Annotated in this window: 235 protein-coding genes, 11 tRNA genes, 1 pseudogene and 1 CRISPR repeat array (2 of these 248 only partly in view); of the genes and pseudogenes, 151 read left to right on the forward strand and 96 right to left on the reverse strand. The window is 55.2% G+C overall.

Annotated features, from left to right (window positions below; genetic code table 11):
• The 33 genes from CS910_RS03975 to CS910_RS04135 all read left to right on the forward strand — a co-directional run.
• Positions 1-280: the 3' portion of a 50S ribosomal protein L32e gene (locus CS910_RS03975; RefSeq protein WP_099209840.1), read on the forward strand. It extends 104 nt beyond the left edge of the window; the window shows 280 of its 384 coding nt (coding positions 105-384); the start codon falls outside the window, past its left edge; it ends in the stop codon at positions 278-280.
• Positions 280-732 (forward strand): 50S ribosomal protein L19e, encoded by a 453-nt coding sequence (locus CS910_RS03980; protein ID WP_173866223.1) that lies wholly within the window; start codon positions 280-282, stop codon positions 730-732. The genes CS910_RS03975 and CS910_RS03980 overlap by 1 nt, the downstream gene beginning before the upstream one ends.
• Before the next feature lie 10 nt (positions 733-742).
• Entirely contained in the window at positions 743-1,348 is a 606-nt protein-coding gene (locus CS910_RS03985) for a 50S ribosomal protein L18 (RefSeq protein ID WP_099209842.1), read from the forward strand.
• Positions 1,345-2,052, forward strand: a complete 708-nt coding sequence (rpsE, locus tag CS910_RS03990) for a 30S ribosomal protein S5 (protein WP_099209843.1) — start codon at positions 1,345-1,347, stop codon at positions 2,050-2,052. The genes CS910_RS03985 and rpsE overlap by 4 nt, the downstream gene beginning before the upstream one ends.
• Positions 2,053-2,063: 11 nt before the next feature.
• Positions 2,064-2,531, forward strand: coding sequence for a 50S ribosomal protein L30 (locus tag CS910_RS03995; protein ID WP_099209844.1), 468 nt, complete (start codon positions 2,064-2,066; stop codon positions 2,529-2,531).
• A gap of 11 nt (positions 2,532-2,542) precedes the next feature.
• Positions 2,543-2,989: an uL15m family ribosomal protein gene (locus tag CS910_RS04000; protein WP_099209845.1), complete on the forward strand. Its 447-nt coding sequence runs from the start codon at positions 2,543-2,545 to the stop codon at positions 2,987-2,989.
• A 29-nt stretch (positions 2,990-3,018) separates the two neighbouring features.
• Positions 3,019-4,470 carry a preprotein translocase subunit SecY gene (gene secY, locus CS910_RS04005; RefSeq protein WP_099209846.1) on the forward strand — a complete coding sequence of 484 codons (1,452 nt, stop codon included), beginning with the start codon at positions 3,019-3,021 and terminating at the stop codon, positions 4,468-4,470.
• 72 nt (positions 4,471-4,542) lie between these two features.
• Entirely contained in the window at positions 4,543-5,133 is a 591-nt protein-coding gene (locus CS910_RS04010; protein WP_099209847.1) for an adenylate kinase, read from the forward strand.
• On the forward strand, positions 5,126-5,650 hold the full coding sequence (locus tag CS910_RS04015; protein WP_099209848.1) for an EMC3/TMCO1 family protein: 525 nt from the start codon (positions 5,126-5,128) through the stop codon (positions 5,648-5,650). The genes CS910_RS04010 and CS910_RS04015 overlap by 8 nt, the downstream gene beginning before the upstream one ends.
• Positions 5,651-5,692: 42 nt before the next feature.
• Positions 5,693-5,962, forward strand: a complete 270-nt coding sequence (locus CS910_RS04020) for a 50S ribosomal protein L34e (RefSeq protein ID WP_042692855.1) — start codon at positions 5,693-5,695, stop codon at positions 5,960-5,962.
• Between the two features lie 9 nt (positions 5,963-5,971).
• Positions 5,972-6,565, forward strand: coding sequence for a (d)CMP kinase (cmk, locus tag CS910_RS04025; RefSeq protein ID WP_099209849.1), 594 nt, complete (start codon positions 5,972-5,974; stop codon positions 6,563-6,565).
• The gene (locus tag CS910_RS04030; protein ID WP_042692860.1) at positions 6,566-6,817 is read left to right on the forward strand and encodes a 50S ribosomal protein L14e; all 252 of its coding nucleotides are present in this window, start codon (positions 6,566-6,568) and stop codon (positions 6,815-6,817) included. It abuts the gene before it with no gap.
• Between the two features lie 69 nt (positions 6,818-6,886).
• Positions 6,887-7,600, forward strand: a complete 714-nt coding sequence (locus CS910_RS04035) for an SDR family NAD(P)-dependent oxidoreductase (RefSeq protein WP_099209850.1) — start codon at positions 6,887-6,889, stop codon at positions 7,598-7,600.
• Between the two features lie 46 nt (positions 7,601-7,646).
• A complete protein-coding gene (locus CS910_RS04040; protein WP_042692863.1) occupies positions 7,647-7,868 on the forward strand; it encodes a type II toxin-antitoxin system HicB family antitoxin in 222 nt (73 codons plus the stop codon).
• Positions 7,840-8,079 (forward strand): type II toxin-antitoxin system HicA family toxin, encoded by a 240-nt coding sequence (locus tag CS910_RS04045; RefSeq protein ID WP_099209851.1) that lies wholly within the window; start codon positions 7,840-7,842, stop codon positions 8,077-8,079. Before CS910_RS04040 ends, CS910_RS04045 begins: the two co-directional genes overlap by 29 nt.
• A 9-nt stretch (positions 8,080-8,088) precedes the next feature.
• Positions 8,089-9,093, forward strand: a complete 1,005-nt coding sequence (locus CS910_RS04050; RefSeq protein WP_099209852.1) for an RNA-guided pseudouridylation complex pseudouridine synthase subunit Cbf5 — start codon at positions 8,089-8,091, stop codon at positions 9,091-9,093.
• Positions 9,094-9,994: 901 nt separating this feature from the next.
• Entirely contained in the window at positions 9,995-10,582 is a 588-nt protein-coding gene (locus CS910_RS04055) for a class I SAM-dependent methyltransferase (protein WP_099209853.1), read from the forward strand.
• Positions 10,568-10,654 (forward strand) — tRNA-Ser (locus tag CS910_RS04060). Before CS910_RS04055 ends, CS910_RS04060 begins: the two co-directional genes overlap by 15 nt.
• Positions 10,655-10,696: 42 nt before the next feature.
• Positions 10,697-11,146 carry a 30S ribosomal protein S13 gene (locus tag CS910_RS04065; RefSeq protein ID WP_099212421.1) on the forward strand — a complete coding sequence of 150 codons (450 nt, stop codon included), beginning with the start codon at positions 10,697-10,699 and terminating at the stop codon, positions 11,144-11,146.
• A gap of 10 nt (positions 11,147-11,156) precedes the next feature.
• The gene (locus CS910_RS04070; RefSeq protein WP_099209854.1) at positions 11,157-11,699 is read left to right on the forward strand and encodes a 30S ribosomal protein S4; all 543 of its coding nucleotides are present in this window, start codon (positions 11,157-11,159) and stop codon (positions 11,697-11,699) included.
• Entirely contained in the window at positions 11,696-12,118 is a 423-nt protein-coding gene (locus CS910_RS04075; RefSeq protein WP_099209855.1) for a 30S ribosomal protein S11, read from the forward strand. The genes CS910_RS04070 and CS910_RS04075 overlap by 4 nt, the downstream gene beginning before the upstream one ends.
• Before the next feature lie 29 nt (positions 12,119-12,147).
• The gene (locus CS910_RS04080; RefSeq protein ID WP_099209856.1) at positions 12,148-12,930 is read left to right on the forward strand and encodes a DNA-directed RNA polymerase subunit D; all 783 of its coding nucleotides are present in this window, start codon (positions 12,148-12,150) and stop codon (positions 12,928-12,930) included.
• Position 12,931: 1 nt separating this feature from the next.
• Positions 12,932-13,019, forward strand: a tRNA-Leu gene (locus CS910_RS04085).
• A gap of 58 nt (positions 13,020-13,077) precedes the next feature.
• Entirely contained in the window at positions 13,078-13,443 is a 366-nt protein-coding gene (locus CS910_RS04090) for a 50S ribosomal protein L18e (RefSeq protein WP_099209857.1), read from the forward strand.
• Positions 13,444-13,449: 6 nt separating this feature from the next.
• Positions 13,450-13,878, forward strand: a complete 429-nt coding sequence (gene rplM, locus CS910_RS04095; RefSeq protein WP_014122445.1) for a 50S ribosomal protein L13 — start codon at positions 13,450-13,452, stop codon at positions 13,876-13,878.
• A gap of 10 nt (positions 13,879-13,888) precedes the next feature.
• Complete coding sequence (locus tag CS910_RS04100) at positions 13,889-14,296, forward strand: 30S ribosomal protein S9 (protein WP_015859569.1); 408 nt, start codon at positions 13,889-13,891, stop codon at positions 14,294-14,296.
• 32 nt (positions 14,297-14,328) lie between these two features.
• Positions 14,329-14,526, forward strand: a complete 198-nt coding sequence (locus CS910_RS04105) for a DNA-directed RNA polymerase subunit N (RefSeq protein WP_011250450.1) — start codon at positions 14,329-14,331, stop codon at positions 14,524-14,526.
• A 17-nt stretch (positions 14,527-14,543) separates the two neighbouring features.
• A tRNA-Pro gene (locus tag CS910_RS04110) sits at positions 14,544-14,621 on the forward strand.
• Positions 14,622-14,678: 57 nt separating this feature from the next.
• A complete protein-coding gene (locus tag CS910_RS04115; protein WP_042692889.1) occupies positions 14,679-14,852 on the forward strand; it encodes a DNA-directed RNA polymerase subunit K in 174 nt (57 codons plus the stop codon).
• A 6-nt stretch (positions 14,853-14,858) separates the two neighbouring features.
• Positions 14,859-15,884 carry a hypothetical protein gene (locus CS910_RS04120; RefSeq protein WP_099209858.1) on the forward strand — a complete coding sequence of 342 codons (1,026 nt, stop codon included), beginning with the start codon at positions 14,859-14,861 and terminating at the stop codon, positions 15,882-15,884.
• A gap of 15 nt (positions 15,885-15,899) precedes the next feature.
• A complete protein-coding gene (gene rpsB / locus CS910_RS04125; RefSeq protein WP_099209859.1) occupies positions 15,900-16,505 on the forward strand; it encodes a 30S ribosomal protein S2 in 606 nt (201 codons plus the stop codon).
• 39 nt (positions 16,506-16,544) lie between these two features.
• Positions 16,545-16,632 (forward strand) — tRNA-Leu (locus CS910_RS04130).
• Between the two features lie 57 nt (positions 16,633-16,689).
• The gene (locus tag CS910_RS04135) at positions 16,690-16,845 is read left to right on the forward strand and encodes a 50S ribosomal protein L40e (RefSeq protein ID WP_014122450.1); all 156 of its coding nucleotides are present in this window, start codon (positions 16,690-16,692) and stop codon (positions 16,843-16,845) included.
• On the opposite strand, the gene CS910_RS04140 is transcribed toward CS910_RS04135, so the two are convergent.
• On the reverse strand, positions 16,846-17,175 hold the full coding sequence (locus tag CS910_RS04140; RefSeq protein ID WP_042692896.1) for a PadR family transcriptional regulator: 330 nt from the start codon (positions 17,173-17,175) through the stop codon (positions 16,846-16,848). It abuts the gene before it with no gap.
• A gap of 106 nt (positions 17,176-17,281) precedes the next feature.
• Here CS910_RS04140 and CS910_RS04145 point away from each other — a divergent pair, with 106 nt between their 5' ends.
• Positions 17,282-17,581, forward strand: a complete 300-nt coding sequence (locus CS910_RS04145) for an FUN14 domain-containing protein (RefSeq protein WP_099209860.1) — start codon at positions 17,282-17,284, stop codon at positions 17,579-17,581.
• Positions 17,582-17,585: 4 nt separating this feature from the next.
• Here the strand turns inward: CS910_RS04145 and CS910_RS04150 are convergent, their stop codons facing one another.
• The gene (locus CS910_RS04150; RefSeq protein WP_099209861.1) at positions 17,586-18,347 is read right to left on the reverse strand and encodes a metallophosphoesterase family protein; all 762 of its coding nucleotides are present in this window, start codon (positions 18,345-18,347) and stop codon (positions 17,586-17,588) included.
• A 799-nt stretch (positions 18,348-19,146) separates the two neighbouring features.
• Positions 19,147-19,224, reverse strand: a tRNA-Arg gene (locus CS910_RS04155).
• Positions 19,225-19,325: 101 nt separating this feature from the next.
• On the opposite strand from CS910_RS04155, the gene CS910_RS04160 reads away from it, so the two are divergent.
• Positions 19,326-19,402: transfer RNA gene (locus tag CS910_RS04160), tRNA-Gly, on the forward strand.
• Positions 19,403-19,480: 78 nt separating this feature from the next.
• On the opposite strand, the gene CS910_RS04165 is transcribed toward CS910_RS04160, so the two are convergent.
• Positions 19,481-20,551, reverse strand: coding sequence for a hypothetical protein (locus CS910_RS04165; RefSeq protein ID WP_099209862.1), 1,071 nt, complete (start codon positions 20,549-20,551; stop codon positions 19,481-19,483).
• 1 nt (position 20,552) lies between these two features.
• The gene (udp, locus tag CS910_RS04170; protein ID WP_099209863.1) at positions 20,553-21,386 is read right to left on the reverse strand and encodes a uridine phosphorylase; all 834 of its coding nucleotides are present in this window, start codon (positions 21,384-21,386) and stop codon (positions 20,553-20,555) included.
• Positions 21,387-21,449: 63 nt separating this feature from the next.
• Between udp and CS910_RS04175 the strand changes: the two genes are divergently transcribed.
• From CS910_RS04175 to CS910_RS04185, 3 genes are all read left to right on the forward strand, one after another.
• The gene (locus CS910_RS04175; protein ID WP_099209864.1) at positions 21,450-22,496 is read left to right on the forward strand and encodes a pyridoxal-phosphate dependent enzyme; all 1,047 of its coding nucleotides are present in this window, start codon (positions 21,450-21,452) and stop codon (positions 22,494-22,496) included.
• Between the two features lie 382 nt (positions 22,497-22,878).
• Positions 22,879-24,555 carry a M1 family metallopeptidase gene (locus CS910_RS04180; protein WP_145955353.1) on the forward strand — a complete coding sequence of 559 codons (1,677 nt, stop codon included), beginning with the start codon at positions 22,879-22,881 and terminating at the stop codon, positions 24,553-24,555.
• Positions 24,556-24,640: 85 nt separating this feature from the next.
• Complete coding sequence (locus CS910_RS04185) at positions 24,641-25,516, forward strand: MEMO1 family protein (RefSeq protein WP_099209866.1); 876 nt, start codon at positions 24,641-24,643, stop codon at positions 25,514-25,516.
• Positions 25,517-25,584: 68 nt separating this feature from the next.
• On the opposite strand, the gene CS910_RS04190 is transcribed toward CS910_RS04185, so the two are convergent.
• Positions 25,585-28,053, reverse strand: a complete 2,469-nt coding sequence (locus CS910_RS04190; RefSeq protein ID WP_099209867.1) for a plasma-membrane proton-efflux P-type ATPase — start codon at positions 28,051-28,053, stop codon at positions 25,585-25,587.
• A gap of 217 nt (positions 28,054-28,270) precedes the next feature.
• On the opposite strand from CS910_RS04190, the gene CS910_RS04195 reads away from it, so the two are divergent.
• The 11 genes and pseudogenes from CS910_RS04195 to CS910_RS11800 all read left to right on the forward strand — a co-directional run bounded on the left by CS910_RS04195 (position 28,271) and on the right by CS910_RS11800 (position 35,901).
• Positions 28,271-29,275 carry a mevalonate kinase gene (locus CS910_RS04195; RefSeq protein WP_099209868.1) on the forward strand — a complete coding sequence of 335 codons (1,005 nt, stop codon included), beginning with the start codon at positions 28,271-28,273 and terminating at the stop codon, positions 29,273-29,275.
• Positions 29,272-30,057, forward strand: coding sequence for an isopentenyl phosphate kinase (locus CS910_RS04200; protein ID WP_099209869.1), 786 nt, complete (start codon positions 29,272-29,274; stop codon positions 30,055-30,057). Before CS910_RS04195 ends, CS910_RS04200 begins: the two co-directional genes overlap by 4 nt.
• A 50-nt stretch (positions 30,058-30,107) precedes the next feature.
• Positions 30,108-30,848, forward strand: coding sequence for a hypothetical protein (locus tag CS910_RS04205; protein ID WP_145955354.1), 741 nt, complete (start codon positions 30,108-30,110; stop codon positions 30,846-30,848).
• Positions 30,849-30,880: 32 nt separating this feature from the next.
• Positions 30,881-31,999, forward strand: a complete 1,119-nt coding sequence (fni, locus tag CS910_RS04210) for a type 2 isopentenyl-diphosphate Delta-isomerase (RefSeq protein WP_099209871.1) — start codon at positions 30,881-30,883, stop codon at positions 31,997-31,999.
• Between the two features lie 5 nt (positions 32,000-32,004).
• Positions 32,005-32,301 (forward strand): hypothetical protein, encoded by a 297-nt coding sequence (locus CS910_RS04215; RefSeq protein WP_099209872.1) that lies wholly within the window; start codon positions 32,005-32,007, stop codon positions 32,299-32,301.
• 86 nt (positions 32,302-32,387) lie between these two features.
• Positions 32,388-33,731: an RNase J family beta-CASP ribonuclease gene (locus tag CS910_RS04220; protein WP_099212423.1), complete on the forward strand. Its 1,344-nt coding sequence runs from the start codon at positions 32,388-32,390 to the stop codon at positions 33,729-33,731.
• A 68-nt stretch (positions 33,732-33,799) separates the two neighbouring features.
• On the forward strand, positions 33,800-34,831 hold the full coding sequence (locus CS910_RS04225; RefSeq protein WP_099209873.1) for a polyprenyl synthetase family protein: 1,032 nt from the start codon (positions 33,800-33,802) through the stop codon (positions 34,829-34,831).
• Positions 34,831-35,109, forward strand: coding sequence for a hypothetical protein (locus tag CS910_RS12045; RefSeq protein ID WP_223211923.1), 279 nt, complete (start codon positions 34,831-34,833; stop codon positions 35,107-35,109). Before CS910_RS04225 ends, CS910_RS12045 begins: the two co-directional genes overlap by 1 nt.
• Positions 35,110-35,123: 14 nt before the next feature.
• Positions 35,124-35,207 (forward strand): annotated as a pseudogene (locus CS910_RS12235) (hypothetical protein); the annotation flags it as partial.
• 24 nt (positions 35,208-35,231) lie between these two features.
• Positions 35,232-35,444 carry a hypothetical protein gene (locus tag CS910_RS12145; protein ID WP_262926566.1) on the forward strand — a complete coding sequence of 71 codons (213 nt, stop codon included), beginning with the start codon at positions 35,232-35,234 and terminating at the stop codon, positions 35,442-35,444.
• Positions 35,445-35,721: 277 nt separating this feature from the next.
• On the forward strand, positions 35,722-35,901 hold the full coding sequence (locus CS910_RS11800) for a hypothetical protein (protein WP_145955355.1): 180 nt from the start codon (positions 35,722-35,724) through the stop codon (positions 35,899-35,901).
• 77 nt (positions 35,902-35,978) lie between these two features.
• Here the strand turns inward: CS910_RS11800 and CS910_RS04235 are convergent, their stop codons facing one another.
• On the reverse strand, positions 35,979-36,584 hold the full coding sequence (locus CS910_RS04235) for a class I SAM-dependent methyltransferase (RefSeq protein WP_223211924.1): 606 nt from the start codon (positions 36,582-36,584) through the stop codon (positions 35,979-35,981).
• A gap of 497 nt (positions 36,585-37,081) precedes the next feature.
• Here CS910_RS04235 and CS910_RS04245 point away from each other — a divergent pair, with 497 nt between their 5' ends.
• Positions 37,082-37,315 (forward strand): hypothetical protein, encoded by a 234-nt coding sequence (locus CS910_RS04245; protein ID WP_145955356.1) that lies wholly within the window; start codon positions 37,082-37,084, stop codon positions 37,313-37,315.
• 15 nt (positions 37,316-37,330) lie between these two features.
• On the opposite strand, the gene leuS is transcribed toward CS910_RS04245, so the two are convergent.
• The gene (gene leuS, locus CS910_RS04250) at positions 37,331-40,228 is read right to left on the reverse strand and encodes a leucine--tRNA ligase (RefSeq protein ID WP_099209876.1); all 2,898 of its coding nucleotides are present in this window, start codon (positions 40,226-40,228) and stop codon (positions 37,331-37,333) included.
• A 202-nt stretch (positions 40,229-40,430) separates the two neighbouring features.
• On the opposite strand from leuS, the gene CS910_RS04255 reads away from it, so the two are divergent.
• The 5 genes from CS910_RS04255 to CS910_RS04270 all read left to right on the forward strand — a co-directional run bounded on the left by CS910_RS04255 (position 40,431) and on the right by CS910_RS04270 (position 45,457).
• Positions 40,431-40,655, forward strand: coding sequence for a hypothetical protein (locus CS910_RS04255; RefSeq protein WP_145955357.1), 225 nt, complete (start codon positions 40,431-40,433; stop codon positions 40,653-40,655).
• 96 nt (positions 40,656-40,751) lie between these two features.
• On the forward strand, positions 40,752-40,916 hold the full coding sequence (locus CS910_RS11975; protein WP_014011681.1) for a hypothetical protein: 165 nt from the start codon (positions 40,752-40,754) through the stop codon (positions 40,914-40,916).
• Entirely contained in the window at positions 40,906-42,087 is a 1,182-nt protein-coding gene (locus tag CS910_RS04260) for an RNA-guided endonuclease InsQ/TnpB family protein (RefSeq protein ID WP_099209878.1), read from the forward strand. Before CS910_RS11975 ends, CS910_RS04260 begins: the two co-directional genes overlap by 11 nt.
• A 41-nt stretch (positions 42,088-42,128) precedes the next feature.
• Positions 42,129-42,905, forward strand: coding sequence for a DUF835 domain-containing protein (locus CS910_RS04265; RefSeq protein ID WP_099209879.1), 777 nt, complete (start codon positions 42,129-42,131; stop codon positions 42,903-42,905).
• Between the two features lie 71 nt (positions 42,906-42,976).
• On the forward strand, positions 42,977-45,457 hold the full coding sequence (locus CS910_RS04270; protein ID WP_145955358.1) for a hypothetical protein: 2,481 nt from the start codon (positions 42,977-42,979) through the stop codon (positions 45,455-45,457).
• Here the strand turns inward: CS910_RS04270 and CS910_RS04275 are convergent.
• The gene (locus CS910_RS04275; protein ID WP_099209881.1) at positions 45,454-46,521 is read right to left on the reverse strand and encodes a M24 family metallopeptidase; all 1,068 of its coding nucleotides are present in this window, start codon (positions 46,519-46,521) and stop codon (positions 45,454-45,456) included. The genes CS910_RS04270 and CS910_RS04275 overlap by 4 nt on opposite strands.
• 32 nt (positions 46,522-46,553) lie before the next feature.
• Positions 46,554-47,183 carry a phosphatase PAP2 family protein gene (locus tag CS910_RS04280; RefSeq protein ID WP_099209882.1) on the reverse strand — a complete coding sequence of 210 codons (630 nt, stop codon included), beginning with the start codon at positions 47,181-47,183 and terminating at the stop codon, positions 46,554-46,556.
• Between the two features lie 115 nt (positions 47,184-47,298).
• Between CS910_RS04280 and CS910_RS04285 the strand changes: the two genes are divergently transcribed.
• Entirely contained in the window at positions 47,299-47,883 is a 585-nt protein-coding gene (locus CS910_RS04285; RefSeq protein ID WP_042692979.1) for a 50S ribosomal protein L15e, read from the forward strand.
• An 8-nt stretch (positions 47,884-47,891) separates the two neighbouring features.
• Here CS910_RS04285 and CS910_RS04290 read toward each other — a convergent pair whose 3' ends face one another.
• Both CS910_RS04290 and CS910_RS04295 read right to left on the reverse strand, forming a co-directional pair.
• Entirely contained in the window at positions 47,892-48,263 is a 372-nt protein-coding gene (locus CS910_RS04290) for a type II toxin-antitoxin system VapC family toxin (RefSeq protein WP_099209883.1), read from the reverse strand.
• Position 48,264: 1 nt separating this feature from the next.
• Positions 48,265-48,495 (reverse strand): AbrB/MazE/SpoVT family DNA-binding domain-containing protein, encoded by a 231-nt coding sequence (locus tag CS910_RS04295; RefSeq protein WP_099209884.1) that lies wholly within the window; start codon positions 48,493-48,495, stop codon positions 48,265-48,267.
• Positions 48,496-48,590: 95 nt separating this feature from the next.
• Between CS910_RS04295 and CS910_RS04300 the strand changes: the two genes are divergently transcribed.
• The 11 genes from CS910_RS04300 to asd all read left to right on the forward strand — a co-directional run bounded on the left by CS910_RS04300 (position 48,591) and on the right by asd (position 57,976).
• Positions 48,591-49,049, forward strand: a complete 459-nt coding sequence (locus tag CS910_RS04300; protein WP_099209885.1) for an RNA-binding protein — start codon at positions 48,591-48,593, stop codon at positions 49,047-49,049.
• On the forward strand, positions 49,046-49,690 hold the full coding sequence (locus CS910_RS04305) for a Ribonuclease P protein component 3 (protein WP_099209886.1): 645 nt from the start codon (positions 49,046-49,048) through the stop codon (positions 49,688-49,690). The genes CS910_RS04300 and CS910_RS04305 overlap by 4 nt, the downstream gene beginning before the upstream one ends.
• Positions 49,691-49,882: 192 nt before the next feature.
• Complete coding sequence (locus CS910_RS04310) at positions 49,883-50,989, forward strand: cystathionine gamma-synthase family protein (protein WP_099209887.1); 1,107 nt, start codon at positions 49,883-49,885, stop codon at positions 50,987-50,989.
• Entirely contained in the window at positions 50,979-52,034 is a 1,056-nt protein-coding gene (locus CS910_RS04315) for a methylenetetrahydrofolate reductase C-terminal domain-containing protein (protein WP_223211925.1), read from the forward strand. The genes CS910_RS04310 and CS910_RS04315 overlap by 11 nt, the downstream gene beginning before the upstream one ends.
• A complete protein-coding gene (locus CS910_RS04320; protein WP_099209889.1) occupies positions 52,031-52,960 on the forward strand; it encodes a uroporphyrinogen decarboxylase/cobalamine-independent methonine synthase family protein in 930 nt (309 codons plus the stop codon). The genes CS910_RS04315 and CS910_RS04320 overlap by 4 nt, the downstream gene beginning before the upstream one ends.
• A 1-nt stretch (position 52,961) precedes the next feature.
• Positions 52,962-53,972 carry a methionine synthase gene (locus CS910_RS04325; RefSeq protein ID WP_099209890.1) on the forward strand — a complete coding sequence of 337 codons (1,011 nt, stop codon included), beginning with the start codon at positions 52,962-52,964 and terminating at the stop codon, positions 53,970-53,972.
• Positions 53,972-55,042, forward strand: a complete 1,071-nt coding sequence (locus CS910_RS04330; RefSeq protein ID WP_099209891.1) for an aspartate kinase — start codon at positions 53,972-53,974, stop codon at positions 55,040-55,042. Before CS910_RS04325 ends, CS910_RS04330 begins: the two co-directional genes overlap by 1 nt.
• 119 nt (positions 55,043-55,161) lie before the next feature.
• The gene (locus tag CS910_RS04335; protein WP_223211926.1) at positions 55,162-55,758 is read left to right on the forward strand and encodes an amino acid kinase family protein; all 597 of its coding nucleotides are present in this window, start codon (positions 55,162-55,164) and stop codon (positions 55,756-55,758) included.
• A gap of 6 nt (positions 55,759-55,764) precedes the next feature.
• Positions 55,765-56,643, forward strand: coding sequence for a homoserine kinase (locus CS910_RS04340; protein ID WP_099209892.1), 879 nt, complete (start codon positions 55,765-55,767; stop codon positions 56,641-56,643).
• Entirely contained in the window at positions 56,640-56,975 is a 336-nt protein-coding gene (locus CS910_RS04345; RefSeq protein ID WP_394346614.1) for a pyridoxal-phosphate dependent enzyme, read from the forward strand. The genes CS910_RS04340 and CS910_RS04345 overlap by 4 nt, the downstream gene beginning before the upstream one ends.
• A complete protein-coding gene (gene asd, locus CS910_RS04350; RefSeq protein WP_099209893.1) occupies positions 56,972-57,976 on the forward strand; it encodes an aspartate-semialdehyde dehydrogenase in 1,005 nt (334 codons plus the stop codon). The genes CS910_RS04345 and asd overlap by 4 nt, the downstream gene beginning before the upstream one ends.
• Positions 57,977-57,996: 20 nt before the next feature.
• Here the strand turns inward: asd and CS910_RS04355 are convergent, their stop codons facing one another.
• From CS910_RS04355 to CS910_RS04375, 5 genes are all read right to left on the reverse strand, one after another.
• The gene (locus tag CS910_RS04355; protein ID WP_099209894.1) at positions 57,997-59,319 is read right to left on the reverse strand and encodes a TrpB-like pyridoxal phosphate-dependent enzyme; all 1,323 of its coding nucleotides are present in this window, start codon (positions 59,317-59,319) and stop codon (positions 57,997-57,999) included.
• A 251-nt stretch (positions 59,320-59,570) separates the two neighbouring features.
• Positions 59,571-60,920 (reverse strand): hypothetical protein, encoded by a 1,350-nt coding sequence (locus CS910_RS04360; RefSeq protein WP_099209895.1) that lies wholly within the window; start codon positions 60,918-60,920, stop codon positions 59,571-59,573.
• Positions 60,921-61,019: 99 nt separating this feature from the next.
• Entirely contained in the window at positions 61,020-61,802 is a 783-nt protein-coding gene (locus CS910_RS04365; protein WP_145955359.1) for a hypothetical protein, read from the reverse strand.
• On the reverse strand, positions 61,802-62,578 hold the full coding sequence (locus tag CS910_RS04370; protein ID WP_099209897.1) for a hypothetical protein: 777 nt from the start codon (positions 62,576-62,578) through the stop codon (positions 61,802-61,804). Before CS910_RS04370 ends, CS910_RS04365 begins: the two co-directional genes overlap by 1 nt.
• A 9-nt stretch (positions 62,579-62,587) precedes the next feature.
• Positions 62,588-63,031: a hypothetical protein gene (locus CS910_RS04375; protein WP_099209898.1), complete on the reverse strand. Its 444-nt coding sequence runs from the start codon at positions 63,029-63,031 to the stop codon at positions 62,588-62,590.
• A gap of 81 nt (positions 63,032-63,112) precedes the next feature.
• On the opposite strand from CS910_RS04375, the gene nikR reads away from it, so the two are divergent.
• Complete coding sequence (nikR, locus tag CS910_RS04380; protein WP_099209899.1) at positions 63,113-63,529, forward strand: nickel-responsive transcriptional regulator NikR; 417 nt, start codon at positions 63,113-63,115, stop codon at positions 63,527-63,529.
• Here the strand turns inward: nikR and rqcH are convergent.
• Together rqcH and CS910_RS04390 are read right to left on the reverse strand one after the other, a co-directional pair.
• Positions 63,526-65,478: a ribosome rescue protein RqcH gene (gene rqcH, locus CS910_RS04385; protein ID WP_099209900.1), complete on the reverse strand. Its 1,953-nt coding sequence runs from the start codon at positions 65,476-65,478 to the stop codon at positions 63,526-63,528. The genes nikR and rqcH overlap by 4 nt on opposite strands.
• Positions 65,479-65,517: 39 nt before the next feature.
• Positions 65,518-65,778 carry a hypothetical protein gene (locus CS910_RS04390; RefSeq protein ID WP_099209901.1) on the reverse strand — a complete coding sequence of 87 codons (261 nt, stop codon included), beginning with the start codon at positions 65,776-65,778 and terminating at the stop codon, positions 65,518-65,520.
• 124 nt (positions 65,779-65,902) lie between these two features.
• On the opposite strand from CS910_RS04390, the gene CS910_RS04395 reads away from it, so the two are divergent.
• Complete coding sequence (locus CS910_RS04395; protein ID WP_099209902.1) at positions 65,903-67,951, forward strand: 1,4-alpha-glucan branching protein; 2,049 nt, start codon at positions 65,903-65,905, stop codon at positions 67,949-67,951.
• On the opposite strand, the gene CS910_RS04400 is transcribed toward CS910_RS04395, so the two are convergent.
• Complete coding sequence (locus tag CS910_RS04400; RefSeq protein ID WP_099209903.1) at positions 67,948-68,682, reverse strand: alpha-glucosidase; 735 nt, start codon at positions 68,680-68,682, stop codon at positions 67,948-67,950. The two genes, CS910_RS04395 and CS910_RS04400, sit on opposite strands and share 4 nt — an antisense overlap.
• Positions 68,683-68,838: 156 nt before the next feature.
• The gene (locus tag CS910_RS04405; RefSeq protein WP_099209904.1) at positions 68,839-70,404 is read right to left on the reverse strand and encodes a sodium-dependent transporter; all 1,566 of its coding nucleotides are present in this window, start codon (positions 70,402-70,404) and stop codon (positions 68,839-68,841) included.
• 584 nt (positions 70,405-70,988) lie between these two features.
• Here CS910_RS04405 and gdhA point away from each other — a divergent pair.
• Positions 70,989-72,248: a glutamate dehydrogenase gene (gene gdhA, locus CS910_RS04410; RefSeq protein ID WP_099209905.1), complete on the forward strand. Its 1,260-nt coding sequence runs from the start codon at positions 70,989-70,991 to the stop codon at positions 72,246-72,248.
• 84 nt (positions 72,249-72,332) lie between these two features.
• On the opposite strand, the gene CS910_RS04415 is transcribed toward gdhA, so the two are convergent.
• On the reverse strand, positions 72,333-73,499 hold the full coding sequence (locus CS910_RS04415; protein ID WP_099209906.1) for a P-loop NTPase family protein: 1,167 nt from the start codon (positions 73,497-73,499) through the stop codon (positions 72,333-72,335).
• Between the two features lie 102 nt (positions 73,500-73,601).
• On the opposite strand from CS910_RS04415, the gene psmB reads away from it, so the two are divergent.
• The 5 genes from psmB to CS910_RS04440 all read left to right on the forward strand — a co-directional run bounded on the left by psmB (position 73,602) and on the right by CS910_RS04440 (position 77,447).
• Positions 73,602-74,210: an archaeal proteasome endopeptidase complex subunit beta gene (gene psmB, locus CS910_RS04420; protein ID WP_099209907.1), complete on the forward strand. Its 609-nt coding sequence runs from the start codon at positions 73,602-73,604 to the stop codon at positions 74,208-74,210.
• A gap of 10 nt (positions 74,211-74,220) precedes the next feature.
• Positions 74,221-76,167 carry a beta-CASP ribonuclease aCPSF1 gene (locus CS910_RS04425; protein WP_099209908.1) on the forward strand — a complete coding sequence of 649 codons (1,947 nt, stop codon included), beginning with the start codon at positions 74,221-74,223 and terminating at the stop codon, positions 76,165-76,167.
• Between the two features lie 74 nt (positions 76,168-76,241).
• On the forward strand, positions 76,242-76,613 hold the full coding sequence (locus CS910_RS04430) for a hypothetical protein (RefSeq protein ID WP_099209909.1): 372 nt from the start codon (positions 76,242-76,244) through the stop codon (positions 76,611-76,613).
• A 4-nt stretch (positions 76,614-76,617) separates the two neighbouring features.
• The gene (rpiA, locus tag CS910_RS04435) at positions 76,618-77,307 is read left to right on the forward strand and encodes a ribose-5-phosphate isomerase RpiA (RefSeq protein ID WP_099209910.1); all 690 of its coding nucleotides are present in this window, start codon (positions 76,618-76,620) and stop codon (positions 77,305-77,307) included.
• 52 nt (positions 77,308-77,359) lie between these two features.
• Positions 77,360-77,447, forward strand: a tRNA-Leu gene (locus tag CS910_RS04440).
• Positions 77,448-78,232: 785 nt separating this feature from the next.
• On the opposite strand, the gene CS910_RS04445 is transcribed toward CS910_RS04440, so the two are convergent.
• A tRNA-Thr gene (locus CS910_RS04445) sits at positions 78,233-78,309 on the reverse strand.
• 31 nt (positions 78,310-78,340) lie between these two features.
• Positions 78,341-78,934, reverse strand: a complete 594-nt coding sequence (locus CS910_RS04450; RefSeq protein ID WP_099212425.1) for an RNA ligase partner protein — start codon at positions 78,932-78,934, stop codon at positions 78,341-78,343.
• 58 nt (positions 78,935-78,992) lie between these two features.
• On the opposite strand from CS910_RS04450, the gene CS910_RS04455 reads away from it, so the two are divergent.
• From CS910_RS04455 to rpl12p, 10 genes are all read left to right on the forward strand, one after another.
• Positions 78,993-80,201 (forward strand): hypothetical protein, encoded by a 1,209-nt coding sequence (locus tag CS910_RS04455; RefSeq protein ID WP_099209911.1) that lies wholly within the window; start codon positions 78,993-78,995, stop codon positions 80,199-80,201.
• A gap of 69 nt (positions 80,202-80,270) precedes the next feature.
• On the forward strand, positions 80,271-80,444 hold the full coding sequence (locus CS910_RS04460) for a class III signal peptide (protein WP_099209912.1): 174 nt from the start codon (positions 80,271-80,273) through the stop codon (positions 80,442-80,444).
• A 45-nt stretch (positions 80,445-80,489) separates the two neighbouring features.
• A complete protein-coding gene (locus CS910_RS04465) occupies positions 80,490-81,308 on the forward strand; it encodes a D-aminoacyl-tRNA deacylase (RefSeq protein ID WP_099209913.1) in 819 nt (272 codons plus the stop codon).
• Between the two features lie 115 nt (positions 81,309-81,423).
• On the forward strand, positions 81,424-82,548 hold the full coding sequence (gene ftsZ, locus CS910_RS04470; protein WP_099209914.1) for a cell division protein FtsZ: 1,125 nt from the start codon (positions 81,424-81,426) through the stop codon (positions 82,546-82,548).
• 20 nt (positions 82,549-82,568) lie between these two features.
• On the forward strand, positions 82,569-82,754 hold the full coding sequence (locus CS910_RS04475; protein WP_099209915.1) for a protein translocase SEC61 complex subunit gamma: 186 nt from the start codon (positions 82,569-82,571) through the stop codon (positions 82,752-82,754).
• Between the two features lie 16 nt (positions 82,755-82,770).
• A complete protein-coding gene (locus CS910_RS04480; RefSeq protein WP_099209916.1) occupies positions 82,771-83,229 on the forward strand; it encodes a transcription elongation factor Spt5 in 459 nt (152 codons plus the stop codon).
• A 34-nt stretch (positions 83,230-83,263) separates the two neighbouring features.
• Entirely contained in the window at positions 83,264-83,755 is a 492-nt protein-coding gene (locus CS910_RS04485; RefSeq protein WP_099209917.1) for a 50S ribosomal protein L11, read from the forward strand.
• Positions 83,756-83,966: 211 nt separating this feature from the next.
• Positions 83,967-84,617: a 50S ribosomal protein L1 gene (locus CS910_RS04490; protein WP_042688706.1), complete on the forward strand. Its 651-nt coding sequence runs from the start codon at positions 83,967-83,969 to the stop codon at positions 84,615-84,617.
• A gap of 5 nt (positions 84,618-84,622) precedes the next feature.
• Complete coding sequence (locus tag CS910_RS04495; protein ID WP_099209918.1) at positions 84,623-85,645, forward strand: 50S ribosomal protein L10; 1,023 nt, start codon at positions 84,623-84,625, stop codon at positions 85,643-85,645.
• Positions 85,646-85,704: 59 nt separating this feature from the next.
• Positions 85,705-86,025, forward strand: a complete 321-nt coding sequence (rpl12p, locus tag CS910_RS04500; RefSeq protein WP_099209919.1) for a 50S ribosomal protein P1 — start codon at positions 85,705-85,707, stop codon at positions 86,023-86,025.
• Positions 86,026-86,074: 49 nt separating this feature from the next.
• Here the strand turns inward: rpl12p and CS910_RS04505 are convergent, their stop codons facing one another.
• Positions 86,075-86,503 (reverse strand): hypothetical protein, encoded by a 429-nt coding sequence (locus tag CS910_RS04505; protein WP_099209920.1) that lies wholly within the window; start codon positions 86,501-86,503, stop codon positions 86,075-86,077.
• A 92-nt stretch (positions 86,504-86,595) separates the two neighbouring features.
• Between CS910_RS04505 and CS910_RS04510 the strand changes: the two genes are divergently transcribed.
• Together CS910_RS04510 and CS910_RS04515 are read left to right on the forward strand one after the other, a co-directional pair.
• A tRNA-Arg gene (locus CS910_RS04510) sits at positions 86,596-86,673 on the forward strand.
• A 1,454-nt stretch (positions 86,674-88,127) separates the two neighbouring features.
• Positions 88,128-89,609, forward strand: coding sequence for a TROVE domain-containing protein (locus CS910_RS04515; RefSeq protein ID WP_099209921.1), 1,482 nt, complete (start codon positions 88,128-88,130; stop codon positions 89,607-89,609).
• Positions 89,610-89,628: 19 nt separating this feature from the next.
• Here CS910_RS04515 and CS910_RS04520 read toward each other — a convergent pair whose 3' ends face one another.
• The 5 genes from CS910_RS04520 to CS910_RS04540 form a co-directional block, all read right to left on the reverse strand.
• Entirely contained in the window at positions 89,629-90,972 is a 1,344-nt protein-coding gene (locus CS910_RS04520; RefSeq protein WP_223211971.1) for an FAD-dependent oxidoreductase, read from the reverse strand.
• A 98-nt stretch (positions 90,973-91,070) separates the two neighbouring features.
• Positions 91,071-91,874 (reverse strand): S-methyl-5'-thioadenosine phosphorylase, encoded by an 804-nt coding sequence (gene mtnP, locus CS910_RS04525; protein ID WP_042692923.1) that lies wholly within the window; start codon positions 91,872-91,874, stop codon positions 91,071-91,073.
• A gap of 42 nt (positions 91,875-91,916) precedes the next feature.
• Entirely contained in the window at positions 91,917-93,218 is a 1,302-nt protein-coding gene (locus CS910_RS04530) for a hypothetical protein (protein WP_099209923.1), read from the reverse strand.
• Between the two features lie 80 nt (positions 93,219-93,298).
• The gene (locus CS910_RS04535) at positions 93,299-93,508 is read right to left on the reverse strand and encodes a hypothetical protein (protein ID WP_099209924.1); all 210 of its coding nucleotides are present in this window, start codon (positions 93,506-93,508) and stop codon (positions 93,299-93,301) included.
• 79 nt (positions 93,509-93,587) lie between these two features.
• Positions 93,588-94,442 (reverse strand): damage-control phosphatase, encoded by an 855-nt coding sequence (locus CS910_RS04540; RefSeq protein WP_099209925.1) that lies wholly within the window; start codon positions 94,440-94,442, stop codon positions 93,588-93,590.
• 412 nt (positions 94,443-94,854) lie between these two features.
• On the opposite strand from CS910_RS04540, the gene CS910_RS04545 reads away from it, so the two are divergent.
• Genes CS910_RS04545 through CS910_RS04565 form a run of 5 tightly spaced genes read left to right on the forward strand, consistent with a single transcriptional unit; the run spans position 94,855 to position 98,033 of the window.
• Positions 94,855-96,201 (forward strand): signal recognition particle protein Srp54, encoded by a 1,347-nt coding sequence (locus tag CS910_RS04545; protein ID WP_099209926.1) that lies wholly within the window; start codon positions 94,855-94,857, stop codon positions 96,199-96,201.
• A complete protein-coding gene (locus tag CS910_RS04550) occupies positions 96,198-96,437 on the forward strand; it encodes an Lrp/AsnC family transcriptional regulator (RefSeq protein ID WP_099209927.1) in 240 nt (79 codons plus the stop codon). The genes CS910_RS04545 and CS910_RS04550 overlap by 4 nt, the downstream gene beginning before the upstream one ends.
• Before the next feature lie 4 nt (positions 96,438-96,441).
• Entirely contained in the window at positions 96,442-96,930 is a 489-nt protein-coding gene (locus CS910_RS04555; protein WP_099209928.1) for a YkgJ family cysteine cluster protein, read from the forward strand.
• 55 nt (positions 96,931-96,985) lie between these two features.
• On the forward strand, positions 96,986-97,702 hold the full coding sequence (locus CS910_RS04560; RefSeq protein ID WP_099209929.1) for a phosphoribosyltransferase family protein: 717 nt from the start codon (positions 96,986-96,988) through the stop codon (positions 97,700-97,702).
• Between the two features lies 1 nt (position 97,703).
• Positions 97,704-98,033 (forward strand): hypothetical protein, encoded by a 330-nt coding sequence (locus CS910_RS04565; RefSeq protein WP_099209930.1) that lies wholly within the window; start codon positions 97,704-97,706, stop codon positions 98,031-98,033.
• Here the strand turns inward: CS910_RS04565 and CS910_RS04570 are convergent.
• Positions 98,016-98,465 (reverse strand): Lrp/AsnC family transcriptional regulator, encoded by a 450-nt coding sequence (locus CS910_RS04570; protein WP_099209931.1) that lies wholly within the window; start codon positions 98,463-98,465, stop codon positions 98,016-98,018. The two genes, CS910_RS04565 and CS910_RS04570, sit on opposite strands and share 18 nt — an antisense overlap.
• A 67-nt stretch (positions 98,466-98,532) precedes the next feature.
• On the opposite strand from CS910_RS04570, the gene CS910_RS04575 reads away from it, so the two are divergent.
• Together CS910_RS04575 and cas2 are read left to right on the forward strand one after the other, a co-directional pair.
• Positions 98,533-98,610, forward strand: a tRNA-Arg gene (locus CS910_RS04575).
• 87 nt (positions 98,611-98,697) lie between these two features.
• Positions 98,698-99,799: a CRISPR direct-repeat array (repeat unit 30 nt; unit sequence CTTTCAATTCTCCTAGAGTCTTATTGCAAC).
• Between the two features lie 515 nt (positions 99,800-100,314).
• Positions 100,315-100,572, forward strand: a complete 258-nt coding sequence (gene cas2, locus CS910_RS04585) for a CRISPR-associated endonuclease Cas2 (protein ID WP_099209933.1) — start codon at positions 100,315-100,317, stop codon at positions 100,570-100,572.
• On the opposite strand, the gene CS910_RS04590 is transcribed toward cas2, so the two are convergent.
• The 10 genes from CS910_RS04590 to CS910_RS04635 all read right to left on the reverse strand — a co-directional run bounded on the left by CS910_RS04590 (position 100,565) and on the right by CS910_RS04635 (position 112,420).
• Complete coding sequence (locus tag CS910_RS04590; RefSeq protein ID WP_099209934.1) at positions 100,565-101,254, reverse strand: CRISPR-associated protein Cas4; 690 nt, start codon at positions 101,252-101,254, stop codon at positions 100,565-100,567. The genes cas2 and CS910_RS04590 overlap by 8 nt on opposite strands.
• A gap of 10 nt (positions 101,255-101,264) precedes the next feature.
• On the reverse strand, positions 101,265-102,245 hold the full coding sequence (cas1b, locus tag CS910_RS04595; RefSeq protein WP_099209935.1) for a type I-B CRISPR-associated endonuclease Cas1b: 981 nt from the start codon (positions 102,243-102,245) through the stop codon (positions 101,265-101,267).
• Between the two features lie 9 nt (positions 102,246-102,254).
• Positions 102,255-102,764, reverse strand: coding sequence for a CRISPR-associated protein Cas4 (gene cas4 / locus CS910_RS04600; protein ID WP_099209936.1), 510 nt, complete (start codon positions 102,762-102,764; stop codon positions 102,255-102,257).
• A complete protein-coding gene (locus CS910_RS04605; protein ID WP_099209937.1) occupies positions 102,757-103,863 on the reverse strand; it encodes an AAA family ATPase in 1,107 nt (368 codons plus the stop codon). Before CS910_RS04605 ends, cas4 begins: the two co-directional genes overlap by 8 nt.
• Before the next feature lie 57 nt (positions 103,864-103,920).
• Entirely contained in the window at positions 103,921-106,098 is a 2,178-nt protein-coding gene (locus CS910_RS04610; protein WP_099209938.1) for a CRISPR-associated helicase/endonuclease Cas3, read from the reverse strand.
• Positions 106,095-106,712, reverse strand: coding sequence for a type I-B CRISPR-associated protein Cas5b (cas5b, locus tag CS910_RS04615; RefSeq protein WP_099209939.1), 618 nt, complete (start codon positions 106,710-106,712; stop codon positions 106,095-106,097). The genes CS910_RS04610 and cas5b overlap by 4 nt, the downstream gene beginning before the upstream one ends.
• Before the next feature lie 4 nt (positions 106,713-106,716).
• On the reverse strand, positions 106,717-107,805 hold the full coding sequence (gene cas7i / locus CS910_RS04620; protein ID WP_099209940.1) for a type I-B CRISPR-associated protein Cas7/Cst2/DevR: 1,089 nt from the start codon (positions 107,803-107,805) through the stop codon (positions 106,717-106,719).
• Positions 107,802-109,205: a type I-B CRISPR-associated protein Cas8b1/Cst1 gene (cas8a1, locus tag CS910_RS04625; RefSeq protein ID WP_099212428.1), complete on the reverse strand. Its 1,404-nt coding sequence runs from the start codon at positions 109,203-109,205 to the stop codon at positions 107,802-107,804. Before cas8a1 ends, cas7i begins: the two co-directional genes overlap by 4 nt.
• 76 nt (positions 109,206-109,281) lie before the next feature.
• On the reverse strand, positions 109,282-110,064 hold the full coding sequence (cas6, locus tag CS910_RS04630) for a CRISPR-associated endoribonuclease Cas6 (protein ID WP_099209941.1): 783 nt from the start codon (positions 110,062-110,064) through the stop codon (positions 109,282-109,284).
• Positions 110,065-110,194: 130 nt separating this feature from the next.
• The gene (locus CS910_RS04635) at positions 110,195-112,420 is read right to left on the reverse strand and encodes a DHH family phosphoesterase (protein ID WP_099209942.1); all 2,226 of its coding nucleotides are present in this window, start codon (positions 112,418-112,420) and stop codon (positions 110,195-110,197) included.
• A gap of 162 nt (positions 112,421-112,582) precedes the next feature.
• On the opposite strand from CS910_RS04635, the gene CS910_RS04640 reads away from it, so the two are divergent.
• A complete protein-coding gene (locus tag CS910_RS04640) occupies positions 112,583-114,826 on the forward strand; it encodes a methyl-accepting chemotaxis protein (RefSeq protein ID WP_099209943.1) in 2,244 nt (747 codons plus the stop codon).
• On the opposite strand, the gene CS910_RS04645 is transcribed toward CS910_RS04640, so the two are convergent.
• Positions 114,823-115,971, reverse strand: coding sequence for an MFS transporter (locus tag CS910_RS04645; protein WP_099209944.1), 1,149 nt, complete (start codon positions 115,969-115,971; stop codon positions 114,823-114,825). The genes CS910_RS04640 and CS910_RS04645 overlap by 4 nt on opposite strands.
• 106 nt (positions 115,972-116,077) lie before the next feature.
• Positions 116,078-117,565 carry an S-layer protein gene (locus CS910_RS04650; RefSeq protein WP_099209945.1) on the reverse strand — a complete coding sequence of 496 codons (1,488 nt, stop codon included), beginning with the start codon at positions 117,563-117,565 and terminating at the stop codon, positions 116,078-116,080.
• A 55-nt stretch (positions 117,566-117,620) separates the two neighbouring features.
• Here CS910_RS04650 and CS910_RS04655 point away from each other — a divergent pair, with 55 nt between their 5' ends.
• From CS910_RS04655 to CS910_RS04665, 3 genes are read left to right on the forward strand one after another with little or no spacing between them, the layout of a single operon-like run.
• Positions 117,621-118,139 (forward strand): DUF2391 family protein, encoded by a 519-nt coding sequence (locus CS910_RS04655; RefSeq protein WP_223211973.1) that lies wholly within the window; start codon positions 117,621-117,623, stop codon positions 118,137-118,139.
• Positions 118,140-119,165, forward strand: a complete 1,026-nt coding sequence (locus CS910_RS04660; RefSeq protein ID WP_099209947.1) for a DUF3226 domain-containing protein — start codon at positions 118,140-118,142, stop codon at positions 119,163-119,165.
• 39 nt (positions 119,166-119,204) lie between these two features.
• Positions 119,205-119,906 carry an HAD family hydrolase gene (locus CS910_RS04665; RefSeq protein ID WP_099209948.1) on the forward strand — a complete coding sequence of 234 codons (702 nt, stop codon included), beginning with the start codon at positions 119,205-119,207 and terminating at the stop codon, positions 119,904-119,906.
• An 8-nt stretch (positions 119,907-119,914) separates the two neighbouring features.
• Here CS910_RS04665 and CS910_RS04670 read toward each other — a convergent pair whose 3' ends face one another.
• Entirely contained in the window at positions 119,915-123,847 is a 3,933-nt protein-coding gene (locus CS910_RS04670) for a DNA polymerase domain-containing protein (protein WP_099209949.1), read from the reverse strand.
• A gap of 82 nt (positions 123,848-123,929) precedes the next feature.
• Between CS910_RS04670 and CS910_RS04675 the strand changes: the two genes are divergently transcribed.
• Positions 123,930-125,285 (forward strand): RsmB/NOP family class I SAM-dependent RNA methyltransferase, encoded by a 1,356-nt coding sequence (locus CS910_RS04675; RefSeq protein WP_099209950.1) that lies wholly within the window; start codon positions 123,930-123,932, stop codon positions 125,283-125,285.
• Here the strand turns inward: CS910_RS04675 and CS910_RS04680 are convergent.
• A complete protein-coding gene (locus CS910_RS04680; RefSeq protein ID WP_099209951.1) occupies positions 125,282-125,899 on the reverse strand; it encodes a TIGR00296 family protein in 618 nt (205 codons plus the stop codon). The two genes, CS910_RS04675 and CS910_RS04680, sit on opposite strands and share 4 nt — an antisense overlap.
• A 91-nt stretch (positions 125,900-125,990) precedes the next feature.
• Here CS910_RS04680 and CS910_RS04685 point away from each other — a divergent pair, with 91 nt between their 5' ends.
• Genes CS910_RS04685 through CS910_RS04700 form a run of 4 tightly spaced genes read left to right on the forward strand, consistent with a single transcriptional unit; the run spans position 125,991 to position 129,361 of the window.
• The gene (locus tag CS910_RS04685) at positions 125,991-126,299 is read left to right on the forward strand and encodes an MTH1187 family thiamine-binding protein (protein WP_099209952.1); all 309 of its coding nucleotides are present in this window, start codon (positions 125,991-125,993) and stop codon (positions 126,297-126,299) included.
• Positions 126,296-127,462, forward strand: a complete 1,167-nt coding sequence (locus CS910_RS04690; protein WP_099209953.1) for a DUF373 family protein — start codon at positions 126,296-126,298, stop codon at positions 127,460-127,462. The genes CS910_RS04685 and CS910_RS04690 overlap by 4 nt, the downstream gene beginning before the upstream one ends.
• Positions 127,419-128,483 carry a hypothetical protein gene (locus CS910_RS04695; protein WP_099209954.1) on the forward strand — a complete coding sequence of 355 codons (1,065 nt, stop codon included), beginning with the start codon at positions 127,419-127,421 and terminating at the stop codon, positions 128,481-128,483. The genes CS910_RS04690 and CS910_RS04695 overlap by 44 nt, the downstream gene beginning before the upstream one ends.
• A 32-nt stretch (positions 128,484-128,515) precedes the next feature.
• Positions 128,516-129,361, forward strand: a complete 846-nt coding sequence (locus tag CS910_RS04700) for a deoxyribonuclease IV (protein WP_099209955.1) — start codon at positions 128,516-128,518, stop codon at positions 129,359-129,361.
• On the opposite strand, the gene CS910_RS04705 is transcribed toward CS910_RS04700, so the two are convergent.
• Positions 129,358-130,971, reverse strand: a complete 1,614-nt coding sequence (locus tag CS910_RS04705; protein WP_223211927.1) for a B12-binding domain-containing radical SAM protein — start codon at positions 130,969-130,971, stop codon at positions 129,358-129,360. The two genes, CS910_RS04700 and CS910_RS04705, sit on opposite strands and share 4 nt — an antisense overlap.
• Before the next feature lie 412 nt (positions 130,972-131,383).
• Between CS910_RS04705 and CS910_RS04710 the strand changes: the two genes are divergently transcribed.
• The 7 genes from CS910_RS04710 to CS910_RS04740 are packed head-to-tail and all read left to right on the forward strand — an operon-like array spanning position 131,384 to position 137,486.
• Complete coding sequence (locus CS910_RS04710; RefSeq protein WP_099209957.1) at positions 131,384-131,803, forward strand: hypothetical protein; 420 nt, start codon at positions 131,384-131,386, stop codon at positions 131,801-131,803.
• Positions 131,804-131,807: 4 nt separating this feature from the next.
• On the forward strand, positions 131,808-132,845 hold the full coding sequence (locus CS910_RS04715; protein ID WP_099209958.1) for a hypothetical protein: 1,038 nt from the start codon (positions 131,808-131,810) through the stop codon (positions 132,843-132,845).
• Positions 132,842-133,873, forward strand: coding sequence for a hypothetical protein (locus CS910_RS04720; RefSeq protein ID WP_099209959.1), 1,032 nt, complete (start codon positions 132,842-132,844; stop codon positions 133,871-133,873). The genes CS910_RS04715 and CS910_RS04720 overlap by 4 nt, the downstream gene beginning before the upstream one ends.
• A complete protein-coding gene (locus tag CS910_RS04725; protein ID WP_158523800.1) occupies positions 133,861-135,612 on the forward strand; it encodes a PEGA domain-containing protein in 1,752 nt (583 codons plus the stop codon). The genes CS910_RS04720 and CS910_RS04725 overlap by 13 nt, the downstream gene beginning before the upstream one ends.
• A gap of 4 nt (positions 135,613-135,616) precedes the next feature.
• Positions 135,617-136,399, forward strand: coding sequence for an ABC transporter permease (locus tag CS910_RS04730; protein ID WP_099209961.1), 783 nt, complete (start codon positions 135,617-135,619; stop codon positions 136,397-136,399).
• Entirely contained in the window at positions 136,396-136,833 is a 438-nt protein-coding gene (locus tag CS910_RS04735; protein WP_099209962.1) for a hypothetical protein, read from the forward strand. Before CS910_RS04730 ends, CS910_RS04735 begins: the two co-directional genes overlap by 4 nt.
• Entirely contained in the window at positions 136,830-137,486 is a 657-nt protein-coding gene (locus tag CS910_RS04740; RefSeq protein ID WP_099209963.1) for an ABC transporter ATP-binding protein, read from the forward strand. Before CS910_RS04735 ends, CS910_RS04740 begins: the two co-directional genes overlap by 4 nt.
• Here CS910_RS04740 and CS910_RS04745 read toward each other — a convergent pair.
• On the reverse strand, positions 137,483-138,523 hold the full coding sequence (locus CS910_RS04745) for a DmpA family aminopeptidase (protein WP_099209964.1): 1,041 nt from the start codon (positions 138,521-138,523) through the stop codon (positions 137,483-137,485). The two genes, CS910_RS04740 and CS910_RS04745, sit on opposite strands and share 4 nt — an antisense overlap.
• An 84-nt stretch (positions 138,524-138,607) precedes the next feature.
• Here CS910_RS04745 and CS910_RS04750 point away from each other — a divergent pair, with 84 nt between their 5' ends.
• The 3 genes from CS910_RS04750 (at position 138,608) to CS910_RS04760 (ending at position 142,639) form a co-directional block, all read left to right on the forward strand.
• On the forward strand, positions 138,608-140,233 hold the full coding sequence (locus CS910_RS04750; protein ID WP_099209965.1) for an ABC transporter permease: 1,626 nt from the start codon (positions 138,608-138,610) through the stop codon (positions 140,231-140,233).
• Positions 140,227-141,231: an ABC transporter ATP-binding protein gene (locus CS910_RS04755; RefSeq protein ID WP_099209966.1), complete on the forward strand. Its 1,005-nt coding sequence runs from the start codon at positions 140,227-140,229 to the stop codon at positions 141,229-141,231. Before CS910_RS04750 ends, CS910_RS04755 begins: the two co-directional genes overlap by 7 nt.
• 73 nt (positions 141,232-141,304) lie before the next feature.
• On the forward strand, positions 141,305-142,639 hold the full coding sequence (locus CS910_RS04760; RefSeq protein WP_099209967.1) for an NCS2 family permease: 1,335 nt from the start codon (positions 141,305-141,307) through the stop codon (positions 142,637-142,639).
• A 20-nt stretch (positions 142,640-142,659) separates the two neighbouring features.
• On the opposite strand, the gene CS910_RS04765 is transcribed toward CS910_RS04760, so the two are convergent.
• Positions 142,660-143,082: a metal-dependent transcriptional regulator gene (locus CS910_RS04765; RefSeq protein ID WP_099209968.1), complete on the reverse strand. Its 423-nt coding sequence runs from the start codon at positions 143,080-143,082 to the stop codon at positions 142,660-142,662.
• Between the two features lie 89 nt (positions 143,083-143,171).
• On the opposite strand from CS910_RS04765, the gene dph5 reads away from it, so the two are divergent.
• Together dph5 and CS910_RS04775 are read left to right on the forward strand one after the other, a co-directional pair.
• Complete coding sequence (gene dph5, locus CS910_RS04770; protein ID WP_099209969.1) at positions 143,172-143,966, forward strand: diphthine synthase; 795 nt, start codon at positions 143,172-143,174, stop codon at positions 143,964-143,966.
• A 40-nt stretch (positions 143,967-144,006) separates the two neighbouring features.
• Positions 144,007-144,084 (forward strand) — tRNA-Val (locus CS910_RS04775).
• A 525-nt stretch (positions 144,085-144,609) separates the two neighbouring features.
• On the opposite strand, the gene CS910_RS04780 is transcribed toward CS910_RS04775, so the two are convergent.
• From CS910_RS04780 to gcvPA, 3 genes are all read right to left on the reverse strand, one after another.
• The gene (locus CS910_RS04780; protein ID WP_099209970.1) at positions 144,610-144,903 is read right to left on the reverse strand and encodes a hypothetical protein; all 294 of its coding nucleotides are present in this window, start codon (positions 144,901-144,903) and stop codon (positions 144,610-144,612) included.
• Between the two features lie 89 nt (positions 144,904-144,992).
• Positions 144,993-146,501, reverse strand: coding sequence for an aminomethyl-transferring glycine dehydrogenase subunit GcvPB (gene gcvPB, locus CS910_RS04785; RefSeq protein WP_099209971.1), 1,509 nt, complete (start codon positions 146,499-146,501; stop codon positions 144,993-144,995).
• Complete coding sequence (gene gcvPA, locus CS910_RS04790) at positions 146,502-147,848, reverse strand: aminomethyl-transferring glycine dehydrogenase subunit GcvPA (protein WP_099209972.1); 1,347 nt, start codon at positions 147,846-147,848, stop codon at positions 146,502-146,504.
• 136 nt (positions 147,849-147,984) lie between these two features.
• Here gcvPA and CS910_RS04795 point away from each other — a divergent pair, with 136 nt between their 5' ends.
• Entirely contained in the window at positions 147,985-148,668 is a 684-nt protein-coding gene (locus tag CS910_RS04795; RefSeq protein ID WP_099209973.1) for an HAD family hydrolase, read from the forward strand.
• Between the two features lie 36 nt (positions 148,669-148,704).
• Complete coding sequence (locus CS910_RS04800) at positions 148,705-149,286, forward strand: hypothetical protein (RefSeq protein ID WP_145955360.1); 582 nt, start codon at positions 148,705-148,707, stop codon at positions 149,284-149,286.
• Here CS910_RS04800 and CS910_RS04805 read toward each other — a convergent pair.
• A complete protein-coding gene (locus tag CS910_RS04805) occupies positions 149,273-149,551 on the reverse strand; it encodes a hypothetical protein (protein WP_099209975.1) in 279 nt (92 codons plus the stop codon). The genes CS910_RS04800 and CS910_RS04805 overlap by 14 nt on opposite strands.
• Positions 149,552-149,642: 91 nt before the next feature.
• Here CS910_RS04805 and CS910_RS04810 point away from each other — a divergent pair, with 91 nt between their 5' ends.
• Genes CS910_RS04810 through CS910_RS04830 form a run of 5 tightly spaced genes read left to right on the forward strand, consistent with a single transcriptional unit; the run spans position 149,643 to position 152,681 of the window.
• The gene (locus tag CS910_RS04810; RefSeq protein WP_099209976.1) at positions 149,643-150,320 is read left to right on the forward strand and encodes a metallophosphoesterase; all 678 of its coding nucleotides are present in this window, start codon (positions 149,643-149,645) and stop codon (positions 150,318-150,320) included.
• A gap of 45 nt (positions 150,321-150,365) precedes the next feature.
• Positions 150,366-151,070, forward strand: a complete 705-nt coding sequence (locus tag CS910_RS04815) for a PrsW family intramembrane metalloprotease (protein WP_099209977.1) — start codon at positions 150,366-150,368, stop codon at positions 151,068-151,070.
• The gene (locus tag CS910_RS04820; protein WP_099209978.1) at positions 151,061-151,276 is read left to right on the forward strand and encodes a hypothetical protein; all 216 of its coding nucleotides are present in this window, start codon (positions 151,061-151,063) and stop codon (positions 151,274-151,276) included. The genes CS910_RS04815 and CS910_RS04820 overlap by 10 nt, the downstream gene beginning before the upstream one ends.
• A 56-nt stretch (positions 151,277-151,332) precedes the next feature.
• Positions 151,333-151,971 carry a hypothetical protein gene (locus tag CS910_RS04825; protein WP_099209979.1) on the forward strand — a complete coding sequence of 213 codons (639 nt, stop codon included), beginning with the start codon at positions 151,333-151,335 and terminating at the stop codon, positions 151,969-151,971.
• A gap of 50 nt (positions 151,972-152,021) precedes the next feature.
• Positions 152,022-152,681 (forward strand): hypothetical protein, encoded by a 660-nt coding sequence (locus CS910_RS04830; protein ID WP_145955361.1) that lies wholly within the window; start codon positions 152,022-152,024, stop codon positions 152,679-152,681.
• Here the strand turns inward: CS910_RS04830 and CS910_RS04835 are convergent.
• The 10 genes from CS910_RS04835 to CS910_RS04880 form a co-directional block, all read right to left on the reverse strand.
• The gene (locus CS910_RS04835) at positions 152,678-153,022 is read right to left on the reverse strand and encodes a DUF1667 domain-containing protein (RefSeq protein WP_042688756.1); all 345 of its coding nucleotides are present in this window, start codon (positions 153,020-153,022) and stop codon (positions 152,678-152,680) included. The genes CS910_RS04830 and CS910_RS04835 overlap by 4 nt on opposite strands.
• Positions 153,019-154,275, reverse strand: a complete 1,257-nt coding sequence (locus CS910_RS04840; RefSeq protein ID WP_099209981.1) for an NAD(P)/FAD-dependent oxidoreductase — start codon at positions 154,273-154,275, stop codon at positions 153,019-153,021. Before CS910_RS04840 ends, CS910_RS04835 begins: the two co-directional genes overlap by 4 nt.
• Positions 154,275-155,762, reverse strand: coding sequence for an NAD(P)/FAD-dependent oxidoreductase (locus CS910_RS04845; RefSeq protein ID WP_099209982.1), 1,488 nt, complete (start codon positions 155,760-155,762; stop codon positions 154,275-154,277). The genes CS910_RS04840 and CS910_RS04845 overlap by 1 nt, the downstream gene beginning before the upstream one ends.
• A 159-nt stretch (positions 155,763-155,921) precedes the next feature.
• Positions 155,922-156,386: a type II toxin-antitoxin system VapC family toxin gene (locus tag CS910_RS04850; protein ID WP_099209983.1), complete on the reverse strand. Its 465-nt coding sequence runs from the start codon at positions 156,384-156,386 to the stop codon at positions 155,922-155,924.
• Positions 156,349-156,552: an antitoxin family protein gene (locus tag CS910_RS04855; protein WP_014122534.1), complete on the reverse strand. Its 204-nt coding sequence runs from the start codon at positions 156,550-156,552 to the stop codon at positions 156,349-156,351. Before CS910_RS04855 ends, CS910_RS04850 begins: the two co-directional genes overlap by 38 nt.
• Positions 156,553-156,597: 45 nt before the next feature.
• Positions 156,598-158,079 (reverse strand): glycerol kinase GlpK, encoded by a 1,482-nt coding sequence (glpK, locus tag CS910_RS04860; RefSeq protein ID WP_099209984.1) that lies wholly within the window; start codon positions 158,077-158,079, stop codon positions 156,598-156,600.
• 34 nt (positions 158,080-158,113) lie between these two features.
• Positions 158,114-159,460 carry a hypothetical protein gene (locus CS910_RS04865; RefSeq protein ID WP_099209985.1) on the reverse strand — a complete coding sequence of 449 codons (1,347 nt, stop codon included), beginning with the start codon at positions 159,458-159,460 and terminating at the stop codon, positions 158,114-158,116.
• Positions 159,447-160,706 (reverse strand): hypothetical protein, encoded by a 1,260-nt coding sequence (locus CS910_RS04870; RefSeq protein WP_145955362.1) that lies wholly within the window; start codon positions 160,704-160,706, stop codon positions 159,447-159,449. The genes CS910_RS04865 and CS910_RS04870 overlap by 14 nt, the downstream gene beginning before the upstream one ends.
• Positions 160,707-160,738: 32 nt before the next feature.
• Positions 160,739-161,485 (reverse strand): glycerophosphodiester phosphodiesterase family protein, encoded by a 747-nt coding sequence (locus CS910_RS04875; RefSeq protein ID WP_099209987.1) that lies wholly within the window; start codon positions 161,483-161,485, stop codon positions 160,739-160,741.
• Entirely contained in the window at positions 161,469-162,224 is a 756-nt protein-coding gene (locus CS910_RS04880; RefSeq protein ID WP_099209988.1) for a glycerophosphodiester phosphodiesterase family protein, read from the reverse strand. Before CS910_RS04880 ends, CS910_RS04875 begins: the two co-directional genes overlap by 17 nt.
• Positions 162,225-162,304: 80 nt before the next feature.
• Between CS910_RS04880 and CS910_RS04885 the strand changes: the two genes are divergently transcribed.
• Genes CS910_RS04885 through CS910_RS04895 form a run of 3 tightly spaced genes read left to right on the forward strand, consistent with a single transcriptional unit; the run spans position 162,305 to position 165,295 of the window.
• On the forward strand, positions 162,305-163,621 hold the full coding sequence (locus CS910_RS04885) for an MFS transporter (protein WP_223211928.1): 1,317 nt from the start codon (positions 162,305-162,307) through the stop codon (positions 163,619-163,621).
• 26 nt (positions 163,622-163,647) lie between these two features.
• Positions 163,648-164,508: an alpha/beta hydrolase gene (locus CS910_RS04890; protein WP_099209990.1), complete on the forward strand. Its 861-nt coding sequence runs from the start codon at positions 163,648-163,650 to the stop codon at positions 164,506-164,508.
• A 34-nt stretch (positions 164,509-164,542) separates the two neighbouring features.
• The gene (locus CS910_RS04895) at positions 164,543-165,295 is read left to right on the forward strand and encodes a DUF2334 domain-containing protein (protein ID WP_099209991.1); all 753 of its coding nucleotides are present in this window, start codon (positions 164,543-164,545) and stop codon (positions 165,293-165,295) included.
• On the opposite strand, the gene CS910_RS04900 is transcribed toward CS910_RS04895, so the two are convergent.
• From CS910_RS04900 to CS910_RS04910, 3 genes are read right to left on the reverse strand one after another with little or no spacing between them, the layout of a single operon-like run.
• Complete coding sequence (locus CS910_RS04900; RefSeq protein ID WP_099209992.1) at positions 165,265-166,461, reverse strand: ABC transporter permease; 1,197 nt, start codon at positions 166,459-166,461, stop codon at positions 165,265-165,267. The two genes, CS910_RS04895 and CS910_RS04900, sit on opposite strands and share 31 nt — an antisense overlap.
• Positions 166,458-167,339 carry an ABC transporter ATP-binding protein gene (locus CS910_RS04905; RefSeq protein WP_099209993.1) on the reverse strand — a complete coding sequence of 294 codons (882 nt, stop codon included), beginning with the start codon at positions 167,337-167,339 and terminating at the stop codon, positions 166,458-166,460. Before CS910_RS04905 ends, CS910_RS04900 begins: the two co-directional genes overlap by 4 nt.
• Positions 167,340-167,372: 33 nt before the next feature.
• A complete protein-coding gene (locus CS910_RS04910; RefSeq protein WP_099209994.1) occupies positions 167,373-168,170 on the reverse strand; it encodes a class I SAM-dependent methyltransferase in 798 nt (265 codons plus the stop codon).
• Positions 168,171-168,423: 253 nt separating this feature from the next.
• Here CS910_RS04910 and CS910_RS04915 point away from each other — a divergent pair, with 253 nt between their 5' ends.
• Positions 168,424-168,630 (forward strand): hypothetical protein, encoded by a 207-nt coding sequence (locus tag CS910_RS04915; protein ID WP_158523802.1) that lies wholly within the window; start codon positions 168,424-168,426, stop codon positions 168,628-168,630.
• Positions 168,631-168,646: 16 nt separating this feature from the next.
• On the opposite strand, the gene upp is transcribed toward CS910_RS04915, so the two are convergent.
• The 8 genes from upp to CS910_RS04955 all read right to left on the reverse strand — a co-directional run bounded on the left by upp (position 168,647) and on the right by CS910_RS04955 (position 179,031).
• Entirely contained in the window at positions 168,647-169,315 is a 669-nt protein-coding gene (gene upp / locus CS910_RS04920; RefSeq protein ID WP_099209996.1) for a uracil phosphoribosyltransferase, read from the reverse strand.
• 34 nt (positions 169,316-169,349) lie between these two features.
• Positions 169,350-170,822 (reverse strand): MATE family efflux transporter, encoded by a 1,473-nt coding sequence (locus tag CS910_RS04925; protein ID WP_099209997.1) that lies wholly within the window; start codon positions 170,820-170,822, stop codon positions 169,350-169,352.
• An 18-nt stretch (positions 170,823-170,840) separates the two neighbouring features.
• Complete coding sequence (locus tag CS910_RS04930) at positions 170,841-172,199, reverse strand: MATE family efflux transporter (RefSeq protein WP_099209998.1); 1,359 nt, start codon at positions 172,197-172,199, stop codon at positions 170,841-170,843.
• A gap of 125 nt (positions 172,200-172,324) precedes the next feature.
• On the reverse strand, positions 172,325-174,772 hold the full coding sequence (gene ppsA, locus CS910_RS04935) for a phosphoenolpyruvate synthase (RefSeq protein ID WP_099209999.1): 2,448 nt from the start codon (positions 174,770-174,772) through the stop codon (positions 172,325-172,327).
• 153 nt (positions 174,773-174,925) lie between these two features.
• Positions 174,926-176,329, reverse strand: a complete 1,404-nt coding sequence (locus CS910_RS04940) for an ArnT family glycosyltransferase (protein ID WP_099210000.1) — start codon at positions 176,327-176,329, stop codon at positions 174,926-174,928.
• Positions 176,299-177,393, reverse strand: coding sequence for a hypothetical protein (locus tag CS910_RS04945; RefSeq protein WP_099210001.1), 1,095 nt, complete (start codon positions 177,391-177,393; stop codon positions 176,299-176,301). The genes CS910_RS04940 and CS910_RS04945 overlap by 31 nt, the downstream gene beginning before the upstream one ends.
• On the reverse strand, positions 177,380-178,372 hold the full coding sequence (locus tag CS910_RS04950; protein ID WP_099210002.1) for a hypothetical protein: 993 nt from the start codon (positions 178,370-178,372) through the stop codon (positions 177,380-177,382). Before CS910_RS04950 ends, CS910_RS04945 begins: the two co-directional genes overlap by 14 nt.
• Positions 178,369-179,031 (reverse strand): phospholipase D-like domain-containing protein, encoded by a 663-nt coding sequence (locus tag CS910_RS04955; protein ID WP_099210003.1) that lies wholly within the window; start codon positions 179,029-179,031, stop codon positions 178,369-178,371. The genes CS910_RS04950 and CS910_RS04955 overlap by 4 nt, the downstream gene beginning before the upstream one ends.
• A 425-nt stretch (positions 179,032-179,456) precedes the next feature.
• Here CS910_RS04955 and CS910_RS04960 point away from each other — a divergent pair, with 425 nt between their 5' ends.
• From CS910_RS04960 to cdr, 4 genes are read left to right on the forward strand one after another with little or no spacing between them, the layout of a single operon-like run.
• Positions 179,457-182,621: a C1 family peptidase gene (locus CS910_RS04960; RefSeq protein ID WP_223211929.1), complete on the forward strand. Its 3,165-nt coding sequence runs from the start codon at positions 179,457-179,459 to the stop codon at positions 182,619-182,621.
• 41 nt (positions 182,622-182,662) lie between these two features.
• The gene (locus tag CS910_RS04965) at positions 182,663-182,962 is read left to right on the forward strand and encodes a DUF424 domain-containing protein (RefSeq protein WP_099210005.1); all 300 of its coding nucleotides are present in this window, start codon (positions 182,663-182,665) and stop codon (positions 182,960-182,962) included.
• Between the two features lie 42 nt (positions 182,963-183,004).
• Entirely contained in the window at positions 183,005-184,162 is a 1,158-nt protein-coding gene (locus CS910_RS04970; RefSeq protein WP_099210006.1) for a 60S ribosomal export protein NMD3, read from the forward strand.
• A 51-nt stretch (positions 184,163-184,213) separates the two neighbouring features.
• The gene (gene cdr / locus CS910_RS04975) at positions 184,214-185,542 is read left to right on the forward strand and encodes a CoA-disulfide reductase (protein WP_099210007.1); all 1,329 of its coding nucleotides are present in this window, start codon (positions 184,214-184,216) and stop codon (positions 185,540-185,542) included.
• Here the strand turns inward: cdr and CS910_RS04980 are convergent.
• Positions 185,531-186,319: a BtpA/SgcQ family protein gene (locus tag CS910_RS04980; RefSeq protein WP_099210008.1), complete on the reverse strand. Its 789-nt coding sequence runs from the start codon at positions 186,317-186,319 to the stop codon at positions 185,531-185,533. The two genes, cdr and CS910_RS04980, sit on opposite strands and share 12 nt — an antisense overlap.
• 91 nt (positions 186,320-186,410) lie before the next feature.
• Here CS910_RS04980 and CS910_RS04985 point away from each other — a divergent pair, with 91 nt between their 5' ends.
• A complete protein-coding gene (locus CS910_RS04985) occupies positions 186,411-186,983 on the forward strand; it encodes a PH domain-containing protein (RefSeq protein WP_099210009.1) in 573 nt (190 codons plus the stop codon).
• Here the strand turns inward: CS910_RS04985 and CS910_RS04990 are convergent.
• Genes CS910_RS04990 through CS910_RS05000 form a run of 3 tightly spaced genes read right to left on the reverse strand, consistent with a single transcriptional unit; the run spans position 186,980 to position 190,305 of the window.
• The gene (locus CS910_RS04990; protein WP_099210010.1) at positions 186,980-187,618 is read right to left on the reverse strand and encodes a DUF257 family protein; all 639 of its coding nucleotides are present in this window, start codon (positions 187,616-187,618) and stop codon (positions 186,980-186,982) included. The genes CS910_RS04985 and CS910_RS04990 overlap by 4 nt on opposite strands.
• Positions 187,619-187,663: 45 nt before the next feature.
• Positions 187,664-188,947: a TldD/PmbA family protein gene (locus tag CS910_RS04995; protein ID WP_099210011.1), complete on the reverse strand. Its 1,284-nt coding sequence runs from the start codon at positions 188,945-188,947 to the stop codon at positions 187,664-187,666.
• Positions 188,944-190,305: a TldD/PmbA family protein gene (locus tag CS910_RS05000; RefSeq protein WP_099210012.1), complete on the reverse strand. Its 1,362-nt coding sequence runs from the start codon at positions 190,303-190,305 to the stop codon at positions 188,944-188,946. The genes CS910_RS04995 and CS910_RS05000 overlap by 4 nt, the downstream gene beginning before the upstream one ends.
• 81 nt (positions 190,306-190,386) lie before the next feature.
• Here CS910_RS05000 and CS910_RS05005 point away from each other — a divergent pair, with 81 nt between their 5' ends.
• Genes CS910_RS05005 through CS910_RS05015 form a run of 3 tightly spaced genes read left to right on the forward strand, consistent with a single transcriptional unit; the run spans position 190,387 to position 193,129 of the window.
• On the forward strand, positions 190,387-190,896 hold the full coding sequence (locus CS910_RS05005; RefSeq protein WP_099210013.1) for a winged helix-turn-helix transcriptional regulator: 510 nt from the start codon (positions 190,387-190,389) through the stop codon (positions 190,894-190,896).
• Positions 190,893-191,147, forward strand: coding sequence for a hypothetical protein (locus CS910_RS05010; RefSeq protein WP_099210014.1), 255 nt, complete (start codon positions 190,893-190,895; stop codon positions 191,145-191,147). The genes CS910_RS05005 and CS910_RS05010 overlap by 4 nt, the downstream gene beginning before the upstream one ends.
• A 56-nt stretch (positions 191,148-191,203) precedes the next feature.
• Positions 191,204-193,129: a S16 family serine protease gene (locus CS910_RS05015; RefSeq protein ID WP_099210015.1), complete on the forward strand. Its 1,926-nt coding sequence runs from the start codon at positions 191,204-191,206 to the stop codon at positions 193,127-193,129.
• Here the strand turns inward: CS910_RS05015 and CS910_RS05020 are convergent.
• The gene (locus CS910_RS05020) at positions 193,126-194,391 is read right to left on the reverse strand and encodes a phosphoadenosine phosphosulfate reductase domain-containing protein (protein ID WP_099210016.1); all 1,266 of its coding nucleotides are present in this window, start codon (positions 194,389-194,391) and stop codon (positions 193,126-193,128) included. The two genes, CS910_RS05015 and CS910_RS05020, sit on opposite strands and share 4 nt — an antisense overlap.
• A gap of 143 nt (positions 194,392-194,534) precedes the next feature.
• On the opposite strand from CS910_RS05020, the gene glmM reads away from it, so the two are divergent.
• On the forward strand, positions 194,535-195,884 hold the full coding sequence (gene glmM / locus CS910_RS05025; protein ID WP_099210017.1) for a phosphoglucosamine mutase: 1,350 nt from the start codon (positions 194,535-194,537) through the stop codon (positions 195,882-195,884).
• A gap of 1 nt (position 195,885) precedes the next feature.
• On the forward strand, positions 195,886-196,299 hold the full coding sequence (locus tag CS910_RS05030; RefSeq protein WP_099210018.1) for an EamA family transporter: 414 nt from the start codon (positions 195,886-195,888) through the stop codon (positions 196,297-196,299).
• Here the strand turns inward: CS910_RS05030 and CS910_RS05035 are convergent.
• From CS910_RS05035 to CS910_RS05080, 10 genes are all read right to left on the reverse strand, one after another.
• Positions 196,296-196,871: a hypothetical protein gene (locus CS910_RS05035; protein WP_099210019.1), complete on the reverse strand. Its 576-nt coding sequence runs from the start codon at positions 196,869-196,871 to the stop codon at positions 196,296-196,298. The two genes, CS910_RS05030 and CS910_RS05035, sit on opposite strands and share 4 nt — an antisense overlap.
• 5 nt (positions 196,872-196,876) lie before the next feature.
• Positions 196,877-197,335, reverse strand: coding sequence for a type II toxin-antitoxin system VapC family toxin (locus CS910_RS05040; protein ID WP_099210020.1), 459 nt, complete (start codon positions 197,333-197,335; stop codon positions 196,877-196,879).
• Positions 197,322-197,516 carry an antitoxin family protein gene (locus CS910_RS05045; protein WP_099210021.1) on the reverse strand — a complete coding sequence of 65 codons (195 nt, stop codon included), beginning with the start codon at positions 197,514-197,516 and terminating at the stop codon, positions 197,322-197,324. The genes CS910_RS05040 and CS910_RS05045 overlap by 14 nt, the downstream gene beginning before the upstream one ends.
• A 50-nt stretch (positions 197,517-197,566) precedes the next feature.
• Complete coding sequence (locus CS910_RS12150) at positions 197,567-197,743, reverse strand: PIN domain-containing protein (RefSeq protein WP_158523803.1); 177 nt, start codon at positions 197,741-197,743, stop codon at positions 197,567-197,569.
• A gap of 8 nt (positions 197,744-197,751) precedes the next feature.
• Positions 197,752-197,997 (reverse strand): PIN domain-containing protein, encoded by a 246-nt coding sequence (locus CS910_RS12155; protein ID WP_099210023.1) that lies wholly within the window; start codon positions 197,995-197,997, stop codon positions 197,752-197,754.
• 5 nt (positions 197,998-198,002) lie between these two features.
• Complete coding sequence (locus CS910_RS05060) at positions 198,003-198,221, reverse strand: hypothetical protein (RefSeq protein WP_099210024.1); 219 nt, start codon at positions 198,219-198,221, stop codon at positions 198,003-198,005.
• A 33-nt stretch (positions 198,222-198,254) separates the two neighbouring features.
• The gene (locus tag CS910_RS05065) at positions 198,255-198,830 is read right to left on the reverse strand and encodes an AAA family ATPase (protein WP_099212430.1); all 576 of its coding nucleotides are present in this window, start codon (positions 198,828-198,830) and stop codon (positions 198,255-198,257) included.
• Complete coding sequence (locus tag CS910_RS05070) at positions 198,827-199,630, reverse strand: hypothetical protein (protein WP_099210025.1); 804 nt, start codon at positions 199,628-199,630, stop codon at positions 198,827-198,829. The genes CS910_RS05065 and CS910_RS05070 overlap by 4 nt, the downstream gene beginning before the upstream one ends.
• Before the next feature lie 78 nt (positions 199,631-199,708).
• Positions 199,709-200,905 carry an aminotransferase class V-fold PLP-dependent enzyme gene (locus tag CS910_RS05075; RefSeq protein WP_099210026.1) on the reverse strand — a complete coding sequence of 399 codons (1,197 nt, stop codon included), beginning with the start codon at positions 200,903-200,905 and terminating at the stop codon, positions 199,709-199,711.
• On the reverse strand, positions 200,902-201,195 hold the full coding sequence (locus CS910_RS05080) for a hypothetical protein (protein WP_099210027.1): 294 nt from the start codon (positions 201,193-201,195) through the stop codon (positions 200,902-200,904). Before CS910_RS05080 ends, CS910_RS05075 begins: the two co-directional genes overlap by 4 nt.
• Before the next feature lie 111 nt (positions 201,196-201,306).
• Here CS910_RS05080 and CS910_RS05085 point away from each other — a divergent pair, with 111 nt between their 5' ends.
• Together CS910_RS05085 and acs are read left to right on the forward strand one after the other, a co-directional pair.
• Positions 201,307-202,047, forward strand: a complete 741-nt coding sequence (locus CS910_RS05085; RefSeq protein ID WP_317450596.1) for an ATP-binding protein — start codon at positions 201,307-201,309, stop codon at positions 202,045-202,047.
• Between the two features lie 275 nt (positions 202,048-202,322).
• Positions 202,323-204,263, forward strand: a complete 1,941-nt coding sequence (gene acs, locus CS910_RS05090; protein ID WP_099210029.1) for an acetate--CoA ligase — start codon at positions 202,323-202,325, stop codon at positions 204,261-204,263.
• Here the strand turns inward: acs and hypE are convergent.
• The 7 genes from hypE to CS910_RS05125 form a co-directional block, all read right to left on the reverse strand.
• Complete coding sequence (hypE, locus tag CS910_RS05095; protein WP_099210030.1) at positions 204,260-205,276, reverse strand: hydrogenase expression/formation protein HypE; 1,017 nt, start codon at positions 205,274-205,276, stop codon at positions 204,260-204,262. The genes acs and hypE overlap by 4 nt on opposite strands.
• A 2-nt stretch (positions 205,277-205,278) precedes the next feature.
• On the reverse strand, positions 205,279-205,671 hold the full coding sequence (locus CS910_RS05100; protein WP_099210031.1) for a HEPN domain-containing protein: 393 nt from the start codon (positions 205,669-205,671) through the stop codon (positions 205,279-205,281).
• Positions 205,668-205,994 carry a nucleotidyltransferase family protein gene (locus CS910_RS05105; RefSeq protein ID WP_099210032.1) on the reverse strand — a complete coding sequence of 109 codons (327 nt, stop codon included), beginning with the start codon at positions 205,992-205,994 and terminating at the stop codon, positions 205,668-205,670. The genes CS910_RS05100 and CS910_RS05105 overlap by 4 nt, the downstream gene beginning before the upstream one ends.
• Positions 205,995-206,036: 42 nt before the next feature.
• Positions 206,037-208,355 (reverse strand): carbamoyltransferase HypF, encoded by a 2,319-nt coding sequence (gene hypF / locus CS910_RS05110; protein ID WP_099210033.1) that lies wholly within the window; start codon positions 208,353-208,355, stop codon positions 206,037-206,039.
• A 93-nt stretch (positions 208,356-208,448) separates the two neighbouring features.
• Positions 208,449-209,558, reverse strand: coding sequence for a hydrogenase formation protein HypD (hypD, locus tag CS910_RS05115; RefSeq protein WP_099210034.1), 1,110 nt, complete (start codon positions 209,556-209,558; stop codon positions 208,449-208,451).
• A 1-nt stretch (position 209,559) separates the two neighbouring features.
• Positions 209,560-209,820 (reverse strand): HypC/HybG/HupF family hydrogenase formation chaperone, encoded by a 261-nt coding sequence (locus CS910_RS05120; RefSeq protein ID WP_099210035.1) that lies wholly within the window; start codon positions 209,818-209,820, stop codon positions 209,560-209,562.
• A 44-nt stretch (positions 209,821-209,864) separates the two neighbouring features.
• Positions 209,865-210,119: a HypC/HybG/HupF family hydrogenase formation chaperone gene (locus CS910_RS05125; protein ID WP_099210036.1), complete on the reverse strand. Its 255-nt coding sequence runs from the start codon at positions 210,117-210,119 to the stop codon at positions 209,865-209,867.
• 69 nt (positions 210,120-210,188) lie between these two features.
• Between CS910_RS05125 and CS910_RS05130 the strand changes: the two genes are divergently transcribed.
• The 13 genes from CS910_RS05130 (at position 210,189) to mobA (ending at position 223,001) form a co-directional block, all read left to right on the forward strand.
• The gene (locus tag CS910_RS05130) at positions 210,189-210,566 is read left to right on the forward strand and encodes a DUF302 domain-containing protein (protein ID WP_223211974.1); all 378 of its coding nucleotides are present in this window, start codon (positions 210,189-210,191) and stop codon (positions 210,564-210,566) included.
• Between the two features lie 99 nt (positions 210,567-210,665).
• Positions 210,666-211,259 carry a TetR/AcrR family transcriptional regulator gene (locus CS910_RS05135; RefSeq protein ID WP_099210037.1) on the forward strand — a complete coding sequence of 198 codons (594 nt, stop codon included), beginning with the start codon at positions 210,666-210,668 and terminating at the stop codon, positions 211,257-211,259.
• A gap of 117 nt (positions 211,260-211,376) precedes the next feature.
• Entirely contained in the window at positions 211,377-213,434 is a 2,058-nt protein-coding gene (fdhF, locus tag CS910_RS05140) for a formate dehydrogenase subunit alpha (RefSeq protein ID WP_099210038.1), read from the forward strand.
• A 10-nt stretch (positions 213,435-213,444) separates the two neighbouring features.
• Positions 213,445-213,942 (forward strand): 4Fe-4S dicluster domain-containing protein, encoded by a 498-nt coding sequence (locus CS910_RS05145; protein ID WP_042688855.1) that lies wholly within the window; start codon positions 213,445-213,447, stop codon positions 213,940-213,942.
• A 44-nt stretch (positions 213,943-213,986) separates the two neighbouring features.
• Complete coding sequence (locus tag CS910_RS05150; protein WP_099210039.1) at positions 213,987-215,435, forward strand: proton-conducting transporter transmembrane domain-containing protein; 1,449 nt, start codon at positions 213,987-213,989, stop codon at positions 215,433-215,435.
• A 4-nt stretch (positions 215,436-215,439) separates the two neighbouring features.
• Positions 215,440-217,461 carry a proton-conducting transporter transmembrane domain-containing protein gene (locus CS910_RS05155; protein WP_223211930.1) on the forward strand — a complete coding sequence of 674 codons (2,022 nt, stop codon included), beginning with the start codon at positions 215,440-215,442 and terminating at the stop codon, positions 217,459-217,461.
• A 4-nt stretch (positions 217,462-217,465) separates the two neighbouring features.
• The gene (locus CS910_RS05160) at positions 217,466-218,389 is read left to right on the forward strand and encodes a respiratory chain complex I subunit 1 family protein (protein ID WP_223211931.1); all 924 of its coding nucleotides are present in this window, start codon (positions 217,466-217,468) and stop codon (positions 218,387-218,389) included.
• Between the two features lie 3 nt (positions 218,390-218,392).
• Positions 218,393-220,192: a hydrogenase large subunit gene (locus tag CS910_RS05165; protein ID WP_099210041.1), complete on the forward strand. Its 1,800-nt coding sequence runs from the start codon at positions 218,393-218,395 to the stop codon at positions 220,190-220,192.
• Complete coding sequence (locus tag CS910_RS05170; protein WP_099210042.1) at positions 220,192-220,797, forward strand: 4Fe-4S dicluster domain-containing protein; 606 nt, start codon at positions 220,192-220,194, stop codon at positions 220,795-220,797. Before CS910_RS05165 ends, CS910_RS05170 begins: the two co-directional genes overlap by 1 nt.
• Positions 220,797-221,624, forward strand: coding sequence for an NADH-quinone oxidoreductase subunit B family protein (locus CS910_RS05175; RefSeq protein WP_173866226.1), 828 nt, complete (start codon positions 220,797-220,799; stop codon positions 221,622-221,624). Before CS910_RS05170 ends, CS910_RS05175 begins: the two co-directional genes overlap by 1 nt.
• A 1-nt stretch (position 221,625) precedes the next feature.
• A complete protein-coding gene (locus CS910_RS05180; protein ID WP_223211932.1) occupies positions 221,626-221,943 on the forward strand; it encodes a hypothetical protein in 318 nt (105 codons plus the stop codon).
• Positions 221,944-221,982: 39 nt separating this feature from the next.
• Positions 221,983-222,429 carry a nucleotidyltransferase gene (locus CS910_RS05185; RefSeq protein ID WP_099210045.1) on the forward strand — a complete coding sequence of 149 codons (447 nt, stop codon included), beginning with the start codon at positions 221,983-221,985 and terminating at the stop codon, positions 222,427-222,429.
• Entirely contained in the window at positions 222,426-223,001 is a 576-nt protein-coding gene (mobA, locus tag CS910_RS05190; protein WP_099210046.1) for a molybdenum cofactor guanylyltransferase MobA, read from the forward strand. Before CS910_RS05185 ends, mobA begins: the two co-directional genes overlap by 4 nt.
• A 31-nt stretch (positions 223,002-223,032) precedes the next feature.
• Here the strand turns inward: mobA and CS910_RS05195 are convergent, their stop codons facing one another.
• Positions 223,033-223,258, reverse strand: the final stretch of a protein-coding gene (locus CS910_RS05195) for an ATP-binding protein (protein ID WP_099210047.1). The gene runs 1,142 nt beyond the window's last position; 226 of the gene's 1,368 nt are visible here — the last part of the coding sequence; its start codon lies off the right edge, out of view; its stop codon occupies positions 223,033-223,035.

Below are 223,258 nucleotides of genomic sequence, written 5' to 3' on the forward strand. Positions count from 1 at the left end.
CCCCAAGTGGCGCAGGCCCAAGGGAATCGACAGCAAGATGAGGCTCAAGAAGAAGGGCAAGCCCCGCTCACCCAGCATAGGCTGGAGCTCACCGAAGGCCGTTCGCGGGCTTCACCCGAGCGGTTACGAGGAAGTCCTCGTTCACAACGTCAAGGAGCTCGAGGCAATAGACCCGACCAGGCAGGCAGCGAGGATAGCCGGAACCGTCGGCGCGAGGAAGAGGGAACTCATAATCGCGAGGGCCAGGGAGCTCGGAATTAAGGTCCTCAACGCGAGGTGATGCTCATGCTTAAGATGCAGAGAAGGATTGCCGCTGACATTTTGAAGTGCGGTGAGAACAGGGTTTGGATTGACCCCGAGAGGATTGACGACGTTGCCGCCGCGATAACCCGTGAGGACGTTAAGAGGCTCATCCACGATGGCGTCATCAAGAAGAAGCCCATCAAAGGCCAGAGCAGGGCCAGGGCGAGGGCCTTCCACGAGGCGAGGAAGAAGGGACGCCACAGGGGCCCCGGAAGCAGGAAGGGTAAGAAGACCGCCAGAATGGGCAAGAAGGAGCGCTGGATGATGACCATAAGGGCCCTCAGGAAAGAACTCAGGAAGCTCAAGGCCGAGGGCAAGATTGACGCCCACACCTACAGGAGGCTCTACATCAGGGCCAAGGGCGGCCAGTTCAAGAACAAGAGGCAGCTCTACCTGTTCATGCAGGAGCACGGCATCTTGAAGGAGTGAGGTGAGATAAATGGCGAGAGGACCAAGGTATAGGGTTCCCTTCAGGAGGAGGAGAGAGGGTAAGACCAACTACCACAAGAGGCTCAAGCTCCTCAAGAGCAAGAAGCCGAGGCTCGTCGTGAGGAAGACCCTCAACCACCACATAGCGCAGATTATAGTCTACGACCCGAAGGGTGACAGGACTATAGTTTCCGCCCACACCAGGGAGCTCATAAGGGACTTCGGCTGGAAGGGCCACACCGGAAACACCCCGAGCGCCTACCTCCTTGGACTGCTCATCGGTTACAAGGCGAAGCAGGCCGGCGTTGAGGAGGCCATACTCGACATAGGCCTTCACCCGCCGACCAGGGGAAGCTCAATATTCGCCGTCCTCAAGGGAGCCGTTGATGCAGGCTTAAACGTTCCGCACAGCGAGGAGATATTCCCCGAGGACTACAGGATAAGGGGCGAGCACGTTGCAAACTACGCCAAGGCCCTCAAGGAGGAGGACGAGGCCCTTTACAGGAAGCAGTTTGGTGGCTACCTCGTCAAGGGCCTTGAGCCCGAGAAGCTCCCCGAGCACTTTGAAGAGGTTAAGGCCAAGATAATCGAGAAGTTTGAGGGGGCGAGAGAATGAGTGACCCGAGAGAGATTGCCCAGAGGGTTCTTGAGGAGTGGGAGCCGAGGACCAAGCTCGGCATGCTCGTCAAGGAGGGCCAGATAACTGACATTCACGAGATATTCAGGAAGGGTTACCAGATAAAGGAGCCCGAGATAGTGGACGTCCTCCTTCCCGAGACCAACCTCAGGGAGAACCAGGAAGTGCTCGACATCGCTCTCACCGTCAGAATGACCGACAGCGGCAGGAGGATTCGCTTCCGCGTTCTCGCGGCCGTTGGCAACAGGGACGGCTACGTCGGCCTCGGAATCGGCCACGGAAGGGAAGTCGGTATAGCCATCAGGAAGGCCATCAGCTACGCCAAGATGAACATCATTGAAATCAAGCGCGGTTGCGGTTCATGGGAGTGCAGGTGCAGGAGGCCACACTCGATTCCGTTCGCCGTCGAGGGCAAGGAGGGAAGCGTTCGCGTCAAGCTCATGCCCGGACCTCGCGGTCTCGGACTCGTCATAGGTGACGTCGGCAAGAAGATACTGAGCTTGGCTGGCGTTCAGGACGTCTGGTCCCAGACCCTCGGTGAGACGAGGACAACGGTTAACTTCGCCAAGGCAGTTTTCAACGCCCTCTACAACACCAACCGCGTCGCCATACAGCCCGGTATGGAGGAGAAGTACGGTATCGTCGTTGGCAGGGCGATGCCCCAGAGCTTCACCCTTGAGTGAGGTGAGAGAAGATGGCAAAGCTTGCACTCATAAGGCTTAGGAGCGGGATTAGGGCGAGGGGAGAAGTGAGAGACACCCTCGCCATGCTCCGCCTTCACAGGATTAACCACCTCGTCATAGTCGACGACAACCCGAGCTACCGTGGAATGATACAGAAGGTCAAGGACTACATCACCTGGGGCGAGATAGACAAGGAGACTCTCGTCAAGCTCCTCAGGAAGAGGGGCAGGCTCGTCGGCAACAAGCCGATAACCGACGAGTACGTTCAGGAGAAGCTTGGAATGACCATCGAGGAGTTCGCCGAGAAGGTCATCAACGGCGAGATGAAGCTCAGGGACCTGCCGAACATCAAGCCCGTCTTCAGGCTTCACCCGCCTAGGGGAGGACTGAAGGGAAGCAAGAAGCGCGCCTTCAAGGAAGGTGGAGCTCTGGGCTACAGGGGCGAGAAGATTAACGAGCTCATTGAGAGAATGCTCTGAGGTGGCGAGAGATGATTAGGAGGAGGAAGAAGGTTAGGAAGTTCCGCGGAAGTCACACTCACGGATGGGGGTGCAAGAAGAAGCACCGCGGCGGCGGAAGCAAGGGCGGTCGTGGCATGGCAGGTACCGGTAAGAGGAAGGACCAGAAGTTCACCTGGACCATCAAGTACGCCCCCGACTGCCTCGGCAAGCGCGGATTCCACAGGCCCAAGGCCGTTCAGTACATCCCCAAGGTCATCAACCTGAGCGACATCGATGAGAACTTCGAGCTCTTCAAGGACATGGGCGTCATCTACGAGGAGGAAGGAAAGCTCATCTTCGACGCCACTCAGCTCGGCGTTGACAAGGTTCTCGGTACAGGAAAGCTCACCCGCGCCATCGTCGTCAAGGCCTACTACGTTACCCCCAAGGCCGAGGAGAAGATTAAGGCCGCTGGTGGCGAGGTCATCCTCGCCTGATTTCTTTCAACTTTTGGCGGGTGTCGGCTATGGGAAAGGTAAGGGACATTGTATACGCCATAGAGCGCTACTTCCCCGAGGTTGAGAGGCCGAAGAGGCACGTTCCCCTCAAGGAGAAGTTCATGTGGACCGGAATAGTTCTACTGCTCTACTTCATACTCGCTGAAATCCCGTTGTATGGAATCCCACCCAAGGTTCAGGATTACTTTGCAACGCTCCGTTTCGTGCTTGCAGGTAGGAGTGGCTCCCTGTTAACGCTGGGTATCGGTCCCATCGTTACCGCGAGTATAATCATGCAGCTTCTTGTCGGTTCCGAGATTGTTCACCTTGACCTTTCAAATCCGGAGGATAGGAGGTTCTACCAGGCCGCCCAGAAGCTGTTTTCGGTGTTCATGAGCTTCTTCGAGGCTGCCATCTACGTCTTCGCGGGAGCGTTTGGTAAGGTTAGCACCGGAATTGGCGCCTTTCAGACGGTCACAAGTCCCGAGGGGATAATTTACATAGGCCTGGGACTGGCCATCCTGATAGTCCTCCAGCTTGGCTTTGCCTCGACGATGCTCATACTACTCGATGAGCTCGTCAGTAAGTGGGGAATCGGTAGCGGTATCAGTCTCTTCATCGCCGCGGGGGTTTCGCAGACGGTCATCTACAAGGCCCTTGCTCCCATTCCGAGCAAGGAGTACATCGACCCACTCACGGGAAAACCCGCCATAGTAGGTGCTATCCCCGCCTTCATACAGCACCTAATTCACGGTGATATCAGCGGCGCCTTCTACCGTGGACCAACGTTGCCCGATATGGTTAAGCTACTTGGAACCATAGCTGTTTTCCTCATCGTCGTCTACCTTGAGAGCATGCGCGTTGAGATTCCGCTCAGCTACGGTCGTGTAACCGTCCGCGGAAGGTACCCGATAAGGTTCATGTACGTCAGCAACATTCCGATAATACTCACCATGGCCCTTTACGCCAACATCCAGCTCTGGGCCAGGCTCCTTAACAACTACGGCATAACCTGGCTTGGAACCTTCGACCAGAACGGCTACCCTGCGAGCGGTTTCGTAACTTACCTCTATCCGCCGAGGGACATCTTCCACGTCATATCGGACCCGTGGAGAGCCTTTGTCTACGCCATAATGACCATATTCTGGTCGCTGATATTCGGTTTCCTCTGGGTTGAGCTGACTGGATTGGACGCCAAGAGCATAGCAAGACAGCTCCAGCAGGCTGGACTCCAGATTCCTGGCTTCAGACGCGACCCGAGAATCCTCGAGAAGGTTCTCCAGCGCTACATCCCGTACGTTACGTTCTGGGGGTCCTTTACACTGGCACTGGTGGCAGTGCTGGCAAACTTCCTCGGAGCACTAGGTACGGGTACGGGAATTCTGCTGACGGTCGGTATACTCTACAGGTTCTACGAGGAAATAGCAAGGGAACAGGCAACGGAGATGTTTCCAGCCCTCAGAAGGTTCTTCTCCAAGTGACCCTTTCCTTTTCGCAAAACCTTTTAAGGTCGTTTTTCATTACCCAACCAGAACTCCCTGGGTGAGAGAGCTATGCCGTTTGTGGTCATGATTACAGGCATTCCAGGAGTTGGCAAAAGCACCATTACAAGACTTGCCCTTAAGAGAACCCGGGCTCGGTTCAGGCTCGTCAACTTCGGCGACCTGATGTTCGAGGAGGCCGTTAAGGCGGGCCTCGTTGAACACAGGGATGAGATGAGGAAGCTAGACCCAAAAACGCAGAGGGAGCTCCAGCTTAAAGCCGCCCAGAAGATAGTCGAGATGGCCCGTGAGGAGCCGGTACTGCTCGACACCCATGCGACCATTAGAACTCCTGTTGGCTACCTACTCGGCTTTCCCAGGGAGGTTATCGAGGTCATAAACCCCAACTTCATAGTGATAATCGAGGCAACGCCGAGCGAGATACTCGGAAGGCGCCTCCGCGACCTCAAGAGGGACAGGGATGTTGAGACAGAGGAGCAGATTGAGAGGCACCAGGACCTCAACAGGGCCGCGGCGGTGAGCTACGCCATGCACTCAAACGCGCTCATAAAAATAATCGAGAATCACGAGGACAAAGGTCTTGAAGAGGCCGTTAACGAACTCGTTCAAGTACTGGACCTGGCGGTGAGTGAGTATGATTGAGGGGATTTACCAGTTTCTTGACAACGTTTTCGGGCCCTTTATGAAGAACTACCACCCCCTGTGGGTTATAACCTTCATGGGCTTCATAATCGGAGGATTCTACACGCTAATCTATTACTTCTTCACTGACATAGAGAAGCAGAAGAAGCTCCAGAAGCTCGCCAAGGAAGTCCAGAAGGAGATGAGGGAAGCCCAGCAGAGCGGGGATGAGAAGAAGCTCAGGAAGGCCCAGCAGAAGCAGTTGGAGCTCATGAAGATGCAGGGTGAACTCATGAAGCAGCAGATGATTCCGATGTTCCTCACCATGCCGATATTTTGGATATTCTTTAGATGGCTGCAGAGATGGTACGTTGAGGTTGCGATAGTTAAGGCCCCCTTCAACTTCTTCGTCTTCGATTGGTTCCACAAGATGTATCACTCTGCCCTCTCGGGAAGCGAACTCGGCTACTTCGGCTGGTACATCCTTTCGAGCTACGTCATTGGTATGGTGCTTAGAAAGCTCCTCGACATGGGATAAATTTAAAAACGCTCCGCTGAAAGGGGTTGCGAGGTGAGAGTAATGAAGCCGATGTACCGCTCAAGGTCATGGAGGAGGAAGTACGTTAGGACTCCCGGAGGAAGGACCGTAATCCACTTCGAGAGGAGAAAGCCCAAGGTTGCCCACTGCGCCATGTGCGGAAGGCCCCTCAACGGCGTTCCGCGCGGAAGGCCGAGCGAGCTCAGGAAGCTCCCGAAGACCGCGAAGAGGCCCGAGAGGCCCTACCCGAACCTCTGCCCAAGCTGTATGAGGAAGGTCATGAAGGCCCAGGTTAGGGCCTCCCTCAGCTGAGGTGCGCCTATGCCGAAGGGCTGCCTCGTCATAACCGTCAGCGGCCTGGCAGGTTCCGGAACCACTACCCTCTGCCGGAACCTCGCCAAGCACTACGGCTTCAAGCACGTTTACGCCGGATTGATATTCCGGCAGATGGCTAAGGAAAGGGGAATGACCCTTGAGGAGTTTCAGAAGTACGTCGAACTCCACCCTGAGATAGACAGGGAAGTTGACCGGAGGCAGGTCGAGGCAGCCAAGGAATGTAACGTCGTCATTGAGGGCAGGCTTGCCGGATGGATGGTCAAGAACGCGGACCTTAAGATATGGCTCGACGCTCCAATAATGGAGCGGGCCAAGAGGGTTGCAAGAAGGGAAGGCGTCTCCGTCGAGGAGGCCTTTGTCCAGATTGCCGAGAGGGAGAAGGGGAACAGGAAAAGGTATTTAAACCTCTACGGTATCGACATCGAGGACAAGTCGATTTACGATTTAATCATAAACACTGCCAAATGGGGTCCCGATGGGGTCTTCGCGATTGTGAAGGCCGCCATCGACCACCTTTACCCCGACGGCGACGCGGGGTCGGGTTCAAGCCCGGAAAACAAAAAGAAGGAGGTGGGATGAATGCCAGCTATTGAGGTCGGAAGGATTGCCGTCGTTATTGCCGGAAGGAGGGCCGGACAGAAGGTCGTCGTTGCCGACATAATCGACAAGAACTTCGTCCTCGTCACCGGCGCTGGCCTCAACAAGGTCAAGCGCAGGAGGATGAATGTCAAGCACCTCGAGCCCCTTCCGGAGAAGGTCAACATCGAGCGCGGTGCCTCCGACGAGGAGATAAAGAAGGCCCTCGAAGAGGCAGGCATAAGCCTTGAGTGAGGGCTTTCCCTCACTCTTCTTCCAATAAGTTTCTTAACGCTTCTCTTCGTTAATTCTCCGGGGATTGGCATGATTGCACTCGTTACTGGCGCAACCGGTGGAATCGGAAGGCTTCTTGTGAAGGCGTTGCTTGATGAAGGTTACAGGGTTGTTGGCGTGGGAAGGCGAAGGGAGAAGCTCGAGGAGCTGAAGGCCCTTGGTAACTTTGACTACATCGTTGCTGACTTAACCGAGCCAAACAGTACAGAAAGAATAGCGAAAGCCCTAAGGGAACTTGGAATGGGGGAACTCGACCTCCTCGTGAACAACGCCGGCTATGCACTCCGGAAGCCCCTCCTCGAACATAGCGACGCGGAACTCGAGAGGCTCTTCAAGGTTAACGCGTTGGTTCCCGTTGAGCTCACGCGGGAGCTGTTGCCCCTCCTTAGGCCCGGCTCAACGGTTGTCTTCGTAATCAGCGGGGTCGCCTTCGTCAACGTTCCCGAGCTTCCGTCTTACTGCGCCGCCAAGGGCGCACTGCACTACCTCGCGGTGAACCTTGAACGGGAGCTGAAGGAGAGGGGAATCCGTGTCATGCGCGTCTATCCAAAGCAGGTCAAGACGGAGTTCTTCACCCGGAACAACGTGCCATACCCGAAGGGTTCAATAGAACCCGAAGACGTCGTTAGGGCAATAATGAGGGGACTGAAGAAAGGTAAGAGGGAGGTCTTCGTCCCCGGCTACCTCAAACTGGTCAAATACCTCCCCAACTGGCCGGTTTTCACGTACCGCTTCAGGTATTAGGTGAGTTTATTAAGTCTGGCCTCAAACTCTATGGGGGGTGAGTGAGGTGCAACTCCATGCCGTCATCTGGGAGGAAGAGGGCATTTACGTCATTCGGGAGGTCTTTACAGGTGTTACGACTCAGGGGGAGACAATAGAGGAGGCAATTGAGAACCTCAAAGAGGCCGTTGAGCTGTACCTTGAGGAGTTTCCGGAGCTGAGGAATGAACTGAAGAGGGTAAAGTTCGTGGGCGATTTCCATGTCGAAGTTGCCAAGGCTCTCGGGTGAAGAAGTCGTTAAAGTGCTCACCAAAAAGTTCGGCTTCGAGGTGTCCCGCCAGAGGGGTAGCCACGTTGTCCTCGTTAAATACGTTGACGGCAGGAAAATAGGAACTGTGGTCCCGCTTCACAAAGAGTTAAAAGCTGGTACGTTGATGGGAGTCCTGAGACTTGCTCAAATAAGCAAGGAGGACTTTATCAAAGCGCTGGAAGACCCATAGGTGATGCTCATGGCGAGGGACGAAGTAAGGAGAATCCTTCCGGCTGACATAAAGCGAGAGGTCCTGATTAAGGACGAGAAGGCCGAGACGAACCCGAAGTGGGGCTTTCCGCCAGAGAAGAGGCCAATGGAGATGCACATGCAGTTCGGCATAATCAACCTCGACAAACCACCTGGGCCGACGAGCCACGAAGTTGTTGCGTGGATTAAGAAGCTCTTCAACCTGAGCAAGGCTGGTCACGGCGGAACCCTCGACCCCAAGGTCAGCGGTGTTTTACCGGTTGCCCTTGAGAGGGCCACGAGGGTCGTTCAGGCGCTCCTTCCTGCCGGTAAGGAGTACGTAGCTTTAATGCACCTTCACGGTGACGTTCCCGAGGACAGAATCCTCGCGGTTATGAAGGAGTTCCAGGGCGAGATAATTCAGAGGCCACCGCTGAGGAGTGCCGTAAAGAGGCGCCTGAGGACGAGAAAGGTCTACTACATCGACGTGCTCGAGATAGACGGCAGGGACGTGCTCTTCCGCGTTGGTGTCGAGGCGGGAACGTACATACGTTCGCTGATTCACCACATAGGCCTAGCTTTGGGCGTTGGAGCGCACATGGCCGAGTTGCGCCGTACCAGAAGCGGTCCCTTCAAGGAGGACGAGACGCTGGTGACGCTTCACGACTTGGTGGACTACTACCACTTCTGGAAGGAGGACGGCATTGAGGAGTACTTCAGGAAGGCGATACAGCCGATGGAAAAAGCGGTTGAACATCTGCCCAAGGTGTGGATAAGGGATTCGGCCGTTTCTGCCGTAACGCACGGCGCGGACCTGGCCGTTCCGGGAATAGTCAAGCTCCACAAGGGCATAAAGAAGGGTGACCTCGTTGCGATAATGACCCTCAAGGATGAGCTGGTGGCACTTGGAAAAGCCACGATGACGAGCGGTGAGATGCTCCAGCGGAGCAAGGGCATAGCGGTTGACGTTGACAAGGTCTTCATGCCAAGAGACTGGTATCCGAAGCTGTGGTAGCGGCCCTTGCTGACGCAAGCGCCGGCGGAAGATTTAGTGCCTTTTTAGAATTTTGCTGATTTTTCATTGGGGGTTCTCTGTGTGTCCCAGGTAACGGGTGTTTCTCTCTTTGAAGGCGCCCGATGGGCGCCGATATTGAAGTCGAAACTATCTCAAAGGACTTTAGTTTGATTTAACCCCATCTCAGCTTGCTCTTTTGTTAGTGCACGATTGACCTTTCGCCTATGAGTAAGAAGGGCACTCTTTGGTCAAACTTTGCTTTGCAAAGTTTGTTAGCCTGCGCGAAGTTTCATCAAGGTTTGTAGCTCCCTTCTAAAGTTCATTTTTTAAGGATTTTCTTAATTAACATGGCTCTTTTTGGATGGGATTATATTGAATGCCTTTTAGTGTGGGTTTAAATTTAAATTGACGCCCTTCGGGCGTCGGGAAGAGAGTAAACCCTTTTTGAGAGGAACCATTTGGATTCTTCCCCTTTGAGCATTATGCAATTTTGTGAGCAAAATCCCTGGAATGGGTTTTTGGTAGTGAGCTACTAACTTTTGGTGAAGCTTTTTCCAAAAGCTTCCTGTACTCTCAAACCCCCTGAGTGGGGCTTCGCCCCACGTTAGGAAACTTTGTCAAGCAAAGTTCATCAAAGCCAGCATGCCTCTTAAATGGCTTGTTCTCAGGGGGTTTACTTCCAAACCTGCCAGTTTTGAATGTGTTTTCCTCCCGTTAGCGCCCTTCGGGCGCTCTTTTAAGTTAAACACCTTCTCCAGGAGATATTGTAAGTGTAAACCCCGAACCAGTGGACTGCTTGATAACGCATGCAACTTTCCTTTTGTCCTTTTTGACAGTTAAACCCTTTTGGTCAAGCTTTGCGGGAGCAAAGGTTGATAAACCCCTCAACGAAGCACCGCACATGAGCCACTACTACTCCGAGGAGCCGAACGTCCCGCTGAAGACGAAGACGATAGAGGTCTGCCTTAGGGGTTACTGCTTCAAGTTCATCACAGCGAGCGGTGTCTTCTCCTTCGGGAAGCTCGACCGGGGGACGGAGTTGCTCATAGAAAACATGGTTCTCGATAGGAACTGGCGCGTCCTTGATTTGGGCTGTGGCTACGGGGCAATTGGAATAGTCGCTTCCCGCTTCGTTGACTACGTCGTTATGACCGACGTGAACAGGCGCGCGGTCAGCATAGCGAGGAAAAACTTAAAAATCAACGGCGTTAGAAACGCCGAGGTCAGGTGGGGAAGCCTCTACGAGCCCGTTAAGGGCGAAAAATTCGACTCAATCATCACCAATCCCCCCGTGCACGCGGGAAAGGAAGTCCTGAGGGAAATAGTTATAAACGCTCCCCGGCATCTCAACGATGGTGGCCTCCTGCAACTGGTGATTAAGACGAAGCAGGGGGCAAAGTATATTAAGGCCCTCATGGAGGAGACCTTCATCGAAGTGAGAGAGCTCGCGAAGGGGAGCGGTTACCGCGTGTACGCCGGGATTGCCTAGCCTGGGAAGGCGCGGGCCTTGAGAGCCCGTGGGCGTTTGCCCGCCGGGGTTCAAATCCCCGTCCCGGCGCCAAAATCCCTTTGATTCCCAAGAGGGATGGGAGGTGTGTTGATAATGACCGAAAACTTCAGGCACATAGTCCGCGTTGCGGGCGTTGATCTGGATGGACACAAGCAGTTGAGATGGGCACTGACAGGGATTAAGGGAATAGGAATAAACTTCGCCACGATGGTGCTCAGAGTTGCAGGACTCGACCCCTACATGAAGGCCGGTTACCTCACCGACGAGCAGGTTAAGCTGATAGAGAAAATCCTCGAGGACCCCGTCGCCCACGGAATCCCGGCCTGGGCCGTCAACAGGCCGAAGGACTACGAGACCGGCAGGGACATGCACCTCATTACCGCCAAGCTCGTTATGGCCTGGCGTGAGGACGTCAACAGGCTCAGGAGAATACGCGCTTACCGTGGTATAAGGCACGAGCTCGGCCTGCCACTCCGCGGTCAGAGGACCAGGTCGAACTTCAGGCACGGAACCACCGTCGGCGTTAGCAGGAGGAAGAAGTGAGGTGGTGTAAATGGGAGACCCGAAGAGGCAGAGGAAGAAGTACGAGACTCCCTCTCACCCCTGGATTAAGGAGAGACTCGACCGCGAGAGGGTTCTGAAGAGGAAGTACGCCCTCAAGAACAAGAAGGAGCTCTGGCGCCACGAGACCCAGCTCAAGGAGTTCAGGCGTAGGGCGAGGCGCCTTCTCGCAGCGAGGGGTAAGCAGGCCGAAATCGAGAGGCAGCAGCTCCTCCAGAGGCTCCACAGGCTCGGCCTTCTCCCGGCCGATGCCGTGCTCGATGACGTTCTCTCGCTCACCGTTGAGGACGTCCTCGAGAGAAGACTCCAGACGATAGTTTACAAGAAGGGACTCGCCAGGACCATCAAGCAGGCCAGACAGCTCATAGTCCACGGCCACATCGAGGTCAACGGCCAGATAATCCGCTCACCCGGCTACCTCGTCCTCCGCGAGGAGGAGGACACCATTACCTACTCCAAGAACTCCCCCTTCGCGAAGGAGGGTCACCCCGAGAGGATGGTTATTGAACAGGCCAAGCAGGGTGGTGAGGCATGAGCGAGGAAACCCAGCAGCAGGTTAACCTTAAGAAGAAGGAGAAGTGGGGAGTTGCCCACATTTACTCCTCTTACAACAACACCATCATCCACATCACCGACCTCACCGGGGCCGAGACCGTCTCCAGGTGGAGCGGTGGTATGGTCGTCAAGGCCGACAGGGACGAGCCCTCCCCGTACGCGGCCATGATTGCCGCCAAGAGGGCCGCCGAAGAGGCCATGGAGAAGGGCTTCGTCGGTGTTCACATCAAGGTTCGCGCCCCCGGAGGAAGCAAGAGCAAGACCCCCGGACCCGGTGCTCAAGCGGCAATCAGGGCCCTCGCGAGGGCTGGCCTCAGAATCGGCAGGGTGGAAGACGTTACCCCGATACCGCACGACGGAACCAGGCCCAAGGGCGGTAGGCGCGGTAGGCGCGTCTGACCTTTACAACTTCTTTTTTGGTGATGCAAATGGAGCCGAAGTTTGAAATTCTTGAAAAGAGGGAGGACTCGATAAAGTTCATCGTCAGTGGCATAGACGTCGCCTTTGCCAACGCCCTTAGGAGGACTATTTTGGCCGACGTCCCTACCTTCGCCGTTGACGAGGTTGAGTTCTTCGAGAACGACTCCGCTTTATTCGACGAGATAATCGCCCACAGATTGGCCATGATTCCCCTCACGACACCCGTTGAGAGGTTCTCGCTCGACGCACTTGAACTCGACGACTACACCGTTACCCTCTCACTTGAGGCAGAGGGGCCGGGCATGGTTTACTCTGGCGACCTCAAGAGCAGTGACGAGGGAATCAAACCAGCGAACCCGAACATTCCGATAGTCAAGCTCGCCGAGGGACAGAAGCTCACGCTCAACGCCTACGCCAAGCTCGGACGCGGAAAGGACCACGCCAAGTGGCAGCCAGGCTTCGTCTACTACAAGTACCTGACGAAAATCCACGTGAGCAAGGACGTTCCCGACTGGGAAGAGCTCAAGGAGCTCGCCGAGAGGCGCGGTTTGCCCGTTGAGGAAAAGAATGATGAAATAATCATAACCACGACCAAGGCCTTCTATCTGCCGAGGAAGTTCGAGGCCTACGAGGGCGAGAAGATTAGGGAAGAGGTAGTGCCTGGAACGTTCGTCTTTACAGTGGAAACAAACGGAGAGCTCCCCGTTGAGGAAATCGTGAGCATAGCGCTCAAGATACTCATGAGGAAGAGCGATAGATTTATAAACGAACTCCATAAATTAGCCGACTGACGCGGGGGTAGCCGAGCCTGGCCAAAGGCGCGGGATTCAGGGTCCCGTCCCGTAGGGGTTCCGGGGTTCAAATCCCCGCCCCCGCACCATAACGCTCACCCCGTCCACCTGTCGGTTTCCCTGCGAGAGCGTTGAGGAGGTATGTTCATGGTCAAGAGAACAGGTCCCACCGACATCAACCTGAGAAGGCTCATTCGGGCACTCAGGAAGAAGTCGAACGAAGAGGGAGTTAAGATTTGGAAGGACATCGCTTGGCGCCTTGAGAGGCCGAGGAGGCAGAGGGCTGAAGTCAACGTCAGCAAGATAAACCGCTACACCAAGGAGGGCGACACCGTCATCGTTCCGGGAAGCGTTCTCGGAGCCGGAAAGCTCGAGCACAAGGTCACCGTTGCTGCTTGGAAGTTCAGCGAGACCGCTAAGAAGAAGATCCTCGAGGCCGGTGGCGAGGCCATCACCATCGAGGAGCTTATGGAGAGAAACCCGAAGGGTAGTGGAGTAATCATAATGGAGTGATGGGCCATGAGGATTATTAACGCTGAAGGACTCATACTCGGAAGGCTCGCCTCGAAGGTTGCCAAGATGCTCCTCGAGGGCGAAGAGGTCGTCATAGTCAACGCCGAGAAGGCCATCATCACCGGAAACCGTGAGGACATCTTTGCCAAGTACAAGCAGAGGACCGAGCTTAGAACCAGGACCAACCCGAGGAGGGGTCCGTTCTACCCGAAGAGGAGCGACGAGATAGTCAGGAGGACCGTTAGGGGCATGCTCCCCTGGAAGACCGACCGCGGAAGGAAGGCCTTCAGGAGGCTCAAGGTCTACGTCGGCGTTCCCAAGGAGTTCGAGGGCAAGGAGCTTGAGACCATAAGCGAGGCCCACATGTCGAGGCTTGCCACGCCGAAGTACGTCACCGTTGGTGAAGTGGCCAAGTTCCTCGGTGGAAAGTTCTGAGGTGAGAAAGATGAGGGTCATCCAGACTGCTGGAAAGAGGAAAACCGCTATAGCGAGGGCCACCATAAGGGAAGGAAAGGGAAGGGTGAGAATCAACCACAAGCCCGTCGAGATAATCGAGCCCGAGATAGCGCGCTTCACCATCATGGAACCGCTCATATTGGCTGGAGAGGAGATAGTCAGCAAGGTCGACATCGACGTCAAGGTCGAGGGCGGAGGCTTCATGGGCCAGGCCGAGGCCGCGCGCGTCGCCATAGCCAGGGCTCTCGTCGAGTGGACCAACGACATGAATCTCAAGGAAAAGTTTATGAAGTACGACAGGACTATGCTCGTTGGCGACAGCAGGAGGACCGAGCCCCACAAGCCCAACCGCTCGACCAAGGGTCCGAGGGCCAAGAGGCAGAAGTCCTACCGTTGATGCCTCCCCTTTAACAATTTGAGGTGTGGGAAATGATAGTCCCCGTCAGGTGCTTCACCTGCGGAAAGGTGCTGGCAGACAAGTACTACGAGTTCAAGAAGAGAGTTGAGGCCGGGGAAGACCCTGGTAAGGTCCTCGACGACCTTGGCGTCGAGAGGTACTGCTGCAGGAGAACGCTCCTCAGCCACGTGGAGCTCATCGACCAGGTAATGGTTTATAAAGTCTACTAAAAACCGCAATTCTGGGCGGGGCCGTGGGGTAGCTTGGTCTATCCTCCCGGCTTGGGGTGCCGGAGACCCGGGTTCAAATCCCGGCGGCCCCACCAACATTCCGTTCACTGAAAAAACCTCTCTTGAAGGTGTGGAAGGAAGGGGTGGTAAGTATGTTCAAGTACACCCGCTTTGAGAAGGCCCGCATCATCGGTGCGAGGGCTCTCCAGATAGCGATGGGTGCCCCCGTGCTGATAGACGTTCCCGAGGGAATAACTCCCCTTCAAGCTGCCTTGATGGAGTTCGAGAAGGGAATAATCCCGCTCACCGTAATAAGGCCGAGCTGATGAACGATGATGGTGATAGAGAACGTAATCGGCAGGGTTGCAGTGCTCAAGGGGGGCAAATACTCCGTTGAGGTAGACGTCATAACCAGCTCGGGCTTTGGGCGGTTTGCCTCGCCGATAGACGAGAACCCGAGCCTCTACATAGCCGAGGCTCATCGCGCTGTAAGCGAGGTTGATGAGATAATCGGGCCCGAGCTGATAGGCTTTGATGCAACCGAGCAGGAACTCATAGACAGCTACCTCTGGGAGATAGACGGAACCGAGAACTTCGGCCACATCGGAGCCAACACCGCGCTGGCGGTTTCAGTAGCCACCGCAAAGGCAGCCGCGAGCGAGAAGAACCTTCCCCTCTACAGCTACCTCGGGGGAACTTTCACCACCGAGTTGCCCGTCCCAATCCTTGAGCTCGGTCGCGGTGAGGAGTTCGATTACTACGTCATGGTTCGCGATTTGATGGAGATTACCGACGTCGTTGACGCTTTCAACAGCGTCCTTGAGAACGTTGAGGGCAATACCGTTGAGGCCTACTCAAAGGCCACCGAAAAGGCCACCGACGAGCTCGGCCTTGAGGTTGCCCTCGGGCTCGTCCAGAAGAAGGAGCTCGATATAGAGACCGTCCTCTCGACGGTTGAGGACAACAACGTTGCCTACATAAAGCCCCTCGGTGGTGAGGAGCTCTTCCTTGAGCTTATAGCCGGAACCCACGGGGTCTTCGTTGACGGTGAGTACCTCTTCCGCGAGAAGGACATACTCGACAGGCGCTACTACAACGCGCTCTCCATAAAACCCATAAACCTGGGCACGCTCACCGACTTGTACAACCTCATAAACGACGCCAAGTCGGAGAGAATCGTTCCAATCCTCTCGGAGGCTCGCTACGAGTCCTCCGATGAGGCCCTTGCCCACCTCGCGGTGGGCTTCCGTTGCCCGGCGATGGTCCTGAGGAAGGATTCCATCGCCAGGCTGAACGAGCTGATAAGAATAGCTGAGGATTTGGGTGAAAGGGGCAGGATAATAACCTTTGAAGGATGAGGAGGTGTGAAGGAAATGGAGGAGTATCTCGTTCCACTCGACCAGTATCTGGCAGCGGGTGTCCACATCGGCACCCAGCAGAAGACCCAGGACATGAAGAAGTTCATCTACCGCGTCAGGCAGGACGGCCTCTACGTCCTCGACGTCAGGAAGACCGACGAGAGGCTCAAGGTCGCTGGCAAGTTCCTTGCCAAGTTCGACCCGGAGAACATCTTGGCCGTTAGCGTCAGGCTCTACGGCCAGAAGCCCGTCAAGAAGTTCGGCGAGGTTACCGGTGCCAGGGCCATTCCGGGCCGTTTCCTCCCGGGAACCATGACCAACCCGCAGGTCAAGAACTTCTTCGAGCCGGACGTCATTATCGTCACCGACCCGAGGGCCGACCACCAGGCTATGAAGGAGGCCGTTGAGATTGGAATACCGATAGTTGCCCTCGTTGACACCGAGAACTTCCTCAGCTACGTTGACCTCGCAATCCCGACCAACAACAAGGGTAGGAAAGCCCTCGCGCTCATCTACTGGATACTCGCCAGGGAGATACTCTACAACAGGAAGGAAATCGAGAGCAGGGAGGACTTCAAGGTTCCCGTTGAGGACTTCGAGATGAGGATTGTGAGGACCTGAGGGGAAGGTTTTTAACTTTCCCCCTGTACTTCCCCTCGCGCGGGGGTGCCCGAGCCTGGCCAAAGGGGCCGGACTTAAGATCCGGTGCCGCAGGGCTTCGCGGGTTCAAATCCCGTCCCCCGCACCAAACCTTTAAAAGTTCCCCGTTGAACGAAACCCGTCAAGGTCATTTGAGGTGGTTGAGATGGCGAGATTCCCCGAGGCTGAAGCAAGAATCTTCAGGAAGCTTATCTGCATGCGCTGTGGCGCCACCAACCCGTGGGGCGCAAAGAAGTGCAGAAAGTGCGGTTACAAGGGGCTTCGCCCCAAGGCCAGAGAACCGCGCGGTGGCGGACGCTGATTAGGTTTTCTTCAACTTTTTCAGCGTTTCTTCCAGAAACTCTATTCCCTCTTTTAGCAGTTCCTCGCCCTTCGGCGTGAGCTTGTAGTACTTTCTGGCCGGCTTTCCGGTTTCGCTCTCCTGCCACTCGGCGGTGACGTAGCCGTCCTTCTCAAGCTTGTACAGGACGACGTACGAGCTGACGGTGGCTGGCTCGAAGTCGAAGGCCTCCTTTATGCGCTCCTTGAGCTCGTAGGCGTACATCGGCCTCTCCTCGAGGAGCCGAAGTATGTAGAGCCAGAGCACCTCTTTCGTAACCTTATTCCTCAACCTCTCTATCGGCGTCGTCATGGTCCCACCTGTTTTATGTCTTGTAAATATTTTGGAAGCGTGTAATTTAAGCCTTTTGGGGATAAGGTTTTATACGTTCGCTTCCTAAGGAACCTCGGTGGTGATTATGGATTTCAACGTTAGTGGCATGTTTGGCGATGTCGGTGTTGGTGCCATCGTTGGCTTTATCACAGGGTACGCCCTCAAAAAACTCATGAAGATAGCGATGGCTATAATCGGTGCCTACGTCCTCAGTCTCTTCTACCTTCAAAAGAAGGGCGTAATAACGATAAACACCGACAAGCTATTCAACCTGACCGGTAACCTAACTCAGCAGGTAGTCAGCCTTGGTCAAAAGGTCGTTGGAATCCTCCCCGGAACCAGCGCTTTCGTCGCGGGCTTCTACATCGGCTTCAAAAAAGGGTGAGGAATCAAACCTTCCCGCGGTAGAGAATCTTGATGAGCTCCTCGGGAAGGCCTTCCCTCTTGATTTTCTCTTCGACGAGCCTCTTTTCCTTCTCGTAGTCAACCTCGATGAACTTGGTGTGTAGCGTGTCAACGTCAACCAGCGCGAAGGTTGCCTTGTGGTTCTTGCTTGGCGGATAGCCTATGCTTCCGGGGCAGATTACCCTTCCGTACCTAGTCATTGCGTTGACCGGGTACTTCGGCGACGCCACGAAGAGTATCTCGTAGTCCTTGACGGGCCTCATTATGGCCTCGTAGTAGCTCGTCGGCTGGTCAGGGAGCACCTGGCCGTCGAACGGGTTGAGCGGGCTTCCATAGACGCCGAAGATGTCGTTCTTGCCTATCTTGTCCACGAGGTAAATCGGCAGGTCCCTGATGAACTCCCTACCTTCGTGGCCGAGCTTCTCCCACGTGTACTTGAGGGCCTTCTTGATGTATGGTGGATAGTCCAGCTTGTCGATGTAATCCGGTCCCTCCGCGTGCGGGTCGCTGGCCGCTATAACCTGGTCAAACTCACCGCGAATGACCTTGACGACGTTGTTCCTGATGAGGTCATCGAGCGTGTCGAGAACCTCCCTTGGGTACGGGAAGAGACCGACGACGTTTCCAAGGACGTAGTACTTCTCAATCTCATAACCTTCCTCCTTGAGGGCCTCAATCTTCTCAAGGGCCTTCGCCAGGGCTGGAAGGTTTCCGTTTATGTTCGCCAGAACCGCCACATATACCATGGTACCACCTCCATTTTTTCTTACCTAAAGAAACTAAAAGTCCCAAGGTATTTAAACGTTTCGGGATATCCGGGAGTTCGGGGGAGTTGGAAAAGGAGAGCCCAAAAAGGGAATCACGAACCTTGGTCAAACTCTGTGGGATTTTCGTCCCTTGCGTCGAGCAGAGCTCGACGTCGCGCAGGCGAGCAAGCTTTTGGTAAAAGCTTGACCAAAATGATCAAACCCTCACAGGGGGTAAAGATAGAGTGCATGCCTCTTAAAGTAACTCGTTGGTTTTTGGGTTTGCTTTGATAAGGGCTTTTGAGAGAGGTGTTTAAACTCGAAACGCGCCCGAAGGGCGCTAATTGAGAAAACACCCTCAAAAATTGCGAGTTTTAAGCCAAACTCATCTGAAAATGAACCCTTTAAAAAAGCATGCTTCACTTTGATGAAACTTTTCACAAGAAAAGTTTCCCCGCCAGCGCTGAAGCTTTTGAAAAAAAAAGCTTCACCAAGGAAACTTTGCCTTCACAAAGCTTCATCAAAGTTTGTGATTCTTTTAACGGGGTGTTTTGAGAGGGTTTGCGCTTTTAACGGCTTTTGTAGATTGTGAATTCTCCGGATTTTGAGAGCTCTCTCACACGGGTTTACTTTTCTCGCGCTCCGGGGGAGCGCCTCTTAGAGAAAACCCCCCAAAGGACTCTCTTAAAGAGAATTCTGCAGAGAAGATGGCCGTTTGAAAATGCAAACTTCTTAGAATTGCATTCTTAACGAAGAATCACAAACCTTGGTCAAACTTCGCCTGCGCGAAGTTTGTAACTGGCGCCCCGGCGGGGATTTGAACCCCGGACCTCGAGGTCCGCAGCCTCGCGCCCTATCCAGACTAGGCCACCGGGGCACTGCCCGCTAACCCTTCTCGGAAACGCTTTATAAATTTAACCTTTCCCAAAGACCGAAAAATTTATAAATGCTCTCCGGATGAGTTAGTATCGGGCCTGTGCGGTGGTAGTCTAGCCTGGCTAGGACAGCGGCCTGCCACGCCGCTGGCCCGGGTTCAAATCCCGGCCACCGCACCACAAACTTCTTCTGGGGCTTCATCTCAAAACGAGTTCTCTCGGTCTGCTTTCTTCCGATAATAAAAAGAACGTTAGGTTTTAGCTCTCACTGGAGTTTTCAACGCTTTTTCCAAGCTCAAATAACTCTCTGGAAATCCTCCTCAGCCGTTCGTCGCCTTTTTTCTTAGCCTCCTCGAGCATCTCAAAGGCGAGGAACTTCAGAATCCTGCCCCGCTTCCATTCGTCAGTTGCCCATATCAGCGCGTTTCGTAGGAACTCCGTGTCAACTCCCCTCTCCTTGGTGACCTCGTAAGCCACCATCAGCCTCGTTGCCGGGTTGTGGGTCTTTTCGAGGTACTTCAAAACGAGCTCCGGACGGTCGAGGTTTTTCCTGGCCAATAGTGACCCCAGGACATCCGAAACTTCGAGCTCCCGAAATATTTCCTCCGCCCTAGCCGTGTCTCCCGTTTCAAGGAGCTTCACGCCGATTTCCTCAAGGTAAAAGCTCCTGAAGGGCTCGGGAAGTCCCTTTGCGAGCTTCTCGGCTTCTTCAAGCTCACCGTCCTCGATGAGCTTTCTGATGTATTCGAACACGTAGTCCTCGGGCTCTGATTCCTCGCTTTCAAAAACCGGCTTCGGCGGTTCCCTCTTCGGCCCCTCCGCCGACCTGTCCACTACCCCGCTCATGACCTCCCCCTTAATTCGGTGGAGCACCGAGCCGGGCATCAGCTTGCCGTCCTTGTAGATGATTCCGTAGGGGAGGGGTTTGAGGTCCTCAAGGTCCCTCTCATCAAGTTTCAGGTCGCTCAATCGAATCTCAATACCTTTAGTCGCTATAGCCCTCGCCAGGAAATTGCTAACTGCCCGAAAGGCTTTCTTTCTCAGGAACGAGTTCCCAATCTTTCTCGCGGTTTCCAGGGCCTCTTTGAACTTCTCGTTCTTGGAAAAAATGTAGGCTAAGGAGCGAAGCGCCTCGTCCCTAACCGAGGGTTCCTCTATGGACAGTGCCACCTCAAGGCCCCTCTCAGGTTCGCCCGCAAGGGCTTCTGCGACCCATCTCAGGGCGTAGGAGCGCCAGTAGGGGTCTTCTATCTTTCTTGCCTCCGCCGCTGCCCCCTCAACGTCCCCTTCACTGAGGAGTTGCCTGACGAGTAACAGCCTCTCGTCCATCTCAACCCCTCAGCCTGGGGAACCATACCTTCTTTCCTTTCTTTTCCTTCTCCTCGTCCCACTCGGCGAGTATCTTTACAGCCTCGCTCGCTACCAACGCCGCTTCCTTCTCTCCAGCCTTTCCGAACTCGTTCGTAACGCGGTTCGCAAAGACGGCGCAGACGCAGCCGGCCCTAAGCCCGTAGATGTTAGCCAGCGTGAACAGCGTGGCCGCTTCCATCTCGAAGTTCGTGACCCTCGCCTGCCTGAGGTCATCGAGGATGTTCCTCGCGAAGCTTGGGAAGTAGCCGTTCAGACCCGGCCTGCCCTGGCCGAGGTAGAAGCTGTCCGTCGAGGCTGTGATGCCGATGTGGTATCTAACGCCAAGGGTTTCGGCGGCCTCTATGAGCGCGAGCGTCACCTCAAGGTCCGCAACGGCAGGATACTCGACGCGGACGTACTGCTTTGAGGTTCCCTCAAGCCTAACCGCTGCCCTCGCTATAATCAGGTCGCCTATCTCCATTCCCGGCTGGATTGCGCCGGTTGAGCCGACCCTTATGAACGTGTCAGCGCCTATCGCCGCGAGCTCCTCGATGGCGATAGCGGTCGAAGGCCCGCCTATTCCCGTCGAGGTGACGCTTATTGGAACGCCCTTGTATTTGCCGGTGTGCGTTCTGTACTCCCTATGGAAGGCTATCTCTTTAGCCTCGTCCCAGAGGGAGCTTATCTTCGGCACCCTCTCCGGGTCGCCCGGCAGGAGAACGTAGCGCGCAACGTCACCGGGCTTGCAGGCTATGTGGTACTGGTAGCCTTCCTCGGTCTGTGGCCTTTCGGCTGAAATGAACTTCTCACCCATGGCAACCACCTTTTTAAGTTTCGATGTCCTTTATTCCACACCATCCCTAAAAAAGGTGATGCTATGCTGCGCTGTTTCCGTTGCGGGAGAACTTATCCAGAAACCTTTCGCCTTACCTGCGACTGCGGGGGAACGCTCCTCGTCGAGCGGAACTCAGATGCATTCACACCGGAGCCGTTCCTCGACGTGAGGCGTTACCGCAACCATCTGCCCGTTAACGAGGAAGTCGCCCCGGTTCCAGCGATTACACCTGTAAGCGGGCTCGAAATCAACGGCGTTAGGACCTTCTTTAAGCTCGACTACCTCCAGCCGAGCAGTTCCTTCAAGGACAGGGGCACCTGGGTTACCGTCTCAAAGCTGCTCGACGAGGGCATCACCGAGGTCGTCCTCGATAGCTCCGGCAACGCCGCGCTGAGCTTCGCGCTCTACGGCCTTGCAAACGGAATCCGCGTTCATGCCTTCGTCTCCTACGATACGAGTCCCGGCAAGCTCTCGCTCCTCCAAGGGCTCGGTGCCGTGGTTCACTACGTTGACGGCGACAGGATGGCCGTCCACGAGCGCGCGGTCGAGTTCTCCGAGCGGAGCGAAGTTACCTACGTCTCCCACTGGCTCAACCCCTACTTCCTGGAGGGCACCAAGACGGTAGCCTTTGAAATTTACGAACAGCTCGGAGTTCCCGACTGGGTTCTTGCCCCAACCGGAAGCGGAACCCTCTTCCTCGGCCTCTGGAAGGGCTTTTCCGAGCTAAAAGCGATGGGGGAAATTGATAGACTTCCAAGGCTCGTTGCGGTTCAGGCTTCCGGCTACGAGAGCCTCTGCGAGCGCTCGGCAGTGAAAAACACCCTCGCTGAAGGTATAGCCATTCCCGAACCGCCAAGGCTCGACGAGATGAGAAAGGCTCTAAAAGAAACCGACGGGCTCTGCGTGAGCGTTGACGAGCTTGAAACGATGGGCGCGCTCAGCTGGCTTAAGAGGCATGGCTTTCTGGTCGAGCCAACGTCCGCCGTTGTTCTCTCCGCGCTGTGGAAGCTCATTGAAAGGGGCCTGGTTGAAAAAGGCGAGCTCGCAGTTCTGCCCCTGACGGGGTCGGGGCTTAAAGGGACGCTTTAGTGTTTTATCCCAGTTCTGTTGCCAGTTCTGTTGAAAGTTTCCAATGGGGTGTTGATTTGCAGTGTGTACACTCCGTACTTTGAAATAACACTTAAGTAATTTCATAACCCATTACCCTCGGCGGTATTTCACGCTGGAATATCGCAAGTGCATGGATGGAGGCCTGTACATGAGAAAGCTATACTTTGGCGTGGTGTTGCTGGCCCTTCTCTTGGTGGCCGTGGTGTCCTTCTGGGGACATCAAGCCGAGCGAACTGGGCACGAGGGAAGTACTGCCATGAACCATTCCAGCACCCGGTCTAGTACCGTACTGAACAAGTACAACTCCTCAAATGCCTCGAGGATGCAAAACACGTCGAAACAACCGCGGAACGCAACAACTGTGATTTACGCATCCAGTCTTCCGCTGGTTAATGCTTCCACAACGAACTGGAGGGAGCTTCTGAGCTCGTTTGAAAACCAGACTGCCCTCCTAGCAAACGTTACGGTCACTTTCAACTTACTGTACAACGGCACGTTCAACGCCACAAAGCGCGTTGTCCTTCGGGGAAACGGTACTACCACGCGCGTTCTTATCCTAGAGGGGAATTACATAAAAGTCCGGACCCTCACAGTGACAAAGGGAAAACTGCTCAATGCAACCCGCGTATCTCTTGGGGACAATGGAACCGGTATTGTAATAGACATTGCGATGGTGGGTGGAACTGCGGAGTTTGCCGTTAATTACACTGGAACCGTTTCCGACCCCGGAATCACATGGGTCAGTAACTACTTCCAGCATGGGGTCAATGCCGTTGATACGGAGCTCGTTCCAACGTACTTTCTCGTGGACGGCATACCAACGAATCACGTCGTTGAGTCTCTAGTAATAAACCTGCCTGATGAACTCTCGGGCAGCACGGGCGTGGCGATGGACCTCAGGAGCCGTAACACATTCAATCTGAGCAAAAACGGTTCGACTCGGCTGATTTTTACGTTCTCTGGCTCGCGGCTTCCCCTTCCTTTCGTTGCGATAGGGCAGTATCGCGTTCTTCACGATGAGTTCAGTGTTGGGGGCAGGGAAATCAAAGCCAGCTTTTACGTTCCCAAGATTTATCCCTCGAGCTACGAGGGCCTTCTTGTAAACACAACCGAGAACATCGTTAGAACGTACTCTCACTGGTACGGGGAGTACCCATACGATTCCCTCAACATCGTTTTGACTCAGAACTTCTTGTACCATGGCATAAATCTGTTTCACGGTAACATCTTCATAACGTACAGTGAGTACCTTGCACGGGCTGATTATCCGATTGACTTTCAGGTCCTGGCGCACGAACTGGCCCACACTTGGTACGGAGATTATTCGCTCGGCAGTTCCCTTATGTCAGAGAGTTTCGCCACGTATTCTCAGATAACCTACATGGGAATCTTCTTCCACGTGCACCCAGAGGTTGCCCTCATGTTCTACAACACGAAGGATTACTTGGAGTGGCTTAACTCGTGGGAGAAATACGTCGTTAAGTACTCATCGTTGCCCATCACCCTAGCCCAAACGTACGGTGAATGGATACCCGACATCAATGAGAGGGAGGCAATCATGTACTTTAAGGGGGCCTTCGTTTTGAGGTCCCTTCAGTTTACCCTAGGCAACGAGACGTTCCATGCGGGGATGAAGCGGGTATTTGAGACCTGTCACTCATCCAACTGCACCCTCTCCACTGTTCTCAGAATCTTCGATGATGTAAGCGGACGGAACCTAACGTGGTTCTACTCGGAGTGGTTTAACTCGACGAGCCTGCCGAACTACACCGTTCGGAATTTAAGGTTGTTGAAAACCGGTGATGGGTACACCCTGAACTTCACCATAGATGATGGGAGCGGTTTCAAAATGCCCCTTCAGGTCGAGGTTGTGACGGCAAACGGAAGCATTACAAAGACAGTATGGGTCAACGGAACTGCAAGAGTGTCTCTTAAACTGAAAGAAAAGCCCGAGAAGATAATCCTTGACCCCAACGAATGGATTGCGAACTTCAACAGGGTCGAGACGGTCAACGGGGTTCGGGTCGTGGTGAACTGAACCCCTTCTCTTCTACCATTTCCAACTGTTAAACTAACCCAAGGTATTTAAACTCTTATGCCAATTAACTCCGGAGGTGATGGCGATGACAAGGTATCCTGCAGTCGCGGGAAGCTTCTATCCATCTGACGAAGCGCTCATCGAGATGTTAGAGGAGTTCTTTAGGAACCTCGGCGAGGAGGGGAGCGAGAGGAGGATAACGGCAGGAGTCGCGCCGCACGCGGGCTACGTCTTTTCGGGCTACACAGCATCGAGAACTTACAAGGCAATCTTCGAGGACGGCCTGCCGGAGACCTTCGTAATCCTCGGGCCGAACCACACGGGACTCGGCTCGCCGATAGCAGTCTATCCCGAGGGAGAGTGGCTCACTCCTCTCGGGAGCATCGAGGTCGATGCCAAGATGGCTAAGGCGATAGCGAAGCTCTCTGGCATAGCGGATTTGGACGAACTCGCCCACCAGTACGAGCATTCCATCGAGGTTCAGCTTCCCTTCATTCAGTATCTGGCAGAGCTCGCCGGGAAGAAAGTGAGAATCGTCCCCATAACCCTCGGCATTCAGGACGAAGACGTTTCGAGGGCCCTCGGAAAGGCGATATTCGAGGCGAGCGAGGAACTCGGCAGGGACGTCGTGGTCATAGCGAGCACCGACTTCATGCACTACGGGGCTATGTACGGCTATGTGCCATTCAGAGCCAGAGCCGACGAGCTTCCGCACAGGATAAAGGAGTGGGACTTCAGGCTGATACGGAGAATCCTCGACTTCGACGTTGACGGTCTCTTCAGGGAGCTCCGCGAGATGAGGCACACGATGTGCGGACCAGGGGCCGTGGGAACTGCCATAGTTTACTCCCGCCTCGCCGGGGCGCTTGAGGCTGAGCTTTTACACTACACGACGAGCTACGAGGTCAGCAGGAGCACCGAGGCTGTCGTTGGCTACGCGAGCATCGTGATGAGGAGGTGAACTCTGCCCCGTGTCTATTCTCTTTTGGTGTCTCGCCCCGAAAGTGAAAAGAAAAGACTTCAAGGACCTCAGAAGGCCGCCTTGTGGCGCTCGTGCTTGACCTCCCAGCTGAAGAACTTGTAGGCAGCCCTCTTGGTTATGTCCTCGATGAAGAACCACACTATGCAGTAGAGCCAGACGAAGCCCGCGTACTTCCAGCCGATTGCGGTAACTCCCCATCCGTAGACCGTTATCAGCGTCGCTATGAGCTTTGTTCCAACGGCGCTCCAGAGGAGCCACTTGCCTGGCATTATGCTCCAGAACGGCCCTCTCGTTCTCGTGACGAATATCGTCAGGTGGCCCGCGACGGCGAGCTTCAGGAATATGATGCTCTGGAGCAGTGCTAGGCCCGTTGCCGTCTTGGGTGAGATGTTGAAGTAGTTTATCATTATCCAGAGCAGGAGGAAGGTCTCTATAACGCCCATGCTTCCGATGATTGTTGACACCGTCAGGATTTCGCGGATGTTCCACTTCTCGGGCCAGCGGTTGATTTTGACGTTGTCGTATGCGATGGTGATTATCGGCAGGTCGTTGAGCAGGGCCAGTAGGATTATCATCACTGCCGTTACCGGGTAGAAGTTGTACGCGAGTATGCTGAGCGTTATGAAGAACAGGACGCGAATCGTTTCCGTGATGCGGTAGACGACGTAGCTGTACATCCTCTGGAATATCTTCCTCGCCTCGACGATGGCGTTCTTAATGACGCTTATACCCGGCGCGAGGAGCACTATGTCGGCTGCCGCCCTTGCCGCGTCCGTCGCTCCTGAAACGGCGATTCCGACGTCGGCCTGCTTCAGGGCAGGGGCGTCGTTGACTCCGTCGCCGGTCATCGCAACCTTGTGGCCGGCCTCCTGGAGAGCCTTAACTATCTTGAACTTGTGCTCAGGGTAGACCTGCGCGAAGCCATCTGCCTCTTCGCAGAGCTGGATGAGCTCGTGTCCCTTGGCCTTCTCAAGTTCATCGGCCGTGTGTATCTTCGTTCCGATGCCGAGAATCTTGGCTATCTGCTTGGCAATCGCGATGTGGTCACCGGTAATCATCTTCACGCGGATGCCGTTCCTCTTGAGGAACTTGACGGTCTCGGCCGAGTCGTCGCGCGGCGGGTCGAAGAGCGGTATCAGTCCGACGAACTTCCAGCCGTCGCCGAAGTCGACTGCGACACCGAGCGTCCTGTAGCCCTTCCTCGCGAGCTCCTCGACTTTCTCCATAACCTCCTTCGTGAGCTTCTCGTCGGCGTTGGCCATCTGGAGTATGACCTGCGGTGCACCTTTAGCTGTCCTGAAGCGCTTTCCTCCTTCGCACTCGACCTCCGCCTCGGTGTGCTTTATAACCGGGTCGAAGGGGACAAACTTCACCTGCCTGCACTTCCTGAGCTTCTCCTTGTCAACCTCGCGTAGTATGGCGAGGTCGATGGGGTCCTTGTTCTCCTCCTTGCTGGCCAAAGCCGCGTAGAAGAGCATCTCCTCGACCGTGAAGCCGTCCCAGGCTATCGGGTTGTCGACCGTCAGCTGGTTCTTGGTGAGGGTTCCGGTCTTGTCGGCGCAGAGAGTATCCACAGCCGCGAGCTCCTCAATCGCCACGAGCTTCGTCACTATCGCCTGCCTCTTGGCAAGCTCGTAGGCTCCGATGGCCATCGTTATGCTCATGACAGCGGGCAACGCCGCTGGAATGGCCGCCACCGTCAGGACGAGGGCAAAGCGCAGGAGTTCGATGAAGGGCTTGCCCCTGTGGAGCTCGACGAGGAACATTATGGCAATCATGATGACGCTGAGCACGATGAGGTAGTTTCCGATGTTGATGACGAGCTTCTGGTACTCGCTGGTCGTCTTGGCGGTCTGGACGAGCTGAACGGTCCTTCCGAAGTAGGTGTGCAGGCCGGTTGCGATAACGACTCCCGTCATCTCACCGCGCTTGACGATTGTTCCGCTGTAAACCACGTCGCCGACCTTCTTCGTCACCGGAACGCTCTCGCCGGTTAGCGCCGACTCGTCCACCGTCAGGAAGTCTCCGTCTATGAGTTTTATGTCCGCGGGGATTATGTCGCCCATGCGGAGCCTCACTATGTCGCCGGGCACGAGCTCCCTCGCCGGAATCGTCTTCCACTGGCCGTCCCTGAGAACCCTGACCTCTAAGGCGAGCTTCTGCTTGAGGTACTCCATGATGTTCTCCGCCTTGTGCTCCTGCCAGAAGCCGACGACGCCGTTGATTATCAGCAGGCTGACTATTATGGCGAAGTCCTCCCAGTGGTGGACTATCGCTGATAGAATGGCTGCCGCTTCAATCATCCACGGAATCGGGCCCCAGAAGTAGGAGAGGAACTTTATCAGCGGATGCACCTTCTTCTCGGGAATCTCGTTGGGGCCGACCTCCTGAAGGCGACGCCTCGCTTCCTCACTGCTGAGACCCTTTGTTGGGTCTACTTCAAGAAACTTCAGAACTTCCTCGATGCTCATGTGCTTTGCCTTCTGCGCTATCTTCTGGAGCTTGCTCTCTGGCATTATATCACCTCCAGTGTATTTTTTCCATTTTGTTACTATAATCTCGTAGGCATAACCCCGTATAAATTTTACGTCAAAAAGTGTCGCACATCACCGTTATTTTATGATAAGTGTTTAGCTATTCAGAAGTTAAACCGATAATCTTTTACTTTAGCCTTTCAACTTCAAGAGTCCCAAAGTTTTTTAGGGCTTTAGTTTAGACCAATTGGGTGGTGGTATGAGAGTTCTGGCTTCGGCCCCCGCTAAAATTATCCTCTTCGGCGAGCACAGCGTTGTTTACGGTAAACCTGCCATCGCGGCCGCAATAAACCTGAGGACTTACGTATGGGCGGAGTTCAACGAGAGCGGGGCAATAAAGATAGAGGCCAAGGACATACGCGTCCCCGGGTTAACTGTTTCATTCTCAGAGGACGAGATTTACTTCGAGAGCGATTACGGTAAGGCCGCTGAGGTGTTGAGTTACGTCCGCCAGGCAATAGAACTCGTGAAGGAGGAGGCCGATGCAAATGGAAAGGGTATTACAGTCTCGATAACTTCCCAGATTCCTGTTGGAGCTGGCCTCGGCTCCTCGGCAGCGGTTGCGGTTGCCACAATCGGTGCTGTTTCAAAGCTCCTTGGCCTCGAGCTGACCAACGAGGAAATCGGAAAGCTCGGCCACAAGGTTGAACTTCTCGTTCAGGGCGCCTCGAGCGGCATTGACCCAACGGTCTCAGCAATAGGCGGGTTCATTCACTACGAGAAGGGAAACTTCGAGCACCTCCCCTTCACTGAGCTTCCTATAGTCGTTGGTTACACCGGCTCGAGTGGCTCAACAAAGGAGCTCGTCGCGATGGTGAGAAGGACCTACGAGGAGATGCCCGAGATAGTCGAGCCCGTCCTCGTTGCGATGGGCAAGATAGTGGAGAAGGCTCGGGAAGTTCTCCTTTCAGACCTCGATGAAGAGGTCCGCTTCGAGAGGCTTGGAAAGCTGATGAACATCAACCACGGCCTCCTCGATGCACTCGGCGTTTCGACCAAGAAGCTCAGCGAGCTTGTTTATGCAGCCAGAACGGCCGGAGCCTTGGGGGCCAAGATAACTGGGGCCGGTGGCGGTGGCTGTATGTACGCCCTCGCCCCGGAGAAGCAGAGCGAAGTCGCGACGGCCATAACGATAGCAGGTGGAACGCCGATGATAACCGAGATAAGCAGGGAGGGTCTCAGGATAGAGGAGGTGATTCCGTGATAATCGTCAAGGTCGGGGGTAGCGTCTTCAGCGACAAAAAGGGGAAGCCAGAAAACTTCCGTAGGGACGTCGTTGCCCGCATAGCCAGGGAAATCTCGGAGTTCTACCCCGAGAAGAATTTTATAATCGTCCACGGCGGAGGAAGCTTCGGGCACCCGTACGCCAGGAGGTACAGCATAAGGGACGGCATCCCCGACGACTGGAAAACTGCGAGGTTTAGGATGGTGGGCTTTTCGGAGACCCATCAGGCGATGCTCAGGGCCAACTCGGCGTTCATCAGGGAGTTCCTTCAGAGGGGCCTTCCGGCGTTTTCAGTTTCAACCTCCTCGGTTTTCATGACCGAGAACGGTGACGTTGCCTACGGGGACCTTGAGATAATCAAGAGGCTGGTTGAGCTCAGATTTATCCCAGTCCTCTTTGGAGACGTTTCCCTCGACTTGGCCAAGGGCATCGACATTCTCTCCGGTGACCAGATTATAACTTACCTCGCCAAGATGCTCGAGCCCGAGAAGGTTATTTTCCTCATGGACGTTGACGGCGTCTACGACGGCGACCCGGGCGAGGGCAACCTCATCCAAGCCCTCGGCCGGGATGAAATAGAAAGCCTCCTCTCAAAACTCACCTGCTCCGGTGGCGATGTAACGGGGGGAATATGCAACAAGCTGAGGGAAGCCAAGAAGATAGCGAAGCACTCAGAGGTGTGGTTCGTCAACGGGCTCGTTCCAGGCAGGCTGAGCGGGGCCATCAGGGGAGACGGTTTCGGCACGAGGATTGTGCCTTAGCCGGGACGAAATCTTTTTATTTTCCTTTAATATTGGTAACTCTGATAATCATGTTACGTAAGATATTGGCCTTTGTGGTGCTCTTCATCATCGCCCTCTGGGGACTTCAGAAGGCATCTTCCAGTGGCTACCTGAGCGCTTTTGATGCATCTCCCGGAGGCCTGAACCTAAGCGTTAGGTCGGAGAACAACACCGTCACCGTTGAATGGGAGCTCCGGGGTGGAAGCATCGTTAGAGCTCTCGCCGGAGGAAGGGACGCGGTTATTCTGGTTTACCCCGGCTGGGTGGAGAACAACGATTCGTGGCTTGTGCTGGGCGATGTCAGAAACCTGTCCGTGACATTGGGCGGCGGAAACCCGAGGAACCTCACCGTTATCTACTATCCGTTCCAGGTCTCGGCTTCCAACGGGAGCGCTCAGGCCAAATTGAGGGTCTTTGCGGTTCCCGTCGGATTCCCATCAACGGTTCAGTCCGGAAAAATCGAATTTAAACTGGTAACCTACTACGGAACCTGCAACAACGTTACCCTCAATGTGATTTACTTCCACAGCACGGGCAAAGGGGACTACCGGGACCTCGTGCTCCCCCTCTCGGTTGATTTTGGCGAGGAGTTCCCTGTACTCCCGGGTTTCAGGTCGAGGTTTAACCTCACAATCGGAGCATCCGAAATGCCGAACTTCCTCACCTCTGCCGTGAACGCCCATTACCTCGGCAACTGGATTGAGGACCCGAAGGGCTGGCTGGTCGTGAAAACCGTGAACGTCACCGTCTGCCCACCCAAAACCTCTTAACTTTTTCCGCCTTCTCTTCCCCGGTGGTCGTGATGGAGGCTTTTGATAAGGAAGAGCTCACTATCATCAGGAAGTTCGAGCACATAGAGCACTGTCTAAAGCGTAACGTTCAGGCCCACGTGAGCAACGGTTTTGAGGACGTGCACTTCGTCCACATGAGCCTGCCCGAGATTGACAAGGACGAGGTTGATTTGAGCGTCGAGTTCCTCGGGAGGCGCTTTGATTACCCGATTTTCATAGCGGGAATGACCGGTGGAACTAAGGGCTCACAGCTCGCCGGGAGGATAAACAAGACCCTCGCGAAGGCCGCGCAGGAGCTCAACATACCGATGGGCGTCGGCAGTCAGAGGGCGATGATAAGGAAGCCGGAAACCTGGGAGAGCTACTACGTGAGAGACGTCGCTCCAGACGTCTTCCTCGTCGGCAACCTCGGGGCACCGCAGTTCTCCGAAACCATTCCGGAGCGCTACGGCATAGAGGAGGCCCTGAAGGCCGTCGAGACGATTCAGGCGGACGCTTTAGCAATACACATGAACCCACTTCAGGAGAGCGTCCAGCCCGAGGGGGACACGCAGTACAGGGGCGTTCTCAAAGCTCTGGCTGAACTCAAGGCCGAGTTCCCTTATCCAATAATAGCGAAGGAGACCGGCGCGGGGGTTTCTAAGGAAGTCGCGGTCAGGCTTGAGAGCATTGGTATTGACGCCATTGACGTCGGCGGCCTCGGCGGAACGAGCTGGAGCGCCGTTGAATACTACCGCGCAAAGGACGAGCTCGGCAGGAACCTCGCGCTCCGCTTCTGGGACTGGGGGATTAAGACCGCCATAAGCGTCGCCGAGGTTCGCTATTCGACGGACCTGCCGATTATAGCCACCGGCGGAATGCGCGACGGGATAACGATGGCCAAGGCTCTTGCGATGGGCGCGACCTTTGCTGGAGTGGCACTGCCGTTGCTCAAGCCGGCTGTGAAGGGCGACGTCGAGGGCGTCATCAAAATCCTGAGGCGCTACATCGAGGAGATAAGGAACGCGATGTTCCTCGTGGGTGCTAAAAACATCGAGGAGCTCAGAAAGGTTCCGCTCGTTATCACGGGCTTCACGAGGGAGTGGCTGGAGGGGAGGATTGACCTTCCCGGCTATCTGCGCGCCCGGTGAGAGCGGTGAGGAGTCTTCTTTCCCGCACATTTTCCTTCATTGAGGGCTTTCTCATAGTGCTAACGCCCCTGACGGCGGTTGCCGGCATAATCCTCTCCTTCCTGGCCTCTCTGTTCATGACGTGGGAGCCCGGAAAAGACGGGCCGGCTTTTCTGCTCGGGGCCGTATCGGGCTCGGCCGTTGCCATCTCGCTCTGGGGAAGGGGCTGGTTCTCACTCTGGGGTTCCCTGGGGCTGATTCCTCTGGCTTTCGTCCTGGCGGTTTTTGCCGGGTCGGTGCTCTCGCTGAAGTCGCCGAGATGATGCACACCTTTTTAAACCCTCGTTCAGAGTAATGCCCAACGCAGCCCCGCGCCTCAGGAGGGGCCCGGGGCGGGAGGATGATTGACATGATAAAGGTCTACACAATCAGCGGTTACGAGGAAGTCGGCAAGAACATGACGGCCGTTGGCTACTCCGACGGCAGAAGGGAGGAAGTCGTGATAATCGACATGGGCATAATGCTCGACAGGGTGATGATTCACGAGGACACGAGCATTCAGAAGTTCTCCGACAAGGAACTCCAGAAGCTCGGCGCGATTCCCGACGATAGAATCCTGTGGAAGAGCCGGAACAAGAAGGTCGTCGCGATTACGCTCACCCACGGTCACCTTGACCACATCGGCGCTATAGCCAAGCTCGCCCCGCATTACCCTGACACGCCCGTTTACGGGACGCCCTACACGATTAAGCTCGCCAAGGGCGAGGTCAAGAGCGAGGAGTACTTCGAGGTCAAGAACCCGATGTACGAGACGAACTACGGCGAGATAGTCCAGGTGAGCGAGAACCTCGCGATTGAGTTCATTCGCATGACCCACTCGATTCCTCAGGCTTCCATGGTGGCGATACACACCCCGGAAGGCGTCGTTCTCCACACCGGCGACTTCAAGTTCGACAACAACAACCCGCTCGGCGAGAGACCCGACTACAAGCGCCTGAAGGAGCTCGGGAAGGAGGGCGTCAAGGTTCTCATCGCCGAATCCACGCGCGTCGCGGAGCCGACGAAGACGCCGAGCGAGGCCGTAGCTCAGATGCTCCTCGAGGACTTCTTCCTCTACGAGGGCATGGACGAGAAGGGATTGATAGCAACGACCTTTGCAAGCCACATCTTCCGCCTTCAGGAGCTGATATGGATAGCCAACAGGATGGGCAGGCAGGCCGTTTTGGTTGGTCGCTCCTTGGCAAAGTACACGGGCATAGCGAAACAGCTCGGCCTCATAAAGATGAAGGGAGCAAGAGCCGTCAGGAGCCCCAACGCCGTCAGGAAGGTCCTCAAGGAGGTCTCGGGGGCGAGGGAGAACTACCTCCTCATCGTTACAGGCCATCAGGGCGAGCCCGGAGCCGTTCTCACCAGGATGGCGGACGGCGAGCTCTACGACATCGGCAAGGACGACACCGTCGTCTTTTCAGCTGGAACGATACCGAACCCGCTCAACTACGCCCAGCGCTACAAGCTAGAAACGAAGCTCAGGATGAAGGGTGTCAGGATGATTAAGGACCTCCACGTTTCCGGCCACGCGAGCAGGGAGGACCACCGCTACCTGATAAGGATGCTCAACCCCGAGAACATCGTCCCGGCCCACGGCGAGTTTAGGATGCTCACCCACTACGCCGAGCTGGCCGAGGAAGAGGGCTACATGATTGGAAAGGACGTCTTTGTGTCGAGGAACGGCTACATCGTTGAGATTCCATGAAGGGCAAAGCTGATAAAGACTTGCCCTATTTTTCCTTTGATTGCTTTCATCACTCACGGGGTGGTAACATGGGGAAGTATGATGAACTCTTCAGCAGGGTTAAAACCAAGGCTAAGGTCGTCGACGAGAAAATCTTCGAGCTCATCCCTGAGAGGGAGCCCAAGAACCTCTACGATGCCGCGCGCCACTATCCGCTCGCCGGTGGCAAGAGGGTTCGCCCCTTCGTCGTTCTCCGGGCAACTGAGGCCGTTGGCGGCGACCCTGAGAAGGCGCTCTATCCAGCGGCCGCGGTTGAGTTTATTCACAACTACTCCCTCGTCCACGACGACATAATGGACATGGACGAGTTGAGGCGCGGAAGGCCGACAGTCCACAAGGTCTGGGGCGTCAACATGGCCATTCTCGCCGGCGATTTGTTGTTCTCAAAGGCCTTCGAAGCGGTAGCCCGGGCTGAGGTAAGCCCCGAGAAGAAGGCGAGAATCCTTGAGGTTCTCGTGAAGACATCAAACGAGCTCTGCGAGGGTCAAGCTTTGGACATAGAGTTCGAGATGAGGGACGAGGTAACGGTTGACGAGTACCTCAGGATGATAAGCGGGAAGACAGGGGCGCTCTTCGACGGCTCGGCAACGATAGGTGCAATCGTCGGGACTGACAACGAGGAGTACATCCAGGCCCTCTCGAAGTGGGGAAGGAACGTGGGAATAGCCTTCCAGATATGGGACGACGTTCTTGATTTGATTGCCGACGAGGAAAAGCTTGGAAAGCCCGTCGGAAGCGACATAAGGAAGGGCAAGAAGACGCTCATAGTCAGCCACTTCTTCCAGCACGCGAACGAGGAGGACAAGGCGGAGTTCATGAAGGTCTTTGGAAAATACGCGGGAGACGCCAAGGGAGATGCTCTCATTCACGACGATAAGGTGAAGGAGGAAGTTGCCAAGGCCATCGAGCTCCTCAAGAAGTACGGTAGCATCGATTACGCCGCTCAGTACGCCAAGAACCTCGTGAAGGAAGCCAACGAGGCGCTCAAGGTTCTCCCCGAGAGCGAGGCGAGGAAAGACCTTGAACTCCTCGCCGAGTTCCTGGTGGAGAGAGAGTTTTGATGGGAGAGTTCCGGCTCTCCGATTATTCCTCTGACTTCCTTACCCTCTCCCTTCTGCTCCTCATAGGTTCTGCCTTTACGGTTCCATGGGTTGAAGTTTCGGTAAGCTCGCTCTGGGATTTTGTCTACTATCTCATCCTTCCCTGGGTCGTCGTAATACCTTTTCACGAGGGCCTTCACGCGCTCGTTGCCAAGCTCTTCGGTGCGAGGGGGAGGTTCGGCGTCACAACCTTTGGAAGCTCGTCATCGCGCTCTACACTGCAGTTGAAACACCCCTAACCTCGAAACGCTTTATCGCCGTTACCCTTGCGCCGCTTTCCTTATCTCTCATCGCGCTCGCCCTCGCGTGGCTACTCCGCTCAGACTTCTGGGCTCTCGTTTACATCTTCAACACCGCGGGAATGGCGGTGGACTTCATCGTTACCCTCGCGCTCCTCGGACTTTCCCCAGACACGGAAGTAGTTGACCGCGGCGAGGCGCTCGTTTCCAGCTCGGGCACGCTGGAGCCTTATCCCCTGTGGGTTTCAAAGGCCCTTAGGGTTGTCCTCCTCGCGGTTCTGCTCGCAATCATCGCCCGCGCCCGAGTCGAGGTCGTTGTGGAGAACAGTCCGTAGATACTTTTAAATAGGTGAACATTCATACTTTGCTTGGTGGGGAATATGCGCGACGTCCAGAAAGTTGCTGGATTGTCCCTTTTGATAGTGCTCTTGTCGTTTTTGGCAGGCTTCCTTCTCGGGATTGATGCTGGAGGGCTCCTTCCGCTTGCACTCTACTTAATCAGGACTCCTGCTGGGCTCACTTTTCGTTGCATTCGTTGCCTTCCGGCTTGGCGTTGGGCCGAGAGAGCTCGCAAAAACGGCTTTAATAGCTGTTCCGGTCGCTCTCGTTGCTGTGTTGGCGCTGATAAGGCTCGTGGCTTCCTTCGTTGAAGCGCCGGCGTCGGGCCCCACCGAGAGCGATGGGTTTATGGTAGTTCTGCTCTTCCTCCTGCTCCCGGCCGTTCTGCTGGGCCTTCTCGGGAGTCTTTTTGAGCTTTCCTTGTGGAGGCGGGACGGCAACCTCTCGGCCTGATGTTTCTGGTTTTCTCTTTTCAGCGCTTTGCAATCAGCCACCCGACCGGAGGATGCTCCGCCCCGGCCTTCCACTTTTCAAAGGGCTTCCTCCCATCTTCTCAAAAGCTCGGCGCGCTTCTCCTCGTCTTCTATCCTCTCCACGTACTCCCTGGGAATGTAGGCGAGATAGTGAGGTAGCTTGGGCTCGAAGGTCCCGCTCTCGATTACCCTCCCTCCTGCCCGCTCAACGAGCTCCTTGAGCCTCTCAAGCGTCGGGTAGTGAAGGTCGTCCCTCTCGCCGAACAGCGCCTCGAAGAGTTCCTCGCGAAGATTGTAGAGTTCGAGGTGCGCCCTCTGTCGCTCGTTGTTCGCCACAGGGAGGCTCTCCGCGATGAATACCCGCTCCGAGACCCGGAGCATCTCCGAGATGACCTTAACCATCGTTTCCTCGCTCTTCAGGCTCCGTATTCCGTGGACGAGAACCGCCAGGTCAAAAGCTCTGAAAGGAAACGGCAACTCCCGCGCGTCGAGTTTGAGGGGGATTATCCTGTACTTTACGCCGGCCGACGACGTTATCTCCTCAAAGAAGCGCCAGCGGGAGCGGTCAACCGCAACGACACGGCCGGTTTCACCGACGAGATAAGCGAGGGGAACGGTGGTTAGTGCGTGCGCACCACAGCCGACGAAACTTTGCCTGCGCAAAGTTTCATCAAAGTTGGCATTCCTATTCTGAAGAGGCGCTAATGTTGTGAGGTTTCAAGTTTCAAAGGCCATAGAGCATGGTTTTACTGCGAATACAACGCCCGAAGGGCGTTAAAAAGAGCTAAAACCTAATGAAATTTCGCTTTCTTCTTTAAACCCCTTTTCTTGCCCGGTTTGTCAAGACATGTAAACTTTGTGGTGGCAGTTAGTGAGTTGAATACTTTTGGTCAAACTTTTCTCCAGAAAAGTTTGCTCGGTATAAAGCCAATCAGAAGGTAAAGGTGGCTCGTTCCGGGGCGAGATTTTTGAAAGAACTTCTCTCTTAAACGTTTCCTCGCTAACGGGCATGGACAACACCGAAAAGGGCTAAAGACGCTCTCTTTAAGGCGTTTTCGGAGAAAAGGTTTTATAAGTTGGGGGTGAACTGATAGCAGGGCTAGATTTTAGTATGTAACAAAAAAGAAGGATTATAAGGAGTTCTTCTTAGGATAGTTATGGTGATTAAGATGAATGAAGTGCTAATGAAATCGGGCATATTGATACCGATAGTGGAGGCCTTTAGAAGCATTAAAGATACTTTAACTGAAACTTTGCCTAATCCCTTTGGGATGATTCTATTTGTTCTCATAGCGATATTTTTCGTGATTATCCTATTTAATGTGGGTACGAATGTTCTCTTGATATTAAAACAAATTTTAAACCAGCAAGGGGATAAATTTCCAAGAAGATAAAGAGAAGCCAAAGCATCACTCCACGTAAACCGCCGGCTTCAACGGCATTGCCTGCTTCTTCTTTCCTCCTTTGTCCTCCTCGGGGTTGATTATCAGCTTGACGCCAAGCTCCTTCTCTATGAAGTCCTTGGCTTCCCTCAGCGCCTTTTCCTCATCTATCCTCTTGACCTCGAAGGCCCTCTCCTTGATGAGCCTCTGTATCAGCTTGCTTATCTCCTTGCCGTGCTTCCTCATCTCCGGGTCCTTCATAAGCTCGGCCATCGCCGACTTGAAGTCCCTCTTCTCGGCAACGACCTCAACGACCTTCCACTTCCACTCGGGGGCTGTGTAGACGTAAACCCTGCTCGGGTTCTCTATCTTCGCAACGCGGATTATCTCCTTGACGTCCTCAATGAAGGCCTTGACGAATTCCTCTTCCGCCTCTACCGTCTCGTCCCACCACCCGGGGACGGGCTCGGGCCAGGGAGCGAGGCTAACGAAGCCCTCTCCGCCCAGCTTCTCCCAGAGCTCCTCGCTGATGTGTGGCGTAAACGGCGCCATGAGCCTGACCCAGACGTCGGCGAGCTTTCTCAATACAAAGCGCTTGGCCTTGTCGTCTCTTCCCTCAGTTCTGCGCATGTACCAGCGCAGGTCGTTGAGGACCGTGTAGAACGCCCACTGGACGGCGGTTCTCGTCCTGAACTCCTCAAGGGCCTTAGTGGTTCCCTCGATGGCCTTGTTAAGGCGGTGGAGCATCCAGCGGTCGATGTTCTTGAGCTCGGTCTCCTCGGCCTCGTAGCCTGAGAACTCGCTTATCAGCTCGTAGAAGCGCTCGACCTGCCTGCGGAGCTTTCCGACCTCCTTCCTGCGCCAGTCGAAGTCGCTGTCGTGCTCGGCAAGTCCCATTATGTAGAGCCTGACAACATCTGCCCCGTTCTCCTCGATTGCGTCAATGAAGTTCAGCACGTTGCCCTTGCTCTTGCTCATCTTCTGTCCCTCGAGCGTTCCGAAGCCGTTTACGGCTATTCCCTTCGGCCAGTGCTTTCTCTTGAATATCGCCGTGTGGTTGAAGATGAAGAACGTCAGGTGGTTCGGGATGAGGTCCTTAGCTGAACAGCGCCAGTCGAGCGGGTACCAGTACTCGAACTCCTCTTTCATCTCGTGGATTGTTTCAGCCGGAATTCCGGTCTTCTCCTCGAGCTCCTTCTCGCGCTCCTCGCTGAAGTCCTCGCGGAAGATGTAGTCAAAGAACTCCCTCGTGAGCTTCTCGGGGTCGAGCTTGCCCTCCTCACGGAGCTTGTTTATGTGCCTGCTTATCGTGTAGTAGGCCATGTAGATGGTCGAGTCGCTCAGGCTCTCGATGACCCACTCAGGGTCCCAGGGCAGGGGTGTTCCAAGGCCGACCTTTCTCGCGCAGGCCTTCTTGTCGAGCCAGTCTATTACAGCCTCGAACTGCGCGCGCCTGCTCTCCGGGTAAATCGTCATGCTGGCGAGCGCTTCCCTTGCTTTCTCCTTCCACTCGGGGTTTCCGTAGTCGATGAACCACTGGTCGTGGATTATCTTGATGACGGCCTGGTTGCCGAAGCGCGAGATGACGGGCTTCTCCGCGAACTCGTACATTATCTCGGCAATGCCCTTCTCCATCAGCTCCTTGGCTATGAGGTCTTTTACCTCCTGGACCGGCTTGCCCGCGTAGGGCTCAATCTTAAAGCGCCCCTTGTGGTACTCGGCCTTGTAGATGTTCTTGGTAGCTTCTTCGAGCTTTTCTTTGTCCTTCTGGCTCTTCACGCCGAGCCTCTCGACTTCCTCAACGGCCGGGAACTCACCGTAGCCTTCGAGCTCTATCAGCGAGATGTAGGTGATGTCCTCCAAGACGCGCGGGTCGATGTCAAACTTGAGGAGCAGTTCAGTTTCCTTCTTCAGGTCTTCAAGGGCTATGTGGTCGAAGGGGGCGTGAGCGGGAACGCTCATGACTACTCCAGTCGCGTTGTCGGGGTCAACGAACTCCGCCGGCAGAATGATGACCTCGTCGCCCGTTACCGGGTTCTTCACGTACTTGCCGATGAGCTTCTCGCCCTTGAACTCCTCGATGACCTCTATCTCTCTATCCTGGAAGGAGAGCTTGTAGGCCGCTTCCTTGCTGATTATCCAGGTCTCTTCCCGGTCACCGCGCCTGACTTTGGCTTTGACGTAGGTGGCGTTGGGGTTCAGCCACATGTTGGTTACCCCATAGACAGTCTCGGGCCTCAGCGTCGCGGCCGGGAGGTAGATTTTCTCCCCGTTCTCCTCCAGGATGAACTTGATTATCACGTATTCGAGAATCTGGACGTCCTCACCCTCCATTATGTCGTGGTCGCCGAGGGGAGTTCCAACAACGGGGTCCCAGCGGACGCGGTGAGCGCCCTTAACGACCAGCCCCATGTCCTTGAGCGTCCAGAACTGCCACTCTATGAACTTGCTGAAGGGCGGGAAGAGGCTCGTTGTGTGGAACTCGCGCGTCCAGTCCACGCTGAAGCCGGCCCTTATGAAGGTCTCCTTAGCGGCCTTCATGAAGTATTTAACGATTTCCTTTGGGTCCTCGAACTTCCAGAGAATATCCTCGGGCACCTTGTAGACGTCGCGGTAGATGTGTATGGTCTTCGGGTCGCGGTTCTTTATGCGCTCGGCGATTCCGACTATCGGCGCGCCGGTGATGTGCCACGCCATCGGAAACAGCACGTTGTAGCCCTGCATCCTCTTGAAGCGCGCTATGACGTCGGGAATCGTGTAGGTCCTCGCGTGGCCGACGTGGAGGTGGCCCGAGAGATAGGGAAAGGCGACGGTTATGTAGAACTTCTTCTCCTTGGGCTTCGCGTTTCTGTCGGGTTCAAAAACCCTCTCCTCAAGCCAGCGCTTCTGCCACTTCTCCTCAATGGCCTTGAAGTCCACTTTCATGTCCAAAACCTCCTCAAGGTTTTTCCAAAAGAGCGGGAGTCCAGAATAGGGGGGTTATCGATGAAATCAGGCACCGATGTGATTCCAGCGGAGAAGACACTCCCCCCTCATCGGCATCGGTGCGAGTAACGGCTTTGGGTATTTAAGGTTTTTGGGCTTTTTGGCGGGAAACGTTAAATAGGCCCGCGTGATATCCAACCACATGAGGGGGTTTTTGGACGCCGAGGTTCTCATGCTCGCGGTCAGCCTCGCAACGTTCGGCTATCTGACGCTTCGCGCCCTTTGGGAGAAGTCCAGAACGCTTTTTTCGGCCTCCGCCGGTTGGGCGTTCCTCTGCGTTCACGTTGTCCTGAGGATACTCGGCCACCCCTCCCTCGCCGAGGTGTTTCTGTACTTTTTCGCCCTTGGGCTGTTTCTTAGTTGGTAACTTTCGTAATTTTTTTTAACTTTCGTAATTTTTGTTGATTTTTGTTAGCACAATGTTTAAATATCCCACTTAGTATTTCTTTAGTGGTGGTTAATAATGCCTAAGGCTACTTTTGTCATCAGTGAAGAAACCCTCCAAGAGTTCAAAAAACTCGCCAAAAAACGCTACGGGGACAAGAGGGGAGTCTTAAGCGTTGCAATTGAAGAGGCAATCAAGGATTGGATTAAGAAAACAAAAAAGGAGCTGGAAAATGCCGAGTGAAACAATCAAACTCACTACCAAATTCAAGCTCAAAGAAACACCCGAAGGGTTAGATGGCCTCTTCCAAACTTATCGTGAAATCGTGAATTTCCTCATCACTTACGCTTCTGAGAACAACATCACCAGCTTTTACCGGCTGAAAAAAGAAACTTACAAGAGCCTTCGCAAGGAGTACCCAGAACTCCCAAGCCATTATCTCTACACGGCTTGCCAAATGGCGACGGCAATCTTCAAGAGCTTTAGGAAGCGGAGAAAGAAGGGGAAAGCTAAGGGAAAGCCTGTTTTTAAGAGGGAAGTCATAATGCTCGACGACCACCTGTTCAAACTCGACTTGGAGAAGGGAACCGTAAAACTCACCACTCCAAGCGGGAGGATTCAATTAGAGTTTTACCCCGCCAGATACCACGAGAAGTTCAAGGACTGGAAGGTTGGCCAAGCATGGCTGGTTAGAACGCCGAAAGGAACTTTCATCAACGTTGTTTTCTCGAAAGAGGTTAAAGTTAGCGAGCCTAAAGCTTTTGTTGGAGTTGATTTGAACGAGAATAACGTTACTCTCTCCCTTCCAAACGGTGAATTCGTTCAAATCATCACTCACGAGCGAGAGATTAGGACTGGCTATTTCGTAAAGAGAAGGAGAATACAGGGGAAAATCAGGGCTGGAAAGAGGAGGAGAGAACTCCTCGAAAAATACGGGTTAAGGGAGAGGAACAGGCTGAACGACTTGTATCACAAACTGGCGAATAAAATCGTTGAGCTGGCGGAAAAATATGGTGGGATTGCTTTAGAGGATTTAACGGAAATCAGGGAGTCAATCAGGTATTCGGCTGAGATGAATGGTCGCCTCCACAGGTGGAGTTTTAGGAAGCTTCAAAGCATTATCGAATATAAGGCTAAACTGAGGGGAGTTAAGGTTGTTTTTGTGAATCCCGCTTTTACTTCCTCCCTGTGCCCGGTATGTGGGGGGAAGTTAAGCCCGAATGGGCACAGGGTTTTGAAGTGTTCGAATTGTGGGTTTGAGGCCGACCGTGATGTGGTTGGGAGTTGGAATATTCGTTTGAAAGCCTTGAAGATGTGGGGAGTTTCCGTTCCCCCCGAAAGCCTCACGATGAAGACAGGAGTGGGGAAGGTTATCCGCTACGATTGGTTCACAAGTTCCAAAAGTAGCGGATAACCAGAACGGTTTCCCTCTACGTAGTTCTCCTCGTCATCGAGATGCACCCCTCTAAGACGTCCCTCTTCGCCCTCTACCTACTTGTTCCCGTCTCTCACGTGGTCTATCGCATCATCGAGGTTCTGGGCTACAAAGTTCCCAAGGGTGTCGGCGGGATAGCGAGCGACTCCAGGGTCATGCTCCTGATAACTGCGTACGTGGCGTATCGCGTCTTCAAGCGTCCTTGGCTTTCTCTTTCAATGATTCCGGTGGCAGTTGTTTTTCTCGGCTACAAGGTTCTAAGGGGAACTTTCTTGGGTCTCTCACTCATGGCCGTTGGTGCCGTCGTTTTCTCGATTGCGACGATTCGTGTTACCCGCGAGGGGCTCTTCAAGGGTGGGAAGGCTCCGGAAGTCGAAACGAAGGGGCTCGTGCTCGTTGAAGGGAGAAAGCTAAAGTCCATCCTCGATAAGTACCATGATTCGCCCGTCCTGCTCCTCACCCGTGAGGAAGGCGAATTTCCGGAGAACTGGTCTGTGTTCCGAGTTTCAGCGGTTCCCTTCGAGAACTCCATCCCTCCAACGGCTCTTGAAAAGATAAGGCACGTGATAGTTCAGTATCTCCTGGAGGCAAAGAAGAGCGGGTCCCGGGGACTCGTGGTAATTGACTGCCTCGATTTTCTGCTCCTCTACAACGATAAACTCGCGGTGTTGAAGTTCCTCGGGGATGTACGGGACCATGCGATGGTAAACGACGGAGTGGTATTCGTGGGCCTCAGCGAGTCAGTAGACGAGCACACGAGGCGGCTCATTGAAAAGCTGAGCGATGAAAAGCTGTAGCACAACCCTTTTATACGTCGTGCCTTTGTACCTTCTGGTGGGATGTTATGAGAAAATTCGCGGTGCTCTTGATGATTATTCTCATGACTCTGCAAAGTGTTAACGCGTGGGTGCTCGTCGAACGGGCCCAGCCTGGCAACGGGACTGTCGTGCTCTCAGTTTCTGCAGGGTACTCGTGCAGTGCACAGCGGGGCTGTTCTCCGCTCCGTCCCCTCTACGTTCTCTACAACGGAACTTCCTTCAGGATGTTGCCAGCGTCCGTTGAGGGTTTTTCAATCGTCGGCTACATCAACGGGAGCTGGATTCTCCTCGGCGGCAACGAGCGCAGGTACTGCCTCGCCTACAACGGCAGCGGCTTTAAGGTCCTGTTCTCCGTGAAAACAATTGATTATATGCCCGTGTGGGTAAAGGTGCTTGGAAAAAGGCTCTACGTCTACGTTGAGCGCCTTCCCAACGCCACGAGGGGAACCGCAGTCACTTCCATCTATAAAGTTTCCCTGAACGGGAGTTCTACGTTTCTGGGAAGCGTCGAGGGCGAACCGAGCGGGATAGCATTTAGGGATTTCCTCTTCGTGCGGACCGTTCCGTTGAGATTCACCTGGCGCCGCTACAACTACTACGTCTTTTCCAATGGAAGTTTTCGGTGGCTTGCAAGCGGAAAGGTGTGGCTCGACTACTTCAACGGCACCCTCCTGCTCCTGGAGTGGGGAAGAACCGAGCTCAATGAAACGCTAATCAACGCCCTCGGCTTCAGAGTGGATGCCCTGAAGGTCAAGACCCCAGAGATGAGCCTCGGCTGGAACGGGACCTGGTACATCTACCCGGACACGACCTCCGCGCTCAGCGAGGCCCTCTTCAAAGGGCGCCCCCTGAGACTCTACTCTCCCAACGGCTCCCTCCTCGGCGAGTACTACGTCTCGGCTCCTGGAGCCGGCGAGGCCTACGTCGCGAACCCGAGTGGCTTCGTGAAGCTTGAGGGCCTCTCGTGGTACACCGACAGGAACACCGGTGAGTGGTTGCCCCTCTCCGGCTACGAGAGCTTCGGGTGGCCCGTTGCGTTTGATGGGAGGCACGTCTACCTGTACTGGAACGGCACCCTCCACATCTGGGAGAGGGGCACTGACGAGATGCGCTCGCTCAAGGTTGGAAAGCCCTACCTCCAGCTGACGCCGGCTGGGAGCTTTCTCCTGCTCTACAGGGGTGAGATGGGCGCTGACGGCGGTGCGTCAAACGCCCTCTACGTGTACTCCAACGGCTCACTGAGGAGCGTTCTCGACCAGCTCGAGGGCCTGTTCAGCTCGAACGAGAGTGCACCCGGAGCCGAGGTTACCGCCCTCTTCTCAAATGGCACCTCGGCGTTCGTTGCCATCCAGATTGGGAACGGCACTTACCTCTACACTTTCAACGGCACATTTAGGTACGTTGGTCCCTATTACCCGGTCTCGTGGATGGGTGTTGCCCTGCTCGAGGGCAGGGACGGCTACTACGTCTTCAACGGGAGCTGTGTTAAACCCGTGGGGCTCAACATCTACCGGGCAGCCGGAAGGTACGTCCTCGTTAATGATGGGGGCAAGAACTGGACCCTTTACTTTTACAACGGCGGCTTCCTAAGGCTCGGCTCCTTTAGGGGATGGGTCTACTTCCGCCCGGCACCCGGCGGGGTTCTCCTGCGGAACAACGAAACGTACTACCTGGCAATCAACGGACGGCTGTACCGGCTCCCCCTGCGCCATGACGTGGAGCACTACGTTTCCGTCGCCTGCAACTCCAGCGGGGAAACCTGTTTCATCGCCTACAACTTCGAGCCGAGGCCTGGATTCTTCAACGCCACCCTCTACCTCTGGAAGCCCGGCGAGCTCAAGAAAGCCGGAACGGTCAACGGCCGTACGGAGGTCCTCGGCCTCACGCCCTCCGGCTGGGTTCTCAGGTCTTCTCACTTCGGGAACGAGACCGCGACGGCTTACCTCTACGACGGCCGACTGAGACCGATAATCGAGACAGACTTGTTAACGGAAGCGTACGTTGTTGGGAACTACCTCGTGGTTTCGAACCTCAGCCTCCCCGTGCGTCCGGAGCAGATAGTCTACCTCATGAAGAACGGCGTTGAGTACGTTGGAACCTTCGAGTCAAACGGAACTTCGTACCTCTCGGTGGACGGCAGACTTCTGATAGGCGATAACGGACGGATTCTCATCGTGCCGGGGAATGTGACGGTGCCAATCAACGGGACCGTGTACCACATGGTGCACTTAAAGGACGGGGTGATGATAAGCACGGATTTCAGCCTGTACCTCTATCAAAACGGACGGCTCATCAAGTACAGTTTGCCGGGGAAGCGTCCCGTTGAGGGAGTCCCTCTCTGCAGGAAAACCGAGAAATGGAATAACGGAGGAACCGAAACCTGGCCTGCTGAAACCACGACACAGTCGTTCGAAAAACCCGCAGAGCCTGCACCTTCGACCAGCGGAACCGGCGGGACTCCGTGGGGTGTTCTCTCTGTTGCGGCGATTGTCACAGCCGTGGTGCTCTTTGTGCTCTGGAGGAGGCGCTAAACCGAAATCAGCTCCCGCTCGGCCTTCGTCAGCCTCCTTCCTTTTCCCTCCACGACCACGTCGTCCTCTATGCGAACCCCTCCAAGCCCCGGGACGTAGATTCCGGGCTCTATCGTAAAGGTCATTCCGTTCTCGAGGGCGACCTCTCCGTCGGGCCCGATGTAGGGCTCCTCGTGGACATCCAAGCCCAACCCGTGGCCGGTTCTGTGGGTGAAGTACTTCCCGTAGCCGGCCTCCTCTATGGTTCTCCTCGCGGTTCCGTCGATTTCCTTCGCCTTCACGCCCTCCCTGACAGCCTGGAATGCCCTCTCCTGCGCCTCCCAAACAACCTCGTAAATCTTTACAAGCCTCTCGTCGGGCTCGCCGAGGGCTATCGTTCTCGTTATGTCGGAGCAGTAGCCCTTCCACCTCGCCCCGTAGTCGAGTATCACCACCTCACCCTTCCTCAGCTTCCTCTCGCCCGGCTCGTGGTGGGGATTGGCGCCGTTCTCACCGGAAGCGACTATCGGCTCGAAGGAAATCCCATCCGAGCGCTCCCTTATCGCGAGCTCTATCTTTAAAGCCAGTTCTCTCTCGGTCATCCCAACCAAATCCCAGCTCAGAATTTCCTCGAAGACCTCATCAACGACCTTCGCCGCTTTCTCCATGAGCCTTATCTCCTCTGGGTCCTTCCTCATCCTGAGCTCCCTAATCACAACGCTCAGAGGATAGGGCCTCATCCGGACGGTTCTGTTAATCTCTATGAGCCAGTCGGCGCGCATCGTGTTCTCGATGAGGATTTTGCCGTCGCTTATGCCGAGCTCGTGAGCAATCGTCGCGAGCTTCGCGTAGGGGTTCTCGCCATCGCGCCAGAAGGTAACGGGCACGTCACTCAGGACGTTCTCGTAGAGGCTCGGAACGAGGAGGTGAAACTCCCCGTCGGCGTTTAAAGCCAGAATCGTCGGCCTTTCACCGGCCTCGTGGATTCTGATTCCGGTCAGGTAGTAGAAGTTCGAGCCCGGACTGACGAGAGCTCCATCAAATCCCCTCTCCTTCATCAGCTTTGCGAGCTTTCCGATTCTCATACCACCACCGGGGTTTATTTTTCCTGCCCGCCTTAAACCCTTTTCTCAACCCCCACCGCGACGAGAGCCACGAGGAAGCCCGCTACCGCGTCCCAGACCCAGTGTTCACCGAGGAGAACCGTTGAGGTGGGAACGAGCGCGAGGAAAACTGCGAGCGGGACGGTTTCCCTCCTCTTAACTTCCAGAACTGAGAGCAGGCCGATGAAGGCCAGCGTGCAGTGAGGAGAGGGGAGAACGAACTCGGGTCGAGCGGTCCAGTCGTTGGGCGCGTAGCGCTCCGGGAGAGTGTAAACGACGTGGGGCGCGTGGACGTGGAATACCAGAAAGGATAGGGCCAGAATTCCGAAGCCGAGGGCGAACCTGACGGCGAGTCTCTTCGCCCGCTCCGGGTCGGCGAATGTGAAGTAGAGGGCCGGGAGCCAGAAGCTACCCGCGAAGCCGGCCTTATAAACCGCCCTCATGAGCGCGTGGAGGTGATGATGAGAGACCGTCCAGCTCACGAGGGAGTATTCGAAGTGATAGGACGTCAGTGGCAGGTGGAGGAGGAAACGGGTAACGTCGGCGCTCCAGCGCCCGATGAATGGATAAATTAAGGCGTAGGCGTCCCAGGAGAGGTAGACCGCGAGGAAGAGGAGGATGAGCCTCAACCGTTTTCCCGTCATCGACGTTAGTCCTCCGCAACCCTTAAAAACCAACCCTCGAAACTCGACCGACTAGGCGGGTTCGCCCGCGGGATGTTCCGCTCTGCGGAGAACCACAAACGTGGGAGGGAGAAAGATGGGAATGTACAAGTACATAAGGGAAGCCTGGAAGAGCCCCAAGAAGAGCTACGTGGGAGAGCTCCTCAAGAAGAGGATGGTTAAGTGGAGGAGAGAGCCGGTCGTCGTCCGCGTCGAGAGGCCCACGAGGCTTGACCGCGCTCGCTCGCTCGGCTACCAGGCCAAGCAGGGCTACGTCGTCGTTCGCGTTAGGGTCAGGCGTGGCGGCAGGAAGAGGCCCAGGTGGAAGGGCGGAAGGAAGCCGAGCAAGATGGGTATGGTCAAGTACTCGCCGAAGAAGAGCCTCCAGTGGATAGCCGAGGAGAAGGCCGCGAGAAAGTTCCCGAACCTTGAGGTCCTCAACTCCTACTGGGTCGGCGAGGACGGAATGTACAAGTGGTTCGAGGTCATAATGGTTGACCCGCACCACCCGGTCATAAAGAGCGACCCGAAGATAGCCTGGATTGCCCTCAAGCCCCACAAGGGTAGGGTCTTCCGTGGTCTCACCAGCGCCGGCAAGAAGGGCCGTGGCCTGAGGAACAAGGGTAAGGGCGCCGAGAAGGTCAGGCCCAGCGTGAGGGCCAACAAGGGCAAGACCAAGTGATTTCCCCTCTATTCTTCTTCTGGCTTTTCGAGCTTTATCCTCTTGATTCCGAGCTTGTCGAAGGCCTTATCCGAGCTGATTATCACTCCTCCGCACTTCGCCGCATGAACTGCATCGAAGGGATTAAGATTGTGCTCCTTCATGTAGTACGCCGCCCGGAGGTAGTCCTCGTTTTCCTCCTCGATTATCGCCATCACAGCCGCCAGAAGCCTGAGGGGGTCGAGATTGAACCTTTTTGAGAGTATCAAAAGCTCGAGGAAGGTTGCCTCCGAGGTCGTTATCTCCCCTTTATATTTTTCGTAAAGCTTTCTGGCGTTCTCCTTCAGCCAGTCGTTGGGTTTAAGAAGTGCAAGGAAAAAATCCGTGTCCGCGTAGACCATTTCACCCACCCGCGAGCTTCTCCGCCTCTTTCAGGATTTCCCTTCTCAGCTCTTCGAGGGAAACGTCCGGGAGCTTCTTCCCGAGTTCCTCAAGCTCTCCCAGCGGGTCTTCCGGCTTGGGCACTATGAGAATTCCCTCCTCCACCCTGACAAGGTAAACCTCGCCCGAAATGTCCTTCCTGAGCTCCTTGGGTATGTAGAGCCTCCCCCTTGAGTCCACTCTGGCCAGCATTTTCCCACCATAGGGGTTTGGGTGGGAACATACTTATGGCTTTCCCCCACTCACATTTTTAAATCCCTCCGCCAAAGGAGTTCGGGTGGGAGAAGATGACGCTCAGGGCGCACCACGTCAGGCTTACAACCTTCATTCACGCGACCGAGGACGAGGACAAGGTCTTAGAGGCGATAGGGACGTTCATTCCCGAGGAGATAGACGATGAAGACGTTCACTTTGATGTTGAGGAAACCACGGGCTTCTTCGGCAACCCGATTAAGGTCGTCAACGTCGAGATAAAAAGGAGCAAAGCGGTGAGGGCGTTCCTCAAGCACTTCAGGGAGCTCCTCGACGAGAACGCGAGGCGCTACATCCTTGAGAACCTCGACGAGAAGGTTGACGACGAGGGAACGCTCTACGTCCGCTTCAACAAGCAGAAGGCCTACCTCGGTGAGGTAGAGGTTGACGAGGGAGGCGACACGATTCGGGTTAAGATAAAGGTCAAGGCCTTCCCGATGAAGAAAGAGGCCGTTGTGAAGGCCGTGAGGGAGTGGCTGGAGGAGAAGGAATGAGCGAGAGGGACTACTTCGTCGAGATGGACGTCAGGAGCACGGAGGCCTACGAGTTAGCTAATGAGTGGTTCGACGAGGTAGTCTTTACCAAAAAGCTCGTCCTCGACAATGAGCCGGACTGGGACTCACTGAAGGAAGAAGTTAGGGAGCTTCGAAAGACCTACGGAAAGGTTGCACTCCTGCTCGTAACTAAGAAGCCGAGCCTGATAAGGGCCTTCAGGGCCAGGAACCTCAAAGCTTTGCTCTATGTTCAGGGAGGCGACATGAGGGTCAACAGAATGGCAATCGAGGCAAAGGTTGACGCCCTGATAAGCCCCTGGCTCGGGAGGAAGGACTACGGCTTCGACCACACGCTGGCTGGAATGGCAGGCAGGAGGGGCGTAGCAATTGGCTTCTCGCTCTCACCCCTTTTGAGGGCGAATCCCTACGAGAGGGCACTAACACTCCGCTTCATGGCCAAGGTCTGGGAGCTCGTCAGGAAGTATCGCGTTCCGCGCTTCATCACGAGCTCCGCCGAGAGCAGGTGGGAGGTTCGCGGGCCGAGGGACTTGATGAGCCTCGGGATAAACATCGGAATGGAGATTCCAGAGGCGAGGGCGAGCCTGAACTTCCACCCGCGTTCAATTCTCTCGCACCTTTGACGCATTTTAGCATTTCTCCCGGAAACTGCACCAATTTTTTAACAGGTTTGTGTTGAAAAACGTCTCATTTTAAAGGCTTTTCAGGCCTTAAATGTAACCACTCAAAGTTGTATAACTAGAGAGAATATTTAATACCAAAAAATATGTCGAAAATTATATAAACGCCGGCTTCCAGCCACCAACGGTGGTGACATGAGACCCCTCCACGAGCCGGTGTACATCACTGTCGCCTTCGCGCAGTACGGCGAGGCCGGGAAATCGGACCGGGGATTCGACCTGAAGTATAGCAGGGAGGAGAACCCGACCGTCAGGGTGCTTGAAAGGAACCTCTCGGCCCTCGAGGGCGGGAGGGAGGCTTTGGCCTTCAACAGCGGCATGGCGGCGATAGGCTGTCTCTACCTCTCACAGCTCTCCGCCGGGGACGAGGTGGTCCTGCCGATGGAGGCCTACGGAACGACGGTTCAGCTCGCCGAGGAGCTGGAGAAGTTCGGGGTGAGCGTTAAGCTCGCCTACCCGAGCGCCGAATCCATCGTCGAGGCGATTGGAGGAGGGACTTCCCTCGTGCTCCTTGAAACGGTGACCAACCCGACGCTCAAGGTGATAGACGTCCCGGAGGTCGTGAAGAGGGCGAGGGAGGTCGGGGCGAGGGTCGTCGTGGACAACACGTTTTCCCCGCTCGTCTTCCGTCCCCTCAAGGCCGGGGCCGATGCGGTGGTTCACAGCCTCACCAAGTACATCGCCGGCCACAACGACGTTCTCGGCGGGGCCGTAATCCTCGGGGACCTCGACGTTTCAGGGCTCTGGCACTGGAGGCGGAGGCTCGGCTCGATAATCCAGCCCGTCGAGGCGTGGCTCGTCTGGAGGGGCATGAAGACCCTTGAACTCCGCTTTGAGAGGCAGAGCAGGAGCGCCCTCGCTATAGCGGAGTTCCTGAGCGAGCATCCGAAGGTTAAGAACGTGCACTACCCGGGGCTGAGGGACGACCCCCACCACGAGACCGCGCGCAGGCTCTTTGAGAGGGACCTCTACGGCGGCGTCGTCAGCTTCGAGCACGCCGGGGGTAAATCCGGGGCCTTAAGCTTCCTCCGTTCGCTGAGGAGAATCTTCCCGTCGCCTTCCCTCGGGGGCGTAGAGAGCATAGCCTCCTACCCGGCGAAGAGCGCCGCGAAAGTGATGCCGCCCGAGAGGAGGAGGCTCCTCGGAATCACGGACGGCCTGATACGCCTCTCTGTCGGCCTTGAGGACGAGGACGAACTAATCGAGGACCTCGACAGGGCCCTGGGGGGTGGTGGCGATTAGGGTCTACTCCTGCCCCAAGAGGCTTCTCAACGGGCCCTGCGGCGGGGCTCTTGAGGGTGCCTGCGAGGTGGACGGGAGGCACTGTCCGTGGACCGGCCTGATAGAGCGCGTTCCACTGGAACCGTGGATGCTCTTTGAGGAGCACCCCCTGCTCGCGGAGCTTGAGGGGCTCGTCGAGTCCGACTCGGTGCCGAGGAGTTCCGCTTTCTGGAGAAAGCTCACGAGGGGGAAGGCCTTCACCGTCGAGTTCCCTGTGAAGGTAGTCCGCTCCAGCGAGGACCTCCTCCGGGTTCTCCGGACGCTTGAGGCCGACCTCGTGACGGTTCCGGACAATCCCCTCGGCTACCCCCACTTTGACCCCGTGGCCTTCGCGACGAGGCTGAAGGACGTTGGCGTGAGGGCCGGCGTCATGCCCCACGTGACCGCGAAGGACAGGAACCTCTCGGCACTCGCCTCAGAGCTCAGGACCGCACAGCTCTTCGGCTTCGAGGCCGTGCTTCTGACGACCGGGGACTGGCCCGGGCTCTCGATGCCGAGCAGGCCGGTCTTCGACCTCGACTCCCCGAACCTACTCAGGCTTGCGAGGCTCGTATTCGCCGGCGTGATGCCGCCGGGTCAGAGGGTTCAGGTCGAGAGCCGCCCGAGGGTTGCTGGGACTATGAACCCACATTACCGGCCGGGGGTGGAGGCTAGGAGAACAATCAGAAAGATTGTGGCCGGAGCGGAGGTCCTCTTCACCCAGGTGGTTGCGAGGCGGGAGAGCGTCCTCTCAATCCGAGAGGTACTGATGGAGGTTGAAGAGAAGACCAGGGCGGAGGTCCCGGTCGTCGTCTCGCTGCTCTACCCCCTGGGGGACGAGCTCAAGCCCTTCCTCGAGCGGATGGGCATACCAACGGGGGATGAGGGCTTCGGAGAGCTCCTCGAGGAAGTGAAATCCCTCGACGCGAAGGGCGGCGTTAACCTGATTCTACTCGCTGAAACCCTCGGGGAGTGGCTCTCTCTGTGGGAGGAGGTGAAAGAACTCGTGAGGGAGGTGTTTGGATGATAGTTCCGGCTCTAATAGGCAGCCTTCCAAGGCCTGTTTCGCTGGCCAAGAAGATTGAGCAGTATTCAATGGGAAGACTGAGCGAGGAAAAGCTCGAAGAGGCCTACCGGGAGCACACGAAGCGGGCGTTCGTGAAGCTGAGAGAGGCGGGTATAAGGGTAATCACCGATGGCCTCTACCGCTGGGACGACGTATTCAACCCGCTGATAAGGTTCATAGACGGGGTGGAGGTCAACGGCCTCTTCAAGTTCTACGAGAACAACTTCTTCTACCGCTCCCCCGTGGTTAAGGGAGAGCTCTCGCTGAGGGAGAACCCAATTCCAGAGTGGCTCAACATCGCGCTCGAGATAAAGGAGGAGGTCTACCCAGGAGCGACGCTAAAGGCTGTTCTGCCGGGCCCGGTCACGCTGGCATACCACTCCATAAACGAGGCCTACGGGAGCCTCGACGAGCTGGCGGAGGCCTACACCGGCGTTCTGGCGGAGCTCATGAAGGACATTCCCGTCGGTCTCGTGGAGCTCCAGGAGCCGGCCTTAGCCGCGGAGCTCTCGAGGGCCACGAGGGAGACGAGCGACGCCGTTTCGCCGGAGACCGCGAAGAGGCTCATAGAGGACCTCGCGAGGGTGAAGGAGCTCTGGGTGGTAACGTACTTCGGCACCCCGAAGGTTCTCCCGGACGGCGTAATCATGAACTTCGACCTCGTCGAGGGCTCGGTTCCGGAGAAATACTCCGGAAGGCCCGGTCTCGGGATAGTGAACGTGAGGGAGACTAAGATGGAGAGGCGCGACAGGCTCGTGGACAGGCTCAGGCCATTCCTGAGGAGGTACAGGGATCTCTACATCACTCCGAACACGCTCCTCGACTTCCTCCCGGAGAGCGTCGCGTGGAGGAAACTGAAGCTCCTTGGAAGGCTCGGGGGTGAGTGAGGTGGAGCTTCCAATCCTTCCCACAAGCGTCATAGGGAGCTATCCAAAACCGAGGTGGCTCCTGCGGGCGTACAACCTCTACTCCCTGGGCAGGCTTCCGGAGGAGGACTTCCAGGAGGCCGTAAGGGACGCGAGCGTGGCCGTCCTGAGGGAGCACGAGAGGGCTGGTATAGACATCCCCTGGGACGGCGAGATGGGCAGGAGCGAGATGACCGAGCACTTCACAGCGAAGATAAAGGGCTTCCGCTTCTACGGCCCGGTGAGGGTGTGGGGCAACGCCTACTTCAACAAGGCGGCGGCCGTTTCAAAGCTCGAGTACAGCGAGCCCCTCGTGCTCGACGAGTTCCTGTGGGTTAAGGCCAACACGACCCGTGGGGTGGTGAAGGTTCCGGTAACGGGCCCCTACACCATAGCCGAGTGGAGCTTCAACGAGTATTACCCGAGCAAGGAGGAGCTCGCCTTTGAGCTGGCCAAAATCCTCAACAGGGAGTTCAAGCTCCTCGAGAAAGAAGGAGCGAACTTCATCCAGCTCGACGAGCCCGCGATGCTCAACCACCCGGACGAGGTTCCCATAGCGGTGGAGACCATCAACAGGGCGGTGAAGGGGGTCCGGGTGAAGTTCGGCCTCCACGTCTGCTACTCCAACTACCACCTCCTCGCCGACTACTTCGACGAGCTGAAGGTTTCCCAGTTCGCCCTCGAGTTCGCCAACAGGAACTTCCGCGACATGGACTTCCTCAAAAAGCTTACCCACGGGGAGCTCGGCTTCGGTGCCGTGGATGTTCACAACCCGCGCGTCGAGAACCCGGAGGAGGTCGCGAGGGCGATAAGGAAGGTGACGAACTACGTCGAGCCGGAGAGGCTCTACGTCAACCCGGACTGCGGCCTAAAGCTCCTCGACAGGAGGATAGCCTACGGGAAGCTCGTGAACCTCGTTAAGGGCGTTGAAATCGTCAGGAAGGAGCTCGCGAGGGAAGGAAAGGAGACCATACCATTCAGGAGGTCTGTCTGATGCTCTGCCCCGGGAGGAGGTTCGTCGTCAAGTTTGGCGGGAGCTCTGTCAGGGACCACTTCGACTCGGCGGTCTCCTTTGCCAGCCGGCTCTGGGACGCCGGAGAAGTCGCCGTCGTCGTCTCGGCAATAAAAGGGGTTACCGACGCCCTGCTGAGGCTCGCAGAGACCGGGGACGGCATCGAGGGCATAGAAGCGCTCCACAGGGACTTCGCGCTCAGGCACGGCCTCGACCCCTCAATCTTTTCACACCTCCTCAGAGAGCTCGAGAGGAGTATTGAGTCAAGGGCATCGTTTCCGTCCGAAAGGGCCTTCGGGGACCACGTCGTTTCGTTCGGCGAACTGCTGTCGGCGAGGGCCTTCGCCGAGGCCCTGTCCGCGAGGGGAGTCCCCGTCGTGCTCTTCGACCCGTGGGAGGTCATAGCGACCGACGGCAACTTCGGGAACGCGGAGGTCAACCTCAGGGAGACGCTGAGGGGGAGCGCCCCCGTCAGGGAGGCCATCGAGGGAGGCTTCGTGGCCGTTGTTCCGGGCTTCATAGGCGGCTACCTTGACCTCAGGACGACCCTCGGGAGGAACGGGAGCGACTACACGGCCGCGGTCCTCGGGGAGGCCATCGGCGCAGACGCCGTTCTGATAATGGGGGGTGTCGATGGAGTCTACACCGCTGACCCGAGGAGGGTTCTCTTCGCGAGGCCGGTGCCCTTCATCTCGCGGAAGAGAGTGAAGGTGGCCTCGCTCCTCGGTATGAATGCCCTTCATCCAAAGGCCACCGAGTTCGGGGTCCCAATCCTCATAGGCAGGACCGACGACTGGGTCTTCTCGACCGTCGTCGGTGAAGCGGACTCGGGGACGCCGGTAATCACCCACAGGAGGGAGGGGGAGCTCTTCAGGGTCTCTGTGGTGGGCGTTGACTCGGTTCCCGGCTACGAGGGCGAGAGCCGGGAGTTCAACGGCGTTAGAGTGGTCTCCTTCTGGGTCGAGCGCTACTCCCTCGGGGGCTTCCTCAACTCTCTCCACTGGGCCCTCTTCGGGAGGCGTAGAACGGCGCCCCTCGCGGTGGTCTCATGATGACCATTTCTTCAAATTTTCTCCTCAATTACTTCACATTTCGTCAATTTTTCAACTCACGTCTTGAAAAATATTTAACCCAGGTTCCTCCTACCGTGGGGGGTGAACCTCGATGGGTGGTGGGGAAACTCACCGTTGTGAAGTTCGGGGGGAGCTCCCTGAGGTTCTCGATGGAAGGAGCAACGGACCTCGTTGCCACGTTGCGTGAGGACTCCAACGTCCTCGTCGTCGTTTCTGCGCTTTCGGGCGTTACAGACGCCCTGCTGAGGCTCGCAGAGACAGGGGGCCCGGGGCTTCTTGAGAGAATATCGGCCGAGCACTCCGCCCTGGCAGACTCCCTTGGCGCCGACGTTTCGGGGCTCCTGTCCGGGCTTGAGAGGGCAGTTGGGAGGCGCCGCTACGACCCGGTGTGGAGGGACTACATCCTCTCCTTCGGGGAGAGGCTTTCCGCGGTGCTCTTCGTCAGGGTCATCGAAAACGAGGGGATTCCGCTGATACTCGGCAGAACCGAGGACTGGTGCCTTGGAACACTCGTCGCTGAGTTCAACGACGACTGGCCGATAATCGTCCACCGCGTTGAGAGGGAAACCGCAAGAATAGCCGTCATCGGCGTTGAAGAGCTCTCCGGCTGGGAGGGAGTTGGGGGGACAGCTACTTCTTCCTCACCGTTGAGAGGTAGGAGCTCGCTCCGGTTCTCAGGGAAATACACGGGGTGATTTTCGATGAAAGTTCGGGTTCACGCTACCATAGCGAACTTCGGACCGGGGTTTGACGTCTTCGGTGTCGGTATAGGCGAACCCTACGACGAGCTGACCTTCAGGGAGGCGGACGAGTGGGAGATACGCGTGAAGGGGCACGACGTGCCCGTGAATGGGAGAAACGTCGCGGTGGTTGCCGCGAAAGCCCTCGCCGACCTGCTTGGCGAAGAGGTCGCCATGAGGATGGAGCTGAAGAAGGGGATAAGGCCAAAGAGCGGGCTCGGGAGCTCGGGGGCTTCCTCGCTCGCGGGGGCGCTCGCCATGGCGAGGGTTCTTGGCGTGGAGGACGAGGGGCTCATACTCCGTGCGGCAATGGAGGGCGAAAAGGCCGCTTCCGGTAGCGCCCACGGGGACAACGTGGTTCCGGCTTACTACGGCGACTTCACCGTCATAGAGTCCAGCGAGCCGCTGAGGGTCTGGCGCCTTCCGGTAGACTTCGAGGTGGTGGCAGTTCTCCCGTCCGTGGAGATTCCGACGAGCGAGGCGAGGCGCGTCCTTCCGCCAAAAATCCCGCGGGGGGACGCGGTCAGGAACCTCGCGCTCGCGTCATCCCTCGTCCTCGCGCTGAGGGAGAACGACCTCCCGGCGGTTGGAAGGCTCCTCGACGACAGGATAGCCCTGCCCTACAGGAAGAGCCTCATGCCGTGGTACGAGACGGTGAGAAAGGCCGCCCTCGAGGCCGGCGCCTACGGGTTCTCCGTGTCGGGCTCGGGCCCCGCTGTCTTCGCCCTCGGTGAGGACGTGGCTCAAATAGGGAAGGCCATCGCCGAGGCCTTCAACGGAATTGGTATCGAGGCCGATGTCTACGTCACAAAGGCTGGAAGGGGTGCCCTATGGTTTTGATGTGTATCGAGTGCGGGAGGGAGTATGACGAGAAGGAGCTCCGCTACCGCTGCGACCGCGGCGGCCTGTTCGAGAGCGTGAGCGACGAGGAGATACTCCGCGCCCAGCACCTCCTCGCGAGCAGGGAGGGCCTGTTCGTTGAGCTGGCATCCGCAACGCCACTGGCTGGCCTCATGAAGCTCCTCGGGAGCGGGGAGCTGGAGAGGGGTGAGAGCTACGTTCTCATAACGACCGGACACGGGCTCAAGGACCCGAACGTCGTGGTGAACCGCTTCACCCTTCCCGAGCCGATAGAGCCGACGCTGGAAGCCTTCAGGGAGGTGATGGAATGAAGGTTGCGGTCCTCGGGGCAACCGGCATGGTCGGGAGGACGTTCGTGGGGCTCCTTGAGGGTCACCCGTGGTTCAAGGTCGAGAAGCTCGTCGCGTCGGAGCGCTCCGCGGGGAAGCGTTACGGCGAGCTCGTGGAGGACGCACCGGAGGAGTTCCGCGAGATAGAGGTCGTCTCCCTGGGCGAGTTCCTCAAAGACCCGGACGTCGATTTAGTCTTCAACGCCCTCCCTGCGTCCATATCGAGGGAGGTGGAGGAGCGGCTCGCTGAACAGATTCCGGTCTTCACAAACGCGAGGGCCCACCGCTACGACGATGACGTGCCGATACTCGTCCCCGAGGTCAACCCCGGCCATCTGAAGCTCATCGAGGTCCAGCGGGAAAAGAGGGGCTGGAACGGATTCATAGTGACGAACCCGAACTGCTCAACCGCGGTTCTAACAGTTTCACTGGCCCCCCTCGTGGAGTTTGGAATTAAACGGGTTCACGTGGCAACGATGCAGGCCATCAGCGGCGCCGGCTTCTCGGGCCTTTCCGCCCTCGCCATCCAGGACAACGTGATTCCCCTCATAAGCGGTGAGGAGTGGAAGATAGAAAACGAGAGCAGGAAAATCCTCGGGCGTCTCGACGGGAAGGGGATAACCCCGGCGCCCTTCGAGGTGTCCGCGATAGCGACGCGCGTCCCCGTCCTTCACGGCCACACCGAGGCCGTCTTTGTGGAGCTCGAACGCGGGAGCGTGGAGGAAATCAGGGGGGCATTCGGGGCCTTCGACCCGCTGAAAGAGCTCGACCTGCCGAGCTACGAGAAGCCATTGGTTTACACTGACGTTCCCCAGCCGAGGCTCCACAGGGACAGGGGAAGGGGTTTAACCGTAACCGTCGGAAGGCTGGAGGAGAGCGGTTCGGCCTTCAAGTACGTCGTCACCGGCCACAACCTCGTCCGCGGGGCCGCGGGAGGCTCGCTCCTCAACGCGGAGCTCGCCAGAAGGCTGGGATACATATGAAGAATAGAAAATCGGGGGGGTCACCCGAGGGCGGGGAAGTAGTCCGGCTCGTAGTCTTCAAGCTTTCCGTCGAGGTAGTCCTCGTAGCCCTTCAGGTCTAGCAGGCCGTGGCCGGAGAGGTTGAAGAGTATGACCTCCTCCTTCCCTTCTTCCTTCGCCTTCAGGGCCCTGTCTATGACGCCCTTTATCGCGTGGGCGCTTTCCGGCGCTGGGATTATACCCTCGGTCTTCGCGAACAGCTCCGCGGCCTTGAAGACCTCCGTCTGGTGGTACGCCACTGGTTTGACGATGCCGTGGTTTATCAGGACGCTCAGTGTCGGGGCCAGGCCGTGGTAGCGCAGGCCGCCGGCGTGAATCGGCGGGACGTAGTAGGTGTGGCCGAGGGTGTGCATCTTCATCTTTGGAGTGTAGCCTCCGGAGTCGCCGAAGTCATACTTGTAAACCCCGCGCGTCATGCTCGGGGCGGCTTTCGGCTCGACCGCTATGAACTCGTAGTCTGCCTTCCCGCTCAGGACGTCCCTAACGAAGGGATATGCAAGGCCAGCGAAGTTGCTTCCACCTCCAACGCAGCCGATTATAACGTCCGGCTCCTCGAACTCCTTCACCTGCTCCTGAGCTTCGAGGCCGATGATGGTCTGGTGCATGAGGACGTGGTTGAGAACGCTCCCGAGGGCGTAGCGGGCCTTTTCGTCCCTCAAAACGTCTTCAATCGCCTCGCTTATCGCTATTCCAAGGCCGCCGGGGTGGTTCGGGTCCTCGCTCAGGAACTTCCGACCTATCTCGGTTCTGTCGCTTGGACTGGGGTAGACCTCGGCCCCGTAGAGGCGCATTATCGTCTTCCTGTAGGGCTTCTGGAAGTAGCTGGCGCGCGCCATGTAAACGCGAACCTTCAGGCCGAGCAGGGCACCGGCCAGGCTCAAAGCGGTTCCCCACTGGCCTGCTCCCGTTTCGGTAACGAGCCTCTCTATCCCCTGCTCCTTCGCGTAGTAGGCCTGAGCTAAAGCGGTGTTTATCTTGTGGCTTCCGGTTACGGTTGCACCTTCATACTTGAAGTAAATCCTCGCCGGTGTGTCGAGGGCCTTCTCAAGGTTCGTCGCCCTGAAGAGCGGTGTTGGCCTGCCTATCTTGGCGTAGAGCTCGCGGACCTTCTTTGGAATCTCGATGTACCTTTCCGTGCTCATCTCCTGCTTTACAAGCTCCTCAGCGAAAATCCTTAACAGCTTCTCCGGCCTCATCGGCTCGTCGGTTTCCGGGTCGAGGGGCGGAGCCAAGGGCTCCGGGAGGTCGGGCAGTATGTTGTACCATCTCTTTGGTATCTTCGAATCGGGCAGAACGGCTTTCATTCTAACACCTCCTCAAATTCCTTTAATCCGTTCGAGAAAGGTCCCAAAGGGTGAGGGAATAAGAGCGTGAGAACTAAACCGGAGCGTTTAAGTGACAGAACTGCGCGGCCAAAAACAAGCCCCCCTGTTCAGCTCAGCGCCAAAAACAATCCCGCCTAACGGCTATGTCAGGGCTCGAGAGGCGACCTTCAAAGCCAAAAACAATCACTCCTGACCATCATGGCGCATCGAGGTAAGGAAACTGCGTTTCCTTAAGTTCTTTTCGGTTGCTTTATTGACGATAAGACGAATTGTACGTCTTTGGCTTCCCCTTTAACTGCCACAGCGACGAAGTATCCTCTGCGTTCGAGGCAAATGGAAGTCGTTTCCCCGTCGGAAGCGTCGAGCAGGTAGCGGGCGTAGTCGCACTGCCCGCGAATTCCGTACACGAGAAGGTTCACGCTGAGGTTTCTACCACCCACAGACATCAAAAACTCTTTTCCAGCGAGGGACCAGAGGGCAGGTTCTCTGGCGGGTTTCAGGACAAGGCTTCCGTTGAGCTCCGCTATCACGGCGTTGAGCACTTCCTCGGGAGTCGGCCCTTTAACTTCTCGGCCGTTCCGCAGGCCGCAGGGTGAAAGCTCCTCCGCCGAGTTTTTCACTTCTCCGGTTTTTCCGCTTAAAACGAGGATTTCTTTCCCTTTCAGGGCAACGTAGTGCGACCCTTCATTCCTTACCCAGAGAGACCACCTGCAGTCCCCGCTTTTTCCCTCCATTAGCTTGACGTATCCGGTTCCCTTGAGCTCGATTTCTATAGCTTTGTAGGTGTTCCTCACCCATTCCCCCGGCCAGTCCGATAGGCCGAGCTTTCCAACTCTGACGCTCCCGTTTGAGCTCCAGTTGAAGCGGTACCTTACGAAAGTCGGCGGCTCGCTCGCGTTCCAGAGGTAGTCGTCGTGCCAGCGGAGCGCAAATCCTTTGACGCCCCTGCAGGGGCCCCGCGCCGAGATGACGGCGAGGCCACCGCCGAGAATCCTTGTTTCGGCCAGGTATATACATTCCTCGCCCTTAGCGAAGAGGGCATCTCTCATGATGTCGGAGTCGCCTACGTAGTTCTCCACAATCCTTAGGTAGCCCTCCGATTCAACGCGTTTTGCGGCCTCACTGTAGGCGTTATCGGCCTTCTCACGTGGTTCATAGAGGGTTACATAACGGCCGAGGACTGGAAGTCTGACCCCTGAGGACTTCCAGGCAACCCCGCTGACGAGAATCGTCGAGTACTCAACCGTTTTGTTGCAGGAGTAAGTGAGTTCCCCACCACTCAGCGGCCAAGTATCGGCCTGTCGTCCCCAGCAGCCCGTAACAAAGTGGAGGCCGAACTCGACGTTCGGGCCCGTGACTGGAGGGGGCATCAAGAGGAGCATCAGGATGAGCGATGCCGCCAGAAACGGTGCCAGCTGGAGGGGCCTTTTGCTGTAGTAGTTCCTGAAAACCACTGGGGGTACGATAACCGCGGAGATGAAGAGGAGGACTCCGAGGAGGTGGTTGAGCTGGAGGATTATCCACGCGAGGGATGAGAGCAACGCCGAAACGGCAACGGAAGCAATCAGCTTGCCCGCCATGGGTCCTCCTCAGTTGTTACGTCTCGGGGGATATAACCTTTGTCATGGTTTCAAATTGTTTTGAAGCGTTCTGGACGGTTGATAAATTATGAAGAAAAGTCAGGTCGCTGGTTCCTGGATTATCTCAACCGCTCTGTTCACGTCCGCTTTTCTTCCCTTCAAAACCATGAGGACCGTGTAGTCCCCGGCATCGCTAACAAGGAACCTCAGCCCCCTATCCTTTTTCTTCATAAGGTACTCGGCATACTTAACCTGGGTGTCGCTCGAGTAAACGAGGATGAGCACTTCAACGCCGTCCCCTATCTCTGCCTCAAACGAGAGCTTGGCGAGGTACCAGTCCGGTAGGGGTCCCGTCCAGTTGGTCCTGCTGACGGTAATGTTGTTCTTCATGAATTTGGTTCCCAAGGCTAGAGCCTCGGATTCTGCGAGCTTCCATGGGCTCGGCGACGGTAGCGGGCTTGCATCGAGGGGTTTTCCACATAGCCAATGCTCCTCGCTTGCGTTCAGAACCGCGTTTGGTGCACCTCTGATGGCCAGAAACCTCGTTCCATTGTACGCGATATAATAAGCCTTCTTCCGGTTGCTCCAGTAGCTCCACTGGCACTTTATGCTACTCCAGTTTCCGGAAACCATGGAATACCCGATTTTTGATAGCTCGCCGATGACCTCGCCGTACACCTCGCTCGCGTTCTTCAGAGTTGCGTTGATTACCTCGACCCCCCCGCTCTTCTCCCAGCTCATGTTAACGAGGCTTGGGGGATCGGTGTAGCCCCAAATTTTGGGTTTCGGCACCGGCGCTACGTAGTAGTACTCCCAGTAGACCAGCCCAGCGAGGAGGGAAACGGCGAGGATGATTCCAGCGACCGCCTTCTTCATCTCCATCACCCGCAGGAGGCTCCTCTTGTATTGGCAACGCTCTCAATAGAGTCGTAGGCCCTTGAGCCATCCCCGGTGGGGCCGTCAAGCACCACAAGCGCGCGATAGTTAAGGGCGTGGATGCAGAGCGTTTTTCCCTCCAGGAGCGACCTCGCGTACTCAAGCTGTTCGTCCGTTGCGTAGATTAGAATCAGGATTTTCACCTTCCCCGCCTCTACACTGTAGTTGGCAAGGTTCCAGGGGATTTTTCCGTTCCACTCTGAGGGAACGACGATTACGCCGTCTTTCTCGAGGGCGTCGCCTATCAGCGAGGCGGTGTACGAGAGTGCTTTTTGGGGGCTCGGGCCGATGACGGTGGTCTTCCAACCCGGCTTTCCGCACTTTGAGGTCTCGTTCACCCACTCGACGACTGCATTCAGGTCTCCTCGCGCTACCAAGATACCATCTTTGGTTTCTCCAACGTAGTATGCCTTTCTCCCTTCCCAGATTGTCCACCTGCAGTCGCTCCAGTTGGCATAAACCGGATAGTATCCAAGGGCCAGGAGCTGGTCTTCGAGTTTCCCTTCGAGGTATCCCGGAAGGGTTGCCACCTCGACGTTCCCGTTCCTTTCCCAGCTCATGGTTTGGAGAACCGGCGGGTCGGTGAGGCCCCAGAGGGTCGGTTTTTCCGCAGGTTTAACACTTTCTCCCCCGTTCTCCCCGCTCCTCGGCAGGTAGTTTACGACGCCAACGGCTATGAGCGCGACCACGATAACGGCCAGAATCCTGTGCGTTCCCTTCATTTCAACACCTCACGCGACCTCGGTTTGCTCGTAGGGGCTCCTCCCCTGCCTGTGCTTCACGAGGAGCGAGTAAAAGAACTCCTTCAGCTCGGGCGACATGCCGTCGTCGAGGAGTATGTCGGCTTTTCCCGAGTAGTCCTTCTCGGCCTTCGTCACGAGCAGGGCAATCTTCGGGGTCAGGTGTTCAAGCAGGGCCTTACCGACCTCGGCATATTCTTCATCGTCGAGCTCCTCGTCGCTCTCGATTGCTATGTAGACGATGAACCCCTTCATCTGAACCGCCAGGACGGTTTCAGTTTCTGTCACCTCGAAGAAGGAGAAGTTGTAGCCCTCCCTCTCGGCCCTCGCTATGAGCAGGCCCTTTATCGAGAGCGTAACCGGTTTCTCCCCAATCTCGAAGATTAAATCCTCCGCGAACTCCCTTCGCGCTATCGAGTAAAGCTCGTCCCTCATGCTCGAACCTACTCCGGTTCGGATAAAAGACTTTTGGAACAGATTTATAACTTCCGTGCCATCATCTCACTTGGTGGTGTTATGAAGGTGGTCCGTTTCGGCGTCTCCGTACCCGAGGAGTTGCTCGAAAAGTTTGACAGGATAATCGAGGAGAAGGGCTACGTGAACAGGAGCGAGGCCATAAGGGACCTCATGAGGGACTTCATAATCAGGCACGAGTGGGAGACCGGCGATACTGAGGTTGCGGGAACGATAACGATGCTCTACAACCACGACGAGGCGGACGTCGTCAAGGAGCTCCTCGACCTGCAGCACGAGTACCTCGAGGAGATCGTTTCCAGCATTCACGTCCACATGGACGAGCACAACTGCCTCGAGGTCGTCATAGTCAAGGGAAAGGCGAGCAGGATAAAGGAGATAGCGGACAGGCTACTGAGCCTCAAGGGAGTGAAGCACGGCAAGCTCGTCATGACGGGAACCGGGAAGGAGCTGGTTTAACCGACCACCTCCACTATTTCTCCACCTCCCGGAGGCAGAATCGCGTTCAAGTCCTCCTCGCGAACCTTGTAGCCCCACTTCTCGAGGATTCCGCGTATCTTCTTGACGAGCTCGCCCTTCTTGAGCCTGCCGGGTCTTATGACGATGTACCTGTCCGTGTGGGCCTTAATCGCGTCAACGGGCGCGCAGACGACGTAGTCCTCCCCCTCATAGTTTATGACTCCCACCGCCAGCTTGAGCGGTAGTCCCCTAAGCCAGTTCCTCTTTCCGTAGACCATGAAGGCTCCCTTGCCGAGGTACTCACCGCTGGGAGCCTGCTTAGTCACCTGATTGGGATACGCCCAGTAGGCGTCCGCTCCATACAGCCCCTGACTCCACGCCCTGCTCATCGAGACCGCGAACTGACAGGCCTCGAAGATGGTCTTCTCTCCAGCTTTCTGCCCGTCCTTGATGGCGACGTGGGGAGCGCCGTAAACATCTGCATGACAGTAGAGGTCGTTCTCTGCCATATGCCTCTTTATGAGAACCTCGTTGGTTCCCGCGTCCTTTCCAGCCAGGACGAGGAAGCCCTCGCTCGAAACGAACCAGCGGAACTTCTCGAACCACTTCTTCTTTCTCCTCTCGATTTTCCTCACGTTCAGTTCCTTCTTCATCTCTTCTTCTATGAGCTTTTCAACCTCGTCGAGCTTGCGCTTCGTGTCCTCGTAGGCCTTGAGCGCTCCCTCATACTTGTGCCTGAACTTCTTGGCCTTCTCATAGTAGAGCTCGGCGTTCTCGCCTATGCTTTTGTTGAGGTAGAGCTTGACCTTCTTCCCTTCCAGCTCAATCGTTACGGCCTTCTCCCTCGGGTCGATGGATTTTACCATGAGTGCAACTTTGTTGCCCTCTTTTTTGCCCGCCTCTATGCGCTTCCTGAACTCCTCCCAGCCGAGCTTTTCGGTGGCCTTCCTGAACTCCTCCAAAAGCCTCTCTATGAGGGCGTAGTTCGCGTAGATTAAATCTCCTATCTCCTGGTTCTCGTTCATTGCCTTCTCGAAGCCCTTCAGCATCTCCTCCTGCTTCCTCAGCGTCGCCAGCAACTGCCTCTTCTTGTTTTCGAGCTTCCTCGTCCTCTCGATTTTGGCCTTCTCGATTGTGAGCTTACCGAAGTACTCGTCGAGGGCCTCGCTGAACGTTTTAAAATAGCGCTTCTCAAGCCCCTCATATATTTTCAGCTCGATTGGAACAACGTCGTGCATGTTGCCGTCCTTGTAGACGATGTTCGGCCTCGGCTCGTCGTTGAAGGTTCCCATCATCGCCTCGTAGACCTTCTTCAAATCCTCGTCGCTCAGCTCCTTCACAGGGGTGGTTTTCTCGAAGCCGGCCCTTATGGAAATCTCCTCCGCGTAGAGGCCCCCCATGTTGAGCTTCCTCGCCAGAGCTCTGACGAGCTCAAGCTCCTCGTTCTCCCTCATCAGCTCAAAAAAGCGCTCGAAGCTGACCTCCAGCGGGTTCTCTCTCGCCGGCGGGAACTTGTACTCTGCCTTGGGCTTTATCGCCCTGTCCTTGTACTCCTCGTATCTCAAAGCGGCAACAATCCTGTTCTCGGAATCCACGAGGACGATGTTGCCCCTCCTGAAGAGCTCGCCGATGAGCGTGTAGTCGCCGACACGAATCTTGACAATCCTGTCGAACTGGTGTTGTTCTATCGCGTCTATAAAGCCTCCGCTCAGGTGCTTTCTGAGGAGCATCGTGAAGCTCGAAGGCTGTTTCGGCGCCTCCTTGACGTAGCTCGTTAAATGAAACCTCTTCCCGGCCTGGAGGATTAAATCGACCCTGCCTTCCTTCGTGCGGAGCTTAATCCTAATCTCGTCGCCGTCGTGATAGACCTTGTCAACGCGAGAGCCAACGAGCCACTGGAGTTCTCTCACGACGTAGCGTATGTCAACTGAACTCATCTCTTCCTTCATTCTCTCACCCGAAAAGAGTAGAGGGCGGGGGTTAAAAGGTTAAAGCCTGAGCGCGAGCAGAACGAGAGCCCCCGCAATCGCGAGGGAGGCCCTAACCGCGTCGCTCTTGTCCCCTTCAACGGCCTCACTCAGCAGTCCAAAGGATAGTCCCACTAGGCCGATGTCGTATAGGACGTAGGCCAGCCTTGTGAAGTCCCTAACGGGCATGGAGAGAATCGAGATTATAGCCCCAAGAAGAACCACCGCGAGGGCCCCTGCGATGAAGCCGCTCTCCGTCCCCGTGAGCTCGTCCAACCTCATAGTATCACCAAACTTCCTACGGGTTCGGAAATAAAACGTTTTCCATGCACATTACTGGTCACGGTGACAGGTCTGTTCCGAATAAGGTTAAATACGATGAGGCTTAAACACCACCGGTGATACCATGAGGGGCTACCTAACCTTTGTCCTTCACACTCACCTTCCCTACGTCAGGAAGCACGGCAAGTGGCCCTTCGGTGAGGAGTGGCTCTACGAGGCGATGAGCGAGAGCTACCTGCCCCTGCTCATGGAGTTCGAGCGCTTGAGGGACTCGGGCGTTCGCTTCCAGCTCGTGGTGAACATAACGCCCGTCCTGATGGAACAGCTGGCCGACGACTACGTCAAGGCCGAGTTTGAGAAGTATCTCTTGAGGAAAATCGAGAGGACCAGGGAGGACCTTGCATCTGGCAAATACCCCGAGAGGCCCGTTAGAGAAGCCCTCCGTCACTTCGAGCGCGTTTACTCATACTGGAAAGCCATAAACGGCGACGTAATCGGCAAATTCCGGGAGCTCCAGGAGGAGGGCTACCTTGAAATCATAACCTCCCCTGCGACACACGCCTACCTTCCCCTCCTCTGGAGGGAGGAGTCAATACACTCCCAGATAGCCAATGGGATAGCAACCTACGAGAAGCACTTCGGGAAGAGGCCAAGGGGGATGTGGGTTTCCGAGTGCGCCTACAGACCTTCCGGCAGGTGGCAGCTTCCCGGCGGAAGGACCGTTGAGAGGAAGGGGGTGGAGAGGTTCCTTGAGGAGTTTGGAATCGAGTACTTCTTCGTCGAGAGCAACCTCATTGATGACGGACCGGTCAGCGACTCCTACGGCGCCCCGGTTCCTACTGGTTCTCTCGCAACGCTCCGGCCATACTGGGTCAAGGGCTCTAACGTCGCCGTCTTCGCGAGAAACCGCGAGACGGGCCATCAGGTCTGGAGCGCGCACTACGGCTACCCCGGCGACTTCTGGTACAGGGAGTTTCACAGGAAGGCCGAGCGGAGCGGCAACCAGTACTGGCGTGTGACGGGTAAGGACGTTGATTTGGGAGATAAGGACTTCTACGACCCCGAGAAGGCCCTTGAGCGGGTTGAAGCGCACGCGAGGCACTTCGTCTGGCTCGTCGAGACCTTGCTGGGTGAGTTCGAAGAGAAAACGGGCGAGAAGGGAATAATCGTCTCTCCCTACGACACCGAGCTCTTCGGCCACTGGTGGTACGAGGGCGTCAGATGGCTCGGGCGCGTCCTTGAGCTTCTGGCGGAGAGGGGAATCAAGACGACGACGCTTTCAGCCTTCCTCTCCAACTACTCCGGCGAGAGGCTTGAGGTCGAACTGCCCGAGGGCTCGTGGGGCGCCAACGCGGACCACTCAACGTGGTGGAATCCGGAAACGGAGTGGACATGGGAGGAAATCTACCGCGCGGAGGAGCGTATGGTCGCGCTGGCGAGCCGCTTTTACGGGAAGGACAAGCTTGGCGATAGGGCGATAGAACAGCTCGCGAGGGAGCTTCTAATCCTCGAGGCGAGTGACTGGCAGTTCCTCATAACGACCGGCCAGGCGAAGGCCTACGCCGAGAGGCGCGTTCTGCTTCACGCCAGGGACTTCCACAGGCTCGCCAACGAGGTCGTCAGGTACTTCAATGCTGGCGAGATGGACGTTTCACTCCTCGAGGGCCTTGAGGAGCGCGACAACCCTTTCAGGTCGGTGATAGTTGCCCACTACGTCAGCGACAGTTCTCCAGAGCTTGAGGAGTACGTGGAGCCCCCGGAGGTGCCGCCGGAGGAGAGGGGTAGAACGGAGGAAGTGGGAGGAACGTTCGTTGAGGCGGAAGCCGAGCTCGGTGAGAGCGTCTTCGAGGGTTCCGATGGGAGGTTCTACGCGAGTTCGCTCGCCTTCGTAAAGAGGAGGAAGCCGAAGGTTCCCCTCGCGAGGAGGATTGACACGAGGCTGACAAAGAGGGTCGAGGGGATTAGAACGCCCAGGAAGCCGAAGGCCGAGAAGAAACGCCCACGGTTGAAGCGCCTCATAGACGTCAAGGGCATTGGCCCCAAAACCCTTGTGAAGCTTAATAACGCGGGGATAAACACACCCGAGGACCTTCTTCATGCGGACCTTGAGGAGCTCGCAAGGAAAACGAGGATTTCAATAAAAAGGTTGAGAAGGTTCGTGGAGCAACTTTAGAGGAAGGCGTGGCGGTGCCTGTAGAGCAGGTAGAGGCCGTACACGATGAGGTACAGCTCGACGGCGCTGAGGACAACCATGAATATCAGCCAGCCCTTGACGAACTCCGGGCTCTTGTTGAAGGTCTCCGCTATTTTTTCTATGGCACCGGGCGTCGTCAGCTGCCTCCAGCCGTAGGTCAGTCCCATGACACCCTGGATTATCGGGATTGGAGCCGCTGAGTATGCCAGGAGAAGGCCGGTGTAGCCCCTCCTCTGGAGGGAGAGCATCGATAGTATTATCGGGAGCGCCAGGATTAGGGCTGTTACGGCCATCACCTGACTCATGTAAACACCAACGAGTAGGAAAAACGCAGTCATGCCGAATATGTAGGTGCGGTAGGCCTTCTTCAGCTCCCTGAGCATCTCCGGGTCGAAGTCGTAAACGGCCGACTTGGAGTAGAGGTTCATCTTCTTTACCCGCTCAATGTACTTCTTCTTGCCCTCACGCTCAATTCCCTTGTCCGTGCTGAGGTTCTTCAGCTCCTTCGCCTTCTTGAAGAAGAACTCCGCCAGCTGGACGTTGTCGTTCTTAACGTTCTTTGACAGCTGTCTGAAGTTCTCAGCGGCCTCCTTTATGAGCTTGATGACCTTCCTCTTCTCCTTCTCGCTCAGAACCGTGAGCCTTTCAACGCGAGGTATCGTCGTTTCCAGAACCTCGGCAGTGTCCTCAAGAATCCCCGGACTTTTCACGTCTATCCCTCCAAAACTAAAAAAAAGAAGGGGGTTTAAGACCCTTGCCCCTGCTTCTCCGCCTCGAGGAGCTTCCCTATGCTCCAGAACATTAGGGCGAAGATAACGAACCACGCGAAGAGCATGTAGATTACCCAGCTTCCCATTGCCATCACCTCAGACCTTTATGAGCACCTCGTTCTTCGCTATCTCCTCGCCGTACTTCCTCTTGATGGCGAAGTAGGTTTCGATGGCTCCGATAATGAACATCACTATAATCACTGCACCTACCGTCGGCGGAATTCCGCCGCTAACGAAGCCCTTGAAGGTTCCGACCAGCGGAATCAGCAGAAATATTGGCGCCACTATGAGGGTAATCCACTTGTAGAACGTTGGAACCCGGATGTAGGCTCCTTTGTGAAGCTCCTCCCAGAAGTTGCTGGGCTTGAAGAGGTACACCGCAACTATGATGTCCAGCAGGGCCAGCAGGGTGAGCTGGAAGCTAATCCAGTTGTCGAGTGGGGTGACATAGTTGTCGAGGCCGATGTAGATAACCGGCAGGCCGAGTATGAAGTATATCAGCAGCACGAGCCATGTGCCGACGTTCCTCTTGATGTTGAGGTCTTCCTCAAAGAGTGCCACGAGGTAGTTGTACATTGCTATTGCCGAGGTCCATCCGGCGAACCAGAGCAGGAGGAACCAGAGTGCGCCGAAGAACCTTCCGACCTCTCCCATGCTGACGAATGCGTTTGGCAGGCTCGTGTAAGCGAAACCGAGACCGAACTTGTGGCCAATCCATGAGAGGGCGGCGCTCTTGCCCTGGTCCAGGACATTTGCCGGAACAATCTTCGGAGCGTAGGCGGTCGCCAGCGGAATGGCGAGCGAACCACCGAGGATGACCTCTGCGAACTCGTTGAGCGAGACCGTGGCTATACCGGAGAGAGCGACGTCATCGTTGGGACCGAGATAACTGGCGTAGTTCTGGATGATACCCATACCGAGCGAGAGTGTGAAGAATATCTGTCCCGCGGCCGCGAGCATGACCGCCGAGAAGTGCGCCTTGAGGTATGCCCAGTTCGGGGTCCAGATGAACGCGAATCCGTCGAGTGTGCTCCAGTTCGGGTTGATTGGTGAACCGAGGACGAAGACGTAGCCGACCATTATGATGGCGAAGACGTAGAGCAACGGCATCATGACCTTGACCCACTTCTCGATACCCTTGCTGACACCCCTTCCGACAGCTATGGCGATGGTGACTATGGTTATACCCCAGAAGAGGAACACCTCCGCGTGGTTGCTGAGATAGTTGCTGAAGAACTGTCCCGTGTTCTTGCCGAAGTATGCACCGGTGATGCTGAACCAGGTGTACGCGGCTGACCAGCCGATGAGGTGCAGGTAGTAACTGTTGAGCAGGGTGACTCCAGCAAAAGCCACCATACCGCTGATGACACCCATTATGAGGGCGCTTCTCGGCTTGAGGCTCTCCCTGGCCATGAGGTAGTAGCTCGGGCCGATGGTTCCGTGGCCGTACTTGCCCCCGTACCTTCCGGCGACCCATTCAACCCACATTATTGGTATTCCGAGGAGGAACAACGCCAGGAAGTAGGGCACCATGAAGGCGCCGCCACCGTTCTGGGCGACTTGGGTTGGGAACCTCACAAAGTTACCAAGGCCAACCGCGTTTCCGGCCATGGCCAAAATTAAACCAATCTTGGTCGCCCATTGGTCCCTCTGCTGTTCCATTTTCAGCCACCTCCATACTTAAATGTATTGTAGCTTATACCAATGCCCACCTCGGGGGCACTATGTATAAAGGCTTTCATCGTATAAAAAGCTTTTTGGGGGCCCCTTTCGACGAAAGACGATTTACTTTCCCGTAAAATAACTCGGGGCGGTTTGTTGTCATTTTTCCAAATTTTAAACAGAGAAACGTACGTTCTGTGCCCATATGACAAGTACTCGTTAAAATATTTGTCATTTTTTCAACAAAATGGCGTGGACAATCGTTTTATACTTTCCCCTCAAACCCACATTGCCCGATGATTGGAAAGAGAGTGAGCTGATTGTGTGATGACCGACTTCTCGCTGAGGGCCCTTTTCACATCTCTTCATTGTTGAATTTTGATGTCCATTGATGTTCATAAAATCTTGGATGTACATCCCTCTTTTTGGCTAAAAATTTCGAGAGAACTTTTTATTTCTTCGAAAATTTGAGATGCTAACTTTTTGTTGCAAACTAAGCTTTCTCCTGCCTCCTTTTCCGAAAGGTTTATATATGCAAAGGTCGTAGGGGATATCGCAGATTACCGAAACTTGAGGTGGTAGATATGGTCGAGATAGACCCCTTTGAGATGGCCGTTAAGCAGCTTGAGAGGGCTGCCCAGTACATGGACATAAGTGAGGAGGCCCTTGAGTGGCTCAAGAGGCCCATGAGGATTGTTGAAGTTAGCGTTCCCATCGAGATGGATGACGGTTCTGTTAAAGTCTTCACGGGATTCCGCGTTCAGCACAACTGGGCCCGCGGCCCAACCAAGGGTGGTATAAGGTGGCACCCTGCCGAGACCCTCAGCACCGTTAAGGCCCTCGCCACCTGGATGACCTGGAAAGTTGCCGTTGTTGACCTCCCCTACGGTGGCGGCAAGGGTGGCATCATCGTTGACCCGAAGAAACTCTCCGAGAGGGAGCAGGAGAGGCTCGCCCGCGCTTACATAAGGGCCATCTACGACGTCATCGGCCCGTGGACCGACATTCCTGCCCCGGACGTTTACACCAACCCCAAGATAATGGGCTGGATGATGGACGAGTACGAGACCATAATGAGGCGCAAGGGTCCGGCCTTTGGTGTCATAACCGGCAAGCCGCTCAGCATCGGCGGTTCCCTCGGAAGGGGCACCGCCACCGCCCAGGGTGCTATCTTCACCATCAGAGAGGCCGCCAAGGCGCTTAACATGGACCTCAAGGGCAAGACCATCGCCGTCCAGGGCTACGGTAACGCCGGTTACTACACCGCCAAGCTCGCCAAGGAGCAGCTCGGCATGAAGGTCGTCGCCGTCAGCGACAGCAAGGGCGGTATCTACAACCCGGACGGCCTCGACCCGGACGAGGTTCTCAAGTGGAAGCAGGAGCACGGCTCAGTTAAGGACTTCCCAGGCGCGACCAACATCACCAATGAGGAGCTCCTCGAGCTCGATGTTGACGTCCTTGCTCCGGCTGCCATCGAGGAGGTCATTACCGAGAAGAACGCCGACAACATCAAGGCCAAGATTGTCGCTGAGGTTGCCAACGGTCCGGTTACCCCTGAGGCCGACGACATACTCCGCGAGAAGGGCATCCTCCAGATTCCGGACTTCCTCTGTAACGCCGGTGGTGTCACCGTCAGCTACTTCGAGTGGGTCCAGAACATCAACGGCTACTACTGGACCGAGGAGGAAGTCCGCGAGAAGCTCGACAAGAAGATGACCAAGGCCTTCTGGGAAGTCTACAACACCGCCAAGGAGAAGAACATCCACATGCGCGATGGTGCCTACGTCGTCGCTGTCCAGAGGGTCTACCAGGCCATGAAGGACCGTGGATGGGTCAAGAAGTGATTTCTTCTCCCTTCTTTTCCTTCTCAGTTCTCCCTTCGGTTCTTGAAAGCAGTTTGCTGGGATAAGAAAAGACTAAAAAGAAGGTCAACCCTTCGTCCAGTAGTCCTTCTCCTCCACCATCGCCCTTATCATCTCGTCCTCGTCCCTGAACATCGTCCGCCTCGATGGGTTCTGCATGCCGTAGAACTCCATGAACGGACTTGGACGCCTCTTGAAGGGGTAGTAGAGGTATATCGCCGCAAGCGTCCTGTATGCTTCTGCCATCTCGCTGACGACTCCTGCCGAAACGCCCTCGGCGTAGTGGTAGACCGCTATGGCCCTGCTGACATCGACGAGGTTGAAGTCCCTCTCAACGAGCTGTCTCCTCAGTATCTCGGTGGCCTGCTCTATGTCCTCCCTCTCAAGCTCGTCCACCTCGTTCCCGTCGAGGAGGTGTTTTATCCTGATTTTCTTCACGTTCGGGTTCTTGGCGACCTGGTTGTCGTATTCAGCGACGACCCACCAGTCGTCCAGGGCACCGGGGTCGAGAACGGTAAAGTGCTCGCTCAGTTTGTCGTAGAAGCCCCTGACGCGGTGGTAGTACTCCTCCTCGTGGCCGGTCATCGGGTAGCTGAGGTAGACGAGGGGCTTCTCCTTCTCCCTGAACAGCAGGTCAAGGAAGACCTCCGGCGGGTGCCTTATGCCGAACTGGAGGACGTAGCGGACGTTTATTCCCTCCTTCTTGAGCTCGTGGACCAGGGTTTTCACGTGGTTTATCGCATCTTCGCGCCACATGACGAGCGTGGTGAGCTTTATGTTGTCCGGGTCGTTGCCGAAGCGCTCGAACCACTCCGGGTCGTTGATTATCCTCCTCCTGACCGAGAGCACGTCGTCGAGGACGATGATGACTCTATCAGGTTTGAGGAGCTTGAGGTTGCTGAGGGTGAAGCCTATAACGCTCCCGCTCCCCCAGCGGAAGAGGCTCGGTGTCGAAACGAGGTGAAACCTTTTGTCGCTCTCGTCTATCTCCCGCCTTATTCTCTCGAAGGCCTCGTCGCGAATCTCGTTCATCAAGTCCTGGTGGTTTATCGCGAAGTCGAGGACGTTCTTGCGGGTTATCTTAACCCCCCTCTCCTTTCCGACCTCGCGGAGGTATTCGAAGACGTGGTAGTAGGCGTAGCTCTCCCCGTTGGCCTTTTCAAGGGCCTCGCTCAGGTATTCGTCGCGCCCGTTGAGGGGCGGGCCGGTTAGAAGGATTACCTCCTTTGCCATGACAACCACCCAAGGGAGTGGGGCGAAACCTTTAAATACTCTTTCTCTAAGCGGGGTTCAGAGGTTCTTCTATTCTAAAAACCAACTCCAGGGGTGTTGTAGTTGACTGAGAACCTAAAGGGAACCACTACCGTCGGCGTAGTTTGCAAGGACGGTGTAGTTTTAGCGGCAGACAGAAGGGCATCACTCGGCAACATGGTGCTTTCTGAGGGCGTCACGAAGGTCTTCCAGATAGACGAGCACCTCGCCCTGGCAGGAGCGGGGAGCGTTGGCGACATACTGAGCCTCGTCAGACTTCTAAGAGCCGAGGCAAAGCTCTACCGCGCGAGGGTCGGCAGGGAGATGAGCGTCAAAGCCCTCGCCACTCTCACGTCGAACATACTGCACGGGAACCGCTTCATGCCCTACTTCGGCTGGTTTCTGATTGCCGGCTACGACGAGAAGCCGGGCCTCTACTCGATAGACATGGCCGGTGGCGTCACGGAGGACAAGTTCACCGCCGCCGGTTCCGGAATGGAGTTCGCCTTCTCAATCCTTGAGGAGAACTACCGCGATGACCTCTCACTGGAGGATGGAATAAGGCTCGCCCTGAAGGCGATAAAGGCTTCCACCCGCAGGGACGTTTTCACCGGGGGTGGGGTTACACTCGTGACGGTAACGGAGGACGGCTACCACGAGTGGAGCGAGGAGGAACTCAAAGCGCTGTTCTGAGGTGGTGGCGTTGATTCGGAGGGAAACCTACGTTGACGAGATACTCAAGGAGATTCGCGAGGTCATAGCCCAAATGGTTCCGCCGAACGCGAGGATAACCGACGTCGAGTTCGAGGGGCCGGAGCTCGTTATATACACCAAGAACCCGGAGGCGATAATGAAGGACGGCGACCTCATCAGGAACCTCGCGAAGGTTCTGAAGAAGAGGATAAGCGTCCGCCCGGACCCGGACATCCTAATCCCGCCCGAGAAGGCCGAGGAGATGATTAAGGAGCTCGTCCCGAAGGAGGCCGAGATAACGAACATAAGCTTTGACCCCTCCGTCGGCGAGGTTCTCATAGAGGCCAAGAAGCCCGGCCTCGTCATCGGAAAGAACGGCGAGACGCTTCGCCTAATCACCCAGAAGGTCCACTGGGCGCCAAGGGTTGTCAGGACCCCACCGCTCCAGAGCCAGACGATTTACTCGATAAGGCAGATTCTCCAGACCGAGAGCAAGGACAGGAGGAAGTTCCTCAGGCAGGTTGGCAGGAACATCTACCGCAAGTCCGAGTACAAGAGCAGGTGGATTAGGATTACCGGCCTCGGAGGCTTCCGCGAGGTCGGAAGGAGCGCCCTCTTAGTTCAGACCGATGAGAGTTACGTTCTCGTTGACTTCGGCGTGAACATTGCAGCTATGAGGGACCCGCTCAAAGCGTTTCCGCACTTCGACGCTCCAGAATTCCGCTACGTCCTCGACGAGGGCCTTCTCGACGCGATAATCATAACCCACGCCCACCTCGACCACAGCGGAATGCTCCCGTACCTCTTCCGCTACAAGCTCTTCGACGGGCCGATTTACACGACCCCGCCGACGAGGGACTTGATGACGCTCCTTCAGCAGGACTTCATCGAGATTCAGCACATGAACGGCGTCGAGCCCCTGTACAGGCCGAGGGACATAAAGGAGGTCATAAAGCACACCATAACCCTCGACTACGGAGAAGTCCGCGACATAGCCCCTGATATAAGGCTGACCCTCCACAACGCCGGTCACATACTCGGCTCGGCGATAGTTCACCTCCACATAGGCAACGGACTTCACAACATAGCCGTAACCGGCGACTTCAAGTTCATCCCGACCAGGCTCTTCGAACCGGCGGTAAACAGGTTCCCGCGCCTTGAGACCCTCGTCATGGAGTCCACCTACGGCGGAAGCAACGACTACCAGATGCCGAGGGAAGAGGCCGAGAAGAAGCTCATAGAGGTCATAAGAGAAACAATCAAGCGCGGTGGAAAAGTGCTCATTCCGGCGATGGCGGTCGGTAGGGCCCAGGAGATAATGATGGTTCTCGAGGAGTACGCGCGCGTCGGGGGAATAGAGGTTCCGATTTACCTCGACGGAATGATTTGGGAAGCTACAGCAATTCACACAGCCTACCCGGAGTACCTCAGCAAGAGCCTCCGCGAGCAGATATTCCACGAGGGATACAACCCGTTCCTCAACCCGATATTCAAGAGCGTCGCCAACTCGCGCGAGAGGCAGGACATCATAGACTCCGGAGAGCCTGCGATAATCATAGCCACCTCGGGCATGCTCGTCGGCGGGCCGAGCGTCGAGTACTTCAAACAGCTTGCCCCAGACCCGAAGAACAGCATCATCTTCGTCAGCTACCAGGCCGAGGGAACCCTCGGAAGGCAGGTGCAGAGAGGTTTGCGCGAGATACCGCTCATCGGAGAGGACGGCAGGACAGAGGTCGTTCAGGTCAACATGGAGGTCCACACGATAGACGGCTTCTCCGGCCACGCGGACAGGAGGGAACTTATAAGCTACGTCGCCCGCGTCAGGCCGAGGCCGGAAAGGATAATCACCGTCCACGGCGAGGCCCACAAGTGCCTCGACCTCAGCTCCAGCATACACAGGAAGTTCGGCATCTCCACTAGGGCACCCAACAACCTCGACGCCATAAGGCTCAAGTGATGGGCTCGCTGAGCCCTTCCTCTTTTCGATAACGTTTTAAATCTCTCCCACAAGAGCCCCTTAGGTGGGAGGACGTGAAGATAGAGTACAAGTTCTCGTTCGCGGTTTACATATGGGGCATTATCACCGGGGTAATCAGCGGACTGCTGGCTTACTACAACAGGAGCGCATGGATACTCGGCTTCCTGCTCTACTTCTTCGTGGACAAGTTCGTCATGGCGCTGATTAAGGAGCTCCCTCCGGACGTCCCGGACGAGAGGGCGATACTCAGGAAGGCCTTCTGGGGCTGGCTGTTGTTCTGGCTCTACTTCACGATGCTCAGCTACTCGGTGGCCATCAACTTCCAGCCGGTCTGCTACTCCAACCAGAGCCTCCTCTATCAGGTCGTTCACAACGGAACGGCCGGGATTAAATGCGTGTTTAACGTGACCAACGTGACGGGGTGATTTCATGAACGTTGAGGAAATGAAAAAGGCCGTTGCCAAAGAGGCCCTTAACCTCATCGAGGACGAGATGGTCATTGGTCTCGGTACCGGCTCTACGACCGCCTACTTCATCCGCTACCTCGGGAAGCTCATCATGGAGGGTGAACTTGAGGAGGTCTACGGCGTCCCGACCTCATACCAGGCGAGGCTCTTGGCCCTTGAAGCCGGTGTTCCGGTTGTGAGCCTCGACGAGGTTGACGCGATAGACATAGCGATTGACGGAGCGGACGAGGTTGACCCGCAGATGAACCTAATCAAGGGGCGCGGTGCCGCGTTGACCATGGAGAAAATCATCGAGTACAGGGCCGGAATGTTCGTCGTCCTCGTTGACGAGACCAAGCTCGTCGAGTGGCTCGGCCAGAGAATGCCCGTCCCAATAGAGGTTATCCCGGTCGCCTGGCGTGCCATCGCGGAGGAGATAGAGGTCTTCAACGCCACCGCCGAGCTGAGGATGGCCGAGAAGAAGGACGGGCCCGTCGTTACGGACAACGGCAACTTCATACTCGACGCCAGGTTCCACCGCATAGAGGACCCGCTTGACCTTGAGATAGAGCTCAACAACATTCCCGGCGTCGTCGAGAACGGAATCTTCGCTGACATAGCCGACCTCGTCCTCGTCGGCACGAAGGACGGGGTCAAGAGGATGGAGCGCTGAAGCAAGGTTTATAAACTCAGCCCTTTTTCACTTCTTCGGGAGTCCCGCGAGCGCGGGGGTTGCCGAGCCTGGTCAAAGGCGGTGGACTCAAGATCCACTCCCGTAGGGGTTCCGGGGTTCAAATCCCCGCCCCCGCACCACAACAGCCCTTGCTTGCGCAAGCGCTGGCGGAAGGTTAAGTGCCTTTTTTAAGAGTGCAAGTTTTGAAGGGGTTTCTGTCAAATTTGCTTCATTTCCAAGAGTTTCACTCTGAGAAGGCGCCCGAAGGGCGCCGATGGTAAGTTGAAACTATCTCAAGGAGTTTTGGTGTAGTGTTAAACCCCCGCTGGTTGCTCTTTTGTTAGTGCACGACTGACCTCTTGCTCTTTGGTAAGAAGGGCGCTTATTTCGCCAGCCTTTCTTAAAGGCTGTGGGCAAAGTTTCATCAAAATTAGGCATGCCTTTTGAATGGTTTGTTCTCAGGGGGGTTTACTTCTAAACCCGCCAGTTTTGAATGTGTTTTCCTCCCGTTAGCGCCCTCCGGGCGCCTTCAAAGAGAGAAACACTCACAAAAGGAGCAACTCTAGTAGAAACCCCCGCTAGAACTTGCATTTTCAAAAAAAGCACTTAATCTTCCGCCAGCGCTGAAGCTTTTGGAAAAAGCTTCACCAAAAGCTCGTGATTCCTCTTCAGGGCTCCTCTTCAAAGGATTTCAAAATCAAGTCAGCCGTTGAGAGTTTGAATTCACAATCTAAGGACTCCCTCACACGGGTTCTGCTTGAACCGCGCTCCAAAGGAGCGCTACAGACGTGAACCCATTTAAAAGGCGCTTTCAAAGGAATTCCATCTTCAAAGAAGCAACTCAAAGGGAAAATCCACTCAAAGAATGGCCTCTTCAAAAGGAATCACGAACCTTGATCAAACTTCGCGAAGGCGAAGTTTGTTGTGGAGCCCCGGGCGGGGTTTGAACCCGCGACCTGCCGCTTACCAAGCGGCCGCTCCACCAGGCTGAGCCACCGGGGCGCTGTTGACGTTGATACGATGGAGGGAGCCTTTATAAATTTTTCCCTCCGAGCTTCTCGACGAGACCCTTGAGGACGTCCTTGAACGCTGAAGCGTCAATCCACTTGATGCCCATCTTCTGCGCCCAGGTTAGTATTCCAACGTCCGCAGAAACTATCGTCGCGTCCAGCTCCTTGGCGAGAAGGATTAGCTCGAAGTCCTCCTTGCTGTCAACGATTCCTTCTCGAAGGGCCTTACGATAGTTCCTCCGGAGCTTCTGGATTATCTTGTCCACGTTGTCCGTCTCGACGACGCTCTCTCGAACGGCCTTCTCGGCAACTCTAAGCCCCTTGTCAACCCGCCTCCTTATGTCGTCTATGAGCTCGTAAACGACGAAGGCCGGAATCTTGAGGTCGTGCAGGTTGGGGGGCTTCTTTATGATGTAGAGCTCTATCTCCGGCTTCAGCTCCTCGTCAACGAAGTGCATGACCTCGCGGTAGATGCCCGGCGGCATGTAGAACTCCACCTTCCCGAAGAGCTTCCCGGCGTAGCCTAGAAAGGTCTTCATGGCCTCGGTCGGGTTATCGCCGAAGTCCTTTCGGATTTCGGGGTTGACGAATATGCTCGTGTCGAGGACGAACCTCAGCGTCATCGGCCACCACAAGGTTATTTAGGATCCGGGCTTTAAAAGGTTGGGTGGAAGCATGAAGGTTGGCGTTGCCTTTGGGGTTAGTGAACTCGCGAATCCAAAGTCGTTTGAGAAGAAGGCCTCCGAGTTCCTCACTGCCCTTGCCGGGGACTTCGACGTCGTCGGTGGCTTCATGCTGAGCTCAAGGGCAGACTTTCGGGAGGCCAAGGAGGAGCTCAACTTCAACGAGGTTGATGCTATAATCCTCTACCCCTTAACGGGTGGGACTGAAGGGTTCCTCAAAGAGTTCTTCGTCTTCAGAAGGCCCACCGTAATCTTCGGCGACCCCTTCAACAACTCCCTCGCCGCTGGAATTGAAATCAGGGAGTTCCTGCGCGAGAGGCTCGTCCCCTCGACGCTTGTCAAGGATATGAACGAGCTCAAGGCCGCTCTGCTCGCATACGAAGACTCCCTCGAAACCCTCGAACCATTCCTCCGGGCCAGGCTCGGCCTCATCGGCAGAATCTCCCCCTGGCTCGTCAACGAGAAGTTTGAGCTCCCCTACACGAGGATTAGCCTCAAGAAGTTCTACGAGTACTACGATAAGGTGAGCGATGAGGACGGCTGGAAGGTCGTTGAGGAAATCTTTGAGCGGGCAAGCGAGGTGAAGGAACCCGGAAAAGATGCCTTAACAAAGGCGGGCAGAATCTACCTTGCAATCAAGGAAATCCTGCGCGATTACAGGCTCGATGGCTTCACGATAGGCTGTTTTGACCTCATAGGCAAGCTCAACGCGACGCCCTGTCTGGCCCTCGCAATGTTCAACGCCGAGGGGATTCCGGCCGGCTGTGAGGGCGAGCTGAATTCGCTCCTCGGCATGTACATTGTGAGGAAGTACTTCGATAAGCCCGCCTTCATGGGCAACGTTGCGGACTTCGGGGAAAACCACGTGATAATCGCCCACTGCACCGCGCCCCTGCTCTGGCGCTACCGCCTGAGGAGCCACTTCGAGAGCGGTATGGGTGTTGGCGTTGACGTCGAGTTCCCCCGGGGGAAGGCGAGCCTCTTCAAGCTCCGCGGAAGGCGTGCGGTGGTTGCGGACGTTGAGGTCCTTGGAAACGAGCACCTTGAGAACAGGTGCAGGACGCAGGTGAAGCTCAAAATCGATGACGCCCCGGAGTTCCTCGACGGAACGCTTGGAAACCACCACCTGCTGGCCTACGTTGAGGGCGAAGAGCTTGCCGATTTGCTCAGCGAGTTGGGCTTTGAGGTTATGCTTTACTGATTTTCTCTTCGATTTCCTTACCAAAAGGTTATAACCTCGAACATCTTAGTTCTGATTGGAGGTGAGGGTATGAGACCTGCTCAGGCTGCAATAGAGTACCTCTTCATGATTGCACTCGCGCTCACCATGGTGCTCATCGCTATACGTTTAATGAAACAGAGTGCTCAGCAGGCATCTAGAAACATAGACAGTGCCAACAGGGAAATAATTGAAACCCTTCAGAACATGACGAGTGGGGGATGACAAACCTTTTTATTTCTGCTCCCTTTAAGGGGCCCGGTGGAAGCCATGAAGGTCATCATGACCACGAAAATCGACAGGGCTTCGATGAACATAATGGAGAAGCTCATCGAGAACTTTGGGTTCAAGGAAACCGGCATGGTCTTTGACGGAAATCCTGTTTACAGGAGCGGTGAGACGCTAATACTCACGACCAACGACGAGATGATTTACTACGACAACCTCGACAAGGCGATAGAGGCCCAGCTCGGTTTCATGCCAGAGGTGATAGCCTTCGCCTCCAGGCATTCAAGCAAGCAGAAGTTGCCTGCTCTAACCACTCACGTGACCGGCAACTGGGGAAAGGCCATGTACGGCGGAAGGGACGAGAGTTTAGCGATAGCGTTGCCGAGCGCCATGAAGCTTGCCCTCCTCAAGATGAACGAGCTGAATGACCTTGGCTGGACCGTCTGCTACGAGGCAACACACCACGGGCCGAGCGAGCTCGAAGTTCCGAGCTTCTTCATAGAGATTGGCTCCAGTGAGGAGGAGTGGGCCAACGACAGGGCGGGCGAGATAATAGCCGAAACAATCGTCTACGTCCTCGAGAACTACGAAAAAGCCAAGTTCAAGGTTGCCCTCGGAATAGGCGGCGGTCACTATGCGCCGAAGCAGACGAAGCGCGCTCTTGAGACGGATATAGCCTTTGGTCACATAGCACCGAAGTACGCGCACCCCCTTCCAAGGGAGATGTTCCTAAGGGCCATTGAGATGACTGCCGAGAGGGTCGAGGCGATATACGTTGACTGGAAGGGGAGCAGAGGTGAGACGAGACAGCTCGCAAGGTCGCTGGCGGGGGAGCTCGGCCTTGAGTTCATCCGGGACTGAGCCGAAACCTTTAAAGAGAGGACCGGCCAGTTAAGTTCAGTTTCGGGTTAGCTAAGTTTATATACCACTCCCCCACAAACTCCAAAGGGTGTTAAACTCTTCGGAGGGTGAAAAGATGCTGAAGCTGATTGAGGACGCCATTGAGAGGACCTCGGCGGCCCAGCCCAAGGCCGTTCCTGAGGTTCAGCCCCAGTCGGACATAGATGAGGAGCTTAAGAAGCTCCTTGAGCAGATTCAGGCCAAGATATACGTCGTCGGTGTTGGTGGTGCCGGCTGTAACACCGTTAACAGGATGATGCAGGTTGGAATCCAGGGAGCTAAGATAATTGCAGTTAATACCGATGCCCAAGATTTGCTTAAGATTCGGGCCCACAGAAAGATACTCATTGGAAAAGAACTCACCAGGGGTCTTGGGGCAGGTAACAACCCTAAGATGGGTGAGGAAGCCGCAAAGGAGAGCGAGAGGGAAATCAGAGAGGCCCTTGAAGGAGCGGATATGGTCTTCATTACCTGCGGTCTCGGTGGAGGAACAGGAACCGGCGCCGCCCCGGTCGTAGCCGAGATAGCCAAGAAGATGGGTGCGCTCACAGTTGCAGTGGTTACCCTTCCGTTCACCGTTGAGGGCATCAGGCGCATAAAGAACGCCGAGTACGGTCTCGAGAGGCTCAGGAAGAACACCGACACCGTCATCGTCATCCCGAACGACAAGCTCATGGAGGTTGCCCCGAACCTTCCGATTCACATGGCCTTCAAGGTCGCCGACGAGATACTCGTCCAGGCCGTCAAGGGCATCACCGAGCTCATCACCAAGCCCGGTCTCGTCAACCTCGACTTCAACGATGTAAGGGCCGTCATGAAGGACGGCGGCGTTGCGATGATAGGCATAGGTGAGAGCGACAGCGAGAAGAGGGCTTTGGAGGCCGCCCAGCAGGCACTCAACAGCCCGCTCCTCGACGTCGACATCAGCGGTGCCAAGGGTGCTTTGATAAGCATCAGCGGAAGCGACGTCAAGCTCGAGGAGGCCCAGCAGATTATCGAACTCGTCACGAGCAAGCTTGACCCGGAGGCTCAGGTCATTTGGGGTATCCAGCTCGACGAGGAGCTCGGCAAGATGATTAGAATCCTCCTCGTTGTCACCGGTGTTAGCTCGCCGTACGCCGTTCAGGAGGAGGAAGAACGGCCGTACCTCGGTGAGGAAGGGGAGCGCAAGACGATAAAGCTCGACCTCGACGAGCTCTGAAGTACTTCGGGGGGTATACAATGACCAGCGTGGTAGAGAAAATCCGTGGCTTCCTCTCTGAATCTAAGAGAGTATTGCTTGTCACAAGGAAGCCAGGAATGAAAGAGTTCAAGCTCGCCGTGAAGATTACGGGGCTTGGAATGATTATCATTGGGCTAATCGGCATGGTAATTAGGATGATTGGCTACTTCATCACCGGTTCGTGAACCAGGGGTGGAAGCGATGGCAGAGGGCAAGATATTCACCGTTAGCGTTACTGTAGGTCAGGAAACAACGACGGCCAATCTGATATATAGCAAGGCCAAAACCTACAACATCCCCATCCAGGCTATACTTGCGCCAAGTAAGGTCAAGGGTTACATATTCATCGAGGCTTCAAGCAAGAGTGTCGTCAACGAGGCGATAAGTGGAATTCGCCACGCGAAGCGCGTTCTCCCCGGCGAGATTCCCTTCCACGAGATAGAGCACTTCCTTGAGGAGAAGCCAGCCGTGAGTGGCTTCGAGCCCGGCGACATCGTCGAACTCATAGCCGGCCCGTTCAAGGGCGAGAAGGCCAAGGTCGTCAGGGTTGACGAGAGCAAGGACGAAATCGTTGTGGAGCTCATTGGCTCAATCGTCCCGATACCGGTCACGGTGAGGGGCGAATACGTTAGACTTATAAGCAAACGCCAGAAGGAGTGACAGGCCCGAGACAAAAGTAAAGGTGGTGAGATGAATGCCACAGGTTGTCGAAGTCCTCGTTGAAGGTGGAAAGGCCACACCCGGACCCCCGCTCGGTCCGGCCATTGGACCACTCGGACTGAACGTTAAGCAGGTCGTTGACGAGATAAACAAGGCCACCAGGGAATTCGAGGGAATGCAGGTTCCCGTCAAGATTATCGTTGAGGACCCCAAGAAGAAGACCTTCAGGATTGAGGTCGGTATTCCCCCGACCAGCCAGCTCATCAAGAAAGAGCTTGGCATTCCGAAGGGCTCAAGCGAGCCCGTCCACAGCCCGGTCGGGAACCTCACCATGGAGCAGGTCGTCAAGATAGCCAAGATGAAGATTGACCAGATGCTCGCTCCGACCATCAAGGCCGCGGCCAAGGAAGTCATCGGAACCGCCCTCAGCATGGGCGTTACGGTTGAAGGCAAGGACCCGAGGGAAGTTCAGAGGGAGATTGACGAAGGGCTCTACGACGAGATTTTTGAGAAAGCCGAGGAGTGAGGGAAAACTTTAAAAATCTCCTCACAGGTGTGAGAACGATAACCCCAATCCGGGTTTGCCAGTAGGGGTAACGGGCTCAAGGCCGAGCCTTCGGGCTGAACCGAAACCGGTAACGGGAGTAGGTGATGGGCCCGTAAACCCCCCAAGAGGGGGGAGGCCAGGCATCTTTGACTTTTTCAACTCAAATCGAAAACGAAAGGGAGGGCTGTAAATGGCCTTCGACAGGCAGAAACTCGTGGAAGCGGTGAAGGAGGCGAAGGCCCGGGCTAAGCCGCGCAACTTCACACAGACCGTCGAGATAGCAGTCAACCTCAAGGATATCGACCTCCGCAAGCCGGAGAACAGGTTTAAGCTTGAGGTTGTACTGCCCCACGGTCGTGGGAAGGAGCCAAAAATCGCGGTCATCGCTGATGGTGCCGTGGCTGAGGCGGCTAAAAAGCTCGGGCTTGATGTGATTAGTGGAGAGCAGCTTGAGGAGATAGCGAAGAGCCCGAGGGAAGCGAGGAAATTAGCGAAGCGCTACGACTTCTTCATTGCCGCAGCTCCGCTGATGCCCAAGATAGGTAAGTACCTCGGTAGGTACCTTGGTCCAAGGAACAAGATGCCACAGGTCGTCCCACCAACCATGACCAACCTCGAGCCGATAGTTGCAAGACTCAAGAAGACCGTCAGGATACAGCTCAAGAACAACCCGGTTGTCCACGCCCCGATAGGCACCGAGGACATGGACGACGAGAAGCTCGCTGAGAACGCCGAGGCGGTTCTCAACGCAATCATCAACAAGCTCGAGCGCGGAGAGAACCAGGTGAAGTCAGTGTACGTGAAGACCACAATGGGCCCGGCCGTTAAGGTTGAGAGGTGAGGGAGATGGCCCACGTAGCCGAGTGGAAGAAGAAGGAAGTTGAGGAACTCACCAAGATTATCAAGAGTCACCCAGTGATTGCCCTCGTTGACGTGGCCGGTGTCCCCGCTTATCCGCTCAGCAAGATGCGTGACAAGCTTCGCGGGAAGGCCCTTCTCAGGGTCAGCAGAAACACCCTCATCGAGCTGGCCATAAAGAGGGCCGCCCAGGAGCTCAACAAGCCGGACCTCGAGAAGCTCGCCGACTACATCGAGGGAGGAGCGGCGATACTCGCCACCGAGATGAACCCCTTCAAGCTCTACAAGCTCCTCGAGGAGAGCAAGACCCCCGCCCCGGCCAAGCCCGGAGCGGTCGTTCCCAAGGATGTCGTCATTCCAGCCGGACCGACCTCGATTCCACCGGGCCCGCTCGTCGGTGAGATGCAGGCCCTTGGAATTCCGGCGAGGATTGAGAAGGGTAAGGTTAGCATTCAGAAGGACTACACCGTCCTCAAGGCGGGAGAGGTTATAACCGAACAGCTCGCGAGAATCCTCAACGCCCTCGGTATCGAGCCCCTCGAGGTCGGTCTCAACCTGCTCGCTGCTTACGAGGACGGCATCGTCTACACTCCGGACGTCCTCGCGATAGACGAGCAGGAGTACATCAATATGCTCCAGCAGGCGTATATGCACGCCTTCAACCTGTCGGTTAACACCGCCTATCCGACCAAGGAGACCATCGAGGCCATCATCCAGAAGGCCTACCTTGGAGCCAAGAACGTTGCAGTTGAGGCTGGCTACATCACGCCTGAGACCGTCGAGGACATCTTTGGCAGGGCTCTCCGTGCCGTCTTGCTCATAGCGCAGAACCTGCCTGAGGAGTTGCTCGACGAGAAGACCAAAGAGCTTTTAAACGCACAGGCCCAAGTGGCCGTTGCCGCGGCTCCTCAGCCAACCGAGGAGAAGGTTGAGGAGGCCGAGGAGGAAGAGGAAGAAGAGGAGGCATCCGAGGAGGATGCGCTCGCCGGACTGGGCGCCCTCTTCGGCTGAATTACTTTCCCTCGCACACGTGTGAATAAAGGAATGAAGATGATTGGAGGTGTGAAAAGATGGAGTACGTGTATGCCGCTCTGCTGCTCCACGCCGCTGGTAAGGAGATAAACGAGGAGAACCTCAAGAAGGTGCTTGAGGCCGCTGGAGTCACCCCGGATGAGGCCAGGATAAAGGCCCTCGTTGCAGCGCTCGAGGGCGTCAACATCGACGAGGTCATCGAGAAGGCCGCCATGCCGGTCGCCGCTCCGGTCGCGGTCGCCGCCGCTCCGGCTCCCGCCGAGGGCGGTGCCGAGCAGGCCCAGGAGGAGGAAGAGGAGGAAGAGGAAGAGGTCAGCGAGGAGGAGGCCCTCGCTGGTCTCGGCGCCCTCTTCGGCTGAACTCCTCTTCCCTTTTGTCCGCCTTCGGGCGGGCTTTTCAAAACTTTTCTCAGCGCTTCCTGAAGACAACAATCGTCTTCCACATCCTTCTGTATCTGTCTGGGTTGAGCCTTCTCCTCAGCAACTCCATAAGGATCACGTAAGCTACAAAGAATACGATGGAAACGACAACCTTTTCGACCGTGCCCCTGAGGCCGTTGAGTGCGCTTATCCAAGCCACACCGAAGGTTCCAAGCATCAAGAATCCTGCGGTCTCGTACAGGGCAACGTTTCTCGGAAGGCTCTCAAACTTTCTGAGTGTTACTCCGACAACTAAAGTGATTAGGCCGATAAGTCCTAAAACCACAGTTGTTGTATCCACTGCACTTGCTCCATATCTCTGCGCCAGCAGGGGGTAAAGAGGAAGCGCTGGTGCCAGTGCGAAAAAGCCCACGATGGCGACTCCACTTACGATGAGCACTTTTGTGCTTCTTTTCATCCCTTTCCCCTAATTAACATTAGCCGAGGTAATCTAAAAGGCTTTCGATGACCGCAAGGTTTATGTTTAGCCCACCGGAACCATCAGGGGGTGGGCCGGTGGCCTAGCCTGGATGGGGCGTCGGCCTTCGGAGCCGAAGGTCGCGGGTTCGAATCCCGCCCGGCCCGCCATAGAAACTTTTGCCGAGCAAAAGTTTCATCAAAGTTCGTGATTCCCTTTTGAAAAAAGCTTATTCTTTGAGTGGATTTCTTTTTGAGTTTGCTTCTTTGGAGAGTGAATTCTTTCAAAAGCGCCTTTTACAAGGGAGTTCGAGTCTTTTGCGCTCCTTTGGAGCGCGGTTTAAGTAGAACCCGCGTGGAAGACCTTAATCCAATGAATTCAAACTTTCAATGGCGGGCTTGATTTTGAAATCCCCTTACAAAGAGGGCTTTAACGAGGAATCACGAGCTTTTGGTGAAGCTTTTTCCAAAAGCTTCAGCGCTGGCGGAAGATGATGTGCTTTTTTTAAAAGTGCAAGTTTTAGTTGGGGTTTCTGCTGAATCTGCTCAACTTTTGGTGTTTCACTCTAAGAAGGCGCCCTTTGGGCGCCGGATGGTAAGTTGAAACTATCTTAGGGGTTTTGTTGTAGTGTTAAACCCTCTAAGGATTTGCTCTTTGGTTAGTGCACGATTGGCATTTACTCGTTAGAGAGAAGGGCACTTGTTTAGTCAAGCTTTCTTAAAGCTTGTTCGCCTACGCGAAGTTTGACCAAGGTTCGTGATTTTCCTCTAAGAATGCAATTTTAAGGAGTTTGCGCTCTTAAATGATAGTGCTCTCAAGGAATTCTCTTCAGACGGAGCTATTCTGGAGGGGGTTTCTCTAAGAAGCGCTCCTTCGGAGCGCGAGAAAAGCAAACCCACGCGAAAGAACTTCCAAAATCGAGAAATTCACAACCCACAAAAGCCATTAAGGCGCAAACACTCTCAATGGAGCCCCTACAAAAAGAATCACAAACTTTGATGAAACTTTGCAAAGGCAAAGTTTCCTTGGTCAAGCTTTTCCAAAAGCTTGCTTGAGGGTGTTTCTTCTATTAGCGCCCTTCGGGCGCCTTCTTCGAGCGAATAGGAAAGCTTGACCAAAGAGTTAAACCCCCAGAGAGGACACCGGGAGAGTTGCATGCCCCCCTAATCCGCTGGTTTTGGGTTTACGTTCATGCTAACTTTGAGGTGAAGTGTTTAACTTGGGACCCCCAAGGGTGCTGATATTGAAATTAAAACCACTTGAAGGGCTTTATTTTAGTGTCAAACCCCAATCAGAGTTGCACTTGGTTAGTGCATTACAATTTTGCTTGCTGGTGAGACGGGTGCTCTTTGCCCGGTTCCTTAAAGCCTGTCATGGGCGTTCCAACATGTTTGGTGTCTAGAGAGTAGTGCTGGTGTTCTCTTGAGCTTGAGAATAAATTATTTAAAACTCATTTCGACCATTGTCTTGTTACTTTTCGACACAGTAAAATTTATAAAGTTCTTGGATTAATCTATAGTGGCGGAAGTGCAGGCGGGGGATACTTCGCTAATCCTGTGCCGGCAGGAGGGCCGGTGGGGGTTCGCCTCCTTCCCCCGCCGATTTTCTCCGCCGGGGTGATATTGTGAAGTTCAACAGGAGGGCCGAGCTTCTCAACTTCGAAGGTGGGAAAACCTACTGCCCGAGCCCGGAGCTCGAGCTCTTTCTCAGGGCCGCGAGCAACCTCGTGAGGGAGCCGAGGTTCTACACCGGGGCTGAAGAGGGTTTTCAGGAACTCCTGGATGCGTTTGAGAGGGCGATACTGATAAACCCGGAGTTCGTTGCCAAGCTCGTCGTTTACGCCCGCGAGGAACTCTTGCTCCGCTCCCTCCCAACTCTCGGGACGGTTATCCTCGCCAACCACGAGAGGTACAAGGGCACAGGGGTACCGAGGAAGGTCGGTGAGAGGGTCTTCACGAGGCCGGATATGCTCACGGAAGCCCTCGCTATGCAACTCGCCCTCTTCGGAAAGCCGATACCTAACAGCCTCAAGAAGGTGTTGAGGAACGCCGTGACACAGTTTGACACATACCAGCTCGCCAAATACAGATGTGACCGCTGTGAGGTCAAGCTCAGGGACGTCATCCTGCTCACCCACCCAAAACCGAGGGACGAGGAACAGGAAAAAGCCTTCAGGGCGCTCATCGAGGGCAGACTCAAGAACATCCGCACGTGGGAGGCAAAGGTCTCCAAGGAAGGCTCAACCGCTGAAACATGGGGTGAGGTCCTCGAGGAGTTCATCAGGTATAAACAGGTCTTTGCCCTGTTAAGAAACCTTCGCAACTTGATAAAGCACGAGGTTGATACCAAGAAGTTCAGGAGGGCCATGGAGATACTTGCAGACCCGAAGGAGATGCGCAGGGCGAAGGTATACCCATACCGCTACCTGAGCGCATACTTCGCCCTGAAGGGGATGAAAATTAACTCCCCCACGCAGGCCGAGCTTAGAGATATCGCCCTCCGGGCCCTTCGAAAAGCCATAGAGGAGAGCATCGTTATGCTCCCCAACTTCGATGGCAGAAACCTTGTCCTCGTCGACGTCAGCGGCTCGATGGATTTCCCCCTCAGCAGGAGGAGCAGGATAACCCTGAAGATGGTCGCCGCCTTCTACGGCGCGATACTGGCCAAGAAGTACGACACGGCGATAGTAGCATTCGCAGACGAATACCGCTGGATACCAAAGGGGGAGAGCATCTTTGAAACCGCAGAGGACGTCTTAAGGAGTAGGATTGGCTACGCCACCTACGCCTACAAACCGATGGAAGAAGTCCTGCGGAAGGGAGAGTACTTCGACAGGATTTTCGTGCTCACGGATATGGTCGTCTACTCCGAGAACTACGGCGACGACGCGTTCCAGCGCGCCGTGAGACAATATAGGAAGACTATTAACCCCGAGATGAGGCTCATCACGTGGGATTTGGCCGGCTACGGCCAGGTCTACCTTGAGGAGCACGACGTCAGGAACATCTACATCGGCGGCTTCACCGAGAGGGTCTTCGACCTCGTGAAGTACCTCGAAGAGGGGAACAAAATAGTTGAGATAATAAACGAAAGGGTTTCGCTTTAAATGCCCCTTTGTTCTTCCCTCATGTTCTCAGCTTCGCCAGTGCATCTTCGGCCGCCTGGAGTATCTGATAGCCGACGGGCGATGCCGTGAGGAGCGGGTGGGTCGCTATCTGGAGGGTGTAGAGCTCGCTCGCCGTGAGCCTCTTCTGTATGGCCAGTGCGAGGATGTTTATCATCTCGCCGACGCTTTTACCTCCCGCTATCTGGGCCCCGAGTATCGCACCCCTGTCGCGGGAGAAGATGAGCTTTACCGTCACCATCGAGGTGTCCGGGAACTTCGCCGGGTGCCTGTCCGGCCCCCTGCCGTAGCCCACGATGACCTCGAATCCTTCCTTCTTTGCCTGTTCCTCCGTCAAACCGGCCGCGGCGAGGGCGAGGCCGGCAATGTGGGTTGAGTAGGCACCTATAGTCCTCCTGTTCTCCCTGACAATCTGGAGCTTGAAGAGGTTGGCTCCGGCGATTCTCGCCTCGAAGGTGGCCGTAGAGGCGAGCATGAGCTGGTAGGGCTTGCCCGTGAAGAAGTCCCTGTGCTCCACGCAGTCGCCGACCGCGAAGATGTCGGGGTGAGAGGTTCTCATGTACTCGTCGGTCCAGACCCCGTAGCGAGTAACCTTGAGGCCGGCCTTAACTGCCAGCTCGACGTTGGGTCGGTAACCTGTGGAGAGGATTACCAAATCGGCAGGAATTTCTCTTCCGTCAAGGAGCTTGACTTTCTCCACCTTCCCGTTCCCGGCGAAGCCCTCAACCTGTCCGTAGGCAATGTTTATTCCGACTTCCTTCAGCCTCTCCTCGACCATCTCGCTGAACTCAGGGTCGAAGGAGCTCCTCAGAAGCCTGCTCCTGACGACCAGAGTCACGTCCTTGCCGAGCTTCCTTATCTCGTCGCCCACCTCAAGGGCTATGAAGCCACCGCCGACGATGACGATTTTCTCGGCTTCCTCGACCCTCTCGCGAAGCTTCTTGAGGTACTCGTAGTCCTTGGGAACGGTGTATATTCCGTCGAGTTCAACGCCGGGGAAGTTCGGCTTTGCAGGCTTCGAGCCTGTCGCCAAGACCAGCTTCTCCCAGGCTATCTCTTTTCCGGACTTGGTCCTGACGACCTTCCTCTTGGGGTCGATGTCGGTAACCTCGTCCGTCAGGATATCGACGCCGAGGGGCTCTAGGAACTTCTCAACAGGCAGTATGTCGTCGTCAACGCTCTTCAGGGTTCCGAAGATGTAGGGGATTCCACAGGGAATCATGCCCACCTTTTCCCTCTTGATGACGAGGACGCTCCTGTCGGGGTAGAACTTCTTGGCAGAGATGGCCGTTGTGATACCCCCAGCAGAGGCCCCGATAATCACGACGTCGTACCTCATTCGCATCACCAGGAGAATTAGGCCTCCCTACTATTAAACACTTTCCTTAACCTTCGGTTCTCAACGTAAGCACTTTTCGGGGGAGAAATGGAGGGAAGAGAACATCACTCGCCCGTTGCGCCCTTGAGGGCATCCTTGCACGGACAGCGACGCTCCTTGGGAATGTGCTCCACTGCCTTCATGAGGAGGAGCTTTATCTCCTCACCCTTCTTTGCCATGAGCTCGACGACCTCGGTGTGGGTGAGCTTCTCCTTGCTGATTCCTGCGGCGTAGTTGGTAACTATGGCAACGCTCGCGTAGCACATCTCAAGCTCCCTCGCGAGAACAGCTTCCGGACACTGGGTCATGCCAACGACGTCGGCGCCGAGTATCTTGAGCGCCCTTATCTCTGCCCTCGTCTCGAACCTTGGCCCCTCCATGCAGGCGTAGGTTCCCGTCGGGTGGTAGGTGAAGCCAAGCTCCTTGGAGGCGGTGATGAGAGCCTTCCTGAGCTCGGGGCAGTATGGGTCGGTGAAATCCACGTGGGCGACGAACTTCCTGTCGTGGGGGCTGTCCTCGCCGTCGTAGAAGGTGTAGTGCCTCGTCTTCGTGAAGTCCATGAGCTGGTCGAGGATTACGAAGTCACCGGGCTTCATGTCGAGGTTGAGCGAACCGACGGCCGAAGTTGCCAGAATCCTTTCAACACCGAGCTCGTGGAGCGCCCAGATGTTGGCGTGGTAGTTTATCTTGTGGGGCGGAACGCTGTGCTTCTCCCCGTGCCTCGGCAGGAACGCTATCTCCTCGCCCTTGTACGTTCCTATCTTGACCCTTACCGTTCCGTAGGGGGTCTCAACGGTTTCCTCCCTTACGTTCTCAAGCAGTTTGGGGTCGTAGACTCCGGAGCCTCCAATAATGGCTATCCTCGGCATGGTATCACCTGAAAAGAGAATTGAGGGGAGGGCTTTAAAACGTTAGCTTCCTTCCCAGAGTTTGCGCTGTGCCTCGGCGCGCTCCTCGATGTCCTCTTTTAACTCGCCGCCGGTCTGAACCTCAAGGATTTTGGCGATAATTTCACTGAGGAGCCAAGAGCCCCAGCGCGGGTCCTTCACCTCAAGGGATGCATCAATGGCCCCGTCAACGTCGTTCTCTTTGAGCTTCTCAACGGCGATGCTTCCAAAGGCCAGCGAGCGGAGGTACGGGTTGGTTAATTTTGATGCCAGCTCCCAGGCGTCGTCGTAGGCGTGAAGCTTTGACAGGTAGCGGACGGCCTTAACGATTATCCTCTCGCTGTCGGTTTCTGAGCCGATTCTCCTCACGAGCTCGTAGTACTCGTAGTTTGGCTGTCTCTCGAGGAGGGCATCAAGGATTGAGCTCATGACAAGTTCCTTCTCATCACCGATGAGCCGGTCAATTAGTCTCTCCAGGAGCTCGGGCCTGTCAAGAACTGCCAAGACTATTGACCTCAGGAGTTCGGGGCGGAGCTCTCTGGGAACCTTTGAGAGAACTCCTATTACGAAGTCTATCTCTCCCTGGGCCGCAACGCCAATAAGGAAGGATATTAGAACCTCAAAGCCAACACTGGAGGATATCCCGAGTGCAACATCCACGAACTTCTCGTAAGTTCCCTCCGGAACGTTGGCTTTCTTCAAGTGGATCGCCACGGCCTTCATCGCCTCACCGAGCCAGTACTCGCTCTTGAACTCCGAGAGGACCTTAATGGCACTTCCAAACTCTTCCCTCTTCAGGTGCTCCTTAAGAACTTCGTAGGCCGCTATCGAGTGCCACGGCTCGTCCTCTATAAGTTCGAGGATTAGCCGCGCTTTTCTCAGATTACCCTTTCCTATGTAGTTGTGGAGAACCCTTAAGAGGGCGTCGTTGCGCTTTACACTGTTCTCGATTTCCCTTGCGTAGAAGAAGGCGTCGTCAATCCTGCCAAGCTCAAGGAGTCTGTGAACGAGTTCTTCAAGCATCTCATCTCTGAGCGGCTGAGGAAACGTTTTGATTGACTCGTAGGCCTGGGTAAACGTTTTGCTCGCGCCCTTCGACCCCGTCTTCCCGAGGAAAGTCGCGACTTCGATTAGCGCTTTTACGAGAAGGAGGGGGTTGTCTATCGAGGCAACGGCCTTGAGGGCCCTTGTAAAGGCCTCTCCATAGCGCGGGTTCTTCGCCCTGTGCATGTAGTAACCGATTCTAGCGTACGTTATCGCCCTGAGATAAGGGTCGTTGATACTCCGAGTTAGGTAAAGGGCTTCATTGTAAAGGTCAACCGGCATGCTCCCACCAAGTCAGGTAAACAAGAAACCTATTTATGGTTTCCGGCCGGCGTCAGAATTAGGTAAGGCAAAAGACGAAATCACCCGAGGTCGTCGTAAACGACCCCAACTACCTCTCCATCGTCAAGGGACACGAAGCTGACCTTGGTCTTCTTTCCGGTTTTGGGGTCAACTACAACGAAATCTGGCTGGAGAAGGTACTTGCTTGATGGCATTTTCCAGACATCGCCGTAGTGAACCTTCATCTCCCTTAAGAACCTGGTGGGGTCACGCTTAATAACCGTGGACATCTTTCATCACCACTACTATCTACAACTTCAAAGTATAAAAGGTTTTCTGATAGACATTCGTTAAAAATAATATCGACAATCAGCGAAGTACGGGGTTGAGGCAGAGGAGGGACCCTAGAGGAACCCCTATCTCCCTTGCGATTGCTGGGCACTTGGCCTTGAGCAGGAAGAAAACCCTCGAATCATTGAGCTCGCTGAGGGTTTCGAAGTTGGCTTGCCCCTTCGCTATAACAACATCGGCCGAGCGGAAAACCCCCAGGAACTCCTCCGAAACGCGTCCGATGGGGGTGCCGGGCAGCCTCGAACCTGTTGAAACGACCTCTGCGACTTCTTCAAAGCCCGCTTCGCGGAGGTCCACAACGGTCGCGTCGTTTATTATTGGGCCGTCTTTGCCCGCGACGATTACCCTGAGGTCCGGGAACTCCTCCTTCAACTTCTCCACGAAGAGCCTGTCGAAGTATATCTCCCCGCAGTTGTCCACGAGGTAGAGGAGAGTCCCAGCGCGCTTCAGCCTCTCAAAGAGTTCCTCACTGTGGTCTATGAGAAGGCTTTCATCGAGAACCCTTCTTATATCCTCCTCCAGTCTTTTGGGGTCGTAACCGACGGAGAAGTCTACGACGTTCCCGGCTATCGCGAGTTTTAGTGCGGTTTTAAGGTCGGCGTCCTTGAAGTGACCGGCGAGTTCTTTTGCTATCTCGTTTGAAACCCGCTTGTATTCTCTGAAAGGGTCCTCGTTTCCAATGAACTCGTAGAGGTCAAGGAAAAGCAGTCCACCGACAACGGCGGGGATTGAGTCCTTTGAGAACAGCTCCGATGCACGCTTGAGTGAGAACAGCATCGCGCTCCTGCGGGAATTTTCATCAGATAAGCTCATCTCGACGATTTTCTGACACTGGTTTATCGCACAGGCGACGCACTCATGGTGAATCTTCATAGCACCACCGGGAGAAATAGAAAGGACACAGCCTTATAAAGCTCACCTGAGCATCTCAACGTACTCGAGCTCCTCCGGAATGCGCCTCTTCTTCTCCCTCTCGCGCATGAGCATGTACTCGTACATAGCTATCGGCCATATCATCTCTCTCACCTCCTTTTCTTTCTCTCCAGTATCTACTGGGACTGTTTTGGTTTAAAAAGATTTTCAGCTCCGATTTCAGCAAGAATGCCACGTTCAGCTCTATACTCGCTCAAAAAATGCCTCAGGGTGGATTTTGGACCTTAATGAACACTTTTGTTCAAAGAAACCGGTTGCAACATCGCCGTTTTTGAAAAATGCACGCATTTATACAGGGCCCCCATACCCAACCGTTTATAAACTCCCCAGCCCTCATAGTAACGGTGGTGAGATGGCGTTAGAAAAACTTGGGAAGGCCCTTAACAACGCCCTCAGGAAGCTCGCGCGCTCCGGAACCGTTGATGAGGCGACGATAAAGGAGGTAGTTAGGGACATCCAGAGGGCGCTCCTGCAGGCGGATGTCAACGTCAAGCTCGTTCTACAGCTCACAAAAACAATACAGAAGAGGGCCCTCGAGGAGGAACCGCCGGCGGGCGTCAGCAGAAAGGAGCACATAATCAAGATAGTCTACGAAGAGCTCACGAAGTTCCTCGGAACCGAGGCGAAGCCCCTCGAGATAAAGGAGAAGCCGACCGTTTTGCTCACAGTTGGTATTCAGGGTTCTGGAAAGACTACGAGCGTGGCGAAGCTGGCGAGGCACCTTCAGAAGAGAGGCTACAAGGTCGGCGTCGTCTGCTCCGACACATGGCGTCCTGGAGCCTATCACCAGCTCAGACAGCTCCTCGACCCCTACGGTATAGAGGTCTTCGGGGACCCCAACGAGAAGGATGCTGTCAAGCTCGCGAGGGAAGGGGTTGAGCACTTCCGCGAGAAAGGAGTCGACGTCATAATCGTGGACTCCGCCGGAAGACACAAGGAGGAGAAGGGCCTCATCGAGGAGATGAGGCAGATAAGCGAGGCCATAACGCCCCACGAGGTCATACTCGTCATAGACGGAACCATCGGCCAGCAGGCCTACAACCAGGCGCTGGCCTTCAAGGAGGCAACGCCAATAGGCTCGATAATCGTCACGAAGCTCGACGGTTCCGCCAAGGGCGGTGGAGCGCTTTCCGCAGTAGCTGCAACGGGGGCGCCGATTAAGTTCATCGGTGTCGGCGAGAGGATAGACGACCTGGAGCCCTTCGACCCCAAGCGCTTCGTTTCAAGGCTTCTCGGCCTCGGGGATATCCAGGGGCTCCTTGAGAAGATTGAAGAGCTCCAGAAGCAGCAGGAATTCAAGGAAGAGGACGTTGAGAAGTTCCTCAAGGGCAAGTTCAACCTCAAGGACATGTACGCCCAGCTCGAGGCGATGCAGAAGATGGGCCCGCTCAAGCAGATACTCCAAATGATTCCAGGCCTCGGCTACTCTCTCCCGGACGACGCGATTAAGGTTGGGGAAGAGAAGCTCAAGAGGTACCGCGTTATAATGGACTCGATGACGGAGGAGGAACTCGAGCACCCAGAGATAATCAACTACTCCCGCATAAAGAGGATTGCCCGGGGTTCGGGAACCAGTACCGCCGAAGTCAGAGAGCTTTTAAACCAGTACAACCAAATGAAGAAGATGTTCAAGAGCATGAACAAAAGGAAGCTGGCCAAGATGGCCAAGAAGTTCAACTTAGGGGGGTTCGGGGTATGATTGAGGCCTTCGTGTTGGTGGTCGTGAAGCCCGGAAACGAGGAGAAGGTCTACGAGATGCTTAGGAAGGACCCGCGCGTTAAGGAGGACTACAGAGTTTACGGGGAGTACGACATAATACTCCGCGTGGAGGTCCCGACGATAGACGAACTGGACAAGTTCCACGATGAGGTCCTCAGGAGGATTCCCGAGATAGAGATGACCGAGACGCTGATAGCGAGCACATACCGGGGGTGAAGGGGTGAAGCGGTGGGTCGCGACGATTGACCTTGAAACCCTTGAGGTCGAGTCCGACCCATCCTTCAAATTTAAGTGCGTTGAAAACTGTGGGAGGTGCTGTGAGGAGCTTGAAATTCCCCTTCGGGATGAAGACATTGCCAAGATTGAGGAGCTGGGCTATAACGCCTGGGAGTTTGTGGACTACGAGAAGCTCTTCTACAGGGGGGATAAGTTCCTCGGCTACGCGCTGAAGAAGCGGCCCTTTGATGAGGCCTGCGTTTTCTTAGACCCGGAGACTAAGAAGTGCAGGATTTACAATCACCGCCCACTCGCGTGCCGGCTTTATCCGTTCATCTTCGTCAAGCACGGAAAGAAGATGGAGATTTACGTAAAGGAGGACTCTTTCTGTCCCGGCATAAATCACCCAGAGGGGGAGCCGGTCACGAAAGAGTTCCTCATGAGGGAGTACTGGGACGTCATAGAGGAGTATCGGCGAAAGGTCCTCGAGTGACCGAAACGTATTTATACATTTTCTTGTTAAACAACGGGCACGCGGAGGTGATAGTGTGAGCCAGCTAAAGTCCGTCCAGGAGAAGCTCAGACTCATCAGGGTGTTGAGGCTCCTCAAGAAAAGCTACACCTACGAGGAGCTCTCAAAGATAACGGGACTGCCGATAACCGTCCTAAACCGGTACGTTCGCGGGAAGGTGCTTCCAAGTGCCGAGAGAACGAGAGAACTGCTCGAACTTCTCCTTCCCTACATAAACCTTGAGGAAGAGGTAAAGAAGAGGATAAAGTTCGACGAGAGGGGCTTCTTCGACAACATGCCCGTCCTCAGCGACACCGCCTTGATGAGTCTCGTGGCAGAGGAGGTTGCGGGGAGATACCTCGACAAGGACGTGGACAAGGTTCTCACTGCCGCGACCGATGGGATTGCACTCGGTGTTCATATAGCCAGGGAACTTGGTGCGGACATAGTCTACGCCAAGAAGAAAAAGGAAGTTGGTGTTGAGAAGTTCTACGAGGTCAGCTACGTTCCCAGTGCCTCGGGAACCGTTATGACCCTGTACCTTCCCCAGTGGGCACTTAAGAAGGGCGAGAACGTCCTCATAGTGGACGACGTGATAAGGAGCGGAGAAACCCAGAGGGCCCTCGTTGAGATGACGAGGCAGGCCGGAGCAAAGCCGATAGGAATGTTCTTCCTTGTGAGCGTCGGTGACATCGTTGAGAAACTCCAAGAGGAATACGAGTTCCCGGTTGAAAGCCTCATAAGGTTGGATTGACATGAAGGGGTTCATCTACAACGCCGAGGGGCTGAGCCTGCCGATAGAGTTCGCCCCCGGCGTTCCCTTCAAGTTTGAGTGCAGTGAGGAGGAGTGTGGAAAGAGGGTGGTCATAGAGGGCGTTGTCGTCGAGGTCGACAGCGACGAGTTCACTAGGGTCCTTGAAAGAACCGTCGAGAACAGCCCGGACTTCAAAAAAATCCTGGAAATAACAGCGAGACGCTACGTTTTCAGGGGAAAAGTCAACGGAAGGGAAGTTGAGCTCCCAGTTGAGAGCCTCGAGGACTTTGCAAAGCGCTTCCTCGACGAGGTGTTAGTCCTCAAGGGCTAACCTCGGCTCCTCCTTTACGACCTGCATGGCCACGCTCGTATTCGTCTTCTCAACCCCATCCAAGGATAGAAGCCACTTAACGAAGCGGTTCATGTCCGCCCTGTCCTTAAACTTCGCTATGACGAAGATGTCAAACTCGCCCGTTATGTCGTAGACCATCATTGCCCGGGTTTTCTCGGCTATCTTCCGCTCTATCTCCGCTATTCTCCTTCCCTGTGCCTTGATTCCAATGAGGGCCGTTAGTCCAAAGCCAAGCTTCTCGTAGTCGAGAACGGGGGTGTAGCCCCTGATAACGCCCTCCTCTTCGAGTTTTTTGATTCGGTTGTAGACCGTGCCAACGGCAACGTCGAGCTCCCTCGCTATCTCTCTAAACGAGAGGCGGGCGTTCTTCTGGAGGAGCGAGATTATCTTGAGGTCCAGCTCGTCAACCATGCCCTTCACCGGATAGAGTAAACCGTAAACTTTAAATACTCTTCTCCGGGAGGGAATAGCGGGCAGTGGACCGGTAGCCTAGCCAGGATAGGGCGGCGGCCTCCTAAGCCGCAGGTCCGGGGTTCGAAGCCCCGCCGGTCCGCCACAACTCGTTTGGGTTCTTGATAAAACAGTGAGTACTTTTTCTGGTTCCGTTGCAGCATTCCCCAAATATCATGGTTGATTCAGGGATGTTCCAATTCTCCTAGAGTCTTATTGCAACAGATTATCAACACTAACCGAAACAACACATACAGTCGTCTTTCAATTCTCCTAGAGTCTTATTGCAACTCGGCTACTATGCCCAGGACCTGGGCTATACCTCGGGCTTTCAATTCTCCTAGAGTCTTATTGCAACGGATGAAGATGAGTGACACGACAGAAGGCCCGGAAATCCTTTCAATTCTCCTAGAGTCTTATTGCAACGGCCTGAAAGCCGAGGCAACCCTAATTAGGCTCCCGTCTTTCAATTCTCCTAGAGTCTTATTGCAACGGCGTCGGCTAATCCAATGCCTCTAATGATTTTAAATCTTTCAATTCTCCTAGAGTCTTATTGCAACGGTTGGTGAGCTAATGCCTTCTACGATTTTTCCGTTCCTTTCAATTCTCCTAGAGTCTTATTGCAACCGTCCAGCTCCTCCGCGAGCGGGATTGTTGGGAATATCTTTCAATTCTCCTAGAGTCTTATTGCAACAATATGGCCCGTCGTCTGGGTATAAAACTCGCTTCTCCCTTTCAATTCTCCTAGAGTCTTATTGCAACGATTGTGATTACTTCGATATTGCAGAGACCAGGAGCTTTCAATTCTCCTAGAGTCTTATTGCAACTGATGCCCACCCTGTTGATGTCCACCCCGTCGCCGTCTTTCAATTCTCCTAGAGTCTTATTGCAACCAGAAAACGGTTACGGGATTGAAGGCCAATACTACCCTTTCAATTCTCCTAGAGTCTTATTGCAACTTCTTGAGAATTGCCATCTCCTTAGCGATTCTCTTTACTTTCAATTCTCCTAGAGTCTTATTGCAACCGGAATTCTGGGTTAGCACGTCCACAAATACGTCTAACTTTCAATTCTCCTAGAGTCTTATTGCAACGCGGGAGTATAGAAAACTCCTGGAGCGTAGACAATCAGCTTTCAATTCTCCTAGAGTCTTATTGCAACCACAGGAGAGGTTTCCTACTACGTTCTCGTGGACAAGCTTTCAATTCTCCTAGAGTCTTATTGCAACCCGAAACCTTTATAAAACCTGAAATCCAACAAAATTTCTTTCAATTCTCCTAGAGTCTTATTGCAACAGGGTGCGAAACTTGCCTTTTTGTTCAACAAAGGAAGGAGGACCTCCCAATATTTAAGCCTTTCTGGAAATTGGTGCCAATTTCGAGGGTCTTGCTAGTCGTGGTTGAGGAGATAAACCCACTTACAAAGGTGGCGATGCCATCTTTTTGCTTGGTTTGTATTAACCTGGGAATATGTATTGCCAAATGCCAAGGTGTCAGTGCCAGCGATTTCTTGAAAGCTGACATAAAATCTCCTGTCATGAAAAATGGCCAGATTTGAGCAGGGATTGAGCGAATTTGGGCTAGGTATGCCCACATTTCAACGTCTTGAAGAAAATTCGGAATATTCTACAATAAAAATGTGACAAGATGTTCCAGTTTTTTGATACGTGAAAGTCGATTTTCCGGTGATTATCGGGGGAATTTTTTGCGCTTTCTCCGTTATGATAGTCTCTATCCCAAATCGGGGCGTTCTTAGCGTGATGCATCGGAAAAGTTAAAATTTCCCAACCTCAAACTCTGATGGTGGTTCCATGTACATTATCGTGGTCTATGATGTCAACGTGAAGCGCGTCAACCACGTGAAAAAGTTCCTCCGCCAGCACCTGCACTGGGTTCAGAACAGCGTCTTCGAGGGCGAGGTCACGAGGGCTGAATACGAGCGCATCAAGGCCGGGCTGAAGGGGATAATAGATGAAAACGAGGATTCGGTGGTAATCTACCGCCTCCGCTCCCAGTCACTGCGCGACGTCCTCGGCACGGAGAAGAACCCGATGGAGGACATCATTTGACCTTTAGCTCCTCCCTGTCAATCTCGGCGCAAATCGGCCTGTATGGACAGCGGTTGCACACCCAACCCTTTCTTCCAACCGTTGATATCCAGCGCGGAAACTTCCCGCTTTCCAGCTCCTCAACGGCATCTATAACCCGCTCGGCCCTCCGCAGGAACCTCCTGAAGAGGCCCTCGTCGAACTCGACGGGGAATACTCGGAAGTCAAGCCCGTTCCTGTCGAAGATGTAGATGTATCCCTTCTCCTTCCCAAGCATTCCCATGTAGGCGTTAATCTGCTCAACCCACTCCCGCGACGGCTCCGCATGCTCAAGGTCCTGATTTTTTCGCGGAATTCCTTCACCGTTGCCCTCGAAGCCCTTGAACTTGAACTCAAGGACGTAGGGACCCTTAACGGCATCGGCCCTTCCGACGAGCTTCCATCCGTCTCTTATCGGATACTCAACAGAGACTTCGAACTCCGCGCTCCCGACGACCTCCGCCAGCCAGCCGTGCAGGGCGGAGCCTATCCTTGCCTCCCAGTGGCGTGAGGGGTTGTACGCGTTGAGGTATATGTCGAGGGCGGCCCTTCTGAGGCAGTAGCTCAGAGAGGTCACCCATATTCTCCTCTCGGGCCTGTGGTTGCCGTTTATGGCGTTCCTAATTCTCTCGTTGAAGGATTTGATTTCCTCCGGGAGGTTCATTCAGACCACCTCAGAACCACGCCACCAGCGGCTCGTACTCCTTCACCCCAACGAGGTGCTTGATGAGCTTGTAAGCCTCAAGACGAATTAACCGTTTCTTAGTGACGTTCCTCTTCAGCTCTGGATGTTTAACGCTCTTCGTGAGCTCCTTCTCGTACTCGGAAAGGACCTTCTTCATTCCCTCCTTCGTCAGGAGGACACCATTGAGCTCCTCCCGGAAGTGCTCCTTCGAGAGCATTCTCTTGGTTACGAGCCTCGTCGCGAGCCTGTCCGCTACAATCGGCTTGAAAATCTCGCTCAGGTCGAGGGCGAGGGAGAACCTCCTTTCCCCGGGCTCGTGAAGGTAGCTCACCGTCGGAACCAGCTGGGTGTTGTAGAGCTCGCTTACAATAGTCGCGTAGAGCCTTGAGTTGAGGAAGCTTATCAACGCGTTCATCTCGTTCCCCGGCGGCCTGCGCGTGCGCCTGACTATCTTAAAGCCCTCCGGCAGGTGGTCGTCCCACCTTGAGTAATAGGCCTCGCGAATCCTCGCCTCGACGTTCATCACTTCCGTTATTTTGCGGGCTCCTTCAAGCTCTTCGAACAGCTCTTTCAGCATCTCGGAAAACCCGTCGGCGACCTTCCAGCGCTTCAGGTTCTTCTCCATATTCAGTGCACTTCCCTTAACGAAGAGCCTCGCCAGTTTGAGGCGCTTTTCCCTGTCGAGGTAGTGCTGGGCCTGCCTGATGACCAAATCGCCGGAGTTCAGGCTCCCCCTCGGGTAAAAACTGCCGTCGTAGTGGCCGTAGTGGTTGAAGAAGTGAACGGATATACTCTTCTGGGCCAGATAATGGAGGGCCTGAGAGGTTATCGTCACGTGGCCGTAGACGTAGAGGTCGTAGATGCCCTCGATTGCGAGTGGCTTCCTGCCGCGCTCGTTCTCGAAGTAGAGGGTGTTCTCCCGTCTGAAAAGCGTTCCATCCGAGAGCAGGGTCAGGGAGCGCTTTCTCATGCGACCACCTCAAACCCAGCAGAGTTCGTAGTAGGCGCATTTGCGGCATTTCTTCGATTTGACCGGCTCCGGCGGGGCCGGGAGGGACTTGACCCGCTCGACCTCTTTTATCGCCGTCTCGATTTCACCCTCCCTGCCGTCAAGCACTATTTCTTTCGTCTCGTTGAGCTTCGGGTAGTGGAGGACGGCCTTCGCCTTTACCCCGAGCTTTTTGAGGTAATAGAGGTAGTAGAGAGCCTGCATCTCGTGGGCCTTCTCCATGCTTTTGCCGAGTTTGACTTCATGGACCTCAATGGTATCGCCCCGGCGAATGAAGTCAATCTTTATGCTCCCGACGAGGACTTCTTTCTCCTCGCTGGCATAGCGTTGTTCATGGAGAAACCGGCCCAAATCGACCCATTCGTTCTCCTGTTCCATCGTGATTCCTTTTGCAAAGTACCACAACTTCGTCGGGCAGATGAAGAGGTAGTTGATTTCGGTGCCGGTGATGAGGAGGTCGGTGAGGGGATACTCACTCATGCCCGAACCTCCAGAGCAACCAGTGCCGCAGAAACGGGTCGGCTATTTCGTATTCCCCACCCGCCCTGTAGATTAACTCCTTTTCACGAAGGGCCCTTATGGAGTACTGAACCTGGGATGTTGTCTTAAAACCATACTTGATGAGGAACTCGGAGGAGTACAGTTCCTTTTCTCCCCTGGCTATGGCAAGTAGAACCTTCTTCTGTGAAATCGGCAGGGAGTCCCAGATTTCGATGTAAGAATCCTCACTCTCAGCAATAACCCGTTTGAAAGTTTCTTCCATATCTTCAGGGGTTATCCTTCCTTTCAGTTTGCCGACAAACCAGAGCTCGTGGCAGAACTTCTGGGTATAATAAGGATGGCATCCCGTCAGGTTCAGGATTCCCTCGACTATCTCAGGATCTATCCCGACTCCCGTGGAGTGAAACTTCTCGGAGATAAAAACTTTAAACTCCTCCCTGGGTATCTTCTTCAGAACCATATGCCTTCCAAAGTTGTAGAAGGGACTCTGGGCCGAGCGGAATATCTTCTCCATCATCCCCCTTTTGCTCCCGATGAAAACGTAAGAGACCTTCTCATGCCATTGGAACTCCGAGCGCATCTTCTTCAAAATGTCCTCCCCGAGCTCGGCTATCTCCTGAAACTCGTCGAAGACCACTACCACCTTTTTTTGGGTATGTTCGGCCAGCCTTTGAGGCAGTTTAAGGGATTCCTCTAAAGCCTTTTCTTCCTCTCCAATTGAGAACTCGACTTCAAGCTTTTCCCCCACCCTTATTCTCGGAGTTATCCCCCTAAAGAGCTTTTTAACCATTTCAAACAAATTTTTGGTTTTCCAGTGCTGGAGTGCCTGCGATGCAATTTTCTCGGCCAGTTCCCTCTTGGTGAGAACTCCATAGCAGTCCACCCAGAGTGGAACCACCTGTCCCTTGAGTTCCAGAAGAGCCGCGTAAACCAGCGAACTCTTACCAAACCGTCTGGGGGAGTATATTATGACGTTCTGGCCGCTCAGCATTTCCACTTTTAGCTCCTCGAGCTCCTTTTTTCTGTCTGCGAAGTTCTCCTTTGCCACGGGTTCACCATATACAAAGGGGTTCTCCATTACAGCTTCACCTGTAACAAGTTAATTTGTAGTGATTTTTATAGTTTTTGTTGTAGTTCACAGTATATCCCCTCTCTCCCCCGGTTCCCGCTGGAGGCCCAGTTCCGGGCTGTACTCGAGCTCCGCAACCAGTACGTACTTCCCCGGCCCCCTGTCAGAGAGCCTGTGAAAGGCGTCACTTTCACTCAGGTACAGCCACATTGGAACGGGCACGAGGTAGCGGTGAACCTCGATTGACCGCCCGTGGTTAATCAGCTCCAAAACCCTGTCCTGGTAAATCCCGGGAACCGCTTCGAGGCCGCGGAACATCTCGTAGAATCTCCTCTCGCTCTCCCCGCCCTTCAGAGGCTTTAGGCCCCCGAACAGTTCGAGGGCCTGCTCCCTGTACGTTAACATCTCCTCCGTGAGCTTCCTCGCCAGCGGTTCATACGCACGGGTAACGAGTTCTGGAACCATGGATTCGAGGAGGGGCTTTCCGTTGAATTCCTCAAGGAGTTTGAGGCTCTCCTTCACGACCTCCATCGGGTACACCCTTTTGTCTCCGTCTCCACCCCTCGTCAGGATATGGACGTCCCGCGGTTCTCCAAATCCCCTCCTGTTCACCCTGCCGAAGCGCTGAATGAGCGCATCGAGGGGAGCAGGCTCAGTGATTATCGTCGAGAAGCTTATGTCGAGCGAGACCTCGACCACCTGCGTGGCAACGACGACGTCGTAGTCGTTCAGGTTCGCGAGGAGCTTCCTCTCCTTTTCCTCCCTGTCCCCGTAGGTGAACCTGCTGTGGAGGAGCATGGCGTTGTAGTCCTCGCTCAGGTGGGAATAAACCTCCATAGCCCTCGATACGGTGTTGCAGGCAACCAGAACCGGACCATCTGCCGGAACTTCCGAGAGCAGTTCCTCAACCTCGTCCATTGAGCCGTCTATGACGTTCACGCGGTGTCTTGTGAAGCGGTCGGCCTCTTCCGGAGGAGCGGTTAACAGTTTGGGGTTGAGAGCTTCGCGTAAGAGCTCCTCAAGGAACTCGGGCAGGGTTGCGCTCATCACGAGAGTTCTGGTCTTTCTCTCCCTCAGCAGTTCAAGCATCGCGAGGATTATTCCTAGGACGTTCGGCTCGTAGGCGTGAATTTCGTCGAAGATTAGGAGCGAGCCGGTTAGCTCCGTCAATCCCATCTCCGGAAAGCCGACACCGAAGAAAGGCTTCATGAGCTGGAAAGGTGTCGTGACCTTGAGGGGTGTGTAAATCTTCCGGTAAAGCGAGGAGAGGCGCCTGTACTCAAGCTCTGAGGAGTAGAGATAGAAGGCCGAAGAGCTGTGCAGAACCCCAACGAGTTCAGGCTCGCGGAAGAGGCCCAAAAGGCGCGAGTGCATGGCGTCTATGCTGGCCTTGTAGGGAAGGACGTAGAAGATTCTGCTCGCCACTCCCTTCTTGGTTCGGAAGGCGTTCCTGTCGGCCCAGAGGAGGGAAGCCTCGGTTTTACCATAGCCCGTGGGTGCGCGGAGGATTAGGTTGCCCTCAGTTTCTCCCGCCTGCCTCTGGAGGGGCCTCCAGCGCTCGGGCGGAACCCTTGCCTCAACGGCGGTTCTTATGTCAGACAGCAGGCGAACGGCAAGCTCACCGGCTGAAGCGAGGTGGTCAGAGGCATTGAGAATTCCGCGGAGGAATACGAGCTCGTTCCAGTACTTTTGGGAGTTCCGCTCATACCAAGTTAACAGGGCGTCAAAGTCGTAGGCCATAATTCTCTCGGCCCAGTCTTCTGGAGTGTTGAAAACACCCTTCCGCCTTCCGAAGAAGTACAGCTCCCAGTAGGGGACTCGCTCGAAGAAAATTCCCTCGATGTAGTCCCTGTTCTGGAGGAGCTCCTGCACCTTCTCCCCGAACTCTCCCCTGTGTTCCCGGCCCGGCAGCAGTTCCTCAAGCTCGTCGAGGGTTCTGTGGTGGGTGAGTATTGCGAGTGCAATGAGGTTTCTCTCGTCATCGGGGAGGTCGAGGAAGGCCGTGAAAGGTGCCGAGAGTATCTCGTGGCGGTAGCCCCACTTTCGAGGGTCTCTCTGGAACCCGCTCGCACACTTGCCGAGGTCGTGGAGAAGAACGGAGTAAAAGGAAAGCTCCCAGACGCAGGGGAAGAACTCCTCAAGCCACTTGAACGCACCTTTTATGCTCCTCAGCACGTTTATGGCATCGTTGGTATGGCACTCAAGGAAATCGTGCGGAAGGAACTTGGCGTAGCAGACCTTCATTCCCGCCACCTGTGGAGGTAAACGCCGACCCCAAGTTCCTCGTCGTAGGGGAGGTTCAGCCTCGGCGCTTTGCCCCTTGGAAACGGCAGGACTACGAAAGGTCTGACGAGCCTTGCCTTCCTCGGCGTTACCGAATAGTCGTACTCGACGACGAGGGCGTGAACGACGCCGGGAACTCCGAGGCTCACTGGAAGAACGGTTCCGCCGACCAGGGCTTCCCTTTCCTCCAGACTAACCTCTTTTATCTCCTCAACCGTCGCCACGTCGCTCGAACGGCCGAGGAGGAGCTGATACCTTGGCCTTCTGAAGTGCTCCGCCCACTCATCCGGGAGGTAGAGGTAAAGCTCGGCGTTGTAGAGGAATTCGCGCCTCATTATGTCCGTCTCGACCTTTCCGAGGGCGTAGATTTTTTCGAGGTCAAGGCCTTTACCTCCGCTCCTGAAGACGTAGCCGACGTAGGGGAGCTCGGTTAGGTAGACAGGCTCACCCTTCGCCGCCGAGAGGATTCCCTGAACCGTTGAGGGTGGGGGAACCGGTAACGTCGGCTGATGGCCCGATTGAAAAGTGGGATAGCGGAAGGAAGCAGTCCACGCCCTCAGTTTGACCCGTATCATGGGCTCACCCGTAGTAGGCTTCAATTTCCTTGGCAAACTCCTCTATTGCCTCTCCGACGGTGCCCGTGAAGACCTTAATGCCGGCTTTCTCCAGTGTCTTGGCAATTTCCTCAACGTTCCAGCCGAGGGAGCAGACGAAACCTTCGTCGTAGCCGATGTAGAGCCTCGCGTTCTCGGGGATGACCTCTTTGAGGTCTTTGAGCCTCTTCGCTAGGGCCTCGGCGTCGAAGCGGATTTCACCCCTCTCCTCGAAGACGAGGTCGCTTATGAAGGGGTTTATTCCGGCATCGATGTTGAGGAGCAGGACGAACTTCGGGGTCACGTCGGTGTGGTACTGGCTCTGCTTGGCCCCGCCGGTCAGGAGGCGAAGGGCCTTGATGGCCTCGGTGGCGCGCTTCTTCCGGATTTCAGGAGGCATAACCCACTCCCTGTCGCTTCTCTTGACGCCGAGTTCTTCAGCTATGCGCTCCATCTCCTTGATTTCATTGACGACGTCCTCGGTGCCCTTCTTTGGGTTGCCCTTCTTGTCCTTTGGCACGTCGTCCCACGTGAGGAGGTTCTTGAAGCCGGCCTTACTGATGGTTGTGAACCGTCCGACGGAGTCGAGGTCGAGCGAAAAGGCCCCCTTGAAAACCGTCGAGTAGAACTCCTGGCTGTAGGGAACGGGGTCTCCTTCATGCCTTGATGCGTAGCCCTCGTCAACCGTCATGGCGTTTCTATCCGGTAGTATCGAAATCAGGGGCGTGTTCTTGAGGGGAGAGACCCTCGTAACGGTGACGTTAACCTTTCCCTTCTTGAAGGCCCTCATGTAGCCGAAAACATCGTCGTCCGGGTACTTGAGCGGGTTCGCCGCGGTGAAGACCTGCTTCTGCTCGCGGTAGAGCGGGGAGAGCTCCCAGTTGAAGTGCTCCTTGAGGGTAAAGCGCCACCAGTAGCGCCAGGCCTGAGGAGAGACGTAGGGATAGCGCTTTCCTCCCCTTCTGAAAGTCTTAACCCTCGTGACGTTCCTGTCGGCGAGGCCCTCGTCGATTCCGAGCATGTTCAAAGCCGAGTGCGGTGCGTCAATCAGCACCATTCCGGTTGCAAACCTCATTCTTCCACCTCCCCAAGGCCGTAAATCCCAACGTCCTCAATTTCTTCAGCTTCTCCGGCCTCCTCGGCCTCTTCTGAGGCCTTCATCAGGCGGTCGTGGAGCTTCTCATAGACCCTGAAGAGGAGCAGGTGCTTGACGGTCCTCCACGAGACGTTAAGGTCCTCGCCGTAGGAGGTGAGAACCGTTGCAAACTCGTCAAAGGTCATCAGGGGCTTCTCTATCCCAAGCCTCTGGCGGAGCTTTTCGAGGTTCACGAAGAAGGCCTCGAACTGGTAGAGCCTCTCCGCTTTCTCCAGCTCCCTGACACGCCTCGAAAGCTGGTTGTCGGGGAGCTTCTCCAGCGTTTCGACAATCCTGTCGCCAACATCTCTGATAAACTCCAGAGCTTCCTTATCCAAACCCAACACCTCCGAACAGTAGAAAGACAAAAGCGACCATTTCGCGTTCGCACGGCGGTTTTTCACATCGATAAAGTAGGGCAAAATGCTCTCCTCGGCCAAGAGCCTGCCATAGACCTCATTGGCGTAGCTCCTCTCGTACTTCTCAAACTCCTCCTCAGCCGGCTTCTTTCTCCACCCCATAGCCACAATTCTCTTCCAGCCCCTTGGGTCCTCCCTGCTTGCGTGGGCGATGAAGCGTAGGACGGGCGTTGGGACGTGGATTATCTGAAGGTCTTGCCCCTGGTTGTTGTTCACGAAATAGTAAAGCGTTATTGACGCACTGGCCCAGAGGTCGTCGCGCTCCGTCTTCCTCGTCAGCTCTCCGAGGAGGTGGAACAGGAAGTTCTCCGGCCTCTTGAAGTCCCTCGCGTTTGAGGCGAGGAAGTTCTTCCTGACGTCGTTTAGGGCTTCGCCGTGGAGTTCGAGCATGAGCTCGTAGGGGTAGGTGTGCATCACGAGGACCCTTCTTCCCACCTTGTAGGCCACCAGCGGAAGGAACTGGACGAGGAAGAGGCAGTGAGAGCAGACGTTGAGGCCGTCCTTGGCGGAGGGGAAGTAGTTGGGAACTCCCCCAGTGCCGACCAGCGGGAAATCGGAGCGGTAGACAGGTTTTGGACGGGAGTGTCTCCTACCGCAGATTTCGCAGATTGGCGTGTTGGGGTCTTCAGGCTCCCCGAGGAGACCTCTGAGGTTTTGGGCTATGGCCCCGGGGATTCTCTTCTTCGCCATGCTCGGGTTGGCCATGAGTATTCCGCTGTTGGGGAGCATCATCGCGTGAATGTAGCCGGAACTCCACTCCTTGCGCGCGTAGAGCTTTGAGGCAAAGTCTATTGCCTTCTCGATGTCTTTTCCCGTGAGTTCTTCCGGAGAGTTCTTTCTGTTTATGAGGAGCAACGCAACAAGGCCAGCATCAACGAATGGGTGTCCCGTCCAGTGAAACCCGATTTTCTGTTTTTCCACCTTGTGGAGATTTTTAGCCGGGTGTTTGACTGAACCGCGGGAGGGTTTCCCCTTTGGATGGTCCTTCAAAAACACATCAAGAGGCTTCTCCTTTCCGATTTCCTCCACCTCCTCTCCTGCGTCCCTCCGGTTTACGCCCGTTCACCTTCACCATCCCAAACCCTATCGAGTTCTTCTCCCCGAAACCGGCGAGGTAGCCGGCCTTCAGGAGGCCTTCATCGCCTTTCGCGCGGAAGACTAGATGCCACGCGACCTGGTAGATCCCCCTTTTGACCTCGAAGCGCTTGGACTTGGCGTTGAGGACCTTCATCTCGAAGTCCTCGGGCGGATTCGTGCCGAAGATGTGAAGGTACTTCTCCCTGAGGTTCTCCTTAATCAGCTCGTAGAACTCCGGCTCGTCCGGCCCAAGGTCGTAGCTCCTCGGCTTTCCGAACTGGACCCTCTTCGTCGTCACCGCTATCGGTGAGAGGGTGACGAACTTTCGCCCGCTCAGTTTTTCCGGTTCCTTGACGGCCTTGACCTCCTCCACGACGAACTTTTCACCCCAGAGCTCGACCTCCGGCTTCTGAAGTATGCCCCCGATGAACGCCTCGGCAATGCTCGGCACGGCGGTGGAGAAATAGAAGTACGCTCTTCCGGAGCCCAGGAAGTACGGCCTGCACCTCTCCAACGTCCTCCTCTCGGTCATGAAGAGGGAGTACGTGAACAGCTTCGGCACCTTCGGCGAATGAAGGCTCAGGCTGAGGTCCGGATCAACGCGCTGGATTCTCCTGTAGATCAGCCCCTGGAGCTGGTGCTGGTGGTTGAAGGGAACGCGGTAGGATTCATTCTCCGGGAGGAGTCTTATTGCAAACCTCATGGGATCACCCGAACGGCTTATCTTCACACCCGATCCTTAAAAGATTTTCCACTGCAGAAGAAAAGATCCGGGTTTGGGGAAAGTTGGAAAGGAGAAGACAGATGGAGTTGAAACGTGCCGAAAGTCCCGATCACCCGACCCTCTTCAGCTTCACGACCTCCTTTGCGAACTCCTCCAGCACTTCCTTGCGCATGCCCTCAAAGAATTTGATTGACCCCGCGTAGCTGTGGCCTCCTCCTTCAATTCCAGCTGAAGGCAGCTTTTCCTGGAGCCGCGGGATTATCTCGTTGAGGTCAAAGCTGTAAGCCGCCATCCCGTCGCTCGCTCTAACCACGGCGAAGTCCGGTCCGTAGGCGAGGGTTAAGATTGGAGAATCCTCGCCGTACTTCTCCTTGAAGTGGTCGTGGATTAAACCGCTCAGCTTGCCCGGTGAAGGATAGCTGAACTTCGGCGCGAAGAGCTCGACATCGATGGTGTTGAACCTTATGCCGTTGGGCAGAACGACGCTCTTGACGTGCGGTAGAGATGCCTTCAGCGCTTTCTCCTGCTTCTCCTTGACCTCTGGGTAAATCGCGTTTATCAGCTCGCGGTGCCTCTGCAGGTTCCCGGTCAGGAGGAGAATCTCGTCTATTATCCCGTGCCCGTCCATGAACTTCCAGTAGAAGGCCTCGTGGTCTATGACCTCGGCAATCTTCTTCAGGTCTTCCTCGGTGAGGCCCTTCGCCTTCTTGGCAATCTCAAGGTACTGGTAGAACTCCGGCGCCTTGCTTCTGTCGCCGGTTCCAGCGATGGCGGGCAGGTGCTTTATCTTGTCCTCAACGTCGGGGTTGACGAAGCGGGCCACCTCGGTGGCAAGCATTCCGGCAGTTAGTTCGTAGTAACCGCGCTTGACGTGGTGCGGATTGACGTGAACATCGACGTACTCATCCACCTTAGCCTTGTCCTCGCTCACCCACTCGCGCGGGTCGTGGTGGTCTATGACCACTATTGGGACCCCGTAGGCCTTTATCCTCTTGTAGGCCGGGATGTCCTCACTCGTTCCGCCGTTGTCCACTATCACGACGAGCGGAAGCGGGTCGCCGAACTTCTCGTGGTCCTCGACCATGAAGATTATGTCCTTGAGCACATCTTCCAGCTCGTAGAAGGGAGCCCTGCTCGGTCTGCGCTTGAAGAGCTTCCACCTCGCCCCCGGGTCCGGCGAGATGCTCTCTATCAGCGGGACTATCGCGTATTCAAGGGCCAGGCCTGAGGTGTATCCGTCGGTATCCGAATGGTGCCTCAGGAGAATCGGCCTGCCCTCAAAGATTGCCCTGCGTATCATGAATGCGGCCTTCATAATCTTCGGCTTGAGCTTCTCTAAGACCTCACTCTGGATTAGGAAGCCAACGTCCTTCGGCTGGGCGCGCTTGTCGAGCTCGGCCTCTATCTGTTGCTTCACCCTCGCCGCGTCCGGCCCCCAGAGCCTTGCCATGTCGCTGACTTCAATCTGAATCTCGCCCGAGTGGAAGGCTATCTTGCCTATGACCTCCACGATGTCGCCGACGTTTATGTTCGGGTAGGCCCTCACTCCCGGCGCCTCAAAGGCGGCCGCCCAGGTTATTCCCGTTCCGTCGGTTATCGTGAAGACCGTCGGCCCGCCGGTGACCTGTATCTGGGTGACCCTTCCCTGTATCCTCACGGTCTTTCCGGCCATGTCCTTGCTGAGCTCGGCTATCGGCGTTACGGGCAGTTCCTTCTTGACGACGACGGTCTTGTAGTGCCTCTGGGGCGACTCGATGAGGTCTATCTCCCTCTTGTCGGGTCTGACGTCGAGAACCTGAACGATTATCTCCTGTCCCGGCAGGTACTCCCTTCCGCCGAGGAGGTCCTTCCTCTTGATTAGGCCGACGACATGCGGGTTGAGCTTGACGAAGACTCCGAAGCGCTCGACCCTGTCGATTGTCCCCTTGTAGAGACTGCCGATTTCAACGTCCTCGTAGTCGCAGGTCTTGTCGAGTATGAAGACGACCTTGTACTTCCTGAGGCAGTCCGGGCAGACCCACGTCGTTTCCATTCCCGGCTCCCAGGGCTCCTTTATCTTGCCACAGATGTCGCAGACGAGCACCTTGCCCGTTCCGCCACAGGTGGGACAGGTGTCGTAAACCGGGACGGTTCCCTTGCCGTGGCACTCAGGGCAGGGTATCTCATCAACCTCGTCCTCAACGCCGAGGTGGTCGAGGTTCCTGTAACCTTTCAGCTTGTCGCCTATCTTGAAATCAGCTGGAACATAGCCCCAGCCCTCGCAAACGGGGCACTCCTTCTCGCCGACCTTCACCTTTCCCGTTCCGTGGCACTCTGGACAGTCCTTAACCGCCATTCTCTCACCCCGCTTAGGTTACGGCTTTGGCTTAAAAACGTTAGCAGGTTCTCGCTTCTCCTGCCTCCATTTCGTGGTTCGAACCTACATGATGTCCTACACAAATCGCTTAAAAGGGCTAATTGGAAGATTTTTTCATGGTAAAAATGACGGAATGAGCGAATGGAGGGGAAGGCTTTGAGATTCAGGCAGAAGCTCTACCTGGTCCTCATCGGAACCGTCATAGTCATAATGTTACTTATGGCAACCGCTCAATTGAGGGGTATAGAGCGCATGGGCAACACCATGGAAAAGACCATGGGACCCACTATCACTGAACAAGCGGAGAAGATTGCCCTTCTCGAAAGCGAGAAGTACGCGATAACGATAGACGAAAAGCTCCGCCCCCTTCAGCTCGTGGCTGACTCTTACGCACACTCCATAGCGAGTGATTACGCCATAGACAACTATCTACCTGGCTACACTCAGAGTCCCAACTTCTGGAACACCGTTGAGAAGAAGCTAACGGAGCTGAGGGGCTCCGAGGGAGACATAATCAACGCTTACTACGCGGACCACACGGGGAGAATAAAAATAGTACCTCCAGCGAAGCTTCCCTCCGGCTTCAACGCAACCAAATCAACTTGGTACCGAAGGGCCGCTGAGAACGGCTCGTTCTGGATGGAGCCTTACAGGGACGTAATCACGAACAGAACCGTTATAAGCTACATAACCCCAGTCGTTTACAACGGAACCGTTGAGGGCGTTCTCGGGATAGACGTTGATTTCTCATCCCTTTTCAACGAGATTATCTCAACGAGGATTGGAAAAACCGGCTACCTCTTCGTTCTGAGCCCCAACGGGACCGTCATAATACATCCCAACAAGGCCCTGATTCACAGGGTAAACGTTTTCACGAACGAGAGCTACGCGCCCCTTGCCAGTGCCATGAAGCGCGAGGGGAAGGGCGTCGTCGAGATGAAGCTCAACGGGAGGCTCATGGTCCTCGCCTTCGCGAGGAGCAGGGTTACCAACTGGACTGTGGTTGCTATTGCACCGAAGGACGAGCTGATAGGCTCCCTCGTTAGTTCTCTCAACACCGCAAAGGCAGACGCGTCCAGAAACCTCCTCTTCAGCCTGCTGGCCGCCTCGGTGATAGCGGTCGTCCTCGTCATAGCGGGGATTCAGTACCTCAGAAAAGCGTTGAGGCCGATAGAAGAGCTCACAAGTGCCGCGGAGCTGATAGCGGAGGGCAGACTCGAGGAAGCCAAAAAGGTCGTTGGGTCAATCGACTACCCCTACCGCGACGACGAGATTGGAAAGCTCCTTACCGCCTTTGAGGCAATCTCGCGCGACGTTATCGGAACCCTCAACGGCGTCATTCAGAAGCTCGAACGCCTCGCCGAGGGTGATTTGAGCAACGGTTTGAGCGTAGAAGCTAGGGGTGACCTGAGGAACATAATAAGCGCCCTCCGCGAAACGTCGGCCAAGATGAGAACGCTCATAGGGAACATAAGGCGCATAGGCCTTCTCCTTGACCAACAGGCGGGGGAGCTGGCGCAGATTGCTGAGAACGTCCGCGGCTCGATGGACCAAGTGAGCGAGGCCATAGAGCAGGTCAGCGTCGAAGCCCAGAGACAGCAGGAGAGCATCAACGAGATTACCGAGGGAATGCGCCTCGTTGCCCAGGTTACAGAGGAGACCTCGAGCATAATGGAAGAGTTTGAGAGGGCCGTTGAGGAGGTAACGAGGACGGCATCCGAGGGCGGACGGAAGGGCGATGAGGCCATACGGGACGTTGAGAGCATCAAGCGCTCGATGGACTTCATTGACGAGGCGGTGAGGGCCGTAAGTGAGATGAGCAAGAGGATAGGTGAGATAACCCAGACGATAGGGAACATCGCCGAGCAGACGAATCTCCTGGCTTTGAACGCCGCGATAGAGGCGGCACGTGCTGGAGACGCAGGAAAGGGCTTCGCGGTGGTTGCCCAGGAAATCCGCGGTCTGGCCGAGGAGAGCAAGGAGGCCGCGGAAAAGATACGCGAAATCATAGCCGAGATGGACGAGAAGGTCAGGAGGGCCGTTGAGGAAACGAAGAAGGGCGTTGACACGGTTTCAAACTCGACCGAGACCCTCAAGGAGAGCCTTGGCTACCTCGGATACATAGCTGAGATGATTGGCTCGATAGGCGAAAGGGTCTCTGAGGTAAAGGAGCAGGCCGAGAGGACGAAGGAGGAAGTCGAGAAGGCCCTTAGGGCCCTTGAGAACCTCGCCGCGAGCGCCGAAGAGACAACCGCCTCTGCCGAGGAGGTCAGCTCGGCGATGCAGGAGCAGAGGGCTGAGATAGAGGCTCTAAGCGAAGAGGCCAGGAAGCTCAAGGAGATAGCGCGGGAGCTCCGCGAGAACGTGGAGCAGTTCCGCCTCTAATCCTCTTTTTTGAAGGTTTCCCAGAAGACCGCCATCGAGAGCGAGTAAAGTAGAGCCGTTATGAAGAAGGGCCATGTTAGTGAGACGTCGAAGATGAAACCTCCGATGAACTGGCCCACTCCAAAGGTGGCCGTCCAGGAGAGGTTGTTGAGCGCCATCGCGGTTGAGCGCTCCTCCTTGCTGAAGAAGCCCATCATGAAGGAGCTCCATATCGGGTTGACGATGTTCATCAGGATTGTCCTGACGGTGTAAAGGAGTGCTGCGACCGGGAAGCTTGGGGAGAGGGGCATGAGGGCTATCAAAGCGCTCGCGCTCCCGTTGAAGGCTACGATGGTCTTCACACTGCCCATCCTGTCCGCGATTATGGGGAGGATGAACGTGCCGAGACCCATTATAAACTGCTGAACCGCGAAGAGCCAGCCGATGCTCTCAAGGCTCGTCCCAAAGCGCTGGTTGAACCACAGCCCAACGTAGGGTATCGCTATTCCGGCTCCAAGGCCTATTAACGCCTGTGGAACCGCGAACTTCGCGATTCTCCGGAGGATTTCTCCCCGGAGCTTTATCCTCCTTCCGCCGTTGAGTACTGGTCTCGTGGGAAGGATTACCAGAAAGCGAAGGGGAATGACGAGGAGAACAAGGGCGAACGTTTCCCTGTACGTCAGCCACCGGGGGAGAACTCCGGCGATGATTAGTCCAATCGCCGAGCCGATGGTTCCAAGGGCAGAGGACAGGCTGAACAGGTAGTGCCTCTTCTCGTCGCTCACTTCTCCGCTTAGGAGGGAAGTAAAGGACGGGCTCTCGAAGGCGAGACCGATTCCAACGAGGGCACCGCCGATGGCCAGGGGCAGGAGGGAAGGAAATGCCACCTGGATGGCTCTCCCCGAGAACATCAGCCCCAGTCCGAGGAGGATGGAGCGCTTGTAGCCGAGCTTAGCGCTCAGGGGGCCTGAGAAGAGGAGTGCCAGTGCCTGTGCGAGTGTTGATGCCGAGAACACCACACCGACGTCACCGTAGGTGTAGCCGAGGGACTTCATGTAGAAGGGCAGGATGAACCACGCTATGTTCCCGCCCAGCCAGGCGATGAAGGAGTAAAGCACAAGCAACCAAGCATCCCTGGAAAATCCCCTGTACTTCTGTAGAGACATGAACGTTTAGATGGCTGTCGAGTATATAAAACTTGTGAGGGAGGGAAGGTAGCTGAAGGTTAAAATGGCAACGGGAAGCTGACGGCAAAGAGGAGAAAGACAAAAATCAGCCGAGAGACCCCATAAACTCCTCAACGGCCTTCGCAGTTTCGCGGTAGGTCTTCCCCGCCAGTATGACGACGTAGTAGTTCGGGTTGTAGGGGTTCTTGAGCTTGGCCACAATGTAGCCCTTGCTCATAAGCTCGTTCTTGAGCTCGTTGACCTTGTCTGCGCCGTAGACTTTCTCAAGAACCTCCCAGGCCCTGTTGCTAACCCACCCTCCGATTATTATGACGTTCTTGTCCTTCGGAAGGCCGTTGTCGAGGATGTATGTGTCGTTGACTATGAGGGAGTTTACATCGTTCGTCGCCGTCACCGTCGGGGCTGTCACTGAGACGGTTCTGGTAACGTACGTTGTTCTGATGAAGCGGTAACCTTCTATCCCAACGACGTTCCCGTTGTCATCTTTTTTGTAGACGGCGGTGAACTTTAAGTTCCATCCCGGAATGGGGATGTTGATGGACGTTCCGGGCTGGAGGTAGACCTCGGGGAACTTGGGGTTGCTCGCGTTCACGTGGAGGTAAATGGAGTACGTCTTCTCTTCGCTGTTAATGTGCCAGACCCACTGTCCACTGTAGACATCGCCGCTTCTGTGGGTCTCCTTCAGATGATAGTACCAGTACCGGTATATGACCGCCTTGGAGCCGCTTATCCCCGTGAAGAACTCCAAGGGGTTTATGACAACGACCTCTTGAACTCCAGACTGCAGGAGGGTTTCAACTTCCTCCTTGGGAAAGGAGTCGTAGGACTTAAAGACGTCTTCGCCCGCTTCATGGCATATCAGATAGTATTTGCCCTCGTCCATGACCTCAAGAAAAACCCCGTCTGGGTAGTGGACGTCAACGAGCATCTCGTTCGTCTGCTCGTTCATGTCATGAAAGTACAGCCAAATGCTTCCAAGGTACAGGCTAGTGCCGATATCGCTTGAGTTCTGGGTGACGTTTACGAGCCTATAAATGTACAGCGTGTTCACGTTATCGAGCTTTGTGTAAACTAAGACGTTGTACTGGTTTGAGCCGAGAGGTACCAGGCTCTGGTTGAACGTTACACTTATGCTCCCGTCCCCGAGCTCGGCGGTTCCCGAGTTGGGATTGTATGCTATCCTGGAGAAGTTCACGGCCAGGACTATGCCCCCGTTGCTGAGGTTTTTGGTCAGGGGCAACCCGAGGTCCGGCATGTCCCTGCTCGTAAGGATGTAGTACTGGTTCTCGTCCGGTATCACCACGCTGTGGTACTCCACGGGCACGACAACGCTCTTTGTGTACGTTTTCTCGCTTATCCCCTTTAAAACTAGAAAAGCACCGAGTCTCGCCCCAGCTATTGCATCCTCATTTATGTGGAGGGGGACTTTATTGACCACCTTCGTGGTGGGCAACACGATTATCGTGTTCGCTGAGTTGAAAGGGGCTCCCGCCGTTGTTCCCAAGGTGACAACCAGCATCAGCAAAAGCCCGAGGAGCATCGAGGCTCTCTTGTGTCCCATCTCACCCACCATCACGGTTTCCACCTTCAACCTTTATTAACCCTTCCCGGAACTTTGAAGTGCGATGATGAGTGAATCCAATGCTGACGGGATGATGAACCCCGAACCTGAGCGCGAGGTGGTTGAACTGGAAAAACTCCGGAAGAGCGTTGAAGAGCTAACAAGACAGGTTGCCAGGCTGGAGGAAAGGAGAAAGCCCGACTCCCTCGGCTGGGACGACATAGCGCAGGAGATAGTCGGCGCGATAACCTTCGCGCTCCCCTTCATCTTCACGGGCGAGGTCTGGGACGTGGCAAAGGACATCTCGGTCGAGCGCTCGCTCGCCATCTTCCTCATGACGATTGGCCTCGCTTATCTGTTCCTAACGAAGGCAGGACTCGGAAACCTGAAACGCGAGGAAATCTTTCACGTCCCCAAGAGGCTTATAACCGTCGCCCTCATCTCCTACGCCGTTTCCGCGGTTCTAATCTACCTCTTCGGCATAGACTACATAGCTCACTTCGACGCGGTTCAATACTTCAACGCGACGGTCATAATAAGCACCTTCGCGGTCATAGGCGCGATAGCGGTTGACATGGTGAGGTGAATGAAAGTAATAACAGGAAAGCGCTGGGAGGCCTTCGCCGATGAGAATGCCGTCCTTTTTCCCGAGTACCAAAAGAACCGAGACGAGCTGATTAACTTCGTGAACTCGCTGAAGGGCGACGAGACCATCGTTACGGCAAGTCTGGAGCTGGTGGACCTGATAGCGAACCGCTTTAGGAAGGGCGAGGAGAACGTTCTAATCTATTCGGACACGGGGAGGAGCATAACGCTCAAGGAAGCCTACGAGCTGAGGAAATACCTCGATTTCGATGTTCGCGGGGGCTTCTCGGGGGAAATGGCCAAAACGAGCGTACTCTTCGTTGAGGGAAAGACCGACGCCAAGTTCTTCAAGGCCGTCTTCAAGAAGCTCTTCGAGTTCAGGGAGAGTCAAAAGGCCCCGTACCAGTTCAGGTTTATAGAGCGCGTCTTTGAGCGCGACAACTTCGACCTCCTCAGACGGGAATCTGACGGGGCTTACCTCGCCGTTATCCCGAGCGAGGGCAACTCCGGGGTGATTAGAAACCTTGGAAACTTCCTAAAAGCCATGGAGGTCTTTGATTTCAGCGTTGAGAGGCTCGGCGTTGCGGTTGACATAGACGAGAGTAGGGAAAGCGCCCTCGCCTCGATAGCTGGGAAGCTCTCGGGCTTTGAGCATGAAACTACGGTGAGGGGCTATCTCGTCGGGAAAACCGAGGTGATTCCGCTCGTTATCGGACTGCCCTTCGAGGACGAGCTGATAGAGTGGAAAAAACCGACGGTCGAGGACCTGATGCTCCACCTCATCGAGCGCGAGGGACTGCTCGACAGGGTCAGGCCGGGCATTAAGGCCCTCAACGAGAGCCTCGGGAGGAAGCTCAAGCCCAAGGAAGTCATGTATCTGGCGCTTTCCGCATACGGACACTGGGGCAACCTCGAGGGCTTCTACGAGCTGTTCGTCATGCGCTCCCGGTTCAGGAACCTCAAGGCGGTTCTGAGGGAAGCCGGACTTATGGAGGGCCTCAGATACCTCGCATTTTCAGAGCGCTGAACTTTTAAGTTTTCCCTCCAATTCCCTTCGGTGATAAAGGTGAAGCTCGTCTCATTCGACGTCTGGAACACCCTCCTCGACATAGAGGTCATGCTCGATGCCCTCATGGTGGAGCTGACGAAGCTCATGGGGGCATGCATACTCGACGTGGCCGAGGGAATAATGCTGACGCGCGAGAGGATAAAGGCCATGCGCGCCAGAGGTGAAGGCGACCCGAGGCGGGCCTTGGAGGAGAGCCAGGAGATGCTGGCAGATTTACTCGGAATAGACGTCGAGCTGGTGAAGCGGGCCGCGGCAAGGGCGGTCCTCAAGGTCGATGAGGAGATGGTGCTCCCCGGAACCAAAAAGGCTCTTGAGGGCGTCAAGAGGAAGGGCCTGAAAGTTACCGTCACGGGCAACGTGATGTTCTGGCCCGGCTCGTACACGAGGCTTCTGCTCGAGCGCTTCGGGCTCATGAACTACATCGACAAAACCTTCTTCGCCGACGAGGTTCTCGCTTACAAACCCCTGCCAGAGATGTTTAGGAAACCTTTGGAGACTTTCAACGTGAAGCCTGAGGAGGCCATACACATCGGCGACACGAAGGCGGAGGACTTTGAAGGTGCATTAAGGGCCGGCCTCTGGGCGGTCTGGATTAACCCCGAGGCCGAGGGCGTGAGGAGAATCCACGAGAGGGGCTTCGAGGTGCCGAGCGTCGAGGGGATTCTGGAGGTTTTGGAGAGAATAGAAAACGGGAAATAACTCGCCTATTACTTCTTCACCTTCAACCAGGCCCCAAGTCCGACCTGCTTCGTCTTCTGATACCTTAAGTCTTCCTTCCGGTAGCCGAAGGCTTTTAGAATCCTCTCAACAGCGGGGAGAACCTGGTTCTCGATGTAGTACTCCGCATCGTAGCGGTGCTTCGTCGGGTCGAACTCGTCGGCGGGAATCGCCCTGTCGCCTATCCTTCCAGAGCCCTTTAGGACGATATAGCTTATCACCGTGCCGGGCCGGATTTTCACTCCTCGCGCCGCGAGCCTCTTAGCAACGGCAACGTGCGGACCGGTGGCTTTGTAATCCTTCAAATCGCGCGTTATCTGCTCGTGGATTACCAGCTTCTCGGGCGGGACTTCGTACTTGCTCAGCTTTTCCGTCACTTCCTTGACTATCCTGACGGCCTCCTCGACGTCACCGTGCTTGAGTATCGCCTCGAGAACCCTAGCCTGCGTCTCCTTCGCTATCTCGCTCCAGTCGCGCCTTACAATCTCAAGGCCCCTCGTGATTATCTTGCCCTCCTCATCTATCACCGCGTACTTCTTCTTCGTGACGAAGAAGCCCCTCACGTAGAAGCCCTCGTACTCAAGTTCGAGCAGGCCGGGCAGTTTTGGATTAATGTATCTTAAGAACTCCTTTGCTTTTTTCTTGACTGTTTCAGCGTCTGCTCCGGGAATAGTAGCATGGAGACCGTCTGTATCGGCATAGAGAACTTTAAAACCGAATTTTTCTTCGAGTTCCCGGATAACCATTTCTATGTACTCCCTTCCCCATGCCGTAACGCTCTCGGCGCACTCCTTGCAGTACCACCGGGCCTTGGCGTAGCCGTAGTAGCCGTAGTAACTGTTGTGCGCGTAGAGGAGTCCAAAGCCAGCCAAAAAGTTCTCGTCCTCCTCGACGCTCAGGTCGTAGACGTGGCCTTCATAGTGTCTCTTCTTGACTTCCACGACCCTGTCGAGGACGATGTCCCCACTGATTAGCCATTCTATTCTCTTGGCCTTCTCCCCGTCGAGTCTTCCGTTATCAACGAGCTCCCGGAACTTTTCGTAGCTCATGTTCTTCTGGAAGACCTTACCGAACGTTTCCTCAAGCACTTCCTTAGGTATGACGTGGGAATAATAGGCGTTCTTTTTCTTTTTGTAGTCCGTGAACGGAAGCTCCTCGTTAACGTAGACCCTGTAAACTCCGCTGTCGTATCTAAGCCTGATGGCAGAGACGCCGAGGGAGTTGAGGAGAAGGACCAGGCCGTTCACCAAAATCTCGCTCTTTGTCGAAAGGCGAACCCTCTTGTTCGGGTGAACGTCGCCATCGCCGATGAAGTATCCCTCAAGGAATGCCCAGCGCACGCTCTCAGGAGATGTGAAGATTACCTCTGGAACCCGCTTGTTCTCCGCTAAAGTCCCGCAGAGAGCCTCAAAGATAATGCACGCCATTTTCTTTGGAATCTCGACGTAGTTCTTCCCACGCCTCACCTTTCCAAAGAACCTTTCTGAGAGACGCTCCATGTCGTCGAGAACGCTCTCATCGTTGTTGTAAAGCTTAACGGAATAACTCCAGCCGTTCTTTGGGTTCCTCTGCTTGCCCGCGTAGCCCTCGCTCACGTAGTAGCCAAGGAGCTTTGCGAAGTTCTCATCGACCTCTATAAACGGGCTCATCCTAAAGCCGTTTCTGGTTCCAATTTTCCACTCCTTCAGCTCCTCCTCAGGCATGAGCGCTATAACGTCTCTAACGGCGTTGAATTCGATGAGATACTCCTTTCTATTGCGGTTGTATCTGACGGCTTCCACCAAGCCCTCGTAGAGGGTCCTGTACTTTTTGAGCCCTTCCCCGTCGATGATTTCGTAGCCGATTTTCCTGAGTTTTACGTATCCGAGCTCCTCCAGGTGCTTCAAGTAGCGCCTCGCAGTTCTCGGCCTCTTTTCCTCACCGAAAATCCACCGGAGGGTTCTGAGCATTCCCTTGAAGAAGTTCTTTCTGCCTCTCGTCGGAATCGTCAGTACTATGTCCTCCGTTTCTTCCTCCGGCAGTTCGAGAAGTAGTTGGACAATGTTCAACGTTTCCTTTCTTTCGGGCAGGCGCACGCGCTTTGGAACCGCGAGGAGGTCTCCGGCTCTGATTTCCCCTCCAGTTACCTCCGCGAGCTCCCCATTCCTGTAAGCGAAAAGGCTGTGGCCCTCTGTTACGGTTATTCTCCTGCCTGAGCTCAGGGTTATCTCGTAGACGTTTCCAGAATAGCGATGCCTTATCAGGGCTTTCACTGGCATTAGGCGGGCTTTCTTGGATTTCCTGTCAAACGAAAAGGCGTGAATTCCACTGACCTCCAGAACCTCAGTGTTTCCGTCCCTTTTGACCCGCTCCTTTTCGTCCTTCATGAGTCCATCAACGAACTCGCCAATCCTGACGAGCTTGATGTCTCCGTTCTTAACTACCGGAATCCATTCCTCTGGCAGGAGACTGTTGGCTAAGATTTTGATAGCCCTCTGCCTGTAATCGAGGAGCTTCTTCTCCAGCGGGTCAACCGTTGCCTTCATCTTCCGCTTTATCTTCTGCCTCTCCTCGAGCAAGTCTCCCAGGAGGCTCGGTATGAAGCCGGGGAAGTCCTTGCAGAACTTGTGTCCAACCTCCGGGGCGACGTCGTACTCTTTACAGCCCTCGCGGTTGAGCGTGTCCGGCGAGACGTTGTGGGTTATGATGATTGAGGGGTACAGCGAGCGGAAGTCTAAATACACAATATTGTCCCATAATCCTCGCTCTGGTTCTTTAACGTACCCGCCCGCGTAGCCCCCGCGCCGCCTCGCGAGCTCCCTCTCGTCGGGCTTGTTTGGGGCGAGCTCGTTCCTCTCGTAGGCCTTCCGCAGGAGGAACCACTCGACGAGGTTGCCCGTGCTCGAGCGCGAGACGTCCCAGAGGCTCTGGCCTATTAGCCTGGAAAGCTGGGCCTCCATCGGGAAGAACTCCCTTCCAAGCTCGTAGGTCACCTTCGCGTCCTCCATCGAGTAGCGGGCGACCCTTTCAAGGCCCTCCCCGCTCTCCCAGGCCTGCGCTATCTCCTCGGCGTAAACCTTCTCCTTGGGCTTTCCAAAGATTGCCTCGTAAACGGCCTCAAGGGTGTATGTCGGGAGGTTTATCGTGCGCCTTATGACGGGATAGAGGTCGAAGTGTATCCTGCCCTTCACCTCGACGGCAAACCTGTCCCCCATGCGCTGTATCTTCGGCTCGCTCCCATCTCTGCCGAGTGTGAACTTTATTCCGAGCTTCTCACAGCGCTTCTTCAGGTAGGTGAAGTCGAAGTTGTCGCCGTTGTATGTGATGAGCACGTCGGGGTCTTTCTCCTTAACAATCCTGAGAAATCGCTTAATCATCTCCTTCTCGGTCGAGACGACGTCAACGTACGGAAGGTCAATCTTCTTCCAGGTTATGACCCTCGCCTCTCTCCCGTCGGCGTAGCTTATCATGAGGATCGGGCCCTCGGCGAACTCCTCGCCCTCGTGATAGAGCGTTTCGATATCGAAGGCGAGCATCGTGAGCTCCTCGTCGCCCTCCATCGGAATCAGGCCCTTGTCGATGAGGTAGCGCTTGGCAAAGGGTATGTCGTACTCGTAGATGTCAACGACAGCGGGGTGGGCGCGTATCCTGTCTCGAATCGCCGGGACGTCCTGAGGATGGTTGAAGTATAGCTTCCAGACCTCTATCGGCCTGCCGAGGAACTTCTTCTGCACCTTCTCGGCGCGCTTCACCCTGACGACCGTCCCGTGCCTCTTTGCGGTTACCTTCTTGACGTCCTCTATCGCCGAATCGTCCTTCAGGAGGGCGTAGAAGTAGGGCTCGAAGGTTCTGTCGTACTCGATTTTAAACTCGCCGTTCTCCTTTTTGAAGACCCTTATCACGGGCTTCCCGTTCTCGGTGATGTAGTCGGTATCGAGAATCATGACTCACACCTAAGGTTTTATCGAATCGGGGACTAATAAACCTCACCGCCACCTTTTTAAAGCGCCCCGCGAAGGGCCGAGCATGGAGCTGTTTTACAGGGTGAGCTTTCAGGAGGTCGTTGCGGACGCTTTGAGCCTAGTTGAGGAGCGTGAGCTCTCCTCCAAGCACGCCCTTGAGCGGGTCTTCCGGAAGGTTGCCGGAAAGGACAGAGAGAAGGCTCGCGGATTGGCCCACGCCTACGTCTTCGAGATTGAGAAGTGGAAGGGGAAGATAGACTTCATCATAAACTCCGTGCTGAAGGGTTCGAAGGTGGAAGACCTCGACCCCTATCTCGCCAATCTCCTCCGCATCGGGACGTTTGAAATCCACTTCCGGAAGGTTCCTCCCGCCATAGCTACCGACTCCGTCGTGAGGGTCGTTAAGGAGCGCTTTGACTTCAGCCGGGCGAAGTTCGTCAACGCGCTGATGCACTCGATAGAGAAGTTCGACGTGGAGAGGGCATTGAAACGGCTCAAGGAGAGGGATAGGATTGAGTGGCTTTCTGTTCGCTTCTCCCACCCGCGCTGGTACGTTGAGTACGTGATAGAGCTTCTGGGCTACGACGAAGCTGTAAGGCTTCTCCTCAGCAACAACAGGCCTCAGAGGTACTACGTTCGCGCGAACACTCTAAAGACCGACGTGGACTCACTGAGAGATTACCTTGAGGAGAACGGTGTGAGAACCGCCTTAACTCCAGTCCCGGACGTTCTGAAGGTCCTCGACTACAAGACGCCGGTGACGAGGCTTGGCTGGTATAAAGAGGGGAAGTTCGTCATTCAGGATTTAGCGAGCGCTTACGTCGCCCACGTTCTCAACCCAGAGCCTGGCGAGAGGGTTCTTGATTTGGCCGCTGCCCCAGGTTCAAAAACTTTCCACGCGGCGGCACTGATGGAGAACAAAGGCGAGATAGTCGCGGTGGACTACTCCTACGACAGGCTGATGCGCATGAAGGAGAAGATGAAGCTCCTCGGAATCAAAAACGTCAAGCTGGTTCACGCGGACGGGCAGAGCTTTAAGGACAAGGCCAAGTTCGATAGGGTAATCCTCGACGCGCCGTGCTCGAGCTCGGGGACCTATCGGCAGTTCCCCGAAGTTAAGTGGCGCTTCGACGAGAACAAGATTAAGCGCATAATAAGCGTCCAGAGGAACATGCTCCGCAACGCCCACGAGAACCTCCGTGGTGGAGGAGAGATGACCTACTCAACGTGCTCAATCAGGATTGATGAAGACGAGGAGAACGTCCTCTTCGCCGTCGAGAGGGTTGGACTGGAGCTTCTCCCCCACGATTTCAGCTGGGGCGATAGGGGCTTCCTCGAAATCGGCGATAAAGTCTTCCGCGCGTGGACGCACAGGCACGACTGCAACAGCTTCTTCATAGCGAAGATGGGAAAGGGTTAAACCAACGGCTTCCTCCTCACAGGTCCCCTCGGGTACTCCTCCTCGAAAATCTCAGCGGTGAAGCGGTAGACCTTTGTATCCGGGTCGAGCCAGCAGTCCGGTGGCAGGCCGGCCTTCCAGCAGGTCTGGGCCAGGAATTCTTCCTCGTCCCAGCCCCACTCTATCGGCACCTGCGGGAGCAGTAAGCCCGAGTAGATGCCCTTCTCGATTATCAGGCCGTCCCTGCCGACCTTTATCTTCCTCGGCCTCTCCTCTGGTGAGCCTTCGATTAGTTCTGGCGGAGTTAGAACGCTCACCTCAATTACCAGGTCATCGAGCTCGCTCTCCCTCACCGGCGGGAAGCGCGGGTCTTCCACGGCCGCGTGGATTGCCGCCTTAATCGTCGCCTCGACCAGCGGGTAAATCGGCAGGGGGAAGCCTATGCATCCCCGGAGCGCCATCTGTGGCGGGACGTTGTGGCGGTTGAGGGTCACGAAGACGCCCATCTTTTCCCAGAGCTCCGGCGGTGTGTCCTCTGGAGGTTCGATGACCCTCCCGTTCCTCACGTACTCCTCGATGGCTTTCCTCGCGAGCCTGACGAGGAACTCGCCCCACTCGTCCTTAATCCTGTACATGGTTCCCACCCGTTAAAATTACCTCTCGTTAGTTTATTAACCTATCGCAACCCTTAAATTACTTCGTGAGGAGATTAAGGCGGTGTCGGGAATGGTCATCGTCGAGTTCGTGGTGGTTCCCCTTGGGGAAAAGAGCCTGAGCAGGTACGTCGCCGAGGTGATAAAGCTTTTAGAGAGGAAGGGCGTTAAATATCAGTTGACCCCGATGGCCACAATCATCGAGACTGACACCGTTGGGGAGGCTTTTGAAATAATCGAAGAGGCTCACGAGCTCATGTTCAAGCTCGGCGCCGAGAGGGTCTCGACGACGGTGAGAATAGACGACAGACGCGATAAAGAGCGGCACATGGAGGACAAGGTTAAATCCGTCCTCGAAAAGGTTGGAGAGGTGCGAGGATGAGGGTTCTCGTTCTGGCGATAGACAGGGACGACGACTTTGGCAAGAAGGCGGGCGTTAAGGGTCCGGTCATAGGGCGAGAGGCCTGTATAGACGCCGCCCTAAAGCTCAGCCTGGCCGACCCGGAGGACAGCGACGCGAACGTCGTTTACGCGGCCGTTAAGCTACGGGATGAGCTCGAGAAGAAGGGGGAATTCGACGAGGTTGAGGTCGCGATAATAACCGGCCACCCGAAGGTGGGGTTAAAGAGCGATATGGAGCTCGCGAGACAGCTTGAGGAGGTTCTCAAGGTCTTTCCGGCTGATGGAGTTATCCCCGTTACCGATGGGGCCGAGGACGAGCAGATTTTCCCAATTATCACCTCGAAGGTCCCAATCATAACCTCCCACCGCGTCGTAGTCAAGCAGAGCCCTGGGATAGAAACAACCTGGTACATCATCGTCAAGTACATGAAGGAAATCCTGAGCGACCCTGAGGTCGCGCGCGTCGTCTTCGGAATCCCCGGCTTGATGGCGCTGTCGTATGGAATAGCCAAGCTCGTGGGTGTGTGGTATCCCGAGAGCGAGAAGATAGTCTCAACCGTCATCTGGGGGACCATCCTGCTCATAATCGGCGGGATATTCTTTACAAAGGGCTTTAACTTCAGCCTCGGACGGTTTCTTGCGTCCATACGAAGAGCCGTCGTCGAGCAGTTCATAGTTGTTCTGTCCATCATCGCTGGAATCCTTGTCATAGCGAGCGGTGCGATAAACGCTTACCTCAACTTGGAGAGTTATTCGCTCAAGCTAATCGGTAGCTACCCGGGAACGTCACTCTTGGCGACCCTGATTTATCTCAACGCCCTGGCGGGCTCGATTGCCTTGGGCATAGCGGTCATGATGGCTGGGAGGGTTATACAAGCTTACCTCAAGAAGGACCACCACATCTGGTACTACACGTCTGCCCTTCTCATGACGCCTGCCCTCTGGGTTACTATTGACCTCACCACCCGCTACGCCCTCGCGATACTGACGATTTCTGACATAGACGTCTTTCAGAAACTGCTCTTCGCGATTGCCGACGTTGCGCTTGCCGTTGTGGTTGGTGTTTACCTCCGTGGAAAAGTTAAGGGATGGATGAAGGTTGAGACTGGAGGAAGCGATACGGGAGTACGAGCTGAGGCGTGAGGAAGGCCTGAAAAAGGCCGAAAAGCTCAGAAAGAAGTACAATAAGTGGCTTGGTAAGAAGAAAAAGGAACTTCTCAAGGCCGTTGGGAAGCTGGAAAAGGCCAAGCCCCCCAAGAACGTGGACGAGAGGCTCCTCCAGATAGTTGAGGCAGACAGGAGGAACTACGTAAGTGCGATGAGGCACGCCGTTGAGGGAATTCAGACCATCGATGACCTCGGAAAGCGTCTTCCGGACCTCGCAAAGGTTCACGTTGACTACGGAAAGCACGTCATGATTCTCTTCGAGAAAGAGGTCTACGCAGTCAATTCCCTTCTCAAGGAGCTCAGCGAGGGCTACACAGAGTTCAGGGAAGAGGTCGAAAAAAGCGTCCCGCCCGAGATTGATGTCGTGGAGAAGCTTGAGGAGCTTAGAAAGGCTCAGCATGAATTCCAGGCCAAGAGGGATGCACTTTCAAAGCTTGCCCGCGAGCTCGAGGAGGAAAGGAAAAAACTCGAGTCCCTCCTTTCATCGGAGGAGTTCGCGAAGGTTGAGGAGGAAATTCGTGAAGTTTCTTCTAAGATTCGTTCAATCGAGCTTGAACTCCGTTCGAAGGTCTCAAAGCTCCAGAAACCGCTGAAGAGGATGCGTCTCGGCGGAATAGCCGATGAGGTTGCCCGGGACAGCGGGGTTGCCATTGAGAGGTCCGATGAGTTTCTCTCACTCCTCCTCAAGGTCTATCCAAGGTTGGATGGAAAGGCAAAGAAGGCCGCGGAGTGGTTGATGGAAAACCTCGACGATAAGCTGTCCGAGCTGAGTGAACTTCGTAGGGAGCTGGAAGGGCTTGAGGCACAGCGGGAAGAGCTCCTGAGAAGCGTTAAACCCGTTCAGGATGAACTCCTTGCCATAGAACGGGAGCTGTCCCTGCTGGCGGATGACGTTAAGAAACTCGAGAGAAAACTTCTGAGAATCGAGGCCGAGCTCAAGGAGGAGTTGAAGAAGCTGGAGGACTACCGTGGGGAGAAGGTGGAGGTAAGTTTTTAAGTTAGGCTTCCCTAATCAAACCGGTGGGAGAGATGTTCAAAGTAGACAGGTTACGCTTCGGAACCGCTGGAATACCGCTCTCAACGCCGAAGCGCTCAACGATAGACGGCATAATCCACGTGATGAACCTCGGGTTAGATGCGATGGAGCTGGAGTTCGTCAGGGGGGTCAACCTCAAGCCGGAACTCGCGAAGAAAATCAAGTACGTCGCCAAAAAGCACGACGTCCTGCTCACGGCGCACGCTCCCTACTACATCAACCTCAACGCGAGCGAGAAGGCAAAGGTTGAGGCAAGCAAAAGGAGGATAATCCAGAGCGCCGAGAGGCTTTACGACGCCGGCGGCTGGAGCGTCGTCTTTCACGCGGGCTACTACCTCAAGCAGGACCCGGCGAAGGTCTACAACCGAATCAGGGATGCGCTGAAGGAGATTGAGAGGGAACTCCTGGACAGGGGCGTCAAGGTCTGGCTCAGGCCCGAGCTGACCGGAAAGCCGACCCAGTTCGGTGACCTGAAGGAGATAGTGAAGCTCAGCGAGGAGCTCGAGACGGTTCTCCCGACGATAGACTTCGCGCACGCTCACGCGAGGAACAGGGGCAAATGCAACTCCGCCGAGGAGTGGCGCGAGATGCTGGCCTTTATCGAAGACAGGCTTGGCAGAGAGGCTTTGGACAACATGCACATCCACATGAGCGGTATCGAGTACACTGAGAAGGGGGAGAAAAGGCACCTCCCGCTCCAGGAGAGCGATATGAGGTGGGAGGACCTGCTCAGGGTTCTAAAGGAGTTCCGCGTCAAGGGCGTCGTCATAAGCGAGAGCCCCAACATCGAGGAGGACGCGCTCCTGATGAAGAAGAAGTACGAGGAGATAAAGGATTAATAGGCCTCGGCGAGGCTTGGCTGGTCGTACCATCTGTGTTCATCCACATCCACGTGCAAATCGAGTGGCTCTAGGGGTTTAACTTCGTAGCCCCTCTTCTTACCCCATTTCTCTATCTGCCTGAGGACGGCTCTCACGCCAAGGCGTGCAAGGGGGTAGAAGGGAATCAGGAAAGGATTTCCGCGGAGCAACTGTGGCAGTCCCCTAACGACTTCCTTTCCGAGGTGCTTCCATGCATAATAGAGGTGCAGGAACTGGCCGTAGGTTATCATGTCCTCGATGCGGTAGAATTCCTGGTCCTTTAAGAGCCCCATTGGCACGAAGGCGAGGGGCGTAACAGTGAAATGGGCCCCGTTGCCGAGTTTGTTCTCGAGCTCCCTCTCCATCGTGATTATTAACCTGGCGGTTTCTATTTCATACTCGTCGGTGTCGCCGGGCAGGCCGAGTATCGTGGTGTACGCCGGGAACCAGTAGTTCTTGTTGAATACGTAAGTTCCGTTGAGCAGAACCCACGGCCACTCCTCCGGCGAGAACGGCTTCATCTTGTTGTTCATGTACTTTCCAATGAGCTCCGGCGCCGCGGTCTCGAAACCTACCTGTATTCCAATCCAGTGGTTTGGGCCGGCGTCAACGATACCCGAGATAACCTCTATCATGCCGGGTGCAGCCAACGCAGCCGCCACCGTTCCGTGGGTGGGGTTCACGTTCCCCGTGTACTTCCTGGCGGTCTCAAAGAGCTCAACGACTGCATCGACGTTGGGGTAGAAGGTTTTCCTGTCCTCGACCCTGTAGAGGAAAATATCCTCACTATGGAGCCATGCGTGGTCTATCCCTGCCCTGACGTTGAGCTTTATTTCCTCCTCGATTCTCTCAAGCGGCATAAAGCGGGCGACCCTCAGGTTTGGCTCGCAAAAGCGGCAGCCCCTTCCACAGCCCCGCATGACCTCAACGAGCCCCTTATAGGAGGGGGCGACTATCGTTGGAATCTGCTCAACCCTCGGCCATCCCTTAACCATCACGGTCTCGTCAGCCGTTCCAGATTCTATCTCCCGGAAGAGCTCTCCGGCGATGTGGTCAACCTCTCCGATGACAACGTGGTCTATTCCGAGCCTCTCGCGCTCTTCCCTCCTGAACTCCAGCTGCCACGCGCCCGGGCCCCCGACGACGAGCTTGAAATCGAGGTCCCTCCTTTCCCTGACCGCGTTTATCCTCTCCACGAGCTCCCTGAACTTGACGCTGGTGTAGTTCTTCCACTGTCCCCCGTTGGTGAACATCATGCTCACTGGACCGAGACCAAGGGGGTCCATCTCGTAGAGCGCCACTACGGTGGTATCTTCTCCTATGAACTTCTCGACCTTCCGCGGGTGGGCAACTACGACCTCGTTCCGTTTAAACCCGTCCCGAAGGAGCGCCGCCTCAACCTTCCTGAGGCCGTAGGGGGCCTGCGTTAGAACGCCGTCCCTGTCAGGGAGCTGGGAGTCCATCACTCTGAAGACACATTTGGGGAGTTTGTCGTAGGGAGCACAGCCCAGAAAGTCGAGCAGTGGGACGTCGTGGTATGTGCTCGTCAGAGTCTCGTCGGCCGTTAACACTATCCGCGTCAAGTTCATCACCCCCGATTATGAAGAAAAAATTGCATATTTAAGAATTTCTATCTTCCATTACAAGTCAAGTGTTAATTTTGAATGTTCCATATTTTAACTACAAAACAAAGTATTTCTCACGTGGAATATGAATAGAGAAACCAAGCAGACCGTACACAACGTTTCTGCGCTTTTGAACTGGGAGCGGTTTTGAGCGAAATTATGGTAATAAAAATACAACATATTGTGCCGTTATATCGAGTCTTATCTATTTCGATGTTGCCAACTATTAGATATAACAACTTGATATAGATAGATGAAATACTCTTTATATTTATGTTAAATTACCTTATTTTACAAAAAATTTAAATATGTTGACATTGCATAAATTAATGCCCTCCCCCCGGAGGGCAAGGGCGTACCGTACGGAGGGTGTGGCATGAGAGTGTCCGGAGTGCTCGGCCTCCTCTTGATGGGAGGCCTCCTCTTTGGTGGACTCGGGGCCTACCATTGGGTCATGGCGGCGAGCGCGACAAAAACCTCCTGCTGGACGCCGTGGGATGATGACGTGGATGAGAAGAGCTGGAGCGCCACTACCTTTGTCTGGGCAGGTGTTCAGGCGAAAGTCCTCGTCTGCAACGGCCACTTCATACAGATAATCCCCGACCCCAACCACAAACCCCCATCACCCAACTTCGTGACAGAAGCACAAGGAGTGCGAGTACTTGAGAAGAATACGTACGTAAAAGGTGATCTAAGCGAAGCTGGAGCATGGGTCACCTACATTGACCCCACGACTGGAAAGAGATCCCAGGTCTACGCAAAAATACCACACATCTGGCCCAAAGCTGGAGGGTGAACCTGTGAAGACCAGAGCCCTTTCTTTTCTCTTCATTTTTCTCCTCCTGTCCTCTACAGTTAGTGCTTTCACCCCGCCATCCTGGTTCAAGAACGGAACGTACGTGACTTACGCAATACTGCCTGGAAGAGGAAGGTACAAGGGATACCCTAATATCATTTTTTATCTCCCTGGAAAATTTTCTCAGGAGAACCTGAATGCCCTTATTACTGCGCTTGAAAACAGCTCCAAAGCATGCCAAAAGATTATACCCGAGATTAAGAATCCAAATTATACCCACTATCTCACGGGTTTAACCATTTATGGCCCCGTTTTTGTGACATTCAACATTACCAACGTTACTAACTCCACTGCCACAATTATCGTAACGCTAAGAATGGCAAACGCCAGTCTTACCCCCTACTGTTTTATCCCCACCCTGACCCTCCATGGAGCACTGTTCCTGAACCTCACTGATGGTTACTACTACGTTAATGGTACTAGGATAGGCAGGCCTTCCTTCTTTGTCCTCCCTTACAGTCTCCCTTCAGGAGGGGATGAGCTCTACAGGGCTTCAATCCTAAGGAAGTACGGCTTTATAATAGGGGGAGACTTAACCGTTAGAAACGTATCATTCACGAAAAACAGACTTGTCCATACATTCGTTAAAACTTTCTATCCTCCACTTATAAAAGTGAAATCAAATAGACAGTTAATACTCCACCAGAAAGAAGGCTATCTGAGTATGTCCATCTGTATCGATTCAATATACGACCTAGGTACTGGGATAGCAGTTGGTATGAGTTTCCCATACCCAGAACTATATGCTCTTGGCATGGTAGGGGGAAATGACTTCAACCATTATTCCGCTGAGCTGAACGATAAAATTGACTTCTCAAAGGAGTTCTGGCCGTACGGATTTGTTCTTTATAAAACGAACATTAAATTCCCGAAGGAGGAGACTGGGAGAGCTCCTGATACCGTGTTGAAGTATTATCTTGTTCTTGGGCTTCTCCTGCTCGCAATCGCTGGAGTTCTAAGGTTTAGGGAGGTGAGGAAGTGAAAGTCATTAAGATTATCCCCATAATTTTTCTCCTTCTGTCCCCTTCGGTTAGTGCGTTCACTCCACCCTCATGGTTCAAGAACGGAACGTACGTGACTTACGCCATCTTTCCGGGGAAGGAAATGTACAGAGGGTACTCCAACAGTTTTGCATATATTCCCTCGGAACTTCCAAGGAGGAACTGGAACGCACTCATTGAGGCCCTGCAATCTTCTAATTCCAAGGGATGCCTTAACTTCACGAGGGAGATTGATGGTGGTAACTACACATCCTGTCTCTGGCCGTTGGAGGTGTATGGTCCAATGTTTTTAACTTTCAGGATAACTAACGTTACCAATACCTCTGCTGTGGTTGAGGTAGTGCTTGTTGTGGAGAACGTTTCCCCTCATTTGGGCTGTACCCTTTCAAGACTTACCTTTGAGGGGACCCTTCTACTTAACATTACAAGTGGCTACTATTATATCAATGGGACTAAACTTGGCCCTCCTTCTTTCTTTGTAGTCCCATACGAACTTCCCGGTAAGAAGACACTACTTTTCAGGTCCTCCCTCTTTAGAAGATATGGGATTTTATGCAATGATATCTATGTTCGTAATGTCTCATTTGATGATAAAAAATCTGTCAACACATTCGTTAGAAAGTTTTATCCCCCACTAATACGAGTTGCATCAACGTCTTCACCATTTCGATATTCTAAATGTGGCTACCTCTCAACATCTCTGAACATGGATATCACCTATGATTTTGACACTGGAATTGCCATTGGAACCACCCTTTCTGGTTTCTGGCCCGAGCTTTATGCCCTCGGGATAATGTCCGCCGATGTATTCAATTACCATTCAGCTGAAATAAATAAAAAGCTCGATACTTCTCGCGAGTTCTGGCCGTATGGGTTTGTTCTTTACAAGACGAACGTTAAATTCCCGAGAGAGGAGACCGGGAAAGCGCCTGACACGGTGTTGAAGTACTACTTGATACTCGGGCTCCTCCTTCTCACAGCATCAGCATTATGGGGGTGGAGAAGGTGAAGAGGTTGTTGCTTATCAGCCTCCTCATCCTTGGAGTCCTTCCCGGCGTCACGGCCAGCAACCAAACTCCAAATTATGGTGTTTTGACCGTCACTGGTAGTGTGGAGAAGGTTAGCATTCCCGGGGTTGGAGTCTTCCAAACTCCAGTGACGCTCATCCTTCCGGCCGGCAACTACACGGTGCTGGCAGAGGGGAAAGTCGAGCTTGAAGCGAGAGTGTTCCTCAACTCATCCAAACACATAATTATTGAATTCCATGATACAGAGGCAAGCAAACTCGTTAACGGGAACACCACAATCCTTGGCGTTAAAGTAACTTACGACCAATGGAAGAACTACCCAAAACTCAACGGCACGCCGAGCCTCGGGTTAATAGGCGGATGTGGAGGAAGTTGGAGCCCATTCTATTACACTGACAAACCCCTCCCCCTGACCCTTGAGGATGTTTGGGATGATGTTGCAAAGCTTGAAATCAACGGCACGGTGATACCCTGTTATCTTCGGGGTACTAGGGAGGATATAAGTGGAAAATTAGAGTACATCTTCTACGAGATTATCGGGTCCTTCGGAACTAGTGGGCTGGCGCTCAAGAATGCGAGCTTTATAACGCCTCTTTCTGAAGTCAGCGTCTCATCAGACTTAAAGTACGTTCAGGGGTACGTGTTCAACGTCAGTGCCTCCTCGATGGTTGTGCCTTTCAAGTTAATTCTCCCGGTTATTCCTCGAGACGTTTACAACGTGAGGGGTGTGAGTGAGGAAGGCGATGTTATAACGATTAAGCACATTCCGAAAATTGACACTTACAATCTCAGCGTTGGAATCAACCACACTCTCTTAACCGCCGTCATTAAACTCGCCCCCCACGAGAGGTACTCCATCCACTACAACCTCAAACCCGCGGTGGACCTTATACAAGTCACGGAGGAGCCCGTTGAGCTTTACAAACTCACCATCACCACGAAACCCGAGGGCGCCAGGTTCGTAATCACGAACGGCTCCCTCAGGGTGGAGGGAACGAGCCCCGCATCGCTCTACCTTCCCTGGGGCAAATACACGATTACCGCGTTTGCCAACGGTAGCGGTGCCGTTGAGAGCTTTTCAGTCCCTGGAACGGGAAGGCTCAACCTTACTCTGAAGCCCCTGCCGGCGAGGCTTACTTTTAACGTGAGTCCTGAGAATGCTTCCGTCTTCGTGAATGGAAGGTTCGTTGAAAACGATAGTGTTGAACTCCCACCAGGGGAGTATGTGATTAACGTTACAGCGGCTGGTTACGTACCGAAGAGTGTTAACGTAGTTCTCGCACCTAACGAGAGTAAAACCCTCACCGTGACCTTAAAGCACTTGCCCGTGCTTTTCATCACGACGAAACCGACCGGGGCCTCCGTTACCGTCGGGAACAGGACGTGTGAGAGCCCGTGTAGGGTTGTCTTGTTCCCGGGCAAGTATCTTGTCAGGGCATCGTTGAAAGGTTATGAGAACGGTACTGCGGTGGTTTATCTTGAGGATGGTGATGTTAAAAACGTCTCAATAACCCTTGAACCTATTGTGGAGAGGGCTGGGAATGTTTCAACCTCTACGTCGGTAATGACTGCGACTTTGGTTCCTGGTTCTCAGGGCAGAACGGAGACGTCCTCCTGGGGGGCGGAAGCGGGTTCCGCGCGCGGGGATTCGGTCCTTCCAAAGGTGCTCGCCCTCGCCGGGGTAGTCGCGGTTGTCTCCATTGTCCTCAAGCGGAGGTGATTGGATGAAAACTGTGAGGAAACAGCTGGTGTGGGAGCTCGAAGACCCCTACGTCTCCTTAATCTTCATATTCAGCTTTATCTTGCTTGCAGTAACGTTCTACACGGAGCTCTTTAAAATCAACACTGCGTTCATGCCGATGGGTCTCAATCGGGCTACCGTTGATTACTACGGGGCTAAAACCCTTGCGACGCTGTTTCCTGGACTTTCAAAGGAGGCCTTTGTCGTGTTCTCCTTTACTGGGGTCATTCTTGCGTCCTTCCTCATGAGGTATGACCGGGACACTGGTGTGGCGCGAAGCGTGTACTCACTTCCTATGAGGAACTACGAGGGTGTTCTCGCCAAGTTCCTCGCCGTTTTCATAGTGCTCTTCATCTCAGCTTTCTCAGCCGCGTTCTTTGCGTACCTCTACGCTTATGGTGACAGTCCGAGGATGATTGTGCGGGGTCTCTTTGGTCAGCGCTACTTTCTCCTTCACCTGCTCTACTGGTTTGAGGCAACGTTTTACGTCTCCTCCGTCTCGTCGCTTATAGCTCTTCTCTGCCCCACGACGTTTGCTTCCATCCTTGGGGGGATTGCGGTTATGTACGTTCCCGGTGTTTTGGGCTGGGGGTTTCTTCCGCCGGATGTTCTCAACAGTGCGCTTATAAAGGCCTATTTTCTCTTCGGTGAGCCGGGCGAAAGGGTTAGCACCTTCTTCAACAGAACGTTTTACGCGGGTCTGTTCCTTCCGCTCGTGGCCATTTCTCTCGCTCTCATTATCAGTGAGTGGAGGGATGTTGCATGAGGCTTGCAAGGGCGTTCCTTCTTGCGATTTTTCTTTTTACTCTCCTTTCGTTTCCCCTTCAGGAGAGGGCTCTGAAAACGCCGACGTCGGGAGTTGCCGGTAGGGAGCACGGCTTCATTCTGCCTTCTGCTGGAATACTCCGTGTGACGACCAATGCCGGGAAGGGCACCAACTACTCGGTTGCCCTCTACGACCCGGAGGAGGGGAGGTTTCTCCTGAATGAGCACCCCAACGGGCAGCTTAATGGGTATCTGAGGATAAGGCACGCGGGTTTTTACTTTGTCTGGGTTAAGAGTGAGGTTGCTCCGGTGATTCTTGCCTACAGGATGACGTCGAAGTACTCTTCGAGGGGAATCCTTGAGATAAAGTACTTCGTGGGTGGAACCTCGGCGATACTTCTCGCAGTTTTGTTGTTGAAGGGGGGAAGGAGATGATAGTTGCTGAGAACCTTACGAAGCGTTTCGGAAAGCTGGTTGCTTTGGAGGGCGTGAGTGTGGAGATTGGGAGGGGCTTCACCCTTATCTTGGGTCCGAATGGGGGTGGGAAGAGTACCTTCTTGAACCTGTGCGCGGGCCTTTATAGGCCGAGTTCTGGGAGGATTGAGGTGCTTGGTGAGTCTCCGTGGAGTAACCGGCGCGTTAAGGGTAGGCTTGGGGTTTCGTTCGACCCGCCGGCGTTGCCAAGGCACAGGACTGGGAGGGAGTGGCTTGAGTACGTTGTCCGGTTCAGGGGGAGCGACAACGTGGATGAGGTGGCGGAGCTCTTTTCCGTGAAGGAGTTCTTGGACAGGAGGATAGGTGAATACTCAGCTGGAATGAGGAAGAGGCTTTCTCTGGCGCAGGCGTTTCTTGGGGGACCTGAGCTGGTTCTGCTTGATGAGCCTCTTGCGAATCTGGATTTCAGGGGTATTCGTGAGGTTGCGGGGGTTTTGGGGGAGCTTAAGGAGGGGGGTCTTAATATTGTTGCGGTTTCGCATGTGTGGCGTCCTTTGGTGGGGTTTGCTGATGAAGTCATCGTCATCGCCGCGGGGAAAGTGACACTACAAGGAACCCCAGAAGAAATAATCCCACAAATAGAGGAGATTTAATGGGAAAGCCTCCCGTACCTTTCCATTATCTCGAGCAGTTTCTCGACCGGCAGAGCGTACCTCACGTGGCCGTTGCCCTCGACGGTTTTCGCCTGCAGAAGGGCGTTGATTATCGCCTCTTCCGTCGCCTCCGCCGTTGCCTTGAAGAGCCTGCTGAGGGCGTTGTCTGGCAGGAAGCTTATCGGGTGTGGCTCCTTGTCGAAGGGAACGGTCTGAGCGGTCGAGAAAGCTAAGACGACGTCGCCACTGCCGTGGTAGGCGTAGCCACCGGTTCTCGCGAGGCCAACAACTGCCCTCTTCGCGAGCCTTCTCAGCTGCCTCGCCGTCAGGGGGGCGTCCGTTGCAACGATCATCGAGATGCTACCCTTTCCCACCGTTCCCCTCCCCGGATAGTCCTTCAGCTCGAGGCCGACCGGAACTCCAGCTATGGTCAGGTCCTCCCGTTTTCCGAAGTTCGCAAGGACGAGCGAGGCGACCGTATAGCTCTCGCCGCCTACCTCAACCACCCTGGAAGACGAGCCTATTCCACCCTTGAACTCGAAAGCGCTCATTCCGGTTCCCGCTCCAACTGCCCCTTCCTCGAAGTCTAGCGAGGCGTTTCTGACGGCCTCGAAGTAGTGCTCCTCCTTAACGGCCATCTTCCTGATGTTGTTGAGGTAGGAGTCGTTGCACTCCATGACGACCGGGGAAACGCTCTTCAAATCGGGATTCAGCTCAATCATGTGCTTCACAACCGTGCTCGCGACCGTGTAGACGCTCAGCGTGTTGGTTAACGCTATCGGCGTCTCGATGTAGCCGAGCTCGTCAACCTGAACGAAGCCTATCGGCTTGGAGAAGCCGTTCATGACGAAAGTCGAGGCAAAGAGCCTATCTTTGTATGGGTTTTTGACCGGTGGCAGAAGAACAGTCACACCGGTTCTCACCTCCTCCCCTTCGATGAGCGTCGCGTGGCCGACCTTAACTCCTAAATCCGCTATCGAGTTCCTCTTCCCGTGTTCGTAAACGCCGATTTTGATTCCCAGCTCGGAGGCCTTCATGGTATCACCGGTGATAGATATCACACTGGATTTAACAAACTTGCCCAATCAAGACTTATAAACAGGCAAAACTGAGTTTTGGCCATGAGGTTCAAGGCCGGTTACGTTGTCCTTGTCATCCCGCTGGCGTTCCTGCTGGTCTTCTTCTACCTGCCTATGGTGCATATTCTAAAGCTGGGCCTCTGGGATAACGGCCCGACGCTGAAGTTCCTCTCGGCAGTCCTCGGCAACTCCTACCACCGCTGGGTTATACGCTTTACAATCGGCCAGGCGCTCGCCTCGACCGCTCTTACGCTCATCATTGGCCTCCCCGGGGCGTACATATTCGCCAAGTACGACTTTCCGGGCAAGAGGGTAATCAAGGCCATTCTGACAGTTCCTTTCGTGATGCCCGGAATAATGGTTGCCCTTGGCTTCATCCTGCTCTTCGGAAAGGACGGCTTCATAGCCCACCTAATCGGACGCGACCCGGGGATAATCTATACATGGAAGGCCATACTCCTCGCCCACGCCTTTTACAACTTCCCGATAGTGGTTAGGATGGTCTCGTCGCTCTGGCAACGCGTTAATCCCCACTACGAGGAGATGGCCAGGACGCTCGGAGCGCGGGGCTTCAAGCTTTTCTGGAAGGTAACCCTACCCCTAATTTCGCCCGCAATCTTTGCCTCCGCAATGCTCACCTTTGTCTTCTGCTTCCTGAGCTTCTCACTCCCTCTAATCCTCGGTGGCTACCGGTACGTGACCATGGAGGTGGACATCTTCTCGACCGTCATGACCCTCCTTGACTTCCGGACCGGCTCCGCTCTGGCGGTGATTCAGATAACGCTGAGCGCCCTCTTCATGTACCTCTACCTCCGTTCCCTCGACGCCTACTCGAAAAGGGAGGAGCAGAGGGTCCTTCAGAGGCCCCAGAAGCTCGGGCCGGGGGACTTACTCAGTCTCAAGGGGCTGGGTATAATCCTTTATTCCGCCCTCGTGTTCGTCTTTATCGTCGCCCCCCTGCTGGCAATAGTTTACGACTCCCTTCTCTTCAACGGTCACCTAAGCCTTGAGAACTACCGCAGGGTCTTCTCGCCGGAGTACAACCCGATGTTCGGCGTCTCGACCCTCGGTGCGATAAAGAACTCCCTCCTCTTCGGTTTCACTACCGTTGTAATCTCGATTCTCGTCGCGCTTCCGCTCGCTTACCTGCTGAACCGCTGGGACTTCCGGGGAAAGCGCGTTCTCGACGTTCTCGTCATGCTACCCCTTGCGAGCTCCCCCGTAACGGTCGCGCTCGGCTACATAATGGTCTTCCAGTCAACGCCCCTCTACTACACCTTCTGGATTGTGGCGATAGCCCACTCCATCATAGCCTACCCCTTCGTCTTCCGCTCCCTATCAACAGGACTTGCCAAGATAAGGCGGAACCTGCGCGAGGCCGCCTTGACGCTCGGAGCCAACGAGTGGAAGGCCTTCCTGAGGGTGGAACTGCCACTGGCCCTTGGAAGCCTCATCGTCGGGGCAATCTTCGCCTTCGCGATGAGCATAGCCGAGCTGGGAGCGACTTACATGCTCGCCCCGCCGGAGTACACCACGATGAGCCTCGCCGTTTACAAGTTCCTTGGCGCGAGGCACTTCGGGAGCGCCTCTGCCCTCTCGGTCATCCTGATGGTAGTGTCGGCAATAGGATTCCTAATAATAGAAAAGGTCGGTGAGGAGGTATGGTGAACGTTGAGCTCAGGAACGTAAGCAAGCGCTGGGACGGCTTTGAGCTTCGCGTTGACCTCTCCGTGAAGGATGGCGAGTTCCTGACGTTGCTCGGCCCGAGTGGCTGTGGGAAAACGACGACGCTGAGGATTATAGCGGGCCTTGAAAAGCCAGACTCAGGGAGGGTTCTCTTTGACGGTAACGACGTTACGGACCTCGAGCCCAACGAGAGGAACATCGGCATAGTCTTTCAGGACTACGCGCTCTTTCCCCACATGACGGTCTTCAAGAACATCGCCTTCGGACTGGAGATGAGGAAGCTCCCGAGGGGAGAGATAGAGAGACGGGTTCGGTGGGCCCTCGAACTCGTTGGCCTCTCCGGCCTCGAAAACCGCTATCCTGAGCAGTTGAGCGGCGGACAGCAACAGCGCGTTGCCCTCGCGAGGGCCCTGGTGATTGAGCCGGAAGTTCTGCTTCTGGACGAGCCCCTCAGCAACCTCGACGCGAAGATAAGGGAGCGCCTCCGCTCCGAGATAAGGCGGATTCAGCGCGAGCTCGGAATAACGACGGTCTACGTCACCCACGACCAGGAGGAGGCGATGGCGGTTAGCGATAGGATAGCGGTTATGAACGTCGGAAGAATCGAGCAGGTAGGTGAGCCCCTTGAGCTCTACTACAAACCCAGGACGGAGTTCGTGGCGCGCTTCCTCGGAACGAGCAACATCCTTGAGCTCGAAGCCGAGAACGGCGTGGCGAGGCTTGGAAACCTTGAGTTCTCTGTTGGTGTTGATGGAAAAGTTAAGGTGTTCTTCAGGCCTGAAAGTGTGTTGATAACGGAGGGTGAGGATGCCACTGTTACCGGTTACGAACTCCTTCCGGGGAGGATGAGGCTTTACCTTGACGTTGAGGGTCATACAATCATAGCGGAGCGCCCACTGCCGGACTTGCCCTTTGAGCCAAACCGCGTTCCTCTGCGAGTGGGCCTCCTCGTAAGGTCCTTCTCCCTCCTCACATTATAACAGATTTATGTCAAAAAAAGTTTTATAAGTCCGTTTTATCGCCGTTTCTATGTCAAATCTTGGGGGGAAGGTCATGGAGTGGTTCGAGAGGTACTTCGAGTTTGACAGGTACGGAACCAACATGAAGACCGAGGTTCTCGCTGGAATAACAACGTTCATGACGATGGCGTACATACTCTTTGTGAATCCTCAGATACTCAGCGTTGCCATGGGTAAGGGGGCCTTCGATTCCCTCGTCACGGTTACGGCTCTCTCAGCGGGTATAACAACGATTATAATGGCCCTCTATGCCAAGAAGCCATTCGCCCTTGCTCCTGGAATGGGGCTGAACGGTTACTTTACGTACAGCGTCGTCAAGGGAATGGGCTACGACTGGCGGGTGGCCCTTGCGGCCGTTTTCGTTGAGGGCATCATCTTTATAATACTCACTCTGACGAAGGTCAGAAGCGCCATCATACACGCCATCCCAATGAGCCAGAAGTACGCGGTTGGTGCTGGAATTGGCCTCTTCCTTACGTTCATAGGCCTTAACGATGTGGGCCTCATAACCGCCGCGACTCACAATGGGGTTCTCGATTTCACGGGGATGCACTACGCGGCCCTTGCAACCAAGGCTGGGGTGCTGTTCTTCTTCGGTCTCTTCCTCACGGGAGTGCTCATAGCGATGCGCATTAAGGGTGCCCTGCTAATCTCTATACTGACGACGAGCATTTTAGGATGGATTACCGGGGCGGCGCCGTGGCCACACCACCTCTTCTCGGCTCCAACGGTGAGCTACACGTTCATGAAACTCGACTTCAGGGGTCTGTTAAACGTCGGTGCAATCGGCGTCGTCTTCGCGTTCTTCATGGTGGACTTCTTCGACACCATAGGAACCGTTACGGGACTCAGTGCAAAGGCTGGCTACCTGACCAAGGACGGTAAAATCCCGGACGTTGAGAAGGTCCTCCTCACCGATGCCATAGGAACAACGCTCGGTGCGGTTCTCGGCACCTCAACGGTTACCACGTACATTGAGAGCGCCGCGGGAATAGAGGAGGGCGGAAGGACGGGCATGACTTCACTCGTCACCGGCCTGCTCTTTCTGGGCATCGGCCTCTTCATCGCTCCGCTCGCCCAGGCCATACCGAGCTTTGCAACCGCTCCTGCCCTCGTCATAGTCGGCTACTACATGATAAGCGCCATCAAGAACGTGGACTTCAGCGACGCCACCGAGGCACTGCCGGCTTTCCTCGTGCTCATGGCGATACCGTTTACGTACTCAATATCAATAGGCATAGGACTCGGATTCATAAGCTACGTCGTCCTCAAGGTCTTCAGCGGGCGCTGGAAGGAAGTACACCCAATAATGTACGCGCTGGCGGTAATCTTCGTGGCTTACTTCGCCTACCTTGCAGGTGTCTTGTGAGCAAAGTGTGAAAGAAGAGTTCACTCCTCCAACTTTTCTTTTAAAAACTGCTTGAGGACGTACGGGCACTGCTCCTGAATGAACTTCGCAAACTCCTTCATTCTCTTGACGGTTACCTCGCTGACGTAGTGCTCGAACTGGCAGGCGTCGTGCTCCGCTATCTCTGGCGGGATTCCGAGAATGTCAACGAAGAACTTCGTGAGGAAGACGTGCTTTGAGTAAGTTTCCTCGGCTATCCTCCTACCCTCATCGGTCAGGAGAATCCTGTCGTACTTCTCGTACTCGACGAGACCCTTCTCGGCGAGCTTTTTGAGGGCATCAACGACGCTCGGAGGTTTGACGTTCATTATCTTGGCTATGTCCTTAACCCTGATTACACCCTTGTTCTTGTGGAGAATGTACATAGCCTCTAGGTACTCCTCCTCCCTCTTGCTGACCTGCACGGCCCTCACCGGGTTAGGTTCGCCAAAAACCTTTAAGTAGTTTTCCCAAAACTTAAAAGTTTTAGGTCAATCCGTTAGCGGTGGTGAGAATGGCGCTCTACTTTATAGGCCTTGGACTCTACGATGAGAAGGACATAACGCTCAAGGGCCTCGAAACAGCCAGAAAGTGCGATAAGGTCTTTGCGGAGTTCTACACATCGCTCCTCGCGGGAACGACGATAGACAAAGTGGAAGAGCTCATAGGTAAGCCGATAGTCAGGCTGAGCAGGGAGGACGTGGAGCTGAACTTCGAGAAAATCGTCCTTCCGGAGGCGAAGGAGAAGGACGTCGCGTTTCTTACCGCGGGAGACCCGATGGTGGCGACGACGCACTCTGACCTGAGAATCCGGGCGAAGAAAGCCGGCGTTGAGAGCTACGTGATTCACGCCCCGAGCATCTACTCCGCGGTGGCCGTAACCGGACTCCAGATTTACAAGTTCGGAAAGAGCGCCACCGTTGCCTATCCTGAGAAGAACTGGTTCCCGACGAGCCACTACGACGTAATCAGGGAAAACCGGGAGCGCGGTCTGCACACGCTCCTCTTCCTCGACATAAAGGCCGAGCGGAATCGCTATATGACGGCGAACGAGGCGATGGAGATACTCTTACAGGTGGAGGAGATGAAGAAAGAAGGAGTCTTCACACCCGAAACCCTCGTCGTGGTTCTGGCAAGGGCCGGCTCGCTGAACCCGACGATAAGGGCCGGCTACGTTAAGAACATGATTAACGAGGACTTTGGAAGGCAACCCCACGTCCTAATCGTGCCCGGAAGGCTTCACATCGTTGAGGCTGAGTACTTGGTCGAGTTCGCGGGTGCGCCCGAGGATATTTTGAAAGAAACCTAGCGAAAACTTTATATTTTTGCCCATCTCCCATACTTCGGGCGGGCCCGTGGTCTAGTCTGGTTATGACGCCGCCCTCACGAGGCGGAGGTCCGGGGTTCGAAGCCCCGCGGGCCCACCAGTACAGCCCTTTCTGACGAAAGCGCTGGCGGAAGAGTGGGTGCATCTTCTGAAGTGTTCATTTTGAGTGGGTTTTATCTACTTGCTTCTTTGGATGTTACTTCTTTAAACGGTGTCCTCCGGACGCTAATAACAAATTGGAACTGCTTGAAAAGCCTTGTTTTGGTTTTAAATCCTGTCTAAACTTGCACTCGGCCAGTGCACGATTGACTTCTTGCTCATTGGATAGAAGGGTGCTCTTTTCGCCAGCCTTTCTTAAAGGCTGTTGCAAATAACCAGGTTTCATTAAAGTTTGTAGCTCCGTTTATATTTGGAGATTTTCTCTTTGATTGACGACTATGTTTCTAAGAGCTTTTATCCAATTGCCCGTTCTCGTGGGATTTAACTTTAGACTTGACACCTTGTCAGTGTTTGTAGTGATTTTAGAAGAAGAGCACGCCCCCAATAAGTCGTTCAGGCGTGTCCTTGCTGCGAGTGTAACTGTTGTGAAGTAAACTTTGGGTGGAATTTCAGCGTTGTACGACCTTCAGCTAGTCGTGAAGACTGTCCAGCTCTGGTAGTCCGCCTCGAGGAGAACCTCAATGACGTCTTCCTCTCCGTAGCGTATCTCCCTTACGGTTATCTCCTTCTTCACGCGCCCCTTCACTACGGCCTTGTGGACCTCTTTTGGGAGCTCTTCCGTGACCGGGATTATTCCGTCCTTCACGTATATTCCGGTTAGCTTGCCCCTCTGAAGCAGAAAGCCCCTCACTGGGACCACGTATTCATCAAACCCCACATCATATCTGGTGGTTTCAAGGCGTCCAACCCCAACTGTCATATGAATCACCCATGTGTAAGTTTTCTATTACATATTTTCCCTTTAACTTTAAAAACCTTTCTGGGCAAAAATGGGTAGAAAAGGGCAGTTCAGTAATCCACCTGGCCCTTCTCCTTCAGCTCAAGGTACATCCTCCAGCTGAGAACTGGCTTCTTGGCAGCCAAGACGTCATCAACGCGCCTCACGGCGGTGTTGTGGGGAGCGCCCTTGACGACCTCCGGGTTGCTGTAGGCCTCCTCGCTTATCCTCTTCAGGGCCTCGACGTAGGCATCGAGCTCCTCCCTGCTGACCGTCTCGGTCGGCTCAATCATAAGCGCCTCGTGCACAATCAGCGGGAAGTAGACGGTAGGCGCGTGCAGTCCAAAGTCGAGCAACCTCTTCGCCACGTCCATCGCGGTAACACCGGTTTCCTTCTTCATAGGTTCGGCTGAAAAGACGGTCTCGTGTTTCCTCAGTGTCTTGCCGGGCAACTCGTAGCCCCTTGTTCCCAAAAGCTTCCTTGTCAGGTAGTTGGCGTTGAGAACGGCCATCTCGCTTGCGTTCTTCAGCCCGTCCCTGCCCATGACCTTGAGGTAAACCAGGGCCCTCACCATGACCGCGAAGTTGCCGTAGAGCTCCTTCACCTTCCCTATGCTCTTGGGCACGTTGTAGTCGAGGTAGTAGCGGTCGTTCTCCTCGTCGTAGCTCACCAGTGGAACGGGTAGGTAGTCCTTGAGGAAGTCTTTAACTCCAACTGGTCCGCTTCCAGGCCCCCCTCCGCCGTGCGGTGTTGAGAACGTCTTGTGCAGGTTGAGGTGAACGACGTCGAAGCCCATGTCGCCTGGTCTAACCTTTCCGAGGACGGCGTTTAAGTTGGCACCATCGTAGTAGAGCAGGCCACCGGCTTTGTGGACTATCTTCGCTATCTCGAGTATCTCGTCCTCGAAGATGCCGAGGGTGTTGGGGTTGGTAAGCATTAATCCCGCTGTCCTTTCGCCCACGGCGTTCTCAAGGGCCTCCAAGTCCATCGTCCCCTCTTCCGTTGAGGGAATCTCGATGACCTTGAAGCCGGCCATCGCCGCACTGGCCGGATTCGTTCCGTGGGCGGAATCGGCCACCAGCATCTCGTCCCTCTGGGGTTCGCCGTTGTCTAAGTGATAGGCACGGATTATGGAAACGCCGGTGAATTCACCGTTCGCCCCCGCGGCGGGCTGTAGAGTAAAGCGGTCCATGCCGGTTATCTCTTTGAGCCACTGCTCCAGCTCCCACATTATCCTAAGCGCGCCCTGGACGGTTCTCTCGTCCTGATACGGGTGGACGTAGGCAACCCCGGGGTGACCGGCTATCTCCTCGTTTATCTTGGGGTTGTACTTCATGGTGCATGAGCCGAGGGGATAGATGCCGGAATCGACGCCGTAGTTCATCTCGCTCAAACGCGTGTAGTGCTTCACTATCTCCGGCTCGCTCAGCTCGGGAAGGTTGAGAGTGCTCTTCCTTTTGAGCTTCTCCGGGATTTTAACCTCCAAATCCTCAATCGGCTTCGGCAACGTATAGCCGACCCTCCCCTCTCTCGAAAGCTCGAAGATGAGGGGTTCGTCCCACTTAGCCTGGCGGAACATTCAGGCCACCTCCTTGAGGGCCTCGATTAGGGCATCTACCCATTCCTTTCTCGTCGTTTCAGTTGCCGAGAAGAGCGCGGTTTCGCCAAGCTCGGGGAAGTGCTCCCCGATGTAGTAGCCGCCGTGTATTCCCCTCGCGAGAAGGGCCTCGTGTATCTCGCTGTACGGCCTTTCGAAGCGAGCCGGCACGTCCTTGAAGTAGATGCCCTCAAAGGGAATCTCGGCAACCTCGCTCAGCCTCCTCTTTAAGTAGGCGGTGTTCTTGAGTATGACCTCGCCGAGCTCCTTCAGGCCCTTCGGTCCGAGGCTGGCCAGGTGTATGGCGGAAGCAACGGCAACGAGTGCTTCATTGGAGCAGATGTTCGACGTAGCTTTAGCGCGTCTGATGTGCTGTTCCCTCGTCTGGAGCGTCATGACGAAAGCCCTCTTTCCATCAGCATCTTTCGTCATTCCGATTATCCTGCCCGGCATCTGGCGGATTATCTTCTTGTCGTCCCTCACCGCGAAAATCCCGGCCCTCGGCCCGCCGAAGTTCATGGGATTGCCGAGGTATGAAGCCTCGCCGACCGCTATATCAGCTCCAAGCTCGCCCGGCGCCTCAAAGATTCCGAGCATCGTGGGGTCAGCCCCAACGACGAAGTAGGCTCCGGCTTCCTTGGCTATCTCGCCTATCTCCCTCACGTTCTCCTCAACGAGACCGAAGAAGTTGGCCATCTCGACGTAAACACCAGCCGAATTTTCAACGGCCTCCTTTAGCTTCTCGATGTCGAGCTTACCGCTCTCGTCCCAGGGAACCTCGACTATCTCAAGGTTCGCACCGCGCGTGTAGGTCTCGATGACGGCCTTCTTCTCCGGGCTTATCGCCTTCGGAATCACGAAGCGCTTCCTCTTGCCCCTGTGGAGTCTGACGGTCATCAAAGCGGCTTCCGCTATGGCAGTTCCCCAGTCGTACATCGAGGAGTTGACGACCGGCAGGCCGTAGAGCTCGGCCATCATACTCTGGTACTCAAAGAGAGCCTGGAGCATCCCCTGGCTTATCTCGGGCTGGTAGGGGGTGTAAGCGGTGAGGAACTCGCTCCTCTCGATGAGGTACTTAACATGAGCCGGGACGTAGTGGAAGTAAGTTCCAGCTCCGAGGAAGCTCGGCATCTCGAGGACGGTTTTGTTCTTTGAGAGGACCTCGTTGAGCTCAAGGAAGACCTCGTACTCGCTCTTTCCCTCCGGGAGGTTGAACTCCTTCACCATTCCCTCGGGGACGTCCGAGAAGAGCTCTTCGATTGAGCTGAAGCCGATTTCCTTCAGCATTTCATCCTTCTGGGCGAGGTTGGGAAGGTAGTGCTTTCCCATGGCAACCACCTCGAAAGGTTAAGACGGTCGTTTGAAGTACTCCCCTGAGATTATATGCCTTGTGCTCCCATACATTAGTACAGCCATGTACATCGAAAGCCTTAAAGCCGGTCCGAGAACTTCGTGGGGGAGGGGTATGATAATCGGCTTCGACTTCGACGGAACGCTCGTGGACAGCTACTCCTGCATAGAGGAGGCCTTCAAAAGAGCCCTTGAGAAGCGCTACCGCTGGCTCCCGGGGAAGGCGCTGTGGGCGAAGCTGTTGACCAAAATCGAGCTCCAGTTCGAGAGGCCGAGCCTTGGGGGTCATAAAAAGACCCACAAACCGCCGTTCTTCCTCCGGACGAAGTTCTTCGAGACGTGGTTCATCGAGAGGGCGAAGCTTAGTCGGCCCATAGACGACGCCCCTGAGCTACTTAAAAAGCTCAAGGAAGAGGACCACACGGTCATCTCCTTCTCGGCAGAGGACTTCATAGACGGCATGAAGGTCAAACGGCTGAAGATGGCCGGCATCTACGACCTCTTCGACGACGTTATCGTCTTTGGTAGGAAGATGACGCTCGACGAGGCCTTTCAGCTCGTTCGGGAGAAATACGGGAACGAGACCTTCATCTGGGTGGACGACAAGCCCTGGCGCTTCATCGGCAGGGGCGACGAGAACACGGAGTTCGTGTGGTACTACTTTCCGTTTACCGCCAGATTCATCGAGAAAAATCGAGAAAAACTGGCCTTGATTCCGCACCTTCACGTCATAAGGGACCTTTGGAGCCTGCTCGATGTGATTGAGAACGTCAAAAAGGGAAAACATCCAGAACGATAAAATATTTTTAGGATGTCCTCCAACTACCTTTGGAGGATGCCCATGAAGAGCCCCTTCAAGAGCAGGGTCACGATTGTGTCCCTCGTGGCGTTTATCGTTATCATAGCCCTCTCCATCGGTCCTTGGTGGAAGGACCTCATGGGGGGCATACAGCCAACTCCCCCCAACGTGAGTGCCGTTTACCTTGGAACTTCCCCACCGAATGGAAGCTGGCAGTTCATCGTTGATGACAGGCTCATCGGAGACTGCTCCGTTGCGTACGTTTACAACTTCACCCCCACAGGCGTTTTAACGATTTATGAGATAGATTCCGGCACGCTCAAAGCCCTTGGTCTCGGAGGGAACTCGAGCAACTGCACGGGAGGTCTAACCTACGGTTATCTCGCCGTTAACTTCACTCAGAAGCTTGATACGCTCTCAATAGTCGTTTGGACGAGCAGGAGCTCCTCAAACGGCAACGAGGTGTACTTTCAGGAAATAGGAAGCTGGAAGTTCGTGAACGGCTCCTACATCGGCTACATAGCGCCTCCGATGGACAAGAACTACATGCTCCTGAACCTTGGGGCGGTGAAAATGATGATAAACCAGACTGGAATTCATTACATCAATCGCCGCTGAGGTACTCCAGGGTATCCTCCACAAACTCGTCCCAGTCCTCGTCGCTTACCTCTTCGATTTTGATGCTGAATTCTCGCCCAAGGTTCCATCTGACCGCTATTTTCCCTTTATCGGCTTCCGCAATGACGAGCCCGAAGGGGACATCACCCATCCAGTGGTGCTTTGAGAACTCAACGCCGAAGCCCCTTTTCTTGAGTTCTTCGAGGATTAATTCGTAGGTCTTCGCGGGTCCATAGGGGCTCCTTGCAAACCCAATGTAGGCCATTTTTACTCACCATTGCCACCTTAGTGAACGGACTTAAAACCTTTTCGGTTCTCCTAACAAAGTTTAAAAGCCTTCAAACGAACCAAGAACCATGAAACCAGAGCCCCTTACGGAGAAGGCCCTGCTCCTTGGGAGGAACCTCATCATAGCTGACCTGCACCTCGGCTACGAGATAGCGATGGCCAGGGAGGGGTTCTACCTCCCCAGGGTTTTCCACGAAATTGTAGGGGATTTAAAAGGCCTGATAGAGCGCGAAAGGCCGAAGAGGCTAATCATAAACGGTGACCTGAAGCACTCCTTCATCCCGGAGTGGCGTGAGAGGGCGGAGCTCAGGGCGTTTTTCGAGGAGATAGGGCCGCTCGTTGATGAGGTCGTTCTCGTCAGGGGAAACCACGACGTTGGGACGCTCTGGCTGAGGGAGCTCGGCGTTGAGGTCGTTGATGAACTTGAACTCGGAAGGTGGAAGCTCGTTCACGGTCACAAGGTCGTTGAAGGCGAGCGCTTCATAATCGGCCACGAGCACCCGGCGATAAGGCTCAGGGATGAGGTTGGGGCCATCGTTAAGGTTCCGGCCTTTCTCCTCGGTGAGAGACTCCTCGTCCTGCCCGCGTTCAGTCCCTGGGCCTACGGCAACGACGTTCTCAGGGAGATTGTATCCCCGTTCCTCCGGTTTTACCCCGAGGACTTTCGCGTTCTGGTCCCCGTTGGGGACGAACTCCTCGACTTCGGCAGACTGTCTTGGCTTCGGGAGGCCCTCTCGCAGCTGTGACGAAAAGTTTAAACCCCCTGGCGGTTACCTTTATGGGTGATAGCGATGAACGTGCTGACGGCGCTCTTGTTCTTTGCCTACGCTCCGGCACTCGCGATACTGTGGTACTTCTATCACAAGGATAAGTACGAGCCAGAACCGAAGCGCTACGTCATAGCTACGTTCCTTTTAGGTGCAACGCTCTCAGTGGGCATAGCGTACGTTCTCGAGAGCATCCTTACAATAGGCGGCATGATTAAGCCCCTTCTACCAACGACGGCCTTCTACGTTGCCCTCGTTGCAGGTTTCGTCGAGGAGCCGGCCAAGGCCCTCGCGGTCAGGTTCCCCTACAAGGCCGGTCAGATGGACGGCATAATGGACGGCCTCGTCTACGGAGTCGCCGCCGGTCTCGGCTTTGCCGCCACAGAGAACTTCCTCTACGGCCTCGGCTGGGGCGTCGCGGTAACGCTGACGAGGGCTTTCCTGACGCCCTTCGCTCACGGCACCTGGACGGCCATAATCGGCGTTGGCTACGGTCTGAAGGCTGAGGGCAAAGTTTACTCCCTCGCCCCATTCTACGCCCTCGCGATATTCCTCCACTTTACATGGGACTACTTTGCCTTCCTGAGCGCGACCGTCCCCGCTTACAACATAATGCTGATACTACTTCTCCTCGTAAACCTCTCCATCCTTCGCTACTTCCTCATCCTGGGGGAGGAAGAGGACAGGCAAAGGTTCTGGTACTACCTCACCAGGAGGGGATGGCGGTGAACGCGGAACGGCTTGAACGGGCCCTTTTTGAAGCCCGTCCTTACGTGGAGTACTGGGAGAGGCTGGAGAATCTCGTCAGGGAGCTCTGGAACGAGGCAACCGATGAGAAGAACTTTCTCCAGCTTTTAAACGAGGAGTTCCAGCGCGCCGAGGAGCCCTTTAGAACGGACTTGAAGATTTTCCTCCAGAAGTTCGAGTCCCTTTGAATTTTATTTTGGGGCAAAGTTTTTATGATGTTGTGGTAATACATATTGGGGGAACCATGAAGCGGTACGTAGGTGAAGTTGTAGTGCTCATCCTTCTCGTTTCGGTTCTGGTCTTCTGGGTTAGCAACGCCGGTGGGAACGGTTCCGCTCCGACGGTGGGAAGCGTCCTGAGCCACATTGGGAACACGACGTCCTTCTGCTGGAGGGCCGAGCTTTCGGGGAGCACTAACACCACGATTCTTGCGTGCATCAACTACGATAACAAGACCGCTGTGTGGAGGAGCAGGGGGAGAAACGGCGTCTACGTTCTCTCTGCAGTCCCGGGAGGCAAGTTCTACGAAATAAACTGGGACCTCGCCACGAGAAGCCACGGTGTTGAGTGGAACGTCATGAACTTCATTGCCTGGCTGTTCAGAAATGGAAACGTCAGCGGTCCTGTTCGCGCGGCAAAGGGGGAGTACGAGTTCAACGTTACCTACTCGTGGACCGAGAGCTACGCCATTGGGACGATTGAGAACGGCACTCCCGTTGAGACCAAAAACCTAATCAGGGCAATCGTTAGGGTAGACCGGGACGGCAACCCGCTTGGTGGTACCTTCACGTGGGTCCGGTACGTTATATACCTCAACGAAAACAGAACCCTTCGTGAGGAGACCAAGGGAAGTTTTGAAGTGCTCGGTCCCTGGGTAGCTTAAAGGGTTGAACCACGAAGGTTTTTATTGGAATAACCGATGAAATCAGGGGGATGCGGGTGAAAGGAAGGGTTGTAATCGTTGCCATTATCGTAGTACTCCTGGTCGCGATTGGGGCTTACGTTTACCATGGGAAGGGCAGTGGTTCCACGGGGGTTCCCTACAAGGCGTTCATACTCTCAAACCTCGGCTCGCTGAACTGCTACTCGTACACCGAGAACGCAACTGTGGTTAGGGACGGCAAGACGCTTCACATCTCAATGAAGGGTGGCTACTTTAACGGCACGTACTACTTCCACGGAAAGCGCTCCGGCCTCGAGTGGTACATCGTGCTCAAGAACACGACCGCTAAGGAAATCGTCATAATGAACGGTACAAAGAAGAAGTTCACCGCGACGTTAACGCTCGACGAGACCGCCAGAACCGAGGCCTACGACCCAGTCAAGGTCGCGCTCCAGGCCATTGGCGCGGGTACCGAAATCAAAAGGGGCTCAGGTAGCGTCACCTACAGGTTCCTCATCACGGTTTCTCCAAGCAATGACCTCAAAATGAACGGAACAATTACGGTTAAGCTCAAAGACAAGGTCCCAACGGGCTTCGTAATTGACGCCGACCTGCTCCTGGGCGGTAAGAAGGTTGAGCACCGCAGTATAACGGCAGTTTTAAGCAGGAGTTGCTCCCTTCCAAAGTGGGTAAAAGAGCTGGAGGGCTAAGCCCCCCTCGTCGCCACTATTTTTATTCCTTCCCACTCCGCAACCGTTTCTCCGACCTTCACCGGTGCTTTGAGCCTGAGCTTCGCCAGAAACTTCATGAGCTCCGGTATCTTCTCCTTCGGCACCGGCTCGGCCGTCTTGACGCTCACCGTGGGCAGGGCTCCCCCTTCAACGGGCACGACGCTCATCACGACCCTCTTTGGGTTCGTGACCTCCTGAATAGCCCACTCCTCACCGCGCGGGCAGGTGCATCCCCTGACCTCTTTGACCTTTCCGTCCTCCACCTCAACCTCGATTGAACATCCAAGGGGGCAGACAATGCATGTGAAGCGGTATATCATGCCTTCACCACCTCCACGGTGAGCTTCTCGGCCTTCCTGATTTCCCCTGCCTTCAGTTTTATCCTCAGCATCTCGGCAGGCTTGACCACCGGGAGCTTCATTCTCTTACTTATCTCCGGAATTCTGAGCTCAACGTCCTCCATCGGCTTAGACACGCGCAGGTATAGGTAGACGTCCCGCTCGCCGCTGAGGTAGTGCGGGACCAGCAGACGGACGTTTTCGCCCTTCTCCACCTTAACCCACTTCCTGCTCTCGATTCCCCCGTTCTCGATGAACTCCTTAGCCCCTTCCGCGGCTAACTCACCCTGCTCCGCGACGTAGTCAACGAGGTCGTTTATCAGAAGCGAGTTCCCGGCAACGAATATTCCCGGGACACTGGTTTCCAGCCTGTCGTTCACGACTGGTCCGCCCGTCGCCGGGTCAATCTCAACGCCTATGGCCTTCAATTTTTTAACGCTCGGAACGAGGCCGGCCGATATTATCAACGTATCCGCCTCAATCCAGAACTCGCTTCCAGGGATTTCGTTGAGGTTTTCGTCGACCCTGACGACCTTTACCCGCTCGACGCGACCCTTTCCGCGGACTTCCACGACTTTGTGACTGAGGTAGAGGGGTATGTCAAAGTCCCTGAGAATCATCACGTTTCTCGCCAGTCCCCCGGGATAGGGCATCAGCTCGACGACTGCCTTGACCTTCGCGCCTTCAAGGGCAAAGCGACGCGCCATTATCAAGCCAACGTCGCCGGAACCCACGATGACTATCTCCTTACCGGGCATTATCCCGTAGATGTCCATCAGCGTTTGGGCCTCTCCTGCCGTGTAGATTCCAGAAACCCTGTCGCCGACGATTCCAATCTCGAAGGCGTGCCTCTCCCTCGCTCCCGCGGCGTAGATTACCGCCTTTGCCCATGCCTGATAAGCCCCGCTCGGCGAGGTGAAGATTACGACCTTCTCGAGGTCGGAGTAGTTTTTAATCTCAAGAACCCTCGCGGCCGTTCTGTACTCCACCCCAAGCTCGACCAGCCTCTTCGCAAGCCTTGCCGCAAACTCGGGCCCGGTCAGCTCTTCTCTGTAATAGTGCAGGCCGAAGCCGGGGTGAATGCACTGGGGCAAAATACCTCCGAGGTAGTCGTTCTCGTCGAGGAGCAAAACCTTCAGTCCGAGTTCTTTGGCCCTAATAGCGGCCGCCATTCCCGCAGGACCGCCACCGACCACAACGACGTCGTAGCTCAGCATCGGAATCCTCGGGAACATCAGGCATCCCCCCTGAGGAGAACCTTGACGTCTCCTATTCCAATCTCGCTTCCCTTACCCTTCAGCGTGACCTTCCAGGGCTCTATTCCGTATTCCTTAGCAAGAAGCTGGAGGATCTTCGGCCTGCAGAAGCTTCCCTGGCAGGTTCCGGTTGTGGCTTTGGTTCTGAACTTGACGGAATCAACGCTCGGCGTTTTAACACCTATGAACTTCATCCTCTCTATGGCCTCAAGGATGTCGCCCTCGCTGACGGAGTTGCAGCGGCACACTATCTTTCCGTAGGCGGGGTTCTTCTTCACGGCTTCGTTCACCTGCTCGGGCGTCATCATGAAGAAGTGGCTGATTTCCTTCCTGTAGGGGTTCCACTTCTCCTTTTCCTTCAGCTCGATTCCAAGGTCGCGCTCGATTATACCCGCTACCTCGTAGGCTATCGCGGGGGCGCTCGTCAGGCCGGGTGAGCGTATTCCAGCGACGTTGATGAAGCCCCAGACTTCTTCTTCTGCCTTGATTATGAAGTCTCCTCCCGTCGGCTCGGGCCTTAGACCGGCGAAGGTTCTGATTACCTTGCTCCTTGGAGGCAGTTGTGGCCATAGCTTCTTGGCCCCTTCCCAGACCTGCTCAAGGCCCTCCCTCGTGGTGGCGAGGTTTTCTTTCTCCTCTGGCGGTAAATCCTGGGCGTTCGGCCCTATCATCAGATGGCCGGAAATCTCGGTGGTTACAACTATTCCCTTGCTTATCGGCGTCGGCGTCGGGAAGAGGACGCGCTTCGGCCCGGGAACGTCGTCGTCAAAAATCCAGTACTCACCTTTCCTCGGGTGGATTTCGAAGTAGTCTATGCCTGCCATTCTCGCTATTTTGTCCGCGTAAAGACCCGCTGCATTGATAACGATGTCCGCCTCGATGAAGCCGTCCTTTGTCTCAACACCCTTAACCTCACCGTTCTCGACCTTTATCCCCGTAACTTCCGTCTCGAGGTGCGTCTTCACACCGTTCGCAACGGCGTTCTCGGTTATCGCGATAACGGCCGGAATCGGTCCAATCTGGCCCACTATTGGAACCCACAGCGCTCCAATCGCTTCCCTCGTGAGGTTGGGCTCAAGGTGGAAGAGCTCTTCCTTATCAACGAGCCTCATCTCGGGAACGCCGTTCTTCCTTCCGCGCTCCAAGAGTCTCTCGAGCTCGTCAAAGTCCTCCTCCTTCGTTGCGACTATCAATGCCCCGTTCCAGACGTGCGGAATCTCAAGCTCCTTGACCCACTGGTGCCAGAGGCGGTTTCCCCTTATGCACAGCCTGGCCCTCGTTGGGTACTTCTCGGGGTCGTCGTCGTAGCCACCGTGAATCAGAGCCGTGTTGGCCTTGCTCACCCCCCAGCCAACATCAGGAGCTTTTTCTATCAGGTGGACTTCGAGGTTCTCGTACCTGCTGAGAACCCTCGCTATGCTCGCCCCGCTAATTCCTGCCCCTATTATGGCCACCTTCGTCTTCATAACCTTCACCTCGATTTAATTAACTTGAGAAAGGGTTTTGGAGGTTTTAAAGCTTTCCTTAACCTTTAGTTTGGCGAAAAGGCGAGGAAAGAACTCTTTGGGGCATTAGAAAAAAGGACAGGGCAGGACAGGGTTTGAATGGACGGAGATGTTCATTTATCATGGCAGGGTCTCAATGTTTGGGACCTTCTTAAAATCAGAGTCGAAGGTGGCAATCCTCTTAATCCCGTACTGAATACATGAGGCGAGAATCATAGCGTCGTTGGGAAGCAGGTTGTGTTCCTCAATTAATCTCCGTGCAATTTCCACGGTTCTTTCCGTTATCTCAACCACTTCAAGCTCTGGAAGTGCACTAAAGAACTCATCGGCCACGTTGATGGCCTCTTTAATTTCTCCAACTTTTTCTCTTATGCCGTAGGTTGAGTACTTTCCATGCTTTTTTACGTACTCGTTAGCCATGAGCTGAAACCAGACCTCACCGATGACTGTTGGGTTGATGTAGAACCTCGTTCCTTCGTCAATCATTTTTTCAAGCGCGACCACAGCCCTCTCGTCTCCGAAAAGGAAATTCAAGATGAAAGAGGTATCAAGGAAGACCCTTTCCCCTGTGGAGAACGTACTCATGATAAGCCTCCTCCAGCTCCTCAACGCTAACGGCTCTCTTAACACTTCCTGCAAGCTTCAGGACGTCCCGCTTTATGACAACGGTTACTTTCTCACCTTCCTTGAGATTCACCCGTTTTAGGGGTTTTAGAACACCGTTCTCGTAGACGGCCTCGACTGTCTCCATACTCCCACCTGAAAATAATTGGGGGAAACAGTAATAACCCTTTCGTCAGACCCCAACGACCTTCGCCCAGCCCATGGCCCTCTTCACTGCCTCCTTCCAGCCGTGGTAGAGCTTTCTCCTCGTTTCCTCGTCCATCTCCGGCTCGAACACCCTCTCCGCTCTCCAGAGGCTCTCTATCTCCTCAAGGCTCTCCCAGTAATCGACGGCCAGTCCGGCCAGATACGCCGCGCCGAGCGCGGTGGTTTCCTTGACGACGGGCCTGACGACGCGCCTGTTCAGTATGTCCGCCTGGAACTGCATCAGGAAGTCGTTCGCCGTTGCCCCGCCGTCAACGCGAAGCTCCTTTATCCCGACGAGCTTCTCCATCTCCTCTATGACGTCGCGCGTAAGGTACGCTATCGCCTCCAGAGTTGCCCTCGCGAGGTGCTCCCTGCCGGTTCCGCGCGTTATGCCGATTATCAGCCCCCTCGCGAACTGGTCCCAGTACGGTGCTCCAAGGCCGACGAAGGCCGGGACGAAGTAGACTCCTTCGTTGCTCTCGAGCTTCCTCGCGAGTTCCTCGGTTTCGGAGGCGTGTTTGATAATCTTTATTCCGTCGCGGAGCCACTGAACCGCTGCTCCCGTTATGAAGATGCTCCCCTCAAGGGCGTAGCTGACCTTTCCGTTGAGTCCCCAGGCTATCGTCGTGAGCAGGTTGTTTGAGTAGCGGACGGTCTTTCCGGTGTTGGCGAGGATAAAGCTTCCCGTTCCGTAAGTGGCCTTCACCATTCCCGTCTCGAACCCTGCCTGCCCGAACAGCGCCGCCTGCTGGTCACCGGCGTCACCGCTCACCGGAATCTCTGCCCCAAGGAGTTCCTTCTTTGTGTAACCGTAGACCTCGCTCGACTCCTTCACCTCCGGAAGGACCTCCTCCGGAATCCCGAAGATTTCGAGCAACTCGTCGTCCCAGTCGAGCCTCTTTATGTTGAAGAGCATCGTCCTTGAGGCGTTGGAGTAATCGGTCACGTGCTCTCCGGTGAGGCGGTAGATTAGGAACGTATCGACGGTTCCGAAGAGGACTTCGCCTTTCTCCGCCTTCTCCCTCAGCCCGGGGACGTTGTCGAGGAGCCATTTGAGCTTGCTCGCGGAGAAGTAGGCATCGGGGACGAGGCCGGTCTTCTGCTTTATCATATCCCCGTATTCGCGCTTTATCTCCTCCACCATCTCGGCCGTTCTCCTGCACTGCCAGACTATCGCGTTGTAGAGAGGTTTTCCGTCACGGTCAAAGACTATCGTAGTTTCTCTCTGATTCGTAACGCCTATCGCCGCTATCTGGTTCGGCTCCACCTTCGCCCTCTCAAGGGCGGTTTTGATGGCCCTGAACTGTGCGTCCCAGATTTCCTCCGGATTGTGCTCCACCCAGCCGGGCTTGGGATAGTGCTGGGGGAACTCGTACTGGCCGAGACCTATGATGTTGCTCTCCCTGTCGAAGATTATCGCCCTGGCTGAGGTAGTTCCCTCGTCGAGCGATAGTACGAACCTCTCCATACCACCACCAGAATTAAAAATGTTTTAAGGGGTATTAACGGTTTCGCTCGTCCCCTGTAATGCTGGTGAGTATGCAACCGAGGCCGAGAAAAACACCGACGAATGCCAGCTTTGAGGAGAGGTCATGGTAGGCCTCTGGTGAGGCAGTATATGGAAGCGAAACCAAGATTATCAGCTGGGCCCGGTCGTACATGGCTAGTCTTAGGTTTTTAATGGTCTGCTGGTTTTCTCTAATGACCTCCCTTAGCACTTCCCTGCTTTCAGGGGATACCTCGTTTAGGTGCTCTTCAATTATTTTGTTCTCAAGCTCGTATTTCCTTATGAACTCCTCATAAGTGGGGCTGTTGTTGTGGATAAATAACGAGCCCACTCCTCGAGAGGCGTTTTTAAACGTCTCCAGCTCTCCAAGTGGCAGTATTCCGTCGAGCCTGAGGGTTTTGGGTCCGTCCCAGCTAACCCGGACGCTAACGTTGAACTCTTTGAGAAGTCCCGCGAGTTTCCTTGCCTTTTCGGGGCCGTCGAGTGTGACGTAGAGAACGGCAAAGTTACTCGCGTCCTTAATGGTGGCGTTGCTCTCGTTGAGTGCTTCGATTATTGAAACCGCCTTCTCTGAATTCCACTGAACCCACGAATCGTGGACGTAGGTGCCAACGAAAATTATCGAGAGGGCCATGAGGGCACCGAAGACAAGTTTCTTGTCCATCCTCCGGCTCAGTATGGCTCCGGCAAGGGCTGAAATCCCGGCACCAGTCCAGAGGAGGGCCATGAACGGAACGTTGCTCTCGGGCTTTGGGTAGTCTATATTGACGGTGACGAGGGTGATGTTGCAGGGTTTGCCCTTGCTCCGCAGGCCGAGGGCATACTCCAGGGTAACGGTGAGGTCAACGGTTTTGTTGTGGATAACTGCCCTTTCTTCCGGGTCTTGAATAACGCTCTCAAGCTCCTTGAACGCTTGGAGTTCCCTCCTAAGTTTTTCCTGCTCCTCCCTGCTGAAGACGACTCTCGTTTCCTTGTGGTCGGTGATGTCGCAATTTCCGGGAAGCTGTTTCTCAAATTCGGTTTCGTTTGTGGGTATGACGTTGAACGAGCCCCCATCCCCGGCGTACAGGACGATGTTATTGTGGGGGAGGCTCTCGAAGAACGACAGCGTCCCATTGACCTCACTATCGGTATGGGCCCTGCACTCGACGACAACCAAGGCTTTTGGGGTGCAGTTCCAGAGGCTCGTGGCGTTGAACGAGCGGAGGATTTCTTTGAATTCACCGTTGGTAGGGATGAAACGGTCGCCTGGGCCTGAGTATCTCTCCGGTGGAATGGCTGTCGCGAGCACCATAAACAGAAGGGCAACGATGCAGATGAAGATGGTTTTATCGCGTTCCATCGTCCCGGCGCCTCCCCAGCGCGAGCCCCACGAACACGGCAACGAGGGCGAATTTGGCCAGGAAATCGGAGTAGCCCCCGTAGTCTGGAATTATCGCCTCGGGGCTGGTGGCAAAAACGGCTATGCATAAGTTCTTCTGGTCTCTATCTTGGTGAAGTGTCTCTTTTAGGTCGTCCATATAATCCTCGACGGCTTTCCTCTCGTCAGGGGTTAGGTACGGCAGATATTTTTCAAGCGTCGTTAATGTCTCATTTATCTCCTGTGTATCGTTTGTCTCGTTCAAGAGGGCGGTGAGATACTCGGGATTAATCACCGAGGTCTCCCAGCCCCTTTCTTTAAACGCCCCAATGATTCTCATGTAATTGTTCCTATTCACCTTAACGTGGATTCTCAGAACCGTGTCCTCCCATCTGACCGAACTCACCGTTGCATTATTCCTCCTAATGGTTTTGAGGAACCACTCGACGTCGCTATGAGAATAGAACCTTCCTTGGACTCCTCCTACCTCGATGCATGACTGATTCGTGGCGTTTAGGGAGAGGAGCTCGTTGAATGCCCCGGATGCCCTTGAGGTTTTCTCCCTAGTCTCAACGTAGTTCCAGAGAAACAATGAACCAATGAGAACCACCGCAAGGAACACAATCAACATCGTTTTTCTTTTCCTGCAGAAAGCCGCTCCCATAAGGCTGGCAGAGATGACACCGAGCCACGTTATAAGGAAAGGCAACTTAACCGGCTCCTTCATTGCGTTTGTAACAACTGTGACGTGAACCAGCGTGAGATTCAGTGGCTCCTTCGGGGACCCTGCGAATAGAAAGAGTGGTTTTAGTTTTTCGTAATCCGTGGTTCCCCGGGTCATGTTTTTGAGCCTTTCCACGGCCAGCTGGAGGCTGTTATTGTGGAGAATTTCATTTCGTCCAAGGACATCGCAGGTGATGGGCATTCCCGCCAGGAACCTGCTCCAGTTCTTCACGAGAATCGTCGTTTTGAACGTTCCCTCCCTAGAGAGGCCGTAGTCATGGGGATATTCGAGCGTCCAGTTTACGACGTGTTGGTAGTAGGACGTTGTGCCTGCCGTGCACTCTACGTAGGCGGCCCACTTGGCTGGCTTCTGATAGGTCCAGACCTCCCTGTTGACGAATTTTTCTGGCGGTGAAGAGTATCTGTAGTGAGGAACCGAGAGGGAAAGGAGCAGAACAACGGCAATCATGAGGAGAAGGTACTCGGCCTTCTTCACTCTCTCCACCAAAGGAAGTAAAATAGAAAACCTTAAAAAGTTTATCTAAGTCCAGCGTTCTTGAGGTAGAAGAGCATCCTCTCGACGTCGTTCGCTATCACGACCTCGAAGAGTCCCCTGAGCTTCAGCAGGTTGTCGTCTTTATAGAAGAGCTCGTCGTTCGCCGTCCAGAGGGCGACCTTGAGCCCGAGGGAGCGAGCCCAGCCTATTGCCTGAACGGTCTTCTCGAAGCCAAGCAGGGGTATTGCTTCCATCGGAATGTTAATTGACCAGAGGTTGAGCTCCTCCTTGAGCTTTGGAACCATCTGGAGGACGTCTTCCCTATCAATCAAAAGCCCCATTCTAGTTTCCTCATCGAACCTGCGGTATCCTCTGAGGGCTTCAACGTCAAAGGACGATATTAACACCCTCTCCGGGTTGTTCTCCTTCACGATTTTAGCGACTTCCTTAACCGCATCCCCATCCTTGAGCTCAACGTTGATGAGGGCATCACCGGGAAGGACTTCAAAAACCTCCTCCAGCGTTGGAATTCTCTCGCCGAGCCCTATGTCGGCCCTCTTGAGCTCCTCCAAGGTCATGTCCTTCTGCCTTCCGCTCATGTCGCTGGTCCTGTCTATGGTCTCGTCGTGCATAACGATGACCTTACCGTCCTTGGTCAGCCACACATCGAGCTCGACGCCGTCTGCCCCGGCCTCGACGGCCTTCTTAAAGGCAAGCAGGCTGTTTTCAGGGAGCTTCCCCATGCAGCCCCTATGGCCAAGGACGATAACCCTATCGCTTTCCCACATTCTGACCGCCTCCGGTGTTGCCCCGGTTGAACTTTAACGATAAAAACCTTTTCAGCCTTCCTGGGTCGTCGGAAATAACCGCATCCGCAAGGGGGACAAAGCGTGGAATCCATCCCAGCTCGTTCATTCTGTAGTTCCAGAGCCAGACCCTTAGACCTTTCCTGTGATAAAGCCGAAGGAGGATTTCAAGCCCCCGGGCTCCAATGTATCGGGCGACGTCTATGGGAACATGGACCGAGTAGAGGCCCGTTTTAGTCAGGACCCTCACTGGGCTCGTCGGGGTCGTGATAGATAGGCCAATCCTGCAGTTCGGGCATTCTCTAACTGCTCTCATGGCGAGTTTCGGGTCGTCCGTTGAGATAATGACCCTTCCCAGGAGGTTTTTCCGCTCAAGCTCCTCGAGCAGGGGTGGAAGCGCGTTCGGGTCCTTAAGGTCGGCGTTCATGACCTTCGGTGAGAGCTCCAAAACTCTGTTGAGGGTTGGGACGAGCTTTCCGAGGGGGTGCAGGCGTAGGAGTTCCCTGTATGTTACCGTTTCCACCCTGTAGTTTCTCCCGTCTGCCTTGAACTCCCCGTCGTGAAGCACCACGAGTCTTCCGTCCGCGGTCACCCTGACGTCGAACTCTATTCCATCTGCGTATTTTAACGCCCTTTTAAAAGCCGGTAGTGTGTTTTCTAAGTGTCCCCTAAATCCCCTGTGCCCTAGGATGAGTTGAAACTCATTGTTCGGGGATGTCATCTTTACTACCGCCCAGAAATGAACTCACAAGGCTTAAAAGTTTCCGGAGGGTACAAAGGGATATCGAGCTAAACCGGGGGATGCAGATGGTGGAAGGAAAGGAGAGGTTGAGCCTCGGGACGGTTCTCGGCCTTGCCCTTCTGGGCTTCAGCATGAGCACTGGATGGGGCTTAAACAAGGGAATATCCTTTAAACTGCTTCAAAACGGCTACACCAACTCGGCCTTTGTAATAGGCGCCGTCCTCTCACTTCAGGGTTTAATGGGAATCTTCGTGCCCATCTTAATGGGCTACTACAGTGACCTCAGGCGTTCCGGCAGGGGGAGGAGGACACCCTTCATTCTCGCCGGAGGTATCTTCGCGGGTCTTGTCATACTTGGGGTGTATCTGAGTTACGTAGCCGGTGCACCGTTGCTTGCCTTTGCAACTATGCTGGCCCTGTTTTACTTCGCTATGTACTTCTACGTGGCCCAGTACCGTTCCCTTATGCCTGACGTTGTCCCCAGCGGGGAGCGAGGAAGGGCAAGCGGAATAATAACGCTGTTCGAGTGGGCCGGCAACCTGTTCATCTTCGGAATACTCGCCCTTTTGATAGTTAGGGCCTCAAAGCTAACGGGGCTTGATAACGAGATTAACGCCCTCATAAAAGCCGGCTACATGTGGATTCCATTCACGCTGGTTGCGGGTCTTCTAATGGTCTCGGCGCTTGTCGTGTACTTCAAGGTTAGGGAGCCTGACTTTCCTGAGGAACTGCCTGAGGAGGGTCTCACCGACTACCTGCGCTCCATCGTCGCCGACAGGGACTTTCTCAAGTTCTACTCCGCCCAAATACTTTGGTGGATGAGCTTCGAGTTCGTTGCCGTCTTCATGTTCGGAATTCTGGAGTCGGTCCTTGGAACCAAGGACGTCACCGCCCTCGGGAACGCGATAATGGCCCTCTTCAACGTCACGGTGCTCGTGGGAGCGGTCGTAGGAGGTCCTCTCTACGACAGAATGGGGAGGAGGAAGTCGATAGTCCTCGGCGGCGTGATATTCCTTCTGCCCTTCCTCGCCGGCTGGTTCATTCACACCAAACTTCAGATAACGGCCCTCATTGGCTTTGCGGGCATTGGATGGGGAATGCTGATGGCAACGTCTTGGCCCGTTATCGGCGACCTGCTCACCAAATACGAGCGTGAAGCCTTCAACGGCCGCTATTACGGCTTCTTTGAGGCCACCAAGGCGTTTCCCGTTCTCGTTGCTGGGCTGTTGGGTGGAGGCATAGTCCAGCTCGCGGGGGGCAACTACAAGGTTCTGTTTCCGGTGGGTGCGATATTTATTTTAATAGCCCTCCCGCTGATATGGGGAATGAAGAACCTCGATGAACTGTCTGGAGGAAGCCCAAAGTCGAGGCAATAGAAGAAACAGAGGTGGGGGTATGAGGTGTGCTCTGGGCCGTTTTGATTTTTCTCCTCGTTCTGTTCCTGGCTTTTTCAGCATTCGTCGCATACAAGATGGTAAAACCGCCCCGCTTCATCGGAGACTGGACGCCGAAGGACCTCGGCTACGATTACGAGGACGTCACCATCGAGACAAGGGACGGTTTGAAGCTCAGCGCCTGGTGGGTTCCCAATGGTGAAAAAACGGTTATTCCCCTCCACGGCTACACGAGGAGCAGGTGGGACAAAGTTTACATGAAGCAGACCACTGAGTTCCTGCTCAACGAGGGCTACAGCGTCCTAGTCTTCGATTTCAGGGCCCACGGAAAGAGCGAGGGGAAGTTCACCACCGTCGGCGACAGGGAACTGGTGGATGTCCTCTCGGCAGTTGACTGGCTTAAGAAGAACCACCCCGAGAAGGCCGAGAAGATAGGTCTCATCGGCTTCTCAATGGGTGCGGTCGTCACCATAAGGGCACTCGCCGAGGACGATAGGGTCACCTGCGGCGTCGCGGATTCGCCTCCGATTTACCTCGACAAGACCGGCGCGAGAGGCCTGAAGTACTTCGCGAACCTCCCGGAGTGGCTCTACACCTTCGTCAAGCCGTTTACCGTTCTCTTCAGCGGGGCCAAGGAGCTCAACATGTTAGAGTACGCGGATAAAGTTAGAAAGCCGCTCCTCCTTATAGCCGGCGAGAAGGACCCCCTCGTAAGGCCTGAGGAAGTGAGGGAGTTCTACGAGCGGAACAAGAAGGTAAACCCGAACGTTGAGCTGTGGGTCACGGATGCACCGCACGTCAGGACGCTGAAGTTCCACCCTGAGGCGTGGAAGGCCAGGGTAAAGGGGTTCCTTGAGAGATACCTCTAGAAAGGTTTTTACATCCCCTTTCCTTCTACCTCTGATGAAGAGACGGTTCACGTTTGCGGTAACTGTGGGTGTCCTGTTTCTAGTTCTGCTCTCCTCCAGTTCCCTCTCTAGACCCGCCTATCTTCTCGAATTCGGGCGCTTCGCAATCCTCCTCCACGACGTCAGTCCCGGCTACCTTCCCCAGTTGAGACAGATAACGGCCGTTATCGATGAGTACGGCTTCCAGAACGAGACTTACCTTTTCGTAATTCCTGACCACGGCGGGAAGATGCCGATGTGGAGGTATAAGGGCTTCATAGCGTTTCTTGAGGAGCTTAAGCGCGAGGGCTACCACATCGAGCTCCACGGCTACACCCACATCGGCGACGAGTTCAACTGCAACGCGACTGTCGCCGAGAGAAAGCTTGAGTTGGGTCTGAGGGCGCTCTCCTACCTTAACGTCACGCCGAAATACTTCATCGCCCCCCGCTACACCCTCTCAAATGCCGCGCTGGAGGTTCTACTCAGGCACAACATAACTGTCATCGGTGAGGACTTCATCTACTTCCCGAACGGGACCGTTGAGCCGATTTACAACAGGGAGTACACGTGGTACTTGCCCTCTTTTCTGCTCCCATACGAGCTCGTTAGTGCAGAGAGCGCCTACGCAAACATCAATGGGACGTTCTTCCTCTCAATCCACCCGAAGGCCGTTAACAACAGAGCCGGAATGGAGTTTCTGAGGGGGTTTCTCGCCTTCGTGAAAAAGGAAAGGGTTCATTCGAGCCGTTTAACGGCCCAGCCGTAAACCGCGACCGCAACCGCGAGGGTGCCTATGCTGACGGCGGCTAGGGGAAGCAGGTCCCCGACAACGTTGCCCGGGGAGACGTGGTAGATTTCCAGCAGGCGGAAGTCCTTTAGGGCCCTTCCAATTGGGAAGTAGTCCACGAAGGGCCTTGCCCAGTTCGGGAGCGTGCTCGGCGGAACCACTATTCCAGCTAAAAACATCATCGGCCACGAGACGAGGTTTATGGCCGCGCTGGTCGCCCTTATGCTCCTCGTGAGCATCGCTATCGCCAGACCAAGCCCCATTGAAAACGCCCCTGCCGTCAGCAATAGCGCCCATCCGAGCGGACTTGGAATTATCGTCGCCCCGAAGGCAACCCGGGAAAAGATTATCAGCGCAACTATGCTCCCGAAAATCACGACCGTCGTCGAGAGAAGCTTTCCAAGGAGAAAGTCCCATGCCGTCGCCGGGGAAGCCGCGATGCGCCTGAGCGTTCCCTTTTCAATCTCCCTGAGCGTGCCGTTGCCGATTAGGCTCATCGTCGCGAAGAGGAACTGGATTCCCATGACCCCCGCGAGGAAGAAGAGCACCGGTTTGGGCTTCTCTCCGTTTACCTCTTTTTCCTCAACCGTTAAAGGGTTCGCCGTCCCCCAGATGAGCGGGGTGAGCCTCTCGGAGGTGTTCCTGGGGAGCAGTCTCTCGACTACGGCCGTCAGGTGGCCGGCCCTCCGAACCGCGAGCTCCCTTGAAAAGCCCGAGAAGAAGCCCTCAATTGCACCTTTCGCTATCTGATACTCCTGCGGGTCGCTCTCGTCGTAGTAGACGAGGACCTTTGCGGGCAGGCCAGAGCTGACGTTCTCACCGAAGCCCCGGGGGAAGACGATTACCGCGTCGAGCTTCCCGGACTTGAGGGCGCTCAGGGCTTTCCCAGCGCTCCCGAATTCCTCGACTTTAAAGAGGTGCCTTCCGTCAATTGTTACGTTCGACATGTACGCGACGACCCTCCCGGCGTCCCCTCCAACAACGCCGACCTTCACCGTCACCGGGGGGCTTGTGTGACCCCAGATTCCGCCCATGACGAGGAGCCACATCATGGGGAAGACGATAATCCAGAAGACCGTCATCTTCTCCCTGCCTATCTCGCGCAAATCCTTGACGAGGATTCCCTTGACTGCCCGGACTTTCATTCCAGCCCCCTCCCGGTCAGCTTTATGAAGACGTCTTCGAGCGTCGGCTCCTCGACCTTAACGAGCCTGATTTCACTTCCAGCCCTCACGAGGGCCTCGATGATTCTCGGTAGTTCCCTCCTCGGGTTCTCAACCTTGAGTCTGAGCGGGTTTTCGCCGAGAACCTCAACGCCCTCGGGGAGTCCCTCAACGCTCAGCTCGCCCTCTATGTGGACGACGCTCCCCTCACCGACGAGACGCTTCAGCTCGTCAACCGTTCCGACCGCGATTACTTTACCTTCGTTGATTATCGCCACTCTGTCGGCCAGCTTCTCCGCCTCCTCCATGTAGTGGGTCGCTATGATTACGGTCTTTCCCTCCCGCCTGAAGCGCCTGATTATTTCCCAGAGCTCCCTCCTTGCCGGAACATCAAGACCGTTCGAGGGTTCGTCGAGTATCAGGATTTTCGGCTCGTGGAGGAGGGCTATCGCCAGGTTCAGCTTCTTCCTCTGTCCCCCGCTCAGTTCCTTGGTCTTTTTGTCCGCGGGGAGGCTGAACTCCTCGATTAGTTCATCAATTCTCCCCATTGGCGCGTCGTAGAGGTCGGCGTAGAAGCTCATGTTCTCCCTCACCGTCAGGATGTCGTAGGCTATGCTCTCCTGCGGAACGTAACCAATCAGCCGGGCCGTTTCCTTTGAGAGGGGCTTTCCGAAGACGAGAACTTCCCCTGAGTCGTAGTGGAGCCCTTCCACTAAAATTCTTATCAGCGTCGTCTTTCCGGCACCGTTGGGTCCGAGCAGTGCGAAGACCTCACCCTCCTCTACCTCTAAGTTTATCCCCCTGAGGGCAAGGAAGTTTCCGTAACTCTTCCTGAGGTTTCTAACATTTAACGCCCTCATTCTCCCACCGGTTTAAGAAAAGGTGGGGAGAATTTAAAACCCCCCGAAACTCTGGAATTCAGAGTAAACCTCGCCGGCGATTCTTTTGTTAGGGCGGCTGAATACGAGAACCTCGGAAACCCCGGCAACGCCGTGTTCCCCGGGCGTTATCAGCTCCGCTTTTCTGAAGAAAATCCTCCCCAGTGTGAGCTGCGATGCCAAATCCCATGGCCTTAACTTCATCTCCGCTATCCTCTCGAACCCCGGCAGCTTGTAGTAGCCCCTCTCCTCCATTCCCCTCATGACGTCGTAGCCCTCGTGGAGGGAAACCACCGCGTAATCGCGGGCCTTCTGCTCCACCAGAAAATCCCTGTACGCGGAGCCGTAGAGGAACAGCTTTATCCGGTCAGTTTCTTCGACGAGGAAAACTCCGTCCTCACCCAGAACCAAGGCGACTCCGGAGAAGAGCCTGGCCGCCTGGAACGGGTCGAAGTGCGGCATCGTGTGCCCCCAGAGAACTGCCACATCGTGTTCCTCCACCAGCGAAGGAAGCTCCAGCGCGTTCCCGGTGACGAGCCTGAGCTCCGGATTTATGCCCGCGAGTTCAAGCCACTTCTTAGCCTTCCCCAAGTCCTCCCCTCTCGCCTCCACCAGCGTCAGCCTCGAGGCGGAGAGGGCCTTCGCGGCCGCTACACCAGCGATACCCGTTCCGGCGCAGACGTCGAGGACGCTTGACGCATCAACTTCCTGCCCCTCGAAAAAGCGGACCATTGCTTCGAATCTCCTCAGGGCCCTTCCATCCTCCGGGTCCATCCACCATCTGAGATGGCGGTAGAACTCCTCGAGGGACATCAGACCACCGGGGCACTACGGCACGGGTCTTAAAACGCTTGGGCCTCGGCTAACCCTCTTCTCATCACCGTCAGCGTGGCTAACGCTCGTCATCGGCCGTCATAGGTTGTCCACAGGGTTTAAAAAGGCACTGGAGAATTGAACCGGGGGATGACGAGCGTTTACCGGTCTGAGTGCTACCGGATGATGAGACTGGCACTGGCCGACCCAACCGAAAGACGTAAAAACTATTTTCCTTAGAATTTAACCGGTGGTGAACGTGGATTTCGCTCTGTTCATGGAGCGATATGGGTACAAGATTCTCCTCGTGGTTTTGTTTGGCGGAGCCTTTGCCTTTGTCCTCGGTGCATTGGGCTACGGCCTCCACAGGATGGGGCACTACTCACTGGGCGAGACTGGATTTTTCATAGGTCTACTCGTGATTGCCTCTGTAATCGTTGCCATCACCCGGGGAAGATAGTAAAAACCAGAGGGGTTCAGGGGACCTTCACAGGCTCCCCAAAGGCCCTATCCCCTGCGTCTCCGAGGCCTGGCAGGATGTAGCCCTTGTCGTTCAGCTCCCTGTCGACCTTGGCAACGAACACCTCGACCTCAGGGTGCCTCTCCTTTATCCGCTCTATTCCTTCGGGGGCCGCGAGGACGCCCACGACAACTAGGCGCTTCGGCCTTCCGTAGCGCTTGACCTCGTCGAGGACCTTAATCAGCGTCGAGCCGGTTGCTATCATCGGGTCGGCGACTATAACGGTATCCTCGGGCCTTATCTCCGGAATCTTGACGTAGTTCATCTCAATCTCGAACTTTGGGGCCTTTCCACGCGATGCCGAGACAATGCCGACGCGCGCGTGGTCGAGCACCTTGATGAGGCCCTCCATCAGCGGAATTGCCGCGCGGAGAACTGTTATTATGACCACGTTGCGCCTGTCTCTGACGATTACACCCTCTGTCTCTTCGAGCGGGGTCTTGACCGGAACCCTCTCGGTTTCCATCGTTTTCGTCAGCTCGTAGGCCATGTAGCGGCCGAGCTTAACGAGGCCCTTCCTAAAGGCTATCGGCCCTGTTCTCTCATCACGAAGCTCCGTCAGAATCTCCATCAAAAACGGGCTGTCCTCGAAGGAGTAAACGCCTTCCCACCTTTCGGCCTTCATGCTCTCACCGCCCGCCACTCGGGGCGAGCCTTTATTAGCCTTCCGGATGTTTAACCAGGCCGGACTTTCCACGCTCTTTGGGCGTCTTTTCGATTATTGCCTTCATCCAGCTACCGCGGAGGAACCAGGCGAGGGCTATCAGCGCGCCGATAAAGTTGCTCAGACCCATGCCGAAGAAAACGCCTCTACTCGTGAAGTCGAACAGCTCTGCCAGCGGAATCGTCAGTCCGAGGAGCGTTATCGCACCGACGTAGCCGAAGGCGTAGCTCAGCGGAATCCTGAGACCCCACAGGCGGATTATGCCGAGCAACATCGTCTTCTTCGTGTGCCCCGCCGAGCTGAAGGTCCTGTTGACGACTATGAAGATTCCGTTGAAGAAGGGCACCGAGATTAGGAAGTACTCGAGGACGATTTTGCTCTCCGCTATAACCTTTGGGTCGTCGAGGAAGACCTTGAAGATTGGGACGCGGAAGATTCCAATGATTAGAACCGCCAAGCTCGCTATCGTGAAGTTGACGAGCATCGTTCTCTCCGCTATCCTCTTGGCCCTCTCGAACCTGCCAGCCCCGACGTTCTGGGCTATCATCGTTCCCATCGCCATGCTTATACCGCGTGAGATGCTCGTCAGGAAGTTGACGAGGCGGGTCGTTATGACGTAAGCCGCGTAAGTGACATCGCCGAAGCCCATTATAATCCTTGTGAGAATAACGAAGCCGAAGCTGTTCGCTGACTGACCGATGCTCGAGGGGAGACCGACGCGGAAGAGTCTCTTGTAGAACTCAAAGTCAGGCTTAAGGCTTTCAAAGCTGAGCTTTAACGCCACCCTGCCGGAGAACATCAGATAGGCCCCGGTAATCGCTCCAACGGCGTTCGCTATGACCGTAGCAAGAGCGGCCCCAGCCACACCAAGCTTTGGAAACGGTCCGACTCCAAAAATGAAGAGCGGGTCGAGGACTATGTTTACAAGCACCGTCACGAGGGTTATCTTCATCGGTGTTTTGGTGTCACCGCTTGCCCTCATGAGGGCCGAGAATGCCATGTACGCGAAGGACAGGGGCAAGCCAGCGAAAACTATGCTCGCGTAGGTTTTGGCGTAGGGGTAAAGGCCCGGCGTTACCTTCATGAAGTGGAGCGCCTGGGGGAGGATTGCAAGGCTTATCAAGGCAGTGGCCGTTGAGAAGAACAGCATCAGGGAGTAGAGTGCCCCAGCGGAGCGGTAGGCCTTTTTGAATTCCCCCGCCCCGATGTACTGGCCGACGAAGGCAAAGCCCGCCATGGTAAAGCCCATGCCGAGGCTCATCAGCGTTCCGATGATTGGCCACACCACTCCTGGAGCGGACAGAGCTTCCCTCCCGAGCTTTCCGAGCCAGAACGTGTCGGTTATGTTGTAAACGACCTGAACGAGGTTGTTGACTATGAGGGGTCCCGCTAACTTAAGGAGGGTCCTTTCAATCGGCCCGTTGAGTATCTCCTCGCGCATCTCCTGGAGTCTTCGATTCCCCCTCATTGGCAGAACTTCCCCTCATCAGTCTATAATCCTTTCCATCCATCCTCCCCTGAGGAACCAGGCGAGCGCTATTACTGCTGAAAGGACATTGCTCAGCCCCATACCGAGGTAGACTCCCCAGCTCGCACCGACGGCCAGTCCCAAAAGATAACTCAGTGGAATCCTTAAGCCCCAGAGTCTTATCAGGCCGAGCACCATGCTCGTTTTAGTCTTCCCAGCCGTCTGGAAGACACCCGTGGCTACGGAGAATATGCCGAAGAACGGGAGGGAGGTCAGGAAGTACTTGGCAACGAGCGAGGCCTCGTGGAGGACCTCAGGGTCGTTTATGAACGCCTTGAAGACGGGCTGGTTGAAGATTACTATGAAAGCCGTTCCCGCCGTCAGAACACCGAAGTTTATGAGCATCGTCCTCTCTGCTATCCTCTTCGCCCTCTCAAAGTTCTTGGCCCCTATGTTCTGGCCGACCATCGTTCCCATCGCCTGCGCTATGCCGTTGGCTATCGCGAACATGAAGTTGGTGAGCCTGTTGGCTATGGCGTATGCCGCGAACGCCACCGTCCCGTACTGGAAGATTATTCTCGTCAAAATCATGAAGCCGAAGGAGTTGAGGGATTGACCAACCGCAGATGGGAGGCCGACCCTGAAAATCCTTCTGTAAAAGTCCCAGTCCGGCTTCAGGTCGTCGATGGTGAACTTTATACCCTTCCTGCCCGTTACCAAGTAGTAGGCCCCTATGACCGAACCAACGCTGTTGGAGAACATCGTCGCTATCGCCGCTCCCACGACGCCGAGTTCTGGAAACGGCCCGAGGCCGAAGATTAAGACGGGGTCGAGGGCCATGTTGAGGCCAACCGTGAAGAAGCTAATAACCATCGGCGTCTTCGTGTCCCCGACTGCCCTCAGGAGGAACGTGAAGGCGTAGTAGGTGAAGGCGAAGGGGATTCCAATGAATATGACGAGGGTGTATTTAATCGCGTACGGATAAACCGAGCTCGAGACGTCCATCAGCTTGAGGATGTAGGGAGTGGAGATTGCCCCGATTATGGCAACGCCAATCGAGAACAGCAGGCTCAGCGAGTAAAGAGCACCCGCCGAGCGGTTCGCCCTCTTGAAGTCCCTCGCCCCTATGTACTGCGTCACGAAGGCGAAGCCCGCAACCGCGAAGCCCATTCCAAGGCTCATGAGGGTCGCTATGAAGGGCCAGCTGGCGCCCGGTGCCGAGAGCTGGTTCCTGCCGAGTTTCCCGAGCCAGAAGGTATCTGCTAGGTTGTAGAGAACCTGAACCATGTTGCTGACTATCAGAGGGCCCGCTAACCTGAAGAGCGTTCTCTCAATCGGCCCGTTCAGAATCTCCTCCCTGGCTCGCTCGACGGACATGACAATCAGATTCCTATCGAAACGTTAGTATAAAAACTTTAGGGTGGATAAAAGGGCCACACCTCAAGAACGACCTGCTCTAGAATTATAACAGAAATCAGGAGAATAGAAAAGGGGAGAAAACCTCACTCGAGGGCCTTCCTCGCGGCCTCGAGCTTGATTCTCTGCTCCTCGCGGTAGACGGTCTTCCTGATGAGCTCGACCGCGTCGGGGTTCGCTGAGACGCTGTCGATGCCCATCCTGACGAGGAGCCTGACCATCTTCGGGTCGCTTCCGGCCTGTCCGCAGATGCTGGTCTCGACGCCGTACTTCTTGCAGACCTTGATGACGTTCTCGATGAGCTTGAGAACGGCCGGGTGCTTCTCGTCGTAGAGCTTGAAGACCCTCTCGTTGTCCCTGTCGATAGCGAGGGTGTACTGGGTGAGGTCGTTGGTTCCGAAGCTGACGAAGTCGATGCCCTCCTTGATGAGGTCCTCGATGATGAGCGCGCTGGCCGGGGTCTCAATCATGACGCCCCACTCGACGTCCTTGTGCGGCTCAAGGCCAACGCTCCTGGCTATCTCCTTGGCCTTCCTTATCTGCTCGGGGTGGCTGACGAGCGGGAGCATGACGCCGATGTTGTCGTATCCCTCGTCGACGAGCTTCTTGATGGCCTTGAACTCGGCCCTGAGGAGCTCCGGCTGGTCGAGACCGCGCCTGATTCCGCGCCAGCCGAGCATCGGGTTCCTCTCGACAGGCTCGTCCTCTCCGCCCGGAAGCTCGCGGAACTCGTTGGTCGGGGCGTCGAGGGTCCTGTACCAGACGCGCCTCGGGTAGAAGGCCTCGACGACCTTCCTGATGCCCTCGGCAAGCTTCTCGACGAGCTCCTCCTCCTTGCCCTCCTTGATGAACTTGACCGGGTGGGCGCCGATTCCGAGTATCATGTGCTCGGCCCTGAGGAGTCCAACGCCGTCGGCACCGGTGGCGGCGGCCCTCTCGGCGACCTCGGGCATCGAGACGTTGACCTTGACCTCGGTAGCGGTTATGAGCGGGGCACCGGCGACGACGACCTTGCCGCCCTCGGCCTTCTCCTCCTTCTCCTTCTTGACGAGGCTCTTGACTATGCCCTTGTAGACGACACCCCTGGTTCCGTCGACGGTGACGAGCATGCCGTCCTTGAGCTTCTTGGTGGCCTCCTTGGTACCGACGACGGTCGGGATACCAAGTTCCCTACCAACGATGGCCGCGTGGCAGGTCCTTCCACCCTCGTCGGTGACGATGGCGGAGGCCCTCTTCATGGCCGGAACCATGTCCGGGTTGGTCATGGTGGTGACGAGGACGTCGCCCTCCTTGACCTTGTCGATGTCCTTGACGTCGAGGACTATGACGACCTTACCGGCACCGACGCCCGGAGAGGCTCCGAGACCCTTGAGGATAACCTCCATCTCCTCGGTCTCCTCGAGCTCCTCGCCCTCGGCCGGGGCCTCCTTGAGGGTGGTTATCGGCCTGCTCTGGACGATGTAGAGCTTGCCGTCGTCGGCGTCGTAGGCCCACTCGATGTCCTGCGGGTACTGGTAGTGCTCCTCAATCTTGGCGCCCATCTTGGCGACCTCGATTATCTGCTCCTCGGTGAGAACCTGCTTCTCAACGTACTCGGGTCCGAGGTAGTCGGCAACCTTGACGAGAACGGTTCCCTTGCCGGTCTCCGGGTTCCTGACGTACATAACTTCTTTCTTGGCGATGTACTTCTCCTTTATCTTCCAGGTGCCCTTCTCAACGATGTACTCGTCCGGGGTAACGGCACCGCTGACGACGGCCTCACCGAGGCCCCAGGCGGCGTTAATCATTATCTCGTTCCTGTTGTTAGTGACCGGGTTGGCGGTGAACATGACGCCGCTGGTCTTGCTGTTGACCATCTTCTGGACGACGGCGCTGAGGTAGACCTTCCTGTGGTCGAAGCCCTGCTTGGCCCTGTAGAAGGTAGCCCTCGCGGTCCAGAGTGAAGCCCAGCACTTCCTGACGTTCTCGAGGAGGTCCTCGTCGCCGATGACGTCGAGGTAGGTCTCCTGCTGGCCGGCGAAGGAAGCCTCAGGAAGGTCCTCGGCGGTAGCGGAGGAGCGGACGGCGACGTAAACGAACTCGCCCTTCTCCGGGTCCTTGTTGAAGCGCTTGCAGAGCTTGTGGTAGGCGTTGAGAACCTCATCCGCTATCTCCTTGGGCATTGGCATGGCAAGAATGAGCTCCCTGATGACCGCGGTGTTGTCCATAAGCTCCCTGCTGTCGTCAACGTTGGTCCTCTCAACGATGTCCATAATCCAGTCCTGGAGTGGTCTAGCCTCGTCCGGGGCGTTGGCAAGAACCTCGGCAAGAACGCCCTTCTCGGCCTTCTCGCCCATGACCTTCTTTATGTCCTCCTTAGAAACCTTGACGTTGTTCACGAAGTACTTGTAGGCCTCAGCGGTAACACAGAATCCGGGCGGAACGGGTATTCCGGCGTTGGTAAGCTCACCGAGGTTGGCACCCTTGCCTCCAACGAGGGGGACGTCCTCCCTTCCGAGCTCCTCGAACCACCTTATAAACTTGTATTCGCTCATGGCAATTCCCTCCGTTTAATTACTGCGGGTGATATATCGAGCGGCCGCTTTTAAAATTAACTATCCAAGACTGTTCCTCAGTGTATAAGGTTGAAAAAGAGAGGAAATGTGTTCATTTGGTGATAGGGCGCCCTAATTTCATTTTTGACAACTCTAACGCCTTATAAAGATTTTGAACAGTCCGTCGTAGAACTCCCTCACCAGCTTGTACCTCCCACTAGTGAGTACGTTGAGGTACTCTTTGGAGTTCTTGATGATGATTACGTCGTAGTAGCCCCCGCTTATCTTCCATTCAACGCTCTTACGGTTGAGCATCATATCAACCTTGGCGCCCGGATAATAGAAGCCCGCTTTAGTGTACAGGGAGGGGGATACAAGAAGTGCCCTGGCAGGATAGTGCTCGCTCGCGTACCTGAGAACGTGGGAGTCGTAGGTTCCCGTAACGTTCCACCTCTCCTTTAGAACGAACGCGTTTCCGCCCACTGGGATGAGGAGGAGCAGGGCGAGACCTATTGTGATGGCCTTCTTCCACGGTTTTATCGGCCTTCCAGCGAGTTCAAGGGCGTTTTCAATCCCGTCCACGATTAGGGAGACTCCCTCAACGGCCAAGATTCCCATCACAGGGGCGAGGAACGTTATGAAGCGGGTCTCCTTGTGGGTCACCGTCATTATCATTATGAACCCCAGGAAGACCCAGCTGATTAAGAGCCAGCCCCTCTCGTCCTGCTTCTGCCTCACGAGCCCGAGAACTGCAAGTGCCGGGAGAACTCGTCCCATGTCCTTCTGGAGCCAATTGATGAACGTCGAAACCGAAACCGGCCTGTCGAGAGTCACAACACGGCTGGCTATCTTGAAGGGCCTCAGAGCGCCTCCGTAATGAAGGTGCCCCAGGTAGAGCCAGGGGCCCAGCGTGAGGAACAGAAGTGTGAAACCAATGAGGTACTCCCTCTTTTTGACCCAGTCCCAGTACTCCGTAAGCCACAGGTAGGCTATGAAGATGGCTATTATCGAGAGCCCTGTGTAGCGCGTTAGTATAGCCAGGCCCGCGGAGACGAAGGCGAGGTAAATCCTCACCGCACTGCCCCTCTTTCTCCCGGTGTAGAGTAAATAAACGGCTAGGGTGTAGAAGAGGGTGAACTCGCTGTGAACGAGTTCCCTCGTCCCCATCGTGAAGGCTAGCGCGTTGAAGATGAAGAACGCCGAGGCGAGGACCCCCTTGACGGCCCTTTCAAAGAGCTCCACCGTGAGCAGGTACACGAGCACCGCCGTCAGGGCGAACGAGACCGCCGAAACAAGCCTTGCGACCGTCAGCTGGCTTAGGGGGTTGTGGACGAAGTGGTAAAATAACGACAGCGTGTAGGGGTAGAGCGGTGGGCGGTACATCATGTAAACTCCCTGATAAGTGAAACTCGTCGGGTTCATTGCTAGGTTCCTCGCTATGTCGATGTACAAAGCACCGTCGTAGGTTAGGGTGTCCCACGGGGGAAACGTGGCCAGCTGAATTCCAAGTGCGAACAGAAAAACCGCTACGGGGATTGCCTTTTTGATGCGCTCCATATCCCTCCCTCCGTACACTGTGCGAGGCATGCGAGGTACAGGATTGCAGCCAGGAACGTTCCCTCGATGCCTATGTCCATCATCAGGATTGCAACCGTGAACGCGAACGTCCCCGTGAACTCGTTCTTGGAGGCCGTTCTCAGGGCCATGCCGAGGATGATTGCCTCAATCAGACCGAGGACCCCGAAGTCGTAGACCGGCTGACCGAAGAGCGTGTACGTGTAGCCGACCTTTTTCCCGAAGAGCCTCCCGACGTAGCCCGTTGGGTCCGGGTTGAACAGGAGCTCGTGATTCCCGAGTGGCATTCCCATGTGGAAGAGTCGCTCGTAGACTGTGTACGAGGATGCCGGCCTGTAAATCAGCGTCCCGAAGAAACCAAGCCTCCAGCCGGGGTACTCCTTGACGGTGACGTGGTACCTTGCCGCGAAGACGGCGAGGGTCAGCAGGACCACCGTTAGAATTACGTACTTTCTCCTCCTGGCCTCTTCCACCGTTAGCTTGCCGTCATACGCCAGTCTGAGCAGGTACGCAACCGCGACACCGAGCCCAACCGTCCTTGAGGCCCCCACCATGGCTATTGCTTCCCCGACTAAGAGAAATCCCAGCGAGGGCCTGGCGGCGATGACGCCAATCATTATGTCTCCTGCCACGAGGAAAGGAACGCTCGCACTGGTGTACCTGAGGGACGGCTTCAACAGGGGAATCCCCCAATGAAGCGAGGCAGCTACCACGAGGCCAATCGAGACGACCGTTGCCGGGACCGTTCCCCGAATGAGCTTGTCCCTCGACATAAGGTGTCTTAGAATCCCGAGGGCAATCAAACCCCCAAGGACGTACTGAACGCCCAGGGGGATTAGAAGGAGCATGGCGCCGAGCCCAAAGGCCCAGGCGGGGATTCCTGCGTCGATGCGGTACGAGAGGTATAGAATGACCAAAAACAAGACGGCGTAGGCGGCAGGGGCTATCTCTAGGTGCCCGAGGGTTGATGAGTAGAGCACCTTGCCGAGCCAGGCCGTTCCAACGTAGGCCCCCACGAGCAGGGCGAAGAACTCACCGGGCTTCACTTCGTCTCCTCACCTTCCATCCCTTGTACAGGATGTACGCCCCAAGCAGGAACAGCGCGTAGACGGGCAGGTCGAGGATTCCGGTCTCAACCCCAACTATCCCGTAGGCGAGTGTCGAGTAGTAGAGGGTCTTCGTCGTCGGGTGCTTCGCGTTCATTATCATGCCGTAGTAGAGGCCCAGGAGGAAGCCCTCGACTATCGCGAAGACTCCGAAATCGAGGTACATTCCGCCAAGGAGCGTCGCCGTTATCGTTGCACCCGTGTGGACGTAGAGGAACTTGGCTATTAGCCCTCTAGGGGAGTAGCCGCCGTGGATGTACGAGACGACGCCCGCCCACTGCAAATGGCCTCCGTACGTCCCGCTCCAGTCACCACGCCAGACTATGACATCGAGGGCGGAGACCGTGCTCTGAAAGCGAACCCAAAGGCTCGAGAGGGCGTTTCCGCGGAGGAAAGTTATCATGAGGAAGAGGAGCGCTCCACCACCAAGGATTCCGCCGAGCTTTTTGATGTCAATCCCTCTCCCTCTCGTCCCTTCGTAGTAGGCGATTGCTATCGCCAGCACGGAAACGAGCACGGGGGTTCTGTAAGCGTACAGCGACACTACCGCCGGGTAGAGCAATGAGTACTTCTTCCCCCGTATGAACAGGTAAACGCTCGACGGAACTCCCAGGAAATAGGTGAGTGCGGTTAGCCTCGGGTTCAGATGGATCCTTATCGCGGGGTGGAGAAGGGGGACGTTCCCGAGTCGTATGATTTGGTAGACTATAATTGCGAGCGCCAGCCAGAACGCCCAGTTTATGTACTTCTCTTCTATTTTGAGTCCCCCGTCGCTCCACTCCACACTCTTACCCCTCCTGATTCCCAGGAGTATTGCAACCGCGAAGGCGAGGCTCACGGCTATCGTCTTTGGCTCGGCCAGTCCAACGGCAACGTAGGCCATGAAGAGGATTGGTATTAGGACCGGAAGGTCCCTCATGGACTTCTCACCTCAATGAGCTTCAGGGGCAGGTTTCTCTCGTCCGAGTTCACGTAGAGGAGCCCATAAGTGTAGACGGTGTAGTTGCCGAGGTACTCAAGGAGGTACTGGACGGGAACCATGTTGGCGGTTATTATGGCTCCATTGGGTCCCAGATGGTTGATTGTTATCGAACCGTAGGTCTTGTAGTCGGCCTGGTACTTCAGCTTGCCTATTTGGATGGGGGTTATGGCGTCGCCGATGTAGATTTTACCGGAGTAGCGAACGGAGTAGTATTGCTTTGGCAGGAGCTTGGAGAAGACCTCTTTGCCCTTCCCCTCCATCGGAGAAACCTCGTAGAGGTAGACCTTCCCGTGGTAGATGACCCTTATCATCTTGGCCTTTATGTCCTCCCTCGTTGCTTCAGGGCCGCCGACAGTGTACGTCGTTCCGTTGGTCACGATTGAGATTGTTGAGCCCCTCACGCTCAGGAGGGTTCCGTTCACGGTTCGTCCATCGACGGTCTTCACGACGATTGTGACGTTGAAGCCCCTCACGAGAAGGCCGTAGGCGTGGTTCGCGGCCTCGTAGATTTCCCCTCCCTGGTAGTGCTGAACATGTGAGTTGAGGACGAGGCCCACGATGGCGAGGGCTATTATTATGATTAGGTACTTCCTCATGATTTCCCCCCATTGTAGTAGGGGCCTCCACTTTTATGTCTTTCTGAGGAGGCTCTCTCCTGTTCACAATAGCCTGTTTTGTTTTATGATTTTCCGGGTTAGTTCCTGATACTTCAAATGGTGCAACGGCTGGTTACATTTTTTCCATTCAAATCCATGCCAACATCTTCATGTCTTGACCTGTCCATTTGCGAACGAAATATTTATATCACGGCACTAACTAAAGGGTGGATGACTACATAATCGGAGGTGTTTGGATGAATCGAAAGGCGTTGAGCCTTTTAATCGTGGTAGCGATGGTGCTTGCAGTAGTGCCTGCAGGGCTCGCAACGGGCATCTCAGCGAAAGTCGCATTGTCAAATCCCTTTAGGGAGCAAGTTCCTTTGGTATCACCAACGGATGTTCCAGGATTCCATAAAACGGGGATGATATGGGTACCCCCAGAGGAATATGCAAAAGTTACAGGAGTCCACTTTGCACCACTGAACGCTAAGGCCTTTGAGGAGGCCCTAAGAAGTGCTCCCTTCTACCCGGGCAGGACAACTCCAATATCAAACACGTACAAGGCTCCCTCCACATTGCTTCCACCTCTGGTTTTCAACACAATGTATCTACCCCCTATTGGTGACCAGGGGATGGTCGGTTCATGCAACGCGTGGAGTTCTACTTACTACGTCTGGACCTACATGCTCAACTGGTGGAGAAACCACCCGTATCCCTCCAACCCCAGCGATATAATGAACCCAACATTTACATACAATCTCATCAACGGTGGAGAGGACCAAGGTAGCATCCCTGAGGACGCTATGAATCTGATATCCACAATAGGTGCTGTACCACTTGACAAGTTCCCAGTCTATACGTACAACCTTCCAAGCGATTATGCATGGGTCTGGCCAAACCTAACCCAGTGGATGCTTGCACCCCACAACAGTGCTGACTACCTGACATACCTTGGAGGATATGACCTCAATGTACCCGGTGAGTGGCACGTAATAGACCTCTCAAATGACACCCAGTGGAACTATCTCCTCCAGCTCTTGGCCCAGGGATACATTGTCCAGTTTGCCTATCCTGTAAACCTCGTATTCTTCGTAGCAACGGACATGGATGCGTCCTCGTTCCTTAGGTGGCTTGACACATTGGCTGAGAGGACTAAGAATCAGACTTTCATAAACTATGTAAAGGAGCATTTCACCGAAAACAAGACTTTCATCCAAGAGGCCAACTACTACTTCACCTACGACAGGTATACCATCACGAATTCCATGGTTAACTGGACTTTTAGGACCTGGTGGAAGGTTTGGAGCACTTACTATCAGCTGTACCACCACAGTAAAGCTCCATTTGTCTTCGGAGGACATGCGGTTACCATAGTTGGTTACGACATGAACAGAGAGACAACTGATGGCAAGGGCGTTCTTATAATCGCTAACTCATGGGGTTCCGACTGGGGTGACCACGGATACTTCTACATAAGCTTTGATGCGGCAAGGTTTGGGGCAGCATATGAGAACTCAGACCAAACCGCTTGGGTGTATGTTCCGAAGGCTGCTAACTACACTCCAGAGCTCATGGCAGTTGTTGGCATAAAGCACCCAATTAGGGGAGAGACATTCAGTGGTATTGTAATCTTCAACTACACCCCACCCTACCCAGTTCTTGCTACTCCCGTTAAAGGAGGGCTTGATGTAGGAGTTATCCCCGGAGGCAGCAATAAGCCATACTACACGCCGTTCTTCAACTTCCAGATAAACTATCTCTGGTGGCCGATTCAGTGGATACCACCCACCGTGGATATTCACAATGCCACACAGCTTGAGAAGTACATTGTTGATTACGCCAAGGCCATTGCGAGAAAATACAATATGACGTACGAGCAGGTACTTGAGAACTACCTTTACTTCCCACAGGTTCATCCGTATCCAAAGAGCCCCATGGCGTTCGATATCAGCGACGACATTGAATACTTAATTGAATACATAGAGGAGACAAACACTACCCCCTTAAATGCCACCTTCTATGTGACTGCCAGGGACATCCTGCCTGACAATGTGACGGGTCAGGTGTACAACTTCACGATACTTTTGAACCTGAACGGACACTACGTTCCACTGGCGGCAGTAGACAAGAACGTGACAATACCCGATGGGGGAAGTGTGAACGTCTCTGTAACTGTCCCGCTGGTCAAGTACGAGAACGCCCCGAACAACGTGAGCCTTAACTTCGGTACCTTCAACGTCAGCATCTTCAGCCTCATTCCGCTCAAGGGCGCGGAGATTATCATCGGTGGCAAGAGCTACCAGCTCAGCGCCGAGGAGGGAGGTTACTACTACTACGCAACTGCTATCGCCCAGAAGCTCAACCTCCCCGCTGGAACATACAACTATACAGTTGTCGTCACGTACCCGAACGGCAAGGAAGTTAAGCTCCCAACTAGGACCGTTACCATCAAAGAGCCGGTAGTTTACATAAAGTCCCCAGAACCAAAGGTTTACAACACCAGTGAAATAGAGCTGGCCGTCAAAGTCGTTGATGTCCTAAACGTTACCAACGTCACGGCCAAAGTTGGGGGTAAGGAGTACGCCCTCACCTACAACGCCACCACCGGTCTCTACACCGCCGAGCTCAACCTCACCAACGGCAAGTACACCCTAACGGTTACCGCAGTTGACGAGAAGAACGCCACCGGAAAGGCCACCGTTAACTTCGTTGTCAGCACGGAGGCCAAGGTCAAGACCGTCAAGGTTAACAACGAGACCAACGTTACCGTTGGTGTCGTTGGAGGAAGCGCCAACGTTACGGCCGAGAACAACACCGTCGTTGCCAACGTCAGCACCTCAAAGGGAACCGTCACCGTAGAGGTGCCCGTGGTTAACAACGTCCAGAGCGTCGTCGTCAACGCAAGCGCAATCAACTCCGTTGTCACCGGCAAGAGCAACGCCAGCCTCGCCGCAGGATGGAACGCCAGCGTCAGCGTCACGACCACTGCCAAGTACGTTAAGACCGAGAACTACAAGAAGCTCTACTCAGTTACAATAAGGGCCAACGTCACCCTCGGTGAGAACGGCGTTGCCGTGGTCGCCCTCAGGGACATTAACATAAGCAAGATATACGTCTGGAAGAACGGCCAGAAGATACCGCTTACGACCGACAAGAGCAACCCGCTCGGATACTACTACAAGGAGGGCAACATCATCTTCGTCGTCCTCAAGGAAGACCCGGTCATAGAGGCCGACGGATACTTCGAGGTTCCAGTCCAGGTCAGCAGGAGCCACGGCGTGTCCTTAACGGCTCTCAACTTCCTCGCCTACCGCTGGTACAACATGTACCTCCAGGAGTTCAACGAGCTCTACCAGAAGGCTCTCCAGATGAACGTTAGCAACGAGACCCTTAAGCTCGCCCTCCAGTATAACGAGACCGCCGCTACGTACTACCAGAAGGCCCTCGAGCTCTCGAACAACAACATAATCCTCCACCTCGGTGACCTCCAGTTACTGGTGCCTCTCAGGAAGGCCTACCTTAACGAGGTCAAGGCTGTGGAGATACTCAAGGAGGCCCTGGAGAAGCTTGAGTCCCAGGGTAGCTAAACCCTTTTAACCTCTTTTCTCCCTTTTCCCCCGGTGGTGGAATGATATACGTCAAGGTTTACCGCGTTCAGGGAGAGGTTCTCCTCGCGGCGTGCGACGAGGAACTAATCGGAAAGACCTTCCGCGAGGGCGAGCTCAAGCTCGAGGTCAAGGAGCGCTTTTACAAGGGCGAACTCGTTGAGGAGGAAAGGCTTGAGGAGCTCCTCGACGAGGCAACGATAGCGAACTTAACCGGGGAGCGCTGTGTCGCCAAGGCAATCGAACTCGGCTACGTCGACCCGGACAGGGTTCTCAGGATTCAGGGCGTCCCCCACGCGCAGATGGCGAAGCTCCTCTTCTGAGACTTTTTAAACCCTCAACCCAACTCGAAACGGGTGAGAGAGATGAGGTTCTGCTACCGCTGTGGGATAAGCGAGGAGGAAGGCGGTCCGCTCATCGAGGGCCTCTGCCAGGTCTGCTACCGCAAGGAGAACCCGGTCCTGCTCATGGGGGAAGAGGTGAACACCGAGCTCTGCCAGAACTGCGGGAGCTATAAGAAGAGAGGCGTGTGGGTTGACCCGAGGAGCTACGAGCTTGAGGAGCTCATCTTCGAGGTCGCCGAAAATGCCCTCCTTGAAGAGCTTGAGGATTCCTTCAGCGAGAAAATCAGGGAGTACGAGGTCGTTTCACCCGAGGAGCTGGAGGATATTGAGGATTTACCCGTCGGCAGGGCCGTGGTTTCCTTCGAGCCCCTGGACTTCCACATCGAGCACTTTCCGGCGATAATCGTCTACGAGGTCCGCGTTAAGGCCAGGACCCACGAGCTGCAGAGGGAGCTCCACGAGGAGAGGAAAAAGGCCACCGTCTACGTCCGCCAGACAGTCTGCCCCCGCTGTCAGAAGTTCCTCGGCGGCTACTTCGAGGCGATTCTGCAGGTCCGCGCCGAGGGGAGACCCCTGAGCGAGGAGGAACGGAAGGCCATAGGAAAGCTCGTCGAGGAAAAAGTTGACGAGATAATGCGGAAGGACAGGATGGGCTTCATCCAGGATACTATAGAGAAGGAAGAGGGCCTCGACTTCTACATGGGCTCCACCAGTTCGGCGAGGAAGATAGCGCAGGCAATCCGCGAGAGGTTCGGGGGAACGATAAGCGAGGCCTATGAACTGGTGGGCCTCGACAGACAGACGAGCAGGGAAGTTTACAGGACGAGCGTGAGCGTGAGGATTCCGAAGTTCAGGAAGGGGGACATCGTGGCCGACAGGAGGGGCAACGTCTACGAGGTCGAGCGCGTTGACGGCAAGGGCTTAACGCTCAAAAACCTTGAGAACTGGGAGAGCGAGCACCTTGACTGGAAGACCGCCAAGAGGGAGAAAGTTGACACCGTCGAGCACGAGGAGAGCGAGGCGATGGTGACGAGCGTTACTCCCGGTGAGGTTCAGCTGATGGACATGGAGAGCTACGAAACTTATGAGCTCAACAGACCGCCCTTCGAGGTTGGCGAGGGAGAAGTTTACCGGATGGTGCGCGTTGGAAAGAGGAAGTACTTCAGGGGCAAGAAGTGACGCTTCTGCCCACCAACCTTTTTAACCGAAGGTTTTGAACCCTTCTCGGTGATGCCGATGAAGAGGGTCGTTATCATCGGTGGCGGAGCGGCCGGAATGAGTACCGCCTCGCGCGTCAAGAGGCTCAAGCCCGAGTGGGATGTCAAGGTCTTCGAGGCAACTGAATGGGTCAGCCACGCCCCCTGCGGAATCCCGTACGTCGTTGAGGGAATCTCACCGACTGAAAAGCTCATGCACTATCCGCCCGAGGTCTTCATCAAGAAGCGTGGTATTGACCTCCACCTCAAGGCAGAGGTCATCGAGGTCGGCCAGGGCTACGTTCGCGTTAGGGAAGAGGACGGCGAGCACACCTACGAGTGGGACCATTTGGTTTTCGCCAACGGCGCCTCGCCCAGGGTTCCCGCCGTTGAGGGGGTAGACCTCCCGGGCGTCTTCAAGGCGGACCTCCCGCCCGATGCCGTCGCCATCAGGGAGTACATGGAGAAGAACCGCGTGGAGGACGTTGTAATCATCGGCGGTGGCTACATAGGGGTTGAAATGGCCGAGGCTTTCTCCGCCCAGGGCAAGAAGGTCACCCTCATCGAGCGCGGGGAGAGGGTTATGAAGAAGGCCTTCGACAAGGAAATCACCGATATACTTGAGGAGGAGATGAGGAAGCGGATAAACCTCCGCACCGAGGAAATTCTCATGCGCATTGAGGGCAGGGAGAGGGTTGAGAAGGTAATCACCGACGCCGGCGAGTACAAAGCCGACCTCGTGATTCTCGCCACCGGAATAAAGCCCAACGTCGAGCTGGCCAAGGAGATAGGCGTCAGGATAGGCGAGACCGGGGCGATATGGACTAACGAGAGGATGCAGACGAGCGTTGAGAACGTCTATGCAGCGGGAGACGTCGCCGAGACGAAGCACCTCATAACCGGAAGGCGCGTCTGGATTCCGCTCGCTCCGGCAGGAAACAAGATGGGCTACGTCGCGGGAAGCAACATCGCCGGTAAAGAGCTCCACTTCCCCGGTGTGCTGGGAACGAGCGTCACCAAGTTCTTCGAGGTCGAGATAGGCAAGACCGGCCTGACCGAGGCCGAGGCGATAAGGGAAGGCTATGACGTCAGGACTGCCTTCATAAAGGCGAGCACAAGGCCCCACTACTATCCGGGGGCGAGGCCGATATGGCTGAAGGGCGTTGTGGACAACGAGACCAACAGACTGCTCGGCGTTCAGGCTGTGGGTGCTGAAATCCTCCCAAGGATTGACACGGCGGCGGCGATGCTCACCGCTGGATTTACCACGAAGGATGCTTTCTTCACTGACCTTGCTTACGCACCGCCCTTCGTGCCGGTCTGGGACCCGCTGATAGTCCTTGCGAGGGTTTTAAAGTTCTGAACCTCTTCTCATTTTTTCTGCCAGCTCAACGAGCTTTTTAGCTCTCTCAATGGAAACTTCGTTCTCGACCTTTCCATCGCGCTTGAGCCACGTGCCGACGATGAAGGCATCCGCATACCTCCACAGCTCCGGAAGGTTGTCATAGGTCGTTCCGGAGCCGACGACGACTGGAACTGGCGAGATTCTCTTCGCGAGGGCGAGCTTTTCAAGGTCAACCGGTTTTCCGGTGGCTTTTCCGCTCACCACTATTGCATCGGCCAGACCGCGCTCGACGGTGTCCCTTATGGCATCTTCAAAGTCGAAGAAGTGAACCGCGTGCTTGACGTGAACGTCGGCGAAAACCTTGATTCCGCTCGGGAGAAGCTTCCTCAGCCTTGCAAGCTCGTGGGCGATGCCCTCGATGATTCCCTGGTCGGTGAAGGCAACTCCGCTCAGCACGTTCACCCTTATGAAGTCCGCTTTAATCGCGTAGGCTATTGAATAGGCCGATATCCCGTCGTTCCTGAGGACGTTAATCCCGACCGGAACGCTCACCTCGTCCCTGACTGCCTTTGCTACGGCGGTGAAGGAAGCGACCGTCACCTTGTCAACGGTCTTTGGGAACGGGACGTCGCCGAAGTTCTCAATCATTATCGCGTCGAAGCCCGCATCTTCAAGGGTCTTCGCATCCTTTAGGGCGAGCTCAGTAACGGTCTCAAGGGTGCCGTCGTAGAGGTACGAGCCGGGGAGGGGCTTGAGGTGGACCATCCCGATGAGCGGTTTCCTCTCGAAGTCCATACCAACACCTCCCCAACCGTAGGGGGCTTCTCCTTAAACGGTTTCCGGCAGGTTAATATATTCCACCGCCAAATTAGGTTAGGTGTTGTCCATGGGAGAGCCCGAACTTCCGAAGGCCCTCGGGAAGGTTATTGAACCCGGGGAGCGCGTCCTCTACTCGGTCAAGAAGAAGGTAAGCCTCGAAAAGCCCAAGTGGCTTCTCGTTACGGACAGGAGGATTATCTACCTTGATGAGAAGATTCTCGGGAGGTACGACGTCAGGGCGTTGCCCTACCAGAAGCTCGAGAGGGTCACGGTCAAGCTGGGCATAATGAGCTCCGAGTTCATAATAGAAGGGGAGGAGAGCATAACGCTGAAGCTCGGCTGGATGGACAAGGAGGAGGCTCGGAAGACCATAAACGCCATCAAAGAGGCCCTCAACGCGATAGCGGTCGAGCCCGTGAGCATAGCTGTCAAGAAGGGCTTCACCAGCGAGGAATGGGTCCTCAACAAGCCGAAGGAGCTCGTCACGAGAACGGCCCCAATCTCGCACACTGCACCGGTTCAGGAGAAGAAGGAAGACCCGATGGACAGGCTGAAGAAGCTGAAGGAGCTCTACGATATGGGCGTCATAAGCCAGGAGGAGTACGAGGAAAAGCGGAAGAAGCTACTGGAGGAGATTTAGAGGATTACGGCTTCCTTCCCGAGGAGTTCTCTCCTCGATGTTTTCACAACACCTAGGAGGTATCCCCTCTCCGTGGGGTAGAGCCCCAGGACGGTAGTCGCTATTTCCCTGAGGAGTGCTCCAAAACCCCCCGGCCTGGACTCAACGACGTCAGAGTTCATAAGGTAGAGTGCTATCCTGTCTTCCTTGCCGACGAAGCCTGCAACGTTTCTTATGAGCCTAAAGAGTTCCCTATCTGTAAGAACCATGAACAGCTTGTGAAAACCGATGACGGGGTTTATCATTACACCGTCCCTCACCTTGGAGTATACCATCTCATAGTACTTGAAATCTATAGAATGTCTGTCAACGTCCACGGTTCCTATCACGTTTCCAACGTTTTTGGAGCCCCCTATCTTTACCACTGGCAAATCCAAAAGGTTGGACACGTCAAAACCCAAAGTTCTAAGTCTTGCTATGAACTCAGGGTACGTGTCGAGAACGTCATCCACCAGTATTGGTTTTCCTGCAGACGTTGCCCACTCAGCGATTAAGAGCAACAACAGCTCCACGGGAGAATCTGGGGAGTACTCGACGAGCACGGTCTCGCCGGGTCTAAGGAGCGATAGAAGCCCCTCAACACTGTTTGGCTCCATGGGTCATCCCCTACCAAAATTCGGCATGAAAGTATAAAAACGTTGTCAAACGAGCCTTCCCTCGACGATTGCCCTCGGTGAAAGAAAACTTGAAATTCTCTCAACCTCTTTTCCGGGTTTCAGTGTTCTGAGAAGCTCGAAGACGTTGCCGACGAGCATGTTGTCCTTGAACGGCCTGAGCTCACCGTTCTCAACCACGTAGCCGAGCTCGACCGTTAGCGAGAAGTCACCGCTTACGGGGTTGGCCGTGTGCTCACCGAAGACCTTCCTGACGATGACACCCTCGTAGTCCTCAAGGCTCTCCTCCCCGGGCTCGAGGATTAGGTTGCTCGTTCCGATGTACGGGACACTCCTAAAGGTTCTCAGCGCGTTTCCCGTGCTCTCCATGACGAGGAAAGAGGCGTAGGTGTTGTCGAGGAGGAAGTTTCTAACTATTCCGTCCCCGACGAGAACCGTTCTCTGGCCCGGACTTCCCTCGCCGTCGAAGGAGTAGCTTCCAGGGAGAGCCGGTAGGGTCGAGTCGTCCACGAGCGTGAAGGAACCTACCTCGTCGCCGGGCTTCGAGAACCTGCTCCTGCCGTGGTAAACTTCATCGCCGTAGAGGTTGCTCAGGAAGACCTCTACGATTGACGCCAGAGCGTTGGGTTCCAGAACGAGCTCCCCCGAGTAGGGTTCGAGCTTCCTCGCCCTCGCGCTCAGCCTCGCCTCGTCAATGGCCTTCTCAACTGCGCGCTCAAGCTCCTCAACCGGCTGGAGGGAGGTGAAGCTCTGCCTGTAGGAGCCCGTCCCAGGGGGCTCGCTGAGCACCGCATAGGCCGAAACTCCCATGTAGGTGGAGCGCTCTTCAAGCTCGATTCCGTTGGAGTTGACGACCCCGCTCGTCCCGACCGCGAGGGAGAGCGAACCCGATAGCGTCTCCTCTCCTTTCTTCTCCCGCATCAGCTCAGCGTATTCGAGGGCGAGCCTGTGGGCATCCTCGAAGGGAATCTCGTCAATCTCCCTGTCGTAGATTCCCCTGACGCGGTTCACCCTTCCACTGGTCGGAAAGCCCCTGAAGGGAACCTCGCTTATCTTCGTCAGCTTTATTGCCCTCTCCACCAGCTTCTTGAGTTCCTCCTCGCCCGGGTGGAGGCCCGTTATGTACGAGAAGCCGAGCCTGCCCTTTAACCCAACCCTGAGGCCTATTCCCGAGTAGAACTTCCTCTGGGAGCGCTCAAGGGTTTCCCTCTCGATTCTGAACGAGCCCGAGCGCCCGAACTGGTAGAATACTTCCCACTCGACGTTTTCGCTTTCAAGGAGCTTCACGAGCCTTTCAACTGCCTCAATCATCTCAATCCCCCCACGAGGGCCCTCGTGAGTATATGTGGCCCGCCGTCGTCAACCGGGACCCACTGGCCCTTTCCGCAGTAGCCCGGGAACTCAACGCGCGTGTCGTTTCCGATGGCCCTTATGTTCTTCAAAACGTCGAGGATTTTGCCCGAAAGCGCGACGTCGCGGACCGGTTCCTTAATCTCCCCGTTCTCCACGATGTAGCCGAGCTTCGCTCCGAAGGTGAACGTCCCGTTGGCGGTGTCAACTTCGCCACCCTTGTCGCCGAGCATGTAGAGGCCGTTCTTAACCTCCTCAAGGATTTCCTCGAAGGACCAGTCGCCGGGCTCGACGTAGGTGTTGCCCATCCTCACGAGGGGCTGATGGGAGTAGCTTTCAGCCCTCGCGTGGCCGTTGGGTTCGAGGTCGAAATACTCGGCCGTCTCCCTGTCGTTAAGGTAGCTGACGAGAACGCCGTCCTTGATAATCTCAACGCGCCTCGCTTTAATCCCCTCGTCGTCGTACGGGTAGCTCCCGAACTTGCCCGGCAAAGTAGGGTCGTCAACGACGTTCAAACCATCAACTGCTATCTTCTCTCCGAGCCTTCCAGCCAAGATGCTGTCGCCGTTCTTGACGGAGTCCGCCTCGACGGCGTGGCCCAAAGCCTCGTGGATGAAAACCCCCGTCAGCTCTGGGTCGGCTATGACGTCCATCTCTCCAGAGGGCGGTGAAGATGCCCTCAGAAGCTCAAGGGCCTTCTCCTTTACGTGGGCCGTCCAGTAGTGGAGGTCAATCCCATCGACCAGCTCCCAGCCGAGGGTCCCGCCGAAGCTCTTCCAGAAGTCCTGCATCTCGCCGTTTTCCTTGGCCGTTACCGAGAAGCCGAGCCTTATCCTTGGCACGACGGTTCTTATCTCGCTCCCGAGGGAGTTGAAGTAGAAGGTCTCGACGATTGAGTCGCCGTAGTTGACGGTCCTGCTGACGATTTTTTCGCCCCTGAGGAGGCCGTCGATTTCCTTGACGAGCGAGAGCTTCTCCTCGATGTCAACTTCCGTGAAGGGCTTCTTGACCTTGAGCTCAACCTCGTCTTGCAGGGGCTCGCCGAAGTAAATTCTCGCGTTCCCTCGGGAGAGCTTCGCTATCTTCATCGCCGTTTCTATTGCCTTCTCAAACCTCTCGCGGTCGTTGGCGCTCGAAAAGCCCCAGGTCCCGTTGAAGGCCCGCGCGCCGATGCCGAGCTCGGAGTTGCTCGAGAGCTCCCTCAGCTGGCCGTTGCTCATGACGAGCCTCCTTGAGGTGACCTTGACGAGCCTGATTTCATAGTAATCAAGGCCGTGTTTTCTTGCAAGCGCCTCAGCCTTTTTAACCAACCATTCCATACTCCCACCGCAGGGCATAAAAGGGAAGACCTTATATTCCTTGCCATAGATGGATGAACCACAGGGTTTAAGGGTTGAGAGATGGAGCGGAGGAACGAGATACTGAACTACATCCGCAACAGGCCCGGTGTGACGTTCCGAGAGCTGGCAAGGGAGTTGGGACTGGGCATCGGCGACCTGCAGTACCACCTCGGAAAGCTCGAAAAGGAGGGTAAGGTGTTTTCACGGAAGGTTGGCAGGAGGCGCTACATCTTTCCGGCCGGCTTCGAGGAAGAGGCTCAGCGGCTGCTAATGGCCATCTCCACGGAAACCCGAAGGAGAATCCTGCTCCTGCTCATGGAAGGTTCAATGAGTCAGGGGGAACTCGCCAGGGAACTCGGAGTCAGTCAGCCAACAGTGAGCTACCACATGCGGGAACTCGAGAAACTCGGGGTCGTTCGAGCTAAAAGAGCTGGGAAGAGCGTCCTCTATGAGATAACCTACGACCCATCAACGCTGGCGCGTCTAATCAGGGAGTACCGGCCGAGTCTGTGGGAGAGGCTGGCAGATAGCCTTATAGACATCCTGACCGGAATGGGTGAGGGTGAATGATAGAGATGCTCCTGGGTTTGATAGCAATGGTGCTCGCAATGGGGCTGGTGGTGGTTTCATACATAGCCTACAGGAAGAGCCACCTGCGGGCGGCGCTTTACCTTACACTGGCGTTCCTGCTCTTTGCGTTCAAGAAGGTTGTCGAGCTCTCTGCTGAGAGCAGGGCCATAAGACACGACATAAGCCTGATTGTTGATTCCTTGGAGGTTTTGGTTCTCCTGCTGTTCTTCCTGGCCCTGTGGAGGCGTTAAACTCTTGAACCACAAACGCTTTATTTGGCCTCTCTAATCCCTCCACGGGTGAAAGGATGAAGCGAGTGATGGCTTTAGTGGTGGCAATTTTCCTCCTGCTTCCTTTAGCGACCCCAGTGGGTGCCCAGTGTCTCAGCGAGGGACACACGGTTGTGATACACGCACCCGCGGTTGCCAAGACCGCCACCGGCGGCTTGAAGGGTGTAGTCACGGAGTTCGTCATAACCGTAACCCCGGGTCACGGGCACGTCTACATAGAGACGTGGCCGCTGGCGCAGGTTGACATGCAGGCCAGCGCAAGGCTTGCAGCCCAAGTTGCGGGGCGGGTCCTTGGGGTCAACATGAGCCGCTACGACGTTTTTATCCAAGTTCGCGCGAACACCTCAATCATCGGAGGTCCCTCCGCTGGGGGAACCATGACCGTCGGTATAATAGCGGCCCTAAAGGGATGGAAAATTAACCCCAACGTTATGATGACTGGAATGATTAACCCGGACGGCAGTATCGGCCCGGTCGGCGGAATCCTTGAGAAGGCGGCCGCCGCGCACCAGGCCGGGGTTAAGCTCTTCCTTATCCCGGAGGGTCAGAGGATTCAGTACGTCCAGGAGACCCAGAAGAAAGAAGTGGGGGGAGTTATCGAAATCAACAGTGAAACCAAGCCCGTGGATGTTGTCAAATACGCCGAGCAAAGGTGGGGGCTCAAAGTCGTTGAGGTCAAGGACATCTATCAAGCGGTTTACTACTTCACAGGCCACAGGCTTCCGAGGCCAAAGCCCCCCGAGAACGTTAAGATTGACACCTCGTTCCTCAAGAACGATGCCCTGAGCGACTACAAGAACACCACGGAGTACTACCAGAAGGTCATGAAGGAACTCAAGGAGAGCAACGTTGGCTACGAAACCTACGAGACGCTCCTCGCGGCCCTTCAGAACGTCGGTCAGATTCTCAACCAGTCTAAAAGGTACATCGACGAGGGAATGTACTACACCGCCCTGAGCAAGGACTTCCAGGCTAGGATAGTGATAAGGCACGTGGACTGGTACCTCCAGACGAACACACCACAGCAGGTTGAGGGGCTCCTAAAGAACACGAGCAAGGAGATAAAGCGCGTTGAGGCCTTTGTGGATAACCAGAGTATACGGGGAGTGACCATGCTTCAGGCCGTTGCCGCGGCTCAGGAGCGCGTTGAAGACGCCAAGAGCAGTCTTGACCAGGCGTGGAAGTACTACTACTCCGGCGACTACTGGGACGCCATAGGAAAGGCGGCCTACGCCTACGAAAGGGCCCAAACGGCCGTGCTCTGGACGAACCTCGGAAAGCGCTTTGCGAAGGGCAATCCCATAAGCAAGGACGTTATAAAGACGACGGCGAGGGACTACATAGATGAGTCCGACCTGATAGTTGCCTACATCGAATCCATGTACGGCGACGTGATAGGAAACAGTCTAACGAACACGATAGAGAAGGCCCAGGAGTACTACGAGGATGGAAAGTACTCCGCGGCGCTGTTCACGGCCATGCAGGCGCGCGTTCAGGGCGAGGTCTTCCTCGACACCCTTGCAATAACTAACTGGTCCGTCCTGATGGACAAGCTCAACATGATTAAAGGGGACGCCAAAACCGCCATAGGCATCGCCGAGGAGAAGGGGATAACGCCGATACTGGCAATAGCCTACTACGAGTTTGCCCAGAGCTTCGAGGAACTCGCCAAGAAGAACCAAAGCGTCGACGACCTCCAGACCGCAATGACCTTCTACATGTACGCCAAGGAAACCGCAAACCTGTTCCTATCAACTCCGCTCAACCCGGTTCCGAGCGTCCCGGCCGAGAACGCTACGGTCCCCAACGTCACCCTTCCAAGCCAGACCACCACCTCCAACCCGGTAAAGACCGGCACCACCGGCGAGGCTGACTACGGACTCATGGGGCTCTTCGCGATAGTTGCCTTCGTCGTCGGTCTGGCCGTCGGAAGGAAGCTTTAGCCCGGAAGGGCCTTCACTCCCTTCTTCTTTAACAGCTCGACCTCCCATTCCGCCAAGCTTGGGCAAACGGTACAGCCGAGACGGTAGAAGCCCTCGTAGTAGAGCGGGTGAAGCTTAAAGCCCCTCATGAGTATGAAGAGCTGGACCATGAACCCGCTCCAGAACTTTATCGGCATGACCTCGAGGATTCTTCCGAAGTCCGTCTTCCTCTCAACGACCGGTGGCTTGAGCCTTCTCCTCGCGCTCTCACCATCCCTGTCGCCGACGAGGAGAACGGGCTTCTCGAACTCCGAAACGACCGAATAGAGAGCTTCAACCTTCTTTCTCGTGCACCAGCGGTTCCGATGGGTCGGCATGCCGTACTCCTCGATGGGCATCGGAACGTCGACGCGGACGAGGTTAACGCCAAGCTTTTCTGCGAGCCCCTCGACGTATTCATCCGTTCCGGGCATCTCGTATTCCATCCTGACGTAGACAGCGGTAACCTCGTCGAAGACCTCCTTTGCTAAAATCAGCGTGGCCGTCGAGTCCTTTCCCCCGCTCCACGGAACCACGATGTCGTAGTCCCCAAAAGCCCTGAGGAAAGCCTTTGATGCTCTGGCAAAGGCCTCTATGTATTCCCGGTTGGCGGAGATGAGCGAGTCGAGCGAGACGTCCTCGGTGCAGGGGCACTTCCAGAGGACCTCGGTCGGAAAGCCTAGCTTTTTGCTCACCTCGGCCACCTTGTTCGGGCCGGAGTAATAGACCTCCTGGTTCATAGTCTTCCTCAGGACGAGCGAGTTCTCGCCGAGCTCGACGTCGAGGAGCGAGCGCATGGCCCTTCTGAAACCGTCGCCAAGGGCGAGGTAAATGTCGTAGTCCGGGTTAATTTCGAGGCCGAAGGGGTTCTCAGGGTTGAGGGCGTAGGTTCCCCTCCACTCGATGCCGAGGCGAAAGCGGGCTTTTATATCCTCGATGTGGGAGTAGAGCTCGTCAACGCGCATGTTTCTGACGCGCTTCGTCCTCAGAACCCTCGCGTAGAAGGGTTTTCTCGACTCCCTCAGAACCGGGAGGAGTTCCTCCATGAGGTCTTTCTCCTTCTCGCCGAGGAGGAGAAGGGGAATGTAGGGACCCTCAAGGACTCTCTCAAGGTTCTCGAGGACCTCCTCCTTGGTTCTCCCCCCGCCGAGGCTCTCAACCCTCAGGAAGCCCCCATAGTTCCTCTCGTTTATGTAGCTTAGAGCCTTCGCGTCCTTCCTTGCCCTCGCTATGAGCGCGAACATGGAAGGGGTTAAAAGGGGAGGCTTAAAAGTCTTCGTGCCGATGACGATAACTCCCTGCCCTGAGCTGTGATGAGACCGGCTTTCCCGAGGCTCAACAAACGTTTATATTAGCTTGCTTATTTTATTTAGCCAGGGTGATGCTCATGGGCAGGTACTTCGGCACGAGCGGAATCAGGGGTTTGTTCAACGAGTGCGTTACCCCCGAGCTGGCGTTGAGGGTTGGAAAGGCAGTCGGGACTTACCTCGGCGGGGGGAGAGTCGTCGTCGGGATGGACACGAGAACGAGCAGTGAGACCCTTAAAAGCGCCCTCGTGAGCGGGCTTCTGAGCACGGGCGTTGAGGTGATAGACATCGGCCTTGCCCCTACACCACTCACGGGCTTTGCAATAAAGCTTTATGAAGCTGATGCGGGCGTTACGATAACCGCCTCTCACAATCCGCCGGAATACAACGGAATAAAGGTGTGGCAGTCCAACGGGATGGCCTACACCCCTGACATGGAAACCGAGCTTGAGAGAATCCTCGAATCCGGGAACTTTAGAAAGGTCCCCTGGAACGAGATTGGGACGCTCAGGAGGGCCGACCCAAAGGAGGAATACATAAGGAAGGCCCTCGAGATGGTGAAGCTCAATGACTCCTATACGGTTGTCGTCGATTCCGGCAACGGCGCCGGCTCAATCCTCAGCCCTTACCTCCAGCGCGAGCTTGGAAACAGGGTTATTTCGCTCAACTCTCACCCGAGCGGTTTCTTTGTAAGGGAGCTCGAGCCGAACGCGAAGAGCCTTTCAGGACTGGCGAAAACCGTTAGGGTCATGAAGGCCGACGTTGGAATAGCGCACGACGGGGACGCCGACAGGATTGGGGTCGTTGACGACGAGGGTAACTTCGTCGAGTACGAGGTCATGCTCTCGCTCATAGCGGGCTACATGCTCAGGAAGTTCGGGAAGGGCAAAATAGTCACCACCGTTGATGCCGGCTTCGCTCTGGACGACTACGTCAGGCCCTTAGGCGGGGAAGTGATAAGGACGCGCGTTGGCGATGTAGCGGTAGCCGATGAACTGGCTAAACACGGGGGAATTTTCGGTGGCGAGCCGAGCGGGACGTGGATAATCCCCCAGTGGAACTTAACTCCGGACGGGATATTCGCGGGGGCGCTCGTCCTCGAGATGATTGACAGGCTCGAGCCGATAAGCGAGCTCGCAAAGGAGGTCCCGCGCTACGTAACTTTGAGGGCTAAGATACCCTGCCCCAACGAGAAGAAAGCTAAGGCGATGGAGATTATAGCACGCGAGGCGCTCAAGAGCTTCGACTACGAGAGGCTCATCGACATCGACGGAATAAGGATTGAAAATGGGGACTGGTGGGTTCTCTTCAGGCCGAGCGGAACCGAGCCTATAATGCGCATAACCCTTGAGGCCCACACCGAAGAGAAGGCGAAGGAGCTGATGGAGAAGGCTGAGAAGCTCGTCAGGAGTGCGGTGGAGCGGGCTTGAAATGAAAACTTACCTTCTTTACGCCCTCCTTGCGGCCTTCTTCGCTTCCCTCGTTCCAATCTTTGGAAAAATCGGCCTCAGGGACGTCAACCCAACGCTCGCGACCGCTGTGAGGGCCGTCATAATGGCGGTCTTCCTCGTCGGCGTCGCCCTCGTGAGCGGTGTAACTCGGGAACCGCTGGGCGGAAAGGCGCTGCTCTTCATAGCGCTCTCGGGGATAGCGGGCGCGCTCTCGTGGCTCTTCTACTTCATGGCTGTTAAAGCCGGTCGTGTTCCCGCTGTAGTTGCGATAGACAAGACGAGCGTCGCGCTGGCAATCTTCCTCTCGTGGCTCATCCTCGGGAGCAGGATGGACGTGAAAACAGCGGTTGGCGCGCTCCTCATAGTTCTCGGCGCGATTCTGGTAGCCCTTTAGGATTTTAAAGCTTTTTCAAGCCTTTTAACACTCTCTTCAACGTCGTCCTTGTCGAACTCTAAAAACTCTCCCTCTGGGAAGCGTTCCATGAGCTCCTCGAAGAGCAGTCCCGGCCCTTCCTTAACTTCAAATCCGAATTTCTCAACGACTTTCCTGCTATCCTCAAGCCTCTTCTCCTTGTCCATGTAGAAGAACGCTGGAATCAGGCCGTAATCGAAGGAATCTGGGTCGTTCGAGGTCGTGTGGAAGACACCGCAGGTTGGGGAGCCTTTAACGCCGACGAAGACCACCCGCTCCGGCTTCTCTTCAGTCAAAATTCTTCCTATGAAGTCCGCTATGACCTGAACCCTCTCGCGCATGCCGAGTCTCTCAAAGCTCTCCCTTCCCATCGGGGGCCTCGGCCAGCCGATTAGCTCGAACTCGGGGCAGGGGTATGCAAGAACCTGCCATTCCTCGCCGAGTTCGCCAATCAGCTTTCTCAGCTCTCCTGCCGTCCAGTATTCCTTCTCCTTGGGGCCTCTGTAAACGTAGAACGGGCTCAACAGGCAGGGAGCTACTATTAGGAGGTTCACGGTAATCACCCGATAACTTTTATCAGAGGAACCTTCTCGAAATCCGAGTCAAAGGTTAGAACGCGCTCAATTTCGTGTTCCGCGCAGGTTGCAACGATGAGGGCATCGTTGGGAAGCAGTTGATACTTCTCCCCAATCTCGGAGGCGAGTTCTATCGTCTTTTCGCTGATGGGCAGGATTCTGAGGAAACCGGCATCTCTCAGCTTTTTGAGGGACTCGCCCACCTTTTTATACACAAAGAGGTACTCGCTCAGGTGTTTCTTCAAGTCGCGGGGTCCTTTCAGGCCGTCCTGAATTGCGAGGGTAAACATGACCTTGTACACGGTCTCCGAAAACACAACGGGATTTATGACAAGAATATTTCCCTGATTTATGGTCTCTCTGACAAGATCTCTGGCCTTAGGGTCTCCGAGATGGAGGCCGACCAGAACGGAGGAATCGACGAAGACCTCAGAGCGACTCATAGTATGCCTCCTTGAGGCGCTTGTAGTCGATTTTTTCGACCTTTCTGATGAGCATGGAGTCAAGTATCTCGTCAATGTCGGGAGTTACTACTATCCTCACCCTCGCGTGCTCCGGCAGGTTGAGCTTCTTCAGGGGCTTCAGCACGCCGTTCTCGTAAACCGCCTCTATAATCTCCGCCATTCCAGTTCCCAATAGTTCCTGATTCCGTGGTCCTTTAATATTTTTCGTGATTACTCACCCAGCACGATTTTTGCGAGGTCGTTGGGCGTTAGTACTTGAACCTCGCTTCCTTTTAGTCCTTCCCTCAGTGCTTTGTCCCCCGTTGCAAGTGGAACGTTGAAAGCCAAAGCAAGCGCTACGTAGGGCACATCCTTTGGGTCGGGCGTTATCTCCCTTGCCCGAGGCAAATAAGGCCTCAGCTCCTCTTTAGGGACGTTACGGTCTGACTTCGGATAATCTCGAGCATCTCAAGGAGTTCATCTTCTTTGAGTTTTGTGAGACTGAGAATTCTGTCCCATTTCTCGTCGATTTCTCTCCAGAAGAACTCGGGAACGAGAAACCTCACTTTCCTCACCACATAATTCCACGCGAAAATCAAGTGTATCTTGCCCCTGCTGTGGAGTGCCGAGAAGACGAGGTTGAAGTCGAGAACTGACTCCATCTAAACTACCTATACCTCTTTGCGAGGTCTCGCTTGAGCTCCTCGGCGAGCTTCTCGGCGTCCTCCTCACGTAACTCACTCTTTTCTGCCAGTTTGATGAACCTGCTGGCCTTTCGTATTCTTTCCTCGATTTCCTTGATGGCCTCGAGCTCTATCCTCTTCCTGAGGGCTGGGGTTAGGTATTTCTCAATCTCGTCGGGTATCCTCACAACTATCTCGCCCATTTTCTCACCAACTTCCCTTACTCCCGACTCCCTTTAAGCCTTGCTCAGCTCCTCGATAATCCGCTCCACCTTCTCCCTCAGCTCCTCTAAGGTTCCCTCGTTGACTATGACGTAGTCAGCCAGACCCTTGAGTTTGCTCGTGTGATACAGGCGCTCCTCGGCGTCGTCCATAGCTTTGAAGTCTTCGAATGTCTTGATTCCCCTGTCCTTGCTGGCCTTCCTTCTCATCAGGCGCTCGAACCTTACCTCCGGCCTCGCCTCGATGTAGATGACCTTTCCGCCGAGCCTCTTTATTGCCTCGATTTCCTCCCGCGAGCGGACGCCGTCTATGACGACCTTCTTGCAGTTCCTCTTCTTGTCAACGGTGAGTCGAATTAATATGTCCCCGCCGTATTTGTCCTTCAGGTACTTTCCGAACTCTATGAGTTTCTCGCGCGTCGGCTCTGCCTTCTCTGGCAGTTCCGGAATCCAGGAGTAGTCTGAAACGTTGTGGGTCAGCAGGTCAATCAGCGGCTCACTGCAGGAAACCCTGCAGAAGCCCTTCTCCTCGAAGAACTTGGCAACGGTAGTTTTTCCAGCGGCTATCTTTCCAACGACCCCGATTATCATCTTCTTCGCCTCCAGTATCGCCATACAACCTTGGCCCCATCTGTTGACTCCATGAGGCCGTCGTAGGTGAGTTTGGCGACGAACTCAAGGAGGGCCTTCTCATCGACCATCGTGGGGAACTCGAAGCCAAAAAGGTACTTCAGCTCGAAGAAGCCGATGTGGAGAAGCCTGAAGGGGTTGAGGAGGTAAACCCCATCCCTCTCGTCCAGCGGGAATGGAAAATCCGCTAAGACGAGCTTTGCACCCCTTTCCCTGGCGATTCTCACAAGCTTGTCCTCGTCGGGGAAGAACAGCTCCGTAAGGTCCCCTTCAACGGCTTCGTACTCGAGCCTTGGAAAGATATACCTCAGCCCGATTGCCTCGTAGGGGAGCTTGAGGGCTTTAGCAAAGCCGAGGAGCGGTTTGGCGGAGAAGCTCAGGAAGACGAGCGTTTTCAGGTTTCCCGTAACTTCGGGCCACTCCCTCGGCGGGAACCTACGCTCCGCTTCGATTATCGGCGTTAGGAACTCGAGCTCTTTGGGAAGGAGCCTTTCAGCCTCGTCCAGCTTTTTCCGCTTTATTTCAAGGTCGAGGTTTGAATAGACCGTAACCTGCCTGACTCCAAGCCTCTCACGGAGCTTCCCGATGACGAGACTGTTGCCGATGACGACGCTCTTGTCCGTTCTATCGTGGGCTATGATAAAGAGCTTGTCCCCCTTTGGGTCGTAGCGAACCTCGTCTATTCTGAAGGGGCTCTCTGGAAGGCCGTGCTCAAGCCTTATTTCCCGAACGAGCTCTTCCAGCCTTTCCCTGCTCCACATTCGTATCCCATCAAACTACCCAGGACGGTTTTTGAACCTTCCGGGGTACTAATTGGGAAACAATCAAAGTGCACCTGCTCACTTGAGTCCCTTAACCAGCTCCTCAAGAACGCCGAGGAACGTCTCAACCTCCTCAAGGCTGTTGTAGACGTGGAACGAAGCCCTCACCGTCCCGTTTATTCCTAACTTCTTCATCACCGGCAGGGCGCAGTGGTGGCCGGAGCGAACCATTATGTTGTTCTCGTCGAGTATTGCCGCGACATCGTGCGGGTGGAGCGGTGGGACGTTGAAGCTAACGACTCCAGCGTGCTTGTCGAGGTTCCTCGGCCCGTACCAGGGAATTTCGAGCTCATCAAGGCCTTCCGTAGTTCTCTTAACGAGCTTCCTCTCCTGCCTCTCGATTCTGTCTAACCCAATTCTCTCGATGTACCTTATTCCTGCAGCCAATCCTATCGCACCGCCTATGTTCGGCGTTCCGGCCTCGAACCGCTCCGGTGGCTCGGTCAGCTTGTAGGAATCCAAATCAACGTCCTCAATCGTCCCACCGCCGATTAGCGGCGGCTCGAAGACGTCAAAGAACTCCTCGTTAATGTAAAGGACGCCTATCCCAGTCGGCCCCATCGGCCCCTTGTGGCCGGAAAAGGCCAGAAAGTCCGCGTGGAGCTTCTTAACGTCAACCTCCATATGCCCGGCGCTCTGTGCCGCATCGACGACGAATATCGCTCCTTCCTCCTTCGCCATCTTTCCGAGCTCCTCGACCTCGTGGATAACACCGAGCGCATTTGAAACGTGCTGAACCGCGACGAGCTTGGCTCCCTTAATCTTCTTTTCGGCGTCCGCCAAATCGAGGTTGCCCTCGTTGTCCCCGTCGATGAACTCGAGCCTAAGGTTGAGCTTTTTAGCTAATCTCTGCCAGGGAAGTAAATCCGAGTGGTGCTCGTACGGGGTCGTGACTATCTTGTCCCCCTGCTTGAAGATGCCCTCAAGGCCGAGGGCAACAAGGTTGAGGCTCTCGCTCGTGTTCTTGGTGAACGCTATCTCCTCGAACTTCGCGTTGATGAAGTCCGCGACCACCTTCCTGCTCTCCTCGTACTTGTGCGTCGCCATCTGGGAGAGCCTGTGCACACCGCGATGGACGTTGGCCCTGTACTTAAGGTAGTACTCGTCCATGGCCTCTACAACCGGCTTCGGCGTGAGCGAGGTTGCCGTGTTGTCGAAGTAGATAACCTCGCTCGTCAGCGGTATGTCCTTCCTAACATCTTCCGGAATCCTCACGCTACCACCTCCAGAACCCCGGCGCAGTCGTAAACAATCCTCGCGATTTCCTCTCCTTTCTTTGCATCCTCTAAGAGTTTGACGATTATCTTCCCGCTCGGGTAAACGCTGACCTCGTAGCCCTCCATCTCCAGGATTAGCATCATCCCGGACAGGAGCTTCTTGACGGTGTAGCCCCTCTCCTTCAAACACTGGGCTGTCTTGGTTAGATCGAGCTTTATCCTCTTCTCCCACGAGTAGGCCCCTATAACGACGCCCTTCATCGTGACGCAGGGTTTCGAGATAATCACCCTTCACCACCGCTTTTATCTTCGCGGGAGCATTTATACCGCTTTCCTGAACCTGAGGTTGGAAACAAGAATGAACCAAATCATTTATAAGGCGTGTTACTTTTTTGCCCAATGGTGATACGAATGAAGGTTCTCGTGAGCGGTAAGGGCGGCTGTGGAAAGAGCACGATAAGCGCGATGCTCGGCAAGTATCTGGCCGGAAAAGGCTACCGCGTGCTGATAATAGATGCCGACGAGTCAAACCCGGGTCTCTACAGGATGCTCGGCCTCCCGAAGGTGAAAACTCTCGCCGAGCACCTCGGAGGGAAGAAGCGGGCCAAAATCCTCATGGCGGCTGAGGGACAGGGCGAACTCGACGAGGAGCTCTTCAACTGGACGCTCGACGAGATTCCTGAGGAGATTCTGGCCAGGAAGGGCAACCTCGCCGTTCTGACAATAGGAAAGATTGAAGAAGCTGAAGAGGGCTGTGCCTGCCCCTACGGATTCCTTGCCCGAAAGCTCCTCGAGGGCATAAAGCTGAAGGAGGACGAGGTCATCATCGTCGACACCGAGGCGGGCATAGAGCACTTCGGAAGGGGCGTTGACAAGTACGTTGACGTCGTTATCGACGTCGCAGAGCCATCGGCCGAGTCCATAGAGCTTTCGAAGAAGATAAAAGCGCTGAGCGAGAGCCTCGGCCTGAAGCACGTCTTCGTTCTCAACAAGGCTCTGCCCGGCGTCGAGGAGGAACTGCCGGTCAAGCCCGACGTGGTGATTCCCTTCGACCAGAACTTCATACTCGACAGCCTGAAGGGCAAGGAAGTTGAGCCGATAGAGCAGATAGAGGAACTGTGGAGGATAATCAACGGATGAACACATTCGGAGAGCTTTTGGCAGTCTGACGTTGCCTTCTTGTGTTTTTACACATTTCTGTAAACATTTGCGGGATTTTTTCGGAATCTTTCGGCGGTTCTTTGTCAATTGGGGCTCCTCACACCCTTGTTTCGACGAACGGCTATTCTGATTTCGGCATTCGGCTAATTAGACTTTCCTAATTCTTTTTCGACTTTTGTCGTTTATCACTTTGACAATCAACGAAAGAATTTTAAGGTTTCCTAATTCTCATTTCTGAGAAGCGAGGTGGTGTTATGCAGATAGGCGAAGGGTTCCTCAAGGAGAGGTACCTGCCATTGGAGGCCTTCAGGGAAGAGCACAGGAAGTCCATCGAGAACATCGAGGATTTCTGGGCCGAGCAGGCGAAGGTTCTCGACTGGTTCAAGACCTGGGAGAAGGTCCTCGATGACTCAAAGGCACCCTTCTTCCGCTGGTTCGTTGGGGGTCAGCTCAACGCGAGCTACAACGCTCTGGACAGGCACGTTAAGGCAGGAAAGAGAAACCGCGCCGCGATAATCTGGGAGAGCGAGCGCGGTGAGACGAGAACGTTAACCTACTACGAGCTCTACCGCGAGGTGAACCTCTTTGCTTCAGCGCTGAAAAACCTCGGTGTCGAGAAGGGTGATAGGGTCGTCATCTACATGCCCCTCGTTCCAGAAGTGGTCATAGCAATGCTCGCCAGTGCGAGAATAGGGGCGATTCACAGCGTCGTCTTCTCCGGCTTCTCGGCGGAAGCATTAGCAACGAGAATCAACGACGCCAAAGCCAAGGTTGTCATCACCGCCGACTACCTCTACAGGCGCGGTAAGAAGCTCAACCTCAAGGGGATAGTGGACAAGGCCCTCCTCGAAACGCCGAGCGTCGAAAGCATCGTCGTCCTCAGGAGGGAAGAGAACGGCGTTAACATGGTTGAGGGCAGGGACTACGACTGGAACGAACTCCTCGACGGGGCCGAGCGCTACGTTGAGCCCGTTCCGGTCGAGAGCAACCACCCGCTGTTCATCCTCTACACGAGCGGAACCACCGGAAGGCCCAAGGGAATCGTCCACTCCACCGGGGGTTACCTCGTCTACGTGGCCAAAACGATGGAGTGGGCGTGGGGAATAACCGAGGGCGACCTCTTCTGGAACACCGCAGATGTTGGCTGGATAACGGGCCACAGCTACCTCGTTTACGGACCCTTAACGCTCGGCCTTACGGTGATGATGTACGAAGGTGCCTTGAACTATCCAAAGCCTGACAGGCCCTGGGAGCTGGTGGAGAAGCACGGGGTAACGATATTCTACACCGCCCCAACGGCAATCAGAATGCTCATGCGCTACGGCGACGAGTGGGTGAAGAAGCACGACCTCTCAAGTTTAAGGCTCCTCGGTTCGGTCGGCGAGCCGATAAACCCGAGGGCCTGGAAGTGGTACTACGAGGTCGTTGGCGGTGGAAGGTGCCCGATAATCGACACCTGGTGGCAGACCGAGACCGGTGGCTACATGATTTATCCCTCGGCAGGAATACAGCTGCCCCCACTGAAGCCCGGCTCGGCTACTTTTCCGGGTCTCGGCGTCGATGCAGACGTTCTCAGGGCCGACGGAAGCCCGGCGGAGCCGAACGAGCGCGGCTACCTCGTGATAAAGAAGCCCTGGCCGGGAATGCTCCTCGGAATCTGGGGCGACGACGAGCGCTACATCCGGACCTACTGGCAGAGGTTCAGCAGGCCCGACGAGGGAATCTGGATTTACTACCCTGCTGACTACGCTATGAAGGACGACGAGGGCTACTTCTGGATATTCGGCAGGGCCGACGAGGTGCTGAACGTTTCGGGCCACAGGATTGGGACGGCCGAGATAGAGCATGCTCTGGTCCTCCACCCGGCAGTTGCCGAGGCCGCTGTGATAGGAAGGCCCGACGAGATTAAGGGCGAGGTGCCCGTTGCCTTCGTAATCCTCAAGGAGAACTGCGTCCCGAGGGAGGGCCTGAAGAAGGAACTCATAGACTACGTCAGGGAAACCCTCGGCCCGATAGCGGCCCCGGCAGAGGTCTTCTTCGTCAACAAACTGCCGAAGACGAGGAGCGGGAAGATAATGCGCCGCGTTCTAAAGGCCCTCGCCAGCGGAAAGGGCCTCGGCGACCTCTCAACGCTGGAAGACGAGGCGAGCGTGGAAGAAGTGAAAAAAGCTTTGGAAGGCTTCGAGATGCGTTAGCATATCCTCGGCACGGGGTCTCCGGCAGGGGGCTCCATGAAGCGCTTTCCGCCGATTCCGGTTTCGAGGAGGACCTTCCCTCTGTATTCTTCTATTACCTCGCCGACTATCGCCGCGTCTTTTCCCCTCTTCGTCTTCCTCATCGCCTCAAGGGCTTCTTCCGCGTGCTCCCTGGCAACGACCATAACCACTTTCCCCTCGTTCGCCACGTCGTAGGGACTGATTCCCAACATCTCGCTCGCGGCCCTTACCTCGGGCTTCACGGGTATTGCATCCTCCCTGACGAGGATTCCGACGTTGCTCTTCCTCGCTATCTCGTTGAGGGCGTTGCTCAGCCCGGCCCTCGTGGGGTCCTTCATCGCGTGTATATTTTCCCAGCCGATGGCTTTTGCAACCGCTTCAACGACCTCCCACACCGGCGCGACGTCGCTCTTCAGCTCGGTTTCGAAGGCTATGCCCTCCCTGTGGCTCATCAGCGCTATTCCGTGGTCTCCTATCGTCCCGCTGACGAGGACTATGTCTCCTACCTTCGCCCCGGCGTCGCTTACCGGCTTTTCCGCGATTCCAACTCCCGCGGTAATCACGAACATCTCTATGGGCTCTTCAACGACCTTCGTGTCGCCGGTGACGATTGGAACGGGGACTTCCTTAGACGTCTCGTCCATCGAGCGGAGAACCCTCTCAAGGACTTGCATGTCAAGGCCTTCCCCGATAATCATCGAGTTTGCTAAGGCTAAAGGCTTCGCGCCCATCACCGCCAAATCGTTGACCGTTCCGCTTATCGCGAGCCTGCCTATGTCACCGCCGGGGAAGAAGAGTGGCTTGACGGTGTGGCCGTCTATCGTAAAGACTATGTGCTCATCGCCGATGGGTATCGTCGCCCCGTCGTCGAGCTGGTCGAGTCCTATTCCCCCGGCGCTCTTGAGGGTCAGGGTCTTCAGTATAACGTCCCTCAGGAGCTCCTCCATTATTTCTCCGCCCGCACCGTGTTCGAGCTTTATCTTTTCACCCATCTTCAACCCTCCAGAAAGCCTTTCGAAGTTAGATAGCGCCTCGTAAATTCGAGGAACTCTTCGGCGCGCCGTATGTTTTCGCGCGCCTCTTCCTCGGTTATATCAACCACGAAGGAGTAATCCGCGGTCTGCCTGAGATTAAACGCGGTTCGAAGGTGTGTGAAAAACTTGTGGGAAACTTCTCCAGTCTTCACGAACTCCCTGCCGAGGAGCGCTATGACTGCGGAATGCTTCGAAACCCTTATCCCCTTCGTCAGCAAAATAGCCTCTGCGCAGTAGAACATTGTGTAGTACGCCCTTGAGAGCGCGAAGGCATAAAACCCCTTCTCCAGCAACGTCTTTGATGCCTCAAGGCTCCTCTCTGCTTTTTTCAGGATCTCCTCGTACCCGCTCATACCTTGACACCTTCCGCGTAAACGTTCTGAATCAGCGGGTCGTGCTCCATTCTGGGATTAATCGGGTAAACGATGAGCGAGACAACTAACCCTTTCTCCAGAACGTATTCCTCTGTGATTTCACTGAGTTGGTCGTGCTCTTCGAGCGTTAGCCTTCTCCTTACCATGACAATCACGTCAACGTCGCTGTCTTCTTTAGCTTCGCCCCTCGCGTACGAGCCGAAGAGGATAACCTCGACTAAGTCGTCGCCGAGGATTTCGATGAGCTTTTCCTTCACCTCGCGCAGGATTTCGAGGAGCTCTTCCCTCGGGATTACGGGCATCGTTTTTCCCTCAGATAACTTTCCATCTTTCCACTTAAACCTTCACAGCATCAAATCCTCCCTCGTCAGGTAGCCCTCCAGGTACAGCCCGCCGAGGAAGGCCTGGCCGACGTTTATCCCGTTGTCCCCGCGCGGGACCTCCGTTGTAACGTGGAACTTAAGGCCCGACGCCTCAACAGCTTTCCTCACGGTCTTGACCATGGGCTCGTTGTAAGCGACACCACCGCTCATTACGACGTCCTTCACGCCGAACTCCTTAGCTTTCTCGATGGCAACCCCCGCAAAGACCCTGGCGAGGGCCAGGTGAACCGAGTAAGCGATGTCCGCCGGCGAGGCCTTTTCGAGGAGATCCAGCGCCTGCACGAACAGCTCCTCGACCTTTAGGAGTTCCCCCTCCACAGGCACCTCGAACTTGAGGTCGTTCTTGCCCTTCATCGCGAAGCTCTCGAGCTTCATCGCCGGCTCGCCCTCGTAGTGCCTTCTGTAGGCCACGTTGAGCAGAACCGACAGGGCGTCGAGAACCCTTCCGGCTGATGAAGCGTAGGCGAGGTTTATCCCCTTGGCGAGCTGGTTCAGGGCGACTGAGAACTCCACCTCGCCGTACTTTAAGCTCCCTATCGCCTTCGGACAGCACTTCCTTATGACCCCTTCAAGCTCCTCAACGCTGTAGACCTTGCTCAGGATTCCCATCAGAGCCCTGAGAGGGTAGTAACTCGCCAGGTCTCCGCCGGGAAGCGGGTAGTAGTCTATATGAGCCAGCCTCTCCACGTCCTCGTAGCCGAGGTAGAGCACCTCACCGCCCCACGTGTTGCCATCGGTTCCGTAGCCCACTCCGTCAACGGCTATTCCTACAGCTGATTCGAGGTTCTTCTCGGCTAAGACACTCGCTATGTGGGCGTAGTGGTGCTGAACCTGGAGCAACTCGACGTTCAGCTCGTTCGCTAGCTCCATAGCGAGCTTTGTCGTGTTGTAGGTTGGGTGGAGGTCGGCAACGATTAAATCGAACTCCTTAACCCTTAGGATTCTCTTGAAGTGCCCTATCGCTTCCCTCATGAACTCAAGAACCTCGACCTTTCCGGTGTTGCCGATGTACTGGCTCGGGTAGACCTTTCCGTTTTTAGCAACTCCAAAGGCGTTCATCAGCTCCGCACCGACCGCCAAACCGCGGTAGCTGAAGGGAATCTCTATCGGGAGGGGCACAAAACCTCTGCTTCTCCTAATAACGGCCCTCCTTCCGTCAACGAAGCGAACCACGCTGTCGTCCGCGCGGTTGAGTATCTTCCTGTTGTGGAGCAGGAAGTAGTCGGCCACCCCTTTCAGCTCCTCGAAGGCCCTGTCGTTGTCCTTGACCATCGGCATTCCCGGGTAGTTCGCCGAGGTCATCACGTAGACCTTCGTCTTGCTCCAGTGGAAGAGTATGTAGTGCGTTCCCGCGTAGGGGAGCATGACGCCGATTGTATGCAAGCCGGGCGCGAGGTTCTCGGGCAGGGGGAAGGGTTCCCTCTTGCGGAGCGTCACGATGGGTCTTCTATAGCTGGTCAGCTCCTCCTCTTCAGCGTTGCTAACGTAGGCGAAGCTCTTGACCGTCTCAAGGCTATCTGCCATTATCGCGAAGGGCTTCTGGGGCCTGAAGGTTCTCTTCCTCAGCTCGGCAACGACGTCTTCCCTTGTCGCGTCGCACGCCAGATGGATTCCGCCGATTCCCTTGATGGCCACTATGTAGCCCTTATCAATCAGCTCCGCCGCCTTCCTCAGCGGGTCGCCCGTGATTTCCTCCCCGTCGCTCGTGTAGAGACGGTAGCTCGGCCCGCAAACGGGACAGCAGACGGGTTCAGCATGGTAGCGCCTGTTCAGGGGGTCTTTATACTCGCTCTCGCAGAAGTCGCACATCGGAAATTCCTTCATCGTCGTGTTCTCGCGGTCGTAGGGCAAGTCCTCGATGATTGTGAACCTCGGCCCGCAGTTGGTGCAGACGATGAATGGGTACATGTAGCGCTTGTTCGTCGGGTCGAAAAGTTCTCTCAGGCAGTCCTCGCAGATGGCTATGTCGGGCGGAATTATCGAGTCCCCACCGCTTCCGCCCTTCGAGCTTTTCTCGATGTAGAAGCGGTCGAAGCCCTGGGGCGGGATTTCCTTCTTCTCGAGCCTGTCAACCCTCGCGAGGGGAGGTTTTTTCCGGTAGATGTCCTTGATGAATGCCTCTATGTCCTCTTCCCGGCCCTCTACGACTATCTCGACTCCGGCATCGCCGAGGTTCTTGACGTAGCCCCTCAGGTTGTGCTCGTGCGCTATGCGGTAAATGAACGGCCTGAATCCAACGGCCTGAACGATGCCCTGAACGTGAATACGGTAAGCCTTCATGCCCACCCACCGGTTTTCTTTCCACTTTTAGGGCCTTTATAGGTTTCCAAAACCAAAAGTTGAAAACGAGAGTGGAGTTTTGAACCTTTGGTGTTAGAACAACGCCCCGTACTTGTAGAATATCGAGCACGTTCCCTCGTAGGACACCATGCACGGCCCTATCGGGTGCCTCGGCGTGCAGGTCTTTCCGAAGTGCGGGCACTGTGGTGGTAGGGCCAGTCCCCTGAGGATTGCCCCGCAGAGACAGCCCTTTTCGAGGTCGGGGAGCTTCGGGACTTCGGGGTCGTAGTAGGTCCTTATCTCGAGCTCCTTCCACTCCTTCCTCAGTTCGAGACCGCTCTTGGGCATGACCCCGAGGGCGCGCCACCTCGCGTCCTTGACCTCGAAGAACCCCTCTATGAGCTTCTGGGCAACGACGTTGCCCTCGTATTTAACGGAGCGGGTGTACTCGTTGATTATCTTCGCCTCTCCGGCCTTCACCATTCTGATGAGGTAGAGTATCGCGAGGAGCATGTCAACCGGCTCGAAACCGGCTATAACCTGCGGGACGCCGTACTTCTCGGTTATCGGCTCCCAGCCCTTGACGCCTATTATAACCGAGACGTGGCCGGGGTCAATGAGCCCGTGGAAGCGCGTTCCCTGCTTTATAAGGACCTCAACCGCCGGTGGCGTGAGCCTGTGAACCGAGTAAATCTTGAAGTTCTCCAGCTCCTCCTGGGCAACGACGTTGAGCATTCCCGCGGCCGGGGCTGTGGTCGTCTCGAAGCCCGGAGAGAAGTGAACCACCGTCCTGTCGGGGTTCTCCTTGGCTATGCGGTAGGTGTCGTAGATTGAGTACACGACCCTGATGTCGTAGCCCTCGCTCTTCAAATCGGCGAAGCTTCCCCTCGGCGTCGGAATCTTGTACATGTCGCCGAAGGTCGTCATGATTATTCTGTCGCCCTCCTCGTAGGCCTGGCGCATTATCTCCATCATCTTGACGATGTCCTCGACCGGGGTTATACAGACCGGACAGCCCGGCCCGCTGAGTATCTTGACGTTCTCCGGGAGAAGAGAGCGGATTCCGGTTCTCGTTACGGTGTCCTCGTGGGTTCCGCAGACGTGCATGAAGCGGACCTCGTCGAGGCCCTTCGCCTCCTCGTGGATTTTCTTCACTATCTTCTGAGCGAGCTCCCTGTCCCTGAATTTATCCAGCGTCCCCATTTCAATCACCCGGGTAGTAGTAGCCGCCTATCGCGTCCTTTTCGAGCTTGAAGACCTCGTCCCAGGCGTTGAGTATTTCCTTCGCGGTCTCTTCATCAACGCGCTCGATGATGAAGCCGGTGTGAATCAGCACGTATTCACCGGGCTTGACGTCGGGCATCAAATCAATCCTGGCCTCTCTCTTGACGCCTCCGAAGTCCACCCACGCGGTTCCCTTCTCCCTGTCAACCTCCAAAACCTTCGCAACGGTCGCCAGACACATGAGCTTCACCTACCTCGGGTTGTCCTGCCCGTTATTTAGCCTTTCTAAAACCTCCGGTTTGAAACCGTGAAGGTCAGCTCGAGCTTTCTTGAGCGGTGGTATGAGCACCTCGCGAGGGTCTCCTCGGCCTCGCTCCTGCTGACCTTCTCAAGAACTATGCCGTAGTAAATCTTCACGTAGTCCCCGGGTTTCACGTCCTTTACGAAGTCCAGCCTCGCTTCCTTGAGCTGGCCGTCCACGTCGACTATCGCCCTTCCGTTCCTTACCTCGAGGACCCTCCCCGCGAGCATCAGGGCCATGGTTATCAACCAAAGGTGATAGAAAACGATTTATAGACCTTTTCCTGACCAGTCAGTCAGGTGATTCGGATGGACATGGGACAGATGATTAACGCCGGAAAGAGCAAGTACCCCTACGAGGAGACCATAGAGAAGATTAAGGCCAAGGTTGAGGAGATTGGATGGAGCGTTGTTGCCGAGCACGACATGGAGAAGAAAGTCGGTGTTAGGGTTTACATCATCGAGGTCTGCAACAAGGACTTCGCTAAAAAGGCCCTTGAGAAGCCCGAGAACCGCTGGATTTCTGCCTTTATGCCGTGCCGTCTGGCGGTTGCAGACAACCCCGATGGGGTTTACGTTTACGGTATGAACATGAGTGCCTTTGCGGGAATGGCCCCGGGCGAGCTTGCCGAGATTCTCAAGAAAGTTTCGGAGGTTGACGAGGCCATTCTCAGTTCGGTTCTTTGAGTGCCTCTTTTTCCATCCTCTCCGGCGGAAAGTTTAAATTCTCCTCCTGCACATAATTGTCCATAACGTTAAATGACCAAATGGTCAGAAGTGGTGGGCATGGCTACGAAGTCTCCCGGTAAAACCCGTGAGAAACTCGTATCGTCTGCAATGGAACTCTTCGCGAAAAAGGGTTTCGATAAGACCACGGTAGACGAGATAGTCGCCAGGGCCGGAGTTGCTAAGGGCACCTTCTACCTCTACTTCAAGAGCAAAGACGACCTCATAAAGGAGCTCGCCTTTGAGGTAATGCCCATAATGGCCATGCCCTCCCTCAACGACCCCTACATAACGGTCTCGTTCCCAACCCTGGAGAGCTACCTCCTCCAGCTTGGGGAAGAGTTCCTCGAGTTCTACTCGGAGAGCTATCGGGCGGAAATCTTCTTCCACATGCTCTCGGTCCGGGAAAGAATGAAGAGCATAGATGAAATCTACCGTCAGTCCTGCTCCGAGCTCCTGAGAGAGGGAGCGAGGAGGATTACTGCATACGTCAAGGTTGGTTTTGAGGACGCGCTTATAGCGTTTCAGGTCTTCATAGCCTCTCTCATGCACTACCTTCACGCCAAGGAGTGCATAGGTCTCTCCGGGGAGCACTACCTGAGGAGGATTGTTAAGGTGGTGTTGAACCACCTCCGCCTCTCCGCGAGCGTGTGATTCTGTTTAACGTTTCTTTATTGGTAAAATTCTTTTGTTTTCCATCATATCAGAAAACTATTTAAGGTTTTGACGACGAGCCTAAATGACTGGTCAGTCATTAGAAGGGTGATAGCCATGGCCGAGAAACTCGTGCCCGTAGTGTGTCCCTGGTGTTCAGTCGGCTGTCGCTTTTACGCGGTCAGCGTGAACGGCTACATCAGGAAGATTGAATTCGACTACGACCACCCCACCGTCAACCGCGGAAAGCTCTGCCCGAAGGGCGTTGCCTCCTACCAGTTCATCAACAGCCCCAAGAGACTTAAGAAGCCCCTCAAGCGCGTTGGTGAGAAGGGAGAAGGAAAGTTCGAGGAGATAAACTGGAGCGAAGCTTACAAGATAATCGCCGAGAAGATTAAGGAAATCAAGGAAACCTACGGTCCCGAGGCTATAGCATTCCTCGCTAGCGAGAAGATAACCTTCGAGGAGAACTACCTCGTCCACAAGCTGTCGAAGGCGATAGGGACCAACCACCTCGACTTCCCGGGAAGGTACTGCCAGTACTCCAACAGCCCCGCGAGAACGGCTGTCTTCGGTAGCTCGGCCGCGACCAATCCATTCGAGGACGTTGCCAAAGCCGAGTTTATTCTGATTTGGGGCCACAACCCCGCTGAGACGGCACCTGTTTTCTTCGGTCAGTACATTGAGAAGGCCGTCCTCGACAACGGCGCCGAGATGGTCGTCATAGACCCGCGCGCGACGAGGGGCCACAAGTACGCGAGCATGCACCTCAAGCCTTACCCTGGAACCGACCTCGCGATAGCCCTGGCCATGCTCAACGTCGTCATAAGCGAGGAGCTCTACGACAAGGAGTTCGTCAACGAGAGGACGACCGGCTTCGAGGAGCTCAAGGAGGCCGTCAAGGAGTACACACCGGAGTGGGCTGAGAAGATAAGCGGCGTTCCCGCAGAGGACATAAGGAAGGTTGCGAGGCTCTTCGCCACCAAGAGAACTGCCCTCTTCGTCAACGAGGGCATGAACCAGCACGTCAACGGTTTTGAGATGGCGGTGGCCCTCGCTGACCTCGTGGCCATCACCGGCAACATAGGCAAAGAGGGCGTCTGGAGCGGTGTCTTCCCAGGTGCCCAGTGCGGGTTCTGTGCCGCAATGACCGGCATCGCTCCGAACAAGCTCCCGACCGGCAAGCTCGTCACCGACGAGGCCGCGAGGGCTGAAGTCGAGAGGCTCTGGGGCTTCAATATACCCGACTGGGTCGGCCTCGACTTAACCAACATGATACGCGAGATGGGCAACAAGATTAGGATGATGTACATCGTCGGCGGCAACATCGCCAAGTCGGCCCCGAACAGCAAGTGGGTCAGGGAACAACTCAAGAAGCTCGACTTCCTGGTTGTGCAGGACATATTCCTCACCGAGACGGCTAAATACGCTGACATAGTTCTCCCTGCCGCGGCCTGGTTTGAGAAGACTGGAACGGCAATAAGCGCCGAGAGAAGGGTCCAGAGGAGCTACAAGGCTGCGAACCCGCCCGGAGAGGCTAAGCCCGACTGGCTTATCCTAGTTGAGCTCGCCAAGGAGCTCGGCCTCGGCGAGTACTTCAAGTACGAGCACCCGGATGAGATTCTCAGGGAGATAAACAGCGTTATTCCGCTCTTCAAGGGAGCAACTCCGGAATATCTCGCGGAGCACCCCGAGGGATGCTTCTTCCCGTGCATCGAGCCCGGTGAGGGAACGAAGGTCCTCTTCAAGAAGGGCTTCAAGACGAGTGATGGAAAGGCCCACCTCCAGCCCGTTGGCTGGCGTGAGCCGCCGGAGAAGCCCGACGAGGAGTATCCGCTCTGGCTCACCAACTTCAGGTTCGTCGGCCACTGGCACACGGGAACCATGTCCTTCGAGAGTCCGAGCCTTGAGAAGCGCTGGCCAGAGGAGTACGTCATGATTAACCCGAAGGACGCCGAGAAGTACGGCATAAGGAACGGGGACCTCGTCAAGGTCGAGACCAGGCGCGGAAGCGTTCTCGTCAGGGCAGAGGTTACTGACCACGTCAGGGAGGGCGTTATCGCGATGCCGAACCACTGGAACATCAACGTTCTGACCCTTGAGACCATCCACGAGAAGACCAAGATGGCCGAGCTCAAGGCCGTCGCGGCCAGGATTAGGAAGGTGGAGGAGTGAGGTGGTTGGAATGAGCAAGAAGATTTTCCTCGACTATAAGCGCTGTATCGGCTGTAAGGCCTGTGAAGTGGCCTGTGAAATGACTCACGGCGAGGCAAGGATACGGGTCTTCGAGTTCCCCGACCTCTTCACCGTTCCCTTCAACTGCCGCCACTGTGAAAAGGCTCCATGCGAAAACGTCTGTCCGACTGGGGCGCTCTTCAGGGACGAGGACGGCGCGGTTGCCTTTGACCCGCTCAAGTGTATCGGTTGTCTCATGTGTGCCGTTGCCTGTCCATTTGGAATTCCAAAGCTCGACGAGGAGAACAAGATTATGGATAAGTGCGACCTCTGTTCCGACAGAAGAGCGGAAGGAAAGCTTCCAGCGTGTGTCTCGGCCTGTCCAACGGAGGCCCTGCTCTACGGTGACATGAACGAGGTGCTTTGGAACAGGGAAGGAAAGATAGTGGCCAACTTGAAGAGCTCCGCCGAGAAGGGGGAGGGAGAAAAGGCCTACATCGTCCTCTGACATTATTTTTTGCGAAGGAAACCAAGGGTTAAAAACGAGAGGTGATGGGAGTGTACTATGTTCCGTTCCTGGTCTCAATGTTCCTCCCCTTTGTGCTACTCGTGGTTTGGAAGAGCGAGAGCAGGGGTACAGGGGTCTTTGCGGCAGTAATTTTTGGAATCTCTCTGGCGTTCAACGCCTGGGGAGCCTACCAGTATCTGACGAACGACTTAGGCAAGACGCTTCACGTTGCTTACATAACCTACGGAAACGCTGGGGAAATATTTGGTATTATTGTCGATGAGGTCTCGGTACTGATGGGCCTCGTGACCATGGTAGTGGCCTTCCTTGTAAGCTTGTATGCCATTGACTACATGAGCGAAAAGCACTCAGCAAATCCCTTTAAGGAGGGTAAAGGGAAATTCTTCGCCCTTCTTGGAGTTCTCGTTGCTTCTACGATGGTCTTCATCTACGGAACAAATCTCATCCAGTTCATAGTGTTCCTTGAGATAATCGCCCTTGCCCTTGACGACCTGATAAATACCTACGGAAACGCATCGCTCGACTCCCTCAAAGCATACCTCGTCTTGAACCTAGCGGTAGTCCTAATGATAATATCTTTCTTTGTACTCGGAAGCGGACAGGCGCTCTACAAGCTCGGTTCGGTAAGTGAATCCGCCAAACACACCGCCTTAGTGCTCATAGCCTTTGCGGCATTTGCAATGAGCTCACAGTTCTTCTTTTACTCCTGGCTTCCGAAGTCCACGAAGGGTCCAGTCCCAGTCTCGGCGTTAATCCACAGCGTTTCAGTCGTCTCACTTGGAATACTCCTCATGCTTAGGTTCATACAGTTTGGCGGGAAGTACGAGGGGCTGTTCTACATACTGGCAATTTTCTCAGTCTTCATGGTCGTTCTGATGATGTTTTACTACCCGATTCAGAGTGATCTCAAGACCCTCATAGCTTACTCGACGATAGGACAGGCGGCCATTGGCTTCATGACCTTGGCTTACGCTGCTTACGGTAGTTCCATAGGACTTCAAGTGGCGACGTATCAGGTCATCAACCATGCCTTCATCAAGTCGCTGGCGTTTCTCACGGCGGGAGCAATGGGATACTCCCTTGGAACAACCAACATGGCAAGGATAAAAGGCTTCGCAAAAAGCCTGCCTGCAGTAAGCGTTAGCTGGTTCTTGGCGATGTTCGGTCTGGCGGGGGTTCTGCCTATGGGAATGTTCTTCAGTAAGGCATACGAGACAATGACGAACGCTCACGCCCCGGGTGTGTTCTCTTGGCTCCTGCCAGTGCTGATACTCTTCGAGGCGGCGATACTCCTCGTCGTTGTGATGGTGTGGTTTAGGAGAATATTCTTTGGCTCAGAGATTTCACCGCAGCCCTCCGTTAGTCCAACAAAGCTCATGTACTTCGCAATGCTTGTGCTGATAATAGCCGGCACCGTTTCGCCGTGGGTGACCCTGAGTATCGTCAGCAAAATAGGATTCATAGCGGGGTGATATTATGCTGCCGTTGGAATACGCGATAATTGCCTTTATCATTGGTGCCTTTGCGGGTATCCTTAGGGATTATAGAGCCACCACTAAGGCCTCAAGCTTCATGGCGTTCCTCGGAGCACTGGCCCTGCTCTACCAAGTGTACTACGTCTACACCAACGGCCCGGTCAGCGGCAGTGTCTTCGGCCTTCCCGTTCACATAGACGGACTCTCCGCGATATTCCTGTTCATAGTGGGCATAGTGAGCCTTGGCTCGGCAATATTCGCAATAGGCTACATGGATCACCATGAGAAGAGGGGCAAGGGCTGGGTCTATGCGGTGGCCTACAACACTTTCATAGGCTCGATGGCCCTCGTCGTTACGGTCAGCAACCTCGAGTGGTTCGTGTTTTCCTGGGAGCTCATGACCCTCAGCTCGTTCGTGCTGATATTCTGGAAGGAGGAGAAGAAGGACCTCGACGCGAGCTTCAAGTACTACCTGACCATGCACTTCTTTGACACCATCCCGCTGTTCCTGCTCCTCGGTCTCGCGAGCGTCCTAACTGGCAGCATTCACAACCTCAGTTATTCGGCGATTCAGCAGGCCCTCGCAACGGCCTCACCCCTTCAGAGGGGACTGTTCTACGGCCTGTTCCTCATCGTGTTCATGACTAAAGCCGGTATAGTCCCGCTCCACTACTGGCTTCCAGACGCTCACCCTGCCGCTCCAAGCAACGTCTCAGCGCTCCTCAGTGGTATAATGATAAAGACCGCGGTCTACGGGCTTCTCCGCTTTGACTGGGGCATGGCCGGCTACAACACACTCCTCGGCTACATCGTTGCCGGACTTGGAATAGCAACCCTTACAGTGGGAACTCTCTACGCCCTCAGGGAAACGAACTCCAAGAGGCTATTGGCCTACCACAGCGTAGGTCAGATGGGGTACATCTGGCTCGGCATTGGAATAGGCATGGTTCTCATACCTCATGGGGGGACCCTCGCCGCTATCGGTGCCCTTGGAATGTTCGCGGGCCTCTTCCACGCGATAAACCACGCAATCTTCAAGGGTGCCCTCTTCCTTGAGGCAGGTGCGGTCGAGTACGCAACTGGAACCGTTGAGCTGAACGAGCTGGGTGGCCTTGGACCGCTCATGAAGAGCACTGCCCTTGCGACGTTCTTCGCTTCGATGGCAATAAGCGGAATACCACCCTTCAACGGCTTCATAAGCAAGTGGCTCATCTACGTCTCGGGCTTCCAGTCGGGCAACTACTTCCTCGCATTTGGAGCGGTCATGGCAGCCTTCATCAGCGCGGCCACGCTGGCTTCGTTCATCAAGTTCTACACGGCCCAGTTCGGCGGCGAGATGAAGCGCTACGAGCACGTTAAAGAGGTTCCGGCCGTTATGCAGCTCGGCGAGTGGATACTCGCGGCACTGACGCTCTTCATAGGGATATTCCCCTTCACGGTCGTTAAGTTCCTCAACGACGGCGTTGCTACCGTCAACCACGGATTAACTGCCCCGGTTACCCACAACGTCTACAAGATAGGCTTCAACTCGGTCACATTCCTGCCAATAGTCTTCATAATCCTCCTTGGCATCGTGTTCTTCATCGTCTACGCATACTTCAAGCCACTCAAGGGCCCAACGGCGAGGCCATGGGATTGCGGTGCCACGAGCATAAACGAGGACGAATACAAGGTGCTCGCCGAGGACTACTACCTCAAATACGAGGAGAAGATAGGGCACTTCTACGCCTTCACGGACTGGGCGTACTCCTTCGGAAAGGGCATAATAGACCACATCGTCAAGGCCTACCTCTGGATTGCGAGCTACTTCGTGAAGATAGTAGACACCCCGTACACGAAGATAGAGAAGGTCAGCGACCTCTACTCGCTTGAGGTTATGTACCTCGACGAGGAAACCTTCAGGCCAGTGGTCAGGCTGTTCAGGATAGTCAGGGACGTTCTTCCGGGTCTCAGGCTCGGGACGTTCATAGCACTGGCAATAATTGTTGTGGCCATAATCGTGGGAATCATAGTCTGGCTGTGAGGTGATGAAGATGAACGAATACGTTGGCTGGGCCTTCAAAATCGCGGGCGTTATCCTCTTCCTGTTGCTTCCTCCATATTTGGACGGAATAGCGAGAAGGGTCAAGGCGAGACTCCAGTACAGGCGCGGTCCCCCGCTCAGTCAGACCTGGTATGACCTCAAGAAGCTCTTCGCCATTCCCTCAGTCATTCCAACGAAGAGTGCGATTTTCAAGATAGCCCCGTACCTCGCCCTGGCATCGGCGATAACCGCGGCCCTGCTACTGCCCTACGGCGGCTACGTCCCGATAAACTACGGCTACAACCTGATAGTGTTCTTCTACGTCATAGTGATGGTCAGCGTCTTCATAATGCTCGGGGGCTTCAGCGTTCAGAGCGCCTTCAGCCACCTTGGCTCGGCGAGAGAAATGCAGCTCCTCCTTACCGTTGAGCCAATCCTCGCGGTGGTCTACGGCGTCCTCGCGTACAACGCGGGTTCCCTTAACATAGCCACTATATTCAACAACCTCCACCTCACTCCGTCGCTCATACTCGCCATCATAATACTCGCCTACGCGCTCTACGTGGAGAGCGGCTTCGTTCCCTTCGACATCGCCGAGGCCGAGCAGGAGGTCATTGGGGGACCCCTCAGCGAGTACAGCGGAAGGCTCCTCGGGGTCTTCTACTACGCGATATACATCAAACGCTTCGCCCTGCTATGGTTCTTCGTTAGCCTGATAACTTATCCTGTCATGAGACCCATAAACGACGTCATAACCTCAGTCGGCCTGTTCATAGTCCAGATACTCTTGACGATAGCGTTCTATCCAATAATAGCAGCCCTTGAGGCGACCAACGCAAGGCTCCGCATAGACCACGTTGTGAAGGTTAACGTTAAGATATTCTTCATAGGACTCGGTATCCTCGCAATGGCGTTCATGGGGTGGTGAAAAATGGTAACGACGAGGGATTTGGAGGCTCACTTTGAATTTGAATGCAAGGCGTGTGAAAACGGCCACTGTGCAAAGGCGGACGTTGAGACAATCCTCTCGGAAAGGGAGGGCCTCAAGGAGTTTTACGAGGCCTTCAAAGAGCACATCAAGGAATGTAAGAGGATGACCTACGGTCAGTACATGTTTGTCATCGACAGGGAAGTCCTTCCAGAGGCGGTCCTCTGGTGGCACAACCACCCTGAGTTCAAGGAGACCCACATGTCAACCGCCGTTGGGACCGACGAGAGACCACTAAACGGTAAGTTCGTTTATATGCCTTTTATCAATGTCCAGGTTGAACATAAGAACATGGATAGAAACTATTGGGTCTTCCTCAGAACCTACCTCCCGGCCGACGACCCAAGCTTCCCGAGCGTTGCCGAGAAGCTTCCAGCCGCACTCTGGATAGAGAGAGAAGTTAAGGATTTACTTGGCCTTAACCCGATTGGCCATCCAGATCCGAGAAGACTCATTCTACCTGAGGACTTCCCCGATGGGGTATACCCGCTTAGAAAGGACATGGACTACAAGTATTCCCCGATAACTGATCCCAAGACTGAGTACCGTGAAACTCCTGAAGGGACTTCACTTGTTCCGATGGGTCCGGTTCACATGGGTATAGAGGAGCCGGCCCACTTCAGGCTCTTCGTCAAGGGTGAGGAGATAGTCGACGTGGACTACCGCGGCTTCTACTCCCACAGGGGAATCGAGAAGACCGGTGAGGGCAGACTTACCTACAACCAGGTTCTCTTCCTCGCCGAGAGAATCTGTGGAATCTGCGGATACCAGCACTCGGTAAGCTACGCTATGGCCGTTGAGCGTCTGGCCGACGTCGAAATCCCTGACAGGGCGCGCTACATAAGAACGCTGATGCTCGAACTGGAGAGAATTCACAACCACCTACTATGGGTTGGTATAGCAGCCCATATGGTGGGATTTGATACAGGCTTTATGCACGCTTGGCGCATTCGCGAGCCGGTCATGTGGCTCGTCGAGCGCTTAACCGGAAACAGGAAGCAGTACGGAATGAACATCGTCGGTGGAGTTAGAAGAGACATCCTCGACTACCGCAAGGAGGAGATACTCAAGGTCGTCAAGCAGATACGCGAGGAAACCAAGAAGTTCCTTGACATCGCCCTGAACACCAACACTTTCATCAAGCGCGCCGAGGGAGTCGGAATCCTGCCCTACAAAGTCGCCAAGGCCTACTCCGTCCTCGGACCGACCGCTCGCGCGAGCGGAAGGAAGATTGACACGAGGCTTGACCAGGCGACTAAAACGGCGATGGCCTACAACGAGGTTGACTTCAAGGTTCCTGTCTACAAGGAGGGCGATGTTCTGGCCAGGGTTCTCGTCAGGATGGACGAGCTCTTCGAGAGCCTCTGGATAGTGGAACAGCTCATAGACCAGATGCCCGAAGGAGACATAATGGTTCCAATCGGCGACCTGCCGGAGTACGAAGAAGCCCTTGGATTCACCGAGGCCCACCGCGGTGAGGTCGTCCACTACGTCATGACCGGCGAGAAGAACAAGGTCTACCGCTGGAAAGTCCGTGCCCCGACCTACAACAACCTGCCCGCCGTTCCGGAGATGCTCAAGGGCTACCACGTTGCCGATGCACCGCTCATCATAGCGAGCATTGACCCGTGCTACTCCTGTACCGAGAGAGTTCAGTTCGTCGACGTCCAGACCGGTAAGGTGAAGGTTCTCACCGAGGCCGAGTTCAACGAGCTCTCAATCAAGTACAGGGGGGTGTTCTGATGGCCGAGAGCCTCTCCTACACCGAGAAGCTCAAGAAGTGGGACCGCTTCGAGGTCGAGAAGTTCAGCAAGAAGGCCCCGGTCACCACTCCCTATCCTTTTATTGACATCGAGAAGCCACCCGAGTACCGCGGAATCCCGCACATCAACCCCGAGAAGTGCATAGGCTGTGGTGCCTGTGTCAACGCCTGCCCGCCCGATGCGCTAATCCTCGAGTGGGACAAGGAGCACGGCGTTAAGAGGCTCACCTTCAACGCGGCGAGATGTATAAGGTGCCACCGCTGTGTAGAAGTCTGCCCGACCGGTGCGATGGAACCAACAACCCGCTTCGAGATAGCGACCGACAACAAGGAAGATTTGGTCGAGGTCGTCGAGCACAAGCTCGCCTACTGCGAGGAGTGTGGCGAATACCTTGACTTCACCGAGAGGCAGATTGAGTACGTGAGGAACATCCTGCCAAAGGAAATCTTCGAGATGTACGCCCTTGAAGACAGACTCGGCCTGACCCAGGAGGCAAAGATGCGCAAGACCGTCGAGAAGCTCAGGGAGACCGAGGGAATTCCAGTCTCGGCCTTCATGCTCGTGAAGAAGGGGGGTGATGAGTGATGGCTCGTCTCAAGTCAGTGTGGGTCTACCACGTTGACGCCGGATCGTGTAACGGATGCGATATCGAAGTCCTGGACGTGCTGAGTCCATACTACGACGTTGAGAGGCTGGGAATCAAGGTGGTCCCCAACCCGAGGCACGCGGACGTCCTCTTCATCACCGGTCCGCTCACGAGGCAGACGAGGATAGCGCTCAAGAAGGCCTATGAGGCCATGCCGCCCAAGCCGAGGATAGTGGTCGCTATAGGAACCTGCGCCTCAAGCGGTGGAATCTTCTACAACAGCTACGCCCTCTACAACACCTCCCCCCAGCGCGGAAGGGACAGGCTCAGGAGCGGTGGACCTGAGATGATAGTGCCGATAGACATGTACATCCCCGGCTGTCCGCCGAGCCCGGAGGAGATACTCTACGGCGTCGCCCAGCTCCTCGGTCTCAAGGAGAAGAGAATGAAGGGCGAGTACTGGGTCGCGCTCCCGCCGAAGGAGACGCCCAAGGCCGAGAACGAGGTCGAGTTCAGAATCCCCGATAGGCCGATACCGCTCCGCTACTGGCTCACCCTTCGCGAGGAGCTCAGGCGTGTCATAGGTTACTACGACAGGGAGGCCGTTCTTGAGGACTTCATGGCCCTCGTCGAGAAGGCCTTCGAGAGCGAGGACCCAAGGGAGAAGCTCCACGACCTCGTCACCGGCTACTTCCTCAAGGAGAAGGACTCCAGGATAAAGGTCGCCATGCGCTTCCTCGAAAACGAGTTCTGGAAGCTGTACGACGAGTACCACTCCCTCGGCGAGGCCCTCAAGAAGAAGTACCCCGTGACGGCGGGTGTCTGAGGTGCCCTGGAAGCTCTACCGCTTCAAGTACGAGGACTACCCGGAGTACTCGGCGAGGATTACCGGCCACTATGCAGGCGACCTGCTAATCATCGAGGAGGAGGGCGAGCTGAGCGAGGAGGCGGTGAGGCTCATAAAGTCCGCTCTCGGAATAGACGAGAACGCGAGGGCCTTCGACATCGAGGTCAGGGACGTGCTGAGGCTTCCGATTAAGGAGTTGCCGGAGAATGACAGAAAGGTCCTGCTGGAGGCTTCCGAGAAGCTCGACTCCGAGAGCAAGCTTCACATCGAGTACCGCTACCAGCCGAACTTCGATTAAACTTTTATTTTCCCACAACTTTTCTCAGGAGGTGGTGAGATGAACGAAGAGATGCTGAAGAGGGCCAAGGAGGAGCTGATTCAAAGGGTGAAAGACTTCTACGGCGACAACCTTCTCTCGATAGTTTTCTACGGAAGGCACCTCCGCGACCCGAGCTTCCCAGAGATAGACGTGGTTGTAATCATCGATAAACCCTACGACCCGGTGAAGATGAACCGCATGGCCGACTTCGTGGAGAACATCCGCGACCCGATTGAGGAAAAGTACGGCTACCACGTCTCCTTCGAGCTCTACACGCGCGAGGAAGCCGAGAACTTCCACTCCGGCTACCTTGACGTCGTGGTTAACTACGAGGTCGCCTACGATAAGGATAACTACTTCCAGAACCTCATGAACGACATGCTGAACCCGAAGAAGGCGATGGATTACGTGAAGTACATCAGCACCATTGAGTACATCCAGCTGGACGAGGAGAGGGAGGAATGATTGGGGCAGTCTTGGCCGGCGGGAGGGGCAGGCGCTTCGGGGGCGACAAGCTACTCTACAAAATCAACGGCAGGCCTTTGATTCTTTACACCATCGAGAGGCTTGAAACCGCCAGAAGAATCGACGAGATAATCTTAGTTGCCTCGAAGAACAACGCGGAAAAGCTTGAGAGGCTCGGTTACCGTGTGGTCGTTGATGAGCTCCTTATAGGCCCGATGGGGGGCGTTTACACGGCCTTAAGCCTCGGTGATGCCTTCGTCGTTGCCGGCGACATGCCCCTCCTCGTCCCCGAGTTCATTGATTACATAATCGAAGAATTCGAGAATAGCGGAAAAATCGCCTGCGTGCCGAGGTGGGAGAACGGCTACCTCGAACCCCTCCACGCCACTTATTCCAGGGCCTTCCGCGAAATCCTTGAGGAGAAGATAAAAACCGGAAACTACGCCCTCAACAGGGCAATCCGCGAAGCTAATCCCTGCTACCTCCCGATAGAGTCCCTTCCAGAGGAGTGGCGCGAGAGCTTCTTCAACGTGAACACGAGGGAGGACTTGGGGAGGATTGGCGGAATTTGAGATATTGGATATTGGAAATCACTAGTTTACCTTAAATTCTCTCGAAGTCCTTTAGATCCCAGACCAAAAAGCCCTCTTCCCTCAGCTTCTCTTTCCCTTCAACGCTCTTAGCAACAAGCCCGTAGCTCTTCTCCCAGTCCTCAAGCCCCACCAACTTTGCTTTCCTCTCTAGGTCCTTCAGAATTCCCCGCGCTTCCCTTTCGCTCAGTTTCTTCCACTTCACCTCAACGAAGAGCGCCCGCTTTTCCCGCTCGTTC

Origin of the sequence: Thermococcus henrietii (assembly GCF_900198835.1) — an archaeon.
GTDB classification, from domain to species: Archaea; Methanobacteriota_B; Thermococci; order Thermococcales; family Thermococcaceae; genus Thermococcus; species Thermococcus henrietii.

Coding starts and splice junctions, on each gene's coding strand:
- CS910_RS04570 (WP_099209931.1), bottom strand. CDS start 98,465: ATGGTTGACGAGCTGGACCTCAAGATAATCTCGCTCCTCCAGAAGAAC.
- CS910_RS04950 (WP_099210002.1), bottom strand. CDS start 178,372: ATGAGGGACCTTCCGGTCCTAATACCAATCCTCTTCATGGCCTACGTT.
- rpsB (WP_099209859.1), top strand. CDS start 15,900: ATGGAGGAGTATCTCGTTCCACTCGACCAGTATCTGGCAGCGGGTGTC.
- CS910_RS04480 (WP_099209916.1), top strand. CDS start 82,771: ATGGCAGAGGGCAAGATATTCACCGTTAGCGTTACTGTAGGTCAGGAA.
- rpl12p (WP_099209919.1), top strand. CDS start 85,705: ATGGAGTACGTGTATGCCGCTCTGCTGCTCCACGCCGCTGGTAAGGAG.
- CS910_RS05010 (WP_099210014.1), top strand. CDS start 190,893: ATGATAGAGATGCTCCTGGGTTTGATAGCAATGGTGCTCGCAATGGGG.
- CS910_RS04030 (WP_042692860.1), top strand. CDS start 6,566: ATGCCAGCTATTGAGGTCGGAAGGATTGCCGTCGTTATTGCCGGAAGG.
- secY (WP_099209846.1), top strand. CDS start 3,019: ATGGGAAAGGTAAGGGACATTGTATACGCCATAGAGCGCTACTTCCCC.
- asd (WP_099209893.1), top strand. CDS start 56,972: ATGAAGGTTGCGGTCCTCGGGGCAACCGGCATGGTCGGGAGGACGTTC.
- CS910_RS04820 (WP_099209978.1), top strand. CDS start 151,061: ATGGCGGTGAACGCGGAACGGCTTGAACGGGCCCTTTTTGAAGCCCGT.
- CS910_RS04680 (WP_099209951.1), bottom strand. CDS start 125,899: ATGTACAGGATTAAGGACGAGTGGGGCGAGTTCCTCGTCAGGCTCGCG.
- CS910_RS04015 (WP_099209848.1), top strand. CDS start 5,126: ATGATTGAGGGGATTTACCAGTTTCTTGACAACGTTTTCGGGCCCTTT.
- CS910_RS04145 (WP_099209860.1), top strand. CDS start 17,282: ATGGATTTCAACGTTAGTGGCATGTTTGGCGATGTCGGTGTTGGTGCC.
- CS910_RS04670 (WP_099209949.1), bottom strand. CDS start 123,847: ATGATTCTCGATACCGACTACATCACCGAGAACGGGAAGCCCGTGATA.
- CS910_RS04550 (WP_099209927.1), top strand. CDS start 96,198: ATGATTGAGGCCTTCGTGTTGGTGGTCGTGAAGCCCGGAAACGAGGAG.
- CS910_RS04750 (WP_099209965.1), top strand. CDS start 138,608: ATGAGGTTCAAGGCCGGTTACGTTGTCCTTGTCATCCCGCTGGCGTTC.
- CS910_RS05005 (WP_099210013.1), top strand. CDS start 190,387: ATGGAGCGGAGGAACGAGATACTGAACTACATCCGCAACAGGCCCGGT.
- CS910_RS04805 (WP_099209975.1), bottom strand. CDS start 149,551: ATGGCCTACATTGGGTTTGCAAGGAGCCCCTATGGACCCGCGAAGACC.
- cas6 (WP_099209941.1), bottom strand. CDS start 110,064: ATGAGGTTTGCAATAAGACTCCTCCCGGAGAATGAATCCTACCGCGTT.
- CS910_RS04310 (WP_099209887.1), top strand. CDS start 49,883: ATGAGACCCCTCCACGAGCCGGTGTACATCACTGTCGCCTTCGCGCAG.
- CS910_RS05045 (WP_099210021.1), bottom strand. CDS start 197,516: ATGGCGGAGATTATAGAGGCGGTTTACGAGAACGGCGTGCTGAAGCCC.
- CS910_RS04190 (WP_099209867.1), bottom strand. CDS start 28,053: ATGCCAGAGAGCAAGCTCCAGAAGATAGCGCAGAAGGCAAAGCACATG.
- CS910_RS03985 (WP_099209842.1), top strand. CDS start 743: ATGGCGAGAGGACCAAGGTATAGGGTTCCCTTCAGGAGGAGGAGAGAG.
- CS910_RS04830 (WP_145955361.1), top strand. CDS start 152,022: ATGCGGGTGAAAGGAAGGGTTGTAATCGTTGCCATTATCGTAGTACTC.
- CS910_RS05155 (WP_223211930.1), top strand. CDS start 215,440: ATGCTGCCGTTGGAATACGCGATAATTGCCTTTATCATTGGTGCCTTT.
- CS910_RS05100 (WP_099210031.1), bottom strand. CDS start 205,671: ATGAGCGGGTACGAGGAGATCCTGAAAAAAGCAGAGAGGAGCCTTGAG.
- CS910_RS04460 (WP_099209912.1), top strand. CDS start 80,271: ATGAGACCTGCTCAGGCTGCAATAGAGTACCTCTTCATGATTGCACTC.
- CS910_RS04505 (WP_099209920.1), bottom strand. CDS start 86,503: ATGAAAAGAAGCACAAAAGTGCTCATCGTAAGTGGAGTCGCCATCGTG.
- CS910_RS04485 (WP_099209917.1), top strand. CDS start 83,264: ATGCCACAGGTTGTCGAAGTCCTCGTTGAAGGTGGAAAGGCCACACCC.
- CS910_RS04140 (WP_042692896.1), bottom strand. CDS start 17,175: ATGACGACGCCGATAGAGAGGTTGAGGAATAAGGTTACGAAAGAGGTG.
- udp (WP_099209863.1), bottom strand. CDS start 21,386: ATGGGTGAGAAGTTCATTTCAGCCGAAAGGCCACAGACCGAGGAAGGC.
- CS910_RS04530 (WP_099209923.1), bottom strand. CDS start 93,218: ATGCCGGTTGACCTTTACAATGAAGCCCTTTACCTAACTCGGAGTATC.
- CS910_RS04825 (WP_099209979.1), top strand. CDS start 151,333: ATGAAGCGGTACGTAGGTGAAGTTGTAGTGCTCATCCTTCTCGTTTCG.
- CS910_RS04150 (WP_099209861.1), bottom strand. CDS start 18,347: ATGGTATATGTGGCGGTTCTGGCGAACATAAACGGAAACCTTCCAGCC.
- cas2 (WP_099209933.1), top strand. CDS start 100,315: ATGTACATTATCGTGGTCTATGATGTCAACGTGAAGCGCGTCAACCAC.
- CS910_RS04655 (WP_223211973.1), top strand. CDS start 117,621: ATGAGTGAATCCAATGCTGACGGGATGATGAACCCCGAACCTGAGCGC.
- CS910_RS04000 (WP_099209845.1), top strand. CDS start 2,543: ATGATTAGGAGGAGGAAGAAGGTTAGGAAGTTCCGCGGAAGTCACACT.
- CS910_RS04020 (WP_042692855.1), top strand. CDS start 5,693: ATGAAGCCGATGTACCGCTCAAGGTCATGGAGGAGGAAGTACGTTAGG.
- CS910_RS04255 (WP_145955357.1), top strand. CDS start 40,431: ATGAGGGGGTTTTTGGACGCCGAGGTTCTCATGCTCGCGGTCAGCCTC.
- hypE (WP_099210030.1), bottom strand. CDS start 205,276: ATGGGTGAAAAGATAAAGCTCGAACACGGTGCGGGCGGAGAAATAATG.
- CS910_RS04745 (WP_099209964.1), bottom strand. CDS start 138,523: ATGAAGGCCTCCGAGCTGGGAATCAAAATCGGCGTTTACGAACACGGG.
- CS910_RS04965 (WP_099210005.1), top strand. CDS start 182,663: ATGATATACGTCAAGGTTTACCGCGTTCAGGGAGAGGTTCTCCTCGCG.
- CS910_RS03995 (WP_099209844.1), top strand. CDS start 2,064: ATGGCAAAGCTTGCACTCATAAGGCTTAGGAGCGGGATTAGGGCGAGG.
- CS910_RS04405 (WP_099209904.1), bottom strand. CDS start 70,404: ATGGAACAGCAGAGGGACCAATGGGCGACCAAGATTGGTTTAATTTTG.
- CS910_RS04660 (WP_099209947.1), top strand. CDS start 118,140: ATGAAAGTAATAACAGGAAAGCGCTGGGAGGCCTTCGCCGATGAGAAT.
- CS910_RS04605 (WP_099209937.1), bottom strand. CDS start 103,863: ATGGAGAACCCCTTTGTATATGGTGAACCCGTGGCAAAGGAGAACTTC.
- CS910_RS05020 (WP_099210016.1), bottom strand. CDS start 194,391: ATGTTCGCGCTCATAGCGAGGGCAAGGAAGGACGCGAAGGCTCTAAGC.
- rpiA (WP_099209910.1), top strand. CDS start 76,618: ATGAACGTTGAGGAAATGAAAAAGGCCGTTGCCAAAGAGGCCCTTAAC.
- CS910_RS04735 (WP_099209962.1), top strand. CDS start 136,396: ATGAGGCTTGCAAGGGCGTTCCTTCTTGCGATTTTTCTTTTTACTCTC.
- CS910_RS04800 (WP_145955360.1), top strand. CDS start 148,705: ATGCCCATGAAGAGCCCCTTCAAGAGCAGGGTCACGATTGTGTCCCTC.
- CS910_RS04960 (WP_223211929.1), top strand. CDS start 179,457: ATGATATGGGTACCCCCAGAGGAATATGCAAAAGTTACAGGAGTCCAC.
- CS910_RS04455 (WP_099209911.1), top strand. CDS start 78,993: ATGAAGGTTGGCGTTGCCTTTGGGGTTAGTGAACTCGCGAATCCAAAG.
- CS910_RS04295 (WP_099209884.1), bottom strand. CDS start 48,495: ATGCTGGCCAGAGTGGACTCAAGGGGGAGGCTCTACATACCCAAGGAG.
- CS910_RS12045 (WP_223211923.1), top strand. CDS start 34,831: ATGGGAGAGTTCCGGCTCTCCGATTATTCCTCTGACTTCCTTACCCTC.
- CS910_RS04995 (WP_099210011.1), bottom strand. CDS start 188,947: ATGATTGAGGCAGTTGAAAGGCTCGTGAAGCTCCTTGAAAGCGAAAAC.
- CS910_RS04080 (WP_099209856.1), top strand. CDS start 12,148: ATGGAGCCGAAGTTTGAAATTCTTGAAAAGAGGGAGGACTCGATAAAG.
- CS910_RS04895 (WP_099209991.1), top strand. CDS start 164,543: ATGAAGAGACGGTTCACGTTTGCGGTAACTGTGGGTGTCCTGTTTCTA.
- CS910_RS04520 (WP_223211971.1), bottom strand. CDS start 90,972: ATGCGAATGAGGTACGACGTCGTGATTATCGGGGCCTCTGCTGGGGGT.
- CS910_RS04475 (WP_099209915.1), top strand. CDS start 82,569: ATGACCAGCGTGGTAGAGAAAATCCGTGGCTTCCTCTCTGAATCTAAG.
- CS910_RS05120 (WP_099210035.1), bottom strand. CDS start 209,820: ATGTGTCTGGCGACCGTTGCGAAGGTTTTGGAGGTTGACAGGGAGAAG.
- CS910_RS04540 (WP_099209925.1), bottom strand. CDS start 94,442: ATGAAGATTCACCATGAGTGCGTCGCCTGTGCGATAAACCAGTGTCAG.
- CS910_RS04070 (WP_099209854.1), top strand. CDS start 11,157: ATGGGAGACCCGAAGAGGCAGAGGAAGAAGTACGAGACTCCCTCTCAC.
- CS910_RS05040 (WP_099210020.1), bottom strand. CDS start 197,335: ATGAGTCGCTCTGAGGTCTTCGTCGATTCCTCCGTTCTGGTCGGCCTC.
- CS910_RS04885 (WP_223211928.1), top strand. CDS start 162,305: ATGCAGATGGTGGAAGGAAAGGAGAGGTTGAGCCTCGGGACGGTTCTC.
- CS910_RS04120 (WP_099209858.1), top strand. CDS start 14,859: ATGATGGTGATAGAGAACGTAATCGGCAGGGTTGCAGTGCTCAAGGGG.
- cas5b (WP_099209939.1), bottom strand. CDS start 106,712: ATGATACGGGTCAAACTGAGGGCGTGGACTGCTTCCTTCCGCTATCCC.
- cdr (WP_099210007.1), top strand. CDS start 184,214: ATGCCGATGAAGAGGGTCGTTATCATCGGTGGCGGAGCGGCCGGAATG.
- CS910_RS04105 (WP_011250450.1), top strand. CDS start 14,329: ATGATAGTCCCCGTCAGGTGCTTCACCTGCGGAAAGGTGCTGGCAGAC.
- CS910_RS04300 (WP_099209885.1), top strand. CDS start 48,591: ATGACGCTCAGGGCGCACCACGTCAGGCTTACAACCTTCATTCACGCG.
- CS910_RS04260 (WP_099209878.1), top strand. CDS start 40,906: ATGCCGAGTGAAACAATCAAACTCACTACCAAATTCAAGCTCAAAGAA.
- CS910_RS04795 (WP_099209973.1), top strand. CDS start 147,985: ATGATAATCGGCTTCGACTTCGACGGAACGCTCGTGGACAGCTACTCC.
- cas7i (WP_099209940.1), bottom strand. CDS start 107,805: ATGAGGTTTGCAACCGGAATGGTGCTGATTGACGCACCGCACTCGGCT.
- CS910_RS04940 (WP_099210000.1), bottom strand. CDS start 176,329: ATGGAGCGCATCAAAAAGGCAATCCCCGTAGCGGTTTTTCTGTTCGCA.
- CS910_RS04685 (WP_099209952.1), top strand. CDS start 125,991: ATGGTCATCGTCGAGTTCGTGGTGGTTCCCCTTGGGGAAAAGAGCCTG.
- CS910_RS04780 (WP_099209970.1), bottom strand. CDS start 144,903: ATGACAGTTGGGGTTGGACGCCTTGAAACCACCAGATATGATGTGGGG.
- CS910_RS04925 (WP_099209997.1), bottom strand. CDS start 170,822: ATGAGGGGGAATCGAAGACTCCAGGAGATGCGCGAGGAGATACTCAAC.
- CS910_RS04305 (WP_099209886.1), top strand. CDS start 49,046: ATGAGCGAGAGGGACTACTTCGTCGAGATGGACGTCAGGAGCACGGAG.
- CS910_RS04465 (WP_099209913.1), top strand. CDS start 80,490: ATGAAGGTCATCATGACCACGAAAATCGACAGGGCTTCGATGAACATA.
- CS910_RS12155 (WP_099210023.1), bottom strand. CDS start 197,997: ATGGAGTCAGTTCTCGACTTCAACCTCGTCTTCTCGGCACTCCACAGC.
- CS910_RS04760 (WP_099209967.1), top strand. CDS start 141,305: ATGGAGTGGTTCGAGAGGTACTTCGAGTTTGACAGGTACGGAACCAAC.
- acs (WP_099210029.1), top strand. CDS start 202,323: ATGCAGATAGGCGAAGGGTTCCTCAAGGAGAGGTACCTGCCATTGGAG.
- CS910_RS05015 (WP_099210015.1), top strand. CDS start 191,204: ATGAAGCGAGTGATGGCTTTAGTGGTGGCAATTTTCCTCCTGCTTCCT.
- CS910_RS05150 (WP_099210039.1), top strand. CDS start 213,987: ATGGGAGTGTACTATGTTCCGTTCCTGGTCTCAATGTTCCTCCCCTTT.
- CS910_RS04810 (WP_099209976.1), top strand. CDS start 149,643: ATGAAACCAGAGCCCCTTACGGAGAAGGCCCTGCTCCTTGGGAGGAAC.
- CS910_RS04835 (WP_042688756.1), bottom strand. CDS start 153,022: ATGATATACCGCTTCACATGCATTGTCTGCCCCCTTGGATGTTCAATC.
- CS910_RS05060 (WP_099210024.1), bottom strand. CDS start 198,221: ATGGGCGAGATAGTTGTGAGGATACCCGACGAGATTGAGAAATACCTA.
- CS910_RS04225 (WP_099209873.1), top strand. CDS start 33,800: ATGGGGAAGTATGATGAACTCTTCAGCAGGGTTAAAACCAAGGCTAAG.
- CS910_RS04640 (WP_099209943.1), top strand. CDS start 112,583: ATGGAGGGGAAGGCTTTGAGATTCAGGCAGAAGCTCTACCTGGTCCTC.
- CS910_RS04055 (WP_099209853.1), top strand. CDS start 9,995: ATGAGCCACTACTACTCCGAGGAGCCGAACGTCCCGCTGAAGACGAAG.
- mtnP (WP_042692923.1), bottom strand. CDS start 91,874: ATGCCGAGGATAGCCATTATTGGAGGCTCCGGAGTCTACGACCCCAAA.
- CS910_RS04185 (WP_099209866.1), top strand. CDS start 24,641: ATGACAAGGTATCCTGCAGTCGCGGGAAGCTTCTATCCATCTGACGAA.
- CS910_RS04535 (WP_099209924.1), bottom strand. CDS start 93,508: ATGTCCACGGTTATTAAGCGTGACCCCACCAGGTTCTTAAGGGAGATG.
- CS910_RS04175 (WP_099209864.1), top strand. CDS start 21,450: ATGCTGCGCTGTTTCCGTTGCGGGAGAACTTATCCAGAAACCTTTCGC.
- CS910_RS04275 (WP_099209881.1), bottom strand. CDS start 46,521: ATGAGAATCGGAAAGCTCGCAAAGCTGATGAAGGAGAGGGGATTTGAT.
- CS910_RS04730 (WP_099209961.1), top strand. CDS start 135,617: ATGAAAACTGTGAGGAAACAGCTGGTGTGGGAGCTCGAAGACCCCTAC.
- hypF (WP_099210033.1), bottom strand. CDS start 208,355: ATGAAGGCTTACCGTATTCACGTTCAGGGCATCGTTCAGGCCGTTGGA.
- CS910_RS05085 (WP_317450596.1), top strand. CDS start 201,307: ATGGTGATACGAATGAAGGTTCTCGTGAGCGGTAAGGGCGGCTGTGGA.
- gdhA (WP_099209905.1), top strand. CDS start 70,989: ATGGTCGAGATAGACCCCTTTGAGATGGCCGTTAAGCAGCTTGAGAGG.
- CS910_RS04815 (WP_099209977.1), top strand. CDS start 150,366: ATGAACGTGCTGACGGCGCTCTTGTTCTTTGCCTACGCTCCGGCACTC.
- CS910_RS03980 (WP_173866223.1), top strand. CDS start 280: ATGCTCATGCTTAAGATGCAGAGAAGGATTGCCGCTGACATTTTGAAG.
- CS910_RS04050 (WP_099209852.1), top strand. CDS start 8,089: ATGGCGAGGGACGAAGTAAGGAGAATCCTTCCGGCTGACATAAAGCGA.
- hypD (WP_099210034.1), bottom strand. CDS start 209,558: ATGGGGACGCTGGATAAATTCAGGGACAGGGAGCTCGCTCAGAAGATA.
- CS910_RS05065 (WP_099212430.1), bottom strand. CDS start 198,830: ATGATAATCGGGGTCGTTGGAAAGATAGCCGCTGGAAAAACTACCGTT.
- CS910_RS04955 (WP_099210003.1), bottom strand. CDS start 179,031: ATGAGGAAGTACCTAATCATAATAATAGCCCTCGCCATCGTGGGCCTC.
- CS910_RS04930 (WP_099209998.1), bottom strand. CDS start 172,199: ATGTCCGTCGAGCGAGCCAGGGAGGAGATTCTGAACGGGCCGATTGAG.
- CS910_RS05175 (WP_173866226.1), top strand. CDS start 220,797: ATGGCTCGTCTCAAGTCAGTGTGGGTCTACCACGTTGACGCCGGATCG.
- CS910_RS04855 (WP_014122534.1), bottom strand. CDS start 156,552: ATGGAGACAGTCGAGGCCGTCTACGAGAACGGTGTTCTAAAACCCCTA.
- CS910_RS04980 (WP_099210008.1), bottom strand. CDS start 186,319: ATGGACTTCGAGAGGAAACCGCTCATCGGGATGGTCCACCTCAAGCCC.
- rplM (WP_014122445.1), top strand. CDS start 13,450: ATGAGGATTATTAACGCTGAAGGACTCATACTCGGAAGGCTCGCCTCG.
- CS910_RS04135 (WP_014122450.1), top strand. CDS start 16,690: ATGGCGAGATTCCCCGAGGCTGAAGCAAGAATCTTCAGGAAGCTTATC.
- CS910_RS04910 (WP_099209994.1), bottom strand. CDS start 168,170: ATGTCCCTCGAGGAGTTCTACCGCCATCTCAGATGGTGGATGGACCCG.
- CS910_RS04115 (WP_042692889.1), top strand. CDS start 14,679: ATGTTCAAGTACACCCGCTTTGAGAAGGCCCGCATCATCGGTGCGAGG.
- glpK (WP_099209984.1), bottom strand. CDS start 158,079: ATGGAGAGGTTCGTACTATCGCTCGACGAGGGAACTACCTCAGCCAGG.
- CS910_RS04865 (WP_099209985.1), bottom strand. CDS start 159,460: ATGGAACGCGATAAAACCATCTTCATCTGCATCGTTGCCCTTCTGTTT.
- CS910_RS04970 (WP_099210006.1), top strand. CDS start 183,005: ATGAGGTTCTGCTACCGCTGTGGGATAAGCGAGGAGGAAGGCGGTCCG.
- CS910_RS04845 (WP_099209982.1), bottom strand. CDS start 155,762: ATGAAGACGAAGGTGGCCATAATAGGGGCAGGAATTAGCGGGGCGAGC.
- CS910_RS04985 (WP_099210009.1), top strand. CDS start 186,411: ATGGGAGAGCCCGAACTTCCGAAGGCCCTCGGGAAGGTTATTGAACCC.
- CS910_RS04165 (WP_099209862.1), bottom strand. CDS start 20,551: ATGGACGAGAGGCTGTTACTCGTCAGGCAACTCCTCAGTGAAGGGGAC.
- CS910_RS04395 (WP_099209902.1), top strand. CDS start 65,903: ATGAGGGGCTACCTAACCTTTGTCCTTCACACTCACCTTCCCTACGTC.
- cas1b (WP_099209935.1), bottom strand. CDS start 102,245: ATGAGAAAGCGCTCCCTGACCCTGCTCTCGGATGGAACGCTTTTCAGA.
- CS910_RS04840 (WP_099209981.1), bottom strand. CDS start 154,275: ATGTTCCCGAGGATTCCGATGCTGAGCTACGACGTCGTTGTGGTCGGT.
- CS910_RS04850 (WP_099209983.1), bottom strand. CDS start 156,386: ATGAGTACGTTCTCCACAGGGGAAAGGGTCTTCCTTGATACCTCTTTC.
- CS910_RS04710 (WP_099209957.1), top strand. CDS start 131,384: ATGAGAGTGTCCGGAGTGCTCGGCCTCCTCTTGATGGGAGGCCTCCTC.
- CS910_RS04740 (WP_099209963.1), top strand. CDS start 136,830: ATGATAGTTGCTGAGAACCTTACGAAGCGTTTCGGAAAGCTGGTTGCT.
- CS910_RS04065 (WP_099212421.1), top strand. CDS start 10,697: ATGACCGAAAACTTCAGGCACATAGTCCGCGTTGCGGGCGTTGATCTG.
- cmk (WP_099209849.1), top strand. CDS start 5,972: ATGCCGAAGGGCTGCCTCGTCATAACCGTCAGCGGCCTGGCAGGTTCC.
- CS910_RS04290 (WP_099209883.1), bottom strand. CDS start 48,263: ATGGTCTACGCGGACACGGATTTTTTCCTTGCACTTCTTAAACCCAAC.
- CS910_RS04675 (WP_099209950.1), top strand. CDS start 123,930: ATGGAGCTGTTTTACAGGGTGAGCTTTCAGGAGGTCGTTGCGGACGCT.
- CS910_RS05185 (WP_099210045.1), top strand. CDS start 221,983: ATGAACGAAGAGATGCTGAAGAGGGCCAAGGAGGAGCTGATTCAAAGG.
- CS910_RS04355 (WP_099209894.1), bottom strand. CDS start 59,319: ATGAAAGCCGTTCTGCCCGATTCGAAGATACCAAAGAGATGGTACAAC.
- CS910_RS04280 (WP_099209882.1), bottom strand. CDS start 47,183: ATGACGGGAAAACGGTTGAGGCTCATCCTCCTCTTCCTCGCGGTCTAC.
- CS910_RS04610 (WP_099209938.1), bottom strand. CDS start 106,098: ATGAAGGTCTGCTACGCCAAGTTCCTTCCGCACGATTTCCTTGAGTGC.
- CS910_RS04755 (WP_099209966.1), top strand. CDS start 140,227: ATGGTGAACGTTGAGCTCAGGAACGTAAGCAAGCGCTGGGACGGCTTT.
- CS910_RS05145 (WP_042688855.1), top strand. CDS start 213,445: ATGAGCAAGAAGATTTTCCTCGACTATAAGCGCTGTATCGGCTGTAAG.
- upp (WP_099209996.1), bottom strand. CDS start 169,315: ATGAAGGCCGAAAGGTGGGAAGGCGTTTACTCCTTCGAGGACAGCCCG.
- CS910_RS04045 (WP_099209851.1), top strand. CDS start 7,840: ATGTCGAAGTTGCCAAGGCTCTCGGGTGAAGAAGTCGTTAAAGTGCTC.
- CS910_RS04220 (WP_099212423.1), top strand. CDS start 32,388: ATGATAAAGGTCTACACAATCAGCGGTTACGAGGAAGTCGGCAAGAAC.
- ppsA (WP_099209999.1), bottom strand. CDS start 174,772: ATGAGCGAATACAAGTTTATAAGGTGGTTCGAGGAGCTCGGAAGGGAG.
- CS910_RS04880 (WP_099209988.1), bottom strand. CDS start 162,224: ATGACATCCCCGAACAATGAGTTTCAACTCATCCTAGGGCACAGGGGA.
- CS910_RS04495 (WP_099209918.1), top strand. CDS start 84,623: ATGGCCCACGTAGCCGAGTGGAAGAAGAAGGAAGTTGAGGAACTCACC.
- CS910_RS04285 (WP_042692979.1), top strand. CDS start 47,299: ATGGGAATGTACAAGTACATAAGGGAAGCCTGGAAGAGCCCCAAGAAG.
- rpsE (WP_099209843.1), top strand. CDS start 1,345: ATGAGTGACCCGAGAGAGATTGCCCAGAGGGTTCTTGAGGAGTGGGAG.
- glmM (WP_099210017.1), top strand. CDS start 194,535: ATGGGCAGGTACTTCGGCACGAGCGGAATCAGGGGTTTGTTCAACGAG.
- CS910_RS04090 (WP_099209857.1), top strand. CDS start 13,078: ATGGTCAAGAGAACAGGTCCCACCGACATCAACCTGAGAAGGCTCATT.
- CS910_RS05070 (WP_099210025.1), bottom strand. CDS start 199,630: ATGTGGAGCAGGGAAAGGCTGGAAGAGCTCGTTCGGGAAATAAGGCTT.
- CS910_RS04905 (WP_099209993.1), bottom strand. CDS start 167,339: ATGAGGGCGTTAAATGTTAGAAACCTCAGGAAGAGTTACGGAAACTTC.
- CS910_RS04415 (WP_099209906.1), bottom strand. CDS start 73,499: ATGGCAAAGGAGGTAATCCTTCTAACCGGCCCGCCCCTCAACGGGCGC.
- CS910_RS05135 (WP_099210037.1), top strand. CDS start 210,666: ATGGCTACGAAGTCTCCCGGTAAAACCCGTGAGAAACTCGTATCGTCT.
- CS910_RS04990 (WP_099210010.1), bottom strand. CDS start 187,618: ATGGAGCCAAACAGTGTTGAGGGGCTTCTATCGCTCCTTAGACCCGGC.
- CS910_RS04375 (WP_099209898.1), bottom strand. CDS start 63,031: ATGAGGGACGAGCTTTACTCGATAGCGCGAAGGGAGTTCGCGGAGGAT.
- CS910_RS04650 (WP_099209945.1), bottom strand. CDS start 117,565: ATGGTGGGTGAGATGGGACACAAGAGAGCCTCGATGCTCCTCGGGCTT.
- CS910_RS04205 (WP_145955354.1), top strand. CDS start 30,108: ATGTTACGTAAGATATTGGCCTTTGTGGTGCTCTTCATCATCGCCCTC.
- CS910_RS04700 (WP_099209955.1), top strand. CDS start 128,516: ATGTTCAAAGTAGACAGGTTACGCTTCGGAACCGCTGGAATACCGCTC.
- CS910_RS05165 (WP_099210041.1), top strand. CDS start 218,393: ATGGTAACGACGAGGGATTTGGAGGCTCACTTTGAATTTGAATGCAAG.
- CS910_RS04690 (WP_099209953.1), top strand. CDS start 126,296: ATGAGGGTTCTCGTTCTGGCGATAGACAGGGACGACGACTTTGGCAAG.
- CS910_RS05000 (WP_099210012.1), bottom strand. CDS start 190,305: ATGGAATGGTTGGTTAAAAAGGCTGAGGCGCTTGCAAGAAAACACGGC.
- CS910_RS04900 (WP_099209992.1), bottom strand. CDS start 166,461: ATGAAAGTCCGGGCAGTCAAGGGAATCCTCGTCAAGGATTTGCGCGAG.
- CS910_RS04590 (WP_099209934.1), bottom strand. CDS start 101,254: ATGAACCTCCCGGAGGAAATCAAATCCTTCAACGAGAGAATTAGGAAC.
- mobA (WP_099210046.1), top strand. CDS start 222,426: ATGATTGGGGCAGTCTTGGCCGGCGGGAGGGGCAGGCGCTTCGGGGGC.
- gcvPA (WP_099209972.1), bottom strand. CDS start 147,848: ATGGGAAAGCACTACCTTCCCAACCTCGCCCAGAAGGATGAAATGCTG.
- CS910_RS04390 (WP_099209901.1), bottom strand. CDS start 65,778: ATGAGGTTGGACGAGCTCACGGGGACGGAGAGCGGCTTCATCGCAGGG.
- CS910_RS04565 (WP_099209930.1), top strand. CDS start 97,704: ATGAAGGGGTTCATCTACAACGCCGAGGGGCTGAGCCTGCCGATAGAG.
- CS910_RS04035 (WP_099209850.1), top strand. CDS start 6,887: ATGATTGCACTCGTTACTGGCGCAACCGGTGGAATCGGAAGGCTTCTT.
- CS910_RS05030 (WP_099210018.1), top strand. CDS start 195,886: ATGAAAACTTACCTTCTTTACGCCCTCCTTGCGGCCTTCTTCGCTTCC.
- CS910_RS05125 (WP_099210036.1), bottom strand. CDS start 210,119: ATGGCCCTGATGCTCGCGGGGAGGGTCCTCGAGGTAAGGAACGGAAGG.
- CS910_RS04100 (WP_015859569.1), top strand. CDS start 13,889: ATGAGGGTCATCCAGACTGCTGGAAAGAGGAAAACCGCTATAGCGAGG.
- CS910_RS04075 (WP_099209855.1), top strand. CDS start 11,696: ATGAGCGAGGAAACCCAGCAGCAGGTTAACCTTAAGAAGAAGGAGAAG.
- CS910_RS05170 (WP_099210042.1), top strand. CDS start 220,192: ATGGCCGAGAGCCTCTCCTACACCGAGAAGCTCAAGAAGTGGGACCGC.
- CS910_RS04320 (WP_099209889.1), top strand. CDS start 52,031: ATGATAGTTCCGGCTCTAATAGGCAGCCTTCCAAGGCCTGTTTCGCTG.
- CS910_RS04545 (WP_099209926.1), top strand. CDS start 94,855: ATGGCGTTAGAAAAACTTGGGAAGGCCCTTAACAACGCCCTCAGGAAG.
- CS910_RS04265 (WP_099209879.1), top strand. CDS start 42,129: ATGCACCCCTCTAAGACGTCCCTCTTCGCCCTCTACCTACTTGTTCCC.
- CS910_RS04270 (WP_145955358.1), top strand. CDS start 42,977: ATGATTATTCTCATGACTCTGCAAAGTGTTAACGCGTGGGTGCTCGTC.
- CS910_RS05160 (WP_223211931.1), top strand. CDS start 217,466: ATGAAGATGAACGAATACGTTGGCTGGGCCTTCAAAATCGCGGGCGTT.
- CS910_RS05130 (WP_223211974.1), top strand. CDS start 210,189: ATGGACATGGGACAGATGATTAACGCCGGAAAGAGCAAGTACCCCTAC.
- CS910_RS04705 (WP_223211927.1), bottom strand. CDS start 130,971: ATGAACTTGACGCGGATAGTGTTAACGGCCGACGAGACTCTGACGAGC.
- CS910_RS04490 (WP_042688706.1), top strand. CDS start 83,967: ATGGCCTTCGACAGGCAGAAACTCGTGGAAGCGGTGAAGGAGGCGAAG.
- rqcH (WP_099209900.1), bottom strand. CDS start 65,478: ATGAAGGAAGAGATGAGTTCAGTTGACATACGCTACGTCGTGAGAGAA.
- CS910_RS04010 (WP_099209847.1), top strand. CDS start 4,543: ATGCCGTTTGTGGTCATGATTACAGGCATTCCAGGAGTTGGCAAAAGC.
- nikR (WP_099209899.1), top strand. CDS start 63,113: ATGAAGGTGGTCCGTTTCGGCGTCTCCGTACCCGAGGAGTTGCTCGAA.
- CS910_RS04645 (WP_099209944.1), bottom strand. CDS start 115,971: ATGTCTCTACAGAAGTACAGGGGATTTTCCAGGGATGCTTGGTTGCTT.
- CS910_RS04340 (WP_099209892.1), top strand. CDS start 55,765: ATGAAAGTTCGGGTTCACGCTACCATAGCGAACTTCGGACCGGGGTTT.
- CS910_RS04875 (WP_099209987.1), bottom strand. CDS start 161,485: ATGTGGGAAAGCGATAGGGTTATCGTCCTTGGCCATAGGGGCTGCATG.
- fdhF (WP_099210038.1), top strand. CDS start 211,377: ATGGCCGAGAAACTCGTGCCCGTAGTGTGTCCCTGGTGTTCAGTCGGC.
- cas4 (WP_099209936.1), bottom strand. CDS start 102,764: ATGAGTGAGTATCCCCTCACCGACCTCCTCATCACCGGCACCGAAATC.
- ftsZ (WP_099209914.1), top strand. CDS start 81,424: ATGCTGAAGCTGATTGAGGACGCCATTGAGAGGACCTCGGCGGCCCAG.
- fni (WP_099209871.1), top strand. CDS start 30,881: ATGGAGGCTTTTGATAAGGAAGAGCTCACTATCATCAGGAAGTTCGAG.
- gcvPB (WP_099209971.1), bottom strand. CDS start 146,501: ATGTTCCGCCAGGCTAAGTGGGACGAACCCCTCATCTTCGAGCTTTCG.
- leuS (WP_099209876.1), bottom strand. CDS start 40,228: ATGAAAGTGGACTTCAAGGCCATTGAGGAGAAGTGGCAGAAGCGCTGG.
- dph5 (WP_099209969.1), top strand. CDS start 143,172: ATGGCGCTCTACTTTATAGGCCTTGGACTCTACGATGAGAAGGACATA.
- CS910_RS04330 (WP_099209891.1), top strand. CDS start 53,972: ATGCTCTGCCCCGGGAGGAGGTTCGTCGTCAAGTTTGGCGGGAGCTCT.
- CS910_RS12145 (WP_262926566.1), top strand. CDS start 35,232: ATGGCGGTGGACTTCATCGTTACCCTCGCGCTCCTCGGACTTTCCCCA.
- CS910_RS04370 (WP_099209897.1), bottom strand. CDS start 62,578: ATGAAGGGAACGCACAGGATTCTGGCCGTTATCGTGGTCGCGCTCATA.
- CS910_RS04360 (WP_099209895.1), bottom strand. CDS start 60,920: ATGGCGGGCAAGCTGATTGCTTCCGTTGCCGTTTCGGCGTTGCTCTCA.
- CS910_RS05105 (WP_099210032.1), bottom strand. CDS start 205,994: ATGCCCGTAATCCCGAGGGAAGAGCTCCTCGAAATCCTGCGCGAGGTG.
- CS910_RS11975 (WP_014011681.1), top strand. CDS start 40,752: ATGCCTAAGGCTACTTTTGTCATCAGTGAAGAAACCCTCCAAGAGTTC.
- CS910_RS04195 (WP_099209868.1), top strand. CDS start 28,271: ATGAGAGTTCTGGCTTCGGCCCCCGCTAAAATTATCCTCTTCGGCGAG.
- CS910_RS04365 (WP_145955359.1), bottom strand. CDS start 61,802: ATGGAGATGAAGAAGGCGGTCGCTGGAATCATCCTCGCCGTTTCCCTC.
- CS910_RS04635 (WP_099209942.1), bottom strand. CDS start 112,420: ATGGCGGTTAAGGACTGTCCAGAGTGCCACGGAACGGGAAAGGTGAAG.